This window comes from Pseudoalteromonas sp. NZS11_1, from assembly GCF_015864275.1.
GTDB lineage: Bacteria > Pseudomonadota > Gammaproteobacteria > Enterobacterales > Alteromonadaceae > Pseudoalteromonas > Pseudoalteromonas arctica.
Genome location: NZ_JADYXK010000004.1, coordinates 1 through 211,116, shown reverse-complemented (window position 1 = coordinate 211,116; position 211,116 = coordinate 1). Strand labels below are relative to the sequence as shown.

Sequence of the window (211,116 nt, the reverse complement as noted above, 5' to 3'; positions counted from 1 at the left end):
TCAAGTAACCAATGACTAAGCATAAAAATACCCTCATAATCAAAAGATGATAAGGGTATTGTGAAGCAACCAAAAGATCGGTCAACCGATCAAAAATACCTTAACTGATCGGTGTTAACTTTTCAGTGGCTTTTAAAGGTTAATTATTTTACTGGTTATTAATCAGTCACAACCTCAGGGTTGGAAACTAATAACATCCGTCCGCGAGCAGCTAAGTAAGTAGCTACTTGCAACTGCATTTCTGCATTAGCGGCAGCACTGCCTTCAACAGTTGCAGCCTGTGCAGCATCTTGAGCTGGTGTTAATATAGAACCATGATGCCCTTTAGTAAATTTAACTAAGTAGCTTGCTGGTGTTTCACTCAATGCTTGCGAAGAACTTACTGTCTCAAGACCCATCAAGTTAGCTAATGGAATTGTGCCAGAAATAGGATTATTAGCTGCCATTGGTGGTATCACTTGGTCAGGCTTGTTATCAACACCATCACCCACAACAACATTAGTATAAACAGGAGTACCTAATGCTTTCACAGTGGCTGCGTAGTTAGTTGGATCACCACTATCTAGCGCTGTTTGCGCCGCAAAAGCAAACTGTGTAAATACACCTTGAATGTTAGTAAGTTTAGTCGTTTCACCCGCAGTGGTAAGTGATGCAATATATTCGTTGTAGCCACACGTCAAGTAAGCTTCCATGTCTGGTATTAATGAGCCACAGTTAGAAACTGCATCTCCTTGTAAATATGCAGTAAATTCATCAGCTTCTGTTGTACCCGCTTGTGAAAGTACTGAACCTTGAATAAATGGACCAAACGCAGCAGATTCAAGTAAGAAGCTTGCTATACCGCCACCACCACTTGCAAGCGCTACCGTGTTTACATTAAATAGCGGATCAAGCGTTTCTGCCATTGGCGTATTAGCTTGAGCAATAAATGCTGGAGCAACAATAGAACCTAGCGAATGCCCAATGTAGGTAACGTCTTTACTATTAATAGTTGTATCGTTAATAAAGTTTAAGCCTAAACGAAGGCCTAATAAATCAGCAGCCGATTGGCGTAAGCTATCACGTGCAACAAGTAATGAACTTAAGTTCATGTAACTAAGCACAGAACCCGTTGTTGCATTAAAGTCGTCTGTTCCATCACCATCAACATCTATTCCGCGCTCACCATGTCTTGGATGGTCAATAGCAACCGTTGCAAAGCCTTGAATAGAAAGCTGCGCAGTTAAAGCAAGCATACTTTCTTTTTGTGTTGTAATACCGTGCTGCATAATCACAACAGGCCATCCACCTTCAGGCATTGCGATAGGATCTAATTGTAACTGTGCACGGACACCATTAATTATCGGTAAAATAGGTTTAGTAACTTGCACTGGCACATTTGCCATGCTTTGTACTTTTGGAATTGAGTTGTATTTTGTTAAATGGCGTGTGCGGTCTAGTCCTAAGTCACGTAATTGTCCGTCACTTAATGCAGAACATAAACCATCATTTTCACTAATAGGATCTGCAGGAAATGCATCGCCTGCAACGGCCTTGTAACCAATTATTGCCACCGCGTTATCACACATACCTTGCCAATATGTATCACTTAAATCACTAATATCAGTACCCGTTGGTGTACCTAAATACATCGGTAACATAATGCTACCTTTTTGATATTGCACACCAGAGAATGCAGCAGATACTTCTACACCCTGAGAAGCAAATACTTGTTGTACATTTACCATAGGTTGTTCAGGAACTTGAAGTGCAGGCGTTGGCAATGCAGGTTCTTGCAAGCTTGCAGCTAGTAACTTTTTAATTGTCCCAAGTACAGGACCTGCTGATTGAATAGTCATCGCACTAGAAAAAATAATATCTTCTTTTGTGATATCTCCTGAACTTACAACTACATTTTCGTAACTGTTAACAGCACCCTGCAAACCAAGTTGGGCTTCTGTAATTAATGGCGCTTCTTGTTTAACCAGCCCATAAGTAGAAGAAGGCTCAATAGAACGCCCTAATGAATCTTTAAGACCAGTAGTTAACACATTGATGTATGAGCTACCCGCCATAAATGGTTTTAAAGGAATAATTGCAACGCCATCACCTGAAGCTTGAGTAACAAAGTCAACACCAAAAGTAAGCTCACCGACCAATTTACAAGCAGTACCGGCAGCTACAACTGAACATTCTGCATCAGTTAAACTTGCACCCATTACAACTTCAAAAATTCTTACTGTACCAGGGGTCCCAGCAGACGCTTCATCTAAACTTACATTTGGTGGGAATGTTAAATCGATTTTATAAGGAACCTGCGAAGACCAACCATCAAGTGCACCTAGTGCAAGTTGAGGGTTTGCATAAGCTGCGCGCGAAATAGACACATTGTTGTCATCTAATTCACCAGGAATATTAAGTGTACCGTCTTGAGTTCCACTCATTAATAAATCATTAGGTACCGATAAGATACCTGCTGCTGGATCAAATGTAACTGTTGCTGTTGGGATAACTGGTGCTGTGTCGTTTTTGACATCTGTTAACGTTTCTCCACCGCCACAACCTGCTAAAGCAGCTGTAACCGAGAGTGAAAGTAGCATTTTTTTCATATTGTTGGCTCCGCACGTATTTTATTTTTATAGTGTGTTTAATCAGTGTATTAAGTTAAAACAATGTAATCAGGTTATTAATGAGACATTAGACCAGTTAAACTTAACGTAAAGTTTCTATTTTCGCCACCTAATTTTACAATAAATTCGATTACTTCACGTTTCGCTATGTTAAAATCAAAAAAATTATATGAATTGGTACTTTTATGCACACATATCAAGCAGCTGAAAACGCACTTAAAGATAAAGTTATTTTAATAACAGGCGCCGGTGATGGTATTGGCCGAGTTGCAGCAATTACGTATGCAAAATACGGCGCTACAGTTATCTTATTAGGAAAAACAACTAATAAACTTGAATGTGTTTACGATGAAATTGTTAATGCTGGCTACCCTAAACCTGCAATAGTCCCTATGGATTTAAAAGGCGCGACGAAGCAAAACTACCGTGACCTTGCTGCAACAATCGAATATCAGTTTGGACGCCTTGACGGGTTGCTTAATAATGCAGGTATTTTAGGGTCACTCGGTCCGCTTGAACATTTTTGCTCATCTACGTTCGAAAACATAATGAAAGTAAACGTGACTGCACAAGCAATGATCACTAAAGCACTTTTTCCTGTTCTTCGTAAGTCTGATAATGCATCGATAGTATTTACGTCATCAGGTGTAGGCCGCAAAGGTCGTGAATTTTGGGGGCCTTATGCCATCTCAAAATTTGCAGTAGAAGGTATGATGCAAACATGGGCATGTGAAGTAGGTAAAACGAATATTCGTGTAAACTGTATTAACCCAGGCGCTACTCGCACTTCAATGCGAGCTGCTGCATATCCAGGTGAAGATAGAGACGCACTTGCTACACCAGAGGATTTAATGCCTACATATTTATATCTAATGAGTGACGATTCAAGTGAAGTGAATGGCCAATCGTTAGATGCTCAAGTAAAAAAGTAATTTGGAGTTTAAATAGTTTAAACAACTCACATTAAAAAAGCCGCAATTAGCGGCTTTTTTGTGTTCAATAAATAACTAATTGATTATTTACGTTTAGTCGGCTTAACACGCTGATTGTGTTTTTTAACTGCTTTACGAATTTGATTGATTTTAGCGCGTTTATCTTTGCGTTTTTCAGGCATAACAGAAAGCTTAGTTTGTGTTTCGCGGCCTAATTTAACGGTTTTACGCAAGTAGTTTACTGTTTCTAAATCATACTCCATCCAACCACCTTGTGGCACGCGCTTATCAAGCTCTAATTTACCGTAACGAATACGAATAAGACGAGATACTTCCGCATCTTGAGACTGCCATAAACGACGAACTTCACGGTTACGCCCTTCATTTAACGTTACGTTAAACCAACGGTTAACGCCTTCGCCACCCATAGGGGTTACAGTCGTGAATTTGGCTGGACCATCTTCAAGCTCAACACCACGTAGTAAGTTTTTAACCGTTTCATTGGTTACTTCACCAAATACACGCGCAGAGTATTCACGCTCTACTTCATAGCTTGGGTGCATTAAACGGTTTGCCAGTTCACCATCGTTTGTAAAAAGCATTAAACCTGATGTATTAACGTCTAGTCGACCAACCGCAATCCAGCGATCGCCATCAATACGCGGAAGTCGATCAAATACAGTACGACGTCCTTCAGGATCTTTACGTGTGCTTAACTCACCTTCTGGTTTGTTATACATAATCACACGACAGATTCGGTCTGCTTTTTCTTCAATTTTTACACTGTGTCCGTCAACACGAATCAAATCGGTTTCTTCAACACGGTCACCTAACTTTGCCACTTTACCGTTTACACTAACGCGGTTTGCGTCAATGTATTTTTCCATTTCACGGCGTGAGCCTACGCCTGCACGGGCTAAGACTTTTTGTAACTTTTCACCTTGTATAATACTCATTCGGATGGTTCTCTCACAGAAGGATCGCTCAATAACTGGTTAATTTTACTTTGCTGCTCTGTTGGCAACGCAGGTAAATTTTCAAGCCCAGTTAACGAAAAATAATCTAAAAATTGCTTAGTAGTTGCATATAAAGCCGGCTTACCCGGAACCTCTTTATGCCCTACCACTTTAACCCACTCTCTTTCGAGTAAGGTTTTAATAATATTCGAACCCGTAGTAACACCTCTTACTTGCTCAATTTCGCCGCGTGTAATGGGCTGCCTGTATGCAATAAGTGATATTGTTTCCAGTAAAGCACGCGAGTATTTTGGTGCACGTTCTTGCCACAAGTTATTTAACCAAGGGCTTAAACTACTGCATGCCTGAAACCGATACCCACTACCAACCTCAACTAAGCGAATACCACGAGTTTGAAAATGTTCTTGTATTGTATCTATTGCGTCATTTATTCGTGCCATAGAAATAGCTAAATCTATTAATACGATGTCTTTAATGTGGCGTTTACTAACAGGCTTATCTGCAACAAAAATAGCTGCTTCAATGATCTCAACTAGTTGTTCATCACTAATTCGTCGACCCGCCATACACACTCTTAACAAATAAAAATACACAGCCATCTATTATGACAGAACAACACCAAACTAGGAAAATATATCTATCAAATAACTAAATTTAAAACACAAAAAAGCCAGTGACTAGCACTGGCTTCTTTGTTGCTTATTAAAATGACAACTATTAGCTGTGTTTAATGGCTTCTAATGCATCATCTTCAGCTACTGCGTTACCATATTTTTTAATGTAACCCATAAACTCGCTTTTACTGATCCGCTTATCTTGGTTTTTATCCATATAACCAAAATGATTTGAAATATCATCATCGTTACCTTCAACTACCGAGATATAGCCATTGCTGTCGTTATCTAGACTTGCAAAGCTGCTTTCAATTTTATCGAATTTAGCAATTTCAGCTTTAAATGCCGACTCACTTACTTCAGAATCAGTAGCTACTTTACCATTGTTTAACTTCATGTAAGTGTTAAATTCTTTGCGGCTAATTTCGTTATCCATATTGGTATCAATATTTGAAAAATGGCCCCAAATGCTATCGTCATCAGCTTCAACTTTTGAGATGTAGCCATCGCTATCATTATCTAAACTTGCAAAGTCACTATCTATTCTTTCAAGACCTTGATTAGATGAACAAGCCGCTAGGCTTAATGATGCTAAAATAGTGGCTGCTAATGTTAACTTTTTCATAAGACGTATCCTTCGTAATTAATTAAATGTCACTTTAACTAATACAAATCTAATGCCAATAATAGTTAACTTATAATAATCAATAACTTAATCTCATTCGGTATATTTATTAAGCAGTTTCAATAAGTTAAGCTTGCAAGCTTTGCAAACTACCTTGTAATTTTTGCAAAAAAATACCCGGTAAAAACCAGGTATTTCAATTTTACTTATATAGTTAAGCTAACAATTAGATTGCTGCGTTTTGGTAGCGCTTAACAAACTCAGTAACGTTTTGACCATTACATTTTAATGAGTTCAGGTTACCAATTTTTTGACGAACAGGTGCTAAACCTTGTTTTAAAGCCGTCATACATAGTTGAGTTTCTTGTTGAGCGTCTTTTGCAAATACTTCTACTTTCTCAACTGATGCGTTGCTTAATGTCGTTTTTTTAGCAATATCACGAATATCTTCGCCATTACATAAAATGCTTTTAGAAAAACGAGATAGGTAAACACCGTGCTGGGCAGCTTCTTTACGAGCAACGCTAAAGCCTTCGTTTGCACTTAGTACGCATAACTTAGACTCAATTTTGTTATCTTGGCTAAAGTAAGTATTGCTTTGTGCTGACGCAGTTGCAGATGCTAGTAAAGCAGTGGCTAAAAGTAGTTGTGTTTTCATGAGAGATCCTATTTGAACGAGCTAAACAAGTGAATTTCGCGCATTATATATTCAATAAAGTTAAGTTCAATTGAATTTTTTATTTATTTAAATAATTAATATTGTATTCACAATGTTTAAACTTCACCCATCATTTGATCAACATTTACGCAGCTATTATCTCAATTCAGTCATGTTATGTACGCGTATTTACTGATACAATTTAAGCTATTAAATAGAACCAATTTTAAGGTAAATTTTATGAAAGTGATTTCTTTCAATATCAATGGTCTGCGTGCTCGTCTTCACCAATTACAAGCAATTATCGACAAACATCAACCAGACGTTATTGGCTTGCAAGAGATTAAAGTTCACGACGAAGCATTCCCATTAGAAGATGTACAAAAAATGGGATATCACGTCTACTTTCATGGTCAAAAAGCGCATTATGGCGTAGCTATGTTATGCAAAAAAGAGCCTAAATCGGTCTTAAAAGGTTTTGTCACCGATACAGATGAATCGCAAAAACGCATGATAAGCGTCACTGTTGAACAAAAAAACGGTCGCGATCTTACTGTCATGAATGGCTATTTCCCACAAGGTGATAATATTAATCACGAAACTAAATTCCCTTATAAACGTCAATTTTATAAAGATTTAATGACACACCTTGAAACCAATCACACACCCGATCAAGATGTAATTGTCATGGGGGATATCAACATATCACCCACCGATTTAGATATTGGTATTGGCGACGTAAATGCTAAACGTTGGTTAAAAACAGGTAAATGTTCTTTTCAACCAGTAGAGCGTGAATGGCTTGCAACATTACTTAATTGGGGTTTTAAAGACACCTTTAGAGAGCAAAACCCCGACACAGACGATCAATACTCGTGGTTTGACTATCGCTCTAAAGGGTTTGTAGATAATCGAGGACTTCGTATAGATGTCGTGCTTGCAACCAATGAGCTTGCAGCACGCTGCATAGATACAGGTATTGATTACGAACTTCGCGGTATTGAAAAACCGTCAGATCATGCCCCTATATGGTCAACATTTAAGTAATTATTATGCTCAGCCTAACAATGCAGGGGCTACTTTGGGCTCTTGTAATTATTATTCCTCTATTAAGCTTTGATAAAAAAACATATAAAACATTGCTTAATACGTCAGTCCGTCAAACTGGCGTACTTGCGTGTGCGTTAGTGTTTGCAGTGCTTTGGCGAATAAAGGCTGGCATTTTAACTGGCCTTGATTTACACATACTAGGTGTTACGGCTGCTACATTAATTTTAGGCTGGCGGTTGACTATTTTAAGTAGCCTACTTGCCACAGCCCTACTCGCTGCCTTTGGTCAAATTGAACTTGAGCTGTTACCAGTACAACTGCTTATTGGTGCGTTTATTCCTATTTTATTGAGCTATCTTGGCTTTATAATTAGTTACCAATATTTACCTCGTCATTTTTTTGTTTATATATTTGTTTGTGCGTTTATAACCGCAGGATTTATAGCCTGTATAAAAATAGGCCTAGGTGCTTTATTTTACTTAGCTATAGGGCAATACAATTGGCAAGAACTTGCAGATAACTACGTTTATTTAAGTGCCATAATTTGGTTTCCTGAAGCAATGCTCAACGGCATGGCTATAACAATTATGATCACCTATCGCCCGCATTGGGTAAAAACTTTTTACGATAAGGACTACCTAGGCTCATGAGTCTTGAATATCAATGCCCGCTGTGTAACCTAGCACTTTTGAAAACTGATTCCACACTTCGTTGTGCTAACAACCACAGCTTTGATTTTGCAAAAGAAGGCTATGTTAATTTACTGCCTGTGCAACAGAAAAATTCAAAACAACCCGGTGATTCACTTGAAATGGTACAAGCCAGACGTGCATTTTTAGAGCGTGGGTATTATCGTTTTTTACAGCAAAGCCTTAGTGATATAATCAGTAATATAAGTGCGAATACTATTATTGATTTAGGATGCGGTGAAGGGTTTTATACCCAAGCAATCGCGAATAAAACAAATGCTGTTGTATACGGTGTCGATATTTCAAAATCAGCGGTTAAATATGCAGCAAAGCGCTACCCTAATTGCCATTTTAGTGTGGCATCAATCAGCCAAGCCCCCTTTAAAAGCCAATTTGCTGATGTACTTGTTAGCGTATTTGCACCTTTGTTTGAGCAAGAGCTTGAACGCCTAGCAAATCAAAACGCAACATTAGTAGTTGCAAGCCCAGGTCCTTGTCATTTAAAAGAGCTAAAATCGTATATATATTCAGAAGTAAACGAACATACTGAAATAGCCACTCCAAAAGGGTTTCAAAAATCAGAGCAGATCCTTTTAACAGAGCATGTAGCGCTTAGCTTTACTGATATTAAAAACTTAATAATGATGACGCCATTTGCATGGAAATTTAGACCCGAGCACTGGACAGCACTCGAAGAAAAAGGTGAACACACTGTCACCTTATCGTTTTATATTACTCAGTTTACCAAAATAGATAATGATGTAACTCTCTAAAACTGCTCTTTAGTAAACGCCCTGTCCATTTTATCAAACATATCTTTAAGTAAATTGGCAAGCTCCATATAGCGGGGCTTGTTTTCACTTAACTGCGTTTGATATCCATTAGCTGCCATTTTAGTGTACAGCTCGTTATACCATTTTTGCATCGCAGGCTCTAAAGGCGTTTGCGCTCGCTTACCCAACCAAAATAAACCTTGTAATGGTAACGATATAAAAAATAATGCACTTGCAATGGCTTGCGGTAAAAAATCAGAACCCAAGTAATTTAGCTGAAAAAACAATGTTAGCATGGCTAAGATTGGCATTACTGTAATGGCAAGCTCAGTCGCTCTAATTACCCTAAACTCTAAAAACAAAGGCGCAAGCTCTTTGCGCATTGGCCATTTTTTACCATACAAACGGCCTGTTTGTAGTTGTGACATCACACTTTTTTGCATCATGACTCCTCACAGATACTGCTTTTAAATACAATGGAAAAACGAGCTATACGCAAAGTGTAACACAAAATGAAAGAGTTACACTTTCTCAGTAAAACAGCTTAAATTTACCTTTTAATGGCGAACAATCCTAACTTAAATATCTTAATTAAGGTAAAGTAATTAACATTGCGTTAACCACTTTGCAATTGAACATTCAATTGTTTTAGCTTTATTTAATACCGTAAGTGTAACGATTACGTATTAACGTTTACTTACTAAATTTGTTTATGGAAATTGAATCTATGCCAACAACCCCTCCTGAATCACAACACGTTTTAGTTTTAAATTGTGGTAGCTCTAGCTTAAAGTTTGCCATTATTGATGCGAGCGATGGTCACGAAATCATTTCAGGCCTTGCTGAACGCTTAGGCGACAAAGCGCCCTCTATTAAATACAAATTTAATGGTGCTAAAACAGTTATCGACTTAGCGGCTAATCAAGCACATGCTGAGGCTATAAATACGCTTGTAAGCTTAATAAAAGATCACAACTTAGACGATCAACTTATCGCAGTGGGCCATCGTGTTGTACATGGCGGCGAGCACTTTACGCGATCGGTATTGATTGACGAAAAAGTAATTGCAGGCATTACACAGTCTGCAACGCTTGCGCCGCTTCATGGGCACGCTAATTTACTAGGTATATCGTCGGCGCAGGCATCGTTTGAAGGTTTGCCACAAGTCGCGGTGTTTGATACTGCATTTCACCAAACTATGAATGAAGTTGCCTTTCTTTACGCTCTTCCATATAAGTTGTACACCGAGTTTGGTGTTAGGCGTTATGGTTTTCACGGCACAAGTCATTTTTATATTGCAGGGCAAACAGCAAAGTTACTTGAGCAACCTATCGAGCAAAGCAATTTTATTAGTGCCCACTTAGGTAACGGTTGTTCTGTATGCGCTATTAAAAATGGTAAGAGTGTTGATACCAGCATGGGACTAACGCCTCTAGAGGGGCTGATAATGGGCACACGTAGCGGCGATATTGACCCTGGTTTATTTAACTTTTTAACCACTCAACTTGATTACACAGCCCAGCAAATTGATAACCTACTAAATCAAAAAAGTGGCTTGTTAGGTATTAGCGAGCTTTCTAACGATTGCCGTACCATTGAAGAAGCCGCTTTGGCCGGGAATAAAAAAGCGATACTCGCAATTGAAATGTTTTGCTACCGACTTTCAAAACAAATCGCGGCGTATATGGTGCCATTACAGCGCCTTGATGCTGTTATATTTACTGGTGGTATTGGTGAAAACTCAGATATTATTCGTGAAAAAGTAATTACACAACTTGCCTTTTTAGGCATTAATTGTAATCCGCAAGCCAACCTCAATGCGCGCTTTGGTCAAGAAGGCGTTATTAGCTGTAAAAATTCACACGTCAAAGCAGTAGTAATGCCAACTAATGAAGAATGGGTTATTGCCCTTGATGCTGCAAATATTGTAAAGGAGCTTTAATATGGCACGTCGTATTATGTTAATTCCTGTTTCTACCGGTGTGGGTTTAACGTCGGTATCAGTTGGTTTAGTGCGTGCACTTGAACAAAAAACAGTTAAAGTTAACTTTTTTAAACCAATAGCTCAGCCACGTTCAGGTGAAACAGGCCCTGAAAAATCAACGCAAATAGTCACTCAAGGCTCACCTATTAACCCACCAATGCCTTTTGCACTTGATTATGCTGAGCAAATGATTGGCGACGGTAAAGGTGATGACCTACTAGAGGAAATTGTTGAACGCTTTGAAAGTAAAATAAACGACGACGAAGTCGCTATTATTGAAGGTATGGTACCTACTCGTCGCCAACCTTATGCTGGGCGTGTAAACCGCGAAATTGCGCAAACACTCGGCGCCGAAATTGTATTTGTACTTACCCCAGGTAATTACACCATTACTCAAATAGAAGACCGCCTTGAAATTGCAGCAGGTAACTATGGTGGTATCGATCACCCTCGCGTACTGGGCTGTATTTTTAATAAAGTAAATGCGCCACTTGATGAAGAAGGTCGTGCACGCGCCGATTTAGTCGATGCCTATAAACCTGAAGAGCTTGAAAACGAGTTAAATCGTTTAGCATCCCTACCTATTTTTAAAAAAAATCCGTTTATGTTACTTGGTGCAATCCCGTGGGATTTTGACTTAGTAGCGCCGCGCGTAAAAGACTTAAGCGCATACTTAAAAGCCACGATTATTAACGAAGGCGATATGCTTCATCGTCGTCTGCGCCGTATTACTTTTTGTGCTCGTACGGTTTCAAATATTTTAAATTATTTTACGCCAGGCGCTTTATTAGTAACACCGGGCGATCGCTCTGACATACTTGTTGCTGCGTGCTTATCTGCTATGAACGGCACTAAACTTGGCGCTATATTACTCACCGGTGGTTTTGAGCCAGAGCCACGTATTATGGCCTTGTGTGAGCAAGCCATGCAAACCGGTTTGCCAATACTCGCAACCGATGCAGACACGTGGCGTACATCATTACTACTGCATAACTTTAATATGGAAGTACCAAATGATGATGACCAACGTATTGAAAAAGTAAAAGATCACAACGCAGAGCATATCAATTCAAGCTGGCTAGATACTCTAGCTAAAAGTGTAGGTAAAACTCGTAAGTTATCACCACCCGCATTTCGTTACTTACTTACCACTAAAGCGCGTAAAGCAGGTAAAACTGTGGTTCTACCAGAAGGTAATGAACCTCGTACAATTAAAGCGGCTGCTATTTGTGGTCAACGCGGAATTGCTAAAACTATATTACTAGGCGATCGCGAAGAAATAATGCGTATTGCACAGCAGCAAGGTATTGAGCTAAACGAACATGTAAGTATTATCGAGCCAAAAAGTATTATTAATGATTATATTGCGCCTATGGTCGAAATTCGTAAAAGCAAAGGCCTAACTGCCGTAGTAGCACAAGAGCAACTACAAGATAACGTCGTACTCGGTACAATGATGCTTGAGCAAGGTAAAGTAGACGGTTTAGTATCGGGCGCAGTAAACACTACGGCAAATACAATTCGCCCACCACTGCAATTGATTAAAACAGCACCAGGGTCATCACTAGTATCATCTGTATTTTTTATGCTACTGCCTGACCAAGTATTAGTTTACGGTGACTGTGCGATTAACCCAGACCCTAATGCTGAACAACTTGCAGACATAGCGATTCAATCTGCCGACTCTGCAGCTGCATTTGGCATAGAGCCGCGTGTTGCCATGATCAGCTACAGCACGGGCACTTCTGGTACAGGTGCCGATGTTGAAAAAGTACGTGAAGCCACAAAAATAGCAAAACAAAAACGTCCTGATCTAATTATCGACGGCCCACTACAATACGATGCCGCTATAATGGAAAACGTAGCACTTAAAAAAGCACCTAACAGCCCTGTAGCCGGTAAAGCGACTGTATTTATATTCCCAGATTTAAATACGGGTAATACCACGTATAAAGCAGTACAACGTAGTGCCGACTTGATAAGTATTGGCCCTATGCTGCAAGGTATGCGTAAACCTGTAAACGATTTAAGCCGTGGTGCATTAGTTGATGATATTGTGTATACAATCGCCTTAACTGCCATTCAGGCAGCTCAAACAGAAGCGCTAATTACTCATTAAACGTAACGTGTGCTTTTTATAGCCTAGCTATTATTTATTTAATAATTAACTAGTTAGGTTATTTATACCCTGCAACCCCCATACTTATCCACAGAAATTGTGGGTAAGTTTTTACTCCCTTCTTTTATCTACTTATTTACTGCTGAGTTAGTCGTTGTTACACCTTTAATTTAAAGCCAATAATCTATACTATAAAGCTATCAATATTGCTGTTCGCAGGCTTTTAATGTCAAAACAAACATTACAATTACACAGCACCATTTTATCTATACACAGTTTAGATGTAGATGCCGACATACCTGCGGCACTTTTAAAGCAATCTTTGTTTTTTATTTCTAAAACCCATGATGAACTTTCAATTGTATGCCCAAGCGATTTTGAAGTAAAAAGCCTGGATACCGAACCCGACTGGCAAGCTTTAGAGGTTGTAGGTCCACTTGGCTTTTCGTTAACCGGAATTATGGCTAATATTTCAGGGGTATTAGCGCGCGCTAAAATTTCTATCTTTTCAATTTCAACCTACGATACTGATTATATTCTCATAAAAAAACACACTGCAGAAAATGCTATTTCCGCTTTAAAAAAAGAGGGTTATAACGTGGTGGGAAACTAACTTATGAAAGCTCAAAAAATTGACTATTTAGCTCAAAATAAAACGCCTCTTAATGCAATAAATATAACCAGCCCATTTACAGGTAAAGTAATTGCACTGAAAGAGCATCCAGAACCTTTTTTTCGTTTTGGCACTCTGGGCCCAGGTATTATGGTGCAACTAACAAGTCATAAAATTTTAGCACCGTTTGATGGAACTTTATTACAAGTAAAAAATGCAGGTACTGAGTTTATTCTACAAGCTAACAATGGTTTAAAAACCTTGATTAACTTAACTATTTTTGATTCGCAATCAATTACGCATACCCATATTGCGCAACTCAATGGTAGCAAAATATGCAAAGGTCAACGCCTTGCTTATTTTGATTTACGAGAACTTGATACTCCAATGCTTGCTAGTTTAATTTTACTAAACGGCCATAACCTTGGCACATTTCATTACTCGCATTCGCATGTAAATGCGGGTGAAGACACACTATTAACTATTATTAAGAAGAACTAGATTTATGATCACTCTATACGGCATTAGCAACTGCGATACGATAAAAAAAGCTAAAAAACATTTAACTGATAACAACATCGAATTTACGTTTCATGACTACCGCAAAGATGGCGTAAATGAGCAAATGGTGAGTGAATTTGCAGACAAGCTCGATTGGGAACAACTCGTTAATAAACGTGGAACAACTTATCGCGCATTAACTGATGAGCAAAAACAAAGCCTAACTAAAGAAAGTGCTATCCCATTGTTGGTTGAACAACCTGCCATGATCAAACGTCCAGTACTGGTAAACAATGGCAGTTACCATTTAGGTTTTAAAGCAGCCCAATACGACGAGATTTTTAAATAATGACTAATGACGTAATTCAACTCGCCCAAGCGCTAATCCAACGTGAATCGGTAACGCCCGAAGATGCTGGCTGCCAACAAATGATGAACGATCGCCTTGCTGCGGTTGGTTTTAATATAGAATCATTATTTTTTACCGACACACTTAATACTTGGGCTCGAAAAGGCACACAATCGCCGCACTTTTGTTTTGCTGGTCACACCGACGTTGTACCAACAGGCCCTGAAAAAAATTGGCAACACCCGCCGTTTTCAGGATTAATAAAAGACGGCCTACTGCACGGGCGTGGTGCTGCCGATATGAAAGGCTCATTAGCCGCAATGCTTGTAGCAACCGAACGTTTTGTTACTAAACATCCAGATCATAAAGGCTCGATTTCTTTTTTAATCACCTCTGACGAAGAAGGACCTTTTGTAAACGGGACCACTCGCGTAATTGATACGCTAGAGGCACGTGGTGAAAAAATTGATATGTGCCTAGTAGGCGAACCCTCATCACGAGATGTATTAGGCGATGTTGTTAAAAATGGCCGAAGAGGCTCACTTACCGCTTACCTAACGGTTAAAGGCGTACAAGGTCATGTTGCCTACCCACATTTAGCACAAAACCCAATTCATCTAGCAACGCCTGCACTTACTGAGCTTAGCCAAACGGTGTGGGATAACGGAAACGAATACTTCCCTGCTACCAGCTTTCAAATTTCGAATATTAATGGCGGTACAGGTGCTGGTAACGTGATCCCGGGTGATCTAGAAGTACAGTTTAACTTTAGATTTAGCACGCAAGTAACACATGAGCAATTACAACAGCGTGTAAATGACATTCTACAAAAGCATAACTTAAATTATGAATTAAGTTGGATAGTAAATGGCTTACCTTTTATTACCGAGCACGGGCCGCTTGTTGATGCCACTGTTACAGCTATTAAATCAGTAACCGGTTTAACCACGAATCTAGAAACTACCGGCGGCACATCTGACGGTCGCTTTATTGCACAAACAGGCGCTAAAGTAATTGAACTTGGCCCACGTAACGCCACTATTCATAAAGTAGATGAATGCGTAAGTACCGATGATTTAATAGCCCTTACCGACATTTACGAGCAAATACTAGAGCAACTTTTAACATAATGGATGTAACTAAACCAACACCAATAATGTGTATCACAGGGCAAAGTGATACACATTTAACTGATATACAAAATCATCGCTTGCACAGCGCTATTATCAGCGACTTTTTAGCGCTGCAAAGTGCAGCACAAAAAGCAGGATTTGAGCTTACTATTGCCTCAAGTTTTCGCGACTTTAATCGTCAATCAATTATTTGGAATAATAAGTTTTTAGGTATTCGACCTGTTTTTAATAAACAACAAAAGGTTGTAGATTTAACTAAATTAAATGATGTAGATAAATGCATAGCAATAATGCTCTTCTCTGCACTACCTGGGGCAAGCAGGCACCATTTAGGCACCGATTTAGACGTGTTTGATAAAGCTGCAGTAAGTGATGATTATAAACTACAGCTAACACCTGATGAATACCTGCAAGGTGGGCCGTTTGCGCCTTTAAGTAATTGGCTTGATACTCACTTGGTTAAATTTGGTTTTTATCGCCCTTACCAACATGATTTAGGCGGCGTCGCACCTGAGCTTTGGCATATAAGCCATATCAAGCAATCACAATTGTTAGTGAATACGTTTAGCGAGCAAGTACTTTTTGAATGCATAAAAAATAGTGAACTACAGGGTAAGCAGGCAATACTTGATAACTTACCTGCTATTTATAAACGCTTTGTAACAAACGTGAGTCCACCATAAAAGAAGGTTAACTTAAATAATATTAAGCCTTCTTTTTATTTAAAATAAATACCAGCACAGCGCCTAATATTAAGGAGCTTGCAACTATAAACTCCATTGTTACCTGCTCTGATAAAAACAAGACCCCGGCAATGGCTGCAAGTACCGGCACACAAAGCTGCACAACAGCCGCCTGGGTGCTTTTAAGCAGCGGCATTGCCACATACCAAACACTGTAACCAATTCCAGACGCTATCGCACCCGAGGCACATGCAAGCAAAACCCCTTCAATACTCATATTTTTTAAATAACTCATACCAACAAGTAATAAAATAGGGATAGCCACTAAGCTTCTTATAAAGTTAAACCCCGTAGTACGCAGTGGCGATACGCACACTTTACCGCGAATACTGTAAATACCCCATGCCACACCACTGAGTGCCATAAGTGATGCACCTAATAATGAAGGTACAGCAGCAGATGGCAGCATTAAATATACAAACCCACCTAGCGCCACTATAAACGCGCACCACTGAAGCACACTCAACTGCTCTTTTTGATATATACCCCAGCCAATCATAGTGAGTTGCACGGCTGAAAACAAAATCAGTGCACCGGTGCCTGTATCTAGCTCTACGTATGCAATCGAAAAACAAAGTGCATAAACTAATAGGCTTATACTGCTTCGCCAGCTTCCTTTATCGCTTAAAATAGCGGGGTTAAAAGTGCCTTTTCGTTTTAAATTATGAGTATAAATAGCCATTATAATGCCCAAACACGCAGCACCACTGAGTAAGCGAATAACTGTAAAGTTCCAAGCATCTATATAGCCTTCGGCTAAAGCCATTCTGCAAAAAAGAGAGTTTGCAGCAAACGCAATTAAAGCAATGATTGTGTACAACGTAGCTTTCAAAAAAAATTCCTTAGCAATAAAAACGAATTACAGCGTTATTTCAATTAATCAACTAATTAACCTACTAAGCTCAAAATATTGTCATAAGCGCCTATAAAACCGCTTACTGAGCAGCACATTTAAACAGGATTGGTATAACTGTGCAAAGAGAGTATTTAGTTTTAATAAATTAGATCATTTATACTCAAATCTTAGCCGCATTTGCAAAATACGGTGTCTACAACACAAGATATCCTTTTAGTATTTTTCGTATACGACTTAGTGAATAGCAATTACTTCATTTAAAAAATTCATTTATCGTTACGCTTTAGAGATCATTGTATTCAATAAGACCAATAAAGTACCTTAAGCATTTCAATATTGTTACCCAACAAGAAAATTCACACTTTGTTCACCAATGTCATTTTATATTTCTTTATTAGCAGGCAGTTTTATTCTACGATTTTTTACAATATTTCACACATTTAGCTAAAAATAATATGTTAATGTATACAGGTGAATTGAGAGGAGTGCACAGTGCGCCTAAGTATAATTTTAAGCTTTTGTTGTATTTTAAGTGGGTGTAGCACAATGGGCTTTAATGACCTATTTAATGACTATGCCACGCAAATGACACCAATAAGAAATGCGATCGAGAAAAACAATATCGAAGAAGCGCAATCCCTTATTGCCAATAATAGCACCATGCACAGCAGCTACTTACTCAACCAACTTGAGCAAGCTCGCTTAAACGACTTTGCCAATAAGCCACAAGAGGCACAAAGTAAATTTGAGAACGTGTATACGCAAATGCAAAAAAAACGTGAAGCCGCCAAAATACAAGTAAGTGCGGGGCTTGAGCAAAGCAATGCGTTATTTACTAACGACTCAGCCATAACTTATGTGCCACCGGCTTACGAAATGAGTATGCTTCATAGTTATAAAGCACTTAACTACGTGTATAAAAATGATGTAGAAGGCGCTTTGGTCGAAATTCGCCGCGCTAATAAAGTACAAGTTGATGCACTAAGCGAAAATAAAACAGATGGCGACTCAACAGTTAAGGAAGCGCAGCAGCACTACCCTAGCATGGGCAATGTGACCAGAGACGTGAAAAATGGCTTTCAAAATGCCTACACATTTTATTTATCTGCTTTGCTTTACCAAAGTGCTAAACAGTATGACGATGCTTATATTGATTATAAAAAAGCACTGGCTATACAACCTAACAATATTTATTTACAGCAGGACGTAATGCGCCTTGCTAAAAAACAAGGGTTTGACCAAGACCTAAGCGAATTTAAAAAACGTTTTAGTGATGCACCCACTATTTCTGCAACACAAGGCGAAGTAATTGTTTTATTTGAACAAGGCTTAGTACCAAAACAAGATGAATTTAAACTGCGCTTACCAATTTATTCATCACGCGGCGATGCACGCTTTTACAGCCTTGCAATGCCAGTATATAAAGATAATGCCTATGTGCGCCGCCTTAATAATATAAACTTAGATGCACAAAGCTTAGAGCTGAGCCCATTAGTACACATTGAAGCACTTGCAGCAAAAACATTAGAAGATCAAATACCTGCAAAAGTAGCTCGTCAAGTGCTTAGGTTAGTAGCTAAAGAAAAAGTCCGTGCAGAGCTTGCACGCAGTGCTGGTGACGTAGGTAATATACTTGCCAATATTTATAATTTGGCTTCTGAGCAAGCTGATACACGCAGTTGGCTTACACTTCCAAATCAAATAAGTGTTGCAAGGCAAAGCCTAAACGCAGGTGAGCATTCTCTGCATATAGGCACACAAACACCTATAAATTTTACCATTAGTAAGCAAGGGTTAACGTTAATTTACTTAACCTCTATTAATAACTACTTTAATTATCACGTAGTTCAACTTTAGGGCCTATTGACCTTTCGAGGTTGAATTTACAGAAGTATGTTTGGTTTTTAGGCAAGGCAGAGCCTATGTAATGTGGTTGTTCCCCATAAATAGGCGATAACGCAGCATAAATGCCAAACATGCGCTGCCCGTTGGGTTCGTCCTAGGGGCGATTGACTCTTTGTTGCTCGGTTTTTACTTAGCCCACTAGGTTACAAACCTCGCGCCTCGATTAAATCGCCCTTAGATAAAATAAATTTTAATCCATAAAGGTCAATAGGCCTAGGAGCCATCATGAAATACATAGCGCCATTATTAGCAGTCTTAATGCTCAGTGCATGTTCCAGCAAACCGGTTACATCGGGTATTTCTGTTGAACAAAATAAAAACCAGTTTAATGAGCAATTACGTGTAGATAACCCAGAGCTTGGTAAAAAGCTGGCAATTACTGATGTAAAAACACGTCAAACCAACCAGTTAACCGATGTAGTAGTGACACTCTCGAGCCAGTATAAAAAATCACAGTATTTGCAGTATCAATTTAATTGGTTTGATAAAGACGGCTTTGTTATTAAAGGCAATCATTCACCTTGGCAAGCTCTCACCTTATTTGGTTTTGCAAAAACACAATTACCGGGCTTAGCACCTAGCTCTGATGCGGTTACCTTTTCTTTAGCAGTAAGAGAAGTGTCTACCGAATCACAAGAATTTAAAGATTAAAGGAAACAACCATGATCATCAGTAACAAATTTAAAACAGCATCAACTTACGCTTTAGTTGGCTTGAGCGCTTTAGTGTTAAGTGGCTGTGCTAATAAAGCCGTAGTAAGTTATGGCGATGCACAAGCAGTAGAAACGACAGATATTAATTTTGGTTCTACCGACTTACAAAAAGTAGCGAGCCAAATGACCGACTCATTACTCAGCTCACCTGTTGTTGGCACAATGACCGCTAATAAACGCCCTGTAGTATTTGTTGAGCGTATTAAAAATAAAACCAGCGAGCACATTGATACAGAATCAATCACCGATTCAATCTCAACACAAATGCTACGCAGCGGTAAGTTCCGTTTTGTAGATATGACCCGTGTTGAGTCAGTACGTGAGCAATTAACGTTTCAAAATGAAGATGCTCTTGTTAACCCTGCAACAGCCGTTGCATTTGGTAAACAAATTGGTGCGCAATATATGTTATATGGAAACTTATCAAGTATTGTTAAATCAAATGCCGATAAATCAGACGTATACTACAAATTTACAATGCGTTTAATGGATATGGAAAGCGGCCTAGTTGAGTGGGCAGACGAAACTGAAATTCGTAAAACTAAAGAAAAATCAACCTTTGGCTGGTAGCTAATACTAATCTGCTTATATATGGGGTCTATTTAACAATAAGAAAATTACGCTAGAGCTAGGCAAAAATTTTTGTATCTAGTTGTTCTAAATAAAAATTTTTAACGACGTTATAGCGCAATTTAATTCGTTAAATTGATCAAAGATTTATGCCGGTTGGTATAAAAGGAGCTAGTTATGAAAGCAATTACTCTAATTATGTGCGCTTTACTTACAATAAGCGCGCCTACGTTTGCTAAATACGAGCGCAATAAAGCAGTCCCTGTGCAGCAAGTTTTATTTGGTGACGTAAAATCGGTACGCAATATTACCGAACAAGAAATCATTCAAGATAAAAACAACGGCTGGAAAACCTTCGGCGGTGCATTACTCGGTGGCGTAGTAGGCAACCAGTTTGGTGGTGGTAGCGGCCGTACAGTAGCAACAATATTAGGTTCGGTAATTGGCGGCAGTGTTGCACATAATAGGCAGCAGCAAAGTCATTATCAGCAAAATCACTTTGTAGAGTTATTAATACAAGTTGAAAATGGCGACCAGTTTATGGTTGTTCAAGATCAGGACCAATCAATGCGTTTTAGCAAAGGCGATAACGTAAGATTAGTGTACTTGAACGACAACACAGTGCGTGTAGATAAAGCGTATTAAATAGTTATGTCTATTGACGTTTAAAACAAAGACGAGCCAAATTTGGCTCGTTTTTTTATTATTTTTTTAATAACTATACTTGGCGATAGTCTTTAAAAAAGCGCTTCATTTTTAACATCGCATCGGATAAATCATCTTTGCTTGGTAAAAATACCAACCTAAAATGATCCGGCTCGGGCCAATTAAACGCCCTGCCATGTACAAGTAATATTTTTTCGGCTTTTAGCAAATCGTACATCATCTTTTCATCATCTTTAACGTTAAAAAGTGCTGTATCAACTTTAGCAAACGCATAGAGCGCGCCTTTAGGTTTTTTACAACTAATGCCTTCAATAGCATTTAATCCACGCCATGCAATATCACGCTGCTCATATAAGCGCCCACCCGGGTTTATTAGACTATCAATTGATTGCACGCCACCCAACGCCTGTTGAATTGCATATTGTGCAGGTACATTTGCGCACAAACGCATAGATGAAAGTATTTCTAGGCCTTTGCGTAAATCATCCATTACCGAGGTACGACCGCTCAAAACCATCCACCCCATTCTCAGCCCCGCTGCACGGTATGTTTTTGCTAAACCATTAAAAGTAATAATAGGCACATCGTCGCAAAGTGAGCCGATTGAAGTATGCGTTATACCATCGTATAAAATCTTCTCGTAAATTTCATCGCTCAATAACAGTAATTTGTGTTCGCGTGCGATATCGATTAATTGCATTAACAAGTCGTCGCTATAAACCGCACCGGTTGGATTATTAGGGTTAATTAATACCAATGCTTTTGTTTTTGAAGTGATTTTACTTTTTATATCTGCAATGTCCGGAAACCAATCTTGCTCTTCATCACATAAATAATGTACCGGATTACCACCCGATAACGTGACCGAAGCAGTCCAAAGTGGATAATCTGGAGCAGGAATAAGCACTTCGTCACCATTATTTAATAGCGCTTGAGTGATCATTTGAATGAGTTCGCTTACGCCATTACCAATATAAATGTTATCTACATCTAAATTATGTAATCCACGTTGTTGGTAATGCTGATAAATAGCCACGCGGGCTGAATAGAGGCCTTTAGAGTCACAGTAGCCTTGGGCTGAATATAAGTTGCGGATAATATCGCGGTGCATGTCCTCTGGCATATCAAAACCAAAAGCAGCCGGATTACCTATATTCAATTTTAATACTTTTTGACCTTCGTCTTCCATTTTTTTAGCTTGTGCTAAAACCGGCCCACGAATGTCATAACATACACCTTCTAATTTGTGACTCTTTTTAATATCAGACATTTTTACCTCGACTAGTGAGTCTTTAGACTAACCTAGTAAAGGCGCAAAATGCCAGTGTATTTGATTACTTAGTACTGAAATAAATTCACGTTTCAGTTTCAATAATTAACGAGATGCTAACCATTCATTTAGCTTAGCTTGAGAGCCAGTTACTTGAGCCATTAAGCTATTAGATGCGTCGATGGCTTCAGCTAAGTTATCTAGGTTTAAATTTTGTTCAATAACGCGAGATACTTCAGCAAGGCTTGAAGCACCAAACTGCGCAGCGTTAGATTTTAAGCTATGAGAATGACGAATAGCCGCTTCTCTGTCTTTTCCAATGGTTGCTAAAACTTCAGAGCCTAAACGCTCAAACTCCGAGCAGCAAAAATCAAGTGTATCAGCAAACTGCTCACCCAATAACGATTCCATACTCTCTAATGCTGATGTATCAATATTTATTTCTGTCATATTTTAAGCCCTTAAAACAATCCATGTAAATTACAGTTTAATAGTACTACTTTATATTGATGCGTAAAAAAAACCAACTTAATTACCTTATAAATGTATAATTGTGAGGATCATACTGGCAACAAAAAGTTTATTAAATGGCACGCACACTTTGTAATCATTGTAACTTTGCACTTAACACCTGTATTTGCAGCGCAATTACAAATATAAACAACAAAGTTAAGGTTATTATTCTACAGCACCCAAGCGAAGAAAAAATAGCAAAAAATACCGCTAAACTACTCAATTTATGCCTAACTGATTGCCAAATAGTCAAAGGCGAAAATAATGACGACTTTTCTATTCTTAAATCACTGCCAGTAAGCTCAACTGTTTTGCTCTACCCTAACGAACATGCTGTAAATTTAGACGATAGCGCTGAGCAATCTAATATAAAAAACATCACCCATTTAATCGTGGTTGATGGTACATGGAAAAAAGCCTACAAAATTTTGCAGCTCACCACATTGCTAAATCAATTCAAAACGGTCAGTTTTAAACAGTTACCTAAAAATCGTTATGCTATTCGTAAAGCCCCTAGGGCCGACAGCCTATCCACACTTGAAGCCGTAGCGCATAGTTTGTTTTTAATAGAGCAGTTAAATCCTGCACCACTTTATAATGTGCTTGATGAATTAATACAAAAACAAACCCAACACATGCCCGAGCACGTAAAAGCACGTTACTTAGATTAAATTCGTTACTATATGAAACTTGCAATGCGTAACTACCCTAACAGGCTAAAACGTGGCTTTACTCGCCAAGGCCCCGACTATCGCTTTGACGACCAAGTCGACTTTAGCGATATAAGAGATACCTTTGGCTTTAGGTCAATGGTCGTCGGTAAATGGGTAACTAAAGAAGAGCGCTACATTAGCGCTAATTTAATTTACGATGCACTGGCCGACCTTGCACAAATACTGCATTTACCGCCCAAAGCTATTGGTCTTCGTGGCAAACTTAATTTTGCATTTGGTCATGGCGGTCAAAAAGGTGTACAAGCACATTATAATGCAGCCTCTCAAACGCTTGCCCTTGCAAAAAATGCAGGCGGTGGTGCACTTGCTCACGAATGGTTTCATGCGTTTGATCATCATATAAGCGAGCATTTATTTGCAGCAAAACCACGATTTGGTTTTGCCTCCAAATTATGGCTTTCAAACACGCCTAATTTATCGCACCCACTTAATAATGCTTTGAACAGTTTTTATAAAAATGTATTTTTAGATGAGCACGGCGTTGATGCAAATAGCTTTGTACAAACATGCATAGAACACGATAAGGCTCACAATATGAATTATATGAGTATGCCAGAGGAGCTTGCCGCACGTTGTTTTGAAGCCTGTATTGAGCAGCATTCAAATATAAAAAATAGCTTTTTAGTGGGGGGCTTACAAAGTAGTAATTTAATATACCCAAATATTGGGCATATTAATAAAGCAAATGAAGCGCTTAACCAGTACTTTGAACTACTGGGTTATGCGCTTCATAAAATAGACGAGTAATGTCTATATTTGGTGATTACTTATCGTCACTAATACGACTTGCTACTGCACTGTTTTGATCTTTATATTTTGCATCTTTACGGATGTTGTATGGGTTTTCACACGGTCCCGATAGCATTTCAAAGCTCATAGCACCAATTTTCATCAGTGGGCGTAGTGCCAGTGGTAATTTACCTGAGTTGTAAAACTCTAAAACAATATTACCGCTCCAGCCTGGGTCTATTCGGTGCGCGGTTACATGCACCATTAAACCCAAACGCGCAAGCGATGAGCGTCCATCTAACCAACCTACTATATCTGCTGGCAAAGTTACTTTTTCATGGGTAATAGCTAGTGCGAGTTCACCTGGGTGTAAAAAGAATGCTTCACCTTCATCAAGCACTATTTCTTCACTCATGATTGATTCCATGGCTTTATTTAGCTGATCTTTTGGACCACTTAAATCGACGTATGCCGCGTTGTGTGCATTAAAAGTTCTAAATTTATTACCTAATCGCAAATCGGCAGTTACGCCTGAAATCATGTCACTTGTTGGCGCAGGCTCAATAACAATGCGACCATCGCTTAGGTATTCATTAATATGTGTGTCTGAAAGTCTCATTATTTATTAATCTTCTGTAATCACAATTTCAATTGCATTGTGATGCTGTTGATAATAGAGCGTGCTGGCTATAAGCCTCGCTGCTGCGCTGTATGTTTTGCTTATCGCCGCGTCGTTATCGTTGGCAATAAGTTTTCCTTGCTCAGAATACTCGCGTATATCTATTGCAAGAGGAATATGGCTAAGTACGGGTACGCCGTGCTTGTGCGCAAGTTTTTGTGCGCCGTCTTTACCAAATACGTGGTTAGCTTCACCGCAGTGGCTGCAAATGTAATAACTCATGTTTTCAATTAAGCCCAGCACTGGCACGTTTACTTTATTAAACATAGCAATGCCTTTTTGCGCATCGGCAAGGGCTAAGTCTTGCGGCGTAGTGACAATAACAGTACCGCTCGCTGGTACTTTTTGGCTCATTGTTAGTTGAATATCACCGGTGCCCGGTGGCATATCCACAATTAAGTAATCAAGCTCACCCCAATCAGTCTCGTTAAGCAATTGGCTAAGTGCGCCTGACGCCATTGGTCCGCGCCATACAGTGGCGTCATCGCTTGGGACTAAAAAGCCAATTGACTGCGCTTTAATGCCGTTTGCATCAAAAGGCTGTAGCTGTTTGTTATCTTTAGTGACGGGCTCTGCGCCCACCAAGCCTAAAAGCATTGGAATAGATGGGCCATAAATATCAGCATCTAAAATACCCACCTTTGCGCCTTCGTTTTTAAGGGCGCCCGCCAAGTTAACAGCAGTAGTCGACTTACCTACTCCGCCTTTGCCTGAGGCAATAAGCACAATATGTTTAATCGCCTTAAACTTAGCTGCCTCTTTAATGATAACCTTGGCGCTAATTGTTACAGGCACATTTAAGCATTCACTTACGTGTTGCTCAACTAAAGGCATTTCTGATTGCCCAGCAAATGGTAGGGTTAATTTAATGTGTAGTGATTTATCGTCATTTTGAGTAATAGTATCAATGAAGCTTTCGTCAATACCGACGGCAAAAGCCGCACTACGATATGCCGCTAAGGCAGTAATAATCGGTTGTTTTTGCACCGATTTAGAAGAGAATAGTTTCGACAGTCCAAACATAGCAATTAAATAGCGTTTCTTTGATGAAAAGTGCCACGGAATTATGTAACATTCAGGGCATTAACACCAGTCAATTAATAAAAATCCATAAGCTGTGCACACTCTAAGCAGATAGCTTGTAGATAAATTAATGATAATTGCCGTTTGTATAATAAAAACGGCGTTTTATCCTCAATTCGGAATGATTATGACGCAGCGAAAGATCCTGATTACCAGCGCATTACCTTATGCAAATGGCCCTACTCACTTAGGTCATTTATTGGAATATATTCAAACTGATATTTGGTCACGTTTTCAAAAACTACAGGGCCATGAAGCTTATTATGTTTGCGCAGACGATGCCCACGGCACGCCAATTATGCTTAATGCGCAAAAGCAAGGGATCACGCCTGAAGAAATGGTAAAACAAGTGAGCATAGAGCGCCAACGCGACTTTGCTGACTTTAATATCAAATTTGATAACTACCACAGCACGCACAGCCAAGAAAACAAAGAATTTAGCGAGCTTATTTATAACCGCCTAAACGATGCCGGCCATATTAAAAAGCACACTATTTCGCAATTATTCGATCCAGAAAAAGGTATTTTCTTACCCGATCGCTTTGTAACAGGTACTTGTCCAACGTGTAAGTCTGAAAACCAAAACGGCGACAGCTGTGATTCATGTGGTGCTACATACAGCCCAACAGAACTCATTAATCCGCGCTCTGTAATGTCAGGTGCTGAGCCTGTACTTAAAGATTCTGAACATTACTTTTTTGACCTGCCAGCATTTGAAGGCATGCTAAAAGAGTGGTTACACTCGGGCACTATTCAACAAGAAATGGCTAACAAGCTAGACGAATGGTTTACCGATGGCCTGCAGCAGTGGGATATTAGCCGTGATGCGCCTTACTTTGGTTTTGAAATTCCAAATGCACCGGGCAAATATTTTTACGTTTGGTTAGATGCACCTATTGGTTACATGGCGAGCTTTAAAAACCTATGTGATAAAAAAGGCATCAACTTTGATGAGTTTTGGGCTGAAGGTTCAGACGCTGAGCTTTATCACTTTATTGGTAAAGACATCATTTATTTCCACAGCTTATTTTGGCCAGCAATGTTAGAAGGCGCTAATTTTAGAAAGCCAACTAACGTATTCGCTCATGGTTTTGTTACTGTAAATGGCGAAAAAATGTCTAAATCAAAGGGTACGTTTATTAAAGCGCGTACTTATTTAGATAACTTAAACCCAGAGTACTTACGTTACTACTACGCAGCAAAATTAAGCAGCGGTATTGTTGATCTTGATTTAAACCTAGAAGACTTTGCACAACGCGTAAATTCAGACCTAGTAGGTAAAGTAGTAAACATAGCGAGCCGTTGTGCTGGCTTTATTACTAAAAAGTTTGATGGCAAGCTAAGCAGCACTATTATGCAACCAGAGCTGTTAGCAGAGTTTCAAGCGGCTGCACCTAGCATTACAACACACTACGAAAACCGCGATTACAGCCGCGCAATTCGCGAAATAATGGCGCTTGCCGACAAAGCAAACCAATTTATTGATGGCGCAGCACCTTGGGTATTAATTAAAGACGACACTAAGCAACAAGAAGCACACGAAGTGTGTTCTCTTGGTCTTAACTTATTCCGCGTTTTAATTACTTACTTAAAACCAGTGCTACCAGAAATGGCCGACAACGTACAAGCATTTTTAAATGACGACCTTGCATGGGACGGCGTTCAAAATGCACTCGTAAGCCACCCTATCAATAAATTTAAACCGTTAATGCAACGTGTTGAAATGGATAAAGTAAATAAAATGGTTGAAGAATCTAAAGAAAGCTTAGCGCCAAAAGTAACTATTGACCCTAACAGCCCACTTGCAAAAGAGCCGATTAGCGACGAGATAGAATTTGATGACTTTGCAAAAGTAGACTTACGCGTAGCTAAAATTGCTAAAGCAGAGCACGTAGAAGGCGCTGATAAACTACTTAAGCTAACACTTGATTTAGGCGGAGAAACTCGCCAAGTGTTTGCAGGTATTAAATCAGCTTACGCACCAGAGGATCTTGAAGGTAAGTTAACCGTTATGGTCGCTAACCTTAAGCCTCGTAAAATGCGCTTTGGTATGTCAGAGGGCATGGTATTAGCTGCAGGTCCTGGCGGAAAAGAAATTTATATTCTTAACCCAGATGACGGCTCAGAGCCTGGTATGCGCGTAATGTAATATTACTCATACAATAAAAACCGCTGATACATCAGCGGTTTTTTTATGGGCAAAAACAATGTTTAGTCGTATATTCAATACGAATGCCTCTGTATTAAATAAAGTGAATTGTAATTATGACCCAAATTTTAGATGCCAACAGAATAAAAGTAAGTAGCCAAATAAAACAACACAAATTAGTCGCCATACTGCGCTTAAAGCAACAAGGTGATGTAGCACCATTAATTGATTGTTTAGTTAATGCGGGCATAAACGCACTCGAGATCACCTCAAATACACCGGGCTTTGAGCAAGAAATAGCAAAAGCTCGTGCAGCTCATAAAAACGCACTTATTGGTGCAGGCACAATAATTAACACCACCCTTGCTCAGCAAGCAATTGATGCAGGCGCGCAGTTTATCGTAACGCCAAATACCAACAAATCGGTTGTCGAACTTGCCCACCAGCACGGGTTACCAGTATTAATGGGCGCGCTAACACCTACCGATGTAGCAAATGCAATTGAATATAAGGCAGATATTATTAAGGTATTTCCTGCGGGCAGTATGGGCGTTGGTTACTTTAAAGCATTAACAGGTCCATTTTCAGAAGCACAATTAATACCTGTTGGTGGTGTGAATTTAGATAATTTATCACAATGGTTTGAAGCAGGTGCTTGTGGCGCGGCAGTAAGTGGCGATTTTTGTAAGGTATTAAATACCGAACAAGAGCGTAGCCACCTTACCAAGCTTGTAAAAAACTATATAAGTAAACTGCCTAAATAGGCAGTTTATTTTATTTATAAAATAGCCAAATGTGCGCTCATAAAATTTGATTGGGCGCTATACAAAATTAATTACTACTAATTAATTCAGCTTTTTCAATACGCGATCTTTTCTTGGTAAGTAATAATTATCGTAATCAAGTGACACTATAACGCGCTCTGCTTTTCCTAATAACTCGTTACGCGGAATTAAACCTATTACACGCGAGTCAGCGCTATTGTCGCGGTTATCGCCCATTGCTAAGTAATAATCATCAGGAATTGTAATTGCATCAAACCCCGATAAACGTGAAGGAATATTTGCCACTCTTATCGAATGCTCTAATCCGTTTAAATCTTCAATTTTATCAAGTGAGTCTATGTTGCTGCGCTGATCTGCATAATTAAGTTTTTTACCATTAATAATGAGCTCATTATTTTCAAGCGCAACGGTGTCTCCTGGCACACCAATTACACGCTTAATTAAACGGTTATCGGCAGCTTGTGAGTCAAAAACAATAATATCACCAGCTTGTGGATCCGCTAATTTAAGTAATTTTATGTGCGTAAATGGGACGCGAATATCGTAGGCCATTTTATCGGTAAGTATTCTGTCACCTTCTTGAATGGTCGGTTTCATTGAGCCTGTTGGTACTTCGTACCAATCGGCAACAGCGCTTCTAAATACGCTCATCAGTGCAATAAATACGATAAGAGAGCGGTTATTTTTCCAAAACTTATAAACTAATTTCATGCCTATTCCCTTCAATTGAACAAGTCTTTAATTAAGTAACTGTTTATATGACTTTGTTAATTAGCTGCAGTTCAATCAATGATGTAACAAAACATGTTGACTACTAATTTTAATTGATCGATTAAATTTAGAGCGTCGTAACATTTAACGAAACCAACGGGTATTAACTTAAAGGAAAATAAAATGTTTAAGAAAATTACTACTGCATTATTGTTTACAACTGCAAGCCTTGGATTTACTACAATGGCTTATGCTGATCATCATGGTATGAAAAAAGACGTTGTTGAAGTAGCCGTTGAAAATGGTTCGTTCACTACTCTTGTTGCTGCTGTTAAAGCCGCAGGTTTAGTTGAAACACTGCAAGGTAAAGGACCGTTTACTATTTTTGCACCAACAGATGCTGCATTTTCTAAATTACCTGAAGGCACTGTTGAAATGCTACTCAAGCCTGAAAACAAAGACAAGCTAACGGCGGTATTAACTTATCACGTAGTGTCTGGAAAAGTGATGGCAGCCGACGTAATGAAGGTAGATAGTGCGAAAACACTACAAGGCCAATCAGTTATGGTTAAAGCCGACAGCATGGGCGTAATGATAAATGACGCTAAAGTTGTAAAAGCTGATGTAAAAGCAAGCAACGGCGTAATTCATGTTATCGACACCGTACTACTTCCAAAAGAGTAGTCATAAAAGAATAAGCCAAATAAAAAAGCATAAGTAAATACTTATGCTCTTTTATTTATTTTTGTTTCATCACATAAAAAATTATTGATTTAGTTTTTCTTTCGCTTCTTTTACTTTTTCAAAATCTAAACCAAGTTCATCAGTCGCTTCTTTAATAAGGTGCGGTTGAGTCATTACGACTGCCATTAGTTGCTGTAGTTTTTCTGGCGGAATACCAAGCTCTTGAACAAGCGCCATTGCCATCATTGGGTTTTGAGTAAACGCTTCAAACAATGCTTTTACTTTTTCGTCGCTTACATTGTGCTCTTTAAGTATTGCTAGTATTGGATTCATTATTAAACCTTAAGTGTTTTTTATAGGGCTTAGTATATGGGCTAAACCCTAAAATTAAAGAGTTACTCTACAAGTAAAACAACTTTACCAGCATTTTCATTACGCTCTAAAATAGCATGAGCTTCGTTTGCGTCGCTCCAAGGCAATGTTTTATACAGGTTAAAGTCGTACTTTTTAGTGGCAATATCATTGTAAAAACGCGCTACAAAGTCGTCGCGCACCTGGCGTTTAAACTCAATACTACGATTTCTAAGCGTTGAGGCATGAAACGAAATACGTTTGCGTAAAAGCGCGGCAAAATCAACTTCTGCAAAGCGTCCATCTAAAAATGCAAGCATCACAATTTGGCAATCCATCGCTGCAATAGCGGCATTTTTATTTAAGTAACTCCCCGAAACAGGATCTACAATTGCATTTGCTGTTAACTCATTTGCTTTCATATATTCTACAAAGTCGGTGGTTTTGTAGTTAATTGCATGATCGGCACCGAGTTCTTTTGCGTGTCGGCATTTGTCATCCGTACCTGCGGTAATAACCACGGTAGCACCTGCGCTTTTAGCCATTTGAATTGCTGCACCGCCCACACCACTAGCACCTGCATGAATAAGCGCTGTTTGCCCTTTTTGCAATTTACCAAGCTCAAATAACGCGCCAAATGCTGTTAGGTACACTTCGCTTATTGCTGCGCCTTCAGCCATTGTTACATCATCGGGTAATTCCATAAGCTGCTTTGCATCAACGGCTACATATTCACTGTAAGCGCCACCAGAACACAAAGCAAAAACACGTTTATTAAGCCAAACTCTATCAACTTTACCACCAATATCGCTAACAACACCGGCACATTCTAAACCTAAAATAGGACTATCTCCCGCAGGGGCCGGGTATTTACCTTGGCGCTGCATACTGTCTGCACGGTTTACACCTATTGCTGCAACTTTAACAAGTACTTCATGGCTCTTTAAAACCGGTTTTTCGGTTTCACTAAATGCAAGATTACCATCTTCATGAGAAATATATTTCATTGTTGCTCCAAGTTTAAAAACTGTAATAACATATAGATGGGGATGAACACAGATTCAAACAACCTCAAAAGCGCCAACTTTGTTTGTAAGGATAAACATCGGGTAGAAAACCATTGTGTACTTGTTGCTGAGAACCTTGCCAAAACGTCGCTAAAAACAAGTTACTGTGCTCATTATTAAAATAATTAAACGCAATCTCGTTGGCGCTAAAAAACACATTAAATTGGCTCGGAAATATATCGTTTTCAGCTATATCAAAATACGAGTTACTACTTAGCTCTTCAAGTGCATTTTGGGTTTGTGGCACCTCTCTAAAGTTGCAATCGGTTAGTGGGCAAATTTCGTCAAAGTCGTAAAACACCACTCGCCCCCATCGCGTTACGCCAAAGTTTTTCATTAGCATGTCGCCCGGAAATATATTAGCACCGGCTAATTCTTTAATTGCTTTACCGTAATCATGCATAACTCTCTCTAAGGTTTTGTTATCGCATTGGGTAATATATAAATTAAGCGGGGTCATTTTACGCTCAACATAAACGTGCTTTAAAATAAGTGCCTTGCCAGATATAACCATGCTGCTGCCAATTTGGCTTTTCATCTGCTCAAGCAGTTCATCGCTAAAACGGCTTAAATCAAACGCTAAATATCTAAATTCGTGTGTGTCTACCAAACGACCAACCCTATCGGCTTGTTTTACAAAGTTATACTTTTCTTTCACTTGTGCTTTGGTGGCTGTTTTTGGCGCACTAAATTTGTCTTTAATTACTTTATAAACGTAATCTAGCCCTTCAATAGTAAATACCAGCATTACCATACCTGGCGTCCCTGGTGCTGTGACATACTTAAAGTTGGCTGGACTATTTTTAGTCGTATCAACCTTGTGTCGATAAAACTCAGTTTTGGCGTGCTTTATAAAACCAATGGCGTTAAATAACTCAAAGCGTTGTTTATGTGGCATTAACACACTTAAGTAATCTACATAACGAGCGGGCTTATCGGTATCAACCATAAAATAGGTGCGTGCAAAACCAAATAATAAACTTAATTGATCGGCGCCCATCATTACAGCATCAAGCTTTAGTCCCTCATCGGTATTTAAAATAGCGATAGCAAAAGGCATATTGTCGCCATTTTTAGCAATGCAGCGCCCAATTAAATAACAGGCTTTGTTTCTAAAAAATAATGAGTTGGCGTATTCAATATACCCATCGTTTAAATTTATAAGTTCGTACACCTGTTTGCATTGCTGCTTAGCGCCTTGCATTAACGTACTTTGTAATGTGGCTACATCGCGTTCTAAATGACTAAACGGCACTCTAAATACTTGATTAGTGATAAGCGTTTTAACGGCGTTATTAAACCCATTATGTAGCGATACCCTGCTCACTAAGCTTTCATAAGAGCGCGGCTCACTACGATACTTTGCTTTTAATACAAACAAATGCACAGTACGAATTTTTTTATCGTCCCAAATTGCGCCAAACGTTGAGTTAAAAAAGGTATGCGCAATAGGTTTATTTTCGTGATTTTCTACCATATCGCCGTAAATATTTTTAGCTAACTGCCACGTTTGCGGGCAAGTAAGTTCAGCATAAGCAATAACTCTGACGGCTTCACTCACGTTTTTAACTTCGCGCTCATACACCTGTAAACGTTCACGCATAGCACTTTGTACACTGTGATACTGTCGTTGTTCAAAACGGCTTTGTGCACCCAGTGTAATATTTAAAAATTGCGAAAACATCGCCTCAAATCCAGCAAAAACAGATCGTGCAAGCTTACTGGCTACAACGTGTTGTAGCGCATTATTAGATTGATTTGTTAGCTTATTTTGCATAAATACAGCACTTATATTGATGCCAGTTATGGCGGTTATTTTTTATTAATGGTTTACACCTTAGCAAGCAGGCTTTAATTTAGATAATTAATAAAGCATATAAATAGAATTTATTGGGCGTATTGACCTTTCGAGGTTAATTTTGCAGCCGTGTATTTGGTTTTTAAGCAAGGCAAAGTACATGTAGTGTGGTGACTCCCCATAAATGTACTTTAACGCTGCATAAAGGCCAAATACACACTGCCCATAGGGTTCTTTCTAGGGACAATTAACTCTTTGTTGCTCGATTTTTACTTAGCCCACTAGGTGGCAAACCTCGCGCCGCGATTAAATCGCCCCTAGATTGAACAAATTTCAACCCTGAAAGGCCAACACGCCCATATGAATATAAGAAACGTCGACCTCAACTTGTTAGTTTACTTAAATGTACTCATCGATGAAAAAAGTGTTTCAAAAGCTGCAAATAAACTTGCTCTTACGCAACCGGCTATGAGTAACGCATTAAAACGTTTGCGCGATTTATTTGACGACCCGCTACTTGTGCGTGCCGCAGGCTCTATGACGCCAACGGCAAAGGCACTTGCATTAAAGCCTGAAGTTGAGGCCCTATTAAAAATGGCTGAAGCTATTACGCAGCCTAGTGAGCAATTTAACCCTACAACCGCTGAAGTTACCTTTAGAATAATGGCAAACGACTACATAGAGTCGACCTTAATAGCCCCTTTTATAACTGCGCAGCTTAGTAAAAATCCCGGTATTAATTTTGATGTATTAAGCCCAAGCGACGTAAACCTGCAAGACATGGAAAAAGGCACTATTGATTTAGCAATAAACCGCTTTAATGGCCTACCACGCTCGTTTCATCAAGCCAGTGTTTGGCGCGATAATTACTGTTGTTTAACCCATCCTAAAAATACATTTTTACAACAATCAGGGTTAGACGACTACTTACAAAAAGAACATATTTGGGTAAACCGTGCAGGTTGGGGGCCGGAGGCCGCTGTTACTAATAAATCGGGAAAGCAAAAATTAGGCTGGGTAGACGAAGCGCTTTGGCAACTAGAGCAAACCCGTAAAATACGTGTTTTTACTCGCCACTACATGGTTGCAAGCCTGCTTTGCCAATCAGAGCAACTTATTGCCACCCTACCGCGCAGGCAAGCTAAGTTATTAACTTCTCATACTGATTTAGTAATCAGCCCGGTGCCATTTCAAATAGTCCCTATTGAAGTAAAAATGATATGGAGCCCACTGCTGCACCATGCCCCTGCACACCAATGGTTAAGACGTGAGTTATTAGCGTTTGCTAAAACGATTGCAGATAGATAAATTAAATACAGATATGTTGAGTTATAAGTTTCGAACAAGCTCGGTTTTATACAATAACTTCAAATGGAGAAAAAATGGATAGTGCATCAATAATTGCGTGGAGTGTTTTGTTTGGCGGCATAGGTATTGGCTACCTTACTTACGGGCGAAGAAAAAAAGCCGTAGTGCCACTTTGTATTGGTTTGTCGTTATTGGTTTTTCCGTACTTTATGACCAGTGTTAGTATGCTGCTGATTGTAGGCGCTATTTTAGTGGCTATTCCCTACTTTATTAAAATTTAACATTACTATTGTTATTGCTATTGTGACGGCTAAATAAAATACACGCGAAAAATAAAAAAGCGCCACGGTATTCAACTTTGGGAAAATACCGTGGCGCTTTTGGAAATCGTCGATATAGGAATCTACCTACAGCGTATTATTAGCAAGCTTAGTACCAACTTCATAAAATAATTAAAATTCAATAAAAACAATTAACTAAGATTCCTTCTTTATTCCTCAACTCCTCCCTTTGTTCCAGTTTTGTGCACACTTTCACCGCATTGCACCAAATTAATTAGTATTATTTAAGATTGTTTTCTGCGTTCTATTAACCATTAAATCTTACTATTGATAAAATCAATATCAGTTATTGAAAACAACAATTTTATTAATAATACACTTAGCGCTAGAGTGAAGTTAAGCCAACAAACTAAGAGTAATTATTATGACAACAGCTTCTTTCACACGCCAAGACGGATTATTCATCGATGCTAACTTGCATCAGTTCATTGAAGAGCAGTTATGCACTAAGGCTAAAACCACTGAAACTTACCAAGCGTTAGCTACTTTAGTTGACGAGTTTGGTTGTAAATGCCGTAAAACAAAGCATCAACCAGATGATGTATTAGAAGTTGATACATTATTAAATGCATACCAACTTAAAAATCATCCACTTTGCCATGTTGATGCACAAACTACGGAAGCCGTTTTAGACGAGTATTGCTGCCAGGTTCCTGCAATTATTGTTGTTGCGTTAATGGATACGCTTAGTGGTACACAGTGCGATGAACCCCAAGCACATGAGATTTACCATCGTGCAGCGCAGTTAACCAACCGCCCTTGTATGCACAGAGTAAAAACTGCCTCAGCAGCTTAATAATGGATGTATTTAAAAGTGCTCGATAACCTTCTTTGCAAAGCCAGTACAAGTTAAGGTTGTCGAGTTATGAATACTTGAGTTATCGCTCTGCTCTTGCGCTAAATCAAAGGTTACTTCACCGCTTTTAAATGTTTGCTCTAACGCATTTTCTATGAGTAATGCGCCCTCGTCCCACCCCATAAATTTAAGCATTAATACCGCACTTAAAATACTACTACTGGGGTTTGCTTTATTTTGCCCTGCTATACGTTCAAACGTGCCATGTGTAGGCTCAAAAAATGCGACATCGTTATTTAAATTTGCAGCGGGCATTATGCCAACACCACCAACTTGTGCACTGAGCATATCTGCTAAAAAGTCGCCATTTTGGTTAGTCGTCACCACTACATCAAATTGCTCTGGATGCATTAAACATTGTTGCAGCATGTTGTCAGCTATGACTTCTTTAATAATTAAGGGCGCTTGGTGTGCTCGCTCTATTTGCAACCAACGCCCATTTTCATGTGCAGTGGCATTAAACTCGTTTTGTGCAAGTGCAAACCCCCAACGCTTAAATGCACCATCGGTAAATTTAAGTACATTACCTTTGTGCACTAGCGTTAATGATTCACTATTGTTTTTAAGTGCATAGTTAATTGCAAAGCGCATTAGTCGCTCAGAGCCTTCTTTAGATATATTTTTAATACCAATTCCGCACTCTTGTGAAAACCTTAGGCGGGTTACGCCCATTTCCTCACATAAAAAATCGAGCATTTTTTCGCTCTCTACACTGCCTGCTTGCCACTCAATACCTGAGTACACGTCTTCGCTACTATCACGAAGCACTGTTATGTTTGTTAAAAAAGGGTTTTTTAAAGGAGAAGGGAGTGCACTAAAACCTTTTATAGTGCGCATATTTACAAACAAATCCATTTCTTGCCTGAGTGCAACATTAAGAGATCGAAAACCACCACCTAGTGGTGTGGTTAACGGCCCTTTTATGGCAATTTTACAGGCACGTACCGCGTTAATTGTTTCTTGTGGAAACCAATCACCGTCGTACAGCTTTGCGGCCTGCTCGCCATTATAAACCTGCATCCAATGAATTTTCCGTGCGCTTTTATAACAATGCTCAATTGCACTATCAACGACATGGCGCATTACCGGCATAACATCTAGCCCCACGCCATCGCCATCAATGAAGGCAATGATAGGTTCTAACGGTATTTGCCAGTGTCCTTGTGCATCAATAGTGATATTTTGGCCGTGCTCAGGAACTTGAATATGCTGATACGTCATGGCTAAACCTAACTTAAAATAACGATTAATTGATTAAACCATGCTTAGCTAGGAGTGTCTGTATTTGTACTTTTATAGTTACTATCATTTTAAAAAATAAAGAATTAGGCGTGATTATTTATCCATTTAGTTAGTCTTGTATATTAGAATTTTCGTACCAGTTATTAAATTACAGTGGAGCATTTTAATGAAATTTTTTTTTGTACTGCTACTATTAATCAGCTCTTTTAACGCATTAGCCGTTGAAGTAGCCATACATAACCTTAGCTCGCTCTCAAGTAATGCTCAAAATACGGTGTCTATATGGGTTAATCAAAGTGTTGAAAAAACACAAAATACACTGGGACCTTTAAAACAAACCACATTGCCTATTTATTTAAAACCGCAATACTTTGCTTTTGAGCCTGTACCTTGGGCTACAGTTAAGCGCAATAACCCCGATGGGCTTGAACTACATATAGATCGCTATGCCAGTTTAAATGCATTCACTAAAGATTGGACGCTATACCATGAACTTTCGCATTTATATTTGCCGCTACTTCCCTACTCCGGTTTTTGGCTTAGCGAGGGTTTTGCCAGTTATATGCAAAACGTAATAATGCGTGACAGCGGTATAATTACCCAGCCGCAATTTGTACAACGTTTAAATGCAGGATTTGATCGTGCCCGCCTGCAAACTAAAACTAAAACACAGCCACTTGATAAGCTCTCTGCCGATATGTGGAAACAACGAGCCCAGCAACGTGTTTATTGGACGGGTGCGGCTTTTTTTGCACAGGCCGATTTGGAGCTACAAAAACAAGGTTTATCTGTCGCGGGTATAATAAAACAGTATCAAGTATGCTGTAGACCCGCTCGTTCTAGTGCGAAAACCTTTATAAAAGAGTTAGATAAGCTATCCGGTAGTAGCGTTTTTACAACGCTGTATGCAAAATATAATACCCGCACCGATTTTCCTGATATTAGTAAAGAGCAGCTAAACACGCTTTAACGGCTGCTCTGTTTTATATAGTTACTATATTCAACAAGCCCTTGCGCGTTAAAATTGGTTGAGTACTCGTTCATAAAACCATGCAAAAAATTGGTTTTATAGCACTTAACATTCGCTTTGGTGCTTAAAGCTTTAATAACTTCATCAACATTAAAGTGACTCTCACTTGCTGGAAATATGAACTCACAGGGTACTTTTGCGCTTAAATTTAAATTATGTCTAATTTGCGACGGGTAAAAGCCAATTAACTTTTTAAGGTGTGTATTGCCTGTTAATAACTGTGCCCGCCATGCTGCACTTGCCCCTGCACTAAAAGCAATACACGTCGTTGGCAGTTTTAAACTCTCAAAGCATTTTTGAAGTTTGTCGGTGTATTTATCATGGCCACACTGCTGTATAAAATTGTTGTAACTATCTTGTTCACTTTCAATAGCTTGATACTTGTTATTGTAAGGGTCAACAATCACTAAATTTGAACTAATTGCGTGTGATAACCTCCTTAAAGCAGGGGTTAAACCATAAATATCACTCACTATTAGGTAATTCATACTTATCCTTTGGTAACTAAAAATGGGCTTTGTAAGCAGTTGATAAGATTTATTATAAATATTTTTACAAAAATAGCTTGCGCACAATTTATATATAAGTTACCTTCCCTCTCTGGTTTAAAGAAACCGCCGCGGTTAACCATTTACCCTGATCCAGTAAGCCCCGCAAAACGTATATTTGAAAGCTAAGTTATTGTACGGCGAGAACCCCTTGAATAATACCGAGATGATTTTTTACTATCATCGCAAAAGTGTCATAAAGATCGTCAACACTGTAATGAAGCTAAACACAACATCGTTAATTTATTAACTGCAATTTGCTATAAAAATATAGCGCAGAATAAATAACAAGAATAAAGTGAGTTTTATTATGTCTTATAAATATAATGGGTCTATGATCCAAATCGCACATCCAGTGCAATCAATTTCAGTAAACAAACATCGTGTAATCTTTAGTGATACACAAGGTTTAAAAAATGCATTGTTTCAAAAAGCGAGTGATGCACGCCAGTTTGTTAAGTGGCTAAAAGCTAACTAAGCAACACATAACTTTAATTGCCCTTTTATTATTGCAATTATTGATAAGATATTATGCCAGCCTCGTTGCTGGCATTTTACTTTTTAGCTCTTTATTGGTTACAATAGTTTTACAATAATAATTACTGGCAGCTGTTGTAATGCTCCGTATATTTTTAACTTTCTTACTTTTTTTCTGTCTGAGCTCAATAGGCAATGCTAGAACCATAAACTGGCTAGCGCACGACTTTGCACCCTATTATATTTTAAATGGTCAATATCAACACCAAGGCCGTGACGAAAGCATAATTTCATTACTTGAAAAACAACTTCCTAATATTACCTTTAACCGCATGCTTATCCCTTCAGGTAAAGTAATCCAAGAGCTATCTAATACTTCAAATAATGTTTGTGCGTTATCGCTTTATAAAAATGATTACAGAAAAGAGCATATTTATTTTACAGAGGAGAGCTCAACAACGGGCCTCTCGCCTTCAATAGCAATGCACAAAAGACTCGCCAAAGCGCTAAATATAGCGGAATCAAAAGAAGTATCACTATTAGATTTAATACAAGATAAAAAACTAACTCTTGGGATCTCTATGAGCCGCTCTTATGGCCAAGAGATAGATACATTGATAAACAGTACGCCTAATATAGATTTAGTAATTAGACCCACTCGCGATAGCCTAGCGAGCCTCACATATATGCTTAACCTAAAACGAATTGATATTTTGCTGGGTTACCCAAGCGAGCATTACTATTTAGCTAAATCAATGCACTTTGAAGAGAACTTAACGCAGCGTCCATTAACCGAATCCCCAGCGCTCAGTTATGGCTTTATTGGTTGTACTAAAAACGAGCAAGGCGCAAAAGACATTGCTATTCTTAATGAGCAGCTTAAAGTTATTAAAAAAATGCAGGCTTATAATGATTTACTCATGCGCTGGTTGCCCGAGCATTTAAGGCCTCTATTAAAATCACGTATTAATAGCGCAAAATAAGCAAATTCGAAGTCGCTTAATTTGAGTTTCTGTTAAGCAAAAAAAACGCCACAGTAAGTGGCGTTTATATATTTAATAATGGTATTACTGACGAACGCCTTCTATTGATAAAATAATATCAACATGGGTAGATGCAGGTCCTAAGTTGTAATCAATACCGTAATCGGTAAGTTTAAGGCTGGTTTCGCCCTCAAAACCTACGCGATAGCCGCCCCACGGATCTTTACCTTCGCCCACTTTATCTATTTCAAAAGTAATAGTGTTTGTTACGCCGTGCAGCGTAAACTCACCGGTTACATCAGCCTCTTCGCCGTCTTCATCAAATTTAATACTCGTGCTTTTAAATGTCGCTTTTGGGTATTTATCTACATTTAAAAAATCTTTACCATGTAAATGCTTATCGCGCTCTGCATGGTTAGAGTCAAGACTTGTGGTATCAATGTTTACCATAATTTTTGACGCATCAGGGTTTTTAGCATCGTAACTAAATGTGCCGTCAAAAGTATTAAAACGACCATATAACCAGCTGTAACCTAAGTGTTTAATTTTAAAGTTAACAGATGCATGCCCGCCTTTTGTATCAATTACATAATCAGCTGCATTGGCGGCTGTTGCCGATAACATCATTGCAGCCGAAACGGCTGTGCTTACTAATAATTTTTTCATTTTAATCATCCTTTAATGGTTTGATCATTCTAATTAAGGTTTTATCTTTATCGATAAAGTGATGCTTTAACGCCCCTAGTGCATGCAATACTGCAAACCCGATTAATGTGCACGCGCCGTAATAATGTACTTTTCCTGCAATATCGGCTTGGTCATCAAAGGCAAAATCAAGCGCTGATACATTAAATAAAGTAAATACTTCTATTGGACGCCCGTCTGCGGTTGATATTAAATACCCTGCAACAACAATAACAGCCAAAATAATATACATAGCAATATGCGCCGTATGCGCTAATTGGTTCATGCCTTTACTCTCACCTAATGGTTTAGGTTGTGTAGATAAAGCACGCCATAAAATTCTAAATAAAAATACGGCCACAAGCGTAATACCAATACTCTTATGTAAATCGAGTGAACCTTTATACCAGCTATCGTAATAAGTAAGCTCAACCATATATAAACCTAAACCAAACAGGCCAAAAATAGTCAGCGCCATGAGCCAATGTAAAATAATAGCGACAAGTCCGTAAGATGAAGGTGTATTTTTAAACATGTGTAACTTCCTATAATGCTATGACGTTACAATATAGTGCACAGCCATAAATGAAAATAACATTTACAAACACTTTACGTGCGTATACGCACAGAACTTTGATAATTAAAGTTAGTTTTAGAAGTTGAGGATTAAACAGATAGTTTTATAGGGTGGATTGTTCGCTTAAGCTGACATAAATTAAGCTCTCAGGGCTCACTTGCAAACAGGTAACAAGCCCTTCTTTAATGAGCTCAAGCATAGCTATAAAACTAACCACTACACCACTTCGCCCTTCATTTGGGGTAAAAAGCGCATTAAATACCAATGCCGAGTTTGCTTGCGATAGTTGCTGTAATATTTGGCTCATTCTCTCTCGGGTTGAGAGTACTTCAGCAGTAATTTGATGATGCTCAAACGTTTTTGCTCGCGCCATTACATCACTCAGCGCCAGCATTAAGTCTTTAAGTTCAATATCGGGGAGATTTTGACTTGTATCTTCACTTATTGGCATAGCGGCATGCGCTATAAAAATATCACGACCAACACGAGGAATATCGTCGAGATTTTCGGCGGCTTGTTTAAACAGCTCATACTCTTGCAGGCGTTTAATAAGCTCTGCGCGAGGATCTTCTTCCTCTTCAAGCTCTTCGTGTACAGGGAGTAATAAGCGCGACTTAATTTGCGCAAGTAACGCAGCCATTACTAAATATTCGCCAGCAAGTTCGAGTTGAAACTCGGTCATCATTTCTACATAACTTACGTACTGCTCTGTAATACTAAAAATAGAAAGTTCGAGTACATCAAGCTTATGCTTTTTAATTAAATAGAGCAGTAAATCGAGCGGGCCTTCAAAGGTTTCTAATATTATTTCGAGCGCGTCAGGTGGAATGTATAAATCTTCTGGTTTGTCTACAACCGCTTTACCATGCAAAAAAGCCAGTGGCAGCTTTTGCTGCACTGGCTTTTCACTATTTTTTGTATTCGCAGTGCTTTCGCTCACTCGCTATTACTCAAACGGGCTTGTATCACCACAGCCAACACGCAAAATCTTGACTTCATCTTCCGACAAATCGATTACCGTGGTTGCTTGCTCGGCTAAGTGGCCACCGTGAATAATTAAATCAACGTGTTTATCTAATCGCTCTAATATTTCATCAGGATCTGATTCTGTAAACTGCTCACCTGGTAAAATTAAAGAGCATGACATTAACGGCTCACCAAGTTCGGCGAGCAACGCACAAGCTATTGGGTGCTCAATTACACGCATGCCAATGGTTTTTTTCTTGTCGTTTAATAAACGTTTAGGGACTTCTTTTGTGCCTTTAAAAATAAAGGTATATGGCCCTGGCGTATTATTTTTTATTAACCTAAATAGCTGATTATCTACACGTGCGTAAGTAGATAGCTCCGATAAATCACGGCAAACTAGCGTAAAATTATCGTTTTTTTCAATACCACGAATACGCTCTATGCGCTCTTTGGCTTGCTTATTACCAATGTTACAACCGATGGCGTAGCCCGAATCTGTTGGGTAAACAACAACGCCGCCTTGTTTAATAATATCAACGGCTTGACTAATTAGTCTCGGTTGCGGGTTATCAGGATGAATATGAAATAATTGACTCATGTTAATGCCCCTTCTTCTCCTTCCCAAGCTTGCCAAACACCTTGGCAGTCTTTTGGTAGGTATAAATTTTTGCCAAGCTCTAAATAGCTTGTCGGAAAATGAAAATCAGACCCTTGCGAGCAAAGTAGTTCGTACTCACGGCTGAGTTCACCTAAAAATTGACGTTCGCTTGGCGCCTGTTGAGGTTGTGCAACTTCCATTGCGTCCCCTCCTACACTTTTAAATTCTACTAATAATTTGCGTAGCCACTTGTTTGACATTTGATAGCTACTTGGATGCGCTAGTACAGCAACACCACCAGCGGCATGTATGGCCTCAATAGCGGTTTGCATGGTGCACCAGCAACTTGGTACGTAGCCTGTTTTGCCACGCCCTAAGTACTTTTTAAAAACACCCGGGAAATTTTTAGCAACACCGCGCTCAATAAGGGCGCGCGCAAAATGTGCACGCGTTATTTGCGCGTCTTTTGCCAGCTCTTTAGCTTGCTCGTAAATGCCATCAAAGCCATTTTTTGCAAGGCGAACACCAATCTCTAGTGCACGCTCTTCTCGCTTTTGCTGCTGAGCTGATAATAAAGAGGTAAGGTCAATATTATTAATATCAATATTTAAACCTACAATATGAATTTCGAAGCTTTCCCATTTAGTAGACACTTCGGTACCCGTTATCAATGAAAGCGGTAAGTTTTCGGTTTTAATAAATTGCTGCGCAGGCTTAATAGCCGCCACAGTGTCATGATCGGTAATAGCAAACACATCAATATTTTTATCAACAGCGCGATGCAATAATTCTTCAACCGTTAAACGCCCGTCTGAATGTGTGGTATGGCTATGTAAATCATATTTTATCAAAAGAAAACTGCTTAAAATTAAGGGTTACTGGTGTTTATGTAAGTATAACAACTTTTTTGACTAAATTGTTTTAAATAAACACTTGACACAAAAGCATAAGATACGTTTTACTGTAGCCACTTTCAGACACATTAAGAATTAACAATAATGATCAATTCAAACTTAAACACTATTTGGTGGTGGCACTCGTAATTATCGGGTGATGAATTGTCGTGTCTAACAAAAATTCAAAACCCGCAACTATGCGGGTTTTTTTATAACTAAATTTTACGAAACGTATACGTTAAAAATATTTAACAAATTTTGAGGCAGAAAAACATGAATAACGGTCTTACTCTTACACATCGTTGGTGGTGGCGCCTGATATAGCGGGACGGTAATGATCTGTTTGTAATTTAGATATCGTTATTCAAACCCCGCATTGCTAAAGCATTGCGGGGTTTAATTTTTTGAGGGAATGAGGTTTGATTTTTAGTCATATAACTACCACACCAGGCGAAGTAACAAGCATTACGCAAGTACGCGACTATATTAGTAGTCCTCTTGCATTATACGCGGCACTTGATAAGCCTAACTCACTACTGCTTGAATCGGCTGAGATTGATTCTAAAGACAGTGTAAAAAGTTTAATTTTAGTCGACTGTGCACTGCGCATTGTATGCCAAGGTAAAACAGTTACTATTACTGCTCAATCTAATAATGGGCAACAGCTTCTAAGCTACTTGCAGGCAAATGTTAAAAGCTGTGACGCTACTTTAGACGGCGCAACACTTACCCTGTGTTATTTAGACACTAGCGGCGATACTGACGAAGCGAGTAAACTAATTGCAGATAATGCATTTAGCGCTCTGCGCACTTGTATTAACAGTATAAAAAGCACAACTAACAATCCATTTTCGTTATTTTTAGGCGGTGTATTTGCCTACGATATGGTAGCAAACTTTGAGCAGTTAAGTGATGTACCTGATGGCGAAAATACCTGCCCAGATTACGTATTTTATTTAGCCGAAACCTTAGTTGTTATTGATCATCAAAAACAAACAACCGAACTCATTGGTAATGTATTTAACGGCCCAGACGTACACGCTAACTGCTTTGAAGTAGGTAAAGAGCTAGAGCGATTAAATACACTGTGCGATAACGCTTCAGAATTTAGTGCAGATATGCAAAGTGGCGAATGTGAGGTAAGCGTTGATATAGACGATGACACTTACTGCGAGCAAGTAGTTAAGCTTAAAAAGAATATTGTAGACGGTGATATTTTTCAGGTAGTGCCATCGCGTACATTTTCACTACCTTGTCCTGACGCTTTGCATGCTTATAGCCAGCTTAAAAAGCAAAATCCAAGTCCGTATATGTTTTATATGCGCGATGAAGACTTTGCTTTATTTGGCGCATCGCCTGAATCAGCACTTAAATACACAGTGCAATCTCAGCAAGTTGAAGTATACCCAATTGCTGGCACTCGCCCACGTGGCAAATTTGCTAATGGGCAAATAAATCCAGACCTAGACAGCCGCATTGAGCTTGAACTTAGAAACGATCAAAAAGAGCGCGCCGAGCATTTAATGCTTGTCGATTTAGCCCGTAACGACGTAGCCCGCATTAGTGTTGCAGGTACTCGTTTTGCCAAAGAGCTATTAAAAGTAGACCGCTATTCACAAGTAATGCATTTAGTGTCACGCGTTGTTGGCACACTAAAACCCGAGCTTGATGCACTGCATGCTTACCAAGCGTGTATGAACATGGGCACGCTTGTTGGTGCACCAAAGGTTCGTGCTGCTGAGCTTGTTCGTCAAACAGAAGGTAAGCGCCGTGGCAGCTATGGCGGCGCAGTAGGTTACTTAACCGGTGATGGCGCAATGGATAGCTGTATTGTTATTCGCTCAGCTTTTGTTAAAAATAACAAAGCGTATGTGCAAGCAGGTGCCGGTGTGGTGTTTGACTCAGATCCTATTTCAGAAGCAAACGAAACTCGCGCTAAAGCACAAGCGGTTATCACCGCCATAAAATCTACGTATAAGGCGGTATAGAATGAGTAAAGCGAATCCTATCAAAATCTATTTTTTAGATAACTTTGACTCATTTACATATAACCTTGTTGATGAGCTTACGATGCTTGGCTGCGAACTGGTTGTTTACAGAAACAACATTAGCGCTGAGGTTATTTTTAACAAAATGCGCCAAGAGCAAGGCCAAGTGCTATTAGTACTTTCGCCTGGTCCTGGCACACCAAGCGATGCGGGCTGTTTAATGGAGCTTATTGAGCTCTCTAAAGGCCACTTCCCAATGCTAGGCATTTGTTTAGGCCAACAAGCATTAACACAAAGTTACGGTGGAGTAATCGGTCACGCGGGTGAAACCGTACATGGTAAGTCTTCAATTATTAATTTAGGCGAGCACCCTGTATTTGATGGAATGGGCAATACAATGCCTGTGGCACGTTACCATTCATTAATGGCAACAAAAGTGCCTGATAATATTGAGGTTATTGCCCAGTACGAAGATATCCCTATGGCTATTTATCATCATGATGACAACGCATTGGGTTACCAGTTTCATCCAGAATCAATACTAACGCCAAACGGCGCGATGCTACTTCAGCAAAGTGTCGCTTACTTAACACGCGCTAAATAAAAGAGGACATTATGAGTACACAACCAGAACAACCCATAAATGTTCAACACGCGATTGAGCAACTAATTACGGGGCAATCATTAAGCTACGCAGACGCCAAAGCGCTTTTTGATGAAATAATGCAAGGTAATATGAGTGAAATTGAGCTAACCGCCCTACTTATAAGCCTTAAAATTAAAGGCGAAGTAAGCGACGAAATTGCAGGCGCTGCAGCCTCAATGCGCGAAAACGCCGTTGCTTTTACTACCAGCAGTACGCAACTTGCCGATAGCTGTGGCACTGGTGGCGATGGTTCAAACACAATTAATATAAGTACAACGGCTGCAATTGTTGCCGCTGCTGCCGGTATTAACATGGTAAAACATGGTAATCGCAGTGTATCGAGTAATTCAGGCTCTGCCGATTTACTCAAAGCCCTGGGCATTAATATAGATATGAGCCCAGAGCAAGCAGCAAAATGTCTTGAGCAAACCAATTTTACCTTTTTGTTTGCACCGCACTATCACAGTGGCGTACGCCATGCGATGGGCGTACGAACATCGCTTAAAACACGCACTATTTTTAATATTTTAGGTCCGCTTGCTAACCCTGCAGCACCTGAAGTGCAATTACTCGGCGTCTATAACGAAGCGTTGTGTATGCCAATGGCACAAACACTTAAAACCCTTGGCACAAAGCGCGCTATGATTGTTCACGGCTCGGGCACTGACGAAATAGCCCTACACGGCCCAACAACGGTAGTTGAGCTAAATAATGGCGAGCTTACACAGTACACACTAAACCCAAGCGACTTTGACCTTGCAAACTATTCACTTGAACAACTCGCTGGTGAAGGCCCACAATACAACGCAAATGCTAGCCTTGCCATCTTACAAGGCAAAGGCACAGATGCACATAATGCTGCCATTGTGGTTAACGTAGCTGCCCTTTTATACCTAACAGGTAAAGCAGAAACGTTAAAAGAAGGGGCAAAGCAAGTACAAACATTATTAAGTTCAGGGCAAGCCATGAACACACTAAGTGCAATTATTGAGGTAAGTAATGGCTAATGTATTAGACAAAATTGTTGCTGATAAAAAATTAGAACTAATTGAGAGAAAAGCTGCGCGCCCGCTTGAAAGCTTTAGGCATCTTGCAGTGCCTACAAGCCGTAGCTTTTATAAAGAACTTGCAGCACCTGGCACACAGTTTATTTTAGAGTGTAAAAAAGCATCGCCTTCAAAAGGGTTAATTAGAGAGCCTTTTGATTTAACTGAAATTACTTCAGTTTATAAAAAATATGCTACATGCATGAGTGTGTTAACTGATGCTAAATATTTTCAAGGCAGCTTTGACTACCTCGAATTTGTGCGCAGCCAAGTAGAACAACCTCTTATCTGTAAAGACTTTTTTATAGACGAGTACCAAGTGTATATGGCACGTATTTATGGTGGTGACGCTATATTACTGATGCTTTCGGTACTCGATGACGAAAGCTATAAAGCACTGCATGCTGTTGCCGATTCACTTAATATGTCGGTTTTAACCGAAGTAAGTAATGAAGAAGAAGTACACCGCGCACTTGCGCTTGATGCACAAATTATTGGTATTAATAACCGCGATTTACGCGATTTAAGCACCGATTTAGCCACTACTGAAAAACTACGAAAGCTTATTCCGGCTGATAAAGTGGTTATTTCGGAATCGGGTATTTACACCCATCAAGACGTAAAACGTTTAGCTCCATTATGCGATGGCTTTTTAATTGGCAGCTCACTTATGGGCGAGCGTGATTTAGAGCAAGCATGTCGCCGTGTTATTTTAGGCGACAATAAAGTATGTGGTTTAACACGTAGCCAAGATGCACAAGCGGCATATCAAAACGGTGCTGTTTATGGTGGTTTAATTTTTCATCCTAAATCGCCTCGCTATGTCGATTTAGATTGTGCAAGAGAGCTGAGCCAAAGCGCACCACTTAACTTTGTTGGTGTATTTGTAGATGCTCCCATTGAGCAAGTTGCTCAATACGCAAGTGTGCTAAAATTAGCGGCAGTTCAATTACATGGCCAAGAAAGTGACGATTACATTGCTGCGCTGCGTACACAACTTCCAACTAATTGCGAAATTTGGAAAGCCCAAGCAATAAAAGATGCATTGCCAACGCCTGTAAATGGGGTTGATCGACACCTTTACGATACGCACAGTGATACACAAGCTGGCGGTACTGGTAAAGCATTTGATTGGTCGGTGCTTAGCGGCGCAACTACACCATTTATGCTCGCTGGAGGCTTAAATCCAGACAATATTAAAGATGCGCTTTTTAAAGGTGCCTTAGGCCTTGACTTAAACTCAGGCGTTGAAGAATCTGCGGATAAAAAGTGCCCTAACAAGTTACATAATGCTTTCACAAGCATCAGAAATTATTGAGGTTAAAATGCAAAATCCAGCTTATTTTGGCGAGTTTGGCGGTATGTTTGTACCCGAGTTACTTGTCCCTGCGCTTAAGCAGTTAGAAAATGAATTTAACAAAGCACAAAAAGATCCTGAGTTTCAGGCAGAGCTAAGTAAATTATTAAACGAGTATGCGGGTCGTCCTACCCCACTTACTTTAACGCGCAATTTAGTTAAAAATCCAAAAGTAAAACTGTACCTAAAGCGTGAAGACTTACTACACGGCGGCGCACATAAAACAAACCAAGTACTTGGTCAGGCGTTACTTACTAAGCGTATGGGTAAAAAACAAGTTATTGCTGAAACAGGTGCCGGTCAACACGGTGTTGCAACAGCGCTTGCATGTGCCTTACTGGGTTTAAAATGTCGTATTTATATGGGCGCAAAAGACGTTGAACGTCAGCAACCTAACGTATTTAGAATGAAGTTAATGGGCGCAGAAGTTATTCCGGTAACAGCGGGTTCTGGCACATTAAAAGATGCAGTAAATGAAGCGCTGCGTGACTGGTCAGCAAATTACCAAGACGCACATTACCTACTAGGTACAGCTGCGGGTCCTCACCCATTCCCAACAATTGTACGCGAGTATCAAAAAATTATTGGTGAAGAAGCTAAGCAACAAGTACTTAAAGCAGAAGGTCGTTTACCTGACGCTGTTATTGCCTGTGTTGGTGGTGGTTCAAACGCAATTGGTATGTTTACTGACTTTATTGACGAGCCAGGCGTTAAATTAATTGGTGTTGAGCCTGCTGGTAAAGGGCTTGATACAAATGAGCACGGTGCAACAATTTGTAAAGGCACAAAAGGCATATTGCACGGTACTTATACGTACATTATGCAAAATGATGATGGCCAAATTGAAGAGTCTTACTCTGTATCAGCGGGTCTTGATTACCCAGCTGTTGGTCCTCAACATGCATTTTTACACGAAACTGGTCGCGCTCAATACGTGGGTATTACCGATACAGAAGCGCTTGATGCGTTTCAGTCGCTTGCTAAAAATGAAGGGATTATTCCGGCGCTTGAATCAAGCCATGCGTTAGCTTATGCGCTTAAGTACGCAGAGGAGCTAACCGAGGAAAGTGTTATAGTGATTAATTTAAGTGGTCGTGGCGATAAAGATTTAGCACACGTTCACAATGTACTAACTGAAAGAGGTCAGCTATGAGCCAAGTAAAAACGGATCGTTACGGCAAAATGTTTGCAGCGCTTAACGAGCAAAAACAAGGTGCGTTTGTACCATTTGTAACGATTGGCGACCCAGGTAAAGAGCAAAGTATTGCGATTATTAAAAGTCTAATTGACGGCGGCGCTGATGCGCTTGAACTTGGTATTCCGTTTTCAGACCCAATTGCAGATGGTCCAGTAATTCAAAAAGCTAATATTCGCGCCCTCGATGTGCACATTAATACACAAGATTGCTTTGATATTATTAAAGAAATACGTGAGTATAATGCCGATATTCCAATTGGCTTATTATTGTATTCAAACCTTGTGTTTAAACGTGGTATTGAAGCATTTTATAAAGATGCAAAAGCAGTAGGCGTAGACTCAATTTTAGTGGCTGATGTGCCTCTGCATGAATCTAAAATGTTTAGAAAGTCAGCAATGGATAACGGTGTAGACCCAATTTTTATTGCAACACCAAATGCAGATGACGACACACTTCGCCAGTGTGCCTCTTACGGTCGTGGTTATACGTATTTACTATCGCGCGCAGGTGTTACCGGTACCGATACTAAAGCACAAATGCCTGCTGGTAATATTGTTACTAAATTAAAAGAATACCATGCAGCCCCTGCTCTTTTAGGGTTTGGTATTTCAACGCCAGATGATGTAAAAGCGGCTCTTAATGCAGGAGCAGCCGGTGCTATTTCAGGCTCTGCTGTAGTTAAAATTATTGAAGCTAACCTTAATGATTTACCTGTAATGACCGCGCATCTAAAAGCTTTTGTAGCCGATATGAAAGCAGCTACATCGCTATAATCTAACTAGGGCGTGTTTTATACGCATTAAAAAAAGGGCATTTTAAATGCCCTTTTTTGTTTTTTAAAATCAAACGCTGTATCAATAACCAAACGTTTTAAAAAAGAAAATTAGTGAGCTTGGTGTTTACCCTCTAAAATCTCTTCAATAAATTTAGCATTAAATGCTTCTAAATCGGCGGGGCTTCGGCTCGTTACTAAGCCTTTATCTACACATACTTCTTGGTCAACCCAATTGGCACCTGCATTAATTAAGTCGCTTTTAATACTTGGAAAAGAGGTAATAGTACGGTCGCGCAGTTTATTAATTTCAGCTAGTAACCACGGTGCATGGCAAATTGCAGCAACGGGTTTATTTTTTTCTGCGCCAAAAAAGCCATCAATAAAGGCTTTAGCATCTTTATCTTGGCGTAAACTGTCTGGGTTAAATAAACCACCAGGTAGCATAAGCGCGTCGTAATCAGCGGGGTCTGCGTTTGTGACTAGTTTATCTACTGTTACTTTATCGCCCCACTTGTCTTCATCCCAACCCGTAATTTGGCCTTCTTTAATTGATACTATTTCGATGTTTGCACCGGCATCAAGTAATGCGCTGCGTGGAGATAAAAGCTCACTTTGCTCAAACCCATCAGTGGCTAAAATTGCAATTTTTTTGCCTTGTAAACGCGTGCTTGTTTGTAATGTACTCATTGAGATCTCCTTATATTATACCAACCTGCATAAATCTTTGAGCAATTTAACGAATTAAATCGCACTATAACGTCGTTAAAAACCTTTCATTTAGAACAACTAAATACGAAAAATTTTTGCCTTGTTCTAGCGTGATTTTCTTAACGTTCAATAGACCCCATATATCAGCAGACTGGTATTGTTTAAAAATATGTTCGAAACACACAGTTAAACAGCATAATGCGTGCCGATAACAAGCACTTGAAAATTAAGGATTTAATGTCTGTGGGATTTATAATGCCATGTAAATCATTTAGAGATTATGAATAATCTACATAGGTGCGAATTTATTTCCATCTCATATAATTTAAAGTCACCAAACGCGAGGTGTAAAACCTCACCTACAACATATACCCGTAGGTGCGAATTTACTTCGCGCTCATGTAACTTATCTATCAATACGGGGTTTAAAACCTTAAATAAATTTAAAGCAGATCTTTTAACGCCTTAGCCGGTTTAAAAACCGCTTTATTAGCGCCTTCTATTTCAATTGCTGCACCTGTTTGCGGGTTACGCCCAGTACGCGCTGGGTAGTAACTTAGTGCGAACGTACCAAAGCCATTAATTTGAACCTGATCGCCCTCAGAAAGCGATTTAGTAATTACTTTTTGCAAGCTTGAAAGCGCCGCTTGAGAATCTTTTTTTGTTAATTCACTTTTGTGTGCAATGGCAGCAACGAGTTCTGCTTTATTCATTTTAGGCTCCTAAATACACGCCAAATCAGTGTTGGTTAAGCGTGGGAATATGATGATATAAAAAATACCAAACCAAATTGGCAATAAAGCCACGCAGGCTAAGGGTTACAGGGCAACAAGTCAACCTTGTAGTTGCTAAGCTTTATGTGGTAAAAAGCCTTTGACTCTTTTTTGTATAATTTAGGTAAGCTATGCACGCATTAATTGAATACATCCCACTCATACTGTTTTTTGCAGTTTTTAAGCTAGTCGATATTTACTGGGCTACCGGTTTATTAATGGCCACTACGCTCATTCAAGTTGCTTATAGCTACTTTAAACATGGAGCTGTGCCTACTCGTCAGTGGATATTTTTTGGCATTGCTGCTGTGTTTGGTACGTTAACGCTGGTACTTCATGATGAGCAATACATAAAATGGAAAGCAACACTCATATACGCAGGTTTAAGCTTAACGTTACTTGTTAGCCGTTATGTACTTAAGAAAAATCTCGTTAAAAAAGCGCTTAGCTCAATCCTCGAAAATGCTAATGATACAAAACAAGCCATTGTTGTCCCAGAACCATTATGGGATAAGCTTAACCTAATGTGGGTTGCTATAACTGCTGGCATCGCAGCACTAAACATTTATATTGCATATAATTTTTCGCTCGACTTTTGGGTTAATTTTAAAGTGTTTGGTTTAATGGGTATTACCTTTGTAAGTATTTTTGCCACTATTATTGCCTTGTACAAATACCTCCCTAGTGAAGAAGAACCAGCAAAGTAAGCCCCCTCGTCATAAAAATGTCGTCTTAGCTTGATAGTTTATTAAAAAAACAAGTTGAGACGACCTTGAACGCCAATCAATATCGCTGGTTTGAATTTACCCTCATTTTTGTGTTACTACCCTTATTGGGTTTTGTATTACGCGAGTATTTAGCTAACTGGCTTATTCCTGCGCTTATTATTTTAATGAGCGTGTGTTGTATGTTGCTACTGGGCGATCCCCACTTTAAACGTTTTAGGCTTACAAGCCTTGGGCAATTTTCTGCTGTTAAAAAACGTGTGTTTAGCTTCTTTTTTTTAGGTGCACTGTTCTCAGGTATGTTTTACGGGATTATTCATCAGGGCAACTGGTTTACCCTTCCCCGCAACTCGTTTAATGATTGGCTTTTACTGTTGCTACTCTACCCAATACTGTCGGTTATTCCTCAAGAGTTAATATTCAGAACGTATTTTTTTCATCGTTATAAACGCATCATGCCCCAAAAAGCAGTGCGTATTGTAGTTAGTGCGAGTGTATTTGCGTTAGCGCATATTGTGTATGCAAATTGGTTTGCAGTAGGTTTAGCATTTTTAGGTGGCTTACTGTTTGCCTATACCTATGCACAAAGCCGCTCAACCGTCGTGTGTGTTATTGAGCATAGTTTATGGGGGATATGGATGTTTACACTCGGGATCGGCAGCTACCTTGATTCAGGCACTATGAGTTAGTGCTGTTTTGTTATTAATTATGACAATAATGAAAGCACAAAGCGCATAAGTATTTTGATGCTGTAAATTAATCACAATACTTATGCGATGGCTGTACGATAGTTATTAATGAGGAACTACTGAGGGACTCTTACAACCCCTTCCATTAATACCCGTGCACTTCGGCTCATACTTGCTTTGGTAACTAGCCAGTTGCCTGCATTATTTTTAGCTTCAGCACCTACTTTTAGCGTACCTGACGGGTGACCAAAGTTAACTTCACTCAATACACCGCCACCTGCGGCTATATTAACGAGTGTGCCTTCAATCGCGGCAGCAGTGCCAATAGCAACCGCAGCTGTGCCCATCATGGCATGATGCAGCTTACCCATCGACATAGCGCGCACGAGTAAGTTAATATTTGCAGCCTCAATAAGCTTACCGCTAGACGCTGTATAATCTAAAGGCGCTGCAACAAACGCAACCTTAGGCGTATGTTGGCGAGCTTGCGCTTCACTAATGTTAGTGATTAAACCCATTTTAACAGCGCCATAAGCACGAATGGTTTCAAGCTTTTCAAGCGCTGCAACATCGTTATTTATATCGTCTTGCAGCTCTGTGCCGGTATAACCAATATCAGTGGCGTTAATAAATATGGTAGGAATACCTGCATTTATCATTGTTGCTTTTAAAGTACCAACACCCGGTACTTCTAAATCATCAACTACATTACCAGTTGGAAATAACGCGCCATCGCCATCAGCGGGGTCAATAAATTCAAGTTTTACTTCAGCTGCTGCAAATGTAACGCCATCGAGCTCAAAGTCGCCGGTTTCTTGTACTTCGCCATTTGTCATGGGGACATGCACTAATATGCTTTTTTTAATATTAGCCTGCCACACACGCACGATAGCAACACCGTTATCGGGTACTCTGCTTTTATCGACCAAACCATTACTAATGGCAAAAGCACCCACTGCTGAGGTTAAGTTACCGCAGTTACCGCTCCAATCTACAAAAGGTTTATCTATCGCCACTTGACCAAATAAATAATCTACATCGTGGTCAGTTTGCTCACTTTTACTTAAAATTACAGTTTTACTGGTACTTGATGTAGCACCACCCATGCCATCCGTTTGCTTAGCATACGGATCGGGGCTGCCAATAACACGCAGTAATAAATTATCCCGCGCCTCGCCTGCTACTTGAGCAGGCTTTGGCAAATCAGTTAAATTAAAAAACACACCTTTACTGGTGCCGCCACGCATATAGGTTGCAGGCACTTTAATTTGCGGTTTAAACATAATGCTTGCCCTTATGCAGATTGTGCTGCTTCTAAAAAGTCTTGTGCAAAGCGTTGTAACACACCACCAGCCGCGTAAATAGAAAGCTCTTCTTGGGTATCGATACGGCACTTCATAGGCACAGTGAGTACTTCACCGTCTTTACGAGTAATACTTAAATTAACGGTGGCACCTGGTTTTAAATCGCCTGCTACATCGTACGTTTCGCTGCCATCCAGCTGTAGAGTTTTACGCGTTGTGCCTGCTTTAAACTCAAGCGGTAAAACACCCATACCAATTAGGTTAGTGCGGTGAATACGCTCAAAGCCCTCAGCTGCTATTACTTCAACGCCTGCAAGTCTTACGCCTTTTGCAGCCCAATCGCGCGACGAACCTTGGCCGTAATCGGCACCGGCTACAATAATAAGCGGTTGTTTACGCTCCATGTAGGCTTCGATTGCTTCCCACATACGGGTATTAGTGCCTTGTGGTTCTAAGCGTGCGTAAGAACCTTGTTTAACGTTGCCGTTTTCATCCAGTACCATTTCATTAAGTAGTTTTGGATTGGCAAAGGTTGCGCGCTGCGCTGTTAAATGATCGCCCCGGTGCGTTGCGTACGAGTTGTAGTCTTCCTCTGGGACGTTCATTTTGGTCAGGTATTCGCCAGCAGCGCTGCTTGCCATAATTGCGTTTGATGGCGATAAATGATCCGTTGTAATGTTATCGCCAAGTACAGCAAGCGCACGCATACCGGTCATTGTGCGCTCACCCGCAAGTGCACCTTCCCAATAAGGAGGGCGACGAATGTACGTACTTTCTGGGCGCCAGTAGTAAAGTGGGTCGTTATCTTCACCGTAATCTACGGTTAAATTAAACATTGGCTCGTACACTTTTCTAAATTGCTCTGGCTTAACGCTTTGCTTAATTACTGCATCAATCTCTTCGTCAGACGGCCATAAATCTTTAAGCGTAATATCGTTGCCTTGTTGATCTTGCCCTAGTATCCCTTTTTCAATATCAAAGCGAATAGTACCTGCAATGGCGTACGCAACAACTAAAGGAGGTGACGCTAAAAATGCTTGCTTAGCATAAGGGTGAATTCGTCCATCAAAGTTACGATTGCCCGAAAGCACCGCTGTAGTGTATAAATCGCGATCAATTACTTCTTTTTGAATAACAGGGTCAAGCGCCCCGCTCATACCATTACAGGTAGTACACGCAAAACCAACAATGCCAAAGCCAAGTTGCTCAAGCTCTGTTAGTAGGTTTGCATCTTCAAGGTATGATTGCACTGCTTTTGAGCCTGGTGCTAATGAGGTTTTAACCCAAGGTTTGCGCATTAAACCCTTAGCATTTGCGTTACGGGCAAGGAGTGCAGCGGCAATTACATTGCGTGGATTACTAGTATTAGTACAGCTAGTAATCGCGGCAATAATACATGCGCCGTCTGGCATTAAGCCTTCTTCATTTTCAACAACACCCGAAATACCTTCTTTAGCTAAATCGCTTGTCGATACGCGGCGGTGTGGATTAGATGGACCCGCAATATTGCGCCCCACGCTTGATAAATCAAACTTAAGCACACGCTCATATTTTGCGGTTTTTAAGCTATCGCTCCAAAGGCCTGCTGTTTTTGCGTAGTTTTCTACAAGGGCAATTTGTTCTTCTTCACGGCCTGTTAAACGTAAGTAATCTATTGTTTTATCATCAATATAAAACATGGCTGCAGTTGCGCCAAATTCAGGCGTCATGTTCGAAATGGTTGCTCTGTCGCCAAGAGTAAGCGCGTCGGCACCTTCACCGTAAAACTCTAAATAAGTAGAAACAACACGTTGCTCACGTAAGAATTCAGTAATAGCCAACACAATATCGGTAGCGGTAATACCGGGTTGGCGCTTACCTGTTAGCTCAACACCAACAATATCAGGTAAGCGAATATAAGAAGCACGGCCAAGCATTACGCTTTCAGCTTCAAGCCCACCTACACCCACAGCAATAACGCCCAGCGCATCGACATGTGGCGTGTGGCTGTCGGTACCAACTAAGGTATCGGGAAATGCAATGCCATCTCGATTTTGAATAACCGGCGACATTTTTTCAAGATTAATTTGATGCATAATTCCGTTACCCGGTGGAATAACGTCAATATTTTTAAACGCAGTTTTTGTCCAGTTTATAAAGTGAAAACGGTCGTCATTTCGTCTGTCTTCAATGGCGCGATTTTTTTCAAATGCGTCAGGATCAAAACCGGCATGCTCTACCGCTAACGAATGATCAACAATTAGCTGCGTAGGTACTACCGGATTCACTTTTGCGGGGTCGCCGCCTTTAGCTGCAATTGCATCACGCAAACCTGCTAAATCAACAAGCGCTGTTTGCCCTAAAATATCGTGGCATACTACGCGCGCCGGATACCACGGGAAATCCAAGTCTTGTTTGCGCTCAATTAGCTGATTAAGTGCATCGGTTAACATGGCAGGGTCGCATCGGCGTACTAGGTTTTCGGCAAATACACGTGATGAATAAGGTAGCGTGGCGTATGCACCTGGCTTAATTGCATCTACGGCTTCTTGCGTATCGTAGTAGTCGACATTTGAGCCTGGTAAGGGTTTACGGTATTGGGTGTTATTAATTATGGTCATGGTAAGGGTTCGCTAATTTGGTGACGGTGTTTGCTCACAGCTAGCGTATTTAATGAAAAGTTTGAGAAAAACTGCTCGCTAGTGGCTATGTGCAATAAAAAAGTGAGCACATGCGTGCTCACTCATTTTTAACGTGACTCTATTGGTGTGTAACTACGTGCATCAGGGCCTGTGTAATCGGCACTTGGGCGGATAATACGGTTGTTAGCGCGTTGCTCTTTTACATGCGCAGTCCAACCAGTAACACGGCTCATTACAAATATAGGCGTAAATAATTTAGTCGGAATATCCATAAAGTGATAAGCAGATGCATGGAAAAAATCGGCATTACAAAACAGTTTTTTCTCGCGCCACATAATCTCTTCACAACGAACAGACACAGGGTAAAGCACGGTATCGCCTACCTCTGCCGCTAGTTTTTCAGACCATTTTTTAATAATTACATTGCGTGGATCAGACTCGCGATAAATCGCGTGACCAAAGCCCATTATTTTGTCTTTACGTTCAAGCATGCCCATAATTTCTTTCTCAGCATGCTCAGCACTTGTAAAACCTTGAATCATATCCATAGCTGCTTCGTTAGCACCACCATGAAGTGGGCCACGCAGCGTACCAATCGCACCTGTTACACAAGAGTGAATATCAGAAAGCGTTGATGCACACACACGACCCGCAAATGTAGAAGCATTAAACTCATGCTCTGCGTATAAAATTAGTGATACATTCATCACTTGTGCAAATAAATCACTAGGTGCTTTGTCATGTAACAGTGTTAAAAAATGTGCGCCAACAGAGTCGTCATCAGTTTGTGTTTCAATGCGTACGCCATCGTGTGTAAAGCGGTACCAGTAACAAATAATACTTGGGAACACAGCAACCATACGGTCGATTGCATCATTGGCTTGGTTAAAATCAAGCTCCATTTCAAGGTTACCCAACATTGAGCAGCCCGTGCGCATTACATCCATTGGATGCGCGTCTTTAGGAATATTTTCAAGCACGGTTCTAAGTGCATCTGGTAAGCCGCGTAAGCTTTTAAGTTTAGCTTTATACTCAGCCAGTTCACTGGTTGTAGGTAACTCACCGCGTGAAAGTAAAAAAGACACTTCTTCAAACTGCGCTTTTTCGGCAAGTTCGCTAATATCGTAACCACAATACGTTAAACCAGAACCACTTTGTCCAACAGTACACAATGCTGTTTGACCAGCCACTTGTCCGCGTAAACCCGCGCCGCCTAATGCTTTATCTACCATGATCTTCTCCTATCTTAAATTTGTGTGTGATTTTATTTTTTAATAATTATTATTTGTCAGATTTTGATGAAAAAAGGGTGTCGAGTGTGTTCTCGTACGTGTGGTAATCTAAAAAGTCGTAAAGCTCAGAACGCGTTTGCATATTTTCAATTTGGCTTTGTTGTGAGCCTTCATTTAAAATTGCTGAATACACGTTTAGTGCTGCTTTGTTCATGGCTCTAAATGCACTTAGTGGGTAAAGCACCATTTCAACACCTACATCACTTAGCTGCTCTTTTGTGTAAATAGGTGTTTGGCCAAACTCAGTAATGTTTGCCAAAATTGGAACGTTAATCGCCTTTGCAAATGCTTGGTAATCAGCAAGGTCGTGTACGGCTTCTGCAAAAATAGCGTCTGCACCAGCTTCAACACAGGCAGCTGCACGGTCTATCGCGGCGTTTAAACCTTCTTTTTGAAATGCATCGGTACGGGCCATAATATAAAAATCGCTATCGGTTTTTGCATCAACCGCCGCTTTAATGCGGTCAACCATTTCACCTTGGCTTACAATTTCTTTATTAGGGCGATGACCACAGCGCTTTTGCGCTACTTGGTCTTCTATATGAAAACCCGCCGCACCCGCTTTAGTCATTTCTTTTACTGTGCGTGCAATATTAAATGCCCCACCCCAACCGGTATCGGCATCAACAAGTAGTGGTAAATCGCTCGCACCCGTAATACGACGAATATCTTCAAGCACGTTATCAAGGCTTGTCATACCCAAATCAGGCATACCAAACGAGGCGTTTGCAACACCGGCACCTGAGAGGTAAATAGCTTGGTGACCCATTTTTTCAGCCATCATCGCTGTGTAGGCATTAATAGTACCTACTACTTGTAACGGGCGGTTATTGGCAATAGCGTGTTTAAATTTTAATCCTGCTGACATTACTTTCTCCTCACTTTGAACGGTTGCTACGTGGAGTAACTTATAGTTTTAATCTGTAATTATGACTGTTTAACTGCTTTTGCTAGCTTTTAGCTTTTAACTTTTAACTTTTAACTTTTAACTTTTAACAGCTTATGCTTTTTGCTTAGCTAATAAATCAAATTTGGTTTGGATATTTGCTTGCGATGCGCTTATATGGCGCTTCATAAGCATTTCAGCCAGTTCGCCGTCGTGGTTTTCAATGGCGTTAATAATCGCTAAATGCTCATCAAACGCTTTTGATACACGCGGCCCCACCATGCCCATTTGTACACGGTACATGCGTATTAGTTGATAAAGCTCATTACACAGTAAATGAATTAAATGCGCGTTTTTACTGCCTTGAATAATACGGTAATGAAAATCTAAATCGCCGGCTTCTTGATAATAAGACTCGCCCTCTTTAACACGTTGTGTTTGTAGGTGCTGATTAAGTAATTGCTTTAAGCTTTTTACTTCCTCGGGTTCCATATTGTCGGCAGCAAGCCTACATGCCAAGCCTTCAAGCGAACTACGAACTTGGTAAACTTCAATCAAACGCTCAGCAGTAAGGGCAACTACTCGGCAACCTACGTTAGCTTTACGCTCAACAAGGTAGCAACTTTCTAGGCGATTTAACGCCTCTCTTAGCGTTGCACGGCTTACACCATAACGTTTGGCAAGCTCAGGCTCTGATATTTTACTGCCTTGAACTATACTGCCTTCAACAATCTCACGGCGCATATCTACAAATACTTGATCTGATGCGGTAGTTATAGGCGCTTCGTTTAAAAATGTGTGTGTCATAAGTTATTTTTTAGATTGTCGACAATTAATGTGGTTACTATGGGCTTATTAAAAAATCATGTCAACCCTTAAACCTATCAAAATGGCTAAGAAACACACCCATTGTCGACACTATTAACCTAAAGTCGCATAAAAATGGCTTTAAAATGGACTAAAACAGTGAAGTGTCGACAGCGTAATAAATCAGGTGTTACGCTTTTTAGCGCTGAAAACACCTCGCATAAATGCTATTATCGCGCTTTATTTTTATAGTATGAGCTAACGCGTGAACGCCAACACTTTTATTCCTGAGCACTTTATTGATGACGTAAAAACCTATTTACCAGCGCATCTAAACTTAGATGACTTTTTAAATGCGTGTCGTAGGCCACTCAGAAAATCTATCCGCGTTAATACATTAAAAATTAGCATTGAAGAATTTGTAAAACGTGCAGCTGAAAAAAAATGGCTACTAACACCTATCCCTTGGTGCAGTGAAGGCTTTTGGTTAGAGCGCCCAAACGATGAAGAACAAAACCTAGCCCTAGGTAATACCGACTTACACCTAAGCGGTGCTATGTACGTACAAGAAGCAAGTTCAATGCTGCCCCCTATCGCATTAAAGCAAAGTATTGAACTCGCAGACTCTCAAAATAATTTCGTGCTTGATATGGCATCAGCACCGGGCTCTAAAACATCACAACTAGCTGCGCTTATGGATAACCAAGGTGTGCTTGTTGCAAACGAGCTTTCGTCATCGCGCCTAAAAGTACTTAGCGCAACACTCAAACGTATGGGGGTTGGTAACTGTGCGCTTTCACACTTTGATGGCGTTATATTTGGCAACTACATGTTTGAATGCTTTGACAGTATATTGCTAGACGCGCCCTGCTCTGGCGAAGGCACTGTACGAAAAGACGCCGACGCACTAAAAAATTGGTCAATAGAATCAAACATTCAAATAGCCCAAGTACAAAAAGATTTAATTAGAAGCGCATTTTATGCATTAAAACCAGGTGGCACCTTAGTGTATTCAACCTGCACACTTACGCCACTCGAAAACCAACAAGTATGCGATTATTTACTCAGTGAATTTGGCGACTATATAGCGCCTGAGTCACTCAGTGATTTATTTGAAGGTGCAAGCAAAGCCACAACTAATGAGGGCTATTTGCATGTATGGCCGCAAACATTCGATAGCGAAGGCTTTTTTATCGCTAAATTTAAAAAGCACACAAGTTGCAACAACCCAAATCAAACAGTTAAAAAAGGTGCATTCCCGTTTAACGAGTTTGATAAAAAACAAAGTACCGCGTTTATGCAATCGCTTAAAAAGCACTTTGGGTTAACTACCTTGCCAGGTAGTTTAATGCAGCGCGATAAAGAACTGTGGTTGTTCCCTGAAGGGTTTGAAGCCGTACAAAATAAAATTAAGTACGCACGTTTGGGTATTCAAATTGGCATTATTCATAAAAATGGCGTAAGGCTAACCCATGAGTATGCAACCGTGTTTGGCAATGAGTGTAAAACCAATGTATTTGCTTTAAATAATGAGCAAGCAAATGATTATTTTCAAGGTAAAGATATACGCTTAACTGAAGAAACTCAAACAATAGGTGAAGTAGTATTAACACTGTGTGGTTGCCCTATTGGGCTCGGGAAATGGCAAAAAAACAAGATCAAAAACTCTCTACCACGCGATCTAGTACAAAATACGCAGTTAATAAGCTGGGGTTAAACTAAAGTACAAATTACGCATAATTAATCTAATCCTTTGTTATCAAATGTAACCAGATGGCAAAATTAGTTATGCTTTATTGAACAGCTTTACTATAGTTTTAAGTACTTTCTTCTTCTCCCTAACGAACCAGAAAGTTTTTAGTTAACGCTAGACTCAATTTAGAGTCACTTTATAGCCCAGAGGTTTATATAAGCCTTTGGGCATTTTTATTTGCAGTATTTTCTGTAAACAGTACTACTTCTTACTTTTTCAAACGCCTTACCAAGAGTGCTCATCTACAATTGACTTGTAGATGAGCAACTTACTGTTCTTCTAAATCAAACTCAGTTAAATGCCCTTCACCATGTATGAGTTGATAGCGGGCTAAATTTCCTTGCTCTAGTGTTATTAAACTAATAGCTGAGTCGCTTACTAAGTATTTTTGCCCTTCACCTTTAGTTTGGTGTTTATCTACTTCCATATGCCAGCGTTTAGTAAAAAAGTTTAAGGGACTTTTTGGGCCGTATAAAATTGAATCTAGTTTATCGAGTACGTTTATTAATTTACGTGGGAACTCGTTTTTAATACCGCTGGCGGTAAGTTGCCAAATTCGGTTGTGGTGATCGCCAAAACGCTTTTGCACCGAAAAGCAAAATGAGTAATGCACGTCTCCCGATAAAATAAGGGTTTCGTTTGGGGTGTCGGTTCGTCTAAAAGTATCGAGTAGCTTTTTGGCTGAGCCTTCGTGCGCCATCCAGTTTTCTACGTCAACCATGAGTGGTTGGCCACATATGTTAAACATGGCTTGAATAGCTTCTATTGATTTAACACCAAACACAGGGGCTGGCGATACAATAATAACTTGGTCGTGGCTTAATAGGCTTTCTTCAAGCTCTGTGAGGCGTTCCCAATCAAGTAAACCTGAAGGCTCATTAAAGTTTTGCTCATTTCGCCATCGGTGCGTACGCGTATCTAGCACTACTACTTTTGGGGTTGTAGTTAACTCATAATGCCAAAAACTAAAATCGTTTAGTGGCTTATCAAATGCTTTAAACTGCCATAAATTATTAGCAGTACGGCTTTGCTTAAAAGGTGTTAGTAGCTCGCCTGTTTTATTTAGTGCATCGTTCCCCATTCCCTGAAAAAGCCAATAACTAATTAAGCCGTTATTAACGATTTGTTTACTACTTGGATTTTCATTTATAGCTTGCTCCCACCCAGCGGTGAGATTCCAATCATCAGTTACATCATGATCGTCAAACATCATTAATGTAGATACATTGGCAAACAACCGCTCTACTTCACTTAAGCCTTTTGCATAATCAATCAGTGCTGTTTTTTCAGCGTTAAAAATAGTTTTGTTTTGCTCGCTTTGACCTAAATACGTTGTGTTTTGTATATCAACGCATTGCCAAGCAGCAGCACTAAAATTTAATAAATAAAGTGCTATGTATTCTTCAAAATGGATAAGGTGATTGTAGGCTTTTACACTTGAAAAGTGAGGTTCGTCATTTTTTAGCCAGTAACCAACACCTAACTTTGAGCGTTTTTGCCAAGGCGTTTTTGGTAAGAACAAATGGCGATTATAAAGTTGCTCATTTATGTCGGCAGGTAGCTCAATGGCAAGTGGTTGCTCTTTATAAATACCTAAGGCTTTAATTAACTGATGAACAGCTAATAACATGGGCCCTGCTACGTCATCGGCATAAACCTGATCACCGCTCAGTAATAACAATTGTGCGCCTTGGTTATTATTACTGCGCTGAGTGTTTTGCCAGTGACTTGCAGACACTAAGCTGTCTTTTGCTGGATGATGTGCATTACGGCACGAGCCATGCAAAATATCACTCAGTTTATTAGGAATTACAAATGCAGGCGCTGTTTGATTGTTATAGCACCAAGGCGATAAATCGACTGCTATATCATCAATTACAAGTTCATAGCTTAATAAGCTATCGACAGGGAGTTTGTTATTTATTGGCTTTATAATAACGAAATGCAGATACAAATGCTCCCCTAAAGAAACAGTGTGTTGATCGCTATAACACTCAACATTTAATAAGTTTATTTGGCAGTTTGCAGGCTTGGAGGTAGCAAACTGAATACAGACTCCAGTTTGCTCTGCACGGCGCACCATTGGCCCCATTAGTAAAATAGGAAGGTTTGCCGTGTGAGTAATCATGTATTTAGCCTTTAGCTGCTAATTTAAATAAAGAATAAAAGTTCTCGGTAGTCGCTTTAGCCAGTTCATTAAAGCTAATGCCTTTAAGTTCGCTAATGTAATAAGCAACGTCTTCTACGTACGCTGGCTGATTTGTTTGCCCACGATACGGTACCGGCGCTAAATAAGGCGAGTCGGTTTCTATTAGTAATCTATCGAGCGGTATTTGTTTTACTACTTCTTTTAGCTCAATTGCATTTTTAAAGGTAACAATGCCCGAAATAGAAATATAAAAGCCCATGTCTATGGCTTTTTTAGCCATATCCCAGTCTTCAGTAAAGCAATGTAGTACACCACCGCAGTTTTCGGCCTTGTGCTCACGCATTAAATTAATGGTGTCGGCGCGGGCATCACGAGTATGAATAATTAACGGTTTTTGTAATTCGTTAGCTACTTCAATATGCCCAACAAAACTTGCTTGCTGCACTGCGTGAGTATCTTTTGAATAGTAGTAATCAAGACCCGTTTCGCCAATAGCGACGACTTTTTCGTGTGAGGCTAAGTCGATTAGTTGCTGTTTATTAAGGGCGTCTTTTTGATCAAGTGGATGTACACCACATGAGGCTGATACATCGTCGTAGTGCTTAATTTTATCAAGCATGCTTGGAAACTGATCAAGCGTTACGCTTACACATAAAAAGTGCTCTATTTGCTTTGCACGCGCTTTATCAAGAACTTGGTCAAGGTTTAAGTCTAATTTATCAAAATCAAGACGATCTAAATGGCAATGAGAATCTACAATCACTATAAGGCCTGTATTATGTTCAGGGTTTAAATTTGTTCGTTTAATTTATTATGTTAGCAATTAAAAGAACCCAATATAGAGCGGCGTTAATCTCAATGAAAAACCGACCCTATAACTACATGGTATATGTTTGATCGCCTGAGTTTAACATAGTCCCAAGGAGCTTTTCGATTTTAGCGTTTAGGTTTGTTTTATCGTCTAAAAAGCTAATACCAATACCTGGAGGGTTAGAGCTTTGTGCCCCTTGTGGCGTGATCCACGACACTTTACCGGTTACTACGTCATCTTCTAAGGCATCGGGCAAGGTAACTCTAAGCGCTAATGAATGCCCTGCTTCGTAACGCATATTCGTACGTACAAATAAGCCACCTTTTTTTAAGTAAGGCATATAACAACGGTATAACTCGTCTAAATCGTCTATGTCTACTAGTAGTTCTTGCATGATTAATCCTTTTAAGAATTTCGCAATGTGTATGCTAATCGTGATACAGCAAGCGGTAAATTAAGGCCAAGTACTTGTGTGTTATTTTGTAAAAACTCGCCTAATGCATTTTGCGCACTTTGATAAGCGTCAAAACTCATACCTTGCAGCAATTGCTGCTTTAGTTGCACGCTTAAAAATAAAGTAAATATGCGAACAAGCTCAGGCTGTTTATTTATTATATCGACTAACGCTTTGAAATTATGGCTTTGTTTAAACTCAGTTGCAAACTTATAAAGTGTATCAATATTTTTTAGCTGGTCTTGCTGTTGCCAATGCTTTACTTGCAGCGGTTGGTTATAAAAAAGTGCTAGCCAACTATAGTTAGGGATATCTAATGTTTCTAGCCATTGCTGAGCAAGTGCTGTATTTGTTATTTTTACGTCACTTTTAGCACATCGACTTAAAATAGTTGCAGGGAGCTGTGCTGGTTGGCTTGTAGTTAATATTAAAAAACGGCTATTAGTTGGCTCTTCAAGTGTTTTTAAAAGTGCATTTGCTGCGGCTGTAGTCATTTTTTCGCAATTTTCGATTATCGCTACTTTATTACCATTTTGCGCTGCTGAGTGGTTCATAAAATCACTAATGCCGCGTATATCATCTACGCCTATGCTTTGCCCGTCGACTTGCGTTAAACGCTTGTCGGGATGAGTACCCGCAAGAGTAAGTAAACAGCTTTTACACTGTCCGCAAGGTTTTAGCATACTGTTTTGCGCAGCTACCTGCTTAGCTATATTTTGGCATAACAAAGCATTACCAAGCTCATCACTTAACTCAAATTTACCTACGCCAACAGGCCCACAAAATAATTGCGCATGATGAAAACGCTCTGCGCGATAACTTTGCGCTAAACGTGCTTGAGTATCATGTAGCCACGGCAATGGCATATTATTTTAGGCCTTCAAAAAATGAATGCAGTACATTGGTTATATCGCGATGTACTTTATCAATACTTTGGTTTGCATCAACCGTTTTAATTGTGTTGTCGTCATTAGCAAGTTCAACATAACGCATACGTGTACGCTGAAAAAACTCAATAGCTTCTTGTTCAATACGGTCAAGCTCACCACGCCCTTTTGCACGCTCAAGGCCTATCACTGGGTCAATATCAAGGTAAATAGTTAAATCAGGCTTTAAGCCCTTTAATACCATTGACGAAAGTGAAGCTAATGTATTTGAGCTAATACCACGGCCCCCACCTTGATACGCCTGAGACGATAAGTCATGACGATCGGCAAGTACCCACTGGCCTTTATCAAGAGCAGGGGTAATAACATTGTGCATTAATTGCGAGCGTGCTGCGTACATAATAAGCAACTCGGTTTCAAAGGCAATTTCTTCTTCGTGCTCTGCTTTTACAAGCGTACGAAGCGATTCAGCCAATGGTGTACCGCCAGGTTCGCGGACGTTAATGAAGTCTATTTTTTGTTTGTTTAAAAAGTCTTGGCATAACGAAATAGCGGTTGATTTACCTGCGCCTTCTAGCCCTTCTATTACTATAAATTTTGATTTCATAAAAATTAATTCTTTTTATTTAATATATACGTTTTAACTGCCGCGTTATGCTGCTTTAACGTGGTTGAAAACTGGTGGCTACCATCGCCTTTTGATACAAAGTAAACGTATTCACTTTGTGGCGGATTAACTGCAGCTAAAATAGCGGCTTTTGATGGCATTGCAATCGGTGTTGGCGGTAAACCATTAATACGATACGTATTGTAAGGCGTATAATCGCGTAAATCTTTGCGTTTAATATCGCCATCAAAATCAGCGCCTAATCCGTATATTACGGTTGGATCGGTCTGTAGGCGCATATTGGTGTTTAATCGATTAACAAACGCTGATGCAATTAACGGACGCTCGCTGGCAAGGCCTGTTTCTTTTTCAATAATTGAAGCCATTATAAGTGCTTCGTATGCTGTTTTGTAGGGCAGATTAACAGCGCGCTGCTGCCAAGCGTCGTCTAACGTTTGCTGCATTTTTTGTGCTGCACGTTTTAATACACTGCTTGCAGTATCGTTATTATGATAATGGTAAGTGTCGGGGAATAACCAGCCTTCTAAGTGCGTGTCATTACCCAGTATTTGAGTACTTAGTTCGTCAGTTTTTAAATCGTTTTGTAAATTATCAGCTTTTTTAATAGCACTTAGTACTTCACGTAAGTTTTGCCCTTCGATTATGGTAAAACTAAAGTTGATTTGCTGGCCTTGATTAATTTTTTTTACGTTGTTGATAACGCTATCGGCTGTTAGCTCGTAAAGGCCCGCTTTTAAGTCGGTAAGTGTGGGATCTAATTTGGCAATTACTTGATAACGCCAGCAGCCTTCCACCCAGTTATTAGCTTGCCACTGCTGACATAACTTATTAAAGCCAGTGCCATGCTTAACTTCAAATTGTGTGTTTTGCGCTACTTTTAGCGGGCTATTTATTGTTGCTTGTAATTGCTGGTAACCAATAGCAGTGGTTATAACAGCTAAAAAAAGTACCGATAAAATAACTTTTAACACTCAGCCTCCTTGGCTAATAATCTAGTTAGTAATGCGTGGCTGTCGTCTGTATTAAATACCTGTTGCTCAATACGTTTAACAGGTACTGCTCCCATTAAGCTATTACACACAAATACGGCGTCTGCTTGGGTTAAATCTTCTACTTTCACGCGTTTAAATTCAACAGGCAATTTATCACATAACGATTGTAGATAAACGCCCTTTATTCCGCACTCATCAAGCAATGGCGTAAACACACACTTATTTTTAATCGCAAAAATATTAGCTGCTGAAGCTTCAATTACATTGTTATTGTAATCAAGCACTAACACATCATCGCAGTTTTGCGTTTGCATCGCTTTTTTAATTAGCACTTGTTCAAGTCGATTTAATGTTTTAAGGCCCGCTAAATAAGGCTGTGCCGCTAATTTAATCGGGCTTATTTCGAGATTTACACCCTTTTTAGTAAGCGCTTCGTAATTACTAGGGTAGTCCAACACGCTCAATAAAATAGTGACATTACACTCACTTGGCAGCCCATAACCACGCCCGCCTTCGCCTCGCGTTACAAGTATTTTAAGCACGTTTAGTGGTGCAGCGTTTATATGCAAAACAATTTGATTTTCAAGGCTATTAAAGTCTAACTCAGGAAAACCCAAGCGCTGTGCGCATTCAATCAAACGCGCTTTATGATGAGCCCAATACTGTACTTGCCCATCAACAACCTTAGCGGTTGTAAAAAAGCCATCACCGTAATTTAAGCCCCTGTCACGCGTGCTTAAAGTGCTGTTTTGATCTACTGCTATTATTGTTTGCATTTTGTTTGGCATATAAAAAAAGCCCAGTTAAACAACTGAGCTCTTATAATTTGATTCGTTGTTAAAAAAGATTATACCTTTTTAAATAACAACGAGCCATTAGTACCACCAAAACCGAACGAGTTACACAGTGCAAAGTCTAACTTTGCATCACGTGCAGTGTGAGCAATATAATCTAAGTCACACCCTTCGTCTGGGTTATCAAGGTTGATAGTTGGCGACACTTTTTGATCTGTCAGTGATAAAATCGAAATAATCGATTCAACTGAACCTGCAGCACCTAACAAGTGACCCATCATCGATTTAGACGAGCCTACCATTACATCTTTAGCTGCATTACCAAAAATAGACTTAACAGCGGCAGTTTCTGCTTTATCGCCTGCATTTGTAGATGTTCCGTGTGCGTTAATGTAACCAATTTGCTCAGCGTTTACTTGCGCATCGTTTAGTGCGTTTTGCATTGCAAGTGCAGCGCCCGCACCATCTTCTGGTGGTGAAGTCATGTGGTACGCATCGCCACTCATACCAAAGCCTACTAGCTCAGCATAAATTTTAGCGCCACGTGCTTTAGCATGTTCGTACTCTTCAACTACAACAACACCAGCGCCGTCAGAAAGCACAAAGCCATCGCGGTCTTTATCCCAAGGGCGAGAAGCCGCTTGTGGATCGTCATTGCGGGTTGAAAGTGCACGCGCAGCATTAAAGCCACCCATACCAATTGGGGTACACGCTTTTTCTGCACCGCCAGCAACCATTGCATCTGCATCACCGTAGGCAATCATGCGGGCTGCATGGCCAATATTATGCAAGCCAGTAGTACAGGCAGTTACAATTGAAATATTTGGACCACGAAGTCCATGCATCATTGATAAATGACCTGAGATCATATTAATAATGGTAGACGGCACATAAAATGGCGATAACTTGCGCGGACCACTATTTAATAGCTTAATGTGGTTTTCTTCAATTAACGTAAGCCCACCAATACCTGAACCTACAGCTACACCAATGCGTGCTGCGTTTTGCTCAGTGATTTCAAGGCCTGAATCTTTAAAGGCTTGAACACCCGCTGCAATGCCGTACTGAATAAACAAGTCCATTTTTTTAGTATCTTTCGCTGACATGTATGCAGTTGCATCAAAATCATTTATTAAACCAGCGAATTTAGTACCAAATTTTGATGTATCAAAGTGCGTTATTGTTTGAATGCCACTTTTACCATCTAATAAGCCTTGCCAGGTTGATTGAACATCATTACCTAGCGGCGTCAACATTCCTAAGCCAGTTACGACGACTCGACGTTTAGCCACGGTTTGCCTCCAATAAGGGATATTTTACAAGGGGATGATCATACCCAAGCTACCTCAAAGTGCTAGTCCCAAAATAGATTAAAAACGCATAACACAATCAAAATTAATTTTTAGCTAAAATTGAGCATAGAGATTTAAGTTTTGAATCACGAACTTTGAGGTGGTTTGGATATAAAAAATTAAAGGCAGCGGATGCTGCCTTTAACGTGCGATTAATTACTCAGCGTGTGCTGTAACGTAATCGATAGCAGTTTGTACTGTAGTGATCTTCTCAGCTTCTTCATCTGGGATCTCAGTATCAAACTCTTCTTCAAGAGCCATTACTAGTTCAACAGTATCAAGAGAATCTGCACCTAGGTCATCTACGAAAGAAGATTCATTTTTAACTTCTTCTTCTTTAACACCTAGTTGTTCAATGATAATTTTCTTTACGCGTTCTTGGATATCGCTCATTCTTCTTTCCTTTATTAAAAACGCCAATGCGTTATTTTCAGATTGCGGCGTAGTTTACGCCGCATAATTCTCTGATTCAATGATTTGACCATAAATAATTGTCTGGTCAAACCTCTGAGTGTGTGTTTTGTCTTTTATCGCTTATTTTCGCAGCGATTTCAAGTATGTTTAAAGCAAGTTCACAAATAATTCAATGTTTTTGAGGTAACTTACTTAACTTTATTAAGTAGTAATCTAGGTACAACGGCGATTAAACCATGTACATCGCGCCATTTACATGCAAAGTTTCACCTGATACATACGCAGCCGCGTCAGACGCTAAATAACATACTGCAGCAGCAATTTCGTCTGGTTGACCTAAACGCCCTGCTGGAACATTTGCAAGCGTAGCTGCTTTTTGCTCATCAGTTAAATTATCAGTCATGTCTGTTTGAATAAAACCAGGTGCGATTACGTTAACGGTAATACCACGTGATGCAACTTCGCGCGCAAGTGATTTAGAAAAACCAATTACACCCGCTTTAGCCGCTGCATAATTAGCTTGACCTGCATTACCCATAGTACCCACTACTGAACCAATGTTAATAATACGGCCTTTCTTTTTCTTCATCATTGGACGAAGTACTGCTTTAGATAAACGGAAAACTGAGCTTAAATTAGTGTCGATAATATCGTCCCACTCAGTTTCTTTCATACGCATTAATAAGTTATCGCGTGTAATACCTGCGTTATTTACAAGTACGTCAATATCGCCTAAATCAGCTTTTATTGCAGCAAGTGTTGCTTCAATAGATGCAGGATCGGTTACGTTTAATGCATAACCTTTACCATTGTCACCTAAGTATTCACTGATTTTAGCAGCGCCTGACTCACTTGTCGCAGTACCTGCAACTTTTGCACCTTGTGCAACTAATGTTGTTGCAATTGCTTTACCAATACCACGGCTGGCGCCAGTAATTAGGACAATTTTGCCCTCTAATGAAAATAAATTAGACATTTTATATACTCTTATTTAGCTGCATCAATTGAAGCGGCGTCGTTTACTGAGCCACAGATCATTGCTTTATCAATTCGTTTAGCAAGTCCTGTTAATACTTTACCAGGACCAAATTCGTAGCTTTGTGTTACATCTTGCGCAACCAAGGCTTGTACTGTTTCTGTCCAGCGAACTGGGCTATAAAGCTGACGTACTAGTGCGTCTTTAATTGCATCAGCTGACGTTTCAGCTTTTACATCAACATTATTAATTACATCACACTTAGGTGTATTAAATGTTAAAGCGGCTAAGTCTGCTGCTAGCTTGTCAGCTGCTGGCTTCATTAACTCACAATGTGAAGGTACGCTAACAGAAAGTGGTAATGCACGTTTAGCACCGGCATCTTTACATGCTTGCGATGCTCTATCTACTGCCGCTTTATGGCCTGCGATAACAACTTGACCAGGAGAGTTGTAGTTAACTGGAGATACAACCTCACCTTGCGCTGAGGCAGCACACGCCGCTTTAATTTCTTCATCGCCTAAGCCAATAATAGCAGCCATTGAACCTACGCCTGCTGGCACGGCTTCTTGCATGTATAAACCACGGTTTTCAACAAGCTTTACGGCTTCGCTCAAGCTTAATACATCGCTACATACTAACGCTGAGTATTCACCTAAGCTGTGACCCGCCATAACAACGTCTGTATCAGGGTTAGCTGCTAACCAATCACGGTAAATAGCAACACTTGCAGTTAGTAATGCAGGTTGTGTGCGGTGGGTTTGATTTAATTTTTCTTCTGGGCCATTAAGAACTAGCTCTGCTAAGTCGTAACCCAGTGCATTTGACGCTTCTGCAAATGTTGCTTTAACAATGTCAGAACTCTCTAGTAGTTCTTGTAACATACCAACGCTTTGCGAGCCTTGACCTGGGAATAGAAGTGCAATTTTTTGTGCCATACTTTGCTCTTTTTAATTAAACAAATAAATAATGAAATACACGGCACATCAATTATTGATTAACCGCCGTGTCTTTAGAATGTGTTTTTTCGAAAATAGCGGCTATTTTATCAGGAAGTTGACGTTCAACCTCTTTTACCGCTTCATCAATTGCTGCTTGAAATGCTTTAGCTGACGCATTTCCATGACTTTTAACGACAATACCGCGCAATCCTACCAGAGAAGCACCGTTATACTGGTCGGGGTTCACCCTTTTATAGAGTTTTTTTATTATTGGGCGCAATATAAATGCCATACATTTATATAAAAGGTGCTTTTCGAGCGCGGTTGTAAACTTATTCATAATAAGCTTGGCAATGCCTTCACATGTTTTAAGTGCTACGTTGCCAACAAACCCTTCGCATACAATGACATCAGCCTTACCCGAAAAAATATCACTTCCTTCGCTGTAACCAATATAATTTATATGTGGGCTTTGCTGCATTAATTGTGCAGCTTGTTTAATGTCGTCGTGACCTTTAATGTCCTCAGCACCAATATTTAATAAACTAACGCGAGGATTATCCAAACCAAGTGCTTGTCCTGCAACTATAGAGCCCATAATGCCAAACTGATAGAGCATTTGCGCATCACAATGCACATTAGCACCTAAGTCGAGTAAATATACTGGGTTTTTAAGCTCTGTAGGAACAGATGAAATGAGTGCGGCACGTTTAACACCTGGCAGCATTTTTAATACATAGTGAGCCATAAAAAATAGAGCGCCGGTATTACCTGAGCTAACACATGCTTGAGCCTCGCCCGATTTAACTAAATCTAGGGCAACACGCATAGATGAATCTTTTTTTGAACGCACAGCAATTGCAGGTTCACAGGCATTGGTGACTATTTCACTACAGTGACGAATTATGAGTCTAGGATGAGGTAAAGAATCGAGAGATTCGAGTTCTTTAGATATAACATGTTCATTGCCACATAAAATGAGAGTTAAATTGGCATGAGCATTTACTGCACAAACGGCAGCAGGAATAGATGAACGGGGGCCGTAATCGCCCCCCATCATATCTAACGCTATGGTTAGATCTTTCAGCATATAAGTAATCTCTTATTTAGAAATTACTTGAACGCCTTTGTAGTAACCATCTGCAGTCACATGGTGACGACGATGAGTCTCACCAGATGTTTGATCTACAGTTAAAGTTGGACCACTGATCGCATCGTGTGAACGGCGCATGCCGCGTCTTGCACGAGACTTTTTGCTTTTTTGTACAGCCATAGTCTTCTCCTAAGAATCTTTCTTAAGTTGTTTCAAAATATCAAATGGATTAGGTTTATCATCTTCCGCCTTTAATACACCAAAGCTGGCAGGCTTTGCTGAATAACTGCATGAAGCTTCGTTGTGGGTAGCCACTAATGGAATTGCTAAAATTAGTTCGTCTTCAATTAAATTAAAAACGTTAACTTCACCATTTTCATCAAGCGCTACTTCATCGTAGTCTTCTGGAAAAATATCTAACTCTGTATCTTCACCTACTGGTGAATATGCAAAGTCTTGAACCAAATCCAACCCTAAATCACCATTACAACGTTGACAAATGACAGTAACGTGTGTGGACAAATTGCCTCTAATCACAGCGAAACCTTGATCATCGTTTTTGCAATGTATTTTTACCGCTATTTCACCTACTTCTTCCTGCACAACTTTCTCTAAACGAGTAAGTTTTTCAAGCGGTACAATTCCGTCATACTTTAAACGGTGCTGCGCTGCTTTGCCTGGATGAAGAGTGATGGGAATTTTCACCTTTTGCATAGGGGCTGCATCATATAGATAGTTAGTTTGTTAGTCAAAGTAAAAAACCATTTTTACTTGGTTTTTAACGTGTTTTACTCTCGGATCTGATTTATCCTAACTCAATCTGAATTATCGTAGGAAAACAGTCCGTGAAGCATCCACTCATTTTAGCGTCAAGCTCGCCTTTTAGGCAGTCTTTATTACAAAAATTTAATTTACCATTTGATACGTTTTCACCAGACGTTGACGAATCAGCACTTGAATGCGAAACACCTACCGAACTGGTTAAGCGTTTAAGTGAATTAAAAGCCTCAGCGGCTAATAAACACTTTAACAAAGGGTTAGCTATTGGATCAGACCAAGTCGCTGTGTTTAATAATCAAATTTTAGGTAAACCACATAATAAACAAAATGCCGTAAAACAACTAAATTTATTTAGCGGTAATACTGTAACATTTTTAACTGGGCTTTGTGTTTACGATATTGTAACTGGCACTAAAAAAACCTGCGTAGAACCTTTTAATGTGTCGTTTAAAACACTCAGTGATGCACAAATTAGCGCTTATTGCGATGCTGAGCAGCCTTATAACTGTGCTGGCAGCTTTAAAAGTGAAGGGTTGGGTATCTGTTTATTTGAAAAACTAAGCGGAGACGATCCTAACAGCTTAATTGGATTACCATTAATTAAACTCAGCCAGCTACTGGCTGAGTTTGGTATTGATGTACTTACTGCTCAAAACAAGTTCTAGTTAAATAAATTAGCCAAGTAAAACCTGTTGCAATTGCAGATAGTTATCTACTGTTGCAACAGGGCTAAGCTTATTTAGCTGCTGTGCGTTATGTACACCCATTGTTACGCCAATTCTATCCATGCCAGCTGCTTTTGCCATGGTCATGTCTATTTGAGTGTCGCCAATCATTACAGCGTCTTGAGCACTTATGCCAAGTTCTTCAAGTAATTGATACAACATATCTGGAGAGGGCTTTGATTGCGCTTCATCGCTTGTACGTGTTGCACTAAAAAAATGGCGCAATTGACTTTGTTCAAGCAAACGCTCTAACCCACCCCTACCTTTACCTGTTGCAACCGCTAAAACAATGCCCTGCTCTTTTAAGGCATTTAAAACGCTGACAACATTATCAAATACAGGAGTTGGCGTGGTATCAACACTATATTGGTGTTTATACCCTTTAATTAGCGCTTGATGCTGCACTACATTATCAGGAAATAAAACGTCAATTGCTTTTTCAAGCGACATACCAATAATATTTTTAATTGCTAAATCACTTGGCGACACTAAATTAAGTGACTCGGCGCTACTACGAATACAGTTAACTATTTTAGTTACTGAATCCATAACAGTGCCGTCCCAATCAAAAATGACGAGCTTATATTTTTTAATTGGGGCTACTTTTATCACAGTTTTGCATCTCGTAATTTTAGTAATGTATTTTTAAGCGTTTTATCAAGCGGTGCTTCTACTCGCATCGTCGCCTCGTTTTTAGGATGATAAAAAGTTAAATCGTGTGCGTGTAAAAACAATCGGTTTAACCCAGCTTTACGCATAGAATCATCAAAACCCTGATCGCCATATTTATCGTCGCACGCTATTGGGTGACCTTTACATTGCGTATGCACACGAATTTGGTGCGTACGCCCTGTAACAGGCGATGCTTGTACTAATGAGCAATCGTTAAAACGTTCAAGTACTTTAAAACGAGTATGTGAAGGTTTTCCCTCAGTGTTATCTACGCGTACTACGCGCTCGCCCGATTTAAGTGTATTTTTACGCAGCCCTTCGGTAACGTTTTTAGTTTTAGAGTCCCACTGCCCTTCTACAAGTGCCCAGTAATTTTTTTCCATTGTTTTTTCACGAAGTTGTTCATGCAACGCTGTTAACACCGAACGACGCTTCGCTATAAGTAAACAACCCGATGTATCACGGTCAAGCCTATGAACTAGCTCAAGGCTACGTTCCTCTGGGCGAAGTGCTCGCAAAGCTTCAATCAAGCCATAACTTAAACCACTGCCGCCATGAACAGCCATACCTGATGGTTTATTTATTACGATAAGGTATTTATCTTCAAATAAAATATCGTTTTCTAGGCGAGTTACTTTGTCTAATTTTGATGGAACAAATTCTTCACGCTCAGCAACCCTGATAGGTGCAATACGAAGTACATCTTCAAGCTGTAGTTTATATACAGGCTTAATACGCTTTTTATTAACGCGTACCTCACCTTTGCGCAAAAGTTTATAAATAGCGCTTTTAGGCACCCCTTTTAAATGGGTAATAAGAAAGTTATCAATACGCTGACCTAAATGGTCTTCGTTGATCGTGACATAAGTTACTTGTAAGTCGTTTTTTTCTGACATTGCCTAATCACTAATTTAAGTAAAATAATTTAGTTGCTAACACTGTAATAATAGTGGGATAATCAGCAGCGCAAATATTTAGTATTTGCAAATAACAACGGTGCTTTTTAACACATTAAAACATTCGTGATGCACATTCTGGGTAGCCGATCATACAGATCCGAGTTAAGTTTTCCAAAGCTTTTATGCCTCCTCAGTTAACACGTGCGATCAATTAACGGCAATGCGCGTAATATATTGCTGGTTAAGTTTGAACATGAAGCGATTTTTAACGTGCTAGAGAAAGCAATGAACAGATAATTTGTCTGATAGTGACGACGTAAAAAAAGTCGTTCAGCACTAGCTCAATTATTGTAGTACCGTATAGCAGCTTATTTAGAACTAAAAAAATCTAATAAATAAGCGTTCATTAACATCGGCAGCGATTTTTGCTCTTAAAACGGATATTAGCGATACATCAGTATGTATTGCTCACCAACTTAATGAGCCCTACGCGCCTAATATGAATGATATTTAGTAAGATTAATATGACAGGCCGACTTCTGGGTAAAACTTGTAAACGTAGCTGAAAAGCCGACAGTTTTAGCACCATTAAGAATTTAATAGCGATAATAATTGCTATTGTTTGCCAGCATTTAAAATACTGCATACGAGAAACAGAGCCGTTCCGTTAAAGACCCAGTCGTGAGGCTGCACATTCTAAAAATAGGGACAACTGAACAGGCGAGAAAAACATCGTCATGTCAGCGACATAAATAAGTAGAGTAACAATATGAAACGTATGCTAATCAATGCAACGCAGCAAGAAGAAATGCGCGTAGCACTGGTTGATGGCCAGCGCCTATATGATTTAGATATCGAAAGCCCAGGTCACGAACAGAAAAAAGCCAATATTTATAAAGGCAAAATCACTCGCATTGAACCATCTCTTGAAGCAGCATTTGTTGATTACGGTGCTGACCGCCATGGTTTCCTTCCTTTAAAAGAAATTGCCCGTACTTACTTCCCTGCAGGTTACACTTTTCATGGTCGCCCTAACATTCGCGACGTGATCAAAGAAGGTCAAGAAGTTATAGTACAAGTTGATAAAGAAGAGCGTGGCCAAAAAGGCGCTGCGTTAACTACTTTTATCAGTGTTGCTGGTAGCTACTTAGTACTTATGCCTAACAACCCACGTGCTGGCGGTATTTCTCGTCGCATTGAAGGTGATGAACGTACTGAACTTAAAGAAGCATTGGGTCGTTTAGAACTTCCTAAAGGTATGGGCTTAATTGTTCGTACAGCGGGTGTTGGTAAATCGTTTGAAGAATTAAACTACGATTTAAAAGCATTATTAGTACATTGGGAAGCAATTAGACAAGCAGCCGATAGTGCTAAAGCGCCATTTTTAATACACCAAGAAAGCAATGTAATATTCCGTGCGATACGCGATTATTTACGTCGTGATATTGGCGAAATTTTAATTGATAAACCACGTGTTTTTGAAGAAGCTAAAGCGCACATTGAGCGTTTTCGTCCTGACTTTATGAGCCGTGTTAAGCTTTATCAAGGCGACACTCCTTTATTTACGCATTACCAAATTGAAAGCCAAATTGAGTCTGCGTTCCAGCGTGAAGTACGCTTGCCTTCTGGTGGTTCAATTGTAATTGACCCAACTGAAGCACTAACGTCTATCGATATCAACTCGTCTAAAGCAACTAAAGGCGGCGATATTGAAGAAACAGCACTTAATACTAACTTAGAAGCGGCCGATGAGATTGCACGTCAATTACGTCTTCGTGACTTAGGTGGTTTAATTGTTATCGACTTTATCGATATGACACCTCCGCGTCATCAACGTGAAGTAGAAAATCGTTTAAAAGATGCTGCTCGTCCAGATCGTGCTCGTGTTCAAATTGGTAAAATTTCACGCTTTGGTTTACTTGAAATGTCGCGTCAGCGTTTGCGTCCTTCATTAGGTGAAGCAAGCCAAGGCCCATGCCCACGTTGTAGTGGCCAAGGTACTATTCGTTCAAACGAATCAATTGCGCTTTCTATTCTTCGTTTAATTGAAGAAGAAGCAATTAAAGACAACACAGCACAAGTAAATGCACAAGTGCCTGTTGCCGTTGCCGCTTATTTATTAAATGAGCAACGTCGTAGTGTTCATCGCATTGAAAAACATCATAAATGTGACGTAGTGATTATTCCTAATCAACATATGGAAACACCACATTACGAAGTTATGCGTCTACGTAAAGACGAAACACTTGAAACGGTAAGTTACGGACAAGTTGTTGCGCCAGAACCTGAAGCATTTGAGATGTCAAAATCACCAAGTGCACCAGTACGTGAAGAGCCAATGCTAAAAGGTGTTGTAATGCCTTCTACACCGGCTCCACAAGCAGAGCCTACACCAGTAGCTCAGCCTGTAGTAACAGAGACTAAAACTGAAGGTGGCTTGTTTGAAGCAATCACTAAATGGTTTAAATCGTTATTTGCAAGCGAAACAGTAGAAGAGAAAAAAGAAGCTGTAGAAAAAGAGCAGCAAGAAGCGCGTAATAACGCTCGCCGTGGTAACGATAATCGTCGTCGTAATAACAACCAACGTCGTCGTAATAATAACCCGCGCACTAATAAACCACGCAATGAGCGCCCTGCAGCTGAAGAGGAAGTTAAAACAGACTCACCAGCAGCAACAAGTAACGAGACGCAAGAGAGAAACGAGAACCGCAATAAGCGTCGTCGTAACCCTAACTCTCGTAAGCGCCCAGAGCATAAAAGCGAAGAAAAAGATCAAGTTAAAACTGAAGCCCCTGTGAAAGCAGAAGTAGAAGTAGAAACTGATTCTAAGCCAGCTCAAGCTGTAGAGCCTAAAGAGCAAAAGCCTAAGGTTCGCCGTCAACGTCGTAACATACGTAAAAAAGTACGTCTGCAAGATGAAAACGCTGAGCAAGCTAACTCAACAGAGCAAACACCTGAACAAGCGGTAGTTACTGACACTCCACAAGTTCAAGAGCAAGCACCTGTTGTAGAAAAGCAAACACAAGCTCCGGCAGAAAAAACAGCTCACATTAAAGAAGAGAAAGTTGACGTTGTTGATTCTAACGATGAAGAAGCAACTACTGAAGACGAGCAAGAGCAAACACGTACACGTTCACGCCGTTCTCCTCGTCATCTTCGTGCATCAGGTCAACGTCGTCGACGTCCTGAAGGTGAAGCAGAAGTTAAATCTGACGAAGCCCCTGCATTTGTTCCAGTTGCTGATCAAGCTGCTGCAGAATATGAAGCAGAGCTTAAAGCTAAATCTGAAGAAACACCTGTAGATGCAGCGCAGCAAATTGAACAAGCCGTTGCAGTTGAAGACTTAGCAAAAGTTGAAGCTGTAGAAGAGCCAGCTAAAGTTGAAACTCCAGTAGTAACTGAAGAGCCAGCTAAAGTTGAAACTCCTGTAGTAACTGAAGAGCCAGCTAAAGTTGAAACGCCAGTAGCAACTGAAGAGCCAGCTAAAGTTGAAACGCCAGTAGCAACTGAAGAACCAGCTAAAGTTGAAACGCCAGTAGTAACTGAAGAGCCAGCTAAAGTTGAAACATCAGTAGCCACTGAAGAGCCTGCTAAAGTTGAAACTCCAGTAGTGACTGAAGAGCCAGCTAAAGTTGAAGCGCCAGTAGTAACTGAAGAGCCAGCTAAAGTTGAAGCAAAAGTGAAAACTGAAAAATCAGCACCGCATGTTAAAACAGCGGTTACTCAAGGGTCTGCAAGTGCGCCAATGGCACAGCCTACTCCTGTAGCTGATAGCGAAGTAAAGCATACATCTGTTGCAATGGCTCACGATAAACGTGAACTAGTGCCAGATAGTGGTTTACGTGCGGGTTCTATCAAACCTGCTGGTCGTGCAAGTTCTGCAATGACTAAAACATTGAGTGTTGATTAATAACTAACACTTATTAAAAAGCCCCGCTATTAATAAATAGCGGGGCTTTTTTGTTTAATACCTACTTAAACTATTAATAGTTAGCTTTCATTCGCCAATTTGTACGCTTCATATTTATCACATTCAAGTTCTGCAATATTTTTATCATAAATAGATTCTGATCTATATGACTTTAAAGTTAGATCTGTGCAGCGTTGCTCTAACTCCTCAACTTTAGGCATGGTTGGATCAATACTATAGAGTAAAAAATGCTTTTCACTTTTCTTGCCAGCGTCTAACATTTGCTGGTGGAACTCTTGATCTGCCGTTAAGCTCTTGAGCTTTGCGTCAATTTGAATTTGTTCGCTCATTTTGTAATAGTCACTCACTATTTTCTTCTCTGTTAATTTGCTGTAGCAAACAAATAGTAAAAAAGTAGCCAATAAACAATAAATAACTCCTCTCATATTGATAATTCCTCCTTGACATAGTAATGGGTTTTTAGCCTAATATAACACTATAATTAAATACATATTTGAGTCAATCCATAAGAAGGCAACATGCCCAATAACCAAATGAAACGGAAGTTATTTTTTGGTCTTATATTATTTTCAGCGACAGCCAGTTCACAACAAGTTTACAGTTGGGTCGATAAAAATGGTGTACGTCATTTCTCAGATGTCCCAACAGATCAAAGAGCAGAAGTAGTTGAAGTAGTTGAAGGAATTGAATCTACACCTACTGTACAAAAAGTTGTAGTTAAAACTAATAACCGTATTCATGGCTTTGAAGATGAGCCTGAAGAACATATTCCGGGCTCTGAAGTAATAATTAAAGGAACAGGAGCTAGGCTCAGCTGTAATAAGCTTATTGCATATAAAGGGAATATATTTCAAGGCATTACTCGTTCAAAATACCATGATTCTGACACTCCAAAAAGAAAAGCCCTAGTAGGGTTAAGAATGCACGAAAATACTAAAGAAAAATTAAAAAAAGAAAACCAGAGGTTACAAACTCACCTTGAAAAACAACAAGAGTACTATAAAAAAAATGAATCAATTAAATATGCCATTGATAACTCGCTGGACCAGATAGCTGAAAATAAATGTGAGATCCAAGTCCATTTACGCTATATGGAACTCATTCAAAAAAAAATAAATTCACTATAATAACCAAGGATTGATATGATCAAAATTATGTTCACGATACTTTTATTTTCAAGTTTCGTTTTACAAGCAAAAGTATACAAGTGTGAAGACGAACTGGGCAAAGTATCGTTTACCGATATCCCTTGTGAGCAAGGTGATGAATCAGGCAATCCTCAACAGAACAACAGCACTTCGCAAAGTCCAATAATTAACAAGACTCCAAAAGAGGTTAATTCTATTAAAGAAGCCCTAAACTATGTGGGTTGGAACCAAATAGTGTTATTAAATTTAGACTTAATTGAACAGCAATATATAACTCCTAAAAAAAGCTTCAACTTTGAACATTCCTTTTTAGCACCGAGTCGTTATCAATACTCAACTGTTCCTATTCATAGTGTGACAGCAAGATTTATTAATGGTTTGGGTGAAATTATTTACCAAGGGAAAATATACACAAAAGATTTTTCTTCTAGAACTGATAACAATGGCTTTTTCAATGCTACTTTTTCTGATATCAATAAACGAATGATAGAGATGGGATTAGAAGACCAGACTGAGAACACTCTTCGCTATGGAAGAGGTAATTGGAGATGGACTCATCGTAATTTCGCCTGTCATGCTCGATCTGACTTTAACCCGAAAAGTTCAATTATTGGTTTGAAAATCACTTGTAAGACGAACAAATAGTTATTATCGTTATCTAATTAATAAAGCCGCGTTATAACACGGCTTTTTCTTTTAATTTAGGTACTTAAACACTACTCTTTTTCATTTTCCATAAAACGTTGCAACTGATCTTTTAAGTTTGGCGGAATGCCTTTAATCACTAGTGTATCGGTTGCTTCGTTGTACGTTACGCGCTCACCTAAGTGTTTACGTTCAAAACTTACACTTACACCCCCACCAAGGCCTGAAAACTTAACCATACTGGTTACGGTTTTCTTATCAACGGGGAAAGTTTCTTCCAAGTCATAGCTTTGCTCTTTGCAAAAACTATCAAACGGGCTGTCATCGCCTTTTGTAAGTGTTGCAGATAGATCGCTCACACTTGCATCTTCGCCTGTGGTTACGCAATCATTACAGTAATCAAATACTTGTTTACGTAAATCGTCTTTTTCTGATTTATCAAACTGTTGCTCTGATAAATAATCCTCTACTGCGCTAAGCATTACTTGGCTTTGCTGTTTTGAATCAATACCCTCTTCACAGCCTAAAAAGTCTAAGAAAAAGTCAGCAACTTTACGACCCGCACGTCCTTTGATAAACGAAATATAACGATTATCTTCTGCTTGCGTATCCCACGCTGTTAAATCGATACGAGCAGCGAGTTGCATGCGAGATATGTCTAAATGGCGAGAAGCCGCTAAATCAAGCTCAGACGTCATAGAATAATGCTCTTTAATGTTAATCATCGCAATTAACATGTAATCGGTAGCAACATACTGATAATGACAAAATACTAAATAGCCTGTTTCACTAAATGCATACTTATCAAGCTCTTCTTTTAAAACCGTTGAGGCTTGCTCGGTCATATGCCAAAAGCCTAGCTCATCGTTACGGTAGCTTTGCATTGCAGATGCTACAACGCTGTTTTTATCACCACTGAAAGCACAGTAACCTTTACCTGGCTTACCATTATATGCATGATGTAATTGTTCGATAAAAACGGCTACTTTATCGTTAATTACCATCTCATCATTTCGAAGGTGAATTTGCGTATCGTCGTCTTTTTTGTCTACATAATGAACGACTAATTTTTTAACGTCTGTTGTCATCTTTGTTTTTCACGCCTCTAGTGTTAAAATACGAGAATATAACTATTTTATTGAACCAACTGATGCCAATCTTATCAAAATACTCTAATGAAGAAGTAGAACAAATCGTCGATCAGCTTATTGATGTGCTAACTAAACACAATGCGCCGGTAGATTTAAGCCTTATGTGTTTAGGAAATTCTATCACGCATATCTTAAAAGAGCATGTACCAACAGGGAAAAGACAAGCCGTAACTGAGAACTTTGCAAAAGCTCTATCACAGTCGGTTAAATAAACTCTATGAATTTATCGCAGCACAATCAGTTTTCATCAAAAGCGAGTCAGCTATTAAGCTGGGGCCATTGGTTTACTTTTGCCAATATTGGCTTGGCGCTATTTATTAGCTTAAGCTACTTATTTGCCGACTCGCCACCAACAAGCTTTATGGGCATTACTTATATGCTAGTAACGTGGTTAAGCCACACTAGTTTTATCGCCTTTTTAGCGTTTGTGCTGACGGTATTTCCGCTTAGTTTAATATTCCCCTACCCACGACATATACGAGGCATGGCGGCTGTTATAGCCACACTAGGCGCTTCACTGCTTACCCTTGATGCTTATGTGTATGTTAATTTGGGTTATCATCTAAGTATATCTGCCTTACCTGAGATTATTTCTCTACTGTGGCATCGTTTAACCAGTTCACCTGCTTTAACAACCATTTTAGCCAGTGGGATTGTATTACTTATTTTAGGCTTTCAGCTACTTGTGAGTAATTACACATGGCAACACCTTGAGCGCTTAAAACAATATAAATTTGCACGTTACGCAATTTCATTTTTAATAGTGTGTTTTTCACTTAGTCACAGTATTCATATTTGGGCTGACGCAAATTTAAACTTTGACGTAACGAAGCAAGATAATGTACTACCACTTTCATACCCTACTACCGCTAAAAGTTTATTGGCTAAAAATGACCTGCTTGATATAGAAAGCTATAAGCAAGCACATAACGTAAAAATTAATAACCAAAATATTAGTTATCAAATGCCGAGCCCGCTTGATAAGTGTGAAGATTACACACAAGCCAATGTAGATATTTTTGTATTTGAAACCCAGCAACAACTCGCTAAATTTGTTGCCGATAATAAAAACTTACACAAAACAGAGCAGTTTTTACAGCCAACTAATCACGACGATATGCTATTTAGCTTAGTGTATGGTTTGCCAGCTTTTTATAAAGCAGCAATTTTAAGAGATCAAACTCTTCCCGCATGGCAAAGTCAGCGCCGCAGCATTGAAGTAACCGGCGTGGAAGAACTTAGTTTTATAAATGATCAAGCACATAGTTCTAGCGCAATTAGAGTTATTAAAAGTAGCGATAACGCCGTTGTACGAGATGATAAAACACAGGTTTTTGCTTTTAGTCTTGCCAATAACAAGCAAGAAGTAGTAACAACATCAACTTTATATAGCTCCGACAAACGTATTTCTAAAGTAGATGGACTTATTCAACCTAGCGATTTAATTGCAACAAGTGTTGGCCAATATTTAAATTGTAAAGCCATTGCTAAGCAAACAATGCTGGGCGTTAATTTATACAAGAAAAAAGATGATATGGGCGTTAACTACTCTCAGGGTGTTGTTATAGCCTATAAAAAAGATAGGATTACCTTAATAGATTCAGATGGTAACTTTAAAAACATCTCTGCCGCTGAGGGGTTTTCTATTGAACAAGGTTTAGATATACCATTTTTAGTACAGAGTATTAAAAAGCTTAAAACCTTCACTCAATAGCCGTTATCCTAACCTAGCTTGCTATACCACCAAGCTAGGTTATAGTTTTATATTGTTTTACTAAAAAATATAAAAATCAAGGACGGCATACATGTTTAAAATTCTTCGTTATATCATCCTCCACTCTAGCTTTTTACTTGCCAGTTTTTTTAGCTTTAGCGATACCACTTACTACAAATGCGTAACAGAAAAAGGCACAGTTTTTTCTCAACTTCCCTGTGACGACGAAGCAACGACTTATAAAGTTAACACAACGGGTAATCAGTATTCAGGTCCTCAAGTTGATTACACTAAACAACTAAATGAGCTTGAACGTGAAAGACTCCTGTCAGGTTTACAGGCAGAGCTTCGCAGTAATAACAACAAACTAACAATACTTGATCGTAACAAGCAGCGTGCTGAATATAAACAACAAGAACGGTTAAATCATATTCTAGCCATTGATGATAAAAAGCGTATTACCAAAGACATTACTAAAAAATTAAAAATAATTAATAAAGAGTACAAAAAAGATGTATTGATTATTACTAAACAAATTAAAATTCTCGAAAAAAAGATAGCTCAATACAAATAAATCACTCTTAATTAGCAAGTAATATTTATCTTGGTTTTAAACTTAAAATAACATACCCTTAACACAATAGAGTATAAGCTCTAGGGACTATTAAGGAGTGCAAATGCAGCCTCGCCATATTGCTGAATTAATTTTAACGGGTTTTAAAAGGCACTATCAGCTATTTCAAAAAACAACGGCCAAAGCCCCTCTCGCCTTTGCAAAAAAAGATTGGCAAGCAATTAATGATATCAGCCGTTTGCGTATCAGCTATTATGATGATCGTGTTAACGAAACCACACAAGCGCTAAAAAAAGAAACCCCAACAGAGCAATTAGATGAAAGCCTATGGCTCGAAGTTAAAAAGATATATCAGCATTTTTTATGTTTCCACCCTCAAGCAGAACTCGCCGAAACCTTTTATAACTCTGTATTTTGCCGGCTGTACCATAGGCGCTATTTTCATAATGACTTTATATTTGTAGAAGCAACTTTGAAAGATGCTCCTTCAGTACCTGTTGAGGCCGAATATAGGACATACTTTCCAGTAGTTGATGGCCTAAAGCCAACAATAAAGCGCATTATTAATCATTTTGATTTTAAAGCCCCATTTGTAAATTTAGAGCGTGATATTCGCCTTCTTGTTAAAGCATTTTATAAACAAGCCCCCGATACACATCATCAACCTTGGCAAATGCGCTTTGATATTTTACACACACCTTTTTATCGTAATAAAGCAGCTTATATTGTTGGTCGTGTTGTTTCAAAAAGTGGGGTTCAGCCTTTTATAATCGCCGTGTTACACGATGAAGATAACGGATTATATTTAGATGCACTTTTAACTAAATCATCTCAAATGCGTGTCATTTTTGGCTTTGCCCGTGCCTACTTTATGGTAGAGACTCATGCACCTTCAGCACTTGTCCGGTTTTTGAATCAGCTTATGCCAAACAAAACACTTGCTGAGCTCTATAACGCAGTGGGTTTTCATAAGCAGGGTAAAACTGAGTTTTATCGAGAGTTTTTAAATCACTTATCTCACTCTAGTGATGAGTTTACAATTGCACCGGGTACTCCCGGTATGGTGATGATGGTATTTACCCTTCCCTCATTTGGTTATGTTTTTAAAGTAATAAAAGACAAATTTGGTGAAAGTAAGCCCTTCGGCCGTGATACCGTATTAAAGCGTTATCAACTAGTAAAAAACCATGATCGCGTTGGCAGAATGGCCGATACCATAGAGTATTCTAACGTCGTATTTCCTTTGGCGCGTTTTGATAGTAATTTACTTGCGCAATTACATAAAACAATTGGCTCATCAATGGTAATTGAAGGCGAATGGTTGATCATCAAGCATTTATATATTGAACGGCGCATGACACCACTCAATTTATTTTTAGAAAATGCTGATGAAGAAAGTGCCGCAGACGCGATTGAAGAATACGGGCAAGCTCTAAAAGAAATGATTGCCGTTAATATATTTCCTGGCGATATGCTCTTAAAAAACTTTGGTGTAAGTAAGCACAAACGTATTATTTTTTACGATTACGATGAAGTTCAATACCTAACAGATATGAACTTTAGAGCATTACCAAAAGCAAAGAGCTACGACGATTATTTAATGGATGAACAAAGTTACTCTGTTGCACCACAAGATGTATTCCCAGAGCAGTTATGTACATTTGTAATGCCTAATCCTATGTATAAAAAGTTTTTTCTCAGCACTCATCCAGAGCTTATAGATGTTAGCTTTTGGAAGCAGGCGCAACAAAATATAAAAAATGGGCAGGTAAGTCATATTTACCCTTACCCGACAGCACAGCGATTTATCCATCACTGGTAGACGCAAAGGACACACAATGAATATAAGTAAAATAGATTTAAATTTACTCGTTTATCTCGATACATTGCTTCGAGAATGCAACGTAACACGCGCTGCTAATCAATTGAGTATTACGCAGCCCGCAATGAGTAATGGCCTTAAACGTCTTCGTAACTTATTTAACGACCCTATTTTAGTTCGTACCAGCGATGGTATGGTCCCGACAGAGCGCGCTTTAGAGTTACAACCCGTTATTCGTGGCATATTAATGACGCTTGAAGAAACCCTAGCACCTAATAGAGAATTTGAGGCAAGCCAGAGTAAACGTGTATTTAGAATAATGGCCAGTGATTACGCTGCAAGTACGTTAGCGCCAAAGCTCTTAAGTAAACTACACGAAGAAGCCCCCGATACTACTTTAGATATACTCACACCAAGTGATGTAACCTTTCATGACGTAGAAAACGGTAAAGTAGATATGGCAATCAACCGTTTTGAAAACTTACCTCAGTCTTTTCATCATAAACGTATTTGGAAAGACAGTTTTTGCTGCTTAGTTAAGGCCGACAACCCTATTATTGAAAACTTTAGCCTCGACAGCTACTTAAAAGCGCGCCATATATGGGTGAGTAAAACAGGTTTTGGTGTAGGCGTGGGCATGGACCCTAAAGATGTGCAAAAACTTGGTTGGGTTGACGAAGCACTTGCCCACTTTGGTAAACATCGTAACATTGCCACTTTTACGCGTAACTACCATGTAGCGATTCATTTAGCTAAAGAGAAAAATTTGATTGCGACCCTTCCTTCAAAAGCCGCAAATATATACTTAGATGATCCGGGGCTTAAAATTTTAGAGCCACCGTTTCCAATTCCTCCTTTTGAGCTTGATATGATTTGGAGCCCACTGTTACATCGCGATGCGAGCCATATCTGGTTACGCCAAAAAGTAGCTGAAGTAGCTGAAGAGCTAAAATAACTTTATTACACAATATAATGTAAAAATTGCTAGGTTAATACTTTCCTCATTAACTTAGCCCCTTTCTGAAATGAAATTAAACCAATAAAATCAAATGACTACATGAAAATAAAAACATGGAACATACATTGCTTTTATTAAATTGAACTATACATTCATTTAATAAAAGAGGTCATTATGAACACCCATCAAGGATCAGAAGTAAATCATATTACTGACATCATTCAAGTTATGAACAGCGGCATCGACTTTTATCAAAAAGCACAGGAAAAAGTTGAAGACCCTGCTATTGGCGCACTTTTTCAGCGTATGATAGATGCCCGAAAAGTGAGTGTTGAGCGCTTGCAGCCATATGCAATTAATGAAAAAGGTGAACGCGAAGATGGTTCATCTTTCGCAGTTGAAGCACGACGTGCATACACAGCCTTACTTACTACATTCACCTCACATAACGACAGCACGTATGTAAAAGAGCTTGAAGAAGTAGAAGATAAAACGCTTGTAGAAATTAAAGCCGCTATGGATAAACCACAACCGGCTGATTGCGAAGCTGCACTGGCTAAAACATTATTAACAATGCAAAGCTGCCATGCAGAAATGAGCCGTATGCAAAAGCATTAAGCTTACATAATGCATAAATAGAACCCAGCCTAGCGCTGGGTTTTTTATTGCCTCTAATACCAACCTGCATAGATATTTAAGCAATTTAACGAATTAAATTACACTATAACGATGCTAAATAGACCCCATATAAGCAGATTGCTATAAACACCACCTTATTTCGCCACATTTTAAATACATAATGAATACAAATATTTAATGTTATTAGAATATTTATTTAACCACGATTTATTTTTGCTGTGCTAATTTTGTTAGTAGGTACCTAAAACCTTGCTGTGGCGCCGCAGCATTTAATTAAAAATAAGGTCCAATATGAAAAGTAAGCTAGGGCGTGTTGATCTCTGGTGGTTGAATTTGCATCAGTATGTTTGGTTTTTAGGCAAGGCAGAGCCTATGTAGTGTGGTTATTCCCCATAAATAGGCGATAACGCAGCATAAAGGCCAAACATGCGCTGCCCTTTGGGTTCTTTCTAGGGACGATTAACTCTTTGTTGCTCGGTTTTTACTTAGCCCACTAGGTTACAAACATCGCGCCGCGATTTAATCGCCCCTAGATTGAACAAATTTCAATCCACAAAGATTCACACGCCCTAACTAAACTGCAAAATAATGCTGATGTAGATATGACCCCGATGTTAGACATAGTGTTCATATTACTAATTTTCTTTATTGTAACTACATCTTTTGTAAAACCTGTGGCTATTGAATTAAACCGACCACTCGACAGCCCTCAAATAGATAAGCCTGTTAAAAATGCTTTATTTAGAATTGATGAAAGTAACGGAATATATTTTTCGGGGAGGTTAATTGATTTAGAGCAAGTTGCGACTAATTTAGCGATGTTCGCGGCTAAATATGAAATAAGTTCGGTACTTATAACCGCAGACGAAAACAGTACACATAATACTTTAATGAGTGTAATGAATAATATTAAGCAATACGATGATTATTCAATAAGTTTGATTTCTAAATAAAACAGCCCAAGATAAAACCAAAAAAAGGGCCTTACGGCCCTTTGAGTTAAATAACGAAAGGGAGGTTATTAATTAAAAACGGTATTCTGCACCTACGTAGTAGTAAGCACCGTTAAATCCAAATGGAGCAGAACGACGTGAGTAGTCAAACACACCTGAGCTACTTATTACTGTATTGCCACTAGCATCCACAATAGTACCTGAGCGAGAGTTACCTATTTCGTTTTTATCTGGGTAAACATCAAACAAGTTATTTGCACCAATGTTTACCGACAAATCTTCAGTAACGAAGTAGTTAACTTTAACGTCAGTTAAAATTTCTGCGCCATACGTTTGACGACCACCATCTTCTACTGTGTACTCACCAAAGCGATTAAGTGACAGGTTAACTGTCCAATCGTCACGTTGATAAAGCGCACTTAAGTTAATACGATCCTCTGGTTGCCACTCTTCAATAATAGAGATGTCTTCCGCTGAAAATATATCGTCTACGTTTACTGTCTCAAGGCTTGAGCCAGCAGGCGAAAATAACGATACAACATCTGTTTTAGTAAAGTTAGCTGCAAGTGTAAAATCAAGCGTGCCGCCTAAACCTTCAGTGTTCCACGTTGCTACAAAATCAACACCACGAGTTTCTGTATCAGCACCATTTAAGAAGAACTGACCTACGCCAGCACCCGCACTATTTAGTGCAGCATCAAGGCTTGTAGATAAACCTTTACCTAAGCGGTCACTAATTACAATACGGTCGTCAATATCAATTGAGTAGTAATCAACGGTTACATTAATATTATCTGTAACGTTATATACAATACCTAAACTACGGTTTTGTGATTTTTCTTCTTTAAGCTTTGGAATACCTAAGCTTTGCGCAAGTGTTGAATCATTTCTAAATGTACCAACCTCTTCTGCAACTAAATTACCATTAGTACCAACAACAAATTGCGTACTTACGTTATTAAAGTAAAGCTGCTGCATTGAAGGCGCTCTAAAACCTGAGCTTAATGCACCACGTAGTGAAATATCGTCGGTTACAGACCAGTTACCAGCAAGCTTAAAGTTTACTGTATCACCAAAGCCTTTGTAGTTATCGTAGCGAAGTGCACCCGATAAAATTACATCTTCAATCACATAAGATTCTGCATCTATGTAAAATGAAATTACATCACGCGATTCATCAACTGATGACGCAGGAGCTGAACCACCAAAACCTTGTGAACCACCTGATGCATCTTCAGAGCCAACACCACCACTTAAGCCGTTGTAAATACTTACACCGTTGGTTGTATCGTAATCGCGGTATGCGTACTCATTACCTTCTAAAATGCGATATTCGTCAGTACGGATTTCTGCACCCATTGCTAAAGAATAATCATCAAAGTTTTGCGTAAAATCAATATTGATTGTTTGCAGTGATAATTCCATGCCGTAAGCGTACGCTTCACGTGGGATAGTTGTACGAATATCAGCAGCACTTAAACCTTGGTCATAACGTAAAAAGTTAGCGTATGAGGCATTGATAGTGTCACTTGTCGTGTAATCAATGCTGTTTTCACCATAGGTGTAAGATAAATCAAGGCTTGCATCGTTATCAAACTCAGTTTTATAACCAAAGTTGTACGAGATATCGTCGATAGTTGTATTAATTTTTGGTAAGAAACCTAATGGAATCGTCGCATCGTTATCTTGTAGTACTGGGTTACCACCTGCATTTGCATTATGACGGAAAAATGCAGCCGACTCATTTTCACGTGTTGAGTAAGTAATAAAGCCGTAAAGCTCGCCATCACCTAACTCGTAACCGGTATTAATTGTTAAACCAAATTGCTGAGAATCAGCATCACCAATTCTAAAAGTATCACGATCGGCTGTCAGCTCACGCGGATCGCCAGCAAGTAAAGTGCCGTCACTTAGTTCTGTACAACCATAAAACTGACAAGAGCCATGTAAACCAGCACGGTTAGTCGGTGCACGGTCACGGTAATTGATAGTTGTATTTAAATAACCGTCATCACCTAGCGCAAAGCCTTTATTAAAATCAAGGTTAATGGTTTCGCCATCGCCTTCAGAATATTGACCGTAGTTAATAGCCGCTTTGCCACCTTCGCTACCATCTTTAAGCACAATATTAATAACACCTGCAATTGCATCAGAACCATACTGAGCAGCAGCGCCATCACGTAATACTTCAATGCGTTTAATTGCAGAAGCTGGAATTGCATTCATGTCAGTACCTGCGGTACCACGCCCAACAGAGCCATTAATATGAATAATACTTGCTTGGTGACGACGTTTGCCGTTAATTAAAACCAATGTTTGATCGGGGCCCAAACCGCGAAGTGTCGCAGGTCTTAAAGCATCAGTACCGTCACTAATTGCAGAGCTTGAAAAGTTAAATGAAGGGGCGATAGACTGTAGCATACGACCAACTTCTGTTTGGCCTGTATTTTCAAGCGCTTCTGCACTTAAGATATCTACTGGAACGGGTAAATCTTCAACTGAACGTCCTGCTACACGGCTACCGACAATAGCAATTTTTTCAATTTTTTCTTGAGCGACTTCTTCTGCTGCGTTTACACCTTGCGAATTTACTGCAAGTAAAGCTGGTAATACTGCTGCACTGACCGCTGAAAGCTTCATCATGTTGTTATCATTCCTATTGATTTGTTTGAGTTTTATACTCAGTAAACCATTTTGATCAACAACCGCATCGAGTTCAGTCCCACCTAATAATGCCTCTAGAGCATCTAGCTGAGTGTAAAATCCATAAACTGAATTTGCGTCATACTGCTTTGCCAACTCATAAGAAAACACCACGGTTTGCTCTGTTTGTTTAGCATATTCAATTAAGGCTTTGTCTGCTCGCTGCGCTTTTATATCAAATTGCACCATTTGCCCAGTGGTTTGAGTTGCTGCTTGTACACTCAAGCTAAAAATAGCCGGTACAAGCACACTAAATCCACTCAATAAATGCGTTTGGTTACTGCGCAACTTATATAAACAGCTGACAAACAAAAATCCTCTATGGCTTTGTTTCTTTTTTTTAATGTTTTTTTTACGTTCAATCTTTATTGATGCAACTTTATCTAACATTAGTTTGATTTGCATAACGTCTACTTATGATTCTGTATGGTGTTTTAGCGTTACTACATGCTCACCTAAACGCTCATGATCAATCGAAAAATTAGTTTGTAAACTCTCAAGTAAACCTTCAACGTCACCCGCTTTAAATACCCCAGCTACTTTAATACTGGCAAGCTCGGCCGATGAAAGCTCAAAACGTGTGGCGGTATAGCGACTTACTTCATTTAAAGCATCGCTTAGCTCTTCTCCATTAAAAATAAGCATGCCATTTTGCCATGCCAAATCGCGTTGTACGTCGTTCATTGAAAGCTGGGTAATTGGCTTGGTAACACTCTGCTCTATAATTACTTTTTCGCCTGAGGTAACAATATTGGCATTAATTTGACGAATTTTTTGCGTGCTGTTATCTGCAAGCTGATAATCTTTAAAGTCATTTGCGTCAACCGCTACACTAGGGTCGGTGATCATCACTTTGCCTTCGGTAACAACAAGCTCTAAATCTGATGAGGTATTACGCTGTACATTAAACACGGTACCGAGTGCGGTAAAGCTTTTGTCGCCGGCCATAACACTAAACGGACGCGTGGCATCTTTTGCTACGTTAAAACGCCCTTCTCCACGACTAAGTAACAACTGCCTGCGGCCTTTGCTATAAGCAACTTCTAGCAAGCTATTAGTATTAAGCTGCACTATAGTGCCGTCTGGCAATACATACGTTGCTTGCTCGCCTACTTTTGTTTTGTAAATTTTAGTGTAGTTAACTTTTGCAAGCTCTTGGTTATAGCCGTTTTCTAAATTAATTAATAAGTAGCTGCATACCATTAACGCTGCAAATAAGCTCGCTGCAATTGAGTAAGAAAACATCCACTTATTTTTTGATGCTTTAGTATTGTTACGCTGAGGAAATAAATGACTTAATTCATTTAACACCGAAAGCTCATCCCAAAGCTGAGCAAGCTCGTATATAGAGTCTTGATGGGCGATGCTTTGCATCATCCATAATTTAAATTGCTCTTTTTCATCATCAGTTAAACCACGATCAATCGCGCTTATCCAATCACATGACTTTTCTAAAATTAAATCTTTTGAATTAAATTGATGAACATTACTCATTCTGCGACCCTCTTAACTGAGATAGGGTGTGCTTGAGCTTTAGGGTTTGTTTGTGGACTTTGCTCATGTTCCCGCATGTACAACATGGTTTGTAACAATCCTTTGGCAATGTGTTTTTCAACAGTGCTTTGGCTTAACTGCATTTGGTCTGCGATCTCTTTTTGGCTCATGCCGTAAACTTTTTTTAATATAAAGCATTTACGAATCGATGAGCTTAGTTGCTCAGTAGCTCTACAAAAAAGTAAAAAGCGCTCTTTAGATGTGTATTCATCCTCAAGCTTCATTGATTTGAGTAATACCGGTAATTCGTTATCATTTTCTAACGAATCATTAAATTTGTTGTCCCACTTAGCTATATGGTTAAGTGCTAAGTGTTTTGCTGTTTTAAGCATGTAACTGCGCGTAAACTGTATATCTTGCTTTAAATCAGCTTCGTAGCTTTTTACAAAGGTTTCTTGCACAATATCTTCTACATCGTCGGGCTGAACGATGCGCGATACAAAACGTTTGAGCTGTTTAGATATATCAACAAATGTTGACGTGAATTTTACTTTTTTCGTCATCCTTAACATCCACCTGTTGTTATTTTTATTATTAGGGCGTGTTGGCCTTTCGTGGTTGAATTTGCAGCAGTACGTTTGGTATTTAGGCAAGGCAGAGCCTATGTAGTGTGGTTATTCCCCATAAATAGGTGATAACGCAGCATAAATGCCAAACACGCGCTGCCCGTTGGGTTCTTTCTAGGGACGATTAACTCTTTGTTGCTTGGTTTTGACTTAGCCCGCTAGGTTACAAACCTCGCGCCGCGATTAAATCGTACCTAGATTGAAAAAATTTCAATCCACAAAGGTCAACACACCCCATTAGATTACGAGTTTTTGATATAAAAACAAGCTCAAATGTTAATTCTGGGTTATTTAAATGGATAGGAAGATAAATGAGTAAATTTTTAGATTACATCCGACTTAGTTTCTTTGCATTCGGTTTACTACTTGGGGTGCAAATTCCTGCATTTATAAGCGATTTTGGCCAAGCATTATCAGCCCAATTAATTGAAGCTAATAATGCCATTGCGCCTTTTAAAAGCGATGCAGCTAAGTATTTTAATAATGATTTAAATAAGCTAATTAAACACTATAAAAATATTGATGATGGGATTGTGAATAAAGGTGCAAGTAATATCAGTACACTTTACACACGACAACAAGACTTACAAATCGCTGTAAATAGGTTTGCGCAATCTCCATATATTTTTACTATAATCAGTGGCATGAGTGATGTAAAGCAACAAGTGTGGCAACGCTTCGAAGGTCAAATCATTTTAAAAAAAGACTCTATTATAGCCGCCATTGTTGCAGCTATTATAGTTGCCTTACTTGCCGAGCTTACTGGTTATTTGTTTTTAACTGGAGTAAAACGCTCATTTAAACGCTTATTCGCAGCTCAAAAATAGTGATTTCATAAAGTCATAAAATACATCGGTTTTGCGGGTAGTTAAGCTATTTTGCGGACGCAAAAACCAAACTGGTGCATCATCTTGTGCCATTACACCGGGCATAACTTCAACTAAAATGCCATTTTTAATATCTTCATGAATAGCTATCATTGATTTAATTGCAATGCCATGACCTGCAATGGCTGCTTGAGTCATATTGTCGGAATTAGAAATAGTAAAGCGTGTTCTTGCATTAAAAGTATGTGTTTTACCTTGTTCATCAAAAAGCTTTAATTGGCGCTGCCACGGCAGGCAAACCCAATAGTGTTCGCTCAATTGAGCTAAGCTTTTAGGCATGCCATATTTTTTTATGTAGCTAGGAGCTGCGCAAAGTATACGTTTGTTGTTTACTATTTTTCGCGACAGTAAACCGGAATCATTTAATTGTCCTACACGAATTGCCACATCTTGTGCGTCATCAACAACATTTACAAAATGATCTGTAATTAAAAAATCAAGTTTTAGTTCAGGATAGGCCTGCTCTAACTCATTAAGTCTTGGCATTACGTATTTTGAAAAAATCCAAGGGGGCATAGTCACGCGTAATAAACCACTCACAGATGAACTACGCGCACCAATACTATGCTCAGCGTCGTGCAGCGCCTCCATTATAGCGCCAACTCGCGTATAAAATATTTCACCTGCGGGAGATAACCGTACTCGTCGGCTATCTCTAAAAACAAGTACTGTTGCAAGCTCACGTTCTAATTTACTTAAGCGATGGCTTACCGTTGCAGGCGATAAACGCTGCTCGCGCGCAGCAGCAAGCACCCCTTTATTTTCAACTACTGCTATAAATGTTTCTAGGTCGCTTAAATTATACATAAAGATGCCATTGTGCACTTTTCAATGTTTAACATTTTCGAATGAAGCTTTCAGTTTTGCAATGTTTATTTAAATATGTAAAACACTATAATTGCAAATAGTCTAATTATTGAGGTTCAATCATGAGTTTAAAAGCGCAAATAGATGCCTATAACGTACAAAAAGATGCCAAGTTACCGGCTGACGTTTTAGCATTAATGAACACTACAAACGAAGAGCTTATTGCACAGCATATTAAAGACAATGCGTTGCAAATTGGTCAAAAGGTAGAAAACTTCAGCCTAGCCAACCATAACGGCGAAAACATTGAGCTTGCGGATTTATTAAAAAAAGGCCCGGTAATTATTAGCTTTTATCGTGGTGGCTGGTGCCCATATTGTAATTTAGAGCTAAAAGCACTTAATGACTACTTACCGCAATTTAAAACTCAAAATGCTCAGTTAGTCGCAATATCACCACAACTGCCTGATGAAACTCTCTCAACTGCACAAAAAAACGATCTTGAGTTTGACGTGCTTTCAGATGTTAGTAATAAAGTAGCTGAGCAATTTGGTTTATTGTTTACACTTGATGAGCGTATTCAAGCGTTATACACACAATTTGGTATTGATTTTGAACACTACTACGGCGATAAAAGCTTTAAATTGCCGCTACCGGCTACTTATGTGATAAACCAAGAAGGTGTTATTACATACGCATTTTTAAACGAAGACTACACCCTACGCGCAGAACCTACTGATATTATGGCAGCACTTGAATCGGAGAATAACTAATGTCTATTTTAAAATCGTTAAAAACACTTACTCTTTCACTACTTGTAGGCACAAGCCTTGTATCTGGTTATGCAGTCGCTGATGAACCAAAAGAACAAGTAAAGCCCAAAGTGCTTATTTTTGATGTAAACGAAACCCTACTTGATTTAACGTCAATGCGTACCTCTATTGGTAAAGCACTAGGCGGGCGTGAAGATTTATTACCACTTTGGTTTTCGACTATGCTGCACCATTCATTAGTAGATACAGTAAGCGGTAGTTATCACGACTTTGGGCAAATTGGGGTGGCATCACTCCTTATGGTTGCTCAAAATAATAATATTGATATTACTAGTGAACAAGCTAAAACAGCTATTGTTACGCCTCTTTTAACGCTTCCTCCACACAGCGATGTTAAAGAAGGACTGGCAAAACTTAGAGCTCAGGGCTATAAGTTAGTAAGCCTTACAAATTCTTCAAACAAAGGTGTAAAGGCACAGTTTGAAAGCGCTGGTTTAATGTCTTACTTTGATGCACGTTACAGCATTGAAGATATTAAAATTTACAAACCAGACTTACGTGCTTATGAATGGGTACTTAAAAAGCTAAATGTAGCACCAAATGAAGCTATGATGGTTGCAGCCCATGGCTGGGATGTTGCTGGCGCAAAAGAAGCAGGCTTACAAACCACTTTCATTGCACGCCCAGGTAAAGCACTTTACCCATTAGCTAAAAAACCAGATCACGTTGTGAAAGATTTACATGAATTAGCCGCTCTACTTAAATAAGTATGCGCTGATGAATCAATACCCAAGCGGCCAATGTTAGGATGACATTGGCCGCTTTTTTATAACTACCCCTAAATATGTCTTAGTGTATTTATTTTCATAATCAGTATGTTAAAAATTGAATGTAAACAAAGCATTTAGCCCACTATGAGTTATTTTATCTGCTAGCAATTTAGTACTCACAACGCTACTATTAAATAAATACGTGGTGGAGAACATAATGAATAGTGAAAGATTAGGTGAGTTTGAGCAGTACTTTCAAATTAATGAAAGTATAAGAGTGAATTTATTCGCCGTATCGAACGGACAAGTTCCTAAATCGCAGCTTGAGCTAGAAGACGATATCCCCCCACTATTTAGATTAGCAAATGAAGTAAGTGAACTTGAGCAAAGCTCGTTACGACCACTGCGTAACTTGGGCGATATAGCACAAGAGCTAGCTACATTTTTACAAGCGCAGTCACGTAAAATAGATTTAATAATGAGCCATATTTTGGCCTCAGAACAAGCCCAAGATAATGCAATACAATGTGATAGCTACGGCGGTGGCGGTATTCGCTTTACATCACCCGAAGTACACTCAATTGGCCAAGCGTTTAGAACAAAACTGTTTTTGCACCACGAAGCCTCTGCGGTTTATTGTTACACCGAAGTTGTGGCAGTAGAAAAACAAGATAGCGAACATTACCAATACACCCTACTCTTTACCGCAATTAGAACCACTGACCAAGAACTTATTGTTAGAGCAAGTTTACATGCTCAAACCCGCCAACTTAAAAAACGTCAAGAACTTGATCAAAACCAAGCCGACCTAAACAGTGATAATTAGCTGACATCTTTATGTAAAATGCTAAACTAGCGTCATCTTAATTAGTATATAAAATTCATGAACTTTAGACTTTTACCAGAATGGGCCGAGCAAGACGCTGTTATGCTTACATGGCCTCATAAAGACACAGATTGGGCTGATAATTTAGCACGTGTAGAACCTGTATATATTGAGCTTGCTAAGCATATAACAACGCAGCAACAGCTTGTTATTGTGGCGCATAACAGTGCCTTAAAAATGCATATTACAGCATTGCTAAATAGCGCTAACATCTCTCTTAATCGTGTTCATTTTGTAGTAACGCCTACCAACGATACCTGGGCTCGCGATCATGGCCCGCTTACTTGCGCCGCTATTGATTCACCAGAGCAACTAAAAGTATATGATTTTACTTTTAATGGTTGGGGCAATAAATTTGAAAGCGCATTAGACAATCAAATTAATCGTACTTTGGTAAAAGAGCTAAGTAGCACAAACAACCAATATCAAGCGCTCGATATGGTACTTGAAGGTGGCGGTATTGAAATAAACGAGCATGGTGTGTTGCTAACAACCAGCGAATGTTTGCTTAACAAAAACCGTAACTCAGATTTAAACCCTGCTGACATAGAAGTACTTTTAAAAGAGCACTTGGGCGCAACACATTTTTTATGGGTTGATCATGGCTATTTAGCCGGTGATGACACCGACAGCCACATTGATACCTTAGTGCGCTTTGCTCCAAATAATACCCTTGTATATGTGCAGTGTGACGATAAAACTGATGAGCACTTTAGCGCACTTGATGCAATGGAAAAACAACTAAAAACCTTTAAAACTGCCGATAACACCCCATATAACTTAATTGAGTTACCGTGGCCAAAAGCCGCTTATGACGATGAGCAAACACGCTTACCGGCTACCTACGCTAACTACTTAATTATTAATAACGCGGTGCTTGTGCCAACGTATAATGATGCCAATGATGAACGTGCTCTTGCGCAAGTTCAAAAAGCATACCCACAACACACTATTATTGGCGTTAATTGCCAACCAATAATTGAACAATTTGGCAGCCTGCACTGTATTACAATGCAATTACCTCGTGGATTTTTAGCTGGAGCAGCACAATGACAAGCCCTGCAAAATTAACCGTTGCGTTAGTGCAACAAAGCAATACCGATAATGCTCAGCACAATATGGCAAAATCAATGAGTGCCATTCGTGAAGCCGCTCAAAAAGGTGCAAAACTGGTTGTACTTCAAGAGCTACACCGAAGCCTCTATTTTTGCCAAACCGAAAATGTTGACGTATTTGATTTAGCCGAAACCATTCCAGGCCCTAGCAGTAACGCCTTAGGTGAGCTTGCTAAAGAGCTAAGCATTGTTATTGTGGCCTCTTTATTTGAAAAACGCGCTACGGGCCTTTATCACAACACTGCGGTTGTATTAGAACAAGATGGCAGTATTGCGGGTAAATACCGCAAAATGCATATTCCTGATGACCCTGGTTTTTACGAAAAATTTTACTTTACCCCAGGTGATATCGGTTTTGAGCCGATTCAGACATCTGTAGGTAAATTAGGCGTGCTAGTATGTTGGGATCAATGGTTTCCTGAAGCTGCCCGCTTAATGGCAATGGCAGGCGCTGAAGTGTTAATTTACCCAACCGCTATTGGTTGGGATCCTAACGACGATATTGCTGAGCAAACTCGTCAAAAAGATGCGTGGGTTATTAGTCAGCGTGCCCATGCTGTTGCCAATGGTGTACCGGTAATTAGCTGTAACCGTATCGGCCATGAAAGTGACCCAAGCGGACAAAGTGATGGTATTGCGTTTTGGGGGAATTCGTTCATTGCAGGCCCACAAGGCGAGTTATTAGCAGAGGCTAATAACACTGATGAGCAAGTTTTAGTGGTAGATATTGATCAAAAACGCTCAGAAAACGTAAGACGTATTTGGCCGTTCTTACGTGACCGTAGAATTGATCATTATAAAGACCTAACAAAAATATACCGAGACTAAGTAACCTGCGCTCTGGTTAAACAATATAATGGCTCTTACTTGCTAAGAGCCAACTATAAATGGAGTAATAAATGGCGTTTGAGCAATGGGCAGCCTTGCCTTGGGTAAAATCTCAAAAAGATAAAATTCAATGGGGCCAGCTAAGCGGAAGTGGTTTAAGTATTGCCATTGCTGAGGGCGTTAAACAACAAGACAACTTAGTCTTAATTGTTACGCCTGATACACCAAGCGCACTGCGCCTTGAAACAGAGTTAGAATATTTATTACCCGATAACCCGGTAATGGTATTTCCTGATTGGGAAACTCTGCCATACGATCACTTTTCTCCCCATCAAGATATTATTTCAGCCCGTTTAGCCACTTTAAACACCTTAAAAAAAGAACAACAAAGTGTGTTAATTGTGCCTGTATCTACCTTAATGTTGCGCACAGCCCCAGCCTCGTTTATTTACGGTTCAACAATAAACTTTAAAGTAGGCGACAAGCTAGACACACATAACTTTCGTGACAACCTAGAGCAAGCTGGTTATTTAAATGTTCAACAAGTAATGGAGCACGGCGAATACGCTATACGCGGCTCTATCGTTGACTTATATCCAATGGGCAGCCCGCATCCATTTAGACTCGATTTTTTTGATGACGAACTCGACACAATTCGCTTATTTGATGTAGAAACACAGCGCTCTGATGAAAAAGTAGATAAAATTGAGCTACTCCCAGCGCATGAATTTCCTACTAACGACGCTGATATTGAACGTTTTAGAATAAGCTACCGTGAAAAGTTTGGCGCAAGCTCGCAGCAAGATTCAGTATACATGCAAGTAAGCAAAGGTAACTGGCCTGCAGGTATTGAATACTACATGCCGTTGTTTTTTGAAAAGCTAGCGACTATTTTTGACTACCTGCCAGATACAACTACCGTTATGCAGCTGGGTGATTTAGAGCACGCGGCAGATAACTTTTGGCACGATGTAAATGTACGCTATGAAAATCGCAGAGTTGACCCACTTCGTCCATTACTTGAACCCAATGCGCTTTATCAGCCTATTGAAGAGCTGTTTTCTAATTTAGGCAATTTTGCACGTATTAGATTATCCCTTGCAAAGCTTGGTACTAAAGCGGGCAATAAAAACTTAAGCGTTAGCGAGCTGCCTGCTATTCGAATTGATCATAAGCAGCATGAACCTTATGCCGCGTTTATAAGTTATGTAGCAGAGCAAAAAAAGAAAAAAGGCCGCATATTACTCAGTGTTGAATCCGATGGTCGTCGCGAATCATTACTGAGCATTCTAAAACCAAGCGGTTTAAAATTTAAAGAATTTGAAACACTCGAACAATTTACAAAAAGCGCGAGTGATGTAGGTTTAATAGTAAGTCCGCTTGAACAAAGTGTTGTACTGGGTACTAAACCAAGCCTTTCTGTTATTACCGAGCAAGAACTGCTTGGTATAAAAGTATCTCAACGCAGACGCCGCAAGCACAAGTACGAAGCCAGCCAAGATGCGCTAATCCGTAATTTAGCTGAGCTTAAGGAAGGCCAACCTGTTGTGCATCTCGATCATGGTGTTGGCCGTTACCAAGGTTTGCAAACAATTGATGCTGCAGGTGTAATTACTGAGTTTGTTACGATTACTTACGCAAGTGAAGCTAAACTTTACGTGCCAGTGTCTGCATTGCATATGCTGAGTCGTTACTCTGGCGGTGAAGAAGCCAGCGCCCCGCTACATAAGCTTGGCTCAGATGCATGGGAAAAAGCAAAAAAACGTGCGGCTGAAAAAGTTCGCGATGTAGCCGCCGAATTACTCGATATTTATGCACAGCGCCAAGCAAAACCTGGTAATAAATTTACCCTAGATGCCCCTGCATATCGCCAATTTAGCGATAGCTTCCCGTTTGAAGAAACTGACGATCAGCGTAATGCCATAGAAGCGGTATTAGGTGATATGCAATCAAAGCAAGCCATGGACCGCTTAGTGTGTGGTGACGTAGGCTTTGGTAAAACAGAAGTGGCCATGCGTGCTGCTTTTGTAGCGGTTAACGATGATAAACAGGTAGCCATTTTAGTGCCTACCACCTTGCTGGCTCAGCAGCACTATGAAAACTTTAAAGATCGTTTTGCTGATTTTCCTATTGAAGTTGGTGTACTTTCGCGCTTTAACTCCACTAAAGAGCAAAAAGACACGCTTGAAAAAATGGCAAACGGTAAGCTCGATATAGTTATTGGCACACATAAACTTATTCAGCATGACATTAAATTTAACGATTTAGGCTTACTCATTGTTGATGAAGAGCATCGCTTTGGTGTTCGTCAAAAAGAGAAAATTAAAGCCCTGCGTGCCGATGTAGACATACTCACACTAACTGCAACGCCAATACCACGTACACTTAACATGGCCATGAGCGGCATGCGCGATTTATCAATAATCGCAACGCCACCGGCTAAACGTTTAGCGGTAAAAACCTTTGTACGCCAACGCGATGTAGAACTAATACGCGAAGCGGTACTACGAGAAATTAAACGCGGTGGCCAAGTTTACTTTTTGCATAACAATGTGGAAACTATTGACCGTGTTGCGCAAGAAATTAGTGAATGGGTGCCTGAAGCAAGCGTCACCTCAGCCCATGGTCAAATGCGCGAGCAAGAGCTTGAGCAAATAATGACTGACTTTTATCATCAAAAATACAACGTGCTGGTATGTACCACGATTATCGAGACCGGTATTGATGTACCGACAGCCAACACCATTATTATGGATAGAGCCGATAAACTTGGCCTTGCGCAATTACACCAATTACGTGGACGAGTTGGTCGAAGCCATCATCAAGCGTATGCCTATTTACTCACAGGTGACCCTAAAGCACTGTCTAAAGACGCGAGTAAACGCTTACAAGCAATTGAATCATTAGAGGATTTAGGCGCGGGTTTTGCCCTTGCTACACACGATTTAGAAATTCGTGGCGCTGGTGAGTTACTTGGCGACGATCAATCAGGTCAAATGCAAACAATCGGCTTTAGTTTATATATGGAAATGCTTGAGCAAGCCGTAAATGCGCTACGTGAAGGAAAAGAGCCAACGCTTGAAAATCTACTTAAAAAACAAACCGAAGTAGATTTAAAACTGGCTGCACTATTACCTGATGATTACATACACGATGTTAATGCACGCCTAGGTATGTACAAGCGAGTTGCTAGTTGTGCTAACCTTGATGATATGGATGAACTACAGGTAGAACTTATAGACCGCTTTGGTTTAGTGCCTGATGCCGCTAAAAACCTATTTAGCCTACAATTATTAAAAATGCAGGCAAGTAATTTAGGGATAACAAAAATTGAGGCAAATCCAAAAGGTGGTTACTTTGAGTTTAGCCAAGATACTAAGGTTAACCCTAGCTTCATCATTGGTTTGATACAAAGTGCGCCTAAGGTGTACAAAATGGATGGCGCAAATAAACTGCGCTTTGCAATTAGTGAAGCTAACGCTCGCGAACGCTTAAAAATGGTCACTGCAATGATTGCAGATTTCGAAAAAAAGGTTAGCCATTAATGTTGCTAAAAAAATCGCTAGTTATTTTATGCTGCTTGTTTAGCAGCACTGCATTTGCAGAACGCTGGTTTGAGGTTGAGGTGCTTGTATTTAAGCAGCGCCCTGCTCCGTATTTGCAAGAAGATTTTACACTTAAGCACAAAGCTATTGAGGATAAAAACTCTCTAGATTTAATGACACCTCTTTATACAGAGCAAGCAATGCAAGCATGTATAGATGGTGATGAGCGTTTTCAAAAACGCTCTTTTACCGACTCATTAGTTAATTCAAACCCACAATCGGGTGTATGCGGTGACAGTACAAACTACCTACAAAGCTACGATGAGCTACCTATAACACCTCTAGCACCCGCTAAAGATGATATGCAGCAAACTTATTTATTAGCGCCAGAACAACTGCAATTTAAAGCGCAGTACCGACAGCTAGATCGCAAAGGATTAACACCTATTCTACATACTGGCTGGCGCTTTGAAGGCGCAAGTAAATCGCGTGCTCCAAGTATGCATTTAATAGCAGGTAAACACCTTAAAAGTGATCCCAACGTAACCCCTAGCTATTCAAATCCTGATTTTGTAAGTTTATTAAACTCACAACCTGAACTGTTTAACGACCCAAACCAATCAAAAGCAGAATGGGAACTAGACGGTTTATTTAAAATACACTTACGACATTATTTATACATTACAGCTAATTTTGATATTAGCCAAAAACTAGAAAATGGCGATATAGAGTCAGCCCGCTTTTCTCAGTTTAGACGTGTAATAAGTGGTGAAGTACATTACTTTGACCACCCACGAATGGGCATGATCGTCCAAATCAGAAAATTCAAACATTAATACTAAGTAGGATATAACAATGAAAAAACTCCTTATCATCGCAGCTACACTAAGCCTTGCGGCTTGTTCTAAGGTAAGTCTTGAGAGTTACGAAAAAATCAAAGTAGGTATGGACAAGACTGAAGTTGAAACCATTTTGGGAAGTGCAGATAATTGTGTTGAAAAAACACTGCATACTAATTGTGTGTGGGGCGACGAAGCAAAAAATATCGAGATCACGCTAGTATCAAACAAAGTAACTTTATATAGTAAACATGGTTTAGCTAATAAATAAATTTAAAAAAGGGACTGATTTTATCAGTCCCTTTTTTAATTACTAAAATTCATTTTTTGGAGTAGATAAGCTCAATATTAACGATTTTACTACGATTTAACGTTATTTTATAGCGTTGGTAGAGTGTTCTATCTTCCTCAGTTAGCACAAGCACCATGTTAAGTTGATAGCGCCGTTCAACCGCCTGCTTAGAAATTTTATTACTATCTAAATGATATAACTTCCCTTCACCACGCTTTAAATAACGCGCAAATGGTGCAAGACTAAATTGCAGTGTTTGTTGCAGTGTATCGTAACCGGGTAAAAATTCTTTTGCACTAACACGTGTCTCACTTGCAAAGTGTAACCACTGCGCGGCTTGTTTATTTTGCTGACGACGCTTTGAAAAAATAGATCTAACTTCTTTAGGTATTTTTTTAAAGCGTGTGTATTCAAGCCAAATTAGCTGACTCGCTATTTTGTCTTTGGTAATACTATTTTTAAAACTAAATCGCCACTTAGGTCGCCCTTGTACAATAGCTCGCCAGATCATACGTGTAATGTCTTCTTTAAATATTTCACGTAGCCCGTAAATAACCCCTAAAATTAAAATAAGCGTCGCGGTGACTTCAGTAAACGTTGAGCGGGCATTAAGTATCACAACCATCACAAATGCCATGATAACAGCTGTTACAGTGCCTTTAACTAATCGTTTAAGGTAGCTGTTAAGAAAACGCGTTTGGCGCTGTAATATAACGCCATGCTCAATTAAACGTTGTAACAAGCGCATTTTATTTGTTATTCGATTTGCGTCTTGCATGGTGGTTTCAGAATTGTAGCTTTTCTCTGCTCGGTACGTATTTTCGTTTTTACAAAACTGCAGTAAATCGTTACGCTCTTTTGCATAATCGCTACTACGTGGGCCTTCATCTAAAAGCTTTAAAAATGATTGCTCAACATGCCAACTTAAATAGTTGTCAGCATTGGTAAAAAATGGAAGTAGTTTTTCGTCATCTGGCGTGTAGCGACGCAGCTTTTTTAAAAGTCCTTCACTTTGTTCATATACTTCGTTAGCGCGTTTATAAAAGTCTTCTGCTTCATCAATTTTTAACGCGTCTTTAATGTCGGCGTCAAGGGCTAAACGCACTTGGTAACAAAATAAATTAAGGTTTTGACGGTAATCTTGCTGCTCACCTTTGTTTTTACTAACAAAACGGCTTCGTACTAATGGCAAGTGTATATTGTTAGCATTGTAGGCTAAATGCGATTTAAAGTGGTTATTAAAGTAAGATTCTTCGGTAAGCGTTTGCGGATTAATCCCCATTTCATTAGGGATAGAAAAATACAGATCTATGCGCTGTTCAGAACGAGGAGTTAGCTCTGGTTCAATGACAAAAGATAAGTTTTCATCTTGTTTTAACAATCAGTTCTCCTTCTAAAATATCGTTTTAGTGTACTTGTCTCCTTTGTTTTGTTCAATAAAAAAGGCTCAGTAAATACTGAGCCTTAATACGATTAATGTGCTAGTTAAAATTTAACGTTTACACCAGCAAATACACGACGGCCAAGTACATCATATGTGTACGGGTCAGTATTAGAATCGTTGTTACCTGAGTAGTATGGTGGTTGCTTATCAAATAAGTTATTTACACCCGCAGTTAACGAAACCATGTCACTGATAAAGTACGAACCGCTCACATCATGGTAAACAACAGATGGTGTTGTTGGTGCATAACATGTAGATTCTTTACCTAAACAGCTGTAGCTATCCATTCCTGCAATGTAACGTGCTTTGTAGTTAGCAGACCAAGCATCACCTTTAACATCTAGCTCAAAGTTTGCTTTTACGTCAGCATAACCACCTATACCAGAAGTAATTAAACCAGCGTAATCAATGTTTGATTCAATAACATCAACAGTGTACTCGTCAAGGTAAGTAACATCTAATGACGTATTCCAAGCAAGACCAGCTAAATCAAATTTGTAATTTAAGTTTAAGTCATAACCTTTTGTTTGCTCATAACCTACGTTTTGTAGTTGGTTATTAAACGAGATACGACCTGTGCTTTGATTAAAATCGATATTTGCTGAACTACAAAGTGCTGTTGATTGATTCGCTAAAGAGCCATCTGATGCAAGACATGAATCAACAATGTATTGGTTGTTTACTGTAGAAATAGCGTTTTCGATTTCAATGTCGTAGTAATCTAACGTCATTGAGAAACCTTCAAACCATTCTGGTTCGTAAACTACACCAACGGTAACTGTATCAGCTAATTCAGGTGTTAATTGGTCATTACCACCAACGGTTACTTCAGCCTGATCTTGTGCATCGGTGAAGATAACTTGCTCATAAGATGGAGAATCACCTGAGTATAACTCAGCAACTGTAGGAGCACGGAAAGCTGTAGAACGAACACCACGAAGCATTAATTCATCGTTTACACGCCAAGTTAAACCAAGTTTCCACGTTTCATCAGAACCAAATGTGCTGTAATCAAAAGCACGGATAGCAGCGCTTAATTCTACATTTTGTGCAAGATAAGCATCTGCAACTAAAGGAATAGCAAGCTCAAGGTATGCTTCGTTCACATCGAAACGACCGCTTGTTGCGTCAACACGTGGGTCATTTGCAAGACCTTGTGAAGTGATTGAATCTGGTGTGTACCATGCTTTTTCTTCACGGCGTTCAAGACCTGCAGCAAAACCTACAAAGCCCGCAGGTACTTCCATTAACTCACCAGAAAGCGCAGCTGTAATCATAAATAATTGACTGCCGCCTGAGTTTTGCTCAGTATAAACATAGTCACTAAAGCTACTGCTTGACCATGAAGCTTGTGAAAGTGGGTTAAAGTTACCAGCTTCAATTTCGCTTTGAATTGAACCCATATTGTGAAGGTTGCTTAAGCGATCTACTGAGTCATTACGACCAAAAATAACTGATGTATCCCACTCTAAACCGTTATCTAAATAACCTGCAGCACCGATAACAGAACGAACTGTATCAACTACTTGAGATGAATCACGTGTACCAGTGTCAGCCATACGACGACCGTAAGAAACTTCATCACCGTAATTAATATTTTGGTCGATTAAAGAATCACCCATCCACTCAGCGTAGTCAAAGTCGAACCATACTGGTTGAGGTGCTAATTGCTGCTCTGACCAACGTTTTGAGTATGTAAACTCAGAGTATAAACGCGTCTCATCAGTTAAATCAAAGCTACCAATACCTGTAAGGTTTAAACGGCGCATTGGCGTGTATAAGTAACTAGATTGCGAATAGTTGTAAGCATCACTAGTACCATAGTCGTGCCAGCCATTATCAGCTTGACCTTGCAAAGATTCATCACCTGACCAAACACGGCCATTAGGGGTATAAGGAGAACCAGAGCAGTAAGGAGCACTTCCATCGCCATCTTCAGTTAATGGACAATCAGAAAAGCTACGATCAGCCTGAGAAGCATCGCCACGGTCAGTGTACTGTAAACCAATTACAACGTTACCACGACCGAAGTTACCACCCATCGTAATATCAAAAGACGTTTCATCTGCATCACCTTCAGTAGTGATTGCTGATTTAACATTAAGGTCTAGGCCTTCAAAGTTATCTTTTAAGATAATATTCACAACACCTGCAACAGCATCAGTACCATAAACAGCAGATGCGCCATCTTTAAGTACTTCAATATGCTTGATCATAGATACCGGAATAGTATTCAAATCAACTGTAGAAGCTGCGCCTGTACCTGAGTTGATCATACGGCGGCCGTTTACAAGTACTAAAGTACGTTGTGAACCTAAACCACGTAAATCAATTGATGCATTACCTCCAGAACCATTATTGATACCTGGGTTTGTCATTGCGCCGCCTGTAGCGGTCATTTTTTGTAGTACAGAATCTACTGATACAGCGCCTGAAGCAGCGATATCGTCAGCACCGATAATAGTAACTGGGCTAGCGGTTTCCATATCTGCGCGCTTAATGCGAGAACCCGTTACTTGAATTTTTTCGATTGCTTGTGCTGAGTCTTCAGCAGCTAGAACTTGCACACTTGAGAACATTGGAAATGCTGCGATTACAGCTAAACCAAGAGTTGATTTTTTCATGAAAGAACCCTACTTGTTGGAAATTTACCTTTATTGGTAATGCTCACTTTTTATTAGAATAGTGAGTCAGGTGGGCAACTTAGGCGCATTTAACTGAACGAAAACTTAACGGCAGTTTAATTTATGCTAAGCAATAAAATAAAATAACCATATTGGGTACATAGGTTGCATTATGTTTCAGTGTTAATTAATAAATACATTTAAAAAACAGTAACCTGGTAAAATAAAGAAACATTAGAAATACACCTGAAACCAAAGTGATTCACTTTGTAATCAAATGTAATTAATTGAGCCGTGTACCAAAAACAGACAAATTAACAACTTAATCACAGCACATTATTAAAACCGCAAAACTAAATGTTAATTAATAACCATATTTATGCATACTTGGTGCTTAAATAGTCTTATTTAACCTCTTTGGAAGGGTTTTTGATTAGATTTTTTATTCAGTCGCAATTAAAGTTGAACTTTTTGAGAGCACTTATTCACTGTTGAGGTTTTATCAGTATCAAAACCGAAAAAGGCAATTTTATTGATCTTGTCACTCAAATAATCGTATGTATAAGAAAACGAACTCACATCAAAAATGTAAGCTGTATGCAAGAGTTTGCAGTCGCAACTTTAATACGTTACATAAAAAGAGTAATTGAGTGTTTGTATTAAAGAGGTTGTATTATCTTTGACTGTTAGCTCTAAATTCCAGAGCATATTTTGCTCAGAACAAATGCCAACCATGGTATCACTTTGCCAAAGGCCATTATGTTTTTTAAATTGCTGAGGAATGTAACCCATATACATAGTAATGCCTTTAAGCTTGGCATCTTCAATTGTAAGGTTTGTTGGTAAATCACTAAGAATAGTAAATGGAGTTTCGGGAGAAAGGGTTTTCTCGCTTAACCATACTTTAACATCATTTGAAAAAGTACAAGGCAAATTGGCTGAGCATGTGGCATTTTCTAGAAACTTTTCATCTGTATTTTTGGAAAAATCACATGCTGTTAATAAAAAAAATACCGCCGTGAATAAACTTAATCTATATATAAGCATAACAATTTCGCACTAAAGAAAAACAAATACTAATAATCGCGACTGCAAATAACAAGTGCGAGTGTTACTATTAAGCCAAATTAGGCACAAACTGTATCAAAAAATAAACAACAAGCTCACAAACATTGATTGATGTCATAATTTTATGTAATTGACCTATCTTTTTTAGGCCAAAAAATTTATCATTTCACCCGCAAAAAATAAGGGTTTCTCAAGTTTTTTTTCTGAAGCTTTCATGTATTGAAAGTTTTAGATAACACGCTTGAGAAAATAGTAGGCCCCACTTTTAAAGGTGGGTAATTCATTTCTAAACGCATTTATTGCAGCGGAAGCCAGAAAATGAGCCAAACAGTAGCATCACAAACTGAGTATAACTATAAGGTTGTACGCCAATTCGCTATTATGACAGTGATTTGGGGCATCGTTGGCATGAGTATTGGGGTTCTGATTGCTGCCCAATTAGCTTGGCCAGCACTTAACTTTGATACACCATGGTTAACTTACTCTCGACTACGTCCGTTACACACGAACGCAGTAATTTTCGCATTTGGTACCAGTGCACTTTTTGCGACGTCTTATTACGTCGTACAACGTACTTGTCAAACGCGTCTTTTCTCAGACAAACTCGCCGCCTTTTCTTTTTGGGGCTGGCAGCTAGTTATAGTATTAGCAGTAATAACGCTACCGTTAGGTATTACTAGCTCAAAAGAATATGCAGAACTTGAATGGCCAATCGATATTTTAATCGCTGTGGTTTGGATTGTTTACGCAGTTGTATTTTTTGGTACTTTAATTAAGCGTAAAGTGTCGCATATTTATGTTGCTAACTGGTTCTACGCTGGCTTTATTATCACTGTTGCAGTACTTCATATTGTAAACAGTATGGCAGTGCCTGTCTCGTTAACTAAATCATATTCAATCTATGCAGGTGCCGTAGATGCGATGGTTCAGTGGTGGTACGGTCATAACGCTGTAGGTTTCCTACTTACTGCTGGTTTCTTGGGTATGATGTATTACTTTGTACCTAAACAAGCAGGTCGTCCAGTGTACTCATACCGTTTATCGGTAGTTCACTTTTGGGCTCTAATTTCATTATATATCTGGGCTGGTCCTCATCACCTTCACTACACAGCGCTTCCTGATTGGACGCAAAGTTTAGGTATGGTTATGTCTATTATCCTATTCGTACCGTCTTGGGGTGGTATGATCAACGGTATTATGACGCTATCTGGCGCGTGGCATAAACTACGAACTGATCCAGTACTACGCTTCTTAGTTGTTTCATTGTCTTTCTACGGTATGTCTACGTTTGAAGGTCCAATGATGGCAATTAAATCTGTAAATGCGTTATCTCACTACACAGATTGGACAATCGGCCACGTACACTCAGGCGCACTAGGTTGGGTTGCTATGATTTCAATTGGTGCTATTTACCACTTAATTCCTGCGCTATTCGCGCAAGGTCGTATGTATAGCGTTAAATTGGTTAATACCCACTTCTGGTTACACACTGTAGGTGTTGTTTTATACATTGTTGCAATGTGGATTTCAGGTGTAATGCAAGGTCTAATGTGGCGTGCAGTGAATGCTGACGGTACATTAATGTACAGCTTTGTGCAGTCTTTAGAAGCGTCGCATCCTTTCTATATCATGCGCTTTGTAGGCGGTGTATTCATCGTAACGGGTATGTTAGTTATGGCTTATAACGTTTACCGCACTATTTCAGCTGAGAAAGAATCTCTGAAACTAGACGCGCAAGCACAATTAGCATAACGGAGTGAGATGATGAGCAAGAAAAATTCACAAAACAAACATGAAATAGTAGAAAAGAACGTTGGCCTTATGGCTATTCTGACTGTTTTTGCTATTAGCTTTGGCGCGTTAGTTGAGATCACTCCGCTAATGTTTCAAGACGATACAACTAAACCAGTGGAGGGTTTACGCCCTCTTAACGCTTTAGAAATGGAAGGCCGCGACCTTTACGTGCGTGAAGGTTGTTCTAACTGTCACTCACAAATGATTCGTCCTTTTCGTGATGAAGTTGAGCGTTATGGTCACTACTCTGTAGCAGGCGAATCAGTATGGGATCATCCGTTTTTATGGGGTTCTAAACGTACTGGTCCTGACTTGGCTCGTGTTGGTAAGCGCTACTCGGATGATTGGCATTATGCTCACTTAGTTGATCCACGTGCTGTGGTTCCTGAGTCAAACATGCCAGGCTTTCCTTGGTTAGCAGAGAATACGGTTGATACAAGCCTTACTCTGAAAAAACTACAACTTTTCCGTGATACTTTTGCTATTAACCCAGAAAACCCAAAACATCCGGGTTTAGGTTATGGCGATGATGCAGAGCTTCAAGCAGATGTTGATAAAGTTAATGCTATGAATGATGGCAAAGGCGCAACAGAAATCCAAGCTCTCATCGCGTATTTACAGCAACTTGGTACCCACTTGAAGTAAAAAATTATGGATTACGGAACATACAGAGGTATTTTGACTCTGGTAATTTTAGTATTGTTTATTGTGATTGTTGCATGGGCATATAGCAAGCGAAGCAAAACTCGTTTTGACAGCGCTGCTAATGCCATTTTTGAAGATGAAAAAAAACATGACAACACGCTCTCTAACGAGGAAAAGGAGTCTGAAAAATGACTAGCTTTTGGAGTATTTGGGTTATTGTATTAACCCTTGCATGCTTATGCATCATCTTTGGCTTATTAGTTTGGAACTTAAAAAACTATGCTGGCGTAAAAGAAGGTGAAAGCTGTGGACATGAATTTGACGGCATTGAAGAGCTAAATAATCCACTACCAAAATGGTGGACTTACATGTTTTTCGCAACTTTCATTTGGTCAGTATATTACCTTGCAGCTTACCCAGGTTTAGGCAACTGGGAAGGTTTAGGTAAATGGACTAGTTCTAATCAAGGTATTACCTCTTTAGCTGAATCTAAAAAAGCAGTTGCAGAGGCAAAAGCGGATGGTCGCTTTGTAAAACTTGATAAAGAGTACGAAGCTGCAGAAGAACGCTTTGGTCCTATTTTTAATAAACTTGCACAAGTACCAGTTTTAGATTTAGTTAACTCTAAATTTGAAGGTGATGCAGCGCAGCAAGTAGCGCTTGATAATGGTAATAAACATGAGCAAACAGATGGCCAAGTAGCCATTGAAATTGGTCAGCGTTTATTTTCACAAAACTGTGCGCAATGTCATGGCTCTGATGCACGTGGTGGTACTGGCTTCCCTAACCTAACTGATAAAGATTGGTTATATGGCGGAACACCTGACAAAATTAAAGAAACACTTCTTTATGGTCGTATTGCAGCAATGCCAGCTTGGGGTCCTGCTCTTGGCGAACAAGGCGTTAAAGAAATGACAGCACATGTGCTGAGTCTTTCTGGTCGTACTGTTAACCAAAAAGACGCAGACGCAGGTGCCGCTAAGTTTGCAATGTGTGCCGCATGTCATGGTGCTGACGGTAAAGGGTCGGTTGCACATAACCTACCGTTTGGCGCGCCTAACCTGACTGATAACATTTGGTTATATGGTGGTTCTCAACGTGCTGTTGAAGAAACACTTGACCACGGCCGTGCCGGTGTAATGCCTGCATGGAAAGACATTTTAGGTGAAGATAAGATTCACTTATTAACTGCCTATGTTTACAGTTTATCGCAAGATAAATAAGCACGCAGTTAATAAAATGTTTATAAATTAATTTATTTAATTCAATAGATTAATCCAGATCAAAAAAGCCTCCACTGTGAGGCTTTTTTTTAGTCTTTTACGTATAATTCCTATAAAATAACGCTTCCTAAACTAATTTTAGAGACACTATGCAACCTACTCCGTGGTATAAAAATTTTTGGCCTTGGTTTTTAATCTTTTTTCCGTTAGTTGCCATTATTGGCTGTATTAGCTTATTTATTACGGCAATAGGTAATGGTCCAGATATGGTTGTTGACGACTACTACAAAAAAGGTAAAGCAATCAACTTAGAACTTACTAAGTTTGAAAAAGCAAAAGCGCTTTATCTGCATGGCGGATTAAATGTAAGCAATGAGCGCGTAAGCTTTAAATTTACAAAAGGCGACAGCAGCAATGTGCATGTATTAAAACTCTCTTTTTACCACCGCACAATTAAAGCACATGATTTTACCGCTACTCTAACCCCTAATGCGAATCAAGAATTTACAGCACTACTTGATAAGTACACACCAGGTGCCTATTCAGTATTTATTGAGCCTATAGATGGCAGTTGGAAAATGAAAGAAAATATAACGTTACCAACTGAACAAACCGTTTTAGTTACTCCTAATTATAAGTAGTAATAACTATGTCTAACTCTTGCTTTCATTGCCTTGAAAGTGTGCCAAACGGATTTAGCGCAAACGTTATAATTGACGATATTGCCCAGCCAATGTGTTGCATTGGCTGCCAAGCTGTTGCGCAAAATATTGTTGATCAAGGTATGACCGATTATTATAAATACCGAACGGTTCGTGCTGGAAAGGTCGAACAGCTGGTACCTGAACAACTCGCATTTATAAAAAGTTATGACAACGAAGACATTCAAGACGAATTTATAGCCACTAACGATGATATCTCAGAGGTATTATTGAGCGTTGAAGGTATAACCTGTGCCGCTTGTGCATGGCTTATAGAAAAACAACTCTTAAATTTAACCTCAGTTAAGCGTGTTGATGTAAACACATCCACCAACCGCGCGATGATTCAATGGGACAAAACCAACACCCCATTGAGTGAAGTTATTACTTCTTTGGCTAAAATTGGTTATAAAGCCTATCCATTTCAATCAGATATTGAAGCTCAGCAAAAACAACAAACTGCCAAAGCCTATATTCGCCGCTTAGGTGTTGCAGGCTTAATGACCATGCAAGTAATGATGTTTGCGTTCGCCATGTACTTTGGCATGTTTTCAGGCATGGACAGTAACTTTGAGCAGTATTTTAGATGGATCAGCTTGGTACTGGCCTCTCCGGTTATTTTATATAGCGCACTGCCCTTTTTAACCAATGCTATAAATGGATTAAAAGCAAAACAGCTCAATATGGATTTACCCGTATCACTGGCTATTTTTGGCGCATTTGGTGCAAGTTGTTACGCCACATTTATGCAAGTCGGCGAAGTGTATTTTGAATCTGTATGCATGTTTACCTTTTTACTGTTATTAGGTAAATATCTTGAATTTAGAGCGCGTTTAAAAGCCAGCGAGTTTACTGCCAATTTACAAAAATTATTACCATTAACAGCCCGCACCATTAACGAAAGTGGCGAAGAGCTTATAATTGCAGCCAAAAAACTAAAACTTAATGACGTAGTACTTATTAAAGCCGGCGAAACAATTCCTGCCGATGGCGAGCTTATTAAAGGTAAAACTACGGTTGATGAATCAATGATGACGGGGGAACATCAACCCGTTACAAAGTTTATTGGCCATAATGTCTATGCCGGGTGCGTTAACCACGACGGCGTTATTGAAATAAAAATTAATAAAATTGGTCAAAATACACTTTTAAATCAAATTATACGCTTGCAACACAACGCATTAACCAAGCGCCCTAAACTGGTTGAAATTACAGATAAAGTTGCGCAATGGTTTATAGCGTGCCTGCTTATATTTGCTTCACTTACAGCTATTGGTTGGTACCAAATTGATCCTGAACACGCATTTTGGATCACTATTTCGGTTTTAGTTGCTACCTGCCCGTGTGCCCTGAGTTTAGCTATACCTACCGCGCTTACATGTGCGGTGGCAACGCTTACTCGCAAAGGCGTATTAATAAAACAAGCGCATGTGCTCGAAACGCTCTCACAAATTACTTTATTTGCATTTGATAAAACAGGCACGCTTACGCAAGGTAAATTTAGCCTTGATGAAGTAGATATAATCGATAAACAATATACAAAAGCGCAAGTGCTAGATATAGCCGCCATGCTAGAGCGTTATTCTGAGCACCCTATCGCCAGTGCATTTGATGAGTTTACGCCAGCTCACCGCAGTCTTAATAACGTTGAAGTACATCCAGGGCTGGGAATTAGCGCACAAGATGCAACTAATCATTACGCAATTGGTAAAAGTGGTTGGTTTAATAGCAAAAAATCAAATGCACAAGCGAGCTTGTATATAAATAAGCAAGTTGTTGCACGTTTTTACTTTGTTGATAAAGTAAAAAGCGATGCTAAAAAGCTCATAGACTCACTTCAATCGCAAAACTTAACCTGTCACATGTTAACCGGTGACGCGTCAGATGCTGGGCTAAAAGTATCAAAGCAACTTAAACTTGAAAGTGTGCAATTTGGATGTTCTCCACAAGATAAGCAAACCGCCGTTGAGCAATGGTCTTCACAAAATGAAGTCGTTGCAATGGTAGGTGATGGTGTAAACGACAGCCCGGTATTTGCTAGTGCGCACTTATCTATTGCTATGGAAACCGGTGCAGACATATCAAAAAATAGCGCCGATGTAGTGCTTCTTAATAGCGATTTAGCCTCCATTGGTCACTTACTTAATGTAGCAAAACAAACCAGACGTATTATTAAGCAAAATCTTGCGCTGTCTTTATTGTATAATGCTTCAATATTACCACTGGCAGCGTTGGGCTTAGTTGCTCCTTGGATGGCTGTTATTGGCATGTCTGCCAGCTCAATTATTGTGATTAGTAATTCACTAAGGCTATTAAAGTTATGAGCATAATTTACATTTTGATCCCTATCGCCATTTTGTTCGTCATTATTGCTATTGGTGTTTTCTTTTGGGCCGTAAAAAGCGAGCAGTTTTCGGATTTAAACAAGCAAGGTCATAGTATTTTGTTTGAAGATGACAAAGAGCAACATAAAAAAAGTAATGATTGACCCTCTTTATACCAGCGCATTTTTAATGGGGCTAATCGGTAGCGGTCATTGCATTGCTATGTGTGGTGGTATTGCAAGCTCATTACAACTGGCAAGTGACAAACGTAAAACATTTACCTATTCATTTGCTTATAATATTGGACGTGCACTGAGCTATATGGTTGCAGGTGCACTTGTTGCTGGTATTAGCAGCCAATTTGCAAGGCAAAACACCTCCTTCTCTTTAGTACTTTCGTTCATTGCAGCTATTTTTATGCTCCTCGTTGGCGTGTATATAATGCGCTTGGGCCCTACTTTGCAATGGTTAGAGAGAATAGGTAAAACCTTGGTGTGGCAACACATTGTTAAACTAAATAAATATTTAATGCCTATTAACTCTCCTTTTAAAGCCCTAGGTTACGGTGCTTTGTGGGGATGGCTGCCTTGTGGACTTGTATACTCAGCGCTTACATGGGCGATGACTAGCCCAAGTGCCCTTGACGGTGCCTTAGTTATGCTTTGCTTTGCTTTGGGTACTTTTCCCGCGATGATCACATTAGGCGTTACCGCACAAAAACTAAATACTATTATTAACCATCCATGGACCCGAATTGTATTAGGCAGTGTTATAATTTGGTATGGTATCTACTTATTGATTATTGCAACTGACAAACTGGTACATTAATCTATTCGCATTATTAACCTTTAAGGTTATTTTGCAGTCGTGTATAAAAATCAAACGGATTAAATTATGGATTTCTCTCAAAGTCGCGCTAAAGGTAATTGTGCTATTAGCTGTAATAACTGCAGTATTAGTCAATTGTGTTTGCCATTTTCACTCAATGGCCAAGAAATGGACAAGCTTGACGAAATTATTGAGCGAAAAAAACCACTCCATAAAGGCGACTATCTATTTGAATCAGGTGCACCTTTACAGGCTATTTATGCGGTTCGTTCTGGTTCATTTAAATCGTACACGTTATCGGAGCGAGGTGATGAGCAAATTACCGGCTTTCATTTAGCGGGCGACCTAGTTGGTTTTGACGCAATAAGTAAAATGACTCATCCCAGTTTTTCGCAAGCACTTGAAACGTCAATGGTGTGCGAAATCCCATTCGATACTCTTGATGAACTATCAGGAAAATTACCAAAGCTTCGCCAACAAATAATGCGCTTAATGAGCAGTGAAATTACATACGATCAAGAAATGCTGCTATTACTCAATAAAAAATCAGCAGAGGAACGCTTAGCTAGTTTTATTTATAACTTGTCGGAGCGTTTTGGTGAGCGTGGTTTTTCGCGTAAAGAATTTAGATTTACGATGACTCGCGGTGAAATTGGTAATTACTTAGGTCTAACAGTAGAAACCATTAGCCGTTTATTGAGTCGTTTTCAAAAAGCTGACTTAATTAAAGTAGAGGGTAAATTTATTACAATTTTAGATAATGATGCCTTGGCTAAAACAGCGGCGATAGTTAAGCCTCGCTAAATTAAATAGTTTGATTTAGAACAACAATTTATATGCTACCCCTTTATCTGTTTTATATTTACGTTACACTAAATGTACACCCGTTAGGTAAATGGAGTAGCATATGAACACTATTAAACGCATTATTGCGGTTATTGACCCCACCAAAGATGATCAACACGGTTTAGCACGTTCAATAGATTTAGCTAAAAAATCTGGCGCAAGTATTACCGCCTTTATGACGGTTTACGACTTCTCTTACGAAATGACAACTATGCTATCTGGCGATGAACGCGAAGCAATGCGCGATGCCGTACTAAAAGATCGCCAGCTATGGCTAAACGATTTAGTGTCCCCTTACAAAGATATAAATATTGAAACCCAAGTGGTTTGGCATAATCGTCCTTACGAAGCCATAATCGATACTGTAATTGATGAAAAGTACGATTTAGTAATTAAAGGCACACATCAACATGGTGCACTTAAATCAGTTATTTTTACCCCGACCGATTGGCACTTAGTACGCAAATGCCCAGCTCCGGTATTATTTGTAAAAGAAATGGCATGGCCAGCAAACGGTAATATTTTAGCTGCTGTAAATGCGGTTAGTGAAAACGAAGAACATGTAGCACTTAATAAACGCGTTATTAAAGACGCACAATATTTATGTGAACTTGCCAACGCAAAACTTAATTTAGTTAATGCCTACCCTGCAACTCCTATTAATATTGCCATCGAAATTCCTGAGTTTAACCCAGGACTTTATAACGAATCAGTTAAAAAGCATCATCATGAATCAACCAATGCACTTGCTGCAGAGTTTAATTTAAACCCAGAGCAATGTTTTATTGAAGAAGGCCTGCCAGAGGATGTAATCCCTGATGTAGCGAAGCGGTTAAATAGCGAATTAGTTGTTATTGGTACCGTAGGTCGCACGGGCTTAAGTGCCGCTCTTGTAGGTAATACAGCAGAGCATGTAATTGATAGCCTAGACTGTGATGTACTGGCACTCAAACCCGATGGTTACGTGAGCCCTATGGCAAAGGATTAATTTTAAGCCTTATGTACAAGTTATAAGCGAGTTATTTTTACGTGTTAATAAGGCATGTTTAAATCAATTTTAATTACATCCTAAACTCGCATATTCAGGTGGTTTGGGTATAATACGCCCCTTTATTTTTAGCAAATAACTTTGCTGTATTGTTTTACTAGGGGGCGTAATTGTCACACTCAGATCAAGCTAAAGCTCAATTTAACTTAAATAAGCTGCAAAAGCGTTTACGTCGCCAAACTGGTCAAGCCGTTATGGACTTCAATATGATTGAAGAGGGTGACCGTATAATGGTATGCCTTTCTGGCGGCAAAGATAGCTACACAATGCTTGAAATGCTTCAACATTTAAAACGTGTAGCACCTATAAAGTTTGATCTCGTTGTTGTAAATCTTGATCAAAAACAACCTGATTTTCCTGAGCATGTTTTACCCCAGTATCTTGATAAATTGAATGTTGAATACAAAATTGTAGAAGAAGATACTTACAGTATTGTTACCGATATTATCCCCGAAGGTAAAACAACGTGTTCACTTTGCTCACGCTTACGTCGTGGTATTTTATACCGCACAGCAAAAGAGCTAGGGGCTACTAAAATAGCCCTTGGTCATCACCGTGACGACATGATTGAAACATTGTTTTTAAATATGTTTTACGGCGGAAAGCTAAAAAGTATGCCGGCTAAATTAATGAGTGATAACGGCGAGCATATGGTTATTCGCCCACTTGCATACTGTAAAGAAAGCGACATAAGCCAATACGCATTTGTACAAGGTTACCCTATCATTCCGTGTAACCTATGTGGTTCGCAAGAAAACTTACAGCGTAAACATACAAAAACAATGCTCGCTAAATGGGATGCGGAGCACCCGGGTCGTATTGAAAGCATTTTTACAGCAATGCAAAACATAGTGCCTTCACATTTAGCTGACGCCGACTTGTTTGATTTTAAAAACTTACAAACAGGTGAAGTAATTGATGGTGGCGATATAGCCCTTGATAAACCAGATATTCCTAAAGTGCCTGTTGCTAATGAGCTTGATGAACAAGAAGCGCCAAGTGTAGTTACTATAAATCTAAGCTAACAAATTTAAGGAGGTTGTATTTATGTACAACCCTCTTAAATTTTCCAATTCAGCATTGCGTTCTATTTTTAACTCTCAGCTAAGCCTTGTAAAAATTCCAAACTTAACTTTTCTTGTGCATTAGCCTGATATGGTAATTGCTGCAAGCTATCGTACGAAAAATCGTTAATATCAAAATGACTTATTTCACTATTCCCAAAGCTGTTTCGCTCACCTGGGCTTGGCGACATTCTCTCAATAACAAAGTCGCTTAAGCGCATATCTGTAATGCCTTGTGGTAATACCGACCAGTGGGCTTTCAAATTAAGTGTTTGGCTTCCTTGTGCTAACCGCTCTTTAGATACTAAATGAGCAAGTGGTGTATCGCCACTGTATAAATTAGCCCTAACACGATACAAACCACTTTTTACTACCGCTATGTTAGCTGGCAAAATCATGTTTTCGTTTTGTGCATAAGCAGTTTCAAAACCTGTTAAAGTTGCACTAGGCGGCATATATTGAATTTGTGCAACTACGGGAACTTTTTTACCGGCAACATCACCCTCTACAAACACTTGTAAGCTACGAGGGTAATCTTCATCCTCTTTAAATGTAATAATTGCTTCACCGTCACGCGCATTGCCTGTATGGGTATTTAACACTTCTTTTGTATCTGTATTTGCAAGCTCAACGACCACTTTTCCAAGCCCTTGAGCGCTTATCTTTATTGTTATTTCTTCTGGGTATACAAAACGATATTGCTTAAGACTTAACGTTAAAGCATCGCCACTTTCATCAATAGGGCTCGATACCGGGTAGAATTGATTTGGCTTTAATCGGTCTTCATCTAATGGACTCAATGGCTGAGAATAAGGAGGAAATTTAAGTGCACTTTCATATTGCATAACCACTTGCTGCGCTGCTTTTGTTAAGTCTTCATTAAACGCGATTTGTTTTTTTGATTGTGTTTTTTTTGCTGTAGGTACATCTATAGGGATCACTTTTACTGGCGATAAATCAGCTACGCTCGCACTGTGTTTAACCTGAGGTTTTATTGGCTCAGCAACTTTATGAGCATCATTTTTACCTGTAAACCATAGCGAGAATAAAATAGTGCTAATAATTAAAGCAACGACATAAAATTTTTTCATTTTTATATTTCAATCTTTTATAAGGCGTATAGTTTTTAACTACACGCCTTGTATGTTATGGAATCACATTATAAATAAGTGCTGATGCGCTTAAATTATTTGAATCCTTAATATAACGATATTGTTTTTTCCAAAACCAACTACCTGTAGTTTTATCAAACGTATTAAAACCTACAGTGTCACCTTCCACATTTACGTTATTCATGGCTATTGTTACATTACCTTTTCGCTGCGCGTTATGTATTTCGTTATGGCTATAACTGTCACTCATCATCATTGGATAATGGTTTGGCATAAAGCTACTTACTGCATCACCTTGCGATTTTAAATGGCCATTTGTATCAATACTGCTGCTACAACTTCCAAACGAGCCAGCCGAACTGGCACCACATGAAGAGTGCGATGCAACAACCGAATCATCATTGCCTTTTAAAAAACCCCCCGTTAAACCCAAATATGCATTTCCATCTGCAACAAAGCGTAAACGAGGTGTACGTGCATCAGGAAATGGAGATATTTTACGTGCATTATTCACTTTTAAATCGTGTAATACACCAACGGCCTCGGTTACATCACTTCCTAGCCACCACTTGAGTGCTGCATCGACCGCAAAGTTCCATGATGCGCCAGTTAAAGCACTAACAGCTACGTCAGCCAGCTCACTTCCACCACCCGCGCCTGCTAAATCAAACGTAGCAACAATATTAAGCGGCTCTAAGCCTTCGTTTTCTAACCAGTTTTCTTGATTATCAATAATATGGCGTGCAACTAAGTCTCCTGTTGAATGTGTTACAAATACACAGCCATCACTGCATAAATTAGAGCGTGAAATTTGCTTTAGCTTTGGCCACACCCAATCGGTAGCAATTTTACCTTCAATACGTTCATAAGCAGGCCAATCAATTCGCTCATCTGCACGATTATTCCAGTACGATTGCCAATATGTTTCACCATCATTGATTATATCACTACCCGACTTATTTGTTATTTGCGAAGTTTGTAACCCATGAATTAATATAATTTTGTAGTCTTTACTCGCTGCAGAAAAGCTCATTAACATAGCTAACCCCGCACCAATTAGGTGGCTTGGCTTAATTAATTTGTGTGTGCGCTTTGTGTTGTTCATACAATTCCTTAATGTTGTGTACTTAATATTTTATTATCATTTAAGGTATTCATGTTGGTTTACATAAGCTTGTCAGCTTAGGTGTTCACTAGGGTCTGTTGCTCTTTGCGGATTAAAATTTGTTCAAACTAGAGGCTATTTAATCACGGCGCGAGATTTGTAACCTAGTGGGCTCGGTAACTGCTCCTGCGTTACTCTACTGGCTTACATCCATTTAAGAATAAGTAAAAACCGAGCAACAAAGAGTAAATAGCCTCTAGAAAGTACCCTTTGGGCAGCGTCTGTTTGGCATTAATGCTACGTTATCGCCTATTTATGGGGAACAACCACACTACTTAGGCTCTGCCTTGCCTAAATACCAAACAGACTGCTGCAAATTCAACCTTTAAAGATCAACAGACTCTAGTATTAGGAACAACGAACAAAAATGCAACAACTTATTATCATTTAGGGAAGAGAAGAAACTTATTTCATACTGATTAATGAGTTAATAGAGGTATAGTTGTTATATTTGAAATTATTAGATGGGTTTCAAGGGATATATTGAGGGTAGTAAGATTAAAGCGGATACCATTGAAAGTGCCCGCTTTAGAATAAGGACGAAGCTAATCTAACCGTTAGCTTTAAGTTCACTGGTAAATTGTCCAATCGCATTTACAACTTCTTGTGCACCTTGTTGGATCTCTTGCATCACTTCACCAGATTCTTTAGATAACGCCAAGCCTTGCTCTGCCTTCTCTTTACCTTTTTCTATTACAGCCACCGTATTTTGGGTTTGTGATTGGTTGCGCTGTACAACTTCTACAATTTCTTCTGTTGCTTTTGAGGTACGCGATGCAAGCAATCGAACCTCGTCTGCAACCACAGCAAAGCCTCGTCCCTGCTCGCCAGCTCTTGCCGCTTCAATTGCGGCATTTAATGCTAATAAATTTGTTTGCTCAGCAATACTACTAATGCTTTGTACAATACTTGATATTTGCTGCGACTGCTGATCAAGCGCTGAAATTTCATTTGCAGCTTGCTCCATGTTAATAGCCAGCTCAGTCATTACTGCGACTGTATCTTGTATAACGCTCGCGCCTTGCTCTGCTTTTTTATCAGTTTGGGTTGAGGTGCTATAAGCAATTTCGGCAGCTTGTGATATCGCAATTTCTTGATTTACTTGATCAGTGATAACAGTTGCAAACTTCATCACTTTATAAAGCTCATTCGCGTCATTTGAGATTGGGTTATATGACGCTTCTAGCCAAACAATGTTGCCATGTTTATCTACACGCTTAAAACGCTCAGCAATAAACTTACCTTCTCTTAATTTAGCCCAAAATTGCAGATACTCTTGGGAGTTATACTCTGAAGCCTCACAAAACGTACGGTGATGTTTACCTAGTATTTCACTTTCTTGATAACCCATTGCAGCTAAAAACTGATCATTTGCTTTTAAGACATGGCCCTCTAAATCAAATTCAATTACCGCCATAGAGCGATATATCGCTTTAATAGTATCGCTTTGCTCGCGAGAAGCCGTAATTGTTTTTGTAAGTACACTTCCGAATATAGAAAAATAGAGCAACTGATCTTGCTCCCCTTTTACTGGATGTACTATTAAACGTAACCATTCAGCTTTACCATCGCTGCGCATAACTTGCAATGCACCGCCCCAATGCCCTTCTTTTTTAATAGCTTGCTGTAGGCTTTTAAATTCTGAAGATTGACGAGACGAATCTGTAATAAAATCGTCAAAAGAATTATTAGTTAGATCATCTTCACTGTAGCCTAGGTTTTCTAAAAACTTATCATTGGCGTGCGAAATTCGGCCATCATAAAGAATGTTTAGTACTAACATCTCTCGGTAAAGCCCTTCCCATACTTGTTGTAATGGGTAAAGTTCAGCTTTTAGAGAAGCTATTTCGTTTTGTTTATTTTTAGAAAAAAACATTAATATCCCTACTAATACATTCGATATGAAATGAAATTAATTTTATTATAGAAGATATCATTTATAACGCGATAAATAATAAGAGCTTTAATTACTAGATTCAGAAAGTTTTAAAATAGCCAATACATAAACACTGGTATCTACAAATATGTGGATACATCAATAAAATAACTTCTATGTCCCAGCAGAACCTTTAATTCTCAAACTTTAATCTTTCATACAATCCAGACGCTCTCGATACGCTTTTATTCATTGCTAATTGCAGTACTTTTTCGTCAGCCACCAGCTCAAACTTATTTTTAGCGCGGGTTATTCCCGTATACACTAATTGCCTGTTAATACCCATGCGCGCTTGTTTTAGCGGTGGCAGTACCATGGCTGTGTAGCTAAACTCTGAACCTTGTGATTTATGAATAGTCATTACATAGACTTTATCGTGCGCAGGGAGTCGTGCTGGCGAAAATGCTCGTTGATTACCTTGCTCATCAATAAATATGGCTTTGAGCTGATTACTTTCATCGGGCATTAAAATACCAATATCACCGTTAAATAACTTAAGTTGATAATCGTTTTGGCTCACCATAATAGGCATACCCGTATAGTGGTGAGTATTAGGACTTACGGTAATTAAACCTTGCTGTTGCAACACACGCTCTATTCGTTGATTTAAGCTATGAACGCCGTAATCGCCCTCTCGCACTGCAGCTAAAAGCTGATAACTTGCAAAAGCAGCATGCACCTTTGCAACACCTGCCCCTTGGGCTATTAAGTTAAGATACTTTGCATAATGACTTGCTGCACTTTTAACGAGCTTTTCAATCGGTTTTGCTACAAAGTCGTAATCTAAAATTACATCGTTAAAACGCCCTTCAGTACTTTCTTGCTCTACGTAATTTAAAATACCGGTGTTATTGGTGTTTACCGCAAGTGCGAGTTGACCAATACCGCTTTGTGCGTCAAATCGATAACTGTGCTGTAAAAAGGCAATGCAATCTGCAAGTTTAAATTCACTCACGCTTTGCGATACGAGTTTAGGTTTATTATTAAAACATAAACTATTTAGCTCATCACAACGTGCTTGCGAGTAGCGTGGCGTTTGCCCAAGTGTTAAACCTTGGCATAAATCGCTCATTACACTGCCGGTATCTACCGAGGCAAGCTGATCTTTGTCACCTAGGAGTATTAATCGCGCGTGCGCAGGAAGTGCTTCTATTAATTTAGCCATCAGCGATAAATCGACCATACTGGCTTCATCAATAATTAGCACATCTAAATGCAGCGGATTGCTTTTGTTATGCCTAAATTTATTAGTAAACGGTTTTACGCCCAATAAGCGATGAATAGTTTGAGCGTTTTGTGGTATCAGCGTTTTAATATTATCAGGAATAATTGTTAGTTTATTTTTAGCACCTAAGACTGACTCACTCAAGCGTGCAGCGGCTTTACCTGTAGGGGCCACAAGTTTAATGCTAAGCGGGGCGGTTTTATAAAGTGACTGTAAAATAGCCAACAACTTAGTCACTGTAGTGGTTTTACCTGTGCCAGGCCCACCCGTGATCACACTAAAGCCTTTGGTGGCGGCAATCGCACACGCCACTTTTTGCCAATCAGTTTCAATTGTTGAATCAGCAGGAAAATAGGTATTTAAAAGTTCAGCCAATACTTCATTATTAATATTGAGCTTTCGCTCGCTCATGCTTAGTAATCTATCTGCGAGTGTTTGCTCATAACCTGCAAGGCGCGCAAAATAAAGTCTCTCGTTAAACAGCTGCAGTGGTTTACTTGCGCCTACGCTTTCATGGTTTTGTAAGTAACTGAGCGCTGTTTGTACATTAAAGTCATCACTAAACGGGCTTAGCGTACTGGGTACATTACCATCGAGTTTATTAAAGTCACTTTTGCGCAAGTTAAAAGGATTGCTCCAATCAACTTCATTTAAGGTTAGGCAGCTATGCTGGCTTTGCTGCGATAAGCACAGCAATAAAATAATATAAAACAGTTCATTGTGAGTTTGCTCAATGTCATTAGCACACAGTAATTCAGCGAGCTTCACATCAACTACACGCAGTCGATTTTGCGCTAATAAATACTCAAGTAACGGGACTTCGGTAATCGTATTATTTAACACAATGTCCTCTAATGGGGCATCTTGTGCTACATTTTTTGAAGTAAGAGGCTCTGCAGCTTCATTATTAAGTGTCTCGTCAATATCGTCAAACAATCCAGGTTGCTCATTTAAATCGCTCATAGCATAGCTCCTTGGCTAAATAAGCCATCTAAAATAGTTACTTGCTCTACAGTTAGCTTTTTAAAGTACACGCCTTGCCCTGCCGGCATTCCACGTAAAAACGTGTAATACACGCCGCCTAAATGGGTTTCTATTGAGTAATCAGCTATACGTTGTTTTAATAAACGATGCAGTGCTACGGTGTAAATTAAATACTGTAAATGATACTGATGACTGCTCATCGCTTGCTCAAGCATATCGCCTTCGTAATCAGCTGGCGTACTGCCTAAATAATTAGACTTATAATCTAAAATATAATACTTGCCTTGGTAGCAAAATATTAAATCGACAAAGCCTTTTAACAAGCCCTTTACGTGCGAAAATTCAAGCTTACTTTGCGTAAAGCCAAAATGTTTAACCAGCATTTCGTTGAGCTTTGGTGCACTTAAGCTCTCAAGTGGTAAATTAAACTCCATTTCGACTAGGCAGTCATTGGGTGTAAGCACACCTAATGAAAGAAGGCTGTTTTCTAGAGAGCTTTTATCTAGGGGGCACGCAATAACATCAAGCACCCACTTTTCAGCCACTTCTCGCCATTGCTCACCTATGTGATACTTTTCAAGGCTGCGCTTAACTACCTCAGATAAGTTTTGCTCGGTATTAGTTGGGTGAACTATTGGGCTAATAAAATCTATTTGTTCAAATATTTCGTGCAAACAGCTACCCGGCTTTGGCCCTTTAGGAAAACTATAAGGTGATGGCAGTTCGTCCTCTTGCACTGCAAACTCGTCTTTTTCGTGATCTTCATCACTTCGCCCTGGGGCTAATTGGTCGCTATGCTTTTTAAAGCTTAACGCACTAAAGCTGGTTGCTCGCCAGTTACGCTCAATATTTGCCGTTACTTTATTAACACTTAACGTTTGCTGCGCAATTTTGCTATTACTAAAACAAAGCGTGCCCTGCTCTAATAATGTTTGTGAGGTAAATTGCTGATAGCTCATCGCGCTATTAGCGTCGCAAAACTCACTTAAATGCGTGCGCCATGTTTGGCTACTGGCAAGTTCAAGCCCTGCAAATAAAACATGCCCCAGTGCACTACTTTGCATAGCCAAGCGGCTACTTTGTCCTTGCCCAATGTTATAAACACCAAGCGCACAAAAATGTACGGCGCGAGTAAGTGCTACATAAAGCAGGCGTAAATCTTCAGCTAGGCGTTCTTGTTCTGCTTTTTGAAGGGCATCTTCGTCTTTACTTAAATCGTAAACTAGCTTGCCATTATTATGATAAAGCGCTTCTTTTGTTTCGCGATAGCCACTGGCAAACGGCATAAATACCAGTGGGTATTCAAGCCCTTTTGAGGCATGCATAGTGACAATTTTAACTAAATTGGCGTCACTTTCTAGGCGCACTTGTACTGTTTCGCCATCTTGTTGGCTTACCTTTTGTGCAAACCATCGCAGCAAACGCAGCGTGCCTTCAAGCTCTATTTGTTTTTGCTGAAGTATTTCGCCCAAGTGCCTAAAGTCCGTCAGCCAACGCTCAACGTTATATCCCAACCCTTGCCATTTAGCGCTAAGCTGGTTATGGCTCATTAAGCGCTCAAGCATGGCCATAGCGCCTTGCTTGTTCCAAATGTGGCTAAGTTGTGCAAAAAAGTTTAAATGCTCTTGCCATTTATTTTCATCATCGGCTAGTGCATGTATTTCGTTATAACTTAAACAAAATAATGGACCAGCTAAAACACCGCGCAGCAATGACTCGTCATATTGACCATGCAGCGCCGTTAAAAAGTTAAGTAGGTGATGGCTAAGCTCTTGACTAAAAACACTTTCGCGCGATAAATACACGCTGGCTATTTTGGCTTCGCTAAGCGCTTTTTTCATTATTTGTGCTTCAACACGGTCGCGCACTAATATACAAATATCGGCAGCGCTTACAGGGTTACTGCCAATGCACGCGTCCCCCTGTTTAGCTTTTTCAAGCAGGGTCACTATTTTATTAGCAAAGTGAGTGGCTAAATGCGCTTGCCCTACACCTTTGTTAGTTGGTTTGTTCTTTTCATCGGCGGCTTCATCTACAAATACATTAAATTCGAATGCGGTAGCGGGTTTGCCATCAATTAAAAAAGAGTCATCCGCTTTTTTGCCTTTAGCAGCTACTGCGTTAAAGGGTATAGCGTCGTTATAAATAAAGCTGTTAGCGTGTTTGCCAAATAAACTATTAACGCTATTTACTATATCGGTGCTTGAGCGAAAGTTAGTACCCAGCGTAAATTGCTGATCAATCTGCACTGCCTCTTTTGCGCCAATATACGTAAAAATATCCGCGCCCCTAAAGCCATAAATAGCCTGTTTGGGGTCGCCTATCATGGCAAGCGTGGTATTTTGTTGCCCATAAATTTTACTAAAAATACCGTACTGAATCGGATCGGTATCTTGGAATTCATCAATCATGGCAACCGGAAACAACTGCGCAATTTTTTGCGCCAGTACGTCGCCTTGCTCGTTATTAAGCGCACTGTGTAAATTGGTCAGTAAGTCATCTGGGGTGATCACGCTTTGCTCTTGCTTGCGCTTAACTATTGCAGCTTTTACCCAGCGTGCTGCATGTTGTATAACTGCTATTTTAAGCCCTTGGTTTATGGTGTTATTAAGGGCGGCAAGCTCGTCAAATTGACTCAGTAATGGATGCACAAATAATGGCTGATTCTTTTTATAATTGCCTGCATCGCTTAGGTTTTCTGTACTCCACACTTCAAACGAATACTTGCTAGTGCCAAATTCAAAAAACAAATCGCCGCCTAAACAAAATGTCTCAAGCGCACTAAGGCTGCCTTTTCGTGCTGGCGTTTTAGACCCGCTTAAACCCGAGCCTTTAATAGCACCTATAAACTCTTGCTCTAATACCGCTTTTTTAAATGCGGGTACACAGGTTATGTACTCGTCGCGGGCTTTCCACACATCGTCTAATTTTATTTGTGGTGTAATGTGCGCATTGGCTTTATTTAAAATGCTCGCCACTTGAGCGAATAAAGCCTCTGGTGCGGCAAATACATCTAAAATAGCATCGGTGCGCTCTTTGTTAAGTGGGTATACAAACGCACGCCAAAAATCTTTAATAGTTTCGAGCAGTATGTCGCGCTCATCTAAAATAAATTCGAGATTAAATGCCACACCCGACTCAAACGCATGTTGTTTTAGCATCCGCTGACAAAAGCCATGAATGGTAAAAATAGCGGCTTCGTCCATTGATTTAGCAGCTGCATCGAGCAAATCAAACGCGCGGTGTTTATCATCAATTTTGGCAATTACGCCTTCAATGAGTTCGTCATTTGGGTCTTGCCCAAGCAGTGCGTCGCGTGCAGCAATGATTCGGCTGCGTACGCGGTCTTTAATTTCTTGGGTGGCGGCGTCGGTAAAGGTTACAACCAAAATTTGCTCAACACTGAGCTGCGTATTTAACTCACCTTCTATTTGCATACCTAGTAAGTAACGTAAATACAGCCCCGTAATTGTATAGGTTTTGCCGGTACCCGCACTGGCTTCTATTAAACTTTGACCAATGAGCGGCATAGTAAGAGGATTAAGCGCTTGCATGGTCACTCTCCTTTGCGTGTTCAAATAAAGGCGTGAGCAATTTATCACTCCATTTTATAAATTCTTCTTGGCAGTCATTTAGCGATTGCACCGTTAAGCGAATATACGGGTTTTCGCCCTCGCCTCGCCCTATGTATTGCGGGCTAAATTTGCTCATTGCTTTTGTTATATCGCCGCCGCTTTTAACGTATTCATAACCACTTACCGGAAAAAACGGCACAGGCTCTGCGCGCAGCGCTTTGTATAACTCAAACCAATCGGCTAATAGTGCATCCGCATCGGCTTTGTTTATGGGCGCAAAGGTAATTTGCTTATCAAGCCCAAGTAACAATGTTTCTACTTGTTGATCCATACTTTGCGCTGCAAGGTGATAAATAAAGCCTTTAATTAAATCTTTCGCTTTAATACTGGCGCTGCGATAAAACACTTGTTTTTGCAAATAAACATGATTTAGCCAGCCCTCTATTTTGGTGCCTTCAATGGTAAGCAAAACTTCTATCGGCTCACTTTTCCCGCCTTTAATGTGCTCTTTTACTTGCCCTGCAAGCGCATCAACTCGGTGCTCCATACTCTCAAATATGAGGCTGCCTACATTGGCTTGAGGTAACTCACCTCGCTGCAGTATTTGCTCTGTACTCAGCGGTTGCTCGTTTATATTGGCTTTAAGTATTTCATCAAGGTAAAAATAACGGCGCAGTGCATCTAGGCTAAATGGTTCTTCGTCTTTTGCTACTTCGTTAAATTGTGGCAGGCGTAAACCTAATGTTTGCTGATAAAAGCTCTCTTGTGCGCTGCACACACTTCTAATAAACACATCGAGATCTTGCTGCTCTGGCACAGTCACATCAAGTGCAATAACTGGCTCTGGTTTAATTGACTCACTTGGCAGCCAAATTGGGTTGTAACTGTGGTTACTCAGCACAGTATTAGCTTGCTCATCGGCTAAATAGTAATGGCTATTAAAGGGCTGTAAATGCTGCTGATTGATTAGACATGCGGGCAGCGTTTTTTCACTCTTTTCGTTTAATACAAAACTACGGCCAATATATTCTAACAGCTCACTTACAAGCGTTGATGGCATGCGCGGTTGGTTATCAAAACACGAGCGACCAATGTAACTCATGTATAAGTTGTCGCGGGCACTCAGTAGCGCTTCTAAAAATAAGTAGCGATCATCTAATTTACGTGATCGGTCACCTTTTTGCTTTTTAGAATAGGGCACTAAGTCAAAACCAATGGGTTGTACGTTACGCGGGTAGTCAGCATCGTTTAAGCCCAGCATGCATACCACTTTAAATGGTACGGCGCGCATGGGCATAAGCGTACAAAAGTTTACTTGCCCGACCAAAAATCGCTGCCCTACGCCTTTTTCTTGAATGCCTTGTTTAATTAAATAACTAACAATACGCTGCGAAACCGCTTTACTGTAATCGCCGTTGTCGTGGTGTTTTTGTATTTCTTCGAGCACGTTTTGAAGTACTAATAAATCCCAACTGTCATCGCTTTCACTTTCGTATATGGCGTTTAACAGCTCGCTTAAAATATGCGCTTTATTGGTGAGCGTATCATCGGGCGTTAGCTGCTCTTTAAAGCTTTGCAGTACATCAATAAAGTGCACGAGCTTATTGAGTGTATCGAGCGCCATGCCTTCTACTTCGTCAGCGCTGTAAATACCGTTAAACGGGCATTGTTCGTCGCGCATAGCAATACCAAGCAGTAAACGGTTAAGCCCATGTTGCCAGGTATTTAAATCGATAGCGGGTAAATCAAAGCTGCTTTTATGCGCTGCGTTTATACCCCATTTAACCCCAACACGTTCAAGCCAGTATTGAATTTGCTCGTATTCGTGCGCTTCAAGCCCAAATTTTTCGGCTATTTGCGTAACTTGTAATAAATCGAGAATATCCGACACACCAAAGCGCGAAAACGGTAAGTTAGCTAAACTCGCAAATGAGCTAAGGACAGGCTTTTCTTGCTCTATGGCTAAATCGGCCAATGCGTAAGGAATAAAGCGGCTGCCTTGTGCCCCGCCAAATACGGCTTCAATGTAAGGGCTGTAAGTGCCTACATCGGGCATCATGACAATTATGTCTTTGGGGGTAAGCGCTGGGTTTTGATTAAATAAGTTAAGTAAGTAGTCGTGCAAGCGCTCAACTTCCCTTAGCGGTGTATGGCAATCGCTGAGCGTAATACTGGTGTCGGTTGCGCTGATTGGTAACTTACCTTCGTCGTTTATAAACCACTCTTTGTTATCTGTCAGCGATTCGCCTTTAAACGCAAGCTGATAAATCTCGCTTTGTACTTGCCCTAGTAAGGTGTCGTCAAACACATCAATAAAACCATCAATCCAACGGGCATCTAACTGTACAAGTTGTTCAAAATAGTCGCGACCTAATTTACCCCACGACGATAACAACGGATTACCAATAAAGTAGTATTCTTCATCTGGATTGGTTTGTTTTTTTTGTTGTGCTTCCACCAGCGGCATTTTGGCGTATTTAGCGCTTATTTTAGCTGCTGTTTTTTCATCTATAATATCGCCCCAGTAATGCTCACTTGGGTTAAAAAAGAATAATATAACCTCGGTTTTTTTACTCAGCGCTTCAAATACGTCTAGCTGGGAACTGGCAATCGCCGATATACCAAATAAGCTAATGCGTTGTGGCAGTAAGCTATTATCCATGGTTTCAAGTGCTGCAAGTAACTGCCCTTGCATATTAGCGCGATGAAATTGGCTTTGCCCAAGCTCTTGGCTTAGTTTTACAATGCGTCGCCATAAGTCAGGTTGCCATGGGGCAATGGCTACATCTACGTCATCAAGGTCATCTTTGCCGCTATCCCATGTGGCTATCCAGTGCGGTCGGTACATTAAATATTGGTCGTACACATCGGCTATTTTTTCGCACAGCGCAAAGGTTTTTTGCCCGTCGATATCGCCCTCTAAATAAGTTTTTAGCGGCAAATATAATGGCTCGTCAATACAGGTTGGTAAAATTGCGAACAGCTTCCAAGCAAGGTTGGGCTTATTAAATGCCGACTCTTTAGGGACATTTGGCAGTAATTGCTGATACAACTGCCAAATAAAGCTCGACGGCAGCGGAAAATCTACCTGCGCCGCAACCCCTAAGTTTTCGCTCAAACCTATTTTTAACCACTGCGACATACCCGGCGATTGCACTAGCACTACTTCTTTGTCGAACGGGCTTTGCAATGGGTTTACTTTTAACAGCTGGTGGAACTGCGCTTGCAGGGCTTCCATCCGGTTTGATTGAATAATATTTAGCATATAACACTGACCTTGCTTGAGATAAAACCAGTGTAAGATATTTTCAATATTAGGGGTAGCGCAAACGGGTAATTGGCTTTAATAAATCAGAGAGTTAAGAACTAACTTACAGATTTTATACGCACAGCATCTATTTTATATACTGTGCGTAGTAGTGAGTTTATTTATAAGGGCTAATACTTGATAAACTAAAGTCACTTTGCATTATTACTTCGCCATCAATGCCTTTTAATTTAAGTGAAATAGTGGGGTCAATTTGCTGCCAGTCTATGCTTAAATCACCATAATTTACGTTATGAGTAAAATTCCCTACTCGGTGTTTGTTAGGGCTTACATCTTTCCACTTTTCAGTTAAGCCAGAGCTGGTCATCTCAATTAATGGGTAATCAAGGTTTTGCTGATACTTTGATACTTCACCCCAGTGCGTATCGCCGCTGATGATCACTACCCCATTTACTTTATGCTTTTTAATCAATGCAAATAAACGGTTTCTATCTTCAGGAAAGTTTGCCCATGACTCCCAACCTGTAAAATCGGGTAAAAGCTGTAAGCTTGAGGCAATCAATTTTATTGCAGCAGGCTTTTTAAGCTCTTGTTCAAGCCATTGCCACTGGGCTTCACCTAGCATTGATGCGCCCTTTACTTCACTGGGACTATACGGGCCTTGGTTATTTAACTTACGCTTAGTGTAGTATTCAAGCTCACCTACATGGTTTAGCGCATCACGGTTCCAACGTAAATCAGGCATTATTACTTGTATGGTTTGCTCATTTTCACCATACATGTACGAGGTATAAATTCCATCAGGACGAGTGCGACGCGCTGAGTTTACAGGTTCATCCCAAAAATTAAGCATAATTTGGCGTGATTGCTCTTTATGCGGATACTCTTTACCTGCATCGTTTTGGCCATAATCGTGGTCATCCCACATGGCAATGATAGGCGTTTGCGCTTTTAACGTTTTAAAACCAGGCTTTGCCTCTAAACGTTGGTACTTATCGGCAAGTACATCCATATCGTTGGTATCGCCGTAAATATTGTCACCCAAAAATATAAACAAATCCCCCTGCTCTTTGTTAATTGCATTAAATATGGGTATGTTTTTATCTTGATGCCCACACGAACCAAATAGGATTTTAGATGGCGCGGCATTAACACTCGCGCTAATAACCAAACTCAACACCAAGGCAGATAGGGTTAATGGTTTTAATAGATTCTTCATTTTAAAATCTCGCTAATAGCAGGCGCCATATTTGAATTTATTTCATTTGGGTTCTGCCCAAGAGCCTTTAAAACGGTCGCCGCTATTTGCGCTTGTTTAAGCTCATTTTTAGTTTTAATTAAGCCACTACCTTTTATTGCGGGGCCAATGGCTGCAAGCCAAATATGTTCAGAGCCGACAATTCCTTCTGGGTCGGTATTTTCACCTAACTCTAGCTCAGCAAGTGCACGTTTAGAGCTGTGATGTTGCCAATCATTGGCATTATTGCCACGGCCGTGATCAGTAGTAATAATTAGTGTGGTGTTATTTTTATAACCCGCTGTAGTTTGAATAGTTGCCCATAAGTCTTTTATAAAAGCGTCACTTTGCCTTGCCGATTTAAGGTATTGATCGTAATGACCATCATGCGCAAAGTCATCGGTTTCGCCTAAACTTATCACTAACAACTTAGGCTTTTTAGCCAACATATACGCTTTAGCAAAGCGATATGTAAAACTGTCTAGTCGTACGTTATACCAAGGACTGGGGATTTCACTTTGTAGCGTATTTAACAGCGGCGCATCGGTGAATAAATTCTCTTCAATTGACATAAAACCTGCATTTACATACACGTTACTGCGCTTAGTATTTACAATGTATGGGAATACATCCCAACTACCAAATAAGGCAGTGCTATCTTTAAACTCAGGTAACTTATCTAAACGCTCTAAAATAGTTTTATTTGGGTTGAGCACTTTGTTGTTACTATTTATACTTTCGTCAACTTCACCGGTGAGTATTTCGTTGTAACCAGGGTATGAAAAATACCACGGGTTACTTACCGACATATTAGAGCCGTTAGCTCTATCGCCAATTATAATCCCTTTTTTAGCCACTACTTGCGTTAAAAAAGGCATAAGTAATTGCTGGCGCTCATTTGTTGTTTTTGCCCAAAATTGTCTCTTTAATTGCTCAGGCTTTTTAACAAAATCAGTATTATTAATTAAGCTATTATCAGCCCCATTAAATACTTCTTGCCAGCGTACTCCATCAAGCGTTACCAGCACTACATTTTGCGCTGCTGTTGCAAAGCTGCTCGCTAATACACTTAAGCTAAATAGTGTTACTTTTATAATTGTTTTCATCGCGTTTGCGCCCTTTCATATAATAAAGCCCATCAATGATGGGCTATATTTTAATTCAATTACTAAAACCTAATTAAAAGTCAGCGGTCAATGTAACTGCCGCAGTGCGAGGCGCACCAATGTAATAAGTAGCGCCGTTACCGGTACCACCTGCTAAGTAGCTTTTGTCAGTAACGTTATAAACAACAAACGATACGTCAATGGCTTTAAACGGGCCGGCATCTACGTCAGTTGAATAACCTGCATTAAAATCAAGTACGGTGTAGCCGTCTACTTTATTGCGGGCGCGGGTGTCTTCGTCTTGCCATGCACCTAAACGCTCGCCGGTGTATTTAGCCGATAAACCAACACGAAAGCCATCGCTAAAGTAATCGGTAGATACCACAAATAAATCCTCTGATGAATCTATTATGCTGTCGCCTTTTCTAAAGCTTGGTGCTACCTCATTACCACTTTCATCTCTTAATATTACGCCTTGTGAATCGTATGCATTTGGATCATCGGATGAATACTCAGAACTGCTATTAGTATACGACGAGTACACGCTCCAGCTTGGTGTTAACATATAGCTTGCTGCAAGCTCGAGCCCATTTGAGTCAATACCCCCTACATTTACGTACGAGCCATTTGTGCCAATCGTGTAATCAATGCCGTCTGTGCCACTACCAGGCGCAATAAAGGTAATGCGGTTATCAAATTTAACACTGTAAGCCGTTGCTGTAAGGGTTAACCTGTCGGCTTGGTAACGTACACCAAAGTCGATATTGTCGGCAGTTTCTGGCTCTATGTTTGTAAGTGTTGAGCTATCTCGCTCAAGTACACCGTCTTTTATTGCTGAAAAATTCTCGCTGTAACTGGCAAATAATTCTGTGCTGTTATTTAGCTGATACAATACACCCCCGCTAAATAACACGTCTGAGTCGCTATCTACTTTATCTGATCTTTCGTTAGCAAAGTGGTCGTACTTTTGTAATTCAACTAAATATTGTTTTGCACCAATATTTAATGTTAAGTCACCAAAATTAATCGAGTCTTGTAGGTACCATTTGAATGTATCGGTATCAAAAGTGTTTTTGTATTGTGTCCAGTAAGGCGTGCTATCAAAGTGATGATAAATACGCGCATCAATTACTTTGTGCCAATCACGCGATTCTTCACGCTCGCTTTGCTCATACCAAAAGCCCGCTTCTATATCGTGATCACCAAATGTCGCTTGGTAATTTGCCGTTACACCTAAGCGATCTTTGTTGTAATGCGTATGGCGGTAAGACATGACAGGTGTTGCTGTTGCATCGTAACACGCAGGGTTTAAACCAGGACCCGACTCCCATGGCCAGCTCAAACTTTGCGTACAATCGGCATTTGGTGCAAGCGGGTTGCCTTCACTATCAGCAAAACCATAAGAGCCTGCATTAGTGCCACCTTGCGTTGTTGGGTCGCCATTTTCATCAACGGGCGTTGTTAAGTAAGGTGGGATCCAATCGCCGCGACCTGAATTTTTATGATAATAAGGGCTAACAGTTAATAATGAGCTTGGCGAAATCGCATACTCAAACTTTAAATAACCTAAGGTGTTTTCACGAAGTGTGCCCCAACCTTCTGCAAACATTTGGTCAAAGTGCGGAACTCCCGTCCAATTCCATGTTAACTGATCCCACTCTGGTGTTTGTTCAAACTGCTCAAGGCTTACGCTGTTATAGTTAGTCTCGCTTACATCATCGTAAGATAAACGACCAGTAAGTGTTAAATCGTCAAAATTAGATACAAACTTAACCTCAGCATGTTGATTGTCTTTACCGCCATTACTGCCAGAACCAATCCAGCGGCTTGTATCTGTTTGCGAGTAACTTACGTAAGCTTGTGTGTTATTAAAAACAGTGCCTGTTTCGTGTTTAATGTAATAACGCGTGGCATCGTGGCTGCCTGAGGTATAAGCAAAGGTAGTGCCTTTTTCAAGGCTTGGGTCTTTACTTACAAAGTTAAATGTCCCGCCTAGTGCTTCAAGTGAAGCCGACTTAATATCAGACGTACCTTGACCTACTTCTACCGTTGCTAAATTTTCACTCTCCAAGTAACGGTTAGCTTTAGCACCACCGCCGTAATTAGAGCCACCATTGGGAATGCCATCAACGGTCATACCTAATTGTTGTTGGTTTCCATCAATACTAAAACCACGCATGGTGATTGTAGTAGACCAATCGTCGCCACCAAATGCATCACCTTCATTTATGCTAATACCCGGTAAATTATCAATAACCGATAATATGCTCGATACCGAACTTTGTTGCTCAAGCATTGCAGGCTCAATAACATTGTTAGCGTAGCTCGTTGGTTTAGCAACCACGGTTACTTCTTCTATGGTGTCATTGTTAGCATAAGCAGATGTTGATACAGCCATGGCAATAGCCATACTCAAAAGCGATTTATTTTTTAAAGCGTACATTGTTGTCCCGTTTAGTTTTAATTATGAAATATGAAAACGAGCACAGTATGAATTTTAAATATGACAACGAGGATGAACTTTATTTACATAAAGATTAAACAAATATGGAATATTTATGGCGGGAATATGTACAAAAAAAGACACCCAAAGGTTTAGCTTCGGGTGTCTTAATAACTATTTCTTAATAACTAAATATAATAATTAGCTGTTATTTTAATTCAGCTAGCATTTCATCGCTGTACGGTACTAACTCTTCACCGTTTGCAACCTTGCTAATATAATCTGGATTTGCAATAAGTGGACGACCAATAGCGATTAAGTCAAACTTTGCATCGTTAATAGCCTCTTTTGCTGACTCAAAACTATAACTACCTACACCTACTAATGTACCTTTGTAGCCTGCACGTAAAAATTCAGAGATGCTTTTGCCTTCAAGCGAGTCAAAGCGCATGCTGTCATCAAAAATACCGCCGTGTAAGTACGCTAATTCTCTGCTTTCAAGTTCTGTTAATAAGTAGTCAAATACCGCTTTATCGCGGCTATCTTCGCTCATATTAAAGTAAGCACCCGGTGTTAATCTAAGTGCAGTACGATCAGTGCCTACAGCAGCAATAACCGCATCGGTTACTTCTAGTGCAAAACGCGACATATTCTCAGGCGTTTGGCCGTATTCGTCGCTGCGTGTATTTGCAGCGTAATGTAAAAATTGGTCCACTAAATAACCGTTAGCACCGTGAATCTCTACCCCATCAAAGCCTGCTTCAATTGCGTTTTCAGCAGCTTTTGCGAAATCAGCAACTAGACTTTTAATATCATCAGTAGTGGCTGCTTTTGGTGTGATGTATGTAAGCTCACGCATACGAGGGACAGAGCCTTCAACGCCAATTGCTGATGGAGCAAGTACATCGCCATCAAAAAAGTGAGGGTGTGCAACACGGCCAACATGCCATAGCTGTGCAAACATTTTGCCGCCATTAGCGTGCACAGCGTCAGTTACTTTTTTCCAACCTTGAATTTGCTCGCTGGTAAATAAACCCGGAGTATTTGGGTAACCTTGTCCGTCTGGACGAATAATAGTTGCTTCGCTAATAATTAAACCGGTTTCGGCACGGCGAGCATAATATTCAACCATATCTTGTGTTGGCACTAAGTTATCATCAGCCATGCATCGTGTTAGTGGCGCCATAAGTACGCGGTTTTTAAGCTCAATCGTGTTATTTAATTTAAACGGAGCAAGTAGATCAGTTGTCATTTTTCAATCCTTCATTAAGTATATGCTTACTACAATGTGGCCTTTTTGCAAACATTCAAGTTTATTTTGAATGATCGCTCAAATTAGTGAGAAATTATACTGATCAATCTACAAATTAGATCTGCATTGCTGAAATTAAATAGCAACTTTTCAACACTCTGTCATATAACTCGATATACTTGTGTGCATATAATTTAGATATATTAATATCAATAGTAATTAAGAGTGAGCTAATTATGACAACGCCAAATTTAAGCGAAGAACACGCAGTAATTTTAGGACTTGGAGCAAAAAAACGCCTAGCCTATATGTTCGAAACCGTACAACAGTTCAAGCAAGTATGGATTTTAAACGATGATGATGGCTGCGTTATGCTTGCCAACGAAGATGACGACTGTGTTCCTGTTTGGCCAACTCGTGAATTTGCAGAAGCATGGGCAACTGGCGAATGGGCTGGCTGCAGCGCTAAAGCAATCCCACTTGCTGACTGGTTTAGTCGCTGGACACCGGGTCTTGAGGAAGATGACTTACTTATTGCTGCCTTCCCTACAGAGGAAGATGATGGCACGATATTGTTTTCAGATGAGTTTGAAAAACAATTAAAAGCGCCAAAGCAAAAATATTAAGGCTCAGAGACCAAATACTCAGAGTTCTAAAATTTATAAACGCGGCACTTAATTTAGTAGCCGCGTTTTCATTTGCAATATCTAAAATTCAAATAAGCCTGCGTAATTGCATCTGGATTTTCTACTTGCGGATAATGCCCAAGCTCTACAAACTCTTGTACGCGCGCATTGGGAATAAGCTTTTTATAATGCTCAATCATGTACTTACCAGAGATGGGGTCTTCTGCGCCTGCTATAAACGTAAGTGGTATATTGCTATTTATGATGGCACCAACCCAGCGTTCTCGGTTTTGCTGCCTCTGCTTTATATAACTAATGAGTTTGGGCATTACGGCTAAGCCATCTTTATAAATTAGCAGCTCCCAAAGTGTGTCTACCACTTGTTTTGAAGGCGGTGTACTCTTACCAAAAATAGTAAGTAGATTATTGCCAAATTTTTGTTTATTCATTAATTTTGGCACTATCCAACCTAGCTTTGAAAGTAAAAGCTTTTGTATAAATAATGGTTTGTGCACTTCTGGAAACAGTCCACCATTTAAAAAGCAAACACTATTGATCGTTATGGCACTTTGATTATGTACTTGCCTTGCTAATAACTCTTGAGCCACTGTATCGCCATAGTCATGAGCTAAAATATGTACGTCATTAATATTTAACGTTTTTAAAAATTGAGTATATAAGTCGGCTTGTTCGGTAATTTTATAAGTAGCGTTTATTGGTTTATCTGACAAACCAAAACCTAGCATATCGAGCGTAATTACAAAATAATGTTCACTAAGCGTTTGCCACATACCTTCCCAATCCCAGCTAGCACTTGGAAAGCCATGTATTAAAAGCAGCGCAGGCTTACTTATATCGCCAGCTGTTTTAGTAAAAATTTGATGGCCACTAATTTGAGTAAATTGACCCTGTGATTGCCACTGTTGAAGAGAAAACATATATTAGCTTTATTTTTATTATTTATTTGTTAGTTTTATCATAAAGGTAATTAAAAAAGGAAATAAAACCAATGTATAATTTGCATTGGCTTATTAAACGTCATTTTAAAATTTAATAGTGTAATCTACATAAACTCGGTGGTCGGCTCTGTCGCCTTTAACACCATCAACACTGCCTAACTTTTCGGTTGTATAATCTACAAATAACCAGCGCAAACTTAAGCCTTTTATTTTCTCAACTTTATAGCGCGTATCTACAGCCCAATATTTTTCGTCAGCTGTGCCAGCTAACTTACCCAGCGCAGAGTTTTCAGCATCGCTACCGCTTGTGTAGTAAAACTTTGTTGTTAAACCTGGCGATACTGCTTTTAAATCAATACCAAAACGTGCCTGCCACGTTACCTCGTTTTGATTTGTTAAATCGGCACCAATCAATGAGCGAGTTGGAAATGGGTTTGTACCATGGTCGCCACTGAAATTATCTTCAATCCAAGCATCACTTACTTTAGTAAATGCCGCACCTACACTCCAAATATCTTTTTTCCAATCAGCATCTAAGTAATAGGCAAATCCATCGTTTTCACTTTTAGTTAAACCTGTTAAAGCGCCAGTTGCATCTTCATCATCTAAATCGCCGCCCTCTGCGCCTGTTACAAATAAATCACCATCATCTTGTGAGGTAAATATGCCAGTTGAAAGGGTTAACTTACTTTGCTCAAGTTTAATGTCGTAACTGATTTTTAATCCCATTTTACTTAGATAATTGTGAGAATTTAAATATTCAGCCTCTAATATTAGATTGTCTTTTTTATGCGTAGCACCTACGCCCCAAATTACGTTAATGGCGCCTGTTGCCGATTGATCGGTAGAAAAGTCTTCCCATCTATCATCGTGTCGACGGCTCCATTTATCGTAAACGTAACCGTATAATTTAGTGTTGCCAATTTTGTAATCACCAAAAACACCTCTAAAAGTATTAGGAATAGCCCGACTCCCAGAGCTTTTAAGCAACATACTTTTGGTTTTTTGCCCACCTACTTTAACGTGACCGTTGTTGCCCAATTTAAAATATAAAAAATATTGTCCAAATTTAGAAAAGCTATCGTCAACTCCACCGCTCTCATTACCTGCTGGCAAAATATTACCTGCGGCTGAACCCGTAGAATTAATATCCATCACGGTGTAAGTCGATACACCCACACTCACTAAATCGTTTATATAACCCGATGTGTAATTGAGCTCTATACCTTGAGCAAAAGTTGAATCGTCACTTGCGTCGTTATCGTAGTCACGGTCAAAATAAATTGATCTAAGTTTTATATTAAATTCATCTTGTTCTGTCAGCCCATTAAGAGCGGCATACGAAGGAATAGAAATACATGTTAATACTGCGCCTGTTGCCGCAAGTAATTTAGATACTCGGTGAGCCATAGTTATCTCCGTTACCTTGTTTTGTTTAAGTTTTAACTGTGCAGTGCATAGCAGCGTGTATTTTTTCGACCTACACGGTAAACATGTCATAAGGTAATTACATTTTAAGTAATCACGTTTTCTTTCACGCTACTAAAATATAGAACAATATAAGTTTTTAATGTTTTAATTTTCATATTATAAAATATTAAGTGTTTGTTTTGTTTCGGATGAATTATAAAAGTAAGGTGAGCATCGTCTCTTGCTCGCTCGTACCTATAGCGATAGTTCCCTTTAAAAGCGTCATAATATTGGTTAAATTTTACTTTATTTAAACTTACCAAAGTAAAGTTATAAGCAAAAACTAAAAGCTATCCGTTGTTTTTTGAGCACCTAATATTCACTAAAAAATCGATAAATATAAAAATCAGCACCTTTATCTAATACTTTTGTTGCTCGCTATAAAGTAGCAAAGAACATAAAAATTATTATATTTATATGCATGTTCGTCTTATCTTGGTGAGTAAAATCAACTTTTTATATTACATCTACTCTAAACCTTTATAAAATATATATATTCTAATTAATAACAAAGTTGTATCCTGAATAATAAGTGCTATATTTATTTCGATGATAAAACAGATATACTGTCAGTATATTAATAATAAAGGATGAGTTAATGTTTTCAGGACGACCGGTTAGTAAAAGGTTATTAATCTCGGTGCTTACTCATGCTATTTTTTTCATCAGTGGTATTGTATTAACTTACTTTGCCCACGCTGCACATCAAGATGCTGTTAATAACAAAATAAATGAAGCCCTCAACAACCGCCTTTCTTCACTCTCAACAGGCGTTACTAGCAGATTCGACTTATATAAATATGGGCTATACGGTTTAAAAGGATTTATACACGGCATTGGCGTTAATAATTTAAGCTACCAAACAATTTCCAATTACTCTAACAGTCGCAATTACGCCCAAGAATTCCCTGGAGCAAATGGTATTGGCTTTATAAGAAAAGTAAATGCCGAAAACTTAGCTCAATTCTTAAAAACTGCAAAATCCGATCGACCTAACCAAATATTTAAACTAAATAAATTAGCTAACGAAAGTGATGAGCACTTTATTATTCAGTATATATTTCCTGAGCAAAGTAATTCACGGGCTCTAGGACTCGATATTGCATCGGAAAGTACACGTAAAAAAGCAGCATTAAATTCTGCAATTAATAACCAAGTTCAATTATCGGCGCCTATTACGTTAATCCAAGCGGATAACAAATCGCAACAAGGCTTTTTAATTTTACTACCAGTTTATAAAAATATTATTATTCCAACTGATAAAATCCAGCGTTTAGAGCAATTAATTGGATGGACTTACTCCCCTTTATTAATAAACAATATTTTAGACTCTCTTTCCCAAGCTGATGAAAATAAGCTAGTCATTAGCGACATAGGTAACAACGTTAAAACTGACTTTTTTAGCTACGGCATTAAAAGCAACTCGGCTGATTATCAGTTAAATAAAGTAATTAAAGTGATGGGAAGAACATGGGAAATCACACTTAGTGCTTCAGACACATTTATTGAATCACTACACTTACCGAGTAAATATCAAGCTATTGTCAATGGTGTTTTTTATACCCTTATTTGTATGTTTATAACTTTAATAATTCAGCTGTTTTTTTACCGTAGAGCACAAAGAACACAGCGAAGAATTATCAAAGCTAAACAAAATAAGCATATGCTGCAGCAAACAAATTTAAAATTAGAAAAAGAAGTAAAATTACGCACTAAAGAAATTGCCGATATAAGTATGCTTCAACAAAGTATTTTAAACAGTGCCAGTTACTCTATTATTGCGACCGACATAAATGGCTTAATTACTTTGTTTAATCCCGCCTCTGAAAAGTTATTAGGCTATAAAGCGCAAGACGTTATTGGAATTGAAAACCCGGGTATTTTTCATTTAAAAGAAGAAATTATAAAAAAAGCCAAACAGCTTAGTGCAGAGTTAAATGAACCTGTTTTCCCTGGTTTTGAAGTGTTTATCTTAAAAGCAACTTCTACAGAGCCTGATATCAATCAGTGGACATACATTTCTTCTACAGGCGAGCACATACAAGTTAATATAAGTGTCACCTCTTTATTAAATAACGAAAATGAAATTGTTGGCTATTTGGGTGTAGCATACGATTTGACCGAACAAATTAATCACGAACAAGCTCTCGGACATGCTAAAGAATTAGCTGAACAGGCATCACAAGCTAAATCTGAATTTTTAGCAAATATGAGTCACGAAATACGCACACCTATGAACGGCATACTAGGTACATTACAGTTACTGCAAGAACAGCCATTGAATGAAAAATCAAAAGAGTATTTAAAAAAATCACTTTATTCGACCCGCTCACTCACCACTATTATTAATGATATCCTCGATTTTTCTAAAATTGAAGCTGGGAAGCTTTCATTAGAATATAAATCATTCGACCTTTTTGAGCTTATTCACCACTTAGAGTCTGATCTTGGCCTGCAAGCCAGTGATAAAAATATATATCTCAAATTTATAATTAATATTGAGCATAAGTATTGGGTAGGCGACCCCGTTAGACTCAGACAGATATTTTTAAACCTAATATCTAATGCGATTAAGTTTACGTCGCAAGGTGGCGTTACAGTAACGTTTAAGCTAACCGACGAAAACAAAATATGTTGTTGTATATCAGACACCGGAATTGGAATTTCTGAGCAGGCTATAGAGCGATTGTTTGAGCGCTTTGAACAAGCAGAGCAATCAACTACGCGTGAATATGGCGGTACAGGTCTTGGCTTACCTATTACTAAATCATTAATAGGTTTAATGAGTGGCGAAATTAAAGTAACAAGCCAATTAGATTCAGGTAGTCAGTTTTATGTGTACTTACCATTAAAACAAGCACAGATTGATGAAAGCACATTAATAACAAAAAATGTTGAGCTTCCTGACCTATCTGGAAAAACTATTTTATTAGCTGAAGATAATAAAATAAATCAGCTTGTTGCATCTGCGATGCTTGAGCCTACAAAAGCCACCATTATTATTGCCAACAATGGTTTAGAAGCAATCTCATTATACGAGTCACACAAGCCAGACATTATTTTTATGGACATTCAAATGCCTAAAATGGATGGTCTTCAGGCATGTAAAAAAATTAAGGCGCTTAATAACGAACAAATTGTTATCGCGTTAACTGCTAATGTTTTTACAGAGCAAAAAGAAATATACAGGCAGTTATTTGATGGTTACGTTTCAAAGCCAATTGAAAAACATGAGCTTGTCGGCATGTTATCAACACTCTATTTAGTTAATAGTTAGTCATTGCGAAGGCATTAAAAAACCCAGTTACTAATACCTTTCGATATTAGTAACTGGGCTCTAAGAATAATGGTGGAGGGAGAGGGATTCGAACCCTCGTTAGGGATAAACCTAAACACACTTTCCAGGCGTGCGCCTTCAGCCACTCAGCCATCCCTCCACAGTGCTGCAATTGTGTAATGCAACAGCGCGCTATAGTATGAAATAGACCCTTAAGGTGCAAGGCATTTTTAAATATGAGCCTTTAAATGCTTACTTATCAAGCAATAGCTTATCTATAGGCACAAAAAACGGCTAAATCTAAGACCTAACCGTTTTAATTTATACTTTTAAAATTACTTAGCCATGCTCGCAGTAAATTCAAGCATGCGATTAAGCGACTTAAGTGCGCCTTCGCGTAAATCCATATCAACGAATACTTCTTTACCTTTAGGGCTTATGAGGGCTTCCTCAATCGCTTTTAAGCCATTCATTGCCATCCAAGGGCAATGTGCGCAACTTTTACATGAAGCGCCCTCACCTGCCGTTGGAGCCGCAAAAAACTCTTTATCTGGACATAGTTGCTGCATTTTATAAAAGATGCCGCGATCGGTTGCTACAATAAACTTTTTATTGTCCATTGTTTGCGCAGCTTTAATTAATTGGCTCGTAGATCCAACCGAATCGGCAAGTGCAACAATTTCTGCTGGTGACTCAGGATGAACTAATACGCCTGCATCTGGGTGTAGCGCCTTCATATCTTTTAGGGCTTTAGTTTTAAATTCGTCATGTACAATACATGCGCCATTCCACATAAGCATATCAGCACCGGTATTTTTTTGAATATAACTACCAAGGTGCTTATCTGGGCCCCAAATGATTTTTTCGCCTTGCTCATCAAGGTGCTCTACTATTTCAAGTGCACATGATGAGGTTACAATCCAATCTGCACGCGCCTTAACTGCGGTAGAGGTGTTTGCATACACAACCACTTTACGGTCAGGGTGCTCATCACAAAACGCTGAGAACTCGTCTATCGGGCAACCAATATCTAGCGAACACGTCGCTTCAAGCGTTGGCATAACAACCGTTTTATTTGGCGTTAAAATTTTGGCTGTTTCGCCCATAAATTTCACGCCCGCGACGATGATCATATCTGCATCGTGACGTGCACCAAAACGCGCCATTTCTAGCGAATCGGCAACGCAGCCGCCAGTTTCTTCAGCAAGTGCTTGAATTTCAGGATCGGTATAATAATGTGCAACAAGTACTGCATTTTTATCTTTTAGTAATTGTTTTATACGCGCTTTATATTCGCCTTGCTCGTCATTTGTTAACGGTGCTGGCTTAGGGGGGAAAATATAACCTTCAGGCATAATAGTTTGAGCTAGACTCATGTTCTCGACCACTTATCTACAGTGCATTAATTAGGGCGAATTATACGAGAATATAAACACAAATAACAGCAAACTAGTAAAGCTGTTTATAAAAAATAGAATGGGAATTTAAAAAAGAATATAAAGGAAAGTATTAGAGAGTGGTGGGTCATGATGGATTTGAACCATCGACCAATTGATTAAAAGTCAACTGCTCTACCAACTGAGCTAATGACCCGCTCTAATATAAATCTGCTTTGTAAAAAGCTGCGTAAATCCGCCGATTAAAACTTTCATAGAATGGTGGGTTATGATGGATTTGAACCATCGACCAATTGATTAAAAGTCAACTGCTCTACCAACTGAGCTAATAACCCAATCTATGCGCTTATTCAATTATGAATGAAGCTTACGTAAATCCGCCGATTGATACCAAACACTATTCATAAGAATAAAGAATGGTGGGTCATGATGGATTTGAACCATCGACCAATTGATTAAAAGTCAACTGCTCTACCAACTGAGCTAATGACCCGCTCTTATATAACTTTTCATAGAATGGTGGGTTATGATGGATTTGAACCATCGACCAATTGATTAAAAGTCAACTGCTCTACCAACTGAGCTAATAACCCGCTCTATGCACTTATTCAATTATGAATGAAGCTTACGTAAATCCGCCGATTGATGCCAAACACTATTCACAAGGAATAAAGAATGGTGGGTTATGATGGATTTGAACCATCGACCAATTGATTAAAAGTCAACTGCTCTACCAACTGAGCTAATAACCCGCTCTATTGTTGCGTTTAAATGCAACTTACTACTTTACGTAAATCCGTCGATTGGAACCAATCACTATTCAAAGGAATAAAGAATGGTGGGTTATGATGGATTTGAACCATCGACCAATTGATTAAAAGTCAACTGCTCTACCAACTGAGCTAATAACCCGTTCCAGTTGCTAACTTATTTCTAAGTTAAAGCCTGCGTAAATCCGCCGATTGATGCCACACACTATTCACAAGGAATAAAGAATGGTGGGTCATGATGGATTTGAACCATCGACCAATTGATTAAAAGTCAACTGCTCTACCAACTGAGCTAATGACCCGCTCTGACGTTGCGTTTTATAACAACTTAGTATTCTACGTAAATCCGCCGATAAAAGACCATTCAAAGAATGGTGGGTTATGATGGATTTGAACCATCGACCAATTGATTAAAAGTCAACTGCTCTACCAACTGAGCTAATAACCCGCTCTTTTTGTCGCATTTCGAGTGGGGTAACCATTCGTTTGCTGCGGGCGCTTATAATACTTATTTATAAAATGAGTGCAACCGAAATTGTCTCTTTTTTTAAGTTTTTATGTCTAGATGCACAAAATTAAACCGTTTGTGCTCAAACTACATGCAAATCCAAGATTATTCGAGAGTTTCCATGTAGTTTGCTCGCCCTAACTAGAAATTTAATCGCTAGTGAACTTTAGTTTCCTAAACGATCAGTTGCTAGTTTTGCAGCGGTTGTACTTGGGTATTGATTGATAAGATCGCTCAATATTTTTTGTGCTTGCGCCGCTGAACCTTGATCTTGTAAAAGTGTGCCTAACTTTAGCATTGCATCTGGACGTTTATTAGAATTTGGAAATTCGTTCACAACGACTTTAAAGTGCTCTACTGCTTTTACACCATCATTTTTAATAGTAAGCAACTGCCCTAACCAATAATGCGCATTAGACGCATAGACAGAGTTTGGGTAGGTAGTTAAAAACGTTTGAAATTCAGGAATCGCTTGGTCATAGCGTTTATCTTTCATTATTAACGCAACAGCGCGCTCATAGGCTTCGTTTTCAGATAAGTCACTGCTATAGGTCTGTGCATTGCTTTGTTGCGTGTAATCAGTTGCGGGAGCTGCTGCTGGCTGTGTATAAGCCTGGCTCACGCGGTTTTCAATTTCTTGATACAACTCACGCTGACGCTGCAGTACTTTTTCAAGCTTGTAGCTTTGCTCTTCGGTTACACCTCGAATTTGGCTTACTTCGTCTTGTAACAAGTTAAGCTGTTGCTGTAACTCAACTTGCAAAAAGTTACGCTGTTGCATCATATTCTCAAGCGACGCTAATCGCTTCTCAATACTTGATTGTGAACTCGCAGCTTCTGAAACAGGAGCGGGAGCAGCCATTAACTGGGTGCTCCCGCTCAATATCATGGCTGCCAAAATAATTTTCGGCTTCATAATATCTCTTATCTTAGTAAACTAGTACCGCACGGCGGTTTTTAGCGAAAGCTGATTCAGTGCGAGACTTAACCATTGGCTTCTCTTCACCGTAGCTTACCACTGACATTTGGCTAGCTGAAACACCTAAGCTTAATAAGTATTTTTCAACTGCTTGGCCACGGTGCTCACCTAGTGCAATATTGTACTCTGGAGTACCGCGCTCATCTGCATGGCCTTCAATTAGTACTTTAACTGATGAGTTTTGAACTAAAAACTCAGCATGTGCACGAAGTAAGTCTGCGTACTTGCTTTCAACTGTCGCAGTATCAAAATCAAAGTAGATTACTTGCTCTTGACGAAGTGCTTCGTACTTTTGACGAAGTTGCTCTTCTGCTTGTTGCTCAGGAGAGATTGTAGCTACTTCAACTGTATCAGTGTTAGTTGATTGCTCAACAACGCCTTGATTTGATTGGTTTGCAGCACCTTCATCAATATCTGAAGATGAGCTACAAGCTGCTAATGTCATTACTGGCACAGCAATTAGCAGGCCTTTAAGTATTTTGTTAAGTTGCATTGAGTAGATTCCTATTTTGAGTAAACCAGTAATATTACTGTAAGTATGGCGACCAAGCTGGTGCCTTTACTTGTCCGTCTAGCACAGGTAACCGTGCCTTAAAGCGGCCGTCCATCGATACTAGCGCAAGTACCTGTTTATTATTATGAAGCGTGCTATATATAATCATCGAACCATTTGGCGCTATGCTCGGTGATTCATCTAGGCGTGTTCTCGTTAATACTTGGAACGCGCCTGTAGCCAGCTCTTTCTTAGCAAGATGGTACTGCCCGTTGGTACGGTTAACCATCACTAATTCTTTTCCATCTGGTGTTATTGAACCAGCAAGATTCATATCACCATCAAAGGTGAGTCGTTGTGACCTACCTGTTTTTAAATTTAACTTATAAATCTGAGCATTACCACCCCTTTCAGATGTAAACACAATATCTTGACCATTAGGGTGCCAAGATGGCTCAGTATCTATGCTACGGTGATTTGTTAAGCGTGTTTCTTTACGTGTAGCTAGGTCAAGCATGTAAACTTCTGTTGCACCCGTTTTGTCCTTAGAAAGCACTAACAATAGCTTTTTACCATCTGGCGAAAACTGCGGTGCACCATTAATACCACGGTAGCTTGCTATTATTTCGCGTTTACCTGTGTATATATCTTGAATGTAAATTTGGCTTTGACGGTTTTCAAACGTTACATACGCTAACTTAGTACCATCTGGTGACCACGCTGGCGACATTAAAGGCTCTTTTGAGCGAAGTAATACTTGCTCATTAAATCCGTCATAATCTGCAACAACTAACTGATAAGGCTTAGGGTCATTATCACGTACTATTACATAGGCAATTTTAGTTAAAAATGCGCCTTTTTCACCAGTCAATCTTTCATAAATAACGTCACTGATTCGATGAGAGTAACGGCGAAAACCACTTTCACCAATAACACTTTCACGCGCTTCCAAAATATGATCTTGGCTTTTAACTAGCTTACCATTACTCATCATTTGTGTGTTGCCACCGGTAATTTGGCCGCGGATCACGTCAACTAACTCATAACGCACTAAGTAACGCCCATCAGTTTGCTGCTCAACTTCGCCCACTAATATCGCTTCCACACCTTTATTAACCCAAGATGCGTAATCAATTTCGCTATCTTTGGTTGGCTGTTGTGGCATCTGCGCTACATCTACAGGTTTAAATTTACCACTGCGCATTAAATCGGCAGCAATAACACTGCTTAATTTTTCAGGGATCGGGCCAACACCTTGATACTTAAAAGGTACTATAGCAATGGGCCTTGCACCGTCTACACCCTCAGTTATTACAATTTCAAGTGCTGCATTAGCAACACCCACAAACCCAAACAGTAAAACTAAACAGGCTATTTTTATTTTGTTGAACATATCATTCCTTTAAAATTCTGGCTTGATTGTTAAATTAATATTCTTAAGTTGTTCGAATACGTCTTTATCTTTAGATACCGGTAATGTGTCGGCCATGCGCACTGCTCTTAATGCAGCTTCACATACCAACTTATCGCCACCTAATGATTTAACTTGCGTTACTAAACCATTAAAACCTAAACGAATATTTACTCGGCACTGTTGGTTTTTCATTTTTTCATCAATCAATAAGTTTTGCTGAATACGCGCCATAATTAATGCACGGTACTTATCAACTTCGCTTACCACTTGTTGTTGACGTATTTTACTACGGGCAGCCTGCTCTTTGGCAAGTTGCTCTTGTAACATTTGCTCTTGCATTGCTTGCTGGCGTTTACGTTCTGCCTCGGCTGCACGCTCTTTTGCTTCTTCTTCACGTTTTTTACGTTCAGCTTCTGCTTTTTTAAGTGCGTCTTCTTCGGTTTTACGCTTATCAGCAGCAGCTTTTGCTGCGCTTTCAGCTTCTTGCTTTTGCTTTTCGGCTTGCTTAGCTTTAGCGCGCTCTTTTTGCTCAATGGCACGTGCTTTTTTAGCTTGTGCTTGCGCCTCGGCTGTTTCTTTTTCTTTAGCTTTACGTTCTTGCTCTAGCTTTTTAATATGCCTAGATTCAGATTCGCGTTGCTTACGTGCATTGGCCGCTCTGCGTTCTAAATCGCGGATACGTTTGTCTTCAGCACTTTTTTTATCTTTTTCTTTCTTTTGAAGTTCAGCAATTTTTTGCTCAACTTGTTTTTGATCAACTGTAACGGCTGATACTGCTTTATCTGGCGTAGGTATAGCCGAATTAAGCGTTACTTCCATTACTCTAGGTGCTGGCGGATGAATGTTTGCAGACGCATACAAAAAACCACCAATTCCTAAATGAAGTACTATCGATTTTACTACTGAACTATTCATACAGCTACTTCCCCTCAAAGGATTCAGTCATTAATCCTACTGATGGTACGCCTGCATTTTTCAAAAAATCCATTAGTAATAATACTTCTTGATACGACACCTTACCCGAGCCTTTAATCATGACTGGCACGTCAGGGTTTTTCATTAACTGTAATTTTATAACCGCAGCAACATCAAGTGCTTCCATAGGCTCTTCAGGATCAGTACCTACGCTTACATAATATTTACCCTCTGCATCAATTGAAGCAATAATGGGAGGAGTATCTTTAGTATCAACTAAATCAGACTCTTCCATTTTAGGTAAATCAACTTTTACACCGTGTGTAATAAGCGGTGCTGTTGCCATAAATATAATAAGTAATACCAACATTACATCAATGTAAGGTACTACATTAATTTCTGCGACCGGACGGCGCTTTTTACGCTGATACATTCGCTTGTGCCTCTATTTGTGTAGCTGCTTGACGGTGTAAAATATTAGCAAACTCTTCCATAAAGTTAATATAGTGAGACTCAAGCTTTTCAACACTGTTTGAAAAGCGGTTATAAGCAATAACAGCCGGAATTGCCGCGAATAAACCCATAGCAGTCGCAATAAGTGCCTCTGCTATACCGGGTGCTACCATTTGTAATGTAGCTTGCTTAACTTCACCTAGTGCAATAAAGGCATTCATAATACCCCACACTGTACCAAACAAACCGATGTACGGACTAATAGAACCTACCGTTGCTAAAAACGATAAGCTAGATTCAATTTTTTCAATTTCACGAGAAAGCGCAACACGCATAGAACGATGCGTCCCTTCCATAACAATACTCGCACTTTGAAATGTATTCTTTTTATGACGAGCAAATTCTTTAAAGCCTGAAGTAAATAAAGCTTCAATACCTTGAGACTGACCGCTGCGTGACGATATTTCGTTATACAATTTACTTAGATCAATACCAGACCAAAATTTTTGCTCAAATTTCTTAGCATTTGATAGTGCATCTGATATTGCTTTTTTACGCTGAAATATAATTGTCCACGACATTACAGACATGGCAACTAGCCCTAACATCACTAACTGAACAAGCAAGCTTGCTTCTAAAATTAGGTCTAAAAAATTAAGCCCTGATCCCACGTTAAACTCCTAAGTAATTTCAAAATACGGCAAATTGGTTAATTTGTGTAAATATGACCGTTTATACGGTCAAAAGTTGCATCTAGTGTATCTAGTCCATTTCAAGCTGACAACGGTATTGCTATGAATAGGCAACAAAAAACGTTAAAAAACAGCTTTAGTTGGCATTTTCCTTTGCCTCAGTATTTTATTTAATCTTTTAAATAAACTCGCTAACTATAAATATGCGTAAATATATAAGTAAAACGTCATAAAATGCGCCGTTTATTCAAAATAAGAGCATAAACACTCAAAACCTATAAGCCTCACCTTCACATAACAGTAAAACTAATACCGAGCCACATCAAAAGAAATTACTTAAGCTAGAAATTTCATTAACTTATAAATTTAACGATTAATTAACGCGCAAGATTCAAACAACAATAAAATTCACCGAATTAGTTTTTCTAATCTGAAAATACAAATTTTCTAGTTTGAATAAAAAGGTGATCTTACGTATTATTCTCCCATACCGAACTAGCGCACTGAATGAGATAGTTTCATTAAGCCAAGTTCTTAGTAATAGGATATTTTATCGTATTACATTGTTTTACTCTTTCTGGATAAAACCAAATTCAGTAAAACGTAGTTCCCTGGATTACTTCCTTCAACTTGTTGTTTGCCCGCATTTTTTGCGGGCTTTTTTTTGCCTGCAATTTGGTGCGCTACATACTTTATTTATAAACTAATAATTGCCCTACCTATTTTACAATAAGTAATTCGGTTACTAGTTTGAATGGTACGCAGGATAGCTTCGCGAGTCTTAACGCCCTGTGAATTAACAGTTAACTATAAAGCGTATAAGTATTTTGAAATAACATTTGCAACAGTGTGCTGAGATTTTGGGTAAAATACCAGCCGTATAAATATTTGAAAGAAAGGGATACTAAGTCAATTACCTGCTGCGCAATAAAGCACAGCAAGTAATGTATATGATGAGGCTAGTCTTTTTTAGGAAGTAAACCAAAGTGATGATATGCACTGTCAGACACTATTCGCCCACGCGGAGTACGCTGAATAAACCCTTGCTGAATTAAAAACGGCTCTATTACATCTTCTATTGTTTCACGCTCTTCACCAATAGCTGCAGCTACATTGTCGAGTCCTACTGGGCCGCCCATGAATTTTTCAATTATGGCGAGTAAATATTTGCGATCCATATAATCAAAACCACTTTTATCTACGTCAATCATATCAAGCGCTTGCTTAGCTACTTCGGCGTTTACTGTACCGTCAGATTTTACCTGTGTGTAATCGCGTACACGGCGTAATAAACGGTTTGCAATACGTGGTGTACCACGTGAACGTTGTGCAATTTCGGTTGCGCCGTCGTCACACATTTCTAAACCAAGATAATGTGCAGAGCGCCCTACTATGTGCGACAAATCTTCTACAGAATAAAACTCTAATCGCTGCACAATACCAAAACGGTCACGTAGTGGCGATGTAAGCGATCCTGCTCGGGTGGTTGCACCAATAAGCGTAAATGCAGGTAAGTCTAATTTAATAGAACGCGCAGCTGGGCCTTCACCAATCATTATATCAAGCTGGTAGTCTTCCATTGCTGGATACAGTATTTCTTCAACTTGCGGGCTTAGCCTGTGTATTTCATCAATAAACAGTACATCGCCTTCTTCTAAATTAGTAAGTAACGCAGCTAAATCGCCTGCTTTTTCAAGTACAGGGCCGGATGTTGTTTTAATACTTACGTGTAATTCGTTGGCTACAATATTTGCAAGCGTGGTTTTACCAAGCCCTGGTGGGCCAAATATTAATAAATGATCGAGCGCTTCACCACGGGTTCGGGCAGCTTCAATAAAAATTTCCATTTGCTGCTTAACATGAGGCTGGCCTCTGTAGTCGGCTAAAAGTTTTGGTCTTATTGCACGATCTATAGAGTCTTCATTTGTTTTTTCAGTCGCATCAATTAAGCGATCCGCTTCAATCATGGGTTACTCACAACATTGATTTTAAAGATTCTCTAATAAGAACCTCAGTAGACATATCGGGCTTGCTTATCGATTTTACTGCTTTTTGCGCTTGTGGCAATTTATAACCTAACGCAACCAATGCCGATACGGCATCATCGGCTGCATTATTAGCAATTGTCGCATCGCTCATCGGCTCTATTACCGCGCTGTCACTAAATGGCGTAAATAAATCATTACCCCAATCTTTTAATCTGTCTTTCATTTCGAGTACTAAACGCTCGGCTGTTTTTTTACCTACACCCGGTAATTTAACAAGCGACGTTGAGTCTTCGTTATTTACACAGCTTACAAATTGCTTTGCCGACATGCCCGATAAAATAGCTAAGCCAAGTTTTGGACCAACGCCATTTGCTTTTAATAGCTCTCTAAACAAGGCGCGTTCAACTTTATTATTAAAACCAAATAATAATTGAGCATCTTCACGCACTACAAAGTGGGTGTAAACAATCGCGTTTTCACCAATTTTTGGTAAATCGTAAAAACAGGTCATTGGCATTTGTACTTCGTAACCGACACCACTTACTTCGAGTAATATTTCTGGTGGCTGTTTTTCGACTAAAATACCATTTAAGCGGCCTATCATAGTTATTTCCTTAAACGTCCTCTAACGGTTTTGCTTGCGCTACCCGCTAGTTTAATTAAATTTTGTTCTGAGTGAGCGTGGCAAATCGCAATAGCAAGTGCATCAGCTGCATCGGCCTGTGGCGTACCGGGTAGTTTTAAAATATTTTTTACCATGTGCTGCACTTGTGTTTTATCAGCGCCACCGTTACCTACTACTGCTTGCTTAATTTGCCTAGCTGAATATTCAAATACGGGTAAGTCGGCCATTGCAGCGCCAACAATCGCCGCGCCTCTAGCTTGGCCAAGCTTTAAAGCTGAATCGGGGTTATGCGCCATAAATACTTTTTCAATGGCAAAGGTTTCTGGCGAAAACTGCTCAATAAGCTGTGTAATGCCTTGATAGATCATTTTAAGCCTAACCGGAAAAGGATGATCGGCTAACTTAATACAACCACTGCCTAAGTATGTAAATTTAGAACCTTGGTGGGCAACAACGCCATATCCGGTCAAACGTGAACCAGGATCGATCCCTAAAATGATGGCCAAACAGCGCTCCATTGTTATTATTTTTAAATTACGCTAATAATGCCAGAGCACTGTATAAATTACCAGTACAAAGAAAAACAAAAATGCCCACGTATTAGGTGGGCATTTGCAGGAGCGTGTTAGTTTAAACTTACCCTAGGGCACGCACTAATCCTTGGGTGTTTTGTTTAAGTGTTCGGGCAATCATTAAATAGCCTAAACCAGCCACAAATACACCGCCAGCTACCGGACCAATAATCCATATATGCGGATGTAACTTACCTGCTAAATCAAACATTTGCTGCTGCACAATTAAAAGCGCTATATCACTAAAAAATGCAGCCACTAAGCCAGCTAAACCGCCGAGTAATAAAAACTCGTACAAGGTCGCGTTTTTAATCAATCGGCTTTTAGCGCCAAGTGTTCGCAGTATTACAATTTCTTGCATACGCTCACCTAAACTAGCTTGCACTTGCGATATAAGTACAAGCGCGCCACACAGCACAACAATGGCAAGTACAAAGCCAATGGCGAGTGATACTTGCGAAATAGTTGTTTGTATTTGCTTAACAAAGTTGTCAATATCAATCGCTGTAATAGTAGGGTAAGTACGCAATAACTGGCTAAAGTCACGCTTTTGATCTGGGTTTATACGTACCGACGAAATATACGTCGCCGGAAAATCTGCAAGTACATCTGGGCTTAAAATAATAAAAAAGTTAGGTTTAAGCGTGGCCCAATTAACTTTGCGCACACTGGTAATTTTAGCGTCGAACGATTGCGAACCAATTAAAAATGTAAGCGTATCGCCTATCTCAACATCTAAACGCTCAAGCATCGACTCCTCTACTGAGGCTTCAGCCATCGCATTTTCACCAAACCACGTGCCTTGTGTTACTTCATTTTGGTCAGGCACATCTTTAAGCCATGTAAGGTTTAGCTCGCGGCCAATACCTGCACGTGCTTCTTCGTCTTTTTTCTCGTTGTCTTGCAGCGATACAGAACGTGCTACCAACTCGCCGTTTACCGCATTTACGCGTCCACGAATAGTGGGATAAAACTCTGATACCTGAATATCTTTTTGAGCTAAATACTCATTAATTGGCTCAAGCTCATTTTGCGTAATATTAACTAAAAACGCATTAGGCGCATCGGCAGGAAGTTGCGATTGCCAATCAGATATCATGTCGTTTTTAAGTACCACTAAAAACAGCAGTAATTTAATCGCTAATGAAAAACTAATTAACTGTACCGCGTTCACATTTGCACGCTTTTGAATAGATGCAATTGCAAGCGACCAACTGTTACCTGGCTTAAGCCCTAATTTTCGACCGCCACCAAATATTAATTTAGATATCAAAAACAACACACCAATTAGCGCAAGTGTTGATATAAACAAAATAAGCGTTATTTTTATGTTGTTACTGAATAACCACATTAATAAAAACACGGTTAGCGCACTCATTCCTAAATGCACACGACTAACTGCCAATTTGTCACCTAAGTTACGGCGCAGCACTCTAAGCGGTGGAATATCAAATAAATCAAATAACGGTTTAATAGAAAACATAACGGCACAAATTACGCCAGTGCTTATAGCCACCAGCCAAGGTTTAAAGCCACCTAAAGGTAGCTCTGTGCCCATACTTTTTGATAAGTAACTTGTTGCTATTTCTTGCAAGCCATAACCAATTAACAGCCCAATACTTACCGCCATTGCACATACAAGCAATAAATGGAGCATGTATATTTTGCGGATCATTGAGCGGCTACCGCCTAGCGTTTTCATCATCGCTACTGGATCGTATTGGCGTTCACAATAACGTTTTGCTGAAACGGCTATAGCCACTGCGGCTAAAATAATACCTAATAGGCCGGCAAGTAATAAAAAGCTCTCTGCACGGTTTAAACTATTTGAAATAGGTGATTGACGGTCTTTAACGCCGTACCATTGTTGGTTTTCTTTCATTTGTGGTTTAAGCCACTCGTAAAAGCTATTTATATCGGCCTCACTACCTGCATAAAGTTGGCGATAATAAACACGACTACCTGGCTGCACAACTTCGGTTTTTGCCACATCGTCAATATTAATAAGCACACGACGGCTGCTCGAAAATACATTAAATGGCGCGTCAGGCTCTTCTACAATAACTTTTGAAACATTAAATAATGCAGCGCCAAGCTCTACTTGCGCGCCTATATCAATATTTAAACTGTAAAATACTGATTCACTTAGCCACACATTACCAGGCGTTGGTCCGCTATTAGCAACCTTAGTTTCACCTGTTAAGGTATCTTTAACTTTTAACTGCCCTTTTAACGGGTACGCATTAGATGCCGCTTTTACTGAGCTAAACTGCATTTCATCATCGGCAAACAACATAGTGTCGAAGTACACCATTTGCGCCGTTTTTAAATTTTGGCTCTGTGCTTTAGTAATAAAAGCAGTGTCGAGAACATGATCGCTTGCAAGTACACGGTCTGCTGCAATAAAAGCACTGCTTTTTTGCGCAATACTTTGCCCTATTCGCTCAGTAACCATAGACAGTGTAAGCACGGTTAAAACAGCAAGGGCGATAGCTGCGCTTATAACTGTTAGCTCACCACGGCGAAATTCTCGCGAAAATAACTTAAGCGCTAACTTAACCCACATTAGCAACGTCCTCTACTTGGCTTTTTACCAGTAAGCCCGCTTCTATTTGAATAATGTGCTCACATTTTTGTGCAAGCCCTTCATCGTGAGTCACCAAAATAAGCGTAGTGCCGTGTTGCGTGTTTAAATCAAATAATAACGACTCAATCATTTTACCGTTTTTGCTGTCTAAATTAGCCGAAGGCTCATCAGCAAACAATATTTTAGGCGTACCAATAAATGCTCGCGCAATAGCAACACGTTGCTGTTCACCGCCAGAGAGTTGCGACGGGTAATGATCAATTCGATGGCTCAAGCCTACTTTTTCAAGCAAAGCAATTGCTTGCTCTTTTGCATCACTTTCGCCAGCAAGTTCTGCTGGTAGCATAACGTTTTCTAGTGCAGTTAAGCTTTGTACTAACATGAACGATTGAAACACAAATCCAATTTTAGCCGCGCGCAGTGCAGCACGCTCTTCTTCATCTAAATTGTGTAATGGCTCGCCATCTAAAAATATTTCGCCGCTGCTTGCGGTATCCAGCCCTGCTAATAAACTGAGTAACGTTGATTTACCAGAGCCCGACGTACCAACAATAGCAACAGACTCGCCATGCTTGACATTAAAGCTGATGTCGCTGAGGATGGGCAGCTCACCTTCAAAGGTAGAGACTACTTTAGACAAACCATTAACCTGAATTATATTTAATTGAGAAAGCGCTGACATATGACTCATTCAATCCTTCGTTTAGTATTCATTTTATTTTTAGTTATCAAACCGCTGAGCGCAGCAGCCGACAACACGATTTTAATACTCGGTGACAGTTTAAGCGCAGCCTACGGACTTCAACAAGAAGAAGGCTGGGTAAAATTGTTACAAGATAAATACGATGACGAACAAGCCGACATTGAACTTATCAACGCCAGTATTAGTGGCGAAACATCTGGTGGAGCCCTACGCCGTTTAGATACATTGCTTGAGCAATACGAACCCACTCATGTACTTATTGAGCTAGGTGCTAATGACGGTTTACGTGGTTTTCCTGTCAAAAAAATGCAAACTAACTTAACGTCTCTTATTCAAAAAAGCCAAGCAGCTAATGCGATGACCGCCTTAATGGAGATTTACATTCCCCCTAATTACGGCCCGCGTTACAGTAAAATGTTTACAGACACTTTCTCGCGCGTTAGCGAAGAGACAAATGCGCATTTAATGAACTTTTTTATGCTCGATGTTGCTGGTCAACCTGAGCTAATGCAAAACGATAGTTTACACCCTAACAAAAAAGCTCAGCCATTAATACGCGATGAGATGTATGACTCGATCAAAAAGTGGTTAAATAAAGACTAGCCAATTAATATACCGCAAGAGTGTCTTTTTAGGTCTCTTGCGTAATAAACACCCAAACAAACAATCGCTTATTGATTTTTAAAAAAATACACGTACTATTGCATACAAATCGGTATGTGGCGCAGCTTGGTAGCGCACTGTCATGGGGTGGCAGGGGTCGAGAGTTCGAATCTCTCCATACCGACCAATTAATTTATTTAAATATTAAGTACTTATAATTTAAATAAAATACATATTGCTACACCCACACTAAATATTATTAATACATGTAGCATATATGTAGCTTCACTACTTACAGCTAATTCAGCTCGTTCATATGTAGTTATTAAGTAAATAACTTTAATATGTAACATCATGCCCTACCTTATTTCCTAATACCCTGATGTGCAGCATAATTAACATATTTCTAGTAGATGTTTATATTTAGCAACAGCTTGTCGAGTCATTCCTATTTCGTTGGCTATAAGCACCTGTGAAGGCTTTTTCCCTTCACTTTGTATCTTCGTTATTGCTTTAGTAATTTTTTCCTCTGTGTTTGTTCTACGTGCTTTGTGTGTAAACTTAGCCCCCTGCTGTTGAGCAAGTTTTTTAGTTACGATCTTAATTTGCAGTAAAAATAGTCCGGCTCTCCCACGGTTATTTGACGAGCTATATTTAAACCAAGTGAAATTAGCCACACTCTTAACAATCCCTTTCAATTCGGAGTGGTTTAATGGGTGGATTTTAGGAAGGTCTGACGAACTGAACTCATTACACGACTGAGCAATATTAAATAAATGACTTTCCCATTGCTCATATGTCCAATTTTCTTTCGCATAATTAATGCGTTCATATGCTATGAATCTGAGTTCATGAAATACCATACAGTTTCGCGACTCAGCGACCAAAGACCAATCAAAGTCATATCGGCGTTTTTTTGTCACCTTTGTTAAATAATTATTTAATTCATTTAGACTGTATTCATGTGCATGAAGGAAAGATGTATTCCAACTTGAATTTAAAGGATTTTTACTCAAAGGGCCGTAATAGTCTGCATCAGCGCCTAATTGCAATGTCATCCCTTTTTTTACATCATCTAAAAACCTGACAGGTTTTTCACGCGATGCATTTGATGAAGGTACAAATTGCACTGCATAAAATAGATGCGCGCCACCAACTACTTTAGAGCTATCAGCTCGGTCTAAACCACTTACAATTATATTCGGTGGCGGTAATAACTTATCTTCCCAGCTGAAAGTGTTTTCATCATCAATGTCAAAAACCAACCAAAACACGATGTTTTTAGGGTTTATCTGAATATATTTATGAGTTTTTAACGCTAAATCACCATACCTATAACGTGCTTCATGTTTTATATCTGCACTAAGTGTTCTAGGTGGTGTGGTTTGAAATAATCTTTGTGTTAAAAGCAACTGAGCACACTTATTCTCAACCACTAATGGCTGTAATGCTGAATTCATAATAAAAATACCTATGTCAAAAGTAATCAACATGGCAGGCAAGAAGTATAATTTTTTATGCCTGCCATATTAGCAAGCTATGTGCGGTCACCATACTTTCGAAGCCAAGTATCTAAAGTCGACTTTTCAAATAGTAGTTTGTTACCTAACTTAATACTTTCAGGCGAAAGTTTTTTAGCCAACTGCTGATCCCCCGCTTTTAAAGCGGCTTTACTTTTATTACGAATATTATAAATATGTTGAGTAGAACAGCTTAAATAAGCAGCTGCTTGTTGAGCGGTAATATATCCAGGCATAACAATCTCCAATACGTTAAAGAAGCGAAGAAATGTGCCACATAGATATGGCTTAATTGCATACACATACGTGTATGTACCTCGTTACGTATTGAAGGCAGCCCGTAGGCGCCTGTTTTTTCACTGTGAAAGTGATAGGTAGAATGTACTGAACTTAATTAAATAGGGAAATTTCTTCGCGTTATAAATAAGCATATAACATATGCCTATTTATAAATTTAAATTACTTAGGAGTATAAATCAAGGAGTTTAGCCTCTAACGGGTATTGAACTTTATAACACTCTGTTTATAACCACCGTTTTTGAATGTAGCCCAAGTTTCCAAATTTAGGCTTATATTCACTGTAGTAGTTTTCACGAAACACTTTATCCGCGCCTTCCCTATTTATTAAACCGTTTTCAAGTAAATACATTAAAGCAATAGATGGGCTTCGAGATTCACCTAAGCTGCAATAGATAAATACTTTTTCTTCATTGTCTAAAGCTCTTTTTATAAAGCCTAACGCAGGATCGATCATTTCATTACTTACATATGCAGGGTTATCACCATCAATCATGTTTAAATAAATCACTTCCTCCGTTTCTTTAAATAAGTAGTAAGGGTTATCTTTGTTGCATCCCCTGCCACTCCAACCAACAACAGATTGGTGAGTTACATGACCATTTGCTCTGTTTAAAGCACAAACAATTTTCATGCCCTTTGATTTGGCAAGCTCATATTCTTCTTTAGTACCTACGTAAATTTCTAAATCGCCAATTCTTTTCATAATAAATCCCTTTAAGTTTTTTTTGCCGTTTAATGAATTACTGAACGATGGGTTTTTAAACTATTACTACAATCATCACAAAGCATAAGCATCCACTTAAACACTGATTGAACATGTGCCTCAGGGTAGTAATTATCGCGTTTTTTCACTTTTTCTGAACGTTTATAAAACGATGAAAAAGACTCTAATTGTATATCCCAAACCTCTGATTGCTCGTTACTATAATCGTAAAACATAAAGTCTAAGGTAAGTAGCTCACTAAGTACTTGTGCTTCATTAAGCTTACTTAAGTTATCTCTAATTGATAATAACTTATCACGGCTATTATCTTGACCTTGCAGTTTAATATATAAAAAAACAATCGCGGGTAAAAATGCGTAAACATTAAAATTAATCATAAAAAAACTACGCAGCTTTTCAACTGCGTAGCCTGTATTTTGTGTAAAAACCCACCTAACAATTGCACTTAAAAAAGCAACTGTCAAAACTATTTGTAGAACTCGCCACGGCTATGAGCGTCACGCGCTTCTTGCTCTGTGTAGCTATCACCGCAATGATCGACATTTCCAGTTCCATCATTGTATTCATCAATGAACTTATCTTGCTCAGACTTATCATCAACATCCAGTAAAATATCAACCGTAACGGCTCCTACAAACTTAACTGCTTTCCACAACATTTGCTTCACTCGCCTCTATCTAAGTATTCCTTAGTATCGTGAACACATTAAAGCTAAGAAACTCTTAGTTTTCAAGTTAAGAATTAAATATAATGAAAACGAATGATGGTTCACCGTTTCCAAAACGGCTAAAAGAGGCAAGACTAGCAAAAGGACTTTCGCAAAAAAAACTAGGGATACTGGCAGGGATGGATCAATTCGCGGCGTCGCCTAGAATGAATCAGTACGAAAAAGGCGTGCATTCACCCGACTTTCAAACAGTACGGGCACTAGCTAAAGTATTAGAAGTGCCAACAGCATTTTTTTACTGTGAAGAGAATGAGCTTGCTCAAATAATTAAAAGCTATTATTAAACATGTGACTCTATATTTTTTAAGCTACTGTTTACCTATATTAATTTTCTTACCTAATAGTTTTGAATTTAGTATATTGCAATGATGTGATCAATTATTACAAATTAGGTAAATTATGGATTCAAAACTAAGCATGTTGAAATATTATAAAAGCCAAATTTTTTATTTAAAAAATTTACTTAATTCAATTGACCCAACAGAAGATAATTTAGCTCCATTATTTGAAATACAACAATACATAATTGATAGAATACTGAACACTGAAGTTAAAATATGTGTAAAAAAAGCTGAGCTAAAAGATCTAAAAACCTCACTTCGTACCCATACAAACGGAAAAAAATATTCGACTGAACTTAAGTTAAAAATTAATAACGTAAATGACTCATTAGCTGGGTATAAGTTTTTACTGTATGTCTGGAGGTGCTTTGGCGATGGTATCGTTTTTAAATATTCTAGTAAGTGGAATCTTAAACGACTTTTTTTCGAAGTAAATTCATCCAAAGTAAAGCAAAAAGCAGGTTATATTGGAGGTAAACAAGGAATTTACAAAGAGTTAGACATAGTTAAGGATGCTTTATCGAATAATATTCCAGCCGTACTTTGCGATATTACCAATTCATTAAGACATGGGGATGTGTGCTTACTAGATAAAAATGACCCTCATATAATTGAAGTAAAATCTAGCTCTAATACAAACAAACGAGTCAAGCGACAAATTGAATCAATAGATCAAATACACAGCTATCTTAAGAATAATATTGGGGATATTGGTGGCGTAGAAAAAATGAGAAGAGTAGAGTTCCAAGAAAATGAAGTACATCATAATTCATCAATCAATGAAGTAATTCGAGCCCTCTCAAAAACAAATTTTTACCAAACCTCTCCAGAACCCGGCCTTCATTACGTAGGTGTAAAAACAGGCCACAATATTGATTTTAATTGTTTGTTTAATGAAGTAAAAGAGCCTGTTCTATACATGCTTAACGAAGGCAAAACAGATGAAAGATGGGATAATTACTATCCATTTACTCTGTCCATACAAAGCGCTGAATCCTTGTACAGTTTTTTATCTGGTAAGATATTCTTATTCGTTGTTGTTGATGGCGCTATCCTCAAAAAAATGTTTAAAGAAAACGGCTATGATCTTGAAATAGTTATGACAGAAGATGCAGGGTTTGTTTACTCCAAAATCGTTAATGGTTATAAAGAACCTTTTTATTTCATGTCATCAGAGCATCTAGTTGGAAGGCTAGGATTTGAGTTTATATCGCTTGAATGGTTTTTAAATAAGCAAAAGCTTATGTTAAAAGAAATGGAACATGACTTGATTATTCAGGTAGAAACAACGACCAAGGTCAATTAACAAAACAGGAACAAAATTATGAATATTGATACAATGGAGTCCATATCAAGCGAAGACTATAGAAGCTTCCTTATACGTGAAGGTCTATTTCATATTAATCATGACATACTCGAATCGTCTATTACTGGTTATGCGATAGCAGCAAATAAAGAGCAATTAGATATATATATTGAAGAGTTACAAAAAATCAAAAAGCATTTGAAATAAACCTCCTTTTGATACTAACTTTTACCCTTATTAACATAGCTATATCTTTAGTGCGAAACCGTCTTTTTAAATAGAGGCATCATGAGCAATAGCCTCTGTTTAAACATTGGGGCTTCGCCCCTGTCCCCCGCTATGTCGAAGCCGAAAATCGGCTTACACATAGCGGGGGACAACACATTCATACTCTTATACGCAGGTTTTATTTGCAGATTGAAAAATATTTCTAAAGTGGTAATCTTATTGCTACTGAAGCTCTAACGAGCCAGAAAAAAACAGGCGCTATTCTGCTGCCTTCAACACGTAGTAACGAGGTAAATACTATCTTTTCAGAGGTAGTAACCAACCAAAAACGGCGCACTCCAGCTGCTGACAACACGTAGAAATGAGGTTAATAATCAGGCGAGATCAGTCCGAGCCTTTCGCATATGCGAAAAACAGGGGCGAATAGGCTTAAGTGCCGCTGAGCTTTATTGTCAGTCAATCTTACAACCTTAATACGACTGGAGTCATACCATGAAATTCGATGCACTAACCGAAGTCCAAAAACTAAAATTTGAAAGTAAGTTAATCGCTGGAAGCCGTAAAAAAACATCTAAGCTTGATAAACATAAATTCGAGCTAATAGAAATTTACAAGCAAGGGTCTAACATTGTCGAGCTTCAGCGCTGGCTAAAACGTAAAGGTATAAATGCTCATTGGTCAACAATTCAAAGATGGATCAAAAAACATGGCTAAATTTGCGAAACCAAAAACTCAAGCACACAATGTCATAAAAGGGCTTACAAAAAGTAAGCTTATAAAGTCTCTTGGAACTGCCAGAAACTACGAGCAATCACTTAGCACCGTTGCCTCTTGGGCTAAGAACATTGGCATAAACGGTATTCAGGCAATGACCATCGTTCAAGCACTCAATTATTTAGATTACCGTAAAGAAATAGTGGGTCAAAAGTCACTAGATATGGAGCGCCAAGCTATACAAGCAATGATGAGGCTAAACGGCAAACTTAAAAACAAGCAAACACTCCCTGTTATTAAATCAATTAACCAGCAAATTCTTAAATCACGCGCCTACACCACAGAGCAAGCACAAATAATAAGTAAGCACCAAACGCCTAAATATTCATTATCAACACAAATAGCGCTCTCTGCGGGGCTTCGTGCACATGAATTATTGACCATAGCCAAAGTTGAAGAGCGTAAAGCAGATAAACGACCAGCTTTTGGTTCAAAATGGTCTGGTCGAAACGGTCTGCTATATACAGTTACAGGCAAAGGTGGCTTAAAACGCGAAGTCCTAATACCTCACGATTTAGCAGCAAAATTAGAACTTCGTAAATTTAAAAAACCTGTCACTGTTGTTGATAGAAAAATAAGCTACTTACAGCGGTACAATATTGGAGGCGGTAAAAAGTGGTCCGATTCATTTAATAAAGCATCAAACCGTACTCTTTCATATTCCAACGGTGCTCACGGCCTAAGGCATAGCTACGCACAAGAAAGAGTATTAGAGTTAATACTTAACCAATATCCGTATCAAATAGCATTAGAGACCGTTTCACAAGAAATGGGACATTTCAGGGCTGAAATTACTGAAGTTTATTTACGTTAAATTAAAAAGCTACCATCAAGATAGCTTTAATTTCAAACCTTATTTATTTCTTTGAAGACTTACTAGGTTTTAATCCTGGGGTGTTCCCCGGAGTGTTTTTGTTATCACGTCTACGTTTATCAGGTTTGCCAGTTGAATCAGCAATTGGTTTTGGTCCTGGTTTAAGAGCCACAATCGTTATCCTTTCAATTAAGAGGAAGTCCCTCAATTATGAGTATAGCTTTAAACAAAAATTTAGAGGTTGTTATTGATAAATACTTACTTCTTCATTAATTCGAAAAGATACAATTTTGAATGAAATCTAAAAGTAACGTGTTAAGGGTTCGCGTATGTAGTACAGCGTAAATATAATAACTTTAAAAAACTTAATTTGACGCACTCAAACTAGCTAGGTTTCAATTAAATATATCAATTGTACGCCTCAAACGCCCTACTCTTTTCAACTGCCGCACACGTCCTCAGGCATAGCTTCGCTCAAGGAAAAATGATTGAGCTTAATGCATTAGGCTTTAAATATAAAACGGCCTTAGAGACTGTTTCACAAGAGATGGGCATTTTAGACCTGAAATCACCGAAGTGTATCTTCAGTGAGAATTCATAACTAATTGCTATCATTTAATAAAGTGTTGCTACACTTGAAGACAAAATGTACTATAGCGATGAAAATAAGTGTCTATAATAACAATCAACATAAGAAACAAAAAATGACTGCTCACTTTGGCTACCACACTTGTAAATTGGAGAATGGATTCGAGTACATTGTCGAAAACATACCATTTCGCAGTGGTGATGGGGCTAACCAATGGCTCACACAGGGTTATTATTTCTGGACTGACTCTGATTATTGGGCAAAAAAGTGGGGGAAAGCAGGTCGTAGAGCTATAGGGGTATTTAGTTTAGACTTGTGTTTCAAAAAAGAAGTTTTAGATTTAGTCGGTAATGTTGAACACCAATTAGAATTTATTGAACTAAAAAATATAATACTTAATAAACTTGGTGAAGATGAAAAACGTAAAAGTGTAACAGTAAATCAAATATTAAATAAGTTAAAATGTTCTAAAGAAATATTTCCATATTTAGGTGTTAAAGCACAAGATGGAAGGAAGATAGAAAATATTAGTTTTGTAGATTCCCAATTTAATAAAGCGAAACTAGGTTTAATCACACGACAACAGCTTTGCGTTTTCGAGGAAGCAAAAGACCGCGTTGCCTTGTGTGGTTTCATTGAGCCATCAAAGTATGCTGAAAAAATGCCTGCGGCATGAAGGAGATAAGTATGTTAAGTTTACAAGAACGTGTAATATTACTCAAAGAAGAGTTATCTAAAGTTTCTGCTGAAGAATTATACAATGAACTTCAAAGCTATGAAGCTGTTGGTCCATTAGCTTGTGACTTTCTGAGCGATGAGTCAGATACACTTTCACATAAATACTGGAAACACTCCTTCAATAGTTTCCAAGCACATTACAATAATATTCATGATGAAATCACTGTTTTAGAAGTTACATATGTAAAAGATGAAAGAAGCAGTTTTATTTCAGCTTGTAACGATGATGATTACAATAACTGTTTAGCGGCATAAAATGAATATTCAACTACACATTAACAAGGCAAAAGAGATAAATCTAATTGACAAAGACCAAGTTGAGGACTTTGACCAAATTGATGAGTTTGGGTTCCATTATGAACCGAAGTTTTCAGATAAACCATCAGATAAATTTGATATCTTTTTTGCTCTAAGACTAAAAATTAAAAACTCTCATTTACTGTTACTCGAGTATGAATCAACTTTTAAACTTGATGATCAATTTGATGATGAATTTGTTAATTCTCATTTCCCGCATGTGAATGCTCCTGCAATTGCTTTCCCATATATGAGAGCTTTTGTAAGCACTCTTTTATTAAACGCAGGGTATGAACCAATAATGCTTCCAAGCGTTAACTTTTCTGCTATGTACAAAGATATGCAAGAAAAAGATAGTTAATGGAATTGGTGCACATGTTAAATCTAGAACATGTGAACCAAAACCTTTTTTCTGGGCAATAAATATTTTTAATAATGAAACTTGATTTTAGCTAAGCTTTAAAAGCTTATTTCCCCACAAAACTAAAGCAATTCTTCTTTTCTCCATATATTCCTGCATATTATAAACGCCCTGCACACCTTGTAATTGATGATTCAGTATTTTTTCAATCACTATAGGGTCAGTCCCAATATCGGTATCACCTAACCGAGTCGCAACTGTTCTGCGTAAATCGTGAGGTACAAACTTAGGGACTCCCAATTGCTCTAATTTACGGCTTATGGAGCGTGACAATGAGTGCCTGTCAATCGGCTGCTCACCTGGGCCTGATTTATTAGTTGTTGTACTCGGGAATACATATTTTGAATTGAGATAGCCAAATGCTGCGCGCAGCTCATCAAGCAAAATAACCATATTTTGAGTAATTGGCACTTTGTGGGTTCTCTCGCCATATTTGTTTTGCTTTACTCGCTCTGCTGGGATTGTCCATATCATTTTATCAAAATCAAATTCTTGCCACTGTGCGCCTGTAACTTCTATTGGCCGACAACCTGTTAAAGTAATACATTTCAATGCGTAAATAACTTGCTGGCTAACACCTAGCTTTGTTAAGCGTTCAAAAACTTGAATCACTTCGTCAAACTCCAGTGCTCTGGTTCGAGACTTTTCAAGGCCACCTACGCTTTTCTTTTTAACCGTACTTACAGGATTGCCCTGCATAAGGTCTCGCTCAACACCGAAGTCGAACATTTGTTTTAAAATAGAGAGTGTTTTATTTGCTTGGGTATTTGAACCTCGATCTTTTATTGGATCAAGCACCTTATTAAGAATGTCACGCCGAGTTATCTCTTTGAGTTTATAATTTCCAATAAAGGGCAAAATGTCTTTTTTAAACATTCTCATTACAGGATCTACGTCTTTTCGGTTAACTTTAATGTCTCTTTCAATAAACTCTTGGGCAAGCTCTTCAACGGTTGGTGATGTATCTTCGATAAACTGCTGCTTTAGTGATAGCTGCTTTGTTTCGTATACGTCTTCACCTAAAGCAACTCGCCCTTTTAAGCTTTCAACTTCCTTGCGGACATCTTTTAAATCGCACTCACCAAAGTATCCTAAATGGTAATTACGCTGTTTACCTTTGATGCCACCAAAACGATAATTTAAGTAAAGTGCAATTTTACGCTTTTTATCATTTTGTGTTTTACCTACACGTGCATGAAATCCACTTAACTTTGTGTCATTTATCCGTTTAATAGGTTCAGGGACTGAGCTTAATAACGAATCAGTTAATAACATTTTCACGACAGACATATGTAGCACCAAATATTAAAAATAAAGTACATGCAGCATATATGTAGCATCAACCGTATTCAACTACTTAATTCTACTTAGAGCTAACCCACACTAATAAATTAAATTTAAACCATTTATAACAATCAGTTAAATAGAAAAATTAGTACTACTTGTAGCTACCTACTTCTACTTGAATCTAATCGTAACTTTTATGGGGTGGCAGGGGTCGAGAGTTCGAATCTCTCCATACCGACCAATTAATTCCTTTAAAAATAACAATCTTCGTTAATCTAAACCTAACCATCAGTAAACTTTACTTCCAGCAATTCGATAATACTCTATATCCAGATCCATATTTTTTGTTATCAACCTTGATACTAATCTGCTTGCACCTCTCCAATATGTATTCTTTTAAAGACCTCTTTGCTCTCATCAAGAACCGCTACCTATTTTAATAAAATAAAGTTAAGCGTATAATTTTCAATCAGATATTAATAATAGGTTTTTAATTAAACTGTACAATGGCACCGATGCAAAACTAAGTTGAATTTAAGGCTCTGTATTAAGTAACTTAGCATAGCGATGATTTAAGTCATTCTGTAAAGGAAATAAAATGAAAATAGGGATAGATCTCGGTACAACCCACAGCGTAGTGGGTATTTGGCAAGATAACGCGGTTAAGTTAATTCCGGATATGGAGGGTAATGTGCTCGTTCCTTCAATTGTTGGCTTGTCGGAAGATAATTATATTCTTGTAGGTCAAGCCGCTAGGGATCGATTAGCAACCCACCCCGCACACACAATTTGTGAATTTAAACGTTTTATGGGCACTGATAAAACCTTTTCATTGGGCGCGCAAGATTATAGCGCAACTGAACTATCATCCATTTTATTAAAAAGCCTTAAAGAGCAAGCCGAACATTATTTACAAGAGCCTATTACTGAGGCCGTTATTTCGGTACCCGCCTATTTTAATAATAAACAACGCCAAGCAACGCAACAAGCGGCTTTACTTGCAGGTTTAAAAGTTGAGAGATTACTTAATGAACCCACAGCCGCAGCACTCGCTTATGGGCTCGATAATAAAGACTGTGAGCAAACTTACTTAGTACTGGACCTTGGTGGCGGTACATTTGATGTGTCGGTTATTGAGGTATTTAACGACATATTTGAAATACACGCCTCATCGGGTGATAACTACTTAGGCGGTAACGACTTTACGAACGTTATTGAAGAAGATCTTTATAAGAAAAACGATTTGTACAAAGGTTTTTTCTCAGATAGTGAACTACGTAATATTTGGTCGTTGTGCGAGCGTTTAAAGTGCCAATTAACTAACGAGTCAACAGCCAGCTTTAATTTTGAATATAAAGAAAAAACGTATTCATATACCCTCACTCTGGAAGATTATCGTACATTGTGTAGCGAGTTAATTGAGCGAATTAAGTTTCCTATTAACCGTGCGATGTCTGACGCTGACTTAACACTTGAAGACGTTGATGGACTTATTCTTGTTGGCGGCGCTACGCGTATGCCTATTTTTCAACAGCAAATTAGCCGTGTGTTTTCACGCATACCGCAAACTCAATATAACCCTGACCATGCTATCGCTACTGGTGCTGCAATTCAGGCAGGTATGAGCGCACGTGCTAAAGAATTGAAAGACGTAATAATGACTGATGTTTGCCCATTCACTTTAGGCGTGGAGGTAAACAACAAACATGGTCAGTCTGAGTTTTTGCCTATTATAGAACGTAACGCGACGATTCCTATAAGCGAAACTCGTTCTGTTTATTCAGCTCACCCTGAACAAGAAAAAGTACTCATTAAAATTTATCAGGGTGAACATTATCTCCCTAAAGATAATGTGTTTTTAGGCGATTTAGAAATAAATCTTGAGCCGTTAAATATAATACAAGAGTTATATTTAACATATACCTACGATCTTAATGGTGTACTTGAGGTTGAAGTGACTAATGTTGGAAGTGACAAAAAATACCGCACTTATGTAGGCGAAAATGAAGAAAGCTTGAGTGAAAGTGAGTTACGTGAACGTTTTTCACGACTTAACGCACTTAAGGTTTTGCCTAAAGACAAACTTGTAAATACTGCATTTAAAGCAAAGTTAGAGCGTTTATTCCAAGAAAATCTAGGCGATAAAAGGCGAGAGATTGGCGAGGCGATTGGTCAATTTATGGAAGTGTTAGAAACACACGATAACCACAAAATAGAGCGTATGATCGAAAATATAAAGCGCTATCTTAGTTATTAGAATTAGCTATTAAAGTTAACTAATAAAAAATAGTTTCAGTTAAAAAATTACATGCATTAAATAAAGAGTGAAGTAATGAACCATTGGAAAATATTAGGCATTGAAGCCACAACAGATAAACGCCTTATTAAACTCGCTTATACAGAGATTCTAAAAAAAACATCGCCAACAGAGTTTCCCGAAGAGTTTAAAGATTTACGAAAAGCATATGAGTTAGCTATTAAAGAGGCTAAACGACCTGCTAAAAATGAAGACAAAGCACCCAATCAAGTATTTGAAGATGAGCACGAAAAAAAAGGCGTTATTAACGAGTCATTTTTTGATGAAGAAGAGCCCTCTCTCGCACCTACAGAAGTTGAAATAGTTAAGCCTCAACCTATCGAGTTAAATTGTATTCGCTCTATTTCAGAGCTGCAAGTAGCACTCAATGAATTATATTGTAATGTGTTATCTCGCAGCGATGTTGAACAATGGAAGTTATTATTTTCGTCGCCATTATTTTGGGATGTCGATCAAAGTCAGCAAGTCTCATTTACTTTAATTGATTTCTTTTCAGAGAATTACTTTTTATCTGCCACGGTATTTAAATTTTTAGATGAGAGTATGAAAATCTCTAGTGAGTTAGTAACCAATAAAAATAATCACTACCGTGAACTTGCTATTGCACTGCATCATTATATTCAGAGCCTACCACTGCGAATCGATGCCCTATCTAACATTGATCACAATATCAGCTTTGAACAGCTGCAGCAGCATCTTCAGTTACGTAACTTAATAGAAGAGCAATGTATATATTCTAAGCTTACAGCTGAGCAGCTAATTACGCTTATGCAGCGAATTAATTTGGTATTTTATAATGACGAGTCACTTTATCTTTATGTTGCTAACTATTTATGGACATTGGGTGCATACACAGAAATTAGTAAGTTACTTGCCTCATTGCCAGAGCCTACAGATGCAAGCATAGATCAGCTGCGAGATTTACAAGCACACGCAGAATTTAAGCTTAAAAACTATGATATAGCACTCACTATTTATCTTGCGCAGCGAGAACTTATGAAAAGTTTTTATGCGATGAATATGACTAAAGAGATTGGTCTGTGTTATTTGCACCTTAAAAATTATGAAAAAGCATATACGTATTTAAACTCTTATTTTTATACTAGCCCTGAGGATATAGACCTTCGCTCTGCTTTGATTATCGCCCGTCGATACTACATAAAAGATCTTAAAAAAAATGAGGAAAGTAACGCTCTTAAAATAGCGACGTTACAATTTGAAAATGGTCGCTACCAAGATGCGTTAATAACGACTCAAACATACCCTCTAATTTTTCACGCTGATTGCAATTATTTACAGGCTTTATGCCTTGCTAAGCTAGAACGCTTAGATGAAGCATTTGACGTTTTTATCGCCTTTATGAATCTACATTTACAAAAACAGATAGATCCTTGGCCACTACTGGTTGATTTATTTATATATTGCCCAGACTCAATTGATTTCAATTTGATAATGGAAACTATCGCAAAAAAAATACAACCATCTCCTAACAAGTTTTATAAAACCCCTCGCGTGCTAGGCTCTGTACAAGAGAATATATACTCACAATTAGAACTCAAAACATTAGATCTTCCAGCGACTGATCATGATGGAAAACCCAATAAACCCATGGGTTACACCCTCTATGCTGATTTAGACTATAAACAGCAATATGCTTGGGCAATGCTACATGCGTTAATGGCTAAATTGGCAAACTTCGAAGATAAAGCGATTGTGAAGCAAATAAAACAAGCCGCTATTTATGCTATTAAGCAAGCTATGCCAAAAATCACACACCAACCAAGTTGGAGCTTAAAGTTTATTCACATAGCTTTTGATATAGATGATTTTGATACCTGTATTAAGCTCGCAAACATCACGATTAACGAGTTTTCTAATTTACCACAAACCTACTATTACAAAGGGCGATCGCTAGCTGCCTTAGATCAATATGATGCAGCAATACCCATATTAATATTAGCCGCAGATAAATACGGACATCAGAGGCTTGGGATATACTCACTTGAATTTGCAGTGGAGTGTTGTGAAAAGCTCGTTGAACATGGACAGCCAATGCATCCTAATTACAATGATATATGCCAAAAACTGCAAATAACAAAGGAGATTGTAGATGCACAATCAAAGTGAAGTACCTTGTGTAATTGCGGATGATGCGGCTTTAAGTTCAGAGCAAAAATTATGGCTTATTAGCCTCTCAGGGCACCTTTCAATGCAAAATGGTTATTCATTGAATACCTTAAAACATCACAATAAAAACTACACTGACGAGTCAGTTGCTAACGGTAATTTAAGTATTTTAGATAATGCTTATGGCGTTACAACAAAAGAAGAATTAATTGAAACTTTAAATGTTTTTTATAACACATCAAATAGCCAAGTTTTCATGAGTTGTATGGCTGAACTCACCAGAAATGATTTATTAGCAAGATACTACACTGAGAATAAATCTACTGCCTATCAAAATACGCCTATAGGTATTATGTCGGACTGGGCAGGAATACATAAATTCTCACTGGCTCGTTGTGGTATTAGAGCTTTTGATATTGGCCGCTATGCTTTTTTATGTCGTTGTGGTGTTAGCGTTAATTTTTTAACCGAAGAAGAAGCATGGCATTACCTTAAGCCTATTGGAAAACTGGCACAAACCTTATTTATTAGCTGGCAAGAATATGCAACTAGTTATGTAGTTGGTCGTTGTATATGGCAAAAGATTATAACTCAAGAAACGTACAGCGAGCCAAACCCTGACTTTAATTTTAGTCATGATTTATTTGAAAAAATAAATGATACAGCTGCTACATTGCAAAGTATATTAGCTGATGACGAGCACCCATGGTGCCAACTAGGTTGGGAAATGGACTTTTAATTTCAATACTTTGATTTATAAATACTTACTGAATAACGCATTTTACAGTGGCGTTATTCAGTAAAGTTAATATTAGTGCTTGCGCCCTACACCATTTCGTACCATGTCTTGCCCTGTTTGGAATACGTCTTCTGTAATCATGCGTGCTAAAAGTAGCTTTTGATTATCGTCAAACACAGCAACAAAACGGCTGCCATCTTTGTTATTAGTAGCCATACCAACACCGGCAACACCTTTAAGTCCAAAACCACCGCTTTCGACATCTATTAAAAAGCTTTCTAGTTCGGCTAAAGTATCAATTACGTCATTTTCATTATTCATTTTAAAACTCTTTTAGTAAGGCCTTGGCTAGGCTTTTAAATCATTATGGTGGCTATTTTATAGAGAAGAGCCAAAAACTTAAACCCTTGGCTCAGGTTAGTAACTAAATAGACTTTATAGCTAACTCTAAATTGCTTAGTGCACAACCAAACTCTTTTGCATTAACGCGATGATACTGTGTGTCACTCGTTGCTGTAAGGCTAATTATAAACTCATCTTGTTGAGCTACCGCACTTTGCTCTTGGCTTAGGCACATAGCTTGAGTAAGTGATCGCAGTTTTGAATTTGTTAAAATTGAGCCAAAACGCTGCACTGGCAGTGGAGGTATTTTTATAGCGGGTAACGCCTCATCTATTGTGCGCTTGCTTAGAGTAAACGTGTTATTGGTAATTTCAATTACACTGCTTGTAGGCCAATACGAGTAGCTATAGCTCTTACTCTCAGGTTGTGCTTTACCTTGGTTAGCTAAATGCACTACACCACTTTTGCCTATTACGGTTATTAAACTACCTTCTGGCGATTTAATAACAACCAAAGCCGTATTTTCATCAATACCAAAACCATGTTGAATCTCTGTTTTAGTCTTTTTTACTTCATTTTTATTTAACGCCGCTGCGAGCCTAAATGTACGGTTTTGTTCGCTAAACTGAGTATCTAGTACACCAAAATTAAAGCTGCCAAGTCCACCAGCATTAGTGTTATTTTCATTTTTGCGAAGTGCCTCAAGGCTTGTCGTATTTGTAAGCATGCCCGTCACTTTACTTTGGATTGCTGCGCCCGCGCCTTCACCTACAATTACTGGGCGAGTTTGCAATGCTTGCGTCCACGGGTATGGATTATTGTTTTGATCAAATAATACCTTGTGAGTTAATGCTGCATTACCGCTATTAAACATCACACCGGTACTATTTTTAATAAGTGATACAAGTGCATTAGTGCCACTTTTGCATAAAGCGTATTCGGCCTTTGTGTACTCTGGATAAATTGCTTCCCGGTTATACACATTCATTAATGTATTTCTGAGAGCGGGTAATTCATCGCACGAGTTACTCGTAATCGCTTTAGCAAGTGCTGGCGTTAGTGCTAACCATTGAGTGTTTATATTTGATTGTGCTAAAAGACTCTGCGCTACATCTGCCGACTCATAAGGGTCGCGGCTCGATGCCGTAATAGCAAGCATGGTGGGTTTTGCGTTATTAACTTTTAAACTGCCCGACACAAATTGTAAAATACTATTAGTCGCGACCTCAATATTAAAATCGGTATTTACTTGCTCTTTTAAGCGCTCACCGTCTTTATCAAGTAGCGGCACTTCTAGCATATCAAATACAAAGTTGTATTCTTGCTGAGTCAGGCTTTCTAATTGCTGGTTATTTATATCGCGCCATAGCCATAATAAATCTGTTTTAGATACGCTATTTGACGATTTACCTAGCAAGGTTTTAAGTGTTTTTAATACAGCCGTTTTTGCCTCAACGTTATTATTAGGCCAGTGCTGCGTGATATTTTTTATTTGAGCGTTGCTAACAGCATATAAATTATGTGACTTACCATCAATAGCAGTCTCTTTTTGGCAATTGTTAAGCTTTGCGCTAGTACAGGTAGTAAGCTCTGACCCCACTAAAATTAAAGTTTTGTTTTGCTCTTGAGCCACTGCATTTATTGAATATCCAACACCAAACAATGCCACTAACATACCTAGTAACTTCGGCTGTTGATCACGTAAAAATGCACATATCATAATGTAAACTCTAATATAAATTATAAAACTAATATGTTGTAGTTTAACAGCTAGCCACTTGAGCCTAAATATATTTTTATAAATGTTAAATAATTCAAGCCCCTGAAAAGCGATAGCGTTAAGCACTTCATTTAAATAAATTGTTTAGCTTACATACTTGCCCTTGTAAAAATTAACTAAACAAATTTAAACAGAGCATTTATTGATCAAATTCATTGTTTAAATTACGGTGGTGCATTGTTTTATGTAACTAGGGTGAAATATGGACTTTTCTAATGAAGAGGTAAATTTTTTAGCTGAGTTATTCAAACCAAATACAAAACAACGTTCCCCTCGCGACCATATGCTTACAATGAAAAGCTCTATACCCGCGAGTATTGCTCACCTTTTTACCCACGCTAATCTAACTTTGCTTGCTGAAGTTGCTAATTACCAACTTTGGTTTCCCTTGCAATTAAAAATTGATGAGTTAGGTGTAATTAACCCCACTTTGAGCGCACCAGAAGTAATTGATACAAAGGGCACTCAACGTAGTTGGCGCTGGAGTGAGCTAAATATTAAAAGCCAAGGTTTTAATATTGAATCGATTTCCAGTACTGGAATATTTTTAAAACCATTTAAAAGTGGAGAGAGCTTAAAAAAATTACAGCACATGAGCTTTACCTTACCCAACAAAGAAAGCATATCGATAGATGTAGAACCCGTTAGGCAAAGTAGCCTAGGGATTGCCGCAAAAATCACTCAGATTCATAGCGGACAAGAGCAATTACGCGCCTATCTGTTTGAAGAACATAAACGCCAATATGCTAAGCTGTACGAAAATGGACAACTAATTGAACAGTTAATTTAGTCCCTTTTAAACACTCACAAGCACTTCACTTGGCTTTATTTAACCCCCTCTCAATGTTAATCTGTCCCCCTATTAATAAATCATAAGGATATGACAATGCCAGGTGCTTTTGCGCACATCACAGCCGTTAATATTGCAACGCAAACCAAATCACTTGCTAAAATGGATATGCCTAAAAAGGCAAAACTTATTTTGAGCCAACGCCAAGCATATCTTGAACTAGGCTGTGTAGCCCCCGATTATCCTTACTTAGCAGTAGCGCAGCCTAGCCAAAATGCGTGGGCCGACCTAATGCACTATGAGCACACAGGCGATTTACTTAAAGCCATGATTGAATACTGCAAAACACTTGAAAGTGAAGCATTTGAAAAGTGTTTTGCTTGGTTATGCGGTTATATGGCCCATGTTGCTGCGGATATAACAGTGCATCCGGTTGTTGAATTAAAAGTAGGCCCGTATGAGCAAAATCAAACGGCGCACCGTACCTGCGAAATGAACCAAGATGCATTTATTTGGCAGCGTTTAAATTTAGGTGAGTTAGGTTATGCTGACCGCGTGCAACAAAATATTGGATCTTGTACTAACAAAGACGATAATTTTGATACCGATATTGCAAAAATTTGGCAACATGCTTTGTTAACGGTTCACCCAAGCTACGCTGCACAACACGCTCCTAACTTTAATTCATGGCATAACGGTTTTCAGCTTGTAGTAAATAATGTTGAAGAAAGCTATCGATTATTTGCCTGCGCACGCCATGTTGCTGCTGATTTAGGTTTGTTTTATCCTCGCCCAAACGAAGTTGACTCCACTTTTATTGAACAACTAAAAACGCCGCACGAGCCTATGCATTACAACGATATTTTTGACTTTGCCGTTAGTAATATTCAGCACTACATAACCGTTATTGCCAATGCCGTATTTTTAGATACTGATTGCAGTGCAATTAAAAATTGGAACCTAGATACAGGCTACGATGAACGCAACACGATGACGGTATGGAGCAAATAAAATGAAACACTTACTTTGTATAAGCCTCATAGTATTACTTAGCGGTTGCTACACTTCAAAAAATAACAATCCAGAAGTGATGGCCGACTTAGCCTCGCAATTAAAAGATATTGCTACAGCCGTTGATGGCACATTAAAATTTAGTGAAACACCCTATTCAACAACTGATGAGTTATTAAAAGCTGCTGTTAATAACGATTTAAGCAAACTTGCACCCTTTGGGGAATACACGCTTATCGTGAACGTACAAGATGATAACGCAGTGCTACTCTTATGTGATGCCAATACTGCTTTAATTGAAGATGCAGGCTGTACTGCTCAATCAGATATACAGCATTGGGGAGCTGAGGCTATTCATCATTGTGAAATAACCATAAACGCCCAACAGCTCTGTAATTAGGTAGTAAAATACCCGCTATACATTTAAAGTTGAGCCGTCATCTCTTTAGGGTTAAATACTAAGCCATGGCGACTAACATGTTCTGCAAAATTTTCGGCAGGCATTGGTTTAGCAAAGTAAAAGCCCTGAAATTCTTTACACCCCATTTGCGTCATTATTGCTACTTGCTCTTGGGTTTCTACTCCTTCGGCTACACACTTAATATCAAGCTCTTCACACATAACGTGCACCGCTTTAACTAAACTTTTTTGACGCGTAGAGCTCGTTACTTGGCTTATTAATGAGCGATCTAACTTGAGCTTGTTAATAGGGTAATCGGCAAGGCGTGCAATATTAGAATAACCCACCCCAAAATCATCGACCGAAATAGTAAAACCCCACGATTGCAGCGTTTGCATAAGCTTTAGCGAATGCGCTTGGTTTGCCTCAAGAGAAGTTTCAGTCAGTTCTAACTCTATTTGAGGTGGCTTTACGTTAAAGTCGGCAAGGTATTTAACCAGTTTTGACATAAAATCGGTTTGGCTAAAATCAATTAGAGATATATTTATTGCCACCGGCACACTAGGTAAACCCGCCTTAGTCCAATCAGCAATTTGAGCGCACACCTTTTGAATAATCAGGTCGGTTAGCCGACTAACCATTCTGTATTCTTCTGCAATAGGAATAAATACCACTGGCGACACATTACCCAGTATTGGACTGTTCCAACGCGCTAAGGCTTCAAGCCCTATACATTGACCCGTTGCATCTACTTTAGGTTGATAGTGCACCGACAAATCGCCTTGTTGAAGCGCTTCATCTAATAACATTGAAATTTCGTATTTTTCGATAAAAGCTTGTGATTGTTTTTCGTTATAACCACTTAGAGGCATATTACAATTTGCTAGTTTAAGTGCTTCGCATGCATTGCTAAGTACTGTTGTGCTGTTTTTTCCATGATCAGGATACTTTGCAAAACCAAATAAAAATGATTGCTGACACTTAGTGCCAAATACATTATATGTTTTATCTAATGTATTTTTTATTTGCATTAATAGCTTATCTTCTAGCTCGCTTTGCGAGTTTGTCCCAATTATAAAAGCAAGCTTTCCTACTCCTATATGAGCACACAAAAGGGGCCCATCTGGCATCGCTTTTAAACGCTTGTACGCGTTAATAAGTAATGCTTGAGAGTCGGCTTTAGTGAGCTTTAAATTTAAATATTCACTATTTGCACTTTGCGCAACAACAATATAAAAACCTTTTTGGTATTTGCTTGTTAATCTGTCGCATTGCAGCTCAAACCATTCTCTATTAGGTAGTTTTGTTTGCGAGTCTCTAAAGCGTAAACGTTTATTTTCTTGTTCCATCATCGATAAATTTTGTTTAATAAGCTGCTCTTGCGTGCAATCGTAAAAGTCATATACACGGTAGTTTGTACTCATTGTTATTTGCTGATAACTGGCTTTAAAATAACTTTTTTTGTACTTCACAATTTTATTTTGAGCATTAGAGTCGTCAAAAACTAAGGCAGGAAATAAATGAGAAAGATTAACGCTTCCTTCTTTTAATTCTTTTTTTATACCAAACATATCAATAGCATGTTGATTAAAATCAGTAATGACAAGATTTTCGTCAACAATAATTTTGGCTTTATTTGATTCGGTGAACAGGCTTCGATAAAGCTCATTTTTATCTTTAAGGTGTGTATTAGCGCTTATCATTGTTTTGTTTAAACGCTTAGCAGCCACAATTGTGCGCGCCACAGCAAGGGGAATACAAATGTTAAAAAATAAAAATATAAGCCCTGTAATGTATAAGTCAGCATCGGGAAGTTGTTGAGCTATGCCGGTTAAACCCGAGACATCAACGTTATTGATGATCATATAAAACGGCGCAACATTTAATACGCCATAAGCAAGAGCTGTTCTATAACCAAGTAGCATAAGTGCTATTATCGGGCAAGAATACATATACATAGAGCCCACTTTTGCAAGCTCTAAGTCTGTTAAAAATAAGTTCATTGACACGCTAGCAGCTACAATAGCTATTAAAAGTGCATGAGCGCTAAAGTGATAAAAACGCTTACTTGCTATAAGTAAACCACATGCAGTAGCAAGAAAGCTGCTTGTTAATACAACAATATAAATTAAGTTAAATTCAATAGCGCTTGTGTACGTGTGGCACGCCACAGCAAAACATAGCACCATTACTAATGATAGAATAATGCGCAGTGCACTTACCCGCCAATTAGCAACCTGACCAGGGGCTGAATAATGGTCGCTTAATAAAAAGAACCTATTGAAAAAATGCATAATAAACAACAGTTAAAGCTCATTCTTCTATTAGACATTGATAACTTGTTAAAATCAATCAAATGAATATAATTTCTATTTACATTGTTCTATAAAATAGACAGGTGTAAACCTAATTGTAAGCCGTTAAGCATTTATTTTTCGAGTGTTTTTACAGTTATCTTCTTTAAGGGCGAAACCACTGCACCCTAAAAATTCACCGTGCTTAGATTTGCGTTTACGCATTTCGCGACCACACTTTTCACAAATTGGGTGCTGCGTTTTACACTGTGCATTCACACATTGTGAGTGCGTGCTTTTATCAACCGATGGGCCACTACAGCTTTTACACACTCGTAATTTAGTTTCGCAAATTTGCGTATTAGTACAACTATAATAATCACCATATTGACCCGTTTTTGGCACAATTAAACCGTCGCTGCACGTACTACACTCTCTTTGCTTTAGTTGCGACTTATTAAATAACGTTGAAGCGATTTGAATGGGATAATTGTCATTTACTAATTCTTTTACAAACGCTGAGCATGCATAAGGGTCTGCAATTAAATACGCTTTATGTTTAGCGCGTGTAATACCGACATAAAGCAAACGCCTTTCCTCTGAGTGAGTGAATTCATCTTGCTCTGGTAATAGCGCCTCCACCAGCACATTATTTTGGTTATCGCTAGGAAACCCTAATTTACCTTGTTCAAAACCAATAATAATACAGTAATCGGCTTCAAGCCCTTTGGCACTATGCAATGTCCAAAAATAAAGAGTGTTTGTATGCTTTTTATCTTTTAAATGCTGCTGCACGCTATTTAACATGTATCTATATCTACTAAGTATGGCAATGCACGCTGATGCATCATTTTTTTGAATCGTGCTTATAGTCTGCTGTACTTTTATTTCTATCGATTTAGTGCCTTGGTATAAATCGTCTAATAAAATAACTTGTGGTGTGGTTACTTTTGTATGTGTGCTGATCTGCTTTTTATATTGCTCAGGGTTTTGCATTACAAAGCGCCCAGCTACATCGCTAATGCTATTATTATATCTGAATGTTTTTTGCAGCATAGTGAGTGAGTGGCTACCCACTAACTCATTAAAGCGCGTAGTAAGCGCTAAATTACCACCCGAGAACCGATAAATTGCTTGCCAGTCGTCACCAACAGCAGTAAAGCGTATTCCGTTACCATGTTTTAATATGGCACTTAAAAAAGCCATACGCGCGCTTGATATATCTTGAAACTCATCAACTAAAATGTGGCTCCACACAATATTAAAATCTCCGCTTACTATCGCCTTTGTTGCTTGAATAATCATGTCGTCAAAATCAATGGCACTTTGCGCGTTTAATTCATTTATATAAGCATCATGAATTTGCACTAACAAGTTTGCATATTGCTGGTAATTTTTAATACCACTTTGCTTAATGCGCTGTGATATTTGCTTATTACTTAATTGCTCTACCCGAATAACTTGTAAACATTTTATGTACTTATCAATCCCTTGCTGTAACTGCCCTGAGTTATTTAATGTATGAAATATTTCATCGTTACTTAAAGGTGTTAATTCAACATTATGCTGCTTTAATTGCTTTGCGAGGGTTTGCTCTAGCTTTCCTTCTACCCAATTGTAATGAAAGGTTTCGAGTAACGTGGTGTCATTTTGTTTATGCAGTTTGCGCTTAAATGCAATTTGCTCGTTATAGTGTTTTTTATTTATATCGGCACGAGTATTCCCTTGCTTATCAATGCCAAAGTGCTCTAAGTAAATATCGTATTGAGGTATATAAAAGTCTGGCTTATATTGCCCACTTAGCTCTGCGCCTTGGCTAAAGTGATAATTCACCTCATAACTATGCGGTACGCAATTCAAATGTAGCCAGTTTGAAATAAGCACTTCCTGATAACTTTTTACTTTATGACCAGCAAGGCTGCGGTATTCGTTATCGCGTATGTATCGCTCGTACTGTGCATTATCTTTAAAGCTAAATATATCAATCGGCTCATGGAGTAAATCTATAAATGCTTTTAAAAACTGTGGTTCGGTTTGTATTTTTTTACTTACCCATCCAGTTAACCAACTATTTAATTGAACTGGGTCAGTTGTAAATTTTGATAATTCGATTGGCTTTTTAGCACTTTGTAATAATTTAAGCCCAAGCGCATGAAACGTTAAAATAGTGGGTGCTTTGGTGTGCAATTTTGTATGCATGGCGCGTTTAATAAAGCGCTCTTTAAGCTCATTCGCTGCTGTTTTATTATAGGCCAGCACCAAAATTTGCTCAGGCTTGGCAATATTGCATGCTATTAAATCTAAAGACTTTGCTACCATCACAGATGTTTTACCTGTGCCTGCTGCCGCTAATACTAAATTTTTATCGTTATCGCGTATTACCGCTAAGCGCTGCTCTGTTGTTAATGGGTTTGACTCTACTTGATTAAAAAAGTCATTTTTAAGAGTTAGTTGTTTTTTTTCATATTTATGGCGCAACTGTGCAATTGCATCGTGAGTATTGGGTGTAGTGCTCAGTATATTTAAAAATTTAATACTACTTGGCGATAAGTGTTGTTGCCACACACTTGTACTTTTAGCGTACTGCTTGGTAAGCAAAAACACATCATTGTTAAGTGTTTTTATGGAACTATCACGTAAAAACTCATCTAAAGCATAACGCTTGAGCGAAATCTTTGCGTTATTTACCTTTTGCTCAAGCAGGGCTGAAAATTGCGTGTTAAGGGCAGTATTTAAAGTGTTCGCTTGTGCTTTGTTTAAAAAGCTAATTGATGTATTGCTGCTGTCGCACAAATTAATTTTGGCACTAAATAAACGATTTTTAAGTATTGAGTAATTATAAAAGTCTTTAATTAAAAATGTTCGTGCGGGAGCACGTCTAAAATGTACAACAAGGCGCTCTTGTTCAATACTTACGTGTTCAATACGGGTAAAAAAACGGCCTAGCCAACTTGGAGTAGCAATATACTGCGCCATAATACTCAATATGAAAATATGCTTTAATTGATTGTAACACACTCTTTTATAATAAATTTAGCGCTAAGTTAGTGTTTATTTAATAAGCAATTTGAATAGTGGATTGGTTTTTAAAACTTAGGATTTAATGTTTTATTTACAACCATTAACAAATCTAAACATTTACAAGCCCCTTGTTGTGTAACAATGCACAAATACAAACTGGCCACGGCATATAATTGTAAAAACTATTCTTAATTAAACAATTACTTACTGCCTAATTAAGTGGCTTAAAGGAGCTAACATGCTTAAAAAATGCATTACCACAACGGCTTTAATTTTAGCATTATGCGCTTGCACGTCAGAAACAGAGTCGGATTTAATAAAAACAAAAGGTATTTGGGCAGGTTTTGAACTAGTTTCTGACGGTAACCGCACGCGTGTTAACGCAGAACTAAATGCAGGCGATGCTAATGGCTCTAACATTGTTTTAAGCGATAGCGACTCATTACAAGCTGTTGTTAATAGCACTGCTATTGTACTTACAAAAGATACCGACTTTTTAGACGTTGATTACCAAGCGTATATAAATGCCACTGACGATAACCAACAGTTTGATATAAAATTTAAACGGGACGATGGTATAAATGCTAATTCGAGCGTGGAGTTGCCTTTAAATTTTATTATTTTAACCCCGAGTAACAATCAAAATTTTGATATTAATAGTCCCCTTACAGTTCAGTTAGATGGCACTGATCCTAATAGTACTAGCCAAGTAGAACTTAGCAGTAGCTGCACTAACAATAATAATGAAACACTTTTACAATCAACGTTTTTTGCGCTTAACACTTCGCGCCTTGAAATAGATCTGCAAAGTTTAGATATGTTTAGCAGCTCGCAAGTAGATCAAAGTAAAGCGTGTGATTTAACAATTAGTGTGAAACGCGATCGATTCGGTAGTATTTCGGGTGAATACGCAAACCAAAGCTATATTAAATCCCAGCAATCGCGCGCTATAAAAAATATGACTTTAACGTTTTAATTTGCACGCTAATTTACTCAGCGTTAAGCTACGCCTTTATTAAGTAACTCTACCAATTGTAATTGCCCTCCTTATTTATAGGAAAGCTAATAACAATTGATATAAAGGTTTATTATGACTAACAGCACATACCCTATTGGCACATCTGGACAAAAATGGAATAACAACGATAAAGCCCAGTGGTTAACACGCCAAAACATTAAACGCAGTTACCAAAACGAAGTCGTAACGCTAATTAATGACCTTAAGAGCACCTTAGATATAGAGCAATACGGCGAGCTTAATTACACCGCTGGCACTTACCCATTATATATATTAAAAACGCCTAACTTTAATGCTAATAAACCAACTGTTTTAATCACCGGTGGTGTACATGGCTACGAAACCAGTGGCGTACATGGCGCACTTAGGTTTGCTAAAACATCGGCTATGCAATATTGCGAACAGTTTAATATTATTGTTGCCCCCTGCATTAGCCCTTGGGGATATGAGACTATAAACCGCTGGAACCCAGACGCTATTGATCCTAATCGCTCATTTTACGAGGGTAGCCCAGCTCAAGAATCAGCCGCTATTATGGCGTTTGTAAAATCATTAGGTACTGACTTAATCGCTCATATTGATTTACACGAAACAACAGATAGCGATAACAGTGAATTTAGACCCGCACTCGCTGCGCGTGAAGGCACTACAAATACTAACTGGAACATACCTGACGGGTTTTATTTAGTTGCAGATACCAAAAAGCCTGAGCCGGAGTTTCAAAAAGTCATTATAGAAAGCGTTGCAAAGGTAACTCATATTGCACCGAGCGATGAAAATAACCAGCTAATAGGCGTACCTCAAGAGCAATTTGGCGTGATTAACTATGCAGCACGCGATTTAGGTTTATGTATGGGCTTTACTGATGCACCCTATGTAACTACTACAGAAGTGTACCCAGATAGCCCAACAGCCACCGATGAAGAATGTATTTTGGCACAAGTAGCCGTTATAACGAGCGCGCTAAATTACATTACAACCTCTACAAAAGATTAACCACTGTTCAGGAGCGGGTACTCATTAAATTAAGTACCCGCAAAAAAAAGAAACAACCTGATAACAAAAAACAACCCAAAAGAACTGGTTTTATTGAATTTAAAGGTATAAGGTTAGCCTTCCCTCAAATTCAAGGAGTATACATTGGGGTTTAAAAACAAATATGGACAGGTAAGCCTCTATACTGAAAATAACGTTGTTATCGCTCACTTTTCGGGATACATCACCTCAGGGCTTCTTCGTGCGTTTAAAATTGAACTATGCGAAAAAATAAAGTCACTCAAAAATCAGCCTTGGGCCTATATTAGTGATTCTTTTGATGTTTTGGCTGCAACGCCTGAGGCAGAAAAAGAAATGATAGATATTAGCCATTTAATGAAAGCAAACAACTGCCTAAGTAGCGCGTTTGTACTCACATCAGCTATCGCTATAAATCAAATGAAGCGCATTTTAGAGTGTGCAAAAAGAAACGTTAATTTTAGTGAGTGCCTATTTACCGATTTAGATAGCGCTAAACAGTTTATTTCTCACAACTTAAAAAGTAAGCAAGGCCAACTGATATAAAATAATTGACCTTGCTTTATCAATCTTAGTTTTTATAAAACTGACTGTCTTTGGTTATCGTAATGCTGGCGTTTTCTTGCGCTGTTACAATAAATTGTAACTTACTCACTTTACGCTCAATATCGTAACCATCGGCTGTTACAGTAACGGGGACTCTTTTCATCGTCCCAGGCTGTACAAGCGTAGCTCTCGGACTTGAGAGCGTAGCCCCTGGCAAACCCTCTATGGCAATACTGTAATGCAGTGCTTGCTGCGTTTTATTAATAATAGTAAGTGTATAAGGGTTTTCTACAAGGCCCTCGTAGTTCACTCTATAAAGAGCATTCCTATCTCGTAGTACTGAGGCTTCTATTGGTGTACGTTGCAGCATCCATGCAAACATAGAAATGATTAACAAAGCTGTTAATGCGCCGTACCCTACTAGCTTTAATCTAAATGGATTGGTTTTTTTACCTTCCATTTGTTTTTCACTCGCGTATTTAATTAAGCCTTTTTCGTAACCAAATTTTTCCATGGTATCGTCGCAGGCATCAATACATAAGCCACAGTTTATACATTCATATTGCAATCCATTTCGAATGTCTATTCCTGCAGGGCATACCTCTACACACAAGTTACAGTCTACACAGTCACCTAAGTTAAGCTCTTTTAGATCAGCTTTGCGTTTACGTGGTCCTCGGCTTTCACCTCGCTCGTTATCATATGTAACAAGCAACGTATCTTTATCAAACATAACAGCCTGAAAACGAGAATACGGGCAAGCAATAGTGCACATTTTTTCGCGTAAAAACCCTGCATTGCCATAAGTACAAAAAGCGAATAAAAACACCCAAAAGCTCGTTATACCTGACCACTCAAACGTAAGCATTTCCATATACAAACTTTTTGCCGGAATAAAATATGCCATAAACGAGGTGGCGGTTAAAACTGAAATAATAATCCACGCACTGTGCTTAGTTATTTTTTTGCGCCAAGTGCTTAGCGTCCACTGTGATTTATCTAATTTAATTCGCTGATTTCGAGTGCCTTCTATGCGTTGCTCTACCCACGAAAACATGAGCATCCATATAGTTTGCGGGCACGTATAACCACACCAAACCCGACCAAGCCAGTTAGTTACAAAAAATAATGCAAAAGCCCCCACCATAAATAGCAGGGCTAAAATCATAAAATCTTGAGGAAGGAGTGTTAGACTAAAAATAGTAAAAGTTTGCGTTGCCACATCAAGCAGCACAGCTTGTTGTCCGTTATATTGGATCCACGGTATTGCAATAAAAGTTAGCATTAACAGCCAACCTAAATTACGGCGTATGCGCTGAAAAAATCCTTTTTGCTCGCGGATATAAATTGGCCCTTCGGTGTTATAGGGCTTAATGATCATGTCTTCTTCTTTAATATCAAACTTCATAGTACTTGCTTCATAATGACGGGTATTATGCAAGTATTTGCAACTTTCAGACCAAGCTGAAACTTTATCTACATAATTGATATTAAACAGTTTATTTCAACGCAGTAAAATAAAATTCGCGATATTAAACGCGCTGCGCGATATATCACGAATTTTTAGCAATCCCTAACTTTCGCATTTTTGAGCGTAGTGTACTCTCAGGTAAGCCCAATTTAACTGCTGCCCCTTTATCACCTGATATTTGCCAGTGCGATAACGCGAGAACAGAGGTTATATGCTGCTTTTGGGCCTCATCAAGCGTAAGTGAAGGGTTAATAACTACTTTACCACCCGCTTGCAAAGGCTGACTTAGCTGAAGTACAGCCTGATTAGATAAAATAGCTTCGCGTTCAAGTACATTTTGCAGCTCTCTAATATTGCCTGGCCAATTGTAGGCTTGCAGCTGTGTAATTGCTTTTTTACTTAGCCCTTTTAAGTGTTTACCCAGTCGTTTATTTATCTGCGCAATTAAATTAGCGCATAAATAAGGAATATCCTCTTTTCGATCTTTAAGGGCGGGTACTTTTATAGGAAATACATTAAGCCGATAATACAAATCAATTCTAAACGTGCCTTTTTGTACCATTTCCCACAGGTCGCGGTTAGTCGCTGCAATCACTCTAATATTTACTTTTAGCGTATTGCTGCCACCTACACGTTCAAACTCTTGTTCTTGCAGGACTCTAAGTAGTTTACTTTGCGCCTCAAGTGGAAGCTCTGCTATTTCATCTAAAAACAAGGTGCCTTTATCAGCAAGTTCAAAACGCCCTTTACGGCGTTCATTTGCACCTGTAAACGCGCCTTTTTCATGTCCAAAAAGTTCCGATTCTAGCAAACTTGGGGTAAATGCGGCGCAATTTACTTTTATAAAGGCTTGTTCGCTACGCTTGCTTAGTCGATACAAATTACGGGCTACTAATTCTTTACCCGTGCCATTTTCGCCAAGTATAAGCACTGTGCTGTCGGTTTCACTCACCAGTTTTATTTGATCTAACATGGTTTGAAATATATGACTTTGTCCAACTAGCCCTGAGTCTTGCCAATCTTCGTTAAGTTCTGCAATTAAGTAGTTGTTTTCATCTTTTAGCTGCTCACTTAAATGCTTTACTTGCTCAAGTGCCTCTTGCAGTGCATTTTGTGTTTGCTGTTGCAGTGATATGTCGCGAAATACCGCTACAGCACCAATTAACTCATCATTTTTATAAACCGGTGTTGAGGTGTATTCCACTGCAAATGAGCTACCGTCTTTACGCCAAAAAACTTCATTTTTAACTTCACGACGCTTTCCGTCAAACATGGTGCAGTAAATTTGGCATTCATCAGCGGGATAAGGTGTGCCATCAGCATGAGTATGGTGATGATATTGGTGTATTTTTTTACCTAATAACTCGTCTGCTCGCCAGCCTGTCATGCGCTCAGCGGCAGGATTAACAAACACCGCATTACCCGACAGGTCAAAACCGTATATGCCCTCACCTACTGCGTTTAGCAATAATTTAGGATCGTTTAAAAATTGTTTTATCATAAATGTACCTCGCGAAATATCGCGAGCATTATGGCAATTTTATACATTAAGTGCACTCATTACTTAAAATGCACTTACGTGTAAATTAAAACGCTATAAATAGTGCTGAAATAGCGTTTTTACATCTATTTTTGCACCTAGCCTTGCGGCTATTAAGTAAAGTCCTGCAAGTTTTCGGTGAATAAATAGCGCATCAACGGGCGGTGTATGCCATTGCTGAGATTGCCCACTAAGAGCAAGCCCTGCATTTTTAATTTTGAGCGCGAGTTCGCTATTTTTAAAATCAAACTCCCCTTCTGCTCTCAGTGGCTCGCACGCCATTAAGAATAAATCAATGACGTTGTTTTTATACTCATCAAATAAGTCATTTTTAAAATAACCAATGTGTGAAGCCGCTCTAAGTACACCTTCTCTGTTGTTTTCACTACCCGCTTTAAATAAAGCTAAATAAGCGCGGCTAAGCTCGGTTGATATTTCTCGCGTTGCACCAAAATCAAATAAAACAATTTTTTGTGTATCAAGCTGATAATGAAAGTTGGCAAAGTTAGGGTCGGTTTGAATTAATTTAAATTCAAACATTTCTTTAAAAAATAAATCAATGAGCTGCTCTGCAACAAAGCTTTTTTGACTATCAGGTAGCTCTGTAATGCTCTCAATGGGCTCTGCTTTTATATATTCCATAGTAAGTACTTGTTGTGTGCTGTGCTCTGGATATACGTTAGGCACTTTAAAGTGGGGATTACTTGCTAGTGCATTTTTATAACGTATTAAGTACTGAGCCTCCCGCTTATAATCAGCCTCAGCTAATAACTGCGCTTTAGCCTCACTAATAAGTGGTTTAATATTAAGATCTTTTGGCAATAATCGAGAAATCGTTAATAAAGAAATAACGTTATCTACATCACTTACCACACTTTTTGCAATACCAGGATATTGAATTTTAACAGCAAGCTGATCGCCATTTTCTTTATAAGCTAAATGAACTTGCCCTATAGAAGCCGCTGCAAAAGGCCTTAACTCAATATGAGAAAAGCGCGCTAGCCACTCATCCCCCCATTGCTCTTTTAACACCTCAACAAGCTGCTTATGAGGCATTGGATTCGCATCTGAGCGCAGTAAAGCAAGTAACTGAGCCAATTCAGGACTAAGTAAATCACCGGCATCCATTGAAAGTAATTGCCCGAGCTTCATTGCAGCGCCACGTAAATGAGATAGCTGTGTGGCTAGCTTTTCAATATTTTTAGGTTGTAGTAGCAAGCTTTTATTATCCCAACCTTTACCGGTTAGCGCGCTCTTAGCGCCATCAACTAACATATTGGTAGCAACACCTGTGGCAAGTGAGCCTAATTTTGCAAAGCGAGAAAGCCGAGAAGTGGGAACAGTACGAGGAGCCGCCATAATATTAAAACCTAATTAGCCTGAAAGTCAGGCTAATTAATACGTATATTGTAAGTAGGTAGATCTACTTATAGACGAGGTACTAGCTTAATTGCACCTTCAACCACTTTCATATCAAGTGGAAGTTTACTGAGTAGCATCATTTTAGGGTCGTCCATGTTTAGGGTATAAACAGGGTTAACCGCTAAAAAAGCATTAATAACATCCATTGCTTGGCTATCAAGCGCACCTAAATTACCTTTAAAACCACCGGCATCTACACTCGAATCAAGTAATTTAATATTACGTAAAAACACTGCTTTTTTCTCACTGTCGTAAAATGGGCTACCTTCAATTTGCAGCTTTAAACGCACAGGGTATTTAAGTGCAAATGCATTAATTTCAGCGCTTGAATCGGCACCAAGCACAACAACATCGCGGTTATCAGGTCCAATATTAACACTTAAGTCGTTTACATCAAACTGAACCGGTAAACCCATTAAGCTTACTTTTTCACTTAACTTTGGTAATTGCTTACCCAGTACAGACTCAACCTCAGAGTTAGTAAATGAATATACTGATATGCCTTGCGTGGTATTACAGGCAGTTAAAAATAACGCTGCAATAATAACTAAAATTCTCATGAGAACCCTTTTGTTTATAAATTAGTGGTACATAAAAAAGCCGCTATTAAAGCGGCTTATTAAAATAGTAACCAGCATATATTACGCTGGTTTTAGTGTATTAAGCTGCAAGTGTCGCTTTAAGTCGCGTTAGTGTGTCAGGTTCAACTGAACCGTCACTGAGCGCTAATAACTGTTTTAAATAATAGTTTAAATCAGCATGTTCGCCACGATGTTTGTCATCTAACATGGCTACTTGTTCTGCCATTCTAAGTGACTTATCAGTTGAACTTACGTTCGCTAATATTTCCATGCGCGTAATAAGTTGATCTGTATTTAATGCTGTTTTAAGCGGTGCTTGATACTGACTTGGTAACGCTTCATTGTTTTCAAGTGCTGTAATTAACGCATCTAGATTAGCTTGCTCTGATTTGCTTGTAAGCAATACAAGTTTATCGTCAATAGCTGCTAGTAGCTTAGTTACTTTTGGCGCTAACGATCTAAATTGCGTGTACCCTTTCACTTTTGTTTCTAGGTCGTGCAACTGTGCTCTTTGATTTACATCGCTAAGTGCTGCTTCAAGCTCAGCAAGTTCTGCAACTGCTTGTTTATCTGACTCATTTTGATCAAGTTTTTGCTGCTCAAATTCACTACTACGTTTAGTAAATGTTTCATCGTTAAATTGACGAAATTTTTGCCATAACGCATTTTCAGCTTTTAAACCTGCAAAACCAATTGTTTGCCATTGCTGCTGCATTTGCTTCAACTCTTGGCACGCAGCGGCTAAATCATCGCTTTGTGATAATTGCTGCGCTTTTTCTACTAATTCATTTTTAAGTACGGCATTACTTTTATGAAATGCGTTTAATAAAGCCAGTACTTGTTGTTGCTCGCTTTTATAACGATCGTTTAGTGTACGGTATGTTTTAGGATCAACTTTACCTACACTGCGCCACGCTTTGTTTAAACGATTGTATTGGCTTTCATATTGCTTCCAATCAAAGTCATCCTCAGCCGTAGGCTGTAAATGAAGCGCGTGCATGTCGCTAATAATACTTTCGCGTTGTGCTTTTGAGGCCTCGCGTTGTACTTCTTGCTCTGCAAAGTAACTACGACAAGGTGCAAATAACAGCTCGATTTTTTCATCAAACTGCACGCCTTGTTGCTTTTCTTCATCTATATCTAAACGACCTAACTCATTCCAACGCTTACGTAGCACTTTTACTTGCTCTGCGCGTTGTTGTGGGTCAGTACACTCTTCACTTACTAATGCACTTACTTCTTCTAATAAAGCTTCACGCTTTGGTGCTGCAGCGTATTTTTGCCAATCTTTAGCATCTGCAAGTTGCGCTTCAAGTTCCGCTTTTATATTTACAAGCGGCTGTTGATATTGCTCAGTGAGTGTATTAAATAACTCTTCAAACCCTTTAAACACGCCAAAGGCAACATTAAAACGACCTTCTTCAATTAGGCGTTTAACATCACGAGCTTTGCGTTTTGCTTGGCTTTGGTTTTTTTCAAGTGGCTTAACTAGCTCACTCATAGGTGCTAAAAATTGCTTTTTATGCGTATTTAACTGTGTTTTAAACGTACTTTGCAGTGCACCATCTAAAATATTTAAATGACTACGCGCTGCTTTAAAACCATTATTAAATTCAGTTAGAGTTGCATCGTATTGCGCTAAATCTTCTGCTGGCTTAATTTCGCATAATGCTGAAAAAGCGATTTTGTACTCTTTAATAGCCGTTGTTAGCTCAGGTAATTTAGCAACTTGAGTAAATAGTTTTTCTAACTTGCTTACAGCCAGTTTAGATTGCGTATTATTAGCAAGTTCTGTTTCGCTAATAGCTTGCTTAGCTTGCGCTACTTTTGCATCAAGCCAATCTTGTTGAATTTGCTCTGGTGTTTCAAGGCCTAGCTGTAAGGCGTTTTCTATTTCTTCACTTAACGCTTCAACAGTTGCAAGCGCTAGCAATTGGCGCTGTTGTAGCGCTAATTTTTGCTGCTCTTTGTCGTGTATCGCTTTTAGCTGTTCAATGTGTGCATCTAACTTAGTGGTAATCGAAATATATTTTTCGTCAAGAAGCTTAACACGCTCATCACTTAGCCATTTGAGCTCAAGTGCTTGCCACTGGGCCATTAATTCGCCGGCTTGTGGATTTACAACACCAAAATCTGTTTTTTCACGTAAAGCATTTAACTTAGCTAAAATAACACGTGTTGCACTTTCAACCTGCAGTGGCATTTCTATTGCTAAACGCTCATTTTCAATATGCGTTTCAAGTGCTGCTTTTGCACCATCCTTTGCATGCTTTACTAATGGCTTAATTAATTGATGGGTAATAACAAGTTCAACTAATTGAGTTTGTAGCTCTTCGCTACCTTCTTTAAATGCTTTTTCTACTAGTTTTGGATTTGCTAAACGTTTTAATAATTTAACGCGTACTTGCAGTTCTTTTTCTGCAAACGCTAACTTTTCGAGTGTTTTAACGGGTGCAAAACGCTCTATGTATTCGTTTTTAATTTGCGGTGTTAGTGCACTTTCGCTATTTAAAACAGCATTAGATATTTGAAGCTCTGCTATATCTTTTAATGCTTGATCTTGTTTATACGCTTTCCACCAAAGTGGTAACTCGTTTACTTTTTGTAGTGCTTTGCGGCGTATTTCAGCTGAGCTGTCTTCAAGTGCTAACGTGTTTAATATGGTTGCATCACGTTCAATGTCTAATTTTTCGATAGCATCAAGACGTACTTGTTGCTTAGGGTGTTTCCATTTCGGTGTAAAAAGGTGCTTAAAGATCATGTTCACTAAACCTAGCTATTTCGTTGTCTGATTTAAATTCTTTTTGTAGTTGAGCTTTTGTCTTTTGGATCATTTCACCATTAGCACCAATCGTAAATTGCTCGTTTGATTGAGCCACTTTTGCTTGATACAACATAACCAACTGCACTGTTTGTTGCTTTTGCTCGTCTGATAGAACGGTACCATCTGGCCATTTGCCAGTTGATGCACCGTATTGTAAGCGTTCGAATAATTCGGGAGTAATATTTTGTACAAGATTGTCGATATTCATGTCATTTTTTCTTTTTTAGAGTCACTAAAACAATTCGGTTTATAAGATACCAAATACACCCTACGCCAATAGCCGCAGTATAAGCATACCACTGAAGCGTTTTTTCTTGCGGTTGTAAAAAGTACAAACAGAAAAAACCACCTAAAAATAAGATAAGCGCCAAAAAGGAGTGATTTATAAACATCTGCTTTTTTTTAATTCGCTGTTCGCGCTGAAGTTGCAAAACTTGCTCGTCGTTTAGCTCTGCAATGTTGCTTTCGCAATGCGGACATTGCTTATGTTTATCTGAAATTGATTTTGCACATTTTGGGCAACGAATAATCGCCATACTTCTCTCCATACTACGCATAAAAAAAGCGCCTTTCGGCGCCTTTATTGTACTTGTTTTATTTCTCGTTGTCTTTTTTGAATTCAAACCAATAACTAATTTTGGGGCGATAATTTTCTAAGTTGCCCACCAAGTTTAATTACTCTGCGTCTTTTGACTGCTTCTCTAAGCGTTTTTCCCAGAACGTGGCGTTTTTGATGCCTAATTTAACTGGATCAAATATGATTTTTCCGCCTTTTTTCTTCTGTTCTTCATAATCGCTCAAACATAACAAAGCAGGCTTAGCTACGAAGAAAATAGCTAAAATACCTAGTATGTTAATCCAGGCCATTAAGCCAACGCCAATATCACCAATAGTCCAGATATAACCTGAATTGTTTACCATGCCGTATGCAACCATAAACATAATCACAAACTTCACGATAACAAGCGGAATACTGCCTTTAAAATAACGATTTAAGTAAGCAATATTAGTCTCTGCAATAAAGTAATAAGCAAGTATTGTGGTAAAAGCAAAGAAGAACAATGCGATGCCAACAAATGCCTGCCCAAAGCTACCAAATACACTAAATAGAGCCATTTGCGTAAAGGCTGCTGAACCCACTTCAGTGGCTGCATCAACATTTTGAACAATAAATTGCCCTGCTGGTAACTCACCCACAATATTGTATTGCTGCGTTATTAAAATCATTAATGCTGTTGCAGTACACACAAAGATGGTATCAACGTAAACAGAGAAAGCTTGTACTAACCCCTGTTGAGCAGGGTGATCAACTTCTGCAGCGGCTGCTGCATGAGGCCCAGTACCTTGGCCTGCTTCGTTAGAATATATACCGCGTTTAACGCCCCAACCAATAGCAGCACCAAAACCGGCCTGCGCAGTAAACGCATCACTAATAATTAAATAAAATATATCACCCACTTTATCTAAATTTAAAAATACTACGATTAGTGCCAATACTATGTAACCAAGCGCCATAAATGGCACTACTATTTGCGTAAAGTTCGCAATACGCTTTATTCCGCCGAAAATAATAAACGCCAAAACAATAAGGATAATTGCCAAAGCGACCAATTTAAAGCTGCCTACGTCACCAAAGCTAGTAGAAACCATATTGCCATCGCCAAACACTTGAGTAAATGCATTACCTACCGCATTTGCTTGTACGCCTGGCAGAAAAACACCACATGCAATAATTGCCGAAACAGCAAATAAAACAGCTAGCCATTTTTGCCCTAAACAACGGTCAAAATAATACGCTGGGCCGCCACGATATTGCCCGTTTTCTTCTGTTTTATAAATTTGGCCTAAAGTAGATTCTGCATATGCGGTACTTGCACCTAGAAAAGCAACAACCCACATCCAAAAAATAGCACCTGGTCCACCAAAACCGATAGCTGCTGCAACACCTGCGATATTACCAACACCGACTCGTCCAGACAACGATACTGCAAGGGCTTGAAAAGATGAAATACCTTTATCAGACGTGTTTGGACTAAATAATAACTTACACATTTCTTTAAAATGTCTAACTTGAGCAAATCGAGTTAATACTGAATAAAACAAGCCTGCGCCTAGGCATAAATAGATGAGTGCATTACTCCAAACAACATCATTAACAGCGCTTACAAAAGCTTCCATGGATATCCTCTATAGTTATATTTATTATTTTTAATTACGAGACTCTGCTTTAGCTACTACGCAACATAAGTTTCACGAAATAAGGTTTTACCTCTCCCGTCCCGACTCATTATTTAATTAATCTTAACTTAAGTACCCCAACTTTGTTAACACTTAATTTTCAAAATATTTAATTACGTAGCTATTGCAAGGCACTGCATCAGCAGTATTTAAAGGAAAGTAGATTGATTTGTACCGATACGGTGATGATACGCGGCGAAGAAACGTTAAAAACGTTTTGGAGTGAAGTTGCTATATGATTATTATTTTTTGTAAAAGGGGTTTTACTAAAAGCAAAAAGGGCATCAAAACTATTGATACCCTTCAAATAAATGTTTTATCTTAAATTATCAACAACATTAACAATTGCCGCTAACGTATCTTGACCAAATTGATACGAACGACGGTCTGACCAGCCATAGTCTGGATCAGGTAAATCGTTGTTGTCTTTAAATGGCATTTCAATTGTGTACGTTAATGCTTTGAATTCTTCAGCAGTAGCTGATGAACCTACCGTAAGGTTAGCTTGGCCGGGCTCATCTTTTGGATAGCCATGCTCATCTTGAAACTCTGGAGTAATAGTTAAAAGCGCAGCTTTAAAGCTATCTTCAAGGCCTTTAAGACGAGCATCGTAACTTGGAATACCTTCGCTGCCTGCCACAAAGTTATACGGAATAGCTTCATCGCCGTGTATATCTAAGTGCATATCTAAGCCAGCTTCGCGCATTTTATTTAGTACTAGGTAAACCTCAGGGCTATTTTCCATGCTTGGTGTCTGCCATTCACGGTTTAAGTTAACGCCTTTAGCATTAGTACGGAGATGCCCGCGTGCGCTGCCATCTGGATTCATATTTGGCACAACGTAAAACACTGCTTTTGATAGAAGCGCAGCTGCATGTGGGTCTTCGTCATCAAGAAGTTTGTGCAGTAGACCTTCAACATACCATTGGGCCATTGTTTCACCTGGATGTTGACGTGCTGTGATCCAGATATTTTTCTTATCTTCACTTGGCTCACCAATTTTAAGCACACTCATATCGCGGCCATCGAGTGTTTCACCAAGTGTTATTAATTGGCAAGCACCTTGGCTTTGTGCCCAAGATAATAAATCTAAATGGCGGTCGTAACTGTATGGGGCAAAGTAAGCAAAATACACGCTGCCGCACTCTGGTTCAATTTCAAAGCTTAATGTGCCATTTTCATAGCTTGATGGTACACGAAACCATGTTTGGCGGTCATATGATGCAACGGCTTGATACCCTTCCCAACCATCTGGGTAAGCTGATTTATCAAGCTCATTAATATTTAACTTATGCAATTGGTAAGGCGTTGTTTCAAGACGAAAGTGAAACCACTGATAAAATTCAGACTGGTGATCTTTATTAATTTCTAATTGAATATTTAAAGGATCGGTGGCTTCAATAACTTTGATATTACCACTGTCGAAATTGCTGCTGATTTTCATGAAAAAAACCTTTAGGTTGAATAAGTTTATCTGCTTATTAATTCACAGAACTGACATTATTTTGTAAATAGTAAAACGAATGTGCATTTTCTTAATTAAAGCCTATCACAAGGCATACGCTTTAAAAATAATACACGACCAAAAAAGCCAGCAACATGCTGGCTTTTAAGTCACTGCAAATAAATTAGCGAGGTAAGCTTGGGAATGACACTTCGGCCATATCGCGCATACAACGAACTACTTGGCAGCTGTAACCAAACTCATTGTCGTACCATACATATAAAACAATACGGTTATCTTCAACAATCGTTGCTTGTGAATCAACAACACCTGCGTAACGGCTACCGACTAAATCGGTAGAAACAATTTCCGTTGATGCTGTGTAATCAATTTGGTCACGTAAGTCTGAATGAAGTGCAGTATCGCGTAAAAATGCGTTTAGCTCTTCAACTGATGTGCTTGTTGCTAAGTTAAGGTTCAAAATAGCTAGCGACACATTAGGTGTAGGTACGCGGATTGCGTTACCTGTTAATTTGCCTTCAAGCTCTGGTAATGCTTTTGAAACCGCTTTTGCAGCCCCTGTCTCAGTAATTACCATGTTAAGTGCTGCGGCACGGCCACGGCGCTCTGCTTTGTGGTAGTTATCAATAAGGTTTTGATCGTTCGTGTACGAGTGTACAGTTTCAACATGGCCATTATTAATACCAAACTTATCGTTTAGTGCTTTAAGCGTTGGTGTAATTGCATTGGTTGTACAGCTTGCTGCACAAACAATTTTATCTTCAGGTAAAATATCTTTGTTATTAACACCATATACGATGTTTTTGATATTACCTTTTGCAGGAGCTGTTAATAATACTTTTGCAGCGCCCTTACACTCTAGATGCTGGCCAAGGCCCGCTTCGTCTTTCCAAATACCGGTGTTATCAACAATTAATGCATTGTCGATACCGTATTGAGTGTAATCAATTTCGCTAGGAGAGTTAGCGTAAATAACCTGAATGTAGCTACCGTTGGCTTTAATTGCGTTACGTTCTTTATCAATAGTGATTGAGCCATTGAATGGACCGTGAATTGAATCACGACGCAGTAAGCTTGCACGCTTTTCAAGATCACCCTCTTTACCGCCACGCACAACAATAGCGCGCAAACGTAAATCTGAATATGGACCTGATTTTTCAATTAATAAACGCGCTAGTAAACGACCAATACGACCAAAACCATACAATACAACATCGCGTGGTTCTTTCGCTGGTAAGTCAGCTATTTCTGCAAGTTCATCTTTTACAAATTCTTCTACTGAGCGGCCTTTTGCAGCTTCAGTGAACAAATAACTATATGCAAGCTTACCAATATCAATACGTGCAGAGTTTAATTCCATTTTGCTGATAGCTTCTAAAAATGGGAAGCTTTCACGCAAACGTAATTTAGTGCCTTCAAACTGAGCAACGGTTTTGTGAGATTTGATAATATCGATAGTACTGGCATTTACGAGAGGACGGCCATATACAGCGATTTCGATACCACGATTACGGTAAAGTTTACCAATGATTGGTTGCATGCTTTCTGCGTAATCTTGGCGCTCTTGCCAACTATTTGTGTATTCTAACTCGTGAGATGAGGTCATTTTATTTACCTAAGTTTATCATTTTGAACGGATAGCCTTTAAAAATGCACTATATTTTGAGAGTAATGCACTTCAGACAGGGCTATTCTAATTTAATCTGAAGTTATTCTCTACTGTTAGGCGTTAAATGATTGCGTTAGAATAACAAGGTAGATATTCATTTGGGGTTAAGGGATGCTTAAAAAAGCAAGTGTACTATTGGGTTTGCTAACGTTGACAGGGTGTGAAGAGGCGTTAACACTCGCACAAGTGTGCAAAGAAACACCTGGCTTTTGTAGCGACTTAAACAAAGACAGCCACTGCAAGGATGAGCGTTCTGATGTAATTATCAAACGTTACATAGAATACAAAGACCCTACTGATGAAAATAAATACCAATTACTCAAAGACTTTGAATCCTATAACCAATGTATAACTGTGGCTGCCAAAATTGAACATATTAAGTTAAAAGCTAAAAAAACGTCACGTATTGACGGTCAATTAACGAGCATTAAAGAAATGACTCGGTTATACCAAGATACCCAAAATACGAACCATCCAGGTTTGCTCTACTACCAATGGTCACGAAATAATAACCAAAACGCACTGACTAAATTATTGGCGATAGAAAATGACAAAAGTGTAACGCAAAGTGCCGAAATGCAATTTTTTTTAGCATCGTACTATATTAAGTTCGACGATGAAAAAACCATCGATTTGCTTTATAAAACTTTAGAGCTCAATAAAAAAGACAACGTACCGAATCCTGAAGTGTATACATCACTTATTAGTCTTTTTTATAAACATGATAAATTTAAGCATGCATATATATTTTCCAAAGTAGCGCAAATGTCGGGGATTGAAAATATTGACGTGTTTGAAATTGAGCAGCAATTAATAACGAATGGTAAAAGCTTAGACAGCCTAGATGTACTTGCAGAGCAAACATTTCAGCAAATAATGGCAGGTGATTTTGTATCTCCTCGAGAGTTTTAATTTATAATCGCAAAAATAACCTAATACCAATCTGCTTATATATGGGGTCTATTTAACGTTAAGGAAATTACGCTAGAACTAGGCAAAAATTTTTGTATCTAGTTATTCTAAATAAAACATTTTTAACGACGTTATAGTGCAATTTAATTCGTTAAATTGATCAAAGATTTATGCAGGTTGGTATAATTTAATAACTAGGTTATTCAGGCAAATAAAAAGGCAGCTTACGCTGCCTTTTTTTATTTTGCTTTGCTTGTGCCCACTTCTACGCGGGTTTTAAGCTTTTGACCTGGTCGAAAAGTCACCACGCGACGTGCCGAAATAGGAATATCTTCGCCTGTTTTCGGGTTGCGGCCTGGTCTTTCTTTTTTGTCTCGAAGATCAAAGTTACCAAATCCAGAGAGCTTAACCTGCTCGCCTTTTTCTAGCGCTGAGCGGATTTCTTCAAAAAACGCTTCAACTAAATCTTTGGCATCTTTTTTATTGATCCCGAGCTTTTCAAATAGGTGTTCAGCTATGTCGGCTTTAGTAAGCGCCATATCTAGTCCCTCAACGATGCATTAAACTGTTCGGCCAATTCGGCCACCACGTTATCAACTACTAGATTGATATCTTTCTCTTCGAGTGTTCTATCAACCGCTTGCAGTGTTAGAGCAATCGCCAAACTCTTATAATTTGGCTCAATACCTTTGCCCTTATACACATCGAATAAGTTTAGGTCAACCAATTGATTTCCGCCAACTTTTTCGATCACACTTAAAATGTCGCCAGATTTAACGCTGTCTGCCACTAAAATCGCGATGTCGCGGCGATTTGAAGGGAATTTAGACACCCCTTCTGCTTGCGGTAAATTTCTTTTTTCTATTGCTGACATTTCAATTTCAAAAACAAAAGTTGCGTTGTTGATATCTAACGACTTTTGAGCTTGAGGATGTAAAGCACCAAAAAAACCAACCTTTTTGCCATCAACATATATTACAGCTGATTGACCAGGGTGAAGTCCATCTGACTGCTCGGCTTTAATTTCAAAGCGAGTAACGTCATTAGTAATTGCAAGTAAGGCTTCAACATCACCTTTTAGGTCGTAAAAATCAACGTTACGTTTTTCTTCAACCCAATGTTCACCATTTACAAGACCCGTAATAACGCCGCCAATAACCGGTACTTGGTAAACACCATTTTCTGCACTTTCGTCGCTTATAAATTTAAGACCATGTTCGAATAAACGAATACGAGGCTGTTGGCGATTTTGGTTATACGCTACAGACGCTAATAAACCCGGCATTAAACTTACACGCATCGCTGACATTTCAATTGAAATAGGATGCGGTAATACCATTGCTTTACACTCTGGGTGTAAAATAGCTTGTGCTTTAGGGTCTACAAAGCTATATGTAATTGCTTCTTGGTAACCACGAGTCACTAACGTATTGCGGAACTTGCTAAGCGCAATAGTTGCTTCGTTATGTGTCGTCATTTTAAGTTTTGCAGTTGGTGCAACATTTGGAATGCTGTTGTAACCGTAAACACGTGCTACTTCTTCAATTAAATCTTCTTCGATGCGAATATCAAAACGGTAGCTTGGTACGTCCGCACTCCAGCTTTCATTTTCTACTTTAACATCAAGACCTAAACGCGTAAGAATATCTGTTACTTTAGCATCTTCAATATGATGACCAATAACACGGTCTAAACGTGCACGACGGAGACGTACTTCAGTCACTTTTGGTAATTTGTCAGCCGCAACAGCTTCAACTACAGGGCCTGCTTGACCACCTACAATCTCAAGAAGAAGTGCTGTTGCACGTTCCATTGCATCATGTTGTAGAGCAAAATCAACACCGCGTTCATAACGGTGTGAAGCATCAGTGTGTAAACCGTAGCTACGTGCTTGCCCTGCGATTGCAACAGGATTAAAAAATGCGCTTTCAAGTAATATATCAGATGTTTTATCTGTAACACCTGATTGCTCACCACCAAAAATACCTGCAATTGCAAGTGCTTTGTTATGATCGGCTATTACAAGTGTTGTGTCGTTTAATTTAGCGGTGTTACCGTCTAGTAAAACAAGTTCTTCGCCTGCGTTTGCACTACGTACTTTAATACCACCTTCAATCGCACTTAAATCAAATGCATGCATAGGGTGACCAAGTTCAAGTAATACATAGTTAGTAACATCAACTACTGGATCGATCGAACGTACGCCACTACGGCGTAGCTTTTCAACCATCCAAAGCGGTGTTTCTGCGTCAAGGTTAATGCCTTTTATCACACGACCAAGATAACGAGGACATGCATCTTCATTAACTAGCTCAATTGATACTTGATCGTCAATTGTTGGTGTAACAGCTGGGATATCTAATACATTTACGTCAATACTATTTAAAACGCCTACTTCACGTGCTAGACCTTTAATACCTAAACAGTCGCCACGGTTTGGCGTTAAATCAACATCAATAATATTATCATCAAGCCCTAAGTAATCACGTAAATCAGTGCCTACTGGTGCATCGCTTGGCAATTCCATGATGCCGTCGCCTTCTTCGCTAATACCTAGCTCAACAAAAGCACATAGCATTCCGTTTGAAGGTTGACCGCGTAGTTTGGCTTTTTTAATTTTAAAGTCACCAGGAAGCACAGCGCCCACAGTTGCGACGGCAACTTTAATACCTAAGCGACAATTTGGTGCACCACACACGATATCAAGTAGCTCATCGCCACCTACGTTAATTTTGGTAACGCGCAGTTTATCTGCATCAGGGTGTTGTCCACATTCAACAACTTCACCTACAACTACGCCATTAAATTTGGCAGCAGCAGGCTCAACGCCATCAACTTCTAGACCAGCCATTGAAAGCTGTTCCGAAAGAGCTTGCGTATCAATAGCAGGATTAACCCACTCTCTTAACCACTTTTCACTAAATTTCATTTTATTGTTTCACTCTTAACGGAACTGGTTCAGGAATTTTAAGTCATTTTCGAAAAATGCACGCAAATCGTTTACGCCATAGCGCAACATAGTTAAACGCTCTACACCCATACCAAAAGCAAAGCCGGTGTATTTTTCTGGGTCAATGCCCACAGACTTAAGTACATTTGGATGTACCATGCCGCAGCCTAGTACTTCTAACCACTTACCGTCTTTACCCATAACATCTACTTCAGCCGAAGGTTCTGTAAATGGGAAGAATGAAGGACGGAAACGAATTTCCATATCTTCTTCAAAAAAGTTACGTAAAAAATCATGCAAAATACCTTTTAGCTCAGTAAAGCTAACATCGGTATCAACCATTAAACCTTCAACCTGATGGAACATAGGTGTATGTGTTTGGTCGTAATCGTTACGGTATACGCGTCCAGGTGAAATAATGCGCAGTGGCGGCTGCTCAGTTTCCATAGTACGAATTTGCACGCCACTTGTTTGTGTACGTAGTACTAATTTAGGATTGAAATAAAAGGTATCATGATCAGCACGTGCTGGATGGTGCTCTGGAATATTTAGCGCATCAAAGTTATGAAAATCGTCTTCGATTTCTGGACCAGATTTAACTTCAAAACCTAACTCACCGAAAAAGCTTTCTATGCGCTCAATAGTGCGCGTAACTGGGTGTAAACCGCCAGTAGGCATAACACGCCCTGGTAGAGTTACATCTATAGTTTCAGCAGCTAGTTTTTCTTCAAGTGCTTTACTTGCTAGCAACTCACGCTTTTCGTTGATAGCAGCTTGTACATCTTGTTTAGCTTGGTTTATAACTTGGCCTGCTTCTTTACGTTCTTCAGGTGCTATTTTACCTAACGTTTTAAGTAAGCTAGTGATTTCGCCTTTTTTACCAAGGTAATTAACCCTGATATCTTCTAACTGCGCTATTTCACTGGCACTGGCTACCGCCTCAAGTGCTTGCGCTAATATGTTTTCTAAGTTCATTCGATACCTGATCTTTCACAGAAGGTGATTGCTTAAGAGCGTGTTGGCCTTTCAAGATTGCTTTACAACAGTGTGGTTGGTTATTAAATAAGGTTAAGCATTGGACTGTAGTTTCCTACATAAGTGATGCAATAACGCTAAATAAAGACCAAACACATGCAGTTTGAAGTGTTTATCTCGGAGGCTACGTTCTTTGTTGTTCGGGTTTCGCATATAAATACTACGCTAAAGCCCTCACGACGCGATTAAAGCACTCTTAAGTTAAACAAATTCCAATCAGGAAAGGTAAACACGCTCTGATAATAGCTTATGATAACTGAAAGAAGGGTCTAGATTCTAGACCTACTACAGCTTTAACGTTGATTTTATAAAAGGAATAGTTAATTTTCGCTGTGCTGCCATAGATGCATGATCTAATTTGTCGAGTACATCTAATAAAGCACGCATATCACGGCTTAAACGGGTTAGTAAAAAGCGTGCACACTCATCACTTAATTCAAGGCCGCGCATATGAGCGCGCTTAACAAGTGCTTGTGCTTTATCGTCGTCACTCATAGAACGAATTTGAAAGGTTGTTCCCCACGTTAAGCGAGACTCTAAGTCAGGCAGCGAGATATTAAGCATGCTAGGAAGTAAATCGGCAGTTACTACTAACATTTTTCCGGGTTCGTTAAACCGGTTAAAAAAGTTGAATAGTGCTTTTTCCCATGCATCATTGCCTGCAACTAAATGCACGTCATCAATACATAGAACATCAAGTGCTTCTAAACCGTCTAATACCATAGGTCCAAAGTCAATTACTTCGCGCATAGACAGCAGCATATTAGATAGGCCACGCTCTTGTGCTTTAATGCAGGTTGCATACAAAAGGTGAGACTTACCCGAATCACCTAACCCACATAAATAAGTATACTGAAACTTTTTAGCTAACTTCGAAAAGCTATCTTTTAAATGGTTAACCTCTAACGAATCTTCCCCACCAAAGTACGATGCAAATGTTTCGTCATCCGGCAAGGTAACCGGTAATGCCATTTGCATCGGCTCAGAAGTTAGCATTATGGCGTTATCCATTGATACTCTAAGCTATTTTTATCAACAACATGATAAAAAGCGCGTGGATCCTCATAATCTTTAAATGAGGAGTCTAACCCTAGCCCTTTTTTAAGATCACTTAGATTACCAGTGTGGTTTAGTTTAAATTCTACAAATTCTGGTGTTTTACGAACAATTTTAACTTGCGTAACAACGCTTAAGTTCAATAATCTTTGCTTTGCTAATTCAACATCAACAAAACTTTGCGTGCCTTTTAATGTTAGCGTGGCCGCGGCTTGTTCATAATAAGCATTTGGATCAATAGCGTACTCGCTTGCAAGGCCTCGAGCTAAGGTATCAATCATTTGACTCACTATTTGCTGCTTATCGCCCGTTAATCTATTTGAATCAAATTGATCATCATTAGTAAAACGCCAATCTAAAATCCAATTTTCGCTATCCGCTTCTTTATACATTCTTGCTGTAATACTTCGCTCAGCACTGTAGCGTCTAGAGGCCTCTTCTACTGGTTCTGAAAAGTTACCCCATACCTCAGGAATACCTACTAAACGTCTATCTTGTAAATCAAGTAATGGCACAACGACAGGCAGACCACGGCGTCCTGCTTTGTCATAAATTAACTGCTCTAATTGCGGGTAACTTTCTTGTGTTACTAATTCTCTGCGCCAATTGTCTTCAATACCTAACCATATTGCGACTAACGGGCGTTGTACTCCCCATAAAGGTAAGTTTAACTCTTTGATTAACGCATTGATCTTTCGAGCTTCAAATTTAACAACAAGTTTCAACTGTCCATTTGCTCTCTCGTCATATTCAAACTTAAGCATATAATCAGAAATATCTTTAGTGCGTTGCTGTGCTAATTTATTTTGATCCGCGGTTTCATCACCGCTTACTTTCACTAAAACATTGAGCAAAGCTTTACGACTCGCAGCTAATCGAGTGTCTCGTGTTTTGTCATCCACTTTTAAAATATCTTGATATAGATCAGTTACTTCAACTGCCGACGCAGAAAAACAAAATAAAATGGATATGGCGCTAATTAATAATCTATACACAGGCTGTTAGTTCTTGGTTTTAAACTGATTTGATCCTAAATCAAAGACAGTAACAAAGCAAAATTAAATTTGTTATCTAAGGAAATGAAAGTAATTAGCTTTTATAGAAAGTAAAAAAGATTAAATATGAATAAGATAGTTGAGTGAGTTGTACGCTATTCACCTACATTTAACTTTACTACACTTTTAAAACGCGAACCTTTCGGGTTTAGTTAGATCATGAAGGTATTTAATGTAAGTACTTGATGATGTTATGGTTTAGATTTTTCGTTATTGGCTCACATTTTACTTTCTGCAGACGTAAAAGCCCGAATCGTTAGATTCGGGCTTTCTACAATTTAAAACCTGATGATGTCGTAGTGCCCACAGCGGTGGAGAGTCATAGTTAAAATGATGCGCACTCATTGCTGAGCGGATATTTTTCATGATTTTAGCGTCGGGAGTCGCTGCACTCGCCCGACCTACGTGATATGTGTTGATGTAGTGTGTGTTAATTGTGCGCATTTCACTTTTCTGCAGACGTAAAAAAGCCCGAACCGTTAGATCCGGGCTTTCTACAATGTGAAGCTTGTGTAATGTCATAGTGCCCACAGCAGTAGAAAGTCACGTAGCAAATGCTACTGTATTGGCCGACTGGGGTATTGAGGATTTTTGTTGTGATTCTAGCGTCGGGAGTCGCTATGCTCGCCCGCCCTACGTGATGCGTGTAGATGTGAGTGTGTGTTAATTGTGCACATTTTACTTTTCTGCAGACGTAAAAAAGCCCGAATCATTAGATTCGGGCTTTCTACAATTTGAAGCCTGGTAATGTCCTACTTTCACATAGCAAATGCTACACTATCATCGGCGCTGTTTCGTTTCACTACTGAGTTCGGCATGGAATCAGGTGGGTCCAAAACGCTATTGTCACCAAGCAAATTTGGGCGTTAATTCGTATCGCTACGCACTAACTGAATTTGGAAAATATCTGATAATATTTTTTAAGTCTTTCTTTAAGTAATATCTACTTTAGTCATATTAACTTCTTCGCGTGTTTCACTATCACATAAAACTCGTTTGGCGTTGTATGGTTAAGCCTCACGGGTAATTAGTACAAGTTAGCTTAATGGCTCACACCACTTCCACATCTTGCCTATCAACGTTGTAGTCTTCAACGGCCCTTCAGAGACTTTAA

The 211,116-nt window shown here is 39.0% G+C and carries 190 protein-coding genes, 10 tRNA genes and 2 rRNA genes; 88 read left to right on the top strand and 114 right to left on the bottom strand.

The window, feature by feature from the left end:
* Positions 1-158: 158 nt before the first annotated feature.
* Positions 159-2,588 (bottom strand): VolA/Pla-1 family phospholipase, encoded by a 2,430-nt coding sequence (locus I6F44_RS05800; protein ID WP_121955380.1) that lies wholly within the window; start codon positions 2,586-2,588, stop codon positions 159-161.
* A gap of 206 nt (positions 2,589-2,794) precedes the next feature.
* On the opposite strand from I6F44_RS05800, the gene I6F44_RS05795 reads away from it, so the two are divergent.
* Positions 2,795-3,541, top strand: coding sequence for a YciK family oxidoreductase (locus I6F44_RS05795; RefSeq protein WP_121955379.1), 747 nt, complete (start codon positions 2,795-2,797; stop codon positions 3,539-3,541).
* Between the two features lie 83 nt (positions 3,542-3,624).
* On the opposite strand, the gene rluB is transcribed toward I6F44_RS05795, so the two are convergent.
* The 4 genes from rluB to I6F44_RS05775 all read right to left on the bottom strand — a co-directional run bounded on the left by rluB (position 3,625) and on the right by I6F44_RS05775 (position 6,415).
* Positions 3,625-4,497, bottom strand: a complete 873-nt coding sequence (gene rluB / locus I6F44_RS05790; protein ID WP_007582584.1) for a 23S rRNA pseudouridine(2605) synthase RluB — start codon at positions 4,495-4,497, stop codon at positions 3,625-3,627.
* Positions 4,494-5,084, bottom strand: coding sequence for an SMC-Scp complex subunit ScpB (gene scpB, locus I6F44_RS05785; protein WP_121955378.1), 591 nt, complete (start codon positions 5,082-5,084; stop codon positions 4,494-4,496). The genes rluB and scpB overlap by 4 nt, the downstream gene beginning before the upstream one ends.
* A 151-nt stretch (positions 5,085-5,235) precedes the next feature.
* Entirely contained in the window at positions 5,236-5,757 is a 522-nt protein-coding gene (locus tag I6F44_RS05780; RefSeq protein ID WP_076923917.1) for an EF-hand domain-containing protein, read from the bottom strand.
* Between the two features lie 226 nt (positions 5,758-5,983).
* Positions 5,984-6,415, bottom strand: coding sequence for a hypothetical protein (locus I6F44_RS05775; protein ID WP_007582577.1), 432 nt, complete (start codon positions 6,413-6,415; stop codon positions 5,984-5,986).
* Positions 6,416-6,655: 240 nt separating this feature from the next.
* Between I6F44_RS05775 and xthA the strand changes: the two genes are divergently transcribed.
* The 3 genes from xthA to I6F44_RS05760 are packed head-to-tail and all read left to right on the top strand — an operon-like array spanning position 6,656 to position 8,927.
* Positions 6,656-7,462, top strand: coding sequence for an exodeoxyribonuclease III (gene xthA / locus I6F44_RS05770; protein ID WP_121955574.1), 807 nt, complete (start codon positions 6,656-6,658; stop codon positions 7,460-7,462).
* 5 nt (positions 7,463-7,467) lie between these two features.
* Positions 7,468-8,115 (top strand): energy-coupling factor ABC transporter permease, encoded by a 648-nt coding sequence (locus I6F44_RS05765; RefSeq protein ID WP_121955575.1) that lies wholly within the window; start codon positions 7,468-7,470, stop codon positions 8,113-8,115.
* Entirely contained in the window at positions 8,112-8,927 is an 816-nt protein-coding gene (locus tag I6F44_RS05760) for a putative RNA methyltransferase (RefSeq protein ID WP_007582571.1), read from the top strand. Before I6F44_RS05765 ends, I6F44_RS05760 begins: the two co-directional genes overlap by 4 nt.
* Here the strand turns inward: I6F44_RS05760 and yfbV are convergent.
* On the bottom strand, positions 8,924-9,370 hold the full coding sequence (gene yfbV, locus I6F44_RS05755; protein WP_007582569.1) for a terminus macrodomain insulation protein YfbV: 447 nt from the start codon (positions 9,368-9,370) through the stop codon (positions 8,924-8,926). The two genes, I6F44_RS05760 and yfbV, sit on opposite strands and share 4 nt — an antisense overlap.
* A gap of 284 nt (positions 9,371-9,654) precedes the next feature.
* Between yfbV and I6F44_RS05750 the strand changes: the two genes are divergently transcribed.
* The 7 genes from I6F44_RS05750 to I6F44_RS05720 all read left to right on the top strand — a co-directional run bounded on the left by I6F44_RS05750 (position 9,655) and on the right by I6F44_RS05720 (position 16,309).
* Positions 9,655-10,869 carry an acetate kinase gene (locus I6F44_RS05750; protein ID WP_121955576.1) on the top strand — a complete coding sequence of 405 codons (1,215 nt, stop codon included), beginning with the start codon at positions 9,655-9,657 and terminating at the stop codon, positions 10,867-10,869.
* Between the two features lies 1 nt (position 10,870).
* Positions 10,871-13,030: a phosphate acetyltransferase gene (gene pta, locus I6F44_RS05745; RefSeq protein WP_010554245.1), complete on the top strand. Its 2,160-nt coding sequence runs from the start codon at positions 10,871-10,873 to the stop codon at positions 13,028-13,030.
* 226 nt (positions 13,031-13,256) lie between these two features.
* Entirely contained in the window at positions 13,257-13,643 is a 387-nt protein-coding gene (locus I6F44_RS05740) for an ACT domain-containing protein (protein WP_024592533.1), read from the top strand.
* Positions 13,644-13,646: 3 nt separating this feature from the next.
* Positions 13,647-14,144, top strand: a complete 498-nt coding sequence (locus I6F44_RS05735; protein WP_197173400.1) for a PTS glucose transporter subunit IIA — start codon at positions 13,647-13,649, stop codon at positions 14,142-14,144.
* A gap of 4 nt (positions 14,145-14,148) precedes the next feature.
* Positions 14,149-14,493 (top strand): ArsC family reductase, encoded by a 345-nt coding sequence (locus I6F44_RS05730; protein WP_024592532.1) that lies wholly within the window; start codon positions 14,149-14,151, stop codon positions 14,491-14,493.
* Complete coding sequence (gene dapE, locus I6F44_RS05725) at positions 14,493-15,623, top strand: succinyl-diaminopimelate desuccinylase (RefSeq protein ID WP_121955578.1); 1,131 nt, start codon at positions 14,493-14,495, stop codon at positions 15,621-15,623. The genes I6F44_RS05730 and dapE overlap by 1 nt, the downstream gene beginning before the upstream one ends.
* Entirely contained in the window at positions 15,623-16,309 is a 687-nt protein-coding gene (locus I6F44_RS05720) for a M15 family metallopeptidase (RefSeq protein ID WP_197173399.1), read from the top strand. Before dapE ends, I6F44_RS05720 begins: the two co-directional genes overlap by 1 nt.
* 22 nt (positions 16,310-16,331) lie before the next feature.
* Here I6F44_RS05720 and I6F44_RS05715 read toward each other — a convergent pair whose 3' ends face one another.
* The gene (locus tag I6F44_RS05715; protein ID WP_121955389.1) at positions 16,332-17,201 is read right to left on the bottom strand and encodes a DMT family transporter; all 870 of its coding nucleotides are present in this window, start codon (positions 17,199-17,201) and stop codon (positions 16,332-16,334) included.
* Between the two features lie 516 nt (positions 17,202-17,717).
* On the opposite strand from I6F44_RS05715, the gene I6F44_RS05710 reads away from it, so the two are divergent.
* The 4 genes from I6F44_RS05710 (at position 17,718) to I6F44_RS05695 (ending at position 21,058) form a co-directional block, all read left to right on the top strand.
* Positions 17,718-19,082 carry a COG3014 family protein gene (locus I6F44_RS05710; RefSeq protein WP_121955390.1) on the top strand — a complete coding sequence of 455 codons (1,365 nt, stop codon included), beginning with the start codon at positions 17,718-17,720 and terminating at the stop codon, positions 19,080-19,082.
* Between the two features lie 273 nt (positions 19,083-19,355).
* A complete protein-coding gene (locus I6F44_RS05705; RefSeq protein ID WP_007582549.1) occupies positions 19,356-19,781 on the top strand; it encodes a YcfL family protein in 426 nt (141 codons plus the stop codon).
* 11 nt (positions 19,782-19,792) lie between these two features.
* Positions 19,793-20,413, top strand: coding sequence for a penicillin-binding protein activator LpoB (lpoB, locus tag I6F44_RS05700; protein ID WP_007375407.1), 621 nt, complete (start codon positions 19,793-19,795; stop codon positions 20,411-20,413).
* A 177-nt stretch (positions 20,414-20,590) separates the two neighbouring features.
* Positions 20,591-21,058 (top strand): glycine zipper 2TM domain-containing protein, encoded by a 468-nt coding sequence (locus I6F44_RS05695; RefSeq protein WP_121955391.1) that lies wholly within the window; start codon positions 20,591-20,593, stop codon positions 21,056-21,058.
* Positions 21,059-21,131: 73 nt separating this feature from the next.
* Here I6F44_RS05695 and I6F44_RS05690 read toward each other — a convergent pair whose 3' ends face one another.
* Positions 21,132-22,349, bottom strand: a complete 1,218-nt coding sequence (locus I6F44_RS05690; RefSeq protein ID WP_024608138.1) for a pyridoxal phosphate-dependent aminotransferase — start codon at positions 22,347-22,349, stop codon at positions 21,132-21,134.
* 105 nt (positions 22,350-22,454) lie between these two features.
* Complete coding sequence (locus tag I6F44_RS05685) at positions 22,455-22,799, bottom strand: Hpt domain-containing protein (RefSeq protein ID WP_007582543.1); 345 nt, start codon at positions 22,797-22,799, stop codon at positions 22,455-22,457.
* Between the two features lie 137 nt (positions 22,800-22,936).
* Between I6F44_RS05685 and I6F44_RS05680 the strand changes: the two genes are divergently transcribed.
* Both I6F44_RS05680 and I6F44_RS05675 read left to right on the top strand, forming a co-directional pair.
* Positions 22,937-23,533, top strand: coding sequence for a tRNA-uridine aminocarboxypropyltransferase (locus tag I6F44_RS05680; protein ID WP_010554237.1), 597 nt, complete (start codon positions 22,937-22,939; stop codon positions 23,531-23,533).
* 24 nt (positions 23,534-23,557) lie between these two features.
* Positions 23,558-24,343: a CLCA_X family protein gene (locus tag I6F44_RS05675; RefSeq protein ID WP_024608140.1), complete on the top strand. Its 786-nt coding sequence runs from the start codon at positions 23,558-23,560 to the stop codon at positions 24,341-24,343.
* Positions 24,344-24,359: 16 nt separating this feature from the next.
* Here the strand turns inward: I6F44_RS05675 and dcd are convergent, their stop codons facing one another.
* Positions 24,360-24,944 (bottom strand): dCTP deaminase, encoded by a 585-nt coding sequence (gene dcd / locus I6F44_RS05670; RefSeq protein WP_007582539.1) that lies wholly within the window; start codon positions 24,942-24,944, stop codon positions 24,360-24,362.
* A gap of 6 nt (positions 24,945-24,950) precedes the next feature.
* The gene (gene apbC, locus I6F44_RS05665) at positions 24,951-26,027 is read right to left on the bottom strand and encodes an iron-sulfur cluster carrier protein ApbC (protein ID WP_121955559.1); all 1,077 of its coding nucleotides are present in this window, start codon (positions 26,025-26,027) and stop codon (positions 24,951-24,953) included.
* 187 nt (positions 26,028-26,214) lie between these two features.
* On the opposite strand from apbC, the gene metG reads away from it, so the two are divergent.
* Together metG and I6F44_RS05655 are read left to right on the top strand one after the other, a co-directional pair.
* Positions 26,215-28,236, top strand: coding sequence for a methionine--tRNA ligase (gene metG, locus I6F44_RS05660; protein ID WP_121955560.1), 2,022 nt, complete (start codon positions 26,215-26,217; stop codon positions 28,234-28,236).
* Between the two features lie 116 nt (positions 28,237-28,352).
* Positions 28,353-29,000, top strand: a complete 648-nt coding sequence (locus tag I6F44_RS05655; RefSeq protein ID WP_024593389.1) for a bifunctional 4-hydroxy-2-oxoglutarate aldolase/2-dehydro-3-deoxy-phosphogluconate aldolase — start codon at positions 28,353-28,355, stop codon at positions 28,998-29,000.
* Between the two features lie 81 nt (positions 29,001-29,081).
* On the opposite strand, the gene lepB is transcribed toward I6F44_RS05655, so the two are convergent.
* Positions 29,082-29,732, bottom strand: a complete 651-nt coding sequence (lepB, locus tag I6F44_RS05650; protein ID WP_007582535.1) for a signal peptidase I — start codon at positions 29,730-29,732, stop codon at positions 29,082-29,084.
* Positions 29,733-29,915: 183 nt separating this feature from the next.
* On the opposite strand from lepB, the gene I6F44_RS05645 reads away from it, so the two are divergent.
* Positions 29,916-30,416 (top strand): fasciclin domain-containing protein, encoded by a 501-nt coding sequence (locus I6F44_RS05645; RefSeq protein ID WP_007582534.1) that lies wholly within the window; start codon positions 29,916-29,918, stop codon positions 30,414-30,416.
* Positions 30,417-30,497: 81 nt separating this feature from the next.
* On the opposite strand, the gene I6F44_RS05640 is transcribed toward I6F44_RS05645, so the two are convergent.
* The 3 genes from I6F44_RS05640 to aceK (I6F44_RS05630) form a co-directional block, all read right to left on the bottom strand.
* Positions 30,498-30,749: a DUF2999 family protein gene (locus tag I6F44_RS05640; protein ID WP_007582532.1), complete on the bottom strand. Its 252-nt coding sequence runs from the start codon at positions 30,747-30,749 to the stop codon at positions 30,498-30,500.
* A gap of 62 nt (positions 30,750-30,811) precedes the next feature.
* Complete coding sequence (locus tag I6F44_RS05635; RefSeq protein ID WP_010554229.1) at positions 30,812-31,774, bottom strand: zinc-binding dehydrogenase; 963 nt, start codon at positions 31,772-31,774, stop codon at positions 30,812-30,814.
* Between the two features lie 64 nt (positions 31,775-31,838).
* Positions 31,839-33,611 carry a bifunctional isocitrate dehydrogenase kinase/phosphatase gene (aceK, locus tag I6F44_RS05630; protein WP_197173398.1) on the bottom strand — a complete coding sequence of 591 codons (1,773 nt, stop codon included), beginning with the start codon at positions 33,609-33,611 and terminating at the stop codon, positions 31,839-31,841.
* A 381-nt stretch (positions 33,612-33,992) separates the two neighbouring features.
* Here aceK (I6F44_RS05630) and I6F44_RS05625 point away from each other — a divergent pair, with 381 nt between their 5' ends.
* From I6F44_RS05625 to I6F44_RS05615, 3 genes are all read left to right on the top strand, one after another.
* The gene (locus I6F44_RS05625) at positions 33,993-34,940 is read left to right on the top strand and encodes a LysR family transcriptional regulator (RefSeq protein ID WP_008138369.1); all 948 of its coding nucleotides are present in this window, start codon (positions 33,993-33,995) and stop codon (positions 34,938-34,940) included.
* 74 nt (positions 34,941-35,014) lie between these two features.
* Entirely contained in the window at positions 35,015-35,221 is a 207-nt protein-coding gene (locus tag I6F44_RS05620; protein WP_008169332.1) for a hypothetical protein, read from the top strand.
* A gap of 424 nt (positions 35,222-35,645) precedes the next feature.
* Positions 35,646-36,077, top strand: a complete 432-nt coding sequence (locus I6F44_RS05615) for a hypothetical protein (RefSeq protein WP_165735344.1) — start codon at positions 35,646-35,648, stop codon at positions 36,075-36,077.
* 12 nt (positions 36,078-36,089) lie between these two features.
* Here I6F44_RS05615 and icd read toward each other — a convergent pair whose 3' ends face one another.
* Positions 36,090-37,358: an NADP-dependent isocitrate dehydrogenase gene (gene icd / locus I6F44_RS05610; protein ID WP_121955420.1), complete on the bottom strand. Its 1,269-nt coding sequence runs from the start codon at positions 37,356-37,358 to the stop codon at positions 36,090-36,092.
* A 187-nt stretch (positions 37,359-37,545) separates the two neighbouring features.
* Here icd and I6F44_RS05605 point away from each other — a divergent pair, with 187 nt between their 5' ends.
* Positions 37,546-38,349 carry a M61 family metallopeptidase gene (locus I6F44_RS05605; protein WP_197173397.1) on the top strand — a complete coding sequence of 268 codons (804 nt, stop codon included), beginning with the start codon at positions 37,546-37,548 and terminating at the stop codon, positions 38,347-38,349.
* Here I6F44_RS05605 and I6F44_RS05600 read toward each other — a convergent pair.
* Positions 38,346-38,897, bottom strand: a complete 552-nt coding sequence (locus tag I6F44_RS05600; RefSeq protein WP_024604154.1) for a hypothetical protein — start codon at positions 38,895-38,897, stop codon at positions 38,346-38,348. The two genes, I6F44_RS05605 and I6F44_RS05600, sit on opposite strands and share 4 nt — an antisense overlap.
* 370 nt (positions 38,898-39,267) lie before the next feature.
* On the opposite strand from I6F44_RS05600, the gene I6F44_RS05595 reads away from it, so the two are divergent.
* Both I6F44_RS05595 and I6F44_RS05590 read left to right on the top strand, forming a co-directional pair.
* Entirely contained in the window at positions 39,268-39,435 is a 168-nt protein-coding gene (locus tag I6F44_RS05595; RefSeq protein ID WP_002961566.1) for a hypothetical protein, read from the top strand.
* 139 nt (positions 39,436-39,574) lie between these two features.
* Entirely contained in the window at positions 39,575-40,417 is an 843-nt protein-coding gene (locus tag I6F44_RS05590) for a transporter substrate-binding domain-containing protein (RefSeq protein ID WP_197173396.1), read from the top strand.
* An 84-nt stretch (positions 40,418-40,501) separates the two neighbouring features.
* Here I6F44_RS05590 and I6F44_RS05585 read toward each other — a convergent pair whose 3' ends face one another.
* The 5 genes from I6F44_RS05585 to rnm all read right to left on the bottom strand — a co-directional run bounded on the left by I6F44_RS05585 (position 40,502) and on the right by rnm (position 44,096).
* The gene (locus I6F44_RS05585) at positions 40,502-41,083 is read right to left on the bottom strand and encodes a YceI family protein (RefSeq protein WP_007582505.1); all 582 of its coding nucleotides are present in this window, start codon (positions 41,081-41,083) and stop codon (positions 40,502-40,504) included.
* 1 nt (position 41,084) lies between these two features.
* A complete protein-coding gene (locus I6F44_RS05580) occupies positions 41,085-41,636 on the bottom strand; it encodes a cytochrome b (RefSeq protein ID WP_002961572.1) in 552 nt (183 codons plus the stop codon).
* A gap of 145 nt (positions 41,637-41,781) precedes the next feature.
* The gene (locus I6F44_RS05575) at positions 41,782-42,618 is read right to left on the bottom strand and encodes a segregation and condensation protein A (protein ID WP_101163607.1); all 837 of its coding nucleotides are present in this window, start codon (positions 42,616-42,618) and stop codon (positions 41,782-41,784) included.
* Between the two features lie 6 nt (positions 42,619-42,624).
* Complete coding sequence (locus tag I6F44_RS05570; RefSeq protein ID WP_024590418.1) at positions 42,625-43,245, bottom strand: L-threonylcarbamoyladenylate synthase; 621 nt, start codon at positions 43,243-43,245, stop codon at positions 42,625-42,627.
* Complete coding sequence (rnm, locus tag I6F44_RS05565; RefSeq protein ID WP_024590417.1) at positions 43,242-44,096, bottom strand: RNase RNM; 855 nt, start codon at positions 44,094-44,096, stop codon at positions 43,242-43,244. Before rnm ends, I6F44_RS05570 begins: the two co-directional genes overlap by 4 nt.
* A 464-nt stretch (positions 44,097-44,560) precedes the next feature.
* Here rnm and I6F44_RS05560 point away from each other — a divergent pair, with 464 nt between their 5' ends.
* Genes I6F44_RS05560 through trpA form a run of 6 tightly spaced genes read left to right on the top strand, consistent with a single transcriptional unit; the run spans position 44,561 to position 51,149 of the window.
* Positions 44,561-46,129: an anthranilate synthase component 1 gene (locus tag I6F44_RS05560; RefSeq protein WP_007582499.1), complete on the top strand. Its 1,569-nt coding sequence runs from the start codon at positions 44,561-44,563 to the stop codon at positions 46,127-46,129.
* Between the two features lies 1 nt (position 46,130).
* On the top strand, positions 46,131-46,733 hold the full coding sequence (locus tag I6F44_RS05555; protein WP_007582498.1) for an aminodeoxychorismate/anthranilate synthase component II: 603 nt from the start codon (positions 46,131-46,133) through the stop codon (positions 46,731-46,733).
* Between the two features lie 11 nt (positions 46,734-46,744).
* Positions 46,745-47,782 (top strand): anthranilate phosphoribosyltransferase, encoded by a 1,038-nt coding sequence (gene trpD / locus I6F44_RS05550; protein WP_101216721.1) that lies wholly within the window; start codon positions 46,745-46,747, stop codon positions 47,780-47,782.
* The gene (gene trpCF / locus I6F44_RS05545) at positions 47,775-49,139 is read left to right on the top strand and encodes a bifunctional indole-3-glycerol-phosphate synthase TrpC/phosphoribosylanthranilate isomerase TrpF (RefSeq protein WP_197173395.1); all 1,365 of its coding nucleotides are present in this window, start codon (positions 47,775-47,777) and stop codon (positions 49,137-49,139) included. The genes trpD and trpCF overlap by 8 nt, the downstream gene beginning before the upstream one ends.
* A 7-nt stretch (positions 49,140-49,146) precedes the next feature.
* Entirely contained in the window at positions 49,147-50,331 is a 1,185-nt protein-coding gene (gene trpB / locus I6F44_RS05540; protein WP_010554212.1) for a tryptophan synthase subunit beta, read from the top strand.
* The gene (gene trpA / locus I6F44_RS05535; protein ID WP_121954218.1) at positions 50,328-51,149 is read left to right on the top strand and encodes a tryptophan synthase subunit alpha; all 822 of its coding nucleotides are present in this window, start codon (positions 50,328-50,330) and stop codon (positions 51,147-51,149) included. Before trpB ends, trpA begins: the two co-directional genes overlap by 4 nt.
* A 110-nt stretch (positions 51,150-51,259) precedes the next feature.
* Here the strand turns inward: trpA and I6F44_RS05530 are convergent, their stop codons facing one another.
* Positions 51,260-51,838: a type 1 glutamine amidotransferase domain-containing protein gene (locus I6F44_RS05530; RefSeq protein WP_007582489.1), complete on the bottom strand. Its 579-nt coding sequence runs from the start codon at positions 51,836-51,838 to the stop codon at positions 51,260-51,262.
* 464 nt (positions 51,839-52,302) lie between these two features.
* Positions 52,303-52,572 carry an HU family DNA-binding protein gene (locus I6F44_RS05525; protein WP_007375441.1) on the bottom strand — a complete coding sequence of 90 codons (270 nt, stop codon included), beginning with the start codon at positions 52,570-52,572 and terminating at the stop codon, positions 52,303-52,305.
* 191 nt (positions 52,573-52,763) lie between these two features.
* Here I6F44_RS05525 and I6F44_RS05520 point away from each other — a divergent pair, with 191 nt between their 5' ends.
* The gene (locus I6F44_RS05520) at positions 52,764-53,339 is read left to right on the top strand and encodes an inner membrane-spanning protein YciB (protein WP_121954219.1); all 576 of its coding nucleotides are present in this window, start codon (positions 52,764-52,766) and stop codon (positions 53,337-53,339) included.
* 65 nt (positions 53,340-53,404) lie between these two features.
* Positions 53,405-54,046 carry a CPBP family intramembrane glutamic endopeptidase gene (locus I6F44_RS05515; RefSeq protein ID WP_121954220.1) on the top strand — a complete coding sequence of 214 codons (642 nt, stop codon included), beginning with the start codon at positions 53,405-53,407 and terminating at the stop codon, positions 54,044-54,046.
* Between the two features lie 116 nt (positions 54,047-54,162).
* Here the strand turns inward: I6F44_RS05515 and prpF are convergent, their stop codons facing one another.
* The 5 genes from prpF to I6F44_RS05490 form a co-directional block, all read right to left on the bottom strand.
* The gene (gene prpF / locus I6F44_RS05510; protein ID WP_121954221.1) at positions 54,163-55,329 is read right to left on the bottom strand and encodes a 2-methylaconitate cis-trans isomerase PrpF; all 1,167 of its coding nucleotides are present in this window, start codon (positions 55,327-55,329) and stop codon (positions 54,163-54,165) included.
* A gap of 11 nt (positions 55,330-55,340) precedes the next feature.
* Positions 55,341-57,950: a Fe/S-dependent 2-methylisocitrate dehydratase AcnD gene (acnD, locus tag I6F44_RS05505; RefSeq protein WP_121954222.1), complete on the bottom strand. Its 2,610-nt coding sequence runs from the start codon at positions 57,948-57,950 to the stop codon at positions 55,341-55,343.
* 128 nt (positions 57,951-58,078) lie between these two features.
* Positions 58,079-59,203 (bottom strand): bifunctional 2-methylcitrate synthase/citrate synthase, encoded by a 1,125-nt coding sequence (gene prpC, locus I6F44_RS05500; protein ID WP_121954223.1) that lies wholly within the window; start codon positions 59,201-59,203, stop codon positions 58,079-58,081.
* Positions 59,204-59,252: 49 nt separating this feature from the next.
* A complete protein-coding gene (gene prpB / locus I6F44_RS05495; protein WP_002962361.1) occupies positions 59,253-60,131 on the bottom strand; it encodes a methylisocitrate lyase in 879 nt (292 codons plus the stop codon).
* A 132-nt stretch (positions 60,132-60,263) separates the two neighbouring features.
* Positions 60,264-60,956 (bottom strand): GntR family transcriptional regulator, encoded by a 693-nt coding sequence (locus tag I6F44_RS05490; RefSeq protein ID WP_121954224.1) that lies wholly within the window; start codon positions 60,954-60,956, stop codon positions 60,264-60,266.
* A 265-nt stretch (positions 60,957-61,221) separates the two neighbouring features.
* Between I6F44_RS05490 and rsmF the strand changes: the two genes are divergently transcribed.
* Complete coding sequence (gene rsmF, locus I6F44_RS05485; protein WP_121954225.1) at positions 61,222-62,673, top strand: 16S rRNA (cytosine(1407)-C(5))-methyltransferase RsmF; 1,452 nt, start codon at positions 61,222-61,224, stop codon at positions 62,671-62,673.
* 304 nt (positions 62,674-62,977) lie between these two features.
* Here rsmF and I6F44_RS05480 read toward each other — a convergent pair whose 3' ends face one another.
* The 14 genes from I6F44_RS05480 to yceD form a co-directional block, all read right to left on the bottom strand.
* Positions 62,978-64,837 carry an alkaline phosphatase D family protein gene (locus I6F44_RS05480; RefSeq protein ID WP_121954226.1) on the bottom strand — a complete coding sequence of 620 codons (1,860 nt, stop codon included), beginning with the start codon at positions 64,835-64,837 and terminating at the stop codon, positions 62,978-62,980.
* 4 nt (positions 64,838-64,841) lie between these two features.
* A complete protein-coding gene (locus I6F44_RS05475; RefSeq protein ID WP_007585741.1) occupies positions 64,842-65,621 on the bottom strand; it encodes a TatD family hydrolase in 780 nt (259 codons plus the stop codon).
* 115 nt (positions 65,622-65,736) lie between these two features.
* Entirely contained in the window at positions 65,737-66,063 is a 327-nt protein-coding gene (locus I6F44_RS05470; RefSeq protein WP_002962367.1) for a PilZ domain-containing protein, read from the bottom strand.
* A gap of 11 nt (positions 66,064-66,074) precedes the next feature.
* On the bottom strand, positions 66,075-66,989 hold the full coding sequence (locus I6F44_RS05465; protein ID WP_121954227.1) for a DNA polymerase III subunit: 915 nt from the start codon (positions 66,987-66,989) through the stop codon (positions 66,075-66,077).
* 1 nt (position 66,990) lies between these two features.
* Positions 66,991-67,617: a dTMP kinase gene (tmk, locus tag I6F44_RS05460; RefSeq protein WP_007585737.1), complete on the bottom strand. Its 627-nt coding sequence runs from the start codon at positions 67,615-67,617 to the stop codon at positions 66,991-66,993.
* Between the two features lie 5 nt (positions 67,618-67,622).
* A complete protein-coding gene (gene mltG, locus I6F44_RS05455) occupies positions 67,623-68,609 on the bottom strand; it encodes an endolytic transglycosylase MltG (protein ID WP_121954228.1) in 987 nt (328 codons plus the stop codon).
* The gene (gene pabC / locus I6F44_RS05450; RefSeq protein WP_121954229.1) at positions 68,603-69,418 is read right to left on the bottom strand and encodes an aminodeoxychorismate lyase; all 816 of its coding nucleotides are present in this window, start codon (positions 69,416-69,418) and stop codon (positions 68,603-68,605) included. Before pabC ends, mltG begins: the two co-directional genes overlap by 7 nt.
* 59 nt (positions 69,419-69,477) lie before the next feature.
* On the bottom strand, positions 69,478-70,716 hold the full coding sequence (fabF, locus tag I6F44_RS05445) for a beta-ketoacyl-ACP synthase II (protein WP_007585731.1): 1,239 nt from the start codon (positions 70,714-70,716) through the stop codon (positions 69,478-69,480).
* A gap of 216 nt (positions 70,717-70,932) precedes the next feature.
* Positions 70,933-71,169 (bottom strand): acyl carrier protein, encoded by a 237-nt coding sequence (gene acpP / locus I6F44_RS05440; RefSeq protein ID WP_002962377.1) that lies wholly within the window; start codon positions 71,167-71,169, stop codon positions 70,933-70,935.
* Positions 71,170-71,419: 250 nt separating this feature from the next.
* The gene (fabG, locus tag I6F44_RS05435) at positions 71,420-72,166 is read right to left on the bottom strand and encodes a 3-oxoacyl-ACP reductase FabG (protein ID WP_007585730.1); all 747 of its coding nucleotides are present in this window, start codon (positions 72,164-72,166) and stop codon (positions 71,420-71,422) included.
* Between the two features lie 11 nt (positions 72,167-72,177).
* Positions 72,178-73,104, bottom strand: coding sequence for an ACP S-malonyltransferase (gene fabD / locus I6F44_RS05430; RefSeq protein ID WP_121954230.1), 927 nt, complete (start codon positions 73,102-73,104; stop codon positions 72,178-72,180).
* A gap of 52 nt (positions 73,105-73,156) precedes the next feature.
* Complete coding sequence (gene plsX, locus I6F44_RS05425; protein WP_007585728.1) at positions 73,157-74,197, bottom strand: phosphate acyltransferase PlsX; 1,041 nt, start codon at positions 74,195-74,197, stop codon at positions 73,157-73,159.
* Positions 74,198-74,209: 12 nt separating this feature from the next.
* Positions 74,210-74,380 carry a 50S ribosomal protein L32 gene (rpmF, locus tag I6F44_RS05420; RefSeq protein WP_002962381.1) on the bottom strand — a complete coding sequence of 57 codons (171 nt, stop codon included), beginning with the start codon at positions 74,378-74,380 and terminating at the stop codon, positions 74,210-74,212.
* Between the two features lie 9 nt (positions 74,381-74,389).
* Positions 74,390-74,914, bottom strand: a complete 525-nt coding sequence (gene yceD, locus I6F44_RS05415) for a 23S rRNA accumulation protein YceD (RefSeq protein ID WP_007585727.1) — start codon at positions 74,912-74,914, stop codon at positions 74,390-74,392.
* A 131-nt stretch (positions 74,915-75,045) separates the two neighbouring features.
* Here yceD and I6F44_RS05410 point away from each other — a divergent pair, with 131 nt between their 5' ends.
* Positions 75,046-75,645, top strand: coding sequence for a Maf family protein (locus tag I6F44_RS05410; protein WP_121954231.1), 600 nt, complete (start codon positions 75,046-75,048; stop codon positions 75,643-75,645).
* Between the two features lie 9 nt (positions 75,646-75,654).
* Here I6F44_RS05410 and I6F44_RS05405 read toward each other — a convergent pair whose 3' ends face one another.
* A complete protein-coding gene (locus I6F44_RS05405) occupies positions 75,655-76,317 on the bottom strand; it encodes an HAD-IA family hydrolase (protein WP_257983186.1) in 663 nt (220 codons plus the stop codon).
* Entirely contained in the window at positions 76,314-77,273 is a 960-nt protein-coding gene (gene rluC / locus I6F44_RS05400; RefSeq protein WP_121954232.1) for a 23S rRNA pseudouridine(955/2504/2580) synthase RluC, read from the bottom strand. The genes I6F44_RS05405 and rluC overlap by 4 nt, the downstream gene beginning before the upstream one ends.
* Before the next feature lie 772 nt (positions 77,274-78,045).
* Here rluC and rne point away from each other — a divergent pair.
* Complete coding sequence (rne, locus tag I6F44_RS05395) at positions 78,046-81,186, top strand: ribonuclease E (protein ID WP_121954233.1); 3,141 nt, start codon at positions 78,046-78,048, stop codon at positions 81,184-81,186.
* An 80-nt stretch (positions 81,187-81,266) separates the two neighbouring features.
* Here rne and I6F44_RS05390 read toward each other — a convergent pair whose 3' ends face one another.
* Positions 81,267-81,632 (bottom strand): hypothetical protein, encoded by a 366-nt coding sequence (locus I6F44_RS05390; RefSeq protein ID WP_007585713.1) that lies wholly within the window; start codon positions 81,630-81,632, stop codon positions 81,267-81,269.
* A 93-nt stretch (positions 81,633-81,725) separates the two neighbouring features.
* On the opposite strand from I6F44_RS05390, the gene I6F44_RS05385 reads away from it, so the two are divergent.
* Positions 81,726-82,334, top strand: a complete 609-nt coding sequence (locus I6F44_RS05385) for a DUF4124 domain-containing protein (RefSeq protein ID WP_197173394.1) — start codon at positions 81,726-81,728, stop codon at positions 82,332-82,334.
* 15 nt (positions 82,335-82,349) lie between these two features.
* Positions 82,350-83,000 carry a DUF4124 domain-containing protein gene (locus I6F44_RS05380; protein ID WP_121955651.1) on the top strand — a complete coding sequence of 217 codons (651 nt, stop codon included), beginning with the start codon at positions 82,350-82,352 and terminating at the stop codon, positions 82,998-83,000.
* 71 nt (positions 83,001-83,071) lie between these two features.
* Here the strand turns inward: I6F44_RS05380 and yejK are convergent, their stop codons facing one another.
* Entirely contained in the window at positions 83,072-84,088 is a 1,017-nt protein-coding gene (yejK, locus tag I6F44_RS05375) for a nucleoid-associated protein YejK (RefSeq protein ID WP_121955650.1), read from the bottom strand.
* Positions 84,089-84,150: 62 nt separating this feature from the next.
* Between yejK and I6F44_RS05370 the strand changes: the two genes are divergently transcribed.
* The 7 genes from I6F44_RS05370 (at position 84,151) to I6F44_RS05340 (ending at position 90,811) form a co-directional block, all read left to right on the top strand.
* Complete coding sequence (locus I6F44_RS05370; protein ID WP_007375276.1) at positions 84,151-84,363, top strand: DUF1414 domain-containing protein; 213 nt, start codon at positions 84,151-84,153, stop codon at positions 84,361-84,363.
* 5 nt (positions 84,364-84,368) lie between these two features.
* Positions 84,369-85,865, top strand: coding sequence for a DUF3413 domain-containing protein (locus I6F44_RS05365; RefSeq protein WP_007585701.1), 1,497 nt, complete (start codon positions 84,369-84,371; stop codon positions 85,863-85,865).
* 91 nt (positions 85,866-85,956) lie between these two features.
* Positions 85,957-86,439, top strand: a complete 483-nt coding sequence (locus tag I6F44_RS05360) for a DUF4124 domain-containing protein (RefSeq protein WP_121955649.1) — start codon at positions 85,957-85,959, stop codon at positions 86,437-86,439.
* A 103-nt stretch (positions 86,440-86,542) separates the two neighbouring features.
* Positions 86,543-88,261, top strand: coding sequence for a bifunctional isocitrate dehydrogenase kinase/phosphatase (gene aceK, locus I6F44_RS05355; protein WP_007585698.1), 1,719 nt, complete (start codon positions 86,543-86,545; stop codon positions 88,259-88,261).
* A 16-nt stretch (positions 88,262-88,277) separates the two neighbouring features.
* Positions 88,278-89,216, top strand: a complete 939-nt coding sequence (locus tag I6F44_RS05350) for a LysR family transcriptional regulator (protein WP_002961484.1) — start codon at positions 88,278-88,280, stop codon at positions 89,214-89,216.
* A 177-nt stretch (positions 89,217-89,393) separates the two neighbouring features.
* Positions 89,394-89,837 (top strand): ferritin-like domain-containing protein, encoded by a 444-nt coding sequence (locus I6F44_RS05345; RefSeq protein WP_024594386.1) that lies wholly within the window; start codon positions 89,394-89,396, stop codon positions 89,835-89,837.
* A gap of 569 nt (positions 89,838-90,406) precedes the next feature.
* Entirely contained in the window at positions 90,407-90,811 is a 405-nt protein-coding gene (locus I6F44_RS05340; protein WP_331459048.1) for an ExbD/TolR family protein, read from the top strand.
* A gap of 72 nt (positions 90,812-90,883) precedes the next feature.
* On the opposite strand, the gene I6F44_RS05335 is transcribed toward I6F44_RS05340, so the two are convergent.
* From I6F44_RS05335 to I6F44_RS05325, 3 genes are read right to left on the bottom strand one after another with little or no spacing between them, the layout of a single operon-like run.
* Complete coding sequence (locus I6F44_RS05335; protein ID WP_101216180.1) at positions 90,884-93,919, bottom strand: TonB-dependent receptor plug domain-containing protein; 3,036 nt, start codon at positions 93,917-93,919, stop codon at positions 90,884-90,886.
* A gap of 9 nt (positions 93,920-93,928) precedes the next feature.
* Positions 93,929-95,008, bottom strand: a complete 1,080-nt coding sequence (locus I6F44_RS05330; protein ID WP_007585689.1) for a FecR family protein — start codon at positions 95,006-95,008, stop codon at positions 93,929-93,931.
* Entirely contained in the window at positions 95,005-95,571 is a 567-nt protein-coding gene (locus tag I6F44_RS05325) for an RNA polymerase sigma factor (protein WP_002961494.1), read from the bottom strand. Before I6F44_RS05325 ends, I6F44_RS05330 begins: the two co-directional genes overlap by 4 nt.
* A 374-nt stretch (positions 95,572-95,945) precedes the next feature.
* Between I6F44_RS05325 and I6F44_RS05320 the strand changes: the two genes are divergently transcribed.
* Entirely contained in the window at positions 95,946-96,461 is a 516-nt protein-coding gene (locus tag I6F44_RS05320; RefSeq protein ID WP_121955609.1) for a DUF2937 family protein, read from the top strand.
* Here the strand turns inward: I6F44_RS05320 and I6F44_RS05315 are convergent.
* Positions 96,441-97,328 (bottom strand): LysR family transcriptional regulator, encoded by an 888-nt coding sequence (locus I6F44_RS05315; protein WP_007585683.1) that lies wholly within the window; start codon positions 97,326-97,328, stop codon positions 96,441-96,443. The two genes, I6F44_RS05320 and I6F44_RS05315, sit on opposite strands and share 21 nt — an antisense overlap.
* A 122-nt stretch (positions 97,329-97,450) precedes the next feature.
* On the opposite strand from I6F44_RS05315, the gene I6F44_RS05310 reads away from it, so the two are divergent.
* The 8 genes from I6F44_RS05310 to I6F44_RS05275 all read left to right on the top strand — a co-directional run bounded on the left by I6F44_RS05310 (position 97,451) and on the right by I6F44_RS05275 (position 106,355).
* On the top strand, positions 97,451-98,101 hold the full coding sequence (locus I6F44_RS05310; protein ID WP_007585680.1) for a peroxiredoxin-like family protein: 651 nt from the start codon (positions 97,451-97,453) through the stop codon (positions 98,099-98,101).
* Positions 98,101-98,868 (top strand): haloacid dehalogenase type II, encoded by a 768-nt coding sequence (locus I6F44_RS05305; RefSeq protein WP_024590458.1) that lies wholly within the window; start codon positions 98,101-98,103, stop codon positions 98,866-98,868. Before I6F44_RS05310 ends, I6F44_RS05305 begins: the two co-directional genes overlap by 1 nt.
* Positions 98,869-99,088: 220 nt before the next feature.
* Positions 99,089-99,697 (top strand): PilZ domain-containing protein, encoded by a 609-nt coding sequence (locus tag I6F44_RS05300; protein ID WP_024594380.1) that lies wholly within the window; start codon positions 99,089-99,091, stop codon positions 99,695-99,697.
* A gap of 57 nt (positions 99,698-99,754) precedes the next feature.
* Positions 99,755-100,810 carry an agmatine deiminase family protein gene (locus I6F44_RS05295; RefSeq protein WP_197173392.1) on the top strand — a complete coding sequence of 352 codons (1,056 nt, stop codon included), beginning with the start codon at positions 99,755-99,757 and terminating at the stop codon, positions 100,808-100,810.
* Positions 100,807-101,700 (top strand): carbon-nitrogen hydrolase, encoded by an 894-nt coding sequence (locus tag I6F44_RS05290; RefSeq protein WP_121954928.1) that lies wholly within the window; start codon positions 100,807-100,809, stop codon positions 101,698-101,700. The genes I6F44_RS05295 and I6F44_RS05290 overlap by 4 nt, the downstream gene beginning before the upstream one ends.
* Positions 101,701-101,771: 71 nt before the next feature.
* Positions 101,772-105,245: a transcription-repair coupling factor gene (mfd, locus tag I6F44_RS05285; RefSeq protein WP_197173391.1), complete on the top strand. Its 3,474-nt coding sequence runs from the start codon at positions 101,772-101,774 to the stop codon at positions 105,243-105,245.
* Positions 105,245-106,081, top strand: coding sequence for a peptidoglycan binding protein CsiV (locus I6F44_RS05280; protein ID WP_121954926.1), 837 nt, complete (start codon positions 105,245-105,247; stop codon positions 106,079-106,081). Before mfd ends, I6F44_RS05280 begins: the two co-directional genes overlap by 1 nt.
* Before the next feature lie 19 nt (positions 106,082-106,100).
* The gene (locus tag I6F44_RS05275) at positions 106,101-106,355 is read left to right on the top strand and encodes a hypothetical protein (protein WP_007585664.1); all 255 of its coding nucleotides are present in this window, start codon (positions 106,101-106,103) and stop codon (positions 106,353-106,355) included.
* Between the two features lie 49 nt (positions 106,356-106,404).
* Here the strand turns inward: I6F44_RS05275 and I6F44_RS05270 are convergent, their stop codons facing one another.
* The 3 genes from I6F44_RS05270 to I6F44_RS05260 all read right to left on the bottom strand — a co-directional run bounded on the left by I6F44_RS05270 (position 106,405) and on the right by I6F44_RS05260 (position 111,491).
* The gene (locus I6F44_RS05270; protein ID WP_007585662.1) at positions 106,405-107,757 is read right to left on the bottom strand and encodes a hypothetical protein; all 1,353 of its coding nucleotides are present in this window, start codon (positions 107,755-107,757) and stop codon (positions 106,405-106,407) included.
* Between the two features lie 104 nt (positions 107,758-107,861).
* Positions 107,862-110,444, bottom strand: coding sequence for a TonB-dependent receptor plug domain-containing protein (locus I6F44_RS05265; protein ID WP_121954925.1), 2,583 nt, complete (start codon positions 110,442-110,444; stop codon positions 107,862-107,864).
* A gap of 621 nt (positions 110,445-111,065) precedes the next feature.
* Positions 111,066-111,491: a hypothetical protein gene (locus tag I6F44_RS05260; RefSeq protein ID WP_121954924.1), complete on the bottom strand. Its 426-nt coding sequence runs from the start codon at positions 111,489-111,491 to the stop codon at positions 111,066-111,068.
* A 339-nt stretch (positions 111,492-111,830) separates the two neighbouring features.
* On the opposite strand from I6F44_RS05260, the gene ccoN reads away from it, so the two are divergent.
* The 11 genes from ccoN to ttcA all read left to right on the top strand — a co-directional run bounded on the left by ccoN (position 111,831) and on the right by ttcA (position 121,946).
* Entirely contained in the window at positions 111,831-113,264 is a 1,434-nt protein-coding gene (ccoN, locus tag I6F44_RS05255; protein WP_024594372.1) for a cytochrome-c oxidase, cbb3-type subunit I, read from the top strand.
* Positions 113,265-113,276: 12 nt separating this feature from the next.
* Positions 113,277-113,951, top strand: a complete 675-nt coding sequence (gene ccoO / locus I6F44_RS05250) for a cytochrome-c oxidase, cbb3-type subunit II (protein ID WP_010554062.1) — start codon at positions 113,277-113,279, stop codon at positions 113,949-113,951.
* A gap of 6 nt (positions 113,952-113,957) precedes the next feature.
* Positions 113,958-114,143 (top strand): cbb3-type cytochrome oxidase subunit 3, encoded by a 186-nt coding sequence (locus I6F44_RS05245; protein WP_010554061.1) that lies wholly within the window; start codon positions 113,958-113,960, stop codon positions 114,141-114,143.
* Entirely contained in the window at positions 114,140-115,174 is a 1,035-nt protein-coding gene (gene ccoP / locus I6F44_RS05240) for a cytochrome-c oxidase, cbb3-type subunit III (protein WP_121954923.1), read from the top strand. The genes I6F44_RS05245 and ccoP overlap by 4 nt, the downstream gene beginning before the upstream one ends.
* Before the next feature lie 149 nt (positions 115,175-115,323).
* The gene (locus I6F44_RS05235) at positions 115,324-115,815 is read left to right on the top strand and encodes a FixH family protein (protein ID WP_121954922.1); all 492 of its coding nucleotides are present in this window, start codon (positions 115,324-115,326) and stop codon (positions 115,813-115,815) included.
* Between the two features lie 8 nt (positions 115,816-115,823).
* Entirely contained in the window at positions 115,824-118,199 is a 2,376-nt protein-coding gene (locus I6F44_RS05230) for a heavy metal translocating P-type ATPase (RefSeq protein WP_121954921.1), read from the top strand.
* Positions 118,196-118,363: a cbb3-type cytochrome oxidase assembly protein CcoS gene (gene ccoS, locus I6F44_RS05225; protein ID WP_121954920.1), complete on the top strand. Its 168-nt coding sequence runs from the start codon at positions 118,196-118,198 to the stop codon at positions 118,361-118,363. Before I6F44_RS05230 ends, ccoS begins: the two co-directional genes overlap by 4 nt.
* The gene (locus I6F44_RS05220; RefSeq protein ID WP_121954919.1) at positions 118,356-119,027 is read left to right on the top strand and encodes a sulfite exporter TauE/SafE family protein; all 672 of its coding nucleotides are present in this window, start codon (positions 118,356-118,358) and stop codon (positions 119,025-119,027) included. The genes ccoS and I6F44_RS05220 overlap by 8 nt, the downstream gene beginning before the upstream one ends.
* A gap of 66 nt (positions 119,028-119,093) precedes the next feature.
* Positions 119,094-119,831, top strand: a complete 738-nt coding sequence (locus I6F44_RS05215) for an FNR family transcription factor (protein WP_007585636.1) — start codon at positions 119,094-119,096, stop codon at positions 119,829-119,831.
* 103 nt (positions 119,832-119,934) lie between these two features.
* Positions 119,935-120,861, top strand: coding sequence for a universal stress protein UspE (gene uspE / locus I6F44_RS05210; protein ID WP_007585634.1), 927 nt, complete (start codon positions 119,935-119,937; stop codon positions 120,859-120,861).
* A 170-nt stretch (positions 120,862-121,031) separates the two neighbouring features.
* Positions 121,032-121,946 (top strand): tRNA 2-thiocytidine(32) synthetase TtcA, encoded by a 915-nt coding sequence (gene ttcA, locus I6F44_RS05205; protein ID WP_007585631.1) that lies wholly within the window; start codon positions 121,032-121,034, stop codon positions 121,944-121,946.
* A gap of 68 nt (positions 121,947-122,014) precedes the next feature.
* Here ttcA and I6F44_RS05200 read toward each other — a convergent pair whose 3' ends face one another.
* From I6F44_RS05200 to I6F44_RS05155, 10 genes are all read right to left on the bottom strand, one after another.
* Complete coding sequence (locus tag I6F44_RS05200; protein ID WP_121954918.1) at positions 122,015-123,076, bottom strand: hypothetical protein; 1,062 nt, start codon at positions 123,074-123,076, stop codon at positions 122,015-122,017.
* A 55-nt stretch (positions 123,077-123,131) separates the two neighbouring features.
* A complete protein-coding gene (locus I6F44_RS05195) occupies positions 123,132-124,202 on the bottom strand; it encodes a hypothetical protein (RefSeq protein ID WP_121954917.1) in 1,071 nt (356 codons plus the stop codon).
* A gap of 610 nt (positions 124,203-124,812) precedes the next feature.
* Positions 124,813-126,138, bottom strand: coding sequence for a methyl-accepting chemotaxis protein (locus I6F44_RS05190; protein WP_007585625.1), 1,326 nt, complete (start codon positions 126,136-126,138; stop codon positions 124,813-124,815).
* Between the two features lie 193 nt (positions 126,139-126,331).
* Positions 126,332-128,386, bottom strand: a complete 2,055-nt coding sequence (recD, locus tag I6F44_RS05185) for an exodeoxyribonuclease V subunit alpha (RefSeq protein WP_121954562.1) — start codon at positions 128,384-128,386, stop codon at positions 126,332-126,334.
* Positions 128,383-131,961: an exodeoxyribonuclease V subunit beta gene (recB, locus tag I6F44_RS05180; RefSeq protein WP_121954563.1), complete on the bottom strand. Its 3,579-nt coding sequence runs from the start codon at positions 131,959-131,961 to the stop codon at positions 128,383-128,385. The genes recD and recB overlap by 4 nt, the downstream gene beginning before the upstream one ends.
* Positions 131,948-135,247 carry an exodeoxyribonuclease V subunit gamma gene (gene recC, locus I6F44_RS05175; protein ID WP_121954564.1) on the bottom strand — a complete coding sequence of 1,100 codons (3,300 nt, stop codon included), beginning with the start codon at positions 135,245-135,247 and terminating at the stop codon, positions 131,948-131,950. The genes recB and recC overlap by 14 nt, the downstream gene beginning before the upstream one ends.
* 160 nt (positions 135,248-135,407) lie before the next feature.
* Positions 135,408-136,469: an alkaline phosphatase D family protein gene (locus I6F44_RS05170; RefSeq protein ID WP_121954565.1), complete on the bottom strand. Its 1,062-nt coding sequence runs from the start codon at positions 136,467-136,469 to the stop codon at positions 135,408-135,410.
* Positions 136,466-137,593: an alkaline phosphatase family protein gene (locus I6F44_RS05165; RefSeq protein ID WP_121954566.1), complete on the bottom strand. Its 1,128-nt coding sequence runs from the start codon at positions 137,591-137,593 to the stop codon at positions 136,466-136,468. Before I6F44_RS05165 ends, I6F44_RS05170 begins: the two co-directional genes overlap by 4 nt.
* A 73-nt stretch (positions 137,594-137,666) precedes the next feature.
* Positions 137,667-140,036, bottom strand: a complete 2,370-nt coding sequence (locus I6F44_RS05160; protein WP_197173390.1) for a TonB-dependent receptor domain-containing protein — start codon at positions 140,034-140,036, stop codon at positions 137,667-137,669.
* 208 nt (positions 140,037-140,244) lie between these two features.
* Positions 140,245-141,288 (bottom strand): alkene reductase, encoded by a 1,044-nt coding sequence (locus I6F44_RS05155; protein ID WP_197173389.1) that lies wholly within the window; start codon positions 141,286-141,288, stop codon positions 140,245-140,247.
* A gap of 236 nt (positions 141,289-141,524) precedes the next feature.
* On the opposite strand from I6F44_RS05155, the gene I6F44_RS05150 reads away from it, so the two are divergent.
* Positions 141,525-141,914 carry a DUF2750 domain-containing protein gene (locus I6F44_RS05150; RefSeq protein ID WP_007585609.1) on the top strand — a complete coding sequence of 130 codons (390 nt, stop codon included), beginning with the start codon at positions 141,525-141,527 and terminating at the stop codon, positions 141,912-141,914.
* A 68-nt stretch (positions 141,915-141,982) separates the two neighbouring features.
* Here I6F44_RS05150 and I6F44_RS05145 read toward each other — a convergent pair whose 3' ends face one another.
* Together I6F44_RS05145 and I6F44_RS05140 are read right to left on the bottom strand one after the other, a co-directional pair.
* Positions 141,983-142,852, bottom strand: coding sequence for an alpha/beta fold hydrolase (locus tag I6F44_RS05145; protein WP_024590476.1), 870 nt, complete (start codon positions 142,850-142,852; stop codon positions 141,983-141,985).
* A gap of 105 nt (positions 142,853-142,957) precedes the next feature.
* The gene (locus tag I6F44_RS05140) at positions 142,958-144,283 is read right to left on the bottom strand and encodes an OprD family outer membrane porin (protein WP_197173388.1); all 1,326 of its coding nucleotides are present in this window, start codon (positions 144,281-144,283) and stop codon (positions 142,958-142,960) included.
* A gap of 658 nt (positions 144,284-144,941) precedes the next feature.
* Here I6F44_RS05140 and I6F44_RS05135 point away from each other — a divergent pair.
* Positions 144,942-147,620, top strand: coding sequence for a CHASE domain-containing protein (locus tag I6F44_RS05135; RefSeq protein ID WP_197173387.1), 2,679 nt, complete (start codon positions 144,942-144,944; stop codon positions 147,618-147,620).
* Positions 147,621-147,690: 70 nt separating this feature from the next.
* Here the strand turns inward: I6F44_RS05135 and I6F44_RS05130 are convergent.
* The 21 genes from I6F44_RS05130 to I6F44_RS05030 form a co-directional block, all read right to left on the bottom strand.
* Positions 147,691-147,780: transfer RNA gene (locus I6F44_RS05130), tRNA-Ser, on the bottom strand.
* A gap of 175 nt (positions 147,781-147,955) precedes the next feature.
* Positions 147,956-148,996, bottom strand: coding sequence for a quinolinate synthase NadA (gene nadA, locus I6F44_RS05125; protein ID WP_007580396.1), 1,041 nt, complete (start codon positions 148,994-148,996; stop codon positions 147,956-147,958).
* Positions 148,997-149,137: 141 nt separating this feature from the next.
* A tRNA-Lys gene (locus I6F44_RS05120) sits at positions 149,138-149,213 on the bottom strand.
* 63 nt (positions 149,214-149,276) lie between these two features.
* Positions 149,277-149,352: transfer RNA gene (locus tag I6F44_RS05115), tRNA-Lys, on the bottom strand.
* Positions 149,353-149,434: 82 nt separating this feature from the next.
* Positions 149,435-149,510, bottom strand: a tRNA-Lys gene (locus I6F44_RS05110).
* Positions 149,511-149,534: 24 nt separating this feature from the next.
* Positions 149,535-149,610, bottom strand: a tRNA-Lys gene (locus tag I6F44_RS05105).
* An 83-nt stretch (positions 149,611-149,693) separates the two neighbouring features.
* Positions 149,694-149,769, bottom strand: a tRNA-Lys gene (locus I6F44_RS05100).
* Positions 149,770-149,853: 84 nt separating this feature from the next.
* Positions 149,854-149,929 (bottom strand) — tRNA-Lys (locus tag I6F44_RS05095).
* Between the two features lie 84 nt (positions 149,930-150,013).
* A tRNA-Lys gene (locus tag I6F44_RS05090) sits at positions 150,014-150,089 on the bottom strand.
* 70 nt (positions 150,090-150,159) lie between these two features.
* Positions 150,160-150,235: transfer RNA gene (locus I6F44_RS05085), tRNA-Lys, on the bottom strand.
* Between the two features lie 226 nt (positions 150,236-150,461).
* Positions 150,462-151,211, bottom strand: a complete 750-nt coding sequence (gene ybgF / locus I6F44_RS05080) for a tol-pal system protein YbgF (protein WP_024590479.1) — start codon at positions 151,209-151,211, stop codon at positions 150,462-150,464.
* Between the two features lie 13 nt (positions 151,212-151,224).
* Positions 151,225-151,767, bottom strand: a complete 543-nt coding sequence (pal, locus tag I6F44_RS05075; protein ID WP_024590480.1) for a peptidoglycan-associated lipoprotein Pal — start codon at positions 151,765-151,767, stop codon at positions 151,225-151,227.
* Between the two features lie 34 nt (positions 151,768-151,801).
* The gene (gene tolB, locus I6F44_RS05070; RefSeq protein WP_024590481.1) at positions 151,802-153,160 is read right to left on the bottom strand and encodes a Tol-Pal system beta propeller repeat protein TolB; all 1,359 of its coding nucleotides are present in this window, start codon (positions 153,158-153,160) and stop codon (positions 151,802-151,804) included.
* A gap of 9 nt (positions 153,161-153,169) precedes the next feature.
* Complete coding sequence (tolA, locus tag I6F44_RS05065) at positions 153,170-154,096, bottom strand: cell envelope integrity protein TolA (protein WP_024590482.1); 927 nt, start codon at positions 154,094-154,096, stop codon at positions 153,170-153,172.
* A gap of 4 nt (positions 154,097-154,100) precedes the next feature.
* Complete coding sequence (gene tolR, locus I6F44_RS05060) at positions 154,101-154,529, bottom strand: protein TolR (protein WP_007580386.1); 429 nt, start codon at positions 154,527-154,529, stop codon at positions 154,101-154,103.
* Positions 154,516-155,220, bottom strand: a complete 705-nt coding sequence (tolQ, locus tag I6F44_RS05055; RefSeq protein WP_007580384.1) for a protein TolQ — start codon at positions 155,218-155,220, stop codon at positions 154,516-154,518. The genes tolR and tolQ overlap by 14 nt, the downstream gene beginning before the upstream one ends.
* 980 nt (positions 155,221-156,200) lie before the next feature.
* The gene (gene ruvB / locus I6F44_RS05050) at positions 156,201-157,208 is read right to left on the bottom strand and encodes a Holliday junction branch migration DNA helicase RuvB (RefSeq protein ID WP_007580382.1); all 1,008 of its coding nucleotides are present in this window, start codon (positions 157,206-157,208) and stop codon (positions 156,201-156,203) included.
* A 7-nt stretch (positions 157,209-157,215) separates the two neighbouring features.
* Positions 157,216-157,833: a Holliday junction branch migration protein RuvA gene (gene ruvA, locus I6F44_RS05045; RefSeq protein ID WP_024590483.1), complete on the bottom strand. Its 618-nt coding sequence runs from the start codon at positions 157,831-157,833 to the stop codon at positions 157,216-157,218.
* 2 nt (positions 157,834-157,835) lie between these two features.
* Positions 157,836-158,360 (bottom strand): crossover junction endodeoxyribonuclease RuvC, encoded by a 525-nt coding sequence (gene ruvC, locus I6F44_RS05040; protein ID WP_002960649.1) that lies wholly within the window; start codon positions 158,358-158,360, stop codon positions 157,836-157,838.
* 130 nt (positions 158,361-158,490) lie between these two features.
* On the bottom strand, positions 158,491-160,992 hold the full coding sequence (locus tag I6F44_RS05035; protein WP_024590484.1) for an ABC transporter permease: 2,502 nt from the start codon (positions 160,990-160,992) through the stop codon (positions 158,491-158,493).
* Positions 160,982-161,695 carry an ABC transporter ATP-binding protein gene (locus I6F44_RS05030; protein ID WP_008137049.1) on the bottom strand — a complete coding sequence of 238 codons (714 nt, stop codon included), beginning with the start codon at positions 161,693-161,695 and terminating at the stop codon, positions 160,982-160,984. The genes I6F44_RS05035 and I6F44_RS05030 overlap by 11 nt, the downstream gene beginning before the upstream one ends.
* Here I6F44_RS05030 and I6F44_RS05025 point away from each other — a divergent pair, their 5' ends adjacent.
* Both I6F44_RS05025 and I6F44_RS05020 read left to right on the top strand, forming a co-directional pair.
* On the top strand, positions 161,696-162,319 hold the full coding sequence (locus I6F44_RS05025; protein WP_024590485.1) for an arylesterase: 624 nt from the start codon (positions 161,696-161,698) through the stop codon (positions 162,317-162,319). It begins immediately after the preceding gene.
* A gap of 110 nt (positions 162,320-162,429) precedes the next feature.
* Positions 162,430-162,506: transfer RNA gene (locus I6F44_RS05020), tRNA-Pro, on the top strand.
* Positions 162,507-162,714: 208 nt separating this feature from the next.
* Here I6F44_RS05020 and I6F44_RS05015 read toward each other — a convergent pair.
* From I6F44_RS05015 to I6F44_RS04995, 5 genes are all read right to left on the bottom strand, one after another.
* Positions 162,715-163,779 carry a replication initiation protein gene (locus tag I6F44_RS05015; RefSeq protein WP_008137058.1) on the bottom strand — a complete coding sequence of 355 codons (1,065 nt, stop codon included), beginning with the start codon at positions 163,777-163,779 and terminating at the stop codon, positions 162,715-162,717.
* 77 nt (positions 163,780-163,856) lie between these two features.
* Positions 163,857-164,075 carry a helix-turn-helix domain-containing protein gene (locus I6F44_RS05010; RefSeq protein ID WP_008137059.1) on the bottom strand — a complete coding sequence of 73 codons (219 nt, stop codon included), beginning with the start codon at positions 164,073-164,075 and terminating at the stop codon, positions 163,857-163,859.
* A gap of 287 nt (positions 164,076-164,362) precedes the next feature.
* Positions 164,363-164,842 (bottom strand): dual specificity protein phosphatase family protein, encoded by a 480-nt coding sequence (locus I6F44_RS05005; RefSeq protein WP_197173386.1) that lies wholly within the window; start codon positions 164,840-164,842, stop codon positions 164,363-164,365.
* Between the two features lie 29 nt (positions 164,843-164,871).
* A complete protein-coding gene (locus I6F44_RS05000; RefSeq protein ID WP_197173385.1) occupies positions 164,872-165,240 on the bottom strand; it encodes a hypothetical protein in 369 nt (122 codons plus the stop codon).
* Positions 165,241-165,329: 89 nt separating this feature from the next.
* Positions 165,330-165,521, bottom strand: a complete 192-nt coding sequence (locus I6F44_RS04995; protein ID WP_197173384.1) for a hypothetical protein — start codon at positions 165,519-165,521, stop codon at positions 165,330-165,332.
* A 92-nt stretch (positions 165,522-165,613) separates the two neighbouring features.
* Between I6F44_RS04995 and I6F44_RS04990 the strand changes: the two genes are divergently transcribed.
* The 8 genes from I6F44_RS04990 (at position 165,614) to I6F44_RS04955 (ending at position 171,038) form a co-directional block, all read left to right on the top strand.
* Complete coding sequence (locus I6F44_RS04990) at positions 165,614-165,874, top strand: helix-turn-helix domain-containing protein (protein ID WP_197173383.1); 261 nt, start codon at positions 165,614-165,616, stop codon at positions 165,872-165,874.
* Positions 165,875-165,989: 115 nt separating this feature from the next.
* Positions 165,990-167,237, top strand: a complete 1,248-nt coding sequence (locus tag I6F44_RS04985) for a hypothetical protein (RefSeq protein WP_197173382.1) — start codon at positions 165,990-165,992, stop codon at positions 167,235-167,237.
* Positions 167,238-167,270: 33 nt separating this feature from the next.
* Positions 167,271-167,444, top strand: coding sequence for a hypothetical protein (locus I6F44_RS04980; RefSeq protein WP_197173381.1), 174 nt, complete (start codon positions 167,271-167,273; stop codon positions 167,442-167,444).
* A gap of 513 nt (positions 167,445-167,957) precedes the next feature.
* Positions 167,958-168,179: a hypothetical protein gene (locus I6F44_RS04975; RefSeq protein ID WP_197173380.1), complete on the top strand. Its 222-nt coding sequence runs from the start codon at positions 167,958-167,960 to the stop codon at positions 168,177-168,179.
* Positions 168,172-169,053, top strand: a complete 882-nt coding sequence (locus tag I6F44_RS04970) for a site-specific integrase (protein WP_197173379.1) — start codon at positions 168,172-168,174, stop codon at positions 169,051-169,053. The genes I6F44_RS04975 and I6F44_RS04970 overlap by 8 nt, the downstream gene beginning before the upstream one ends.
* 659 nt (positions 169,054-169,712) lie before the next feature.
* The gene (locus tag I6F44_RS04965; protein WP_165743065.1) at positions 169,713-170,318 is read left to right on the top strand and encodes a hypothetical protein; all 606 of its coding nucleotides are present in this window, start codon (positions 169,713-169,715) and stop codon (positions 170,316-170,318) included.
* An 11-nt stretch (positions 170,319-170,329) separates the two neighbouring features.
* Positions 170,330-170,635 (top strand): hypothetical protein, encoded by a 306-nt coding sequence (locus tag I6F44_RS04960; RefSeq protein ID WP_165743066.1) that lies wholly within the window; start codon positions 170,330-170,332, stop codon positions 170,633-170,635.
* Position 170,636: 1 nt separating this feature from the next.
* The gene (locus I6F44_RS04955; protein WP_197173378.1) at positions 170,637-171,038 is read left to right on the top strand and encodes a protein-export chaperone SecB; all 402 of its coding nucleotides are present in this window, start codon (positions 170,637-170,639) and stop codon (positions 171,036-171,038) included.
* Positions 171,039-171,125: 87 nt separating this feature from the next.
* Here the strand turns inward: I6F44_RS04955 and I6F44_RS04950 are convergent, their stop codons facing one another.
* Positions 171,126-172,388 carry a tyrosine-type recombinase/integrase gene (locus I6F44_RS04950; RefSeq protein ID WP_197173377.1) on the bottom strand — a complete coding sequence of 421 codons (1,263 nt, stop codon included), beginning with the start codon at positions 172,386-172,388 and terminating at the stop codon, positions 171,126-171,128.
* 595 nt (positions 172,389-172,983) lie between these two features.
* Here I6F44_RS04950 and I6F44_RS04945 point away from each other — a divergent pair.
* From I6F44_RS04945 to I6F44_RS04935, 3 genes are all read left to right on the top strand, one after another.
* Positions 172,984-174,642, top strand: coding sequence for an Hsp70 family protein (locus I6F44_RS04945; protein ID WP_197173376.1), 1,659 nt, complete (start codon positions 172,984-172,986; stop codon positions 174,640-174,642).
* Positions 174,643-174,717: 75 nt separating this feature from the next.
* On the top strand, positions 174,718-176,829 hold the full coding sequence (locus I6F44_RS04940; protein WP_197173375.1) for a CDC27 family protein: 2,112 nt from the start codon (positions 174,718-174,720) through the stop codon (positions 176,827-176,829).
* On the top strand, positions 176,813-177,568 hold the full coding sequence (locus I6F44_RS04935; RefSeq protein WP_197173374.1) for a DUF1266 domain-containing protein: 756 nt from the start codon (positions 176,813-176,815) through the stop codon (positions 177,566-177,568). The genes I6F44_RS04940 and I6F44_RS04935 overlap by 17 nt, the downstream gene beginning before the upstream one ends.
* Positions 177,569-177,640: 72 nt before the next feature.
* Here the strand turns inward: I6F44_RS04935 and I6F44_RS04930 are convergent, their stop codons facing one another.
* Positions 177,641-177,889: a hypothetical protein gene (locus I6F44_RS04930; protein WP_024593050.1), complete on the bottom strand. Its 249-nt coding sequence runs from the start codon at positions 177,887-177,889 to the stop codon at positions 177,641-177,643.
* 103 nt (positions 177,890-177,992) lie between these two features.
* Positions 177,993-179,630, bottom strand: a complete 1,638-nt coding sequence (locus I6F44_RS04925; protein ID WP_197173373.1) for a cyanophycinase — start codon at positions 179,628-179,630, stop codon at positions 177,993-177,995.
* Positions 179,631-179,892: 262 nt separating this feature from the next.
* Between I6F44_RS04925 and I6F44_RS04920 the strand changes: the two genes are divergently transcribed.
* The 3 genes from I6F44_RS04920 to I6F44_RS04910 all read left to right on the top strand — a co-directional run bounded on the left by I6F44_RS04920 (position 179,893) and on the right by I6F44_RS04910 (position 181,891).
* Entirely contained in the window at positions 179,893-180,480 is a 588-nt protein-coding gene (locus I6F44_RS04920; protein ID WP_197173372.1) for a hypothetical protein, read from the top strand.
* Between the two features lie 96 nt (positions 180,481-180,576).
* The gene (locus tag I6F44_RS04915; protein ID WP_197173371.1) at positions 180,577-181,491 is read left to right on the top strand and encodes a zinc dependent phospholipase C family protein; all 915 of its coding nucleotides are present in this window, start codon (positions 180,577-180,579) and stop codon (positions 181,489-181,491) included.
* A gap of 1 nt (position 181,492) precedes the next feature.
* Positions 181,493-181,891 carry a hypothetical protein gene (locus I6F44_RS04910; protein ID WP_197173370.1) on the top strand — a complete coding sequence of 133 codons (399 nt, stop codon included), beginning with the start codon at positions 181,493-181,495 and terminating at the stop codon, positions 181,889-181,891.
* 23 nt (positions 181,892-181,914) lie between these two features.
* Here the strand turns inward: I6F44_RS04910 and I6F44_RS04905 are convergent, their stop codons facing one another.
* Positions 181,915-184,185 carry a putative bifunctional diguanylate cyclase/phosphodiesterase gene (locus I6F44_RS04905; RefSeq protein WP_197173369.1) on the bottom strand — a complete coding sequence of 757 codons (2,271 nt, stop codon included), beginning with the start codon at positions 184,183-184,185 and terminating at the stop codon, positions 181,915-181,917.
* Positions 184,186-184,311: 126 nt separating this feature from the next.
* Positions 184,312-187,161 carry a UvrD-helicase domain-containing protein gene (locus I6F44_RS04900; RefSeq protein ID WP_197173368.1) on the bottom strand — a complete coding sequence of 950 codons (2,850 nt, stop codon included), beginning with the start codon at positions 187,159-187,161 and terminating at the stop codon, positions 184,312-184,314.
* A 283-nt stretch (positions 187,162-187,444) separates the two neighbouring features.
* Between I6F44_RS04900 and I6F44_RS04895 the strand changes: the two genes are divergently transcribed.
* From I6F44_RS04895 to I6F44_RS04885, 3 genes are all read left to right on the top strand, one after another.
* Complete coding sequence (locus I6F44_RS04895) at positions 187,445-188,182, top strand: hypothetical protein (RefSeq protein WP_197118173.1); 738 nt, start codon at positions 187,445-187,447, stop codon at positions 188,180-188,182.
* Between the two features lie 114 nt (positions 188,183-188,296).
* Entirely contained in the window at positions 188,297-189,220 is a 924-nt protein-coding gene (locus tag I6F44_RS04890; RefSeq protein ID WP_197110728.1) for a M14 family metallopeptidase, read from the top strand.
* A gap of 144 nt (positions 189,221-189,364) precedes the next feature.
* Positions 189,365-189,784, top strand: coding sequence for a hypothetical protein (locus tag I6F44_RS04885; RefSeq protein WP_169060058.1), 420 nt, complete (start codon positions 189,365-189,367; stop codon positions 189,782-189,784).
* A 25-nt stretch (positions 189,785-189,809) separates the two neighbouring features.
* On the opposite strand, the gene ccoG is transcribed toward I6F44_RS04885, so the two are convergent.
* The 10 genes from ccoG to I6F44_RS04835 form a co-directional block, all read right to left on the bottom strand.
* Complete coding sequence (gene ccoG / locus I6F44_RS04880) at positions 189,810-191,192, bottom strand: cytochrome c oxidase accessory protein CcoG (protein WP_197110727.1); 1,383 nt, start codon at positions 191,190-191,192, stop codon at positions 189,810-189,812.
* A 145-nt stretch (positions 191,193-191,337) separates the two neighbouring features.
* Positions 191,338-192,756 carry a sigma-54 interaction domain-containing protein gene (locus I6F44_RS04875; protein ID WP_197173367.1) on the bottom strand — a complete coding sequence of 473 codons (1,419 nt, stop codon included), beginning with the start codon at positions 192,754-192,756 and terminating at the stop codon, positions 191,338-191,340.
* A gap of 93 nt (positions 192,757-192,849) precedes the next feature.
* A complete protein-coding gene (locus tag I6F44_RS04870) occupies positions 192,850-194,154 on the bottom strand; it encodes an ABC1 kinase family protein (protein ID WP_197173366.1) in 1,305 nt (434 codons plus the stop codon).
* Positions 194,155-194,222: 68 nt separating this feature from the next.
* Complete coding sequence (locus I6F44_RS04865; protein ID WP_002960677.1) at positions 194,223-194,777, bottom strand: DUF1439 domain-containing protein; 555 nt, start codon at positions 194,775-194,777, stop codon at positions 194,223-194,225.
* 100 nt (positions 194,778-194,877) lie between these two features.
* Positions 194,878-197,559 (bottom strand): DUF349 domain-containing protein, encoded by a 2,682-nt coding sequence (locus I6F44_RS04860; protein ID WP_197173365.1) that lies wholly within the window; start codon positions 197,557-197,559, stop codon positions 194,878-194,880.
* Complete coding sequence (locus I6F44_RS04855) at positions 197,549-197,830, bottom strand: YeaC family protein (RefSeq protein ID WP_007378333.1); 282 nt, start codon at positions 197,828-197,830, stop codon at positions 197,549-197,551. Before I6F44_RS04855 ends, I6F44_RS04860 begins: the two co-directional genes overlap by 11 nt.
* Position 197,831: 1 nt before the next feature.
* Positions 197,832-198,158 carry a hypothetical protein gene (locus tag I6F44_RS04850; protein WP_007580349.1) on the bottom strand — a complete coding sequence of 109 codons (327 nt, stop codon included), beginning with the start codon at positions 198,156-198,158 and terminating at the stop codon, positions 197,832-197,834.
* 139 nt (positions 198,159-198,297) lie between these two features.
* On the bottom strand, positions 198,298-199,800 hold the full coding sequence (locus tag I6F44_RS04845) for an alanine/glycine:cation symporter family protein (RefSeq protein WP_010554016.1): 1,503 nt from the start codon (positions 199,798-199,800) through the stop codon (positions 198,298-198,300).
* A 376-nt stretch (positions 199,801-200,176) separates the two neighbouring features.
* Positions 200,177-201,304, bottom strand: coding sequence for a M14 family metallopeptidase (locus I6F44_RS04840; RefSeq protein WP_010554015.1), 1,128 nt, complete (start codon positions 201,302-201,304; stop codon positions 200,177-200,179).
* Positions 201,305-201,488: 184 nt separating this feature from the next.
* The gene (locus I6F44_RS04835) at positions 201,489-202,931 is read right to left on the bottom strand and encodes a glyceraldehyde-3-phosphate dehydrogenase (RefSeq protein WP_010554014.1); all 1,443 of its coding nucleotides are present in this window, start codon (positions 202,929-202,931) and stop codon (positions 201,489-201,491) included.
* A gap of 174 nt (positions 202,932-203,105) precedes the next feature.
* Here I6F44_RS04835 and I6F44_RS04830 point away from each other — a divergent pair, with 174 nt between their 5' ends.
* Complete coding sequence (locus tag I6F44_RS04830) at positions 203,106-203,906, top strand: DUF2989 domain-containing protein (RefSeq protein ID WP_197173364.1); 801 nt, start codon at positions 203,106-203,108, stop codon at positions 203,904-203,906.
* 239 nt (positions 203,907-204,145) lie between these two features.
* Here I6F44_RS04830 and ihfA read toward each other — a convergent pair whose 3' ends face one another.
* The 7 genes from ihfA to I6F44_RS04795 form a co-directional block, all read right to left on the bottom strand.
* Entirely contained in the window at positions 204,146-204,445 is a 300-nt protein-coding gene (ihfA, locus tag I6F44_RS04825; protein ID WP_002960690.1) for an integration host factor subunit alpha, read from the bottom strand.
* 2 nt (positions 204,446-204,447) lie between these two features.
* Positions 204,448-206,835: a phenylalanine--tRNA ligase subunit beta gene (gene pheT, locus I6F44_RS04820; protein ID WP_197173363.1), complete on the bottom strand. Its 2,388-nt coding sequence runs from the start codon at positions 206,833-206,835 to the stop codon at positions 204,448-204,450.
* 15 nt (positions 206,836-206,850) lie between these two features.
* Complete coding sequence (gene pheS / locus I6F44_RS04815) at positions 206,851-207,831, bottom strand: phenylalanine--tRNA ligase subunit alpha (RefSeq protein WP_002960692.1); 981 nt, start codon at positions 207,829-207,831, stop codon at positions 206,851-206,853.
* 345 nt (positions 207,832-208,176) lie between these two features.
* Positions 208,177-208,887 (bottom strand): DnaA regulatory inactivator Hda, encoded by a 711-nt coding sequence (gene hda / locus I6F44_RS04810; protein ID WP_007580342.1) that lies wholly within the window; start codon positions 208,885-208,887, stop codon positions 208,177-208,179.
* Entirely contained in the window at positions 208,887-209,942 is a 1,056-nt protein-coding gene (locus I6F44_RS04805; protein ID WP_010554011.1) for a DUF2066 domain-containing protein, read from the bottom strand. The genes hda and I6F44_RS04805 overlap by 1 nt, the downstream gene beginning before the upstream one ends.
* 799 nt (positions 209,943-210,741) lie before the next feature.
* Positions 210,742-210,856: ribosomal RNA gene (gene rrf / locus I6F44_RS04800) — 5S ribosomal RNA — on the bottom strand.
* A 152-nt stretch (positions 210,857-211,008) separates the two neighbouring features.
* Positions 211,009-211,116, bottom strand: a 23S ribosomal RNA gene (locus tag I6F44_RS04795); the annotation flags it as partial.

Bases quoted from the DNA above. Each gene is read 5' to 3' on its own strand.
- I6F44_RS05235 (WP_121954922.1), top strand. From the start codon at position 115,324: ATGCAACCTACTCCGTGGTATAAAAATTTTTGGCCTTGGTTTTTAATC.
- icd (WP_121955420.1), bottom strand. From the start codon at position 37,358: ATGACGTATCAGCATATTCAAGTTCCTGAGCACGGCCAAAATATCACT.
- tmk (WP_007585737.1), bottom strand. From the start codon at position 67,617: ATGAAATCAAAATTTATAGTAATAGAAGGGCTAGAAGGCGCAGGTAAA.
- I6F44_RS05015 (WP_008137058.1), bottom strand. From the start codon at position 163,779: ATGAATTCAGCATTACAGCCATTAGTGGTTGAGAATAAGTGTGCTCAG.
- I6F44_RS05275 (WP_007585664.1), top strand. From the start codon at position 106,101: ATGAAAAAACTCCTTATCATCGCAGCTACACTAAGCCTTGCGGCTTGT.
- I6F44_RS05300 (WP_024594380.1), top strand. From the start codon at position 99,089: ATGAATAGTGAAAGATTAGGTGAGTTTGAGCAGTACTTTCAAATTAAT.
- I6F44_RS05140 (WP_197173388.1), bottom strand. From the start codon at position 144,283: ATGGCTCACCGAGTATCTAAATTACTTGCGGCAACAGGCGCAGTATTA.
- I6F44_RS04935 (WP_197173374.1), top strand. From the start codon at position 176,813: ATGCACAATCAAAGTGAAGTACCTTGTGTAATTGCGGATGATGCGGCT.
- I6F44_RS05385 (WP_197173394.1), top strand. From the start codon at position 81,726: ATGCCCAATAACCAAATGAAACGGAAGTTATTTTTTGGTCTTATATTA.
- I6F44_RS05655 (WP_024593389.1), top strand. From the start codon at position 28,353: ATGACCCAAATTTTAGATGCCAACAGAATAAAAGTAAGTAGCCAAATA.
- I6F44_RS05525 (WP_007375441.1), bottom strand. From the start codon at position 52,572: ATGAATAAAGCAGAACTCGTTGCTGCCATTGCACACAAAAGTGAATTA.
- pta (WP_010554245.1), top strand. From the start codon at position 10,871: ATGGCACGTCGTATTATGTTAATTCCTGTTTCTACCGGTGTGGGTTTA.
- ccoN (WP_024594372.1), top strand. From the start codon at position 111,831: ATGAGCCAAACAGTAGCATCACAAACTGAGTATAACTATAAGGTTGTA.
- yejK (WP_121955650.1), bottom strand. From the start codon at position 84,088: ATGACAACAGACGTTAAAAAATTAGTCGTTCATTATGTAGACAAAAAA.
- I6F44_RS05370 (WP_007375276.1), top strand. From the start codon at position 84,151: ATGCCAATCTTATCAAAATACTCTAATGAAGAAGTAGAACAAATCGTC.
- I6F44_RS04915 (WP_197173371.1), top strand. From the start codon at position 180,577: ATGCCAGGTGCTTTTGCGCACATCACAGCCGTTAATATTGCAACGCAA.
- I6F44_RS04910 (WP_197173370.1), top strand. From the start codon at position 181,493: ATGAAACACTTACTTTGTATAAGCCTCATAGTATTACTTAGCGGTTGC.
- I6F44_RS04955 (WP_197173378.1), top strand. From the start codon at position 170,637: ATGAATATTCAACTACACATTAACAAGGCAAAAGAGATAAATCTAATT.
- I6F44_RS04945 (WP_197173376.1), top strand. From the start codon at position 172,984: ATGAAAATAGGGATAGATCTCGGTACAACCCACAGCGTAGTGGGTATT.
- I6F44_RS04940 (WP_197173375.1), top strand. From the start codon at position 174,718: ATGAACCATTGGAAAATATTAGGCATTGAAGCCACAACAGATAAACGC.
- I6F44_RS05215 (WP_007585636.1), top strand. From the start codon at position 119,094: ATGGATTTCTCTCAAAGTCGCGCTAAAGGTAATTGTGCTATTAGCTGT.
- I6F44_RS05595 (WP_002961566.1), top strand. From the start codon at position 39,268: ATGTCTTATAAATATAATGGGTCTATGATCCAAATCGCACATCCAGTG.
- I6F44_RS05160 (WP_197173390.1), bottom strand. From the start codon at position 140,036: ATGTACGCTTTAAAAAATAAATCGCTTTTGAGTATGGCTATTGCCATG.
- I6F44_RS05520 (WP_121954219.1), top strand. From the start codon at position 52,764: ATGCACGCATTAATTGAATACATCCCACTCATACTGTTTTTTGCAGTT.
- ybgF (WP_024590479.1), bottom strand. From the start codon at position 151,211: ATGAAGCCGAAAATTATTTTGGCAGCCATGATATTGAGCGGGAGCACC.
- I6F44_RS04920 (WP_197173372.1), top strand. From the start codon at position 179,893: ATGGACTTTTCTAATGAAGAGGTAAATTTTTTAGCTGAGTTATTCAAA.
- ihfA (WP_002960690.1), bottom strand. From the start codon at position 204,445: ATGGCGCTTACTAAAGCCGACATAGCTGAACACCTATTTGAAAAGCTC.
- I6F44_RS05735 (WP_197173400.1), top strand. From the start codon at position 13,647: ATGAAAGCTCAAAAAATTGACTATTTAGCTCAAAATAAAACGCCTCTT.
- plsX (WP_007585728.1), bottom strand. From the start codon at position 74,197: ATGCTGAAAGATCTAACCATAGCGTTAGATATGATGGGGGGCGATTAC.
- pheS (WP_002960692.1), bottom strand. From the start codon at position 207,831: ATGAACTTAGAAAACATATTAGCGCAAGCACTTGAGGCGGTAGCCAGT.
- pal (WP_024590480.1), bottom strand. From the start codon at position 151,767: ATGCAACTTAACAAAATACTTAAAGGCCTGCTAATTGCTGTGCCAGTA.
- I6F44_RS04830 (WP_197173364.1), top strand. From the start codon at position 203,106: ATGCTTAAAAAAGCAAGTGTACTATTGGGTTTGCTAACGTTGACAGGG.
- I6F44_RS04965 (WP_165743065.1), top strand. From the start codon at position 169,713: ATGAAAATAAGTGTCTATAATAACAATCAACATAAGAAACAAAAAATG.
- I6F44_RS05315 (WP_007585683.1), bottom strand. From the start codon at position 97,328: ATGTATAATTTAAGCGACCTAGAAACATTTATAGCAGTAGTTGAAAAT.
- I6F44_RS05305 (WP_024590458.1), top strand. From the start codon at position 98,101: ATGTCTATTTTAAAATCGTTAAAAACACTTACTCTTTCACTACTTGTA.
- I6F44_RS05195 (WP_121954917.1), bottom strand. From the start codon at position 124,202: ATGAACAACACAAAGCGCACACACAAATTAATTAAGCCAAGCCACCTA.
- tolB (WP_024590481.1), bottom strand. From the start codon at position 153,160: ATGTTCAACAAAATAAAAATAGCCTGTTTAGTTTTACTGTTTGGGTTT.
- ruvA (WP_024590483.1), bottom strand. From the start codon at position 157,833: ATGATAGGCCGCTTAAATGGTATTTTAGTCGAAAAACAGCCACCAGAA.
- I6F44_RS05200 (WP_121954918.1), bottom strand. From the start codon at position 123,076: ATGAAAAAATTTTATGTCGTTGCTTTAATTATTAGCACTATTTTATTC.
- I6F44_RS05260 (WP_121954924.1), bottom strand. From the start codon at position 111,491: ATGCTTATATATAGATTAAGTTTATTCACGGCGGTATTTTTTTTATTA.
- I6F44_RS05155 (WP_197173389.1), bottom strand. From the start codon at position 141,288: ATGACAACTGATCTACTTGCTCCGTTTAAATTAAATAACACGATTGAG.
- I6F44_RS05325 (WP_002961494.1), bottom strand. From the start codon at position 95,571: ATGACGAAAAAAGTAAAATTCACGTCAACATTTGTTGATATATCTAAA.
- I6F44_RS05320 (WP_121955609.1), top strand. From the start codon at position 95,946: ATGAGTAAATTTTTAGATTACATCCGACTTAGTTTCTTTGCATTCGGT.
- I6F44_RS05760 (WP_007582571.1), top strand. From the start codon at position 8,112: ATGAGTCTTGAATATCAATGCCCGCTGTGTAACCTAGCACTTTTGAAA.
- metG (WP_121955560.1), top strand. From the start codon at position 26,215: ATGACGCAGCGAAAGATCCTGATTACCAGCGCATTACCTTATGCAAAT.
- I6F44_RS05675 (WP_024608140.1), top strand. From the start codon at position 23,558: ATGCGTAACTACCCTAACAGGCTAAAACGTGGCTTTACTCGCCAAGGC.
- I6F44_RS05265 (WP_121954925.1), bottom strand. From the start codon at position 110,444: ATGAAAAAATCAACTCTTGGTTTAGCTGTAATCGCAGCATTTCCAATG.
- fabG (WP_007585730.1), bottom strand. From the start codon at position 72,166: ATGTCTAATTTATTTTCATTAGAGGGCAAAATTGTCCTAATTACTGGC.
- mfd (WP_197173391.1), top strand. From the start codon at position 101,772: ATGGCGTTTGAGCAATGGGCAGCCTTGCCTTGGGTAAAATCTCAAAAA.
- rluB (WP_007582584.1), bottom strand. From the start codon at position 4,497: ATGAGTATTATACAAGGTGAAAAGTTACAAAAAGTCTTAGCCCGTGCA.
- I6F44_RS05530 (WP_007582489.1), bottom strand. From the start codon at position 51,838: ATGAGTACATTACAAACAAGCACGCGTTTACAAGGCAAAAAAATTGCA.
- I6F44_RS04865 (WP_002960677.1), bottom strand. From the start codon at position 194,777: ATGAGAATTTTAGTTATTATTGCAGCGTTATTTTTAACTGCCTGTAAT.
- I6F44_RS05150 (WP_007585609.1), top strand. From the start codon at position 141,525: ATGACAACGCCAAATTTAAGCGAAGAACACGCAGTAATTTTAGGACTT.
- I6F44_RS04905 (WP_197173369.1), bottom strand. From the start codon at position 184,185: ATGCATTTTTTCAATAGGTTCTTTTTATTAAGCGACCATTATTCAGCC.
- ccoG (WP_197110727.1), bottom strand. From the start codon at position 191,192: ATGAAGTTTGATATTAAAGAAGAAGACATGATCATTAAGCCCTATAAC.
- pabC (WP_121954229.1), bottom strand. From the start codon at position 69,418: ATGCCAAACAAAATGCAAACAATAATAGCAGTAGATCAAAACAGCACT.
- I6F44_RS05705 (WP_007582549.1), top strand. From the start codon at position 19,356: ATGAAATACATAGCGCCATTATTAGCAGTCTTAATGCTCAGTGCATGT.
- I6F44_RS05030 (WP_008137049.1), bottom strand. From the start codon at position 161,695: ATGTCAGCGCTTTCTCAATTAAATATAATTCAGGTTAATGGTTTGTCT.
- yfbV (WP_007582569.1), bottom strand. From the start codon at position 9,370: ATGCAAAAAAGTGTGATGTCACAACTACAAACAGGCCGTTTGTATGGT.
- tolA (WP_024590482.1), bottom strand. From the start codon at position 154,096: ATGAATAGTTCAGTAGTAAAATCGATAGTACTTCATTTAGGAATTGGT.
- recD (WP_121954562.1), bottom strand. From the start codon at position 128,386: ATGAGCGATTTAAATGAGCAACCTGGATTGTTTGACGATATTGACGAG.
- I6F44_RS05190 (WP_007585625.1), bottom strand. From the start codon at position 126,138: ATGTTTTTTTCTAAAAATAAACAAAACGAAATAGCTTCTCTAAAAGCT.
- yceD (WP_007585727.1), bottom strand. From the start codon at position 74,914: ATGCAAAAGGTGAAAATTCCCATCACTCTTCATCCAGGCAAAGCAGCG.
- I6F44_RS05800 (WP_121955380.1), bottom strand. From the start codon at position 2,588: ATGAAAAAAATGCTACTTTCACTCTCGGTTACAGCTGCTTTAGCAGGT.
- I6F44_RS04895 (WP_197118173.1), top strand. From the start codon at position 187,445: ATGCTTAAAAAATGCATTACCACAACGGCTTTAATTTTAGCATTATGC.
- I6F44_RS04950 (WP_197173377.1), bottom strand. From the start codon at position 172,388: ATGTCTGTCGTGAAAATGTTATTAACTGATTCGTTATTAAGCTCAGTC.
- I6F44_RS04900 (WP_197173368.1), bottom strand. From the start codon at position 187,161: ATGGCGCAGTATATTGCTACTCCAAGTTGGCTAGGCCGTTTTTTTACC.
- I6F44_RS04990 (WP_197173383.1), top strand. From the start codon at position 165,614: ATGAAAACGAATGATGGTTCACCGTTTCCAAAACGGCTAAAAGAGGCA.
- I6F44_RS04970 (WP_197173379.1), top strand. From the start codon at position 168,172: ATGGCTAAATTTGCGAAACCAAAAACTCAAGCACACAATGTCATAAAA.
- I6F44_RS05640 (WP_007582532.1), bottom strand. From the start codon at position 30,749: ATGAATCCAATACTAGCAATACTTAAAGAGCACAATGTAAGCGACGAA.
- I6F44_RS05470 (WP_002962367.1), bottom strand. From the start codon at position 66,063: ATGCAAGAACTACTAGTAGACATAGACGATTTAGACGAGTTATACCGT.
- I6F44_RS05570 (WP_024590418.1), bottom strand. From the start codon at position 43,245: ATGAGTCAATTATTTCATATTCATCCTGATAACCCGCAACCGAGACTA.
- fabD (WP_121954230.1), bottom strand. From the start codon at position 73,104: ATGGCACAAAAAATTGCACTTCTATTCCCAGGTCAAGGCTCGCAAAGC.
- rne (WP_121954233.1), top strand. From the start codon at position 78,046: ATGAAACGTATGCTAATCAATGCAACGCAGCAAGAAGAAATGCGCGTA.
- I6F44_RS04845 (WP_010554016.1), bottom strand. From the start codon at position 199,800: ATGGAAGCTTTTGTAAGCGCTGTTAATGATGTTGTTTGGAGTAATGCA.
- I6F44_RS05720 (WP_197173399.1), top strand. From the start codon at position 15,623: ATGGATGTAACTAAACCAACACCAATAATGTGTATCACAGGGCAAAGT.
- nadA (WP_007580396.1), bottom strand. From the start codon at position 148,996: ATGAGTCTAGCTCAAACTATTATGCCTGAAGGTTATATTTTCCCCCCT.
- trpB (WP_010554212.1), top strand. From the start codon at position 49,147: ATGCAAAATCCAGCTTATTTTGGCGAGTTTGGCGGTATGTTTGTACCC.
- I6F44_RS05145 (WP_024590476.1), bottom strand. From the start codon at position 142,852: ATGTTTTCTCTTCAACAGTGGCAATCACAGGGTCAATTTACTCAAATT.
- ruvB (WP_007580382.1), bottom strand. From the start codon at position 157,208: ATGATTGAAGCGGATCGCTTAATTGATGCGACTGAAAAAACAAATGAA.
- I6F44_RS05600 (WP_024604154.1), bottom strand. From the start codon at position 38,897: ATGAATTACCTAATAGTGAGTGATATTTATGGTTTAACCCCTGCTTTA.
- I6F44_RS05750 (WP_121955576.1), top strand. From the start codon at position 9,655: ATGCCAACAACCCCTCCTGAATCACAACACGTTTTAGTTTTAAATTGT.
- prpB (WP_002962361.1), bottom strand. From the start codon at position 60,131: ATGTCAGCAGGATTAAAATTTAAACACGCTATTGCCAATAACCGCCCG.
- I6F44_RS05035 (WP_024590484.1), bottom strand. From the start codon at position 160,992: ATGTGGGTTAAGTTAGCGCTTAAGTTATTTTCGCGAGAATTTCGCCGT.
- pheT (WP_197173363.1), bottom strand. From the start codon at position 206,835: ATGAAATTTAGTGAAAAGTGGTTAAGAGAGTGGGTTAATCCTGCTATT.
- rluC (WP_121954232.1), bottom strand. From the start codon at position 77,273: ATGTCAGAAAAAAACGACTTACAAGTAACTTATGTCACGATCAACGAA.
- I6F44_RS05290 (WP_121954928.1), top strand. From the start codon at position 100,807: ATGACAAGCCCTGCAAAATTAACCGTTGCGTTAGTGCAACAAAGCAAT.
- I6F44_RS05465 (WP_121954227.1), bottom strand. From the start codon at position 66,989: ATGCCATTGCCGTGGCTACATGATACTCAAGCACGTTTAGCGCAAAGT.
- I6F44_RS05390 (WP_007585713.1), bottom strand. From the start codon at position 81,632: ATGAGAGGAGTTATTTATTGTTTATTGGCTACTTTTTTACTATTTGTT.
- lpoB (WP_007375407.1), top strand. From the start codon at position 19,793: ATGATCATCAGTAACAAATTTAAAACAGCATCAACTTACGCTTTAGTT.
- trpD (WP_101216721.1), top strand. From the start codon at position 46,745: ATGAGTACACAACCAGAACAACCCATAAATGTTCAACACGCGATTGAG.
- apbC (WP_121955559.1), bottom strand. From the start codon at position 26,027: ATGTTTGGACTGTCGAAACTATTCTCTTCTAAATCGGTGCAAAAACAA.
- I6F44_RS05295 (WP_197173392.1), top strand. From the start codon at position 99,755: ATGAACTTTAGACTTTTACCAGAATGGGCCGAGCAAGACGCTGTTATG.
- I6F44_RS05695 (WP_121955391.1), top strand. From the start codon at position 20,591: ATGAAAGCAATTACTCTAATTATGTGCGCTTTACTTACAATAAGCGCG.
- I6F44_RS05170 (WP_121954565.1), bottom strand. From the start codon at position 136,469: ATGAAGAATCTATTAAAACCATTAACCCTATCTGCCTTGGTGTTGAGT.
- I6F44_RS04860 (WP_197173365.1), bottom strand. From the start codon at position 197,559: ATGATCTTTAAGCACCTTTTTACACCGAAATGGAAACACCCTAAGCAA.
- lepB (WP_007582535.1), bottom strand. From the start codon at position 29,732: ATGAAATTAGTTTATAAGTTTTGGAAAAATAACCGCTCTCTTATCGTA.
- dapE (WP_121955578.1), top strand. From the start codon at position 14,493: ATGACTAATGACGTAATTCAACTCGCCCAAGCGCTAATCCAACGTGAA.
- I6F44_RS05690 (WP_024608138.1), bottom strand. From the start codon at position 22,349: ATGTCTGATATTAAAAAGAGTCACAAATTAGAAGGTGTATGTTATGAC.
- I6F44_RS05740 (WP_024592533.1), top strand. From the start codon at position 13,257: ATGTCAAAACAAACATTACAATTACACAGCACCATTTTATCTATACAC.
- I6F44_RS05680 (WP_010554237.1), top strand. From the start codon at position 22,937: ATGGCACGCACACTTTGTAATCATTGTAACTTTGCACTTAACACCTGT.
- ccoP (WP_121954923.1), top strand. From the start codon at position 114,140: ATGACTAGCTTTTGGAGTATTTGGGTTATTGTATTAACCCTTGCATGC.
- xthA (WP_121955574.1), top strand. From the start codon at position 6,656: ATGAAAGTGATTTCTTTCAATATCAATGGTCTGCGTGCTCGTCTTCAC.
- I6F44_RS04855 (WP_007378333.1), bottom strand. From the start codon at position 197,830: ATGAATATCGACAATCTTGTACAAAATATTACTCCCGAATTATTCGAA.
- I6F44_RS04980 (WP_197173381.1), top strand. From the start codon at position 167,271: ATGGAGTCCATATCAAGCGAAGACTATAGAAGCTTCCTTATACGTGAA.
- I6F44_RS04930 (WP_024593050.1), bottom strand. From the start codon at position 177,889: ATGAATAATGAAAATGACGTAATTGATACTTTAGCCGAACTAGAAAGC.
- I6F44_RS04875 (WP_197173367.1), bottom strand. From the start codon at position 192,756: ATGATAAAACAATTTTTAAACGATCCTAAATTATTGCTAAACGCAGTA.
- I6F44_RS05330 (WP_007585689.1), bottom strand. From the start codon at position 95,008: ATGAGTAATGTTCATCAATTTAATTCAAAAGATTTAATTTTAGAAAAG.
- recC (WP_121954564.1), bottom strand. From the start codon at position 135,247: ATGCTAAATATTATTCAATCAAACCGGATGGAAGCCCTGCAAGCGCAG.
- I6F44_RS05780 (WP_076923917.1), bottom strand. From the start codon at position 5,757: ATGAAAAAGTTAACATTAGCAGCCACTATTTTAGCATCATTAAGCCTA.
- I6F44_RS05025 (WP_024590485.1), top strand. From the start codon at position 161,696: ATGACTCATTCAATCCTTCGTTTAGTATTCATTTTATTTTTAGTTATC.
- I6F44_RS05245 (WP_010554061.1), top strand. From the start codon at position 113,958: ATGGATTACGGAACATACAGAGGTATTTTGACTCTGGTAATTTTAGTA.
- I6F44_RS04890 (WP_197110728.1), top strand. From the start codon at position 188,297: ATGACTAACAGCACATACCCTATTGGCACATCTGGACAAAAATGGAAT.
- I6F44_RS05000 (WP_197173385.1), bottom strand. From the start codon at position 165,240: ATGATTAATTTTAATGTTTACGCATTTTTACCCGCGATTGTTTTTTTA.
- I6F44_RS05605 (WP_197173397.1), top strand. From the start codon at position 37,546: ATGAAATTTTTTTTTGTACTGCTACTATTAATCAGCTCTTTTAACGCA.
- aceK (WP_007585698.1), top strand. From the start codon at position 86,543: ATGCAGCCTCGCCATATTGCTGAATTAATTTTAACGGGTTTTAAAAGG.
- rpmF (WP_002962381.1), bottom strand. From the start codon at position 74,380: ATGGCTGTACAAAAAAGCAAAAAGTCTCGTGCAAGACGCGGCATGCGC.
- I6F44_RS05585 (WP_007582505.1), bottom strand. From the start codon at position 41,083: ATGAAAAAATTATTAGTAAGCACAGCCGTTTCGGCTGCAATGATGTTA.
- I6F44_RS04850 (WP_007580349.1), bottom strand. From the start codon at position 198,158: ATGGCGATTATTCGTTGCCCAAAATGTGCAAAATCAATTTCAGATAAA.
- I6F44_RS05635 (WP_010554229.1), bottom strand. From the start codon at position 31,774: ATGAAATATATTTCTCATGAAGATGGTAATCTTGCATTTAGTGAAACC.
- I6F44_RS05620 (WP_008169332.1), top strand. From the start codon at position 35,015: ATGGATAGTGCATCAATAATTGCGTGGAGTGTTTTGTTTGGCGGCATA.
- trpCF (WP_197173395.1), top strand. From the start codon at position 47,775: ATGGCTAATGTATTAGACAAAATTGTTGCTGATAAAAAATTAGAACTA.
- I6F44_RS05135 (WP_197173387.1), top strand. From the start codon at position 144,942: ATGTTTTCAGGACGACCGGTTAGTAAAAGGTTATTAATCTCGGTGCTT.
- I6F44_RS05645 (WP_007582534.1), top strand. From the start codon at position 29,916: ATGTTTAAGAAAATTACTACTGCATTATTGTTTACAACTGCAAGCCTT.
- I6F44_RS05625 (WP_008138369.1), top strand. From the start codon at position 33,993: ATGAATATAAGAAACGTCGACCTCAACTTGTTAGTTTACTTAAATGTA.
- I6F44_RS05590 (WP_197173396.1), top strand. From the start codon at position 39,575: ATGCTCCGTATATTTTTAACTTTCTTACTTTTTTTCTGTCTGAGCTCA.
- I6F44_RS05345 (WP_024594386.1), top strand. From the start codon at position 89,394: ATGAACACCCATCAAGGATCAGAAGTAAATCATATTACTGACATCATT.
- ccoO (WP_010554062.1), top strand. From the start codon at position 113,277: ATGAGCAAGAAAAATTCACAAAACAAACATGAAATAGTAGAAAAGAAC.
- I6F44_RS05350 (WP_002961484.1), top strand. From the start codon at position 88,278: ATGAATATAAGTAAAATAGATTTAAATTTACTCGTTTATCTCGATACA.
- I6F44_RS04925 (WP_197173373.1), bottom strand. From the start codon at position 179,630: ATGATATGTGCATTTTTACGTGATCAACAGCCGAAGTTACTAGGTATG.
- hda (WP_007580342.1), bottom strand. From the start codon at position 208,887: ATGCTAACTTCTGAGCCGATGCAAATGGCATTACCGGTTACCTTGCCG.
- I6F44_RS05310 (WP_007585680.1), top strand. From the start codon at position 97,451: ATGAGTTTAAAAGCGCAAATAGATGCCTATAACGTACAAAAAGATGCC.
- I6F44_RS05765 (WP_121955575.1), top strand. From the start codon at position 7,468: ATGCTCAGCCTAACAATGCAGGGGCTACTTTGGGCTCTTGTAATTATT.
- I6F44_RS05615 (WP_165735344.1), top strand. From the start codon at position 35,646: ATGACAACAGCTTCTTTCACACGCCAAGACGGATTATTCATCGATGCT.
- I6F44_RS05775 (WP_007582577.1), bottom strand. From the start codon at position 6,415: ATGAAAACACAACTACTTTTAGCCACTGCTTTACTAGCATCTGCAACT.
- trpA (WP_121954218.1), top strand. From the start codon at position 50,328: ATGAGCCAAGTAAAAACGGATCGTTACGGCAAAATGTTTGCAGCGCTT.
- I6F44_RS05010 (WP_008137059.1), bottom strand. From the start codon at position 164,075: ATGCCTGGATATATTACCGCTCAACAAGCAGCTGCTTATTTAAGCTGT.
- I6F44_RS05220 (WP_121954919.1), top strand. From the start codon at position 118,356: ATGATTGACCCTCTTTATACCAGCGCATTTTTAATGGGGCTAATCGGT.
- prpC (WP_121954223.1), bottom strand. From the start codon at position 59,203: ATGGTAGATAAAGCATTAGGCGGCGCGGGTTTACGCGGACAAGTGGCT.
- I6F44_RS05335 (WP_101216180.1), bottom strand. From the start codon at position 93,919: ATGCAAATCAAACTAATGTTAGATAAAGTTGCATCAATAAAGATTGAA.
- uspE (WP_007585634.1), top strand. From the start codon at position 119,935: ATGAACACTATTAAACGCATTATTGCGGTTATTGACCCCACCAAAGAT.
- I6F44_RS04975 (WP_197173380.1), top strand. From the start codon at position 167,958: ATGAAATTCGATGCACTAACCGAAGTCCAAAAACTAAAATTTGAAAGT.
- prpF (WP_121954221.1), bottom strand. From the start codon at position 55,329: ATGTTTAAACCGCAAATTAAAGTGCCTGCAACCTATATGCGTGGCGGC.
- I6F44_RS05005 (WP_197173386.1), bottom strand. From the start codon at position 164,842: ATGAAAAGAATTGGCGATTTAGAAATTTACGTAGGTACTAAAGAAGAA.
- ccoS (WP_121954920.1), top strand. From the start codon at position 118,196: ATGAGCATAATTTACATTTTGATCCCTATCGCCATTTTGTTCGTCATT.
- I6F44_RS05555 (WP_007582498.1), top strand. From the start codon at position 46,131: ATGAGTAAAGCGAATCCTATCAAAATCTATTTTTTAGATAACTTTGAC.
- I6F44_RS04840 (WP_010554015.1), bottom strand. From the start codon at position 201,304: ATGAAAATCAGCAGCAATTTCGACAGTGGTAATATCAAAGTTATTGAA.
- I6F44_RS05360 (WP_121955649.1), top strand. From the start codon at position 85,957: ATGTTTAAAATTCTTCGTTATATCATCCTCCACTCTAGCTTTTTACTT.
- acnD (WP_121954222.1), bottom strand. From the start codon at position 57,950: ATGACCATAATTAATAACACCCAATACCGTAAACCCTTACCAGGCTCA.
- I6F44_RS04960 (WP_165743066.1), top strand. From the start codon at position 170,330: ATGTTAAGTTTACAAGAACGTGTAATATTACTCAAAGAAGAGTTATCT.
- I6F44_RS04995 (WP_197173384.1), bottom strand. From the start codon at position 165,521: ATGTTGTGGAAAGCAGTTAAGTTTGTAGGAGCCGTTACGGTTGATATT.
- I6F44_RS04835 (WP_010554014.1), bottom strand. From the start codon at position 202,931: ATGACCTCATCTCACGAGTTAGAATACACAAATAGTTGGCAAGAGCGC.
- I6F44_RS05490 (WP_121954224.1), bottom strand. From the start codon at position 60,956: ATGACACACACATTTTTAAACGAAGCGCCTATAACTACCGCATCAGAT.
- I6F44_RS05795 (WP_121955379.1), top strand. From the start codon at position 2,795: ATGCACACATATCAAGCAGCTGAAAACGCACTTAAAGATAAAGTTATT.
- I6F44_RS04870 (WP_197173366.1), bottom strand. From the start codon at position 194,154: ATGGCGGCTCCTCGTACTGTTCCCACTTCTCGGCTTTCTCGCTTTGCA.
- aceK (WP_197173398.1), bottom strand. From the start codon at position 33,611: ATGCAAAATAAGCTAACAAATCAATCTAATAATGCGCTACAACACGTT.
- I6F44_RS05365 (WP_007585701.1), top strand. From the start codon at position 84,369: ATGAATTTATCGCAGCACAATCAGTTTTCATCAAAAGCGAGTCAGCTA.
- acpP (WP_002962377.1), bottom strand. From the start codon at position 71,169: ATGAGCGATATCCAAGAACGCGTAAAGAAAATTATCATTGAACAACTA.
- I6F44_RS05280 (WP_121954926.1), top strand. From the start codon at position 105,245: ATGTTGCTAAAAAAATCGCTAGTTATTTTATGCTGCTTGTTTAGCAGC.
- dcd (WP_007582539.1), bottom strand. From the start codon at position 24,944: ATGAGACTTTCAGACACACATATTAATGAATACCTAAGCGATGGTCGC.
- I6F44_RS05380 (WP_121955651.1), top strand. From the start codon at position 82,350: ATGATCAAAATTATGTTCACGATACTTTTATTTTCAAGTTTCGTTTTA.
- scpB (WP_121955378.1), bottom strand. From the start codon at position 5,084: ATGGCGGGTCGACGAATTAGTGATGAACAACTAGTTGAGATCATTGAA.
- recB (WP_121954563.1), bottom strand. From the start codon at position 131,961: ATGCAAGCGCTTAATCCTCTTACTATGCCGCTCATTGGTCAAAGTTTA.
- I6F44_RS04985 (WP_197173382.1), top strand. From the start codon at position 165,990: ATGGATTCAAAACTAAGCATGTTGAAATATTATAAAAGCCAAATTTTT.
- tolR (WP_007580386.1), bottom strand. From the start codon at position 154,529: ATGTATCAGCGTAAAAAGCGCCGTCCGGTCGCAGAAATTAATGTAGTA.
- I6F44_RS05480 (WP_121954226.1), bottom strand. From the start codon at position 64,837: ATGATTACTCACACGGCAAACCTTCCTATTTTACTAATGGGGCCAATG.
- I6F44_RS05230 (WP_121954921.1), top strand. From the start codon at position 115,824: ATGTCTAACTCTTGCTTTCATTGCCTTGAAAGTGTGCCAAACGGATTT.
- I6F44_RS05580 (WP_002961572.1), bottom strand. From the start codon at position 41,636: ATGTTTAAAAATACACCTTCATCTTACGGACTTGTCGCTATTATTTTA.
- I6F44_RS05685 (WP_007582543.1), bottom strand. From the start codon at position 22,799: ATGACAGAAATAAATATTGATACATCAGCATTAGAGAGTATGGAATCG.
- I6F44_RS05165 (WP_121954566.1), bottom strand. From the start codon at position 137,593: ATGAAAACAATTATAAAAGTAACACTATTTAGCTTAAGTGTATTAGCG.
- I6F44_RS05730 (WP_024592532.1), top strand. From the start codon at position 14,149: ATGATCACTCTATACGGCATTAGCAACTGCGATACGATAAAAAAAGCT.